The organism is Yeguia hominis, assembly GCF_014384705.1.
Taxonomy (GTDB): Bacteria; Bacillota; Clostridia; order Oscillospirales; family Acutalibacteraceae; genus Yeguia; species Yeguia hominis.
The window spans coordinates 115,343-300,397 of the sequence record NZ_JACRSN010000001.1; the positions used below are offsets into that span (position 1 = coordinate 115,343).

General features: G+C 51.5%; 170 protein-coding genes, 3 pseudogenes and 1 other annotated feature (1 of these 174 running past the window's edge). Of the genes and pseudogenes, 52 read left to right on the top strand and 121 right to left on the bottom strand.

Going from position 1 to position 185,055, the window contains the following annotated elements; genetic code table 11:
- Together IAG03_RS00525 and IAG03_RS00530 are read left to right on the top strand one after the other, a co-directional pair.
- Window positions 1-535 carry the 3' end of a fibronectin type III domain-containing protein gene (locus IAG03_RS00525; RefSeq protein ID WP_249317707.1) on the top strand. Its footprint begins 1,085 nt before the window's first position, so only the last 535 of its 1,620 coding nucleotides appear in the window; its start codon lies off the left edge, out of view; its stop codon occupies window positions 533-535.
- A 199-nt stretch (window positions 536-734) separates the two neighbouring features.
- On the top strand, window positions 735-1,211 hold the full coding sequence (locus tag IAG03_RS00530; protein ID WP_249317708.1) for a hypothetical protein: 477 nt from the start codon (window positions 735-737) through the stop codon (window positions 1,209-1,211).
- Between the two features lie 375 nt (window positions 1,212-1,586).
- Here IAG03_RS00530 and IAG03_RS00535 read toward each other — a convergent pair whose 3' ends face one another.
- On the bottom strand, window positions 1,587-1,859 hold the full coding sequence (locus IAG03_RS00535) for a hypothetical protein (protein ID WP_249317710.1): 273 nt from the start codon (window positions 1,857-1,859) through the stop codon (window positions 1,587-1,589).
- A gap of 611 nt (window positions 1,860-2,470) precedes the next feature.
- Here IAG03_RS00535 and IAG03_RS00540 point away from each other — a divergent pair.
- The 5 genes from IAG03_RS00540 to IAG03_RS00560 all read left to right on the top strand — a co-directional run bounded on the left by IAG03_RS00540 (window position 2,471) and on the right by IAG03_RS00560 (window position 9,377).
- Window positions 2,471-3,175: a TetR/AcrR family transcriptional regulator gene (locus tag IAG03_RS00540; protein ID WP_249317711.1), complete on the top strand. Its 705-nt coding sequence runs from the start codon at window positions 2,471-2,473 to the stop codon at window positions 3,173-3,175.
- Window positions 3,172-5,274 (top strand): InlB B-repeat-containing protein, encoded by a 2,103-nt coding sequence (locus IAG03_RS00545; protein WP_249317712.1) that lies wholly within the window; start codon window positions 3,172-3,174, stop codon window positions 5,272-5,274. Before IAG03_RS00540 ends, IAG03_RS00545 begins: the two co-directional genes overlap by 4 nt.
- A gap of 376 nt (window positions 5,275-5,650) precedes the next feature.
- A complete protein-coding gene (locus IAG03_RS00550) occupies window positions 5,651-7,057 on the top strand; it encodes an NAD(P)/FAD-dependent oxidoreductase (RefSeq protein WP_249317713.1) in 1,407 nt (468 codons plus the stop codon).
- 212 nt (window positions 7,058-7,269) lie between these two features.
- The gene (locus tag IAG03_RS00555) at window positions 7,270-8,313 is read left to right on the top strand and encodes an NAD(P)-dependent alcohol dehydrogenase (RefSeq protein WP_249317714.1); all 1,044 of its coding nucleotides are present in this window, start codon (window positions 7,270-7,272) and stop codon (window positions 8,311-8,313) included.
- A 644-nt stretch (window positions 8,314-8,957) separates the two neighbouring features.
- The gene (locus IAG03_RS00560) at window positions 8,958-9,377 is read left to right on the top strand and encodes an Hsp20/alpha crystallin family protein (protein ID WP_249317715.1); all 420 of its coding nucleotides are present in this window, start codon (window positions 8,958-8,960) and stop codon (window positions 9,375-9,377) included.
- A 108-nt stretch (window positions 9,378-9,485) separates the two neighbouring features.
- Here the strand turns inward: IAG03_RS00560 and IAG03_RS00565 are convergent, their stop codons facing one another.
- The 25 genes from IAG03_RS00565 to IAG03_RS00685 form a co-directional block, all read right to left on the bottom strand.
- Window positions 9,486-10,784 (bottom strand): glycoside hydrolase family 10-like protein, encoded by a 1,299-nt coding sequence (locus IAG03_RS00565; protein ID WP_249317716.1) that lies wholly within the window; start codon window positions 10,782-10,784, stop codon window positions 9,486-9,488.
- A 538-nt stretch (window positions 10,785-11,322) separates the two neighbouring features.
- A complete protein-coding gene (locus tag IAG03_RS00570) occupies window positions 11,323-11,916 on the bottom strand; it encodes a helix-turn-helix domain-containing protein (protein WP_249317717.1) in 594 nt (197 codons plus the stop codon).
- 40 nt (window positions 11,917-11,956) lie between these two features.
- Window positions 11,957-14,365 (bottom strand): leucine--tRNA ligase, encoded by a 2,409-nt coding sequence (gene leuS, locus IAG03_RS00575; RefSeq protein ID WP_249317718.1) that lies wholly within the window; start codon window positions 14,363-14,365, stop codon window positions 11,957-11,959.
- A 42-nt stretch (window positions 14,366-14,407) separates the two neighbouring features.
- The gene (rsfS, locus tag IAG03_RS00580; protein ID WP_249317719.1) at window positions 14,408-14,761 is read right to left on the bottom strand and encodes a ribosome silencing factor; all 354 of its coding nucleotides are present in this window, start codon (window positions 14,759-14,761) and stop codon (window positions 14,408-14,410) included.
- A 24-nt stretch (window positions 14,762-14,785) separates the two neighbouring features.
- Entirely contained in the window at window positions 14,786-15,385 is a 600-nt protein-coding gene (gene yqeK / locus IAG03_RS00585) for a bis(5'-nucleosyl)-tetraphosphatase (symmetrical) YqeK (RefSeq protein ID WP_249317720.1), read from the bottom strand.
- A 2-nt stretch (window positions 15,386-15,387) separates the two neighbouring features.
- On the bottom strand, window positions 15,388-15,999 hold the full coding sequence (gene nadD / locus IAG03_RS00590; RefSeq protein WP_249317721.1) for a nicotinate (nicotinamide) nucleotide adenylyltransferase: 612 nt from the start codon (window positions 15,997-15,999) through the stop codon (window positions 15,388-15,390).
- Window positions 16,000-16,005: 6 nt separating this feature from the next.
- On the bottom strand, window positions 16,006-16,317 hold the full coding sequence (locus IAG03_RS00595; protein ID WP_249317722.1) for a YhbY family RNA-binding protein: 312 nt from the start codon (window positions 16,315-16,317) through the stop codon (window positions 16,006-16,008).
- 15 nt (window positions 16,318-16,332) lie between these two features.
- Window positions 16,333-16,929, bottom strand: coding sequence for an RdgB/HAM1 family non-canonical purine NTP pyrophosphatase (rdgB, locus tag IAG03_RS00600; RefSeq protein WP_249317723.1), 597 nt, complete (start codon window positions 16,927-16,929; stop codon window positions 16,333-16,335).
- 1 nt (window position 16,930) lies between these two features.
- On the bottom strand, window positions 16,931-17,848 hold the full coding sequence (ftsY, locus tag IAG03_RS00605) for a signal recognition particle-docking protein FtsY (RefSeq protein ID WP_249317724.1): 918 nt from the start codon (window positions 17,846-17,848) through the stop codon (window positions 16,931-16,933).
- Between the two features lie 35 nt (window positions 17,849-17,883).
- A complete protein-coding gene (gene smc, locus IAG03_RS00610) occupies window positions 17,884-21,459 on the bottom strand; it encodes a chromosome segregation protein SMC (protein WP_249317725.1) in 3,576 nt (1,191 codons plus the stop codon).
- 4 nt (window positions 21,460-21,463) lie between these two features.
- Window positions 21,464-22,471: an elongator complex protein 3 gene (locus tag IAG03_RS00615; RefSeq protein WP_249317726.1), complete on the bottom strand. Its 1,008-nt coding sequence runs from the start codon at window positions 22,469-22,471 to the stop codon at window positions 21,464-21,466.
- Window positions 22,468-23,151 (bottom strand): ribonuclease III, encoded by a 684-nt coding sequence (gene rnc / locus IAG03_RS00620; RefSeq protein ID WP_249317727.1) that lies wholly within the window; start codon window positions 23,149-23,151, stop codon window positions 22,468-22,470. The genes IAG03_RS00615 and rnc overlap by 4 nt, the downstream gene beginning before the upstream one ends.
- The gene (plsX, locus tag IAG03_RS00625; protein ID WP_249317728.1) at window positions 23,148-24,185 is read right to left on the bottom strand and encodes a phosphate acyltransferase PlsX; all 1,038 of its coding nucleotides are present in this window, start codon (window positions 24,183-24,185) and stop codon (window positions 23,148-23,150) included. The genes rnc and plsX overlap by 4 nt, the downstream gene beginning before the upstream one ends.
- On the bottom strand, window positions 24,182-25,519 hold the full coding sequence (gene trmFO, locus IAG03_RS00630) for a methylenetetrahydrofolate--tRNA-(uracil(54)-C(5))-methyltransferase (FADH(2)-oxidizing) TrmFO (protein WP_249317729.1): 1,338 nt from the start codon (window positions 25,517-25,519) through the stop codon (window positions 24,182-24,184). Before trmFO ends, plsX begins: the two co-directional genes overlap by 4 nt.
- Window positions 25,516-27,600: a type I DNA topoisomerase gene (gene topA, locus IAG03_RS00635; protein WP_249317730.1), complete on the bottom strand. Its 2,085-nt coding sequence runs from the start codon at window positions 27,598-27,600 to the stop codon at window positions 25,516-25,518. Before topA ends, trmFO begins: the two co-directional genes overlap by 4 nt.
- Window positions 27,601-27,677: 77 nt before the next feature.
- A complete protein-coding gene (dprA, locus tag IAG03_RS00640) occupies window positions 27,678-28,814 on the bottom strand; it encodes a DNA-processing protein DprA (RefSeq protein ID WP_249317731.1) in 1,137 nt (378 codons plus the stop codon).
- 11 nt (window positions 28,815-28,825) lie between these two features.
- The gene (locus IAG03_RS00645) at window positions 28,826-29,617 is read right to left on the bottom strand and encodes a TrmH family RNA methyltransferase (RefSeq protein WP_249317732.1); all 792 of its coding nucleotides are present in this window, start codon (window positions 29,615-29,617) and stop codon (window positions 28,826-28,828) included.
- 90 nt (window positions 29,618-29,707) lie between these two features.
- Complete coding sequence (rplT, locus tag IAG03_RS00650) at window positions 29,708-30,061, bottom strand: 50S ribosomal protein L20 (RefSeq protein ID WP_249317733.1); 354 nt, start codon at window positions 30,059-30,061, stop codon at window positions 29,708-29,710.
- Between the two features lie 50 nt (window positions 30,062-30,111).
- On the bottom strand, window positions 30,112-30,309 hold the full coding sequence (gene rpmI / locus IAG03_RS00655) for a 50S ribosomal protein L35 (RefSeq protein WP_249317734.1): 198 nt from the start codon (window positions 30,307-30,309) through the stop codon (window positions 30,112-30,114).
- Between the two features lie 24 nt (window positions 30,310-30,333).
- Window positions 30,334-30,798 carry a translation initiation factor IF-3 gene (infC, locus tag IAG03_RS00660; protein WP_249317735.1) on the bottom strand — a complete coding sequence of 155 codons (465 nt, stop codon included), beginning with the start codon at window positions 30,796-30,798 and terminating at the stop codon, window positions 30,334-30,336.
- Between the two features lie 447 nt (window positions 30,799-31,245).
- Window positions 31,246-32,169 (bottom strand): aldo/keto reductase, encoded by a 924-nt coding sequence (locus IAG03_RS00665; protein ID WP_249317736.1) that lies wholly within the window; start codon window positions 32,167-32,169, stop codon window positions 31,246-31,248.
- Between the two features lie 24 nt (window positions 32,170-32,193).
- Window positions 32,194-33,036 carry a carbohydrate ABC transporter permease gene (locus IAG03_RS00670; RefSeq protein ID WP_249317737.1) on the bottom strand — a complete coding sequence of 281 codons (843 nt, stop codon included), beginning with the start codon at window positions 33,034-33,036 and terminating at the stop codon, window positions 32,194-32,196.
- A gap of 18 nt (window positions 33,037-33,054) precedes the next feature.
- A complete protein-coding gene (locus IAG03_RS00675; protein WP_249317738.1) occupies window positions 33,055-33,960 on the bottom strand; it encodes a carbohydrate ABC transporter permease in 906 nt (301 codons plus the stop codon).
- Between the two features lie 75 nt (window positions 33,961-34,035).
- A complete protein-coding gene (locus IAG03_RS00680) occupies window positions 34,036-35,190 on the bottom strand; it encodes an amidohydrolase family protein (protein ID WP_249317739.1) in 1,155 nt (384 codons plus the stop codon).
- Window positions 35,191-35,221: 31 nt separating this feature from the next.
- Complete coding sequence (locus tag IAG03_RS00685) at window positions 35,222-36,649, bottom strand: ABC transporter substrate-binding protein (RefSeq protein ID WP_249317740.1); 1,428 nt, start codon at window positions 36,647-36,649, stop codon at window positions 35,222-35,224.
- 378 nt (window positions 36,650-37,027) lie between these two features.
- Here IAG03_RS00685 and IAG03_RS00690 point away from each other — a divergent pair, with 378 nt between their 5' ends.
- Together IAG03_RS00690 and IAG03_RS00695 are read left to right on the top strand one after the other, a co-directional pair.
- Window positions 37,028-38,053, top strand: a complete 1,026-nt coding sequence (locus tag IAG03_RS00690; protein WP_249317741.1) for a LacI family DNA-binding transcriptional regulator — start codon at window positions 37,028-37,030, stop codon at window positions 38,051-38,053.
- 17 nt (window positions 38,054-38,070) lie between these two features.
- On the top strand, window positions 38,071-39,534 hold the full coding sequence (locus IAG03_RS00695; RefSeq protein ID WP_249317742.1) for an aspartate ammonia-lyase: 1,464 nt from the start codon (window positions 38,071-38,073) through the stop codon (window positions 39,532-39,534).
- A 186-nt stretch (window positions 39,535-39,720) separates the two neighbouring features.
- Here IAG03_RS00695 and IAG03_RS00700 read toward each other — a convergent pair whose 3' ends face one another.
- The 10 genes from IAG03_RS00700 to IAG03_RS00745 all read right to left on the bottom strand — a co-directional run bounded on the left by IAG03_RS00700 (window position 39,721) and on the right by IAG03_RS00745 (window position 53,945).
- Complete coding sequence (locus tag IAG03_RS00700) at window positions 39,721-40,713, bottom strand: DUF4349 domain-containing protein (RefSeq protein ID WP_249317743.1); 993 nt, start codon at window positions 40,711-40,713, stop codon at window positions 39,721-39,723.
- 59 nt (window positions 40,714-40,772) lie between these two features.
- Window positions 40,773-44,300 (bottom strand): helicase-exonuclease AddAB subunit AddA, encoded by a 3,528-nt coding sequence (gene addA, locus IAG03_RS00705; protein ID WP_249317744.1) that lies wholly within the window; start codon window positions 44,298-44,300, stop codon window positions 40,773-40,775.
- Complete coding sequence (locus tag IAG03_RS00710) at window positions 44,293-47,628, bottom strand: PD-(D/E)XK nuclease family protein (RefSeq protein ID WP_249317745.1); 3,336 nt, start codon at window positions 47,626-47,628, stop codon at window positions 44,293-44,295. The genes addA and IAG03_RS00710 overlap by 8 nt, the downstream gene beginning before the upstream one ends.
- 21 nt (window positions 47,629-47,649) lie before the next feature.
- On the bottom strand, window positions 47,650-48,231 hold the full coding sequence (spoIIR, locus tag IAG03_RS00715; protein ID WP_249317746.1) for a stage II sporulation protein R: 582 nt from the start codon (window positions 48,229-48,231) through the stop codon (window positions 47,650-47,652).
- A 115-nt stretch (window positions 48,232-48,346) separates the two neighbouring features.
- On the bottom strand, window positions 48,347-49,189 hold the full coding sequence (gene ispE, locus IAG03_RS00720; protein ID WP_249317747.1) for a 4-(cytidine 5'-diphospho)-2-C-methyl-D-erythritol kinase: 843 nt from the start codon (window positions 49,187-49,189) through the stop codon (window positions 48,347-48,349).
- Between the two features lie 85 nt (window positions 49,190-49,274).
- Entirely contained in the window at window positions 49,275-50,405 is a 1,131-nt protein-coding gene (locus tag IAG03_RS00725) for a DUF362 domain-containing protein (protein ID WP_249317748.1), read from the bottom strand.
- Entirely contained in the window at window positions 50,405-51,586 is a 1,182-nt protein-coding gene (locus IAG03_RS00730) for an aminotransferase class I/II-fold pyridoxal phosphate-dependent enzyme (RefSeq protein ID WP_249317749.1), read from the bottom strand. Before IAG03_RS00730 ends, IAG03_RS00725 begins: the two co-directional genes overlap by 1 nt.
- Entirely contained in the window at window positions 51,586-52,068 is a 483-nt protein-coding gene (locus tag IAG03_RS00735; RefSeq protein ID WP_249317750.1) for an Lrp/AsnC family transcriptional regulator, read from the bottom strand. The genes IAG03_RS00730 and IAG03_RS00735 overlap by 1 nt, the downstream gene beginning before the upstream one ends.
- 79 nt (window positions 52,069-52,147) lie before the next feature.
- Window positions 52,148-52,969, bottom strand: coding sequence for a histidinol-phosphatase HisJ family protein (locus IAG03_RS00740; protein WP_249317751.1), 822 nt, complete (start codon window positions 52,967-52,969; stop codon window positions 52,148-52,150).
- 769 nt (window positions 52,970-53,738) lie between these two features.
- Window positions 53,739-53,945 carry a hypothetical protein gene (locus tag IAG03_RS00745; RefSeq protein ID WP_249317752.1) on the bottom strand — a complete coding sequence of 69 codons (207 nt, stop codon included), beginning with the start codon at window positions 53,943-53,945 and terminating at the stop codon, window positions 53,739-53,741.
- A 27-nt stretch (window positions 53,946-53,972) separates the two neighbouring features.
- On the opposite strand from IAG03_RS00745, the gene IAG03_RS00750 reads away from it, so the two are divergent.
- From IAG03_RS00750 to IAG03_RS00800, 11 genes are all read left to right on the top strand, one after another.
- Entirely contained in the window at window positions 53,973-54,242 is a 270-nt protein-coding gene (locus IAG03_RS00750; RefSeq protein ID WP_249317753.1) for an ACT domain-containing protein, read from the top strand.
- Window positions 54,243-54,267: 25 nt separating this feature from the next.
- Window positions 54,268-55,626 (top strand): PFL family protein, encoded by a 1,359-nt coding sequence (locus tag IAG03_RS00755; protein ID WP_249317754.1) that lies wholly within the window; start codon window positions 54,268-54,270, stop codon window positions 55,624-55,626.
- Window positions 55,627-55,935: 309 nt separating this feature from the next.
- Window positions 55,936-56,259, top strand: coding sequence for a hypothetical protein (locus IAG03_RS00760; protein ID WP_249317755.1), 324 nt, complete (start codon window positions 55,936-55,938; stop codon window positions 56,257-56,259).
- On the top strand, window positions 56,256-57,326 hold the full coding sequence (locus tag IAG03_RS00765) for a V0D/AC39 family V-type ATPase subunit (protein ID WP_249317756.1): 1,071 nt from the start codon (window positions 56,256-56,258) through the stop codon (window positions 57,324-57,326). Before IAG03_RS00760 ends, IAG03_RS00765 begins: the two co-directional genes overlap by 4 nt.
- 3 nt (window positions 57,327-57,329) lie before the next feature.
- Window positions 57,330-59,282, top strand: coding sequence for a V-type ATPase 116kDa subunit family protein (locus IAG03_RS00770; RefSeq protein ID WP_249317757.1), 1,953 nt, complete (start codon window positions 57,330-57,332; stop codon window positions 59,280-59,282).
- 33 nt (window positions 59,283-59,315) lie between these two features.
- A complete protein-coding gene (locus IAG03_RS00775; protein ID WP_249317758.1) occupies window positions 59,316-59,765 on the top strand; it encodes an ATP synthase subunit C in 450 nt (149 codons plus the stop codon).
- Between the two features lie 36 nt (window positions 59,766-59,801).
- Window positions 59,802-60,110: a V-type ATP synthase subunit F gene (locus IAG03_RS00780; protein WP_249317759.1), complete on the top strand. Its 309-nt coding sequence runs from the start codon at window positions 59,802-59,804 to the stop codon at window positions 60,108-60,110.
- Window positions 60,111-60,122: 12 nt separating this feature from the next.
- Complete coding sequence (locus IAG03_RS00785) at window positions 60,123-60,719, top strand: V-type ATP synthase subunit E (protein ID WP_249317760.1); 597 nt, start codon at window positions 60,123-60,125, stop codon at window positions 60,717-60,719.
- Between the two features lie 35 nt (window positions 60,720-60,754).
- Window positions 60,755-62,509 carry a V-type ATP synthase subunit A gene (locus tag IAG03_RS00790; RefSeq protein ID WP_249317761.1) on the top strand — a complete coding sequence of 585 codons (1,755 nt, stop codon included), beginning with the start codon at window positions 60,755-60,757 and terminating at the stop codon, window positions 62,507-62,509.
- 48 nt (window positions 62,510-62,557) lie between these two features.
- Window positions 62,558-63,991, top strand: a complete 1,434-nt coding sequence (locus IAG03_RS00795; protein WP_249317762.1) for a V-type ATP synthase subunit B — start codon at window positions 62,558-62,560, stop codon at window positions 63,989-63,991.
- Window positions 63,992-64,034: 43 nt separating this feature from the next.
- Window positions 64,035-64,661 (top strand): V-type ATP synthase subunit D, encoded by a 627-nt coding sequence (locus tag IAG03_RS00800; protein ID WP_249317763.1) that lies wholly within the window; start codon window positions 64,035-64,037, stop codon window positions 64,659-64,661.
- A gap of 38 nt (window positions 64,662-64,699) precedes the next feature.
- On the opposite strand, the gene IAG03_RS00805 is transcribed toward IAG03_RS00800, so the two are convergent.
- Window positions 64,700-67,054, bottom strand: coding sequence for an ATP-dependent DNA helicase (locus IAG03_RS00805; RefSeq protein ID WP_249317764.1), 2,355 nt, complete (start codon window positions 67,052-67,054; stop codon window positions 64,700-64,702).
- Between the two features lie 1,115 nt (window positions 67,055-68,169).
- Between IAG03_RS00805 and IAG03_RS00810 the strand changes: the two genes are divergently transcribed.
- The 8 genes from IAG03_RS00810 (at window position 68,170) to purD (ending at window position 75,232) form a co-directional block, all read left to right on the top strand.
- Complete coding sequence (locus IAG03_RS00810) at window positions 68,170-68,601, top strand: NfeD family protein (protein ID WP_249317765.1); 432 nt, start codon at window positions 68,170-68,172, stop codon at window positions 68,599-68,601.
- Between the two features lie 42 nt (window positions 68,602-68,643).
- The gene (locus IAG03_RS00815; RefSeq protein ID WP_249317766.1) at window positions 68,644-69,546 is read left to right on the top strand and encodes an SPFH domain-containing protein; all 903 of its coding nucleotides are present in this window, start codon (window positions 68,644-68,646) and stop codon (window positions 69,544-69,546) included.
- A gap of 278 nt (window positions 69,547-69,824) precedes the next feature.
- A complete protein-coding gene (gene purE / locus IAG03_RS00820) occupies window positions 69,825-70,325 on the top strand; it encodes a 5-(carboxyamino)imidazole ribonucleotide mutase (RefSeq protein ID WP_249317767.1) in 501 nt (166 codons plus the stop codon).
- Between the two features lie 44 nt (window positions 70,326-70,369).
- On the top strand, window positions 70,370-71,404 hold the full coding sequence (gene purM, locus IAG03_RS00825; protein ID WP_249317768.1) for a phosphoribosylformylglycinamidine cyclo-ligase: 1,035 nt from the start codon (window positions 70,370-70,372) through the stop codon (window positions 71,402-71,404).
- Entirely contained in the window at window positions 71,398-72,042 is a 645-nt protein-coding gene (purN, locus tag IAG03_RS00830; RefSeq protein WP_249317769.1) for a phosphoribosylglycinamide formyltransferase, read from the top strand. The genes purM and purN overlap by 7 nt, the downstream gene beginning before the upstream one ends.
- The gene (locus IAG03_RS00835) at window positions 72,039-72,743 is read left to right on the top strand and encodes an IMP cyclohydrolase (protein ID WP_249317770.1); all 705 of its coding nucleotides are present in this window, start codon (window positions 72,039-72,041) and stop codon (window positions 72,741-72,743) included. Before purN ends, IAG03_RS00835 begins: the two co-directional genes overlap by 4 nt.
- 15 nt (window positions 72,744-72,758) lie before the next feature.
- A complete protein-coding gene (locus IAG03_RS00840; protein WP_249317771.1) occupies window positions 72,759-73,937 on the top strand; it encodes a phosphoribosylaminoimidazolecarboxamide formyltransferase in 1,179 nt (392 codons plus the stop codon).
- Between the two features lie 23 nt (window positions 73,938-73,960).
- On the top strand, window positions 73,961-75,232 hold the full coding sequence (purD, locus tag IAG03_RS00845) for a phosphoribosylamine--glycine ligase (protein ID WP_249317772.1): 1,272 nt from the start codon (window positions 73,961-73,963) through the stop codon (window positions 75,230-75,232).
- Window positions 75,233-75,379: 147 nt separating this feature from the next.
- Here the strand turns inward: purD and IAG03_RS00850 are convergent, their stop codons facing one another.
- The 46 genes and pseudogenes from IAG03_RS00850 to IAG03_RS01075 form a co-directional block, all read right to left on the bottom strand.
- Window positions 75,380-75,598: an IS3 family transposase gene (locus IAG03_RS00850; RefSeq protein WP_346726086.1), complete on the bottom strand. Its 219-nt coding sequence runs from the start codon at window positions 75,596-75,598 to the stop codon at window positions 75,380-75,382.
- A gap of 341 nt (window positions 75,599-75,939) precedes the next feature.
- Window positions 75,940-77,132: pseudogene (locus IAG03_RS00855) on the bottom strand (IS256 family transposase).
- A gap of 442 nt (window positions 77,133-77,574) precedes the next feature.
- Window positions 77,575-78,573, bottom strand: coding sequence for a Gfo/Idh/MocA family protein (locus tag IAG03_RS00860; RefSeq protein ID WP_249317774.1), 999 nt, complete (start codon window positions 78,571-78,573; stop codon window positions 77,575-77,577).
- A gap of 22 nt (window positions 78,574-78,595) precedes the next feature.
- Entirely contained in the window at window positions 78,596-79,348 is a 753-nt protein-coding gene (locus IAG03_RS00865; protein WP_249317775.1) for an SDR family NAD(P)-dependent oxidoreductase, read from the bottom strand.
- Between the two features lie 15 nt (window positions 79,349-79,363).
- Window positions 79,364-80,470, bottom strand: a complete 1,107-nt coding sequence (locus IAG03_RS00870; RefSeq protein WP_249317776.1) for a glycoside hydrolase family 172 protein — start codon at window positions 80,468-80,470, stop codon at window positions 79,364-79,366.
- Window positions 80,467-82,032: a response regulator gene (locus IAG03_RS00875; RefSeq protein WP_249317777.1), complete on the bottom strand. Its 1,566-nt coding sequence runs from the start codon at window positions 82,030-82,032 to the stop codon at window positions 80,467-80,469. The genes IAG03_RS00870 and IAG03_RS00875 overlap by 4 nt, the downstream gene beginning before the upstream one ends.
- Complete coding sequence (locus IAG03_RS14325; RefSeq protein WP_249317778.1) at window positions 82,029-83,753, bottom strand: histidine kinase; 1,725 nt, start codon at window positions 83,751-83,753, stop codon at window positions 82,029-82,031. The genes IAG03_RS00875 and IAG03_RS14325 overlap by 4 nt, the downstream gene beginning before the upstream one ends.
- Before the next feature lie 58 nt (window positions 83,754-83,811).
- Complete coding sequence (locus IAG03_RS00885; protein WP_249317779.1) at window positions 83,812-84,645, bottom strand: carbohydrate ABC transporter permease; 834 nt, start codon at window positions 84,643-84,645, stop codon at window positions 83,812-83,814.
- 13 nt (window positions 84,646-84,658) lie between these two features.
- Window positions 84,659-85,543: a carbohydrate ABC transporter permease gene (locus IAG03_RS00890; protein ID WP_249317780.1), complete on the bottom strand. Its 885-nt coding sequence runs from the start codon at window positions 85,541-85,543 to the stop codon at window positions 84,659-84,661.
- Window positions 85,544-85,651: 108 nt separating this feature from the next.
- Window positions 85,652-87,085, bottom strand: coding sequence for an ABC transporter substrate-binding protein (locus tag IAG03_RS00895; protein ID WP_249317781.1), 1,434 nt, complete (start codon window positions 87,083-87,085; stop codon window positions 85,652-85,654).
- 275 nt (window positions 87,086-87,360) lie between these two features.
- Window positions 87,361-87,552, bottom strand: a complete 192-nt coding sequence (locus IAG03_RS00900; RefSeq protein ID WP_249317782.1) for an IS3 family transposase — start codon at window positions 87,550-87,552, stop codon at window positions 87,361-87,363.
- A 26-nt stretch (window positions 87,553-87,578) separates the two neighbouring features.
- Window positions 87,579-87,767, bottom strand: a complete 189-nt coding sequence (locus IAG03_RS00905; protein WP_249317783.1) for a DDE-type integrase/transposase/recombinase — start codon at window positions 87,765-87,767, stop codon at window positions 87,579-87,581.
- A complete protein-coding gene (locus tag IAG03_RS00910; RefSeq protein ID WP_249317784.1) occupies window positions 87,767-88,198 on the bottom strand; it encodes an IS3 family transposase in 432 nt (143 codons plus the stop codon). Before IAG03_RS00910 ends, IAG03_RS00905 begins: the two co-directional genes overlap by 1 nt.
- Window positions 88,195-88,497 carry a hypothetical protein gene (locus tag IAG03_RS00915; RefSeq protein ID WP_249317785.1) on the bottom strand — a complete coding sequence of 101 codons (303 nt, stop codon included), beginning with the start codon at window positions 88,495-88,497 and terminating at the stop codon, window positions 88,195-88,197. Before IAG03_RS00915 ends, IAG03_RS00910 begins: the two co-directional genes overlap by 4 nt.
- 80 nt (window positions 88,498-88,577) lie before the next feature.
- Window positions 88,578-88,844 (bottom strand): annotated as a pseudogene (locus tag IAG03_RS00920) (hypothetical protein); the annotation flags it as partial.
- Between the two features lie 68 nt (window positions 88,845-88,912).
- Window positions 88,913-89,314, bottom strand: a complete 402-nt coding sequence (locus IAG03_RS00925; protein WP_249317786.1) for a hypothetical protein — start codon at window positions 89,312-89,314, stop codon at window positions 88,913-88,915.
- Between the two features lie 51 nt (window positions 89,315-89,365).
- A complete protein-coding gene (locus tag IAG03_RS00930) occupies window positions 89,366-89,545 on the bottom strand; it encodes a hypothetical protein (protein WP_249317787.1) in 180 nt (59 codons plus the stop codon).
- Between the two features lie 7 nt (window positions 89,546-89,552).
- Window positions 89,553-90,278: a hypothetical protein gene (locus tag IAG03_RS00935; RefSeq protein WP_249317788.1), complete on the bottom strand. Its 726-nt coding sequence runs from the start codon at window positions 90,276-90,278 to the stop codon at window positions 89,553-89,555.
- 204 nt (window positions 90,279-90,482) lie between these two features.
- Window positions 90,483-91,322, bottom strand: coding sequence for a sugar phosphate isomerase/epimerase family protein (locus IAG03_RS00940; RefSeq protein WP_249317789.1), 840 nt, complete (start codon window positions 91,320-91,322; stop codon window positions 90,483-90,485).
- 57 nt (window positions 91,323-91,379) lie between these two features.
- Window positions 91,380-93,422 carry an ATP-dependent DNA helicase RecG gene (gene recG, locus IAG03_RS00945; RefSeq protein WP_249317791.1) on the bottom strand — a complete coding sequence of 681 codons (2,043 nt, stop codon included), beginning with the start codon at window positions 93,420-93,422 and terminating at the stop codon, window positions 91,380-91,382.
- Between the two features lie 54 nt (window positions 93,423-93,476).
- The gene (locus tag IAG03_RS00950; protein WP_249317793.1) at window positions 93,477-95,141 is read right to left on the bottom strand and encodes a DAK2 domain-containing protein; all 1,665 of its coding nucleotides are present in this window, start codon (window positions 95,139-95,141) and stop codon (window positions 93,477-93,479) included.
- Between the two features lie 127 nt (window positions 95,142-95,268).
- On the bottom strand, window positions 95,269-96,039 hold the full coding sequence (locus IAG03_RS00955; RefSeq protein WP_249317794.1) for a TIGR00282 family metallophosphoesterase: 771 nt from the start codon (window positions 96,037-96,039) through the stop codon (window positions 95,269-95,271).
- A 56-nt stretch (window positions 96,040-96,095) separates the two neighbouring features.
- Window positions 96,096-97,649: a ribonuclease Y gene (gene rny / locus IAG03_RS00960; protein ID WP_249317795.1), complete on the bottom strand. Its 1,554-nt coding sequence runs from the start codon at window positions 97,647-97,649 to the stop codon at window positions 96,096-96,098.
- A gap of 245 nt (window positions 97,650-97,894) precedes the next feature.
- A complete protein-coding gene (gene thrS, locus IAG03_RS00965; RefSeq protein WP_249317796.1) occupies window positions 97,895-99,802 on the bottom strand; it encodes a threonine--tRNA ligase in 1,908 nt (635 codons plus the stop codon).
- A 438-nt stretch (window positions 99,803-100,240) separates the two neighbouring features.
- On the bottom strand, window positions 100,241-101,878 hold the full coding sequence (gene groL, locus IAG03_RS00970) for a chaperonin GroEL (protein WP_249317797.1): 1,638 nt from the start codon (window positions 101,876-101,878) through the stop codon (window positions 100,241-100,243).
- Between the two features lie 78 nt (window positions 101,879-101,956).
- Window positions 101,957-102,241: a co-chaperone GroES gene (locus IAG03_RS00975; RefSeq protein ID WP_249317798.1), complete on the bottom strand. Its 285-nt coding sequence runs from the start codon at window positions 102,239-102,241 to the stop codon at window positions 101,957-101,959.
- A 170-nt stretch (window positions 102,242-102,411) separates the two neighbouring features.
- Entirely contained in the window at window positions 102,412-103,542 is a 1,131-nt protein-coding gene (locus IAG03_RS00980) for a THUMP domain-containing class I SAM-dependent RNA methyltransferase (protein ID WP_249317799.1), read from the bottom strand.
- Between the two features lie 203 nt (window positions 103,543-103,745).
- Complete coding sequence (gene hpf / locus IAG03_RS00985) at window positions 103,746-104,279, bottom strand: ribosome hibernation-promoting factor, HPF/YfiA family (RefSeq protein WP_249317800.1); 534 nt, start codon at window positions 104,277-104,279, stop codon at window positions 103,746-103,748.
- 371 nt (window positions 104,280-104,650) lie between these two features.
- Window positions 104,651-105,103, bottom strand: coding sequence for a S1 RNA-binding domain-containing protein (locus IAG03_RS00990; RefSeq protein ID WP_249317801.1), 453 nt, complete (start codon window positions 105,101-105,103; stop codon window positions 104,651-104,653).
- Window positions 105,104-105,140: 37 nt separating this feature from the next.
- Complete coding sequence (locus tag IAG03_RS00995) at window positions 105,141-105,434, bottom strand: FtsB family cell division protein (protein ID WP_249317802.1); 294 nt, start codon at window positions 105,432-105,434, stop codon at window positions 105,141-105,143.
- A gap of 195 nt (window positions 105,435-105,629) precedes the next feature.
- Window positions 105,630-106,085 carry a spore cortex biosynthesis protein YabQ gene (gene yabQ, locus IAG03_RS01000; protein WP_249317803.1) on the bottom strand — a complete coding sequence of 152 codons (456 nt, stop codon included), beginning with the start codon at window positions 106,083-106,085 and terminating at the stop codon, window positions 105,630-105,632.
- A gap of 12 nt (window positions 106,086-106,097) precedes the next feature.
- The gene (gene yabP / locus IAG03_RS01005; protein ID WP_249317804.1) at window positions 106,098-106,376 is read right to left on the bottom strand and encodes a sporulation protein YabP; all 279 of its coding nucleotides are present in this window, start codon (window positions 106,374-106,376) and stop codon (window positions 106,098-106,100) included.
- A 90-nt stretch (window positions 106,377-106,466) separates the two neighbouring features.
- Window positions 106,467-106,715 (bottom strand): RNA-binding S4 domain-containing protein, encoded by a 249-nt coding sequence (locus IAG03_RS01010; protein ID WP_249317805.1) that lies wholly within the window; start codon window positions 106,713-106,715, stop codon window positions 106,467-106,469.
- A gap of 248 nt (window positions 106,716-106,963) precedes the next feature.
- Entirely contained in the window at window positions 106,964-107,239 is a 276-nt protein-coding gene (locus tag IAG03_RS01015) for an HU family DNA-binding protein (RefSeq protein WP_249317807.1), read from the bottom strand.
- A 39-nt stretch (window positions 107,240-107,278) separates the two neighbouring features.
- Window positions 107,279-108,109: a nucleoside triphosphate pyrophosphohydrolase gene (gene mazG, locus IAG03_RS01020; RefSeq protein ID WP_249317808.1), complete on the bottom strand. Its 831-nt coding sequence runs from the start codon at window positions 108,107-108,109 to the stop codon at window positions 107,279-107,281.
- A gap of 37 nt (window positions 108,110-108,146) precedes the next feature.
- Entirely contained in the window at window positions 108,147-109,961 is a 1,815-nt protein-coding gene (locus IAG03_RS01025) for a putative polysaccharide biosynthesis protein (RefSeq protein ID WP_249317809.1), read from the bottom strand.
- Between the two features lie 153 nt (window positions 109,962-110,114).
- Complete coding sequence (locus IAG03_RS01030) at window positions 110,115-110,489, bottom strand: zinc ribbon domain-containing protein (protein ID WP_249317811.1); 375 nt, start codon at window positions 110,487-110,489, stop codon at window positions 110,115-110,117.
- A 312-nt stretch (window positions 110,490-110,801) separates the two neighbouring features.
- Window positions 110,802-111,755 (bottom strand): uridine kinase family protein, encoded by a 954-nt coding sequence (locus tag IAG03_RS01035; protein ID WP_249317812.1) that lies wholly within the window; start codon window positions 111,753-111,755, stop codon window positions 110,802-110,804.
- The gene (gene hemZ / locus IAG03_RS01040; RefSeq protein WP_249317813.1) at window positions 111,697-113,220 is read right to left on the bottom strand and encodes a coproporphyrinogen dehydrogenase HemZ; all 1,524 of its coding nucleotides are present in this window, start codon (window positions 113,218-113,220) and stop codon (window positions 111,697-111,699) included. The genes IAG03_RS01035 and hemZ overlap by 59 nt, the downstream gene beginning before the upstream one ends.
- Entirely contained in the window at window positions 113,214-113,834 is a 621-nt protein-coding gene (locus tag IAG03_RS01045; RefSeq protein WP_249317814.1) for an MBL fold metallo-hydrolase, read from the bottom strand. Before IAG03_RS01045 ends, hemZ begins: the two co-directional genes overlap by 7 nt.
- Before the next feature lie 9 nt (window positions 113,835-113,843).
- Window positions 113,844-116,042, bottom strand: a complete 2,199-nt coding sequence (locus IAG03_RS01050) for a RelA/SpoT family protein (protein WP_249317815.1) — start codon at window positions 116,040-116,042, stop codon at window positions 113,844-113,846.
- Entirely contained in the window at window positions 116,039-118,096 is a 2,058-nt protein-coding gene (gene recJ / locus IAG03_RS01055; protein ID WP_249317816.1) for a single-stranded-DNA-specific exonuclease RecJ, read from the bottom strand. The genes IAG03_RS01050 and recJ overlap by 4 nt, the downstream gene beginning before the upstream one ends.
- Window positions 118,097-118,521: 425 nt before the next feature.
- The gene (locus IAG03_RS01060; RefSeq protein WP_249317817.1) at window positions 118,522-119,799 is read right to left on the bottom strand and encodes a CdaR family protein; all 1,278 of its coding nucleotides are present in this window, start codon (window positions 119,797-119,799) and stop codon (window positions 118,522-118,524) included.
- Window positions 119,796-120,722 carry a diadenylate cyclase CdaA gene (gene cdaA, locus IAG03_RS01065; protein ID WP_249317818.1) on the bottom strand — a complete coding sequence of 309 codons (927 nt, stop codon included), beginning with the start codon at window positions 120,720-120,722 and terminating at the stop codon, window positions 119,796-119,798. The genes IAG03_RS01060 and cdaA overlap by 4 nt, the downstream gene beginning before the upstream one ends.
- Before the next feature lie 92 nt (window positions 120,723-120,814).
- On the bottom strand, window positions 120,815-121,960 hold the full coding sequence (locus IAG03_RS01070; protein ID WP_249317819.1) for an aminotransferase class V-fold PLP-dependent enzyme: 1,146 nt from the start codon (window positions 121,958-121,960) through the stop codon (window positions 120,815-120,817).
- A complete protein-coding gene (locus IAG03_RS01075; protein WP_249317820.1) occupies window positions 121,957-122,184 on the bottom strand; it encodes a putative Se/S carrier-like protein in 228 nt (75 codons plus the stop codon). The genes IAG03_RS01070 and IAG03_RS01075 overlap by 4 nt, the downstream gene beginning before the upstream one ends.
- A 335-nt stretch (window positions 122,185-122,519) precedes the next feature.
- On the opposite strand from IAG03_RS01075, the gene IAG03_RS01080 reads away from it, so the two are divergent.
- Window positions 122,520-123,008, top strand: coding sequence for a prolyl-tRNA synthetase associated domain-containing protein (locus IAG03_RS01080; protein ID WP_249317822.1), 489 nt, complete (start codon window positions 122,520-122,522; stop codon window positions 123,006-123,008).
- A 239-nt stretch (window positions 123,009-123,247) separates the two neighbouring features.
- Here the strand turns inward: IAG03_RS01080 and ispF are convergent, their stop codons facing one another.
- From ispF to IAG03_RS01125, 9 genes are all read right to left on the bottom strand, one after another.
- A complete protein-coding gene (gene ispF / locus IAG03_RS01085) occupies window positions 123,248-123,715 on the bottom strand; it encodes a 2-C-methyl-D-erythritol 2,4-cyclodiphosphate synthase (RefSeq protein ID WP_249317823.1) in 468 nt (155 codons plus the stop codon).
- The gene (gene ispD / locus IAG03_RS01090; RefSeq protein WP_249317824.1) at window positions 123,693-124,430 is read right to left on the bottom strand and encodes a 2-C-methyl-D-erythritol 4-phosphate cytidylyltransferase; all 738 of its coding nucleotides are present in this window, start codon (window positions 124,428-124,430) and stop codon (window positions 123,693-123,695) included. Before ispD ends, ispF begins: the two co-directional genes overlap by 23 nt.
- An 8-nt stretch (window positions 124,431-124,438) precedes the next feature.
- Window positions 124,439-124,972 carry a 2-oxoacid:ferredoxin oxidoreductase subunit gamma family protein gene (locus IAG03_RS01095; RefSeq protein WP_249317825.1) on the bottom strand — a complete coding sequence of 178 codons (534 nt, stop codon included), beginning with the start codon at window positions 124,970-124,972 and terminating at the stop codon, window positions 124,439-124,441.
- Window positions 124,969-125,724, bottom strand: a complete 756-nt coding sequence (locus IAG03_RS01100; protein ID WP_249317826.1) for a thiamine pyrophosphate-dependent enzyme — start codon at window positions 125,722-125,724, stop codon at window positions 124,969-124,971. Before IAG03_RS01100 ends, IAG03_RS01095 begins: the two co-directional genes overlap by 4 nt.
- Window positions 125,724-126,785: a 3-methyl-2-oxobutanoate dehydrogenase subunit VorB gene (locus tag IAG03_RS01105; RefSeq protein ID WP_249317828.1), complete on the bottom strand. Its 1,062-nt coding sequence runs from the start codon at window positions 126,783-126,785 to the stop codon at window positions 125,724-125,726. The genes IAG03_RS01100 and IAG03_RS01105 overlap by 1 nt, the downstream gene beginning before the upstream one ends.
- A gap of 10 nt (window positions 126,786-126,795) precedes the next feature.
- On the bottom strand, window positions 126,796-127,002 hold the full coding sequence (locus IAG03_RS01110; protein WP_249317830.1) for a 4Fe-4S dicluster domain-containing protein: 207 nt from the start codon (window positions 127,000-127,002) through the stop codon (window positions 126,796-126,798).
- A 149-nt stretch (window positions 127,003-127,151) separates the two neighbouring features.
- Window positions 127,152-127,631: a flavodoxin gene (locus tag IAG03_RS01115; RefSeq protein WP_249317831.1), complete on the bottom strand. Its 480-nt coding sequence runs from the start codon at window positions 127,629-127,631 to the stop codon at window positions 127,152-127,154.
- A gap of 176 nt (window positions 127,632-127,807) precedes the next feature.
- Window positions 127,808-128,446 (bottom strand): nucleotide-binding protein, encoded by a 639-nt coding sequence (locus IAG03_RS01120; RefSeq protein WP_249317832.1) that lies wholly within the window; start codon window positions 128,444-128,446, stop codon window positions 127,808-127,810.
- 208 nt (window positions 128,447-128,654) lie between these two features.
- Entirely contained in the window at window positions 128,655-129,560 is a 906-nt protein-coding gene (locus tag IAG03_RS01125; protein ID WP_249317833.1) for a YihY/virulence factor BrkB family protein, read from the bottom strand.
- A gap of 168 nt (window positions 129,561-129,728) precedes the next feature.
- Between IAG03_RS01125 and metA the strand changes: the two genes are divergently transcribed.
- Window positions 129,729-130,652: a homoserine O-acetyltransferase MetA gene (metA, locus tag IAG03_RS01130; protein WP_249317834.1), complete on the top strand. Its 924-nt coding sequence runs from the start codon at window positions 129,729-129,731 to the stop codon at window positions 130,650-130,652.
- 440 nt (window positions 130,653-131,092) lie between these two features.
- Here metA and IAG03_RS01135 read toward each other — a convergent pair whose 3' ends face one another.
- The 4 genes from IAG03_RS01135 to IAG03_RS01150 form a co-directional block, all read right to left on the bottom strand.
- Entirely contained in the window at window positions 131,093-131,749 is a 657-nt protein-coding gene (locus IAG03_RS01135; protein WP_249317835.1) for a sigma-70 family RNA polymerase sigma factor, read from the bottom strand.
- Window positions 131,742-132,191, bottom strand: a complete 450-nt coding sequence (spoIIAB, locus tag IAG03_RS01140) for an anti-sigma F factor (RefSeq protein ID WP_346726084.1) — start codon at window positions 132,189-132,191, stop codon at window positions 131,742-131,744. The genes IAG03_RS01135 and spoIIAB overlap by 8 nt, the downstream gene beginning before the upstream one ends.
- Window positions 132,175-132,507 (bottom strand): anti-sigma factor antagonist, encoded by a 333-nt coding sequence (locus tag IAG03_RS01145; protein ID WP_249317836.1) that lies wholly within the window; start codon window positions 132,505-132,507, stop codon window positions 132,175-132,177. Before IAG03_RS01145 ends, spoIIAB begins: the two co-directional genes overlap by 17 nt.
- 201 nt (window positions 132,508-132,708) lie before the next feature.
- Window positions 132,709-135,330: a valine--tRNA ligase gene (locus IAG03_RS01150; RefSeq protein WP_249317837.1), complete on the bottom strand. Its 2,622-nt coding sequence runs from the start codon at window positions 135,328-135,330 to the stop codon at window positions 132,709-132,711.
- A gap of 40 nt (window positions 135,331-135,370) precedes the next feature.
- Window positions 135,371-135,613, bottom strand: a binding site (T-box leader).
- Window positions 135,614-135,852: 239 nt separating this feature from the next.
- On the opposite strand from IAG03_RS01150, the gene IAG03_RS01155 reads away from it, so the two are divergent.
- Window positions 135,853-136,743, top strand: coding sequence for a Tim44 domain-containing protein (locus IAG03_RS01155; RefSeq protein WP_249317838.1), 891 nt, complete (start codon window positions 135,853-135,855; stop codon window positions 136,741-136,743).
- Window positions 136,744-136,790: 47 nt separating this feature from the next.
- Window positions 136,791-138,371 (top strand): sodium/proline symporter PutP, encoded by a 1,581-nt coding sequence (gene putP, locus IAG03_RS01160; protein ID WP_249317840.1) that lies wholly within the window; start codon window positions 136,791-136,793, stop codon window positions 138,369-138,371.
- A gap of 108 nt (window positions 138,372-138,479) precedes the next feature.
- Here the strand turns inward: putP and IAG03_RS01165 are convergent, their stop codons facing one another.
- The 17 genes from IAG03_RS01165 to IAG03_RS01245 form a co-directional block, all read right to left on the bottom strand.
- Window positions 138,480-139,169, bottom strand: a complete 690-nt coding sequence (locus tag IAG03_RS01165; RefSeq protein ID WP_283242921.1) for an IS3 family transposase — start codon at window positions 139,167-139,169, stop codon at window positions 138,480-138,482.
- A gap of 1 nt (window position 139,170) precedes the next feature.
- Window positions 139,171-139,317 (bottom strand): hypothetical protein, encoded by a 147-nt coding sequence (locus IAG03_RS01170; RefSeq protein WP_249317842.1) that lies wholly within the window; start codon window positions 139,315-139,317, stop codon window positions 139,171-139,173.
- Window positions 139,314-139,616: a hypothetical protein gene (locus IAG03_RS01175; protein WP_249317843.1), complete on the bottom strand. Its 303-nt coding sequence runs from the start codon at window positions 139,614-139,616 to the stop codon at window positions 139,314-139,316. The genes IAG03_RS01170 and IAG03_RS01175 overlap by 4 nt, the downstream gene beginning before the upstream one ends.
- Before the next feature lie 187 nt (window positions 139,617-139,803).
- A complete protein-coding gene (locus IAG03_RS01180) occupies window positions 139,804-141,996 on the bottom strand; it encodes a polyribonucleotide nucleotidyltransferase (RefSeq protein ID WP_249317845.1) in 2,193 nt (730 codons plus the stop codon).
- Window positions 141,997-142,294: 298 nt separating this feature from the next.
- Entirely contained in the window at window positions 142,295-142,558 is a 264-nt protein-coding gene (gene rpsO / locus IAG03_RS01185) for a 30S ribosomal protein S15 (RefSeq protein ID WP_283242905.1), read from the bottom strand.
- 151 nt (window positions 142,559-142,709) lie between these two features.
- On the bottom strand, window positions 142,710-143,621 hold the full coding sequence (gene ribF, locus IAG03_RS01190; RefSeq protein WP_249317847.1) for a riboflavin biosynthesis protein RibF: 912 nt from the start codon (window positions 143,619-143,621) through the stop codon (window positions 142,710-142,712).
- Between the two features lie 15 nt (window positions 143,622-143,636).
- Window positions 143,637-144,542, bottom strand: a complete 906-nt coding sequence (gene truB, locus IAG03_RS01195; protein WP_249317848.1) for a tRNA pseudouridine(55) synthase TruB — start codon at window positions 144,540-144,542, stop codon at window positions 143,637-143,639.
- Window positions 144,521-145,513 (bottom strand): DHH family phosphoesterase, encoded by a 993-nt coding sequence (locus tag IAG03_RS01200; protein ID WP_249317849.1) that lies wholly within the window; start codon window positions 145,511-145,513, stop codon window positions 144,521-144,523. Before IAG03_RS01200 ends, truB begins: the two co-directional genes overlap by 22 nt.
- A 6-nt stretch (window positions 145,514-145,519) precedes the next feature.
- Window positions 145,520-145,864: a 30S ribosome-binding factor RbfA gene (gene rbfA, locus IAG03_RS01205; protein ID WP_249317850.1), complete on the bottom strand. Its 345-nt coding sequence runs from the start codon at window positions 145,862-145,864 to the stop codon at window positions 145,520-145,522.
- Between the two features lie 87 nt (window positions 145,865-145,951).
- Window positions 145,952-148,375 (bottom strand): translation initiation factor IF-2, encoded by a 2,424-nt coding sequence (gene infB / locus IAG03_RS01210; protein ID WP_249317851.1) that lies wholly within the window; start codon window positions 148,373-148,375, stop codon window positions 145,952-145,954.
- A complete protein-coding gene (locus IAG03_RS01215) occupies window positions 148,372-148,746 on the bottom strand; it encodes a L7Ae/L30e/S12e/Gadd45 family ribosomal protein (protein WP_249317852.1) in 375 nt (124 codons plus the stop codon). Before IAG03_RS01215 ends, infB begins: the two co-directional genes overlap by 4 nt.
- Complete coding sequence (gene rnpM, locus IAG03_RS01220) at window positions 148,736-149,041, bottom strand: RNase P modulator RnpM (RefSeq protein WP_249317853.1); 306 nt, start codon at window positions 149,039-149,041, stop codon at window positions 148,736-148,738. Before rnpM ends, IAG03_RS01215 begins: the two co-directional genes overlap by 11 nt.
- Before the next feature lie 30 nt (window positions 149,042-149,071).
- Window positions 149,072-150,121, bottom strand: a complete 1,050-nt coding sequence (gene nusA / locus IAG03_RS01225; protein WP_249317854.1) for a transcription termination factor NusA — start codon at window positions 150,119-150,121, stop codon at window positions 149,072-149,074.
- Window positions 150,118-150,618 (bottom strand): ribosome maturation factor RimP, encoded by a 501-nt coding sequence (locus tag IAG03_RS01230; protein WP_249317855.1) that lies wholly within the window; start codon window positions 150,616-150,618, stop codon window positions 150,118-150,120. The genes nusA and IAG03_RS01230 overlap by 4 nt, the downstream gene beginning before the upstream one ends.
- A 158-nt stretch (window positions 150,619-150,776) precedes the next feature.
- On the bottom strand, window positions 150,777-151,319 hold the full coding sequence (locus IAG03_RS01235; RefSeq protein WP_249317856.1) for a stage V sporulation T C-terminal domain-containing protein: 543 nt from the start codon (window positions 151,317-151,319) through the stop codon (window positions 150,777-150,779).
- Between the two features lie 144 nt (window positions 151,320-151,463).
- Window positions 151,464-153,353 carry a glycoside hydrolase family 13 protein gene (locus tag IAG03_RS01240; protein ID WP_249317857.1) on the bottom strand — a complete coding sequence of 630 codons (1,890 nt, stop codon included), beginning with the start codon at window positions 153,351-153,353 and terminating at the stop codon, window positions 151,464-151,466.
- A 148-nt stretch (window positions 153,354-153,501) separates the two neighbouring features.
- Window positions 153,502-155,919 (bottom strand): glycogen/starch/alpha-glucan phosphorylase, encoded by a 2,418-nt coding sequence (locus IAG03_RS01245; protein ID WP_249317858.1) that lies wholly within the window; start codon window positions 155,917-155,919, stop codon window positions 153,502-153,504.
- 310 nt (window positions 155,920-156,229) lie between these two features.
- Between IAG03_RS01245 and IAG03_RS01250 the strand changes: the two genes are divergently transcribed.
- The 10 genes from IAG03_RS01250 to aspS all read left to right on the top strand — a co-directional run bounded on the left by IAG03_RS01250 (window position 156,230) and on the right by aspS (window position 167,264).
- Window positions 156,230-156,736: a cell division protein ZapA gene (locus IAG03_RS01250; protein ID WP_249317859.1), complete on the top strand. Its 507-nt coding sequence runs from the start codon at window positions 156,230-156,232 to the stop codon at window positions 156,734-156,736.
- 358 nt (window positions 156,737-157,094) lie between these two features.
- On the top strand, window positions 157,095-157,361 hold the full coding sequence (locus tag IAG03_RS01255; RefSeq protein ID WP_249317860.1) for a DUF4321 domain-containing protein: 267 nt from the start codon (window positions 157,095-157,097) through the stop codon (window positions 157,359-157,361).
- A 312-nt stretch (window positions 157,362-157,673) separates the two neighbouring features.
- Window positions 157,674-158,699: a rod shape-determining protein gene (locus IAG03_RS01260; protein WP_249317861.1), complete on the top strand. Its 1,026-nt coding sequence runs from the start codon at window positions 157,674-157,676 to the stop codon at window positions 158,697-158,699.
- Between the two features lie 167 nt (window positions 158,700-158,866).
- Window positions 158,867-159,838 carry a rod shape-determining protein MreC gene (gene mreC, locus IAG03_RS01265; RefSeq protein WP_249317862.1) on the top strand — a complete coding sequence of 324 codons (972 nt, stop codon included), beginning with the start codon at window positions 158,867-158,869 and terminating at the stop codon, window positions 159,836-159,838.
- A complete protein-coding gene (gene mreD, locus IAG03_RS01270; protein ID WP_249317863.1) occupies window positions 159,839-160,357 on the top strand; it encodes a rod shape-determining protein MreD in 519 nt (172 codons plus the stop codon).
- A 30-nt stretch (window positions 160,358-160,387) separates the two neighbouring features.
- Entirely contained in the window at window positions 160,388-162,535 is a 2,148-nt protein-coding gene (locus tag IAG03_RS01275; protein ID WP_249317864.1) for a penicillin-binding transpeptidase domain-containing protein, read from the top strand.
- Window positions 162,536-162,687: 152 nt separating this feature from the next.
- Window positions 162,688-163,422, top strand: a complete 735-nt coding sequence (locus tag IAG03_RS01280; protein WP_249317865.1) for a nucleotide-binding protein — start codon at window positions 162,688-162,690, stop codon at window positions 163,420-163,422.
- Window positions 163,423-163,487: 65 nt separating this feature from the next.
- Window positions 163,488-163,892 (top strand): methylglyoxal synthase, encoded by a 405-nt coding sequence (locus IAG03_RS01285; protein WP_249317866.1) that lies wholly within the window; start codon window positions 163,488-163,490, stop codon window positions 163,890-163,892.
- 233 nt (window positions 163,893-164,125) lie between these two features.
- Window positions 164,126-165,418 carry a histidine--tRNA ligase gene (gene hisS, locus IAG03_RS01290; RefSeq protein WP_249317867.1) on the top strand — a complete coding sequence of 431 codons (1,293 nt, stop codon included), beginning with the start codon at window positions 164,126-164,128 and terminating at the stop codon, window positions 165,416-165,418.
- Between the two features lie 55 nt (window positions 165,419-165,473).
- Window positions 165,474-167,264, top strand: a complete 1,791-nt coding sequence (aspS, locus tag IAG03_RS01295; protein WP_249317868.1) for an aspartate--tRNA ligase — start codon at window positions 165,474-165,476, stop codon at window positions 167,262-167,264.
- Between the two features lie 168 nt (window positions 167,265-167,432).
- On the opposite strand, the gene IAG03_RS01300 is transcribed toward aspS, so the two are convergent.
- Window positions 167,433-167,930, bottom strand: coding sequence for a CBS domain-containing protein (locus tag IAG03_RS01300; RefSeq protein ID WP_249317869.1), 498 nt, complete (start codon window positions 167,928-167,930; stop codon window positions 167,433-167,435).
- Between the two features lie 245 nt (window positions 167,931-168,175).
- Here IAG03_RS01300 and IAG03_RS01305 point away from each other — a divergent pair, with 245 nt between their 5' ends.
- The 3 genes from IAG03_RS01305 to IAG03_RS14470 all read left to right on the top strand — a co-directional run bounded on the left by IAG03_RS01305 (window position 168,176) and on the right by IAG03_RS14470 (window position 171,827).
- Window positions 168,176-170,506, top strand: a complete 2,331-nt coding sequence (locus tag IAG03_RS01305; protein ID WP_249317870.1) for an anaerobic ribonucleoside triphosphate reductase — start codon at window positions 168,176-168,178, stop codon at window positions 170,504-170,506.
- Between the two features lie 73 nt (window positions 170,507-170,579).
- A complete protein-coding gene (gene nrdG / locus IAG03_RS01310) occupies window positions 170,580-171,086 on the top strand; it encodes an anaerobic ribonucleoside-triphosphate reductase activating protein (RefSeq protein WP_249317871.1) in 507 nt (168 codons plus the stop codon).
- A 402-nt stretch (window positions 171,087-171,488) separates the two neighbouring features.
- A complete protein-coding gene (locus tag IAG03_RS14470; protein ID WP_430472421.1) occupies window positions 171,489-171,827 on the top strand; it encodes a hypothetical protein in 339 nt (112 codons plus the stop codon).
- Here IAG03_RS14470 and IAG03_RS14190 read toward each other — a convergent pair.
- The 3 genes from IAG03_RS14190 to IAG03_RS01325 form a co-directional block, all read right to left on the bottom strand.
- Window positions 171,824-172,000: a YjdF family protein gene (locus IAG03_RS14190; RefSeq protein WP_283242909.1), complete on the bottom strand. Its 177-nt coding sequence runs from the start codon at window positions 171,998-172,000 to the stop codon at window positions 171,824-171,826. The two genes, IAG03_RS14470 and IAG03_RS14190, sit on opposite strands and share 4 nt — an antisense overlap.
- A gap of 111 nt (window positions 172,001-172,111) precedes the next feature.
- Entirely contained in the window at window positions 172,112-172,861 is a 750-nt protein-coding gene (locus tag IAG03_RS01320) for a CDP-alcohol phosphatidyltransferase family protein (RefSeq protein ID WP_346726085.1), read from the bottom strand.
- A complete protein-coding gene (locus IAG03_RS01325) occupies window positions 172,752-173,417 on the bottom strand; it encodes a phosphatase PAP2 family protein (RefSeq protein ID WP_249317873.1) in 666 nt (221 codons plus the stop codon). Before IAG03_RS01325 ends, IAG03_RS01320 begins: the two co-directional genes overlap by 110 nt.
- 212 nt (window positions 173,418-173,629) lie before the next feature.
- Here IAG03_RS01325 and IAG03_RS01330 point away from each other — a divergent pair, with 212 nt between their 5' ends.
- Window positions 173,630-173,983: a metal-dependent transcriptional regulator gene (locus IAG03_RS01330; protein WP_249317874.1), complete on the top strand. Its 354-nt coding sequence runs from the start codon at window positions 173,630-173,632 to the stop codon at window positions 173,981-173,983.
- Here IAG03_RS01330 and prmA read toward each other — a convergent pair.
- Window positions 173,980-174,912 carry a 50S ribosomal protein L11 methyltransferase gene (prmA, locus tag IAG03_RS01335; protein ID WP_249317875.1) on the bottom strand — a complete coding sequence of 311 codons (933 nt, stop codon included), beginning with the start codon at window positions 174,910-174,912 and terminating at the stop codon, window positions 173,980-173,982. The genes IAG03_RS01330 and prmA overlap by 4 nt on opposite strands.
- Window positions 174,913-175,005: 93 nt before the next feature.
- Here prmA and IAG03_RS01340 point away from each other — a divergent pair, with 93 nt between their 5' ends.
- The 4 genes and pseudogenes from IAG03_RS01340 to IAG03_RS01355 form a co-directional block, all read left to right on the top strand.
- Window positions 175,006-176,523: an MATE family efflux transporter gene (locus tag IAG03_RS01340; protein ID WP_249317876.1), complete on the top strand. Its 1,518-nt coding sequence runs from the start codon at window positions 175,006-175,008 to the stop codon at window positions 176,521-176,523.
- Between the two features lie 63 nt (window positions 176,524-176,586).
- Window positions 176,587-176,832, top strand: coding sequence for an IreB family regulatory phosphoprotein (locus tag IAG03_RS01345; protein ID WP_249317877.1), 246 nt, complete (start codon window positions 176,587-176,589; stop codon window positions 176,830-176,832).
- A 128-nt stretch (window positions 176,833-176,960) separates the two neighbouring features.
- A complete protein-coding gene (locus tag IAG03_RS01350; protein WP_249317878.1) occupies window positions 176,961-177,251 on the top strand; it encodes a hypothetical protein in 291 nt (96 codons plus the stop codon).
- Window positions 177,252-177,417: 166 nt separating this feature from the next.
- A pseudogene (locus IAG03_RS01355) lies at window positions 177,418-177,810 on the top strand (transposase); the annotation flags it as partial.
- A 322-nt stretch (window positions 177,811-178,132) separates the two neighbouring features.
- Here the strand turns inward: IAG03_RS01355 and IAG03_RS01360 are convergent.
- Window positions 178,133-178,882, bottom strand: coding sequence for a helix-turn-helix transcriptional regulator (locus IAG03_RS01360; protein ID WP_249317879.1), 750 nt, complete (start codon window positions 178,880-178,882; stop codon window positions 178,133-178,135).
- Window positions 178,883-179,086: 204 nt separating this feature from the next.
- Between IAG03_RS01360 and IAG03_RS01365 the strand changes: the two genes are divergently transcribed.
- Window positions 179,087-179,950, top strand: a complete 864-nt coding sequence (locus IAG03_RS01365; RefSeq protein ID WP_249317880.1) for a hypothetical protein — start codon at window positions 179,087-179,089, stop codon at window positions 179,948-179,950.
- A 434-nt stretch (window positions 179,951-180,384) separates the two neighbouring features.
- On the opposite strand, the gene IAG03_RS01370 is transcribed toward IAG03_RS01365, so the two are convergent.
- Window positions 180,385-181,251, bottom strand: a complete 867-nt coding sequence (locus IAG03_RS01370; protein ID WP_249317881.1) for a hypothetical protein — start codon at window positions 181,249-181,251, stop codon at window positions 180,385-180,387.
- A 592-nt stretch (window positions 181,252-181,843) separates the two neighbouring features.
- Window positions 181,844-182,548, bottom strand: a complete 705-nt coding sequence (locus tag IAG03_RS01375; RefSeq protein ID WP_430472422.1) for a TetR/AcrR family transcriptional regulator — start codon at window positions 182,546-182,548, stop codon at window positions 181,844-181,846.
- A gap of 247 nt (window positions 182,549-182,795) precedes the next feature.
- Between IAG03_RS01375 and IAG03_RS01380 the strand changes: the two genes are divergently transcribed.
- Complete coding sequence (locus IAG03_RS01380; RefSeq protein WP_249317882.1) at window positions 182,796-184,568, top strand: Na/Pi cotransporter family protein; 1,773 nt, start codon at window positions 182,796-182,798, stop codon at window positions 184,566-184,568.
- Window positions 184,569-185,055 lie beyond the last annotated feature (487 nt).

Here is a 185,055-nt window from a genome sequence, read left to right on the forward strand (position 1 = left end):
CCGTTCTTCCGAATCAAATGGAAAATGGCAGAAAATCGGCGTTGTCCGCGGCGTCAACAACTGTGTCTACAATGATTTCGATCTCACAGAAAATATCACTTATGAGTATACGGTGCGCGCTTACCGCAAAGTTGACGGCAAATATATCACGAGCGCACACAACTCTGCAACCGTTACCTGCCGTCGCCCGTACGTGCCGCAAGGCAGCCACTATCTGTCTTCGGATACAGTATCCCGCGCAACAAAAGTTTCGGTAGGCTTTAAAAATTCCTCCAAACGCACGATGCGGGTTTATTCCAAAGGCGCAGCTTTGTATGATTCTGAAACAGACGAATTCGATCGTTCTCTCAAGCTCTCCGCCGGTAAATCCTATGTGGACATCAAGCCGGGCCAAACCGTAACGCTTACCTTTGACATCGTAGGAGGCGCCACATGGTATGATGCTTACACCATCCTTGGCTTCTATTTCCGCGTGGACGGTGTCAAATATCTGATGCTGATGGACTCCTCCGAGTACGTTTATGTTTCTGTCTAATCTTTCTCACAAAATCACTCCATAACCGAAACATTCTCTCAAAAGCAGCCGGATGCAATCGTGTCCGGCTGCTTTTTGCCTTTTTTCGCGGTGTTTTTCGCGGACATTCCGTTATACTGAAAACGGCATCCGATCGAACGGCATTCGCACCCGGTATCGGACGTGCCGCTGATTCGGCTTTGAAAGGAGAAGTTTTAAAATGGAATGGCTTTCTGCGCTGCACCGCACACAATGCGGAGAAACCGCCTGTTTCGAGGCGCTTTACGCCGCGAAGGCGCCGTATGTTTATCTGCGTGCGCTGGATCAAACCGGCAGCCGTACGCTTGCAGCCGACGTAACAAAAGACGTCTTTCGTCAGCTCAAAAGCTTGCTCCCCAGACTGCATAACCGCTTGCTTCCCGAAGAACGATTTCACGGTCTTCTGCGGGATCTGACGGACTTTTCCTGCGCGACCCGCCTCGATCTCAAACAAGTGGCCGCTGCGCTGAAAACTGCCGAAGCGGTTGCGCCCGTCTCCATTCCGGCAATTGAGACCGAACTGCAAAAAAAGGCCGTTTTTCCTGCGCCGCCTAAGGCAAGATGTGTTCACCCGGACGTGCCGGCACGATCGCGCAAATTTTGGATTCGGCTCGCCGCCGGTATTCTGCCGGAATTGCTTTTGCTTTTGATTCTTTAACAAAAAGGACCGCCATTTTCATGACAAGCCGCATTGGGGCATCCATTTTTGTGGGCGGGTACATCGAACGGCAATCTGTGTCCTGGCGCCCTGCCCGGTTTTTCCTCTGCCCCACTTTATCTTTTGGTTCTCAGTTTTTAAGGAACGCACGACTCCGCAGGCACGACGTTTTTGAATTGTGCATCCAAAAGTCTTTTCCGTACCTTGCGATTGGCAACACAAAAACGCCATACAGAACATGAAATCCGTCAAAAAAGAACCGCTGCCAAATTCATGCAGCGGTTCTTTTTCTTCCGAAACAAAAGGATCTGCAAGAATACCTCTCACAGGTCCTTCAGTTCAGGTTGGATCTTACATTTTGTTTCATTTCAGCTCTTATTTGTTCTCGTCGACCGAACCATACAGGTTGAAGCGGAACAACAGGCTTGCATCTTCCGGATTTTCGCACTCAAGCTTGCCGCCAGAGAACTTTCCGCCTGCGATGATGTGATGAATTCCGATCATTCTGCACAGCTGCGATTTCATGTTGATGCGGTCGCCCTCATCCGTTACGAGAAAAACTTGTCCTTTGCAGTTATCAAGCGCTTTGATAAACTCGCCCAACTCGGCCTCACTCATGGTAACATTTACATTCGAACCCATTGCCATACCGTACCCCTCCATTTTCAATTTCTATATTTCCAACCTCTGGCATTATTATACGCAACATTTCCGTATTTGTCAAACAAAAACTCTGTATAAGAACTGTGCATATTGTTCTCCGGAATGGTGTATTTTATGAATTACATTTTCAAGAGTCCGAAAGAACTGTGCAGGTTTTTCCTTTTTTCGCCGCCTGTAATGGGGAATCCGCAAATGACGCACCTTGTTTTTTGTGAATATTGCAAGAAATTCACGGTTTTTATTTATGCAAACTCCATGGTTTTCAAATATCATTTTTCAAAATAAAACTGCGATCGTATGGTTTCTTTTTGGTCAAATTTTGTGTGGAAACGCTGTTTTCCCCCCATGGGAGCGTATCGCTCCTATCGTTTTCTTCATCTACCGCCAGAACCAGATCAAAATCATTGTACAGCATTCTTATTCGGTGAAGATTTCCTGTGCGTTAAACAAAAGAGATCAGGCTGATCTATCATTGCCTTATGGAGCGGCAAACTAAAAAATTCAGGCGGTGACAATTCTCCCCAAATCGTTTAACGCTTTGTACGAATTCATTTATAATTGGTATGCGTATTAGTTAGTAAAAGGATCCATAGTTTATGAGAAAAGACGGCATCGAAACCAAACGAAAAATTCTTACCGTTTGCGTTCGTCTGTTCCTGGAGCAGGGATATAAAGACACCACCATTACGCAAATCACAGAGGAAGCAGGGGTTACAAGAGGCAGCTTTCAAAACTTGTTCCCCACAAAAGACGCGGTTTTAATGGAACTTGTCGAAACCATGTTCGGCAGTCAGTTTGACGCGGCAAGAGCCATCGCAGATAACCGTCTCTCGCCGGTTTATGCCTATGCAGTGGAAACGGCGATCCAGCTGACGCTCACGGAGCTGAACGAAAAGCTGCGGGAAATCTATATTGAAGCCTATACCCTGCCGGATACGGCAGAATATATCTATCTGCACACGACAGCGGAATTAAAGCAAATCTTCAGTCCTAACTTTCCTGAATATTCAGAGAGTGATTTTTACGAAATGGAGGTCGGCTCGGCAGGACTGATGCGCAGCTATATGGCGAGAAAATGCGATATTCATTTCCCGCTTGACCACAAACTCAGCCGTTTTCTGACGGCAGCCATGCGGATATATAAAGTACCGGAAGAAGAACAAGAAAAGGTGCTCTGCTTTGTTGCAGCACTGGATATAAAAAGCATCGCCACTGCGGTTATGCAAAAACTTTTCGCAATGTTGGAAATGAAATTCGATTTCAAGCTGTCGAAGGACGGCGAAACGGAGGCAACAAGATGAAAAAGCGATTTTTAAGCATCCTGCTCACCCTGTGTCTGGTACTCTGCCTTGCACCGATCACGGTCTTTGCTGAAGGCGAAACGGAAGCAGCGCCCGGATGCAGTTGTGAAACGGCATGCACTGCAGAGGCTAGAAACACAGACTGCCCCGTCTGCGGCGCAGATGGCGCTTTGGCGGAAAACTGCGGAAAATACACCGAACCGGAAACAGAGGGCGAATCGCCCAAGCCGGAAGAAGCGAACCCCCAGGAGAAGCCGGAGGGAGGTATGCCGGAAGCACACTCCAAGGCAGTCCCGGTACTGATGAGCGGCGAAACAGAAATCAGAAGTGAGTCGGAACTGGAGTCAGCACTCGATGATGAAACCCGAGCAGAAATCAAACTGGGCGGAAATATTGAGATTAGCGGCGGTTTTATCATCTCACGCGCCGTAACCCTGGATCTGAATGGGTATACTCTGACAAGCAGTGGAACGGAGTTTGACATATTCAGCGTGCATGATAACGGAAATCTGACGATAAAGGACAGCGGAACCGGCGGTAAAATCGACGGCCAGAATAAAAACTGCGGCTTCAGTATCTACGGCGGTGTCCTGACCTTAGAAAGCGGCACCATCATAAACTGCACAGATGCTGACGGTGACGGCGGTGCGGTGGATATCGCATCCGGGAGTTCCGAGGGAGTCAAAACGTACGGCAAATTTGTGATGAACGGCGGTGCTATCAAAAATTGCACAGCCGGTGATGACGGCGGTGCGGTGGATATCGGAAAGGGCTGCACCTTTATGATGAATGGCGGCACCATCAGCGGCTGCAGAGCCGATGATGACGCTGGTGCAGTATTTATAAAACAAAAGGCGTCCTTTGTGATGAACGGTGGAACGATCGAGAATTGTTCCGCCTTCTGCGGCGGTGCGGTAAACATATACAGAGACGGCAGTTTCGCCATGACCGGCGGCACCATTAAGGACTGCACTGTAGATGCGGGCGGATTTGGCAATGCAGTATACGGTAAACATGACGAGGCAATCGTTGTCATTTCCGGCGGTGCAATCGAAAACTGCGGTGTATCTCCATTGTCTTTTGACGCATTCACCGTATCTTTCGATTCCGACGGCGGAACCCCTGTTGCGGATCAGCAGGTACTGAATGCACCTGCTGTCAGGCCGGATGACCCCGCAAAGCCCGGCTACCTCTTTGAGGACTGGTATATTGGTGAAACACCATTTGATTTTTCCGTATCTGTCAATAAAAATACGATGGTGATGGCTAAGTGGTCGGCGTGCGACCATGCCGGCAGCACCGCGCAGCCCACTTGCACGGATTCGGCGCTCTGCACGATATGCAACGGAACAATCCCCGCAAAGGGCCACGCGCTTACTTGGCAGAGCAAAAATGGAGCGTGCTGGCAGACATGCAGCAATTGCGACTTTGAAACAGCCAAAAAAGCCATTCCCGAAATCACAATCCTTGGTTCTGACAAGGTCTGCCGCACACAGGATTACGAATTCACCTTCACGCTGCCGGAGGGCTGCAAAAATCCGACCTACGGTTACGAGTTTTTACATCTCGGTGACAGCGGGATTTCCCCCACTTTCACAAACGGTGTGTACAGCGGCACGGTTACAACAGCCTCCTACTATGACGCAACGGACTTCAAGGTAACCGTCTATGCGGAAACAGCGGACGGTTTTCCGATCCGTGCAGAAAAGGCCGTGGCCATTTTAAACGAACACACCGGCGGCACAGCGACCTGTAAGAAGAAACCCAAATGTGCGGTTTGCGGTGCGGAATACGGCGAATTAAACCCTGACCATCACACCGGCCTGAAGCATTTCCCGGCAAAAGCCGCGACCAAAAATGCCGAGGGCAATATCGAATATTGGTACTGTGCCGACTGCAACACGTATTACAGCGATGCTGCAGCAAGGGATGAAATTTCCAAAGCAGACACCATAATAAAAAAACTGGCGGATGACAGGAAAACGCCGCAGACCGGTGACAGCAACAACCTTATGCTATGGTTTGCGCTGCTCGTTGTCAGCGGCGGCGCTGTGATCGGCGCAACCGTAACGCGCAGAAAGAAAACGTACAACCGATAAATAAAATCTTCCGGCAGTGCACTGTGCCGGAGCAGCGCACTGCCTGTGGAGTAAAAAAGCACATTCTGAAACCGTTCTGAATGCCAGAGCCGGTACACGCCTACATCAAATTGATTGCGAAGGAAACTTTCCGCTGATTGGATGTATCGTGTACCGGCTCGTTTGCCCTTCTGCCGCTTCGTTCACAGGACACTTTCCGATGGATCCCCGTAGACAAAACAAGGCAGTTTTGCAATCCGCCTTGTTTTTCCAGGCGCATATGCTTGACTTTTTTCGCAAAGTGTGGCATGATGGTTAGCCGGAAATCCACTTGTTCCCAAGCAACTGTCAAACGGTACACACAAAACGCATTTATGTCTCGGAAAGGAGAACTCGCATGCATACAGATTTGATTATTGTCGGAGCCGGCCCGGCCGGAATTTTCACCGCCCTGGAACTCATTCGAAACGGCAGCAAAAAAAAGATTGTCCTGATCGAAAAAGGCGAGCCGATCGAAAAACGGCACTGCCCCAAGGTCACCACCAAGCACTGTGTCAATTGTAAGCCGAATTGCCACATCACAACCGGTTTTTCCGGTGCAGGCGCGTTTTCTGACGGAAAACTTTCCCTGAGCTACGAGGTCGGCGGCGATCTTCCCTCTCTGATCGGCGAACTGCGCGCACAGGAACTGATCGAATATACGGATCGGATCTATCTCGAATTCGGCGCGGACGAGCATATTGAGGGAATCGGGAATACAGAAAAGGTGAAAGATATTCGGAAACGTGCAATCCAGGCCGGACTCAAACTTGTCGATTGCCCGATCCGGCATCTCGGCACCGAAAAAGCACAGGAGATTTATCTGCGCATTGAGCAGTATCTCCGTGATCACGGCGTCGAGATGTACTTTGGCTATCACTGCACCTCGCTCATCATTGAGGACGGCGTCTGTAAGGGCGTCTGCGCAGAGCCTTCCAACCCTGCCAAAACTGCGCTGGAAGTGTTTGCCGACCATGTCGTCGTGGCAACAGGGCGGCGCGGCGCAGACTGGCTGGAAAAGCTGTGCGAGGAACACGACATCGCACATAAACCCGGCACGGTTGATATCGGTGTCCGCATTGAAGTGCGCAACGAGGTCATGGAAGACGTCAACAACGTCCTCTATGAATCCAAGCTGATCGGATATCCGAAACCGTTTAAAAATAAGGTGCGCACATTTTGTCAAAACCCGGGCGGTTTTGTCAGCCAGGAAAACTACGACAACAATCTGGCGGTTGTCAACGGCCACTCCTACAAGGAGCTTAAATCCAACAACACCAACCTGGCCATTCTCTGTTCCCATAACTTTAATGAGCCGTTCAATCAGCCGATTGCCTACGCGCAGAAAATCGGAGAGCTGACCAATATGCTCGGCGCAGGGCATATTCTCGTGCAGCGCTACGGCGACATTTTGGATGGAAAGCGCACCTGGGCCAAAGAGCTCTCCATGTCCAACGTGAAGCCGTCCTTGCCGGATGCAGTTGCAGGCGACATCACGGCGGCGATGCCGTATCGCGCGATGATGAACATCATCAATTTCATTCAAGCCGTGGATCATGTGGTTCCGGGATTTGCCAGCACAGAGACGCTGCTCTATTCTCCGGAACTAAAATTCTACAGCAATAAGGTCAAAATGGATGCCGATCTTTCGACGAGCATTCGCGGCCTGCATTGCCTCGGCGATTCAAGCGGCTGGACGCGCGGACTGATGATGGCTTCCGTGATGGGCGTTCTGATGGGACAAAAGCTTTCTGAGGAAGTATAACGGGCCACGCGCTCTGCTTCCGGCACAACTCCGCATTCGGAGCCGTGCCGGAAGCTTTTTCTTTTGAAAAGGCACATAGATTTCATTTAAGTAAATTTTAATCAAAAATTTTATATGCAGATAGATTGAAATATTGCTGAAAATCCAGTAAAATGTAGATATTCTTTGCAATCTGTACAAAACCCGGAACGATAGAAAAAGGAGCATCTGCAATGAAAGGAACCATGAAAGTCTGTGTCTTAACCGGAAAACAAACGCTCGAATGGGTTGAACGCGAAATTCCGCAGCCGGCAAAAGGCGAACTGCAAATCAAGCTGGAATATGTCGGGGTCTGCGGCTCTGATCTGCACTTTTATCAGGAAGGCCGCCTGGCAAACTGGACGCTCGACGGGCCGCTCGCATTGGGACATGAACCCGGCGGTGTCGTCAGCGCCATCGGGGAAGGCGTTGAAGGGTTTGCAATCGGCGATAAGGTCTCCATTGAACCTGCTGTGCCGTGCGGCCAATGTGAAAACTGCCGCAGCGGACACTACAACCTCTGTCCCGATATTAAAATGCTGGCGATTCCGCACGAACGGGATGGCGTCAACGCCGAATACTGCGTGCACGATGCCTCCATGTGTTATAAACTCCCCGAAAATATGACGACGCTGGAAGGCGCCATGATCGAACCGCTGACAGTCGGGTTTCACGGCACGGAACTTTCCGACGCCAAGCTGGGAGAATCTGCGGTCATTCTGGGCGCAGGCTGCATTGGGCTGTGCACGCTTCTGTGCCTTAAAGCGCGCGGTGTGTCGGAGATCTATGTTGCTGATGTCATGGACAAGCGTCTCGAAAAAGCCAAAGCGCTCGGTGCAGCCAGAGTCTTTAACAGCCATCGGGAGGACATCGAGGCGTTTGTCAAAACGCTTCCGGGCAGCGGAGTCGACCAGGTTTATGAATGTGCCGGCAATCGCGCGACAACGCTTCAAACCGCTAGACTGATCAAGCGCGCAGGAAAAATCACCTTGACCGGCGTTTCTCCGGAGCCGGTTCTGGAGTTAGATTTGGCTGCTCTGAATGCAATGGAGGGCACGATCTATTCGGTGTACCGGTATCGGAATTTGTGGCCAAAGGCCATTGCAGCCGTTTCCTCGGGGATTCTGCCCTTAAAAGAAATCGTGTCCCATGTCTTCCCGTTTTCAGACTGCATTCGCGCAATTGAATACAGCCTTCATCACAAAGATGAAGTCATCAAGGCGGTCATAAAAATGTAAATACCGTGGAGCGCAGGTGCTTTGCACGCTGCCCGGTTTTTTGTTTTCGAAATCGGACCGTTGCCCTGCTTTTTTAATTCTTCTAATTTTATCTGTTTCCATTTTGCTTCTCCTTTTTGCGCCCGGAAATCCGGTCTCGCAGAAGGGAGAAGCTTTTTAGTTGGAGGCTCTTTTATTCAGATTCGTGCAAAACATGCATTCCGGTTTACAAAATAAATTCCGTGTGATTCTGTGATATCGTTTGTATGCGAAGAAAATCGCCGCTTGCGGCAGCTAGCATCTCCTTTTGCGCCGGTAATTTCGCTCTTGGTGAATTTTATTACAGCCGGTTGTCCGGTAGATTGGAACGCTGGGCCGCATGCACATCTTTGGCGGGTGCGGACGGTTCTTTGCGATATCGCTGTTGGCTATGGCTGCTTTTGAATTAGCACTCTATATATAAGAGTGCTAACAATTTACAATTTGGTCATATTTTATATGAGATTTTGTTACAAATGCAGCATAGAATAAAGGCATAGAAAAAAGAAAAGGAGGCGATCCCCAATGGGTAGGAACACAGAGCCGTCCAGCGGGGCTGCCAATCATTCCAAAGAATAAAACGAAATCTTAAAAGCAAAGAACCGGATTCACAAGGAGGTATCTTTATGTTTGAACTTACACCATTTGGACGCAGAAATCATGATTTGTTCCGCGATTTTGAAAATAACTTTTTTGGTGACCACTTTATGAGCGCCAATTCCTTCTGTACCGATATTAAAGACAAAGGCGACAAATATGTTTTGGAAGCCGATTTGCCGGGGTTCGATAAAGAAGATATCAAGGTAGATATCCACGATCACTACCTGACCATTTCGGCAGAACACAACGAGTGCACCGACGAAAAAGACAAAGACGGCAACTACATCCGCCGCGAACGGTCTTACGGATCCTTCAGCAGAAGCTTCCAGATTACGGACGTCAAGACTGATGCGATTGAGGCTTCTTACAAACATGGCGTTTTGAAACTGGTGATGCCGAAAAAAGACGCGGTTGCACCGACTTCGAGACGTCTTGAAATCCAGTAATCCATTCGATCTGCACGCTATGTGCAGATCCGTTCCAAAAACAGCCCGGCAGAAACTTCCGCCGGGCTGTTTTTCTGCAATTTTTCCTGCAAAAGGCGTTTTCTGCCGCTATTGCAAGACCTTCATGACATTGGCGACCTCCTGCTCGGTTTGTTCTTTTTCTAAATATTCCCAGGAATAAAACAGAAAGCCGTCGCATTCCGCTTTTCTTCCCAAGAGGACCTGCTGGCTCAAAATATCATCGGACTCTTGCCAGCTGCCGTCATCTGCATCCGATCCCGCTTTATAAACCGCAAGTCCGACGTAAAGCTTTGTGTTCGTATTTTTTACAAGCGCCCGCCAAGCATCCAAGGTATCGGCGTACGGCAGCGCCTGATTCTGCAGGCTGACATACATCTGCGGACAAAGATAGTCGACATATCCGGAAATCGCGCCCCAGGTAGAAACATCTGCCGCCATTCCCAAATCATTCTGCAGGTTTCCTTGCGGAGAAATTCCGAATACGACATCCGGATTTGCGTTTTTAATCGCCGCATAAACTGATGCGACCAGAGAATTGATGTTGGAGATCCGCCATTCCGAGAGAGAAAGCGATTCTCCGCTGCTTTTTGCAGCCGTCACATAGGCTGCATAGGCGGTCTCATCAAAAGAAGCATCCTGCGTCGGATAGAAATAATCATCAAACTGAATCCCATCCACCGCATAATTGGCAGCGATTTCCGCTGCGCCGTCCGCAATATACTGCCGCACTTCCGCATAAGCAGGGTTCATGTAGAGGCCGGTGTCCGTCTCCACGGTCCAATCCGCCTGATCCGGGCTCTGTTTCCATAGGCTGGCCGGATTGTTCTCTGCAAGCGCTGCCGGCGTCGCACTCGTCCGAACCCGAAGCGGATTTATCCAGGCATGCAGCTGCATCCCGGCCGTGTGGCTCAGTTCCACCATAATGGCCAGCGGATCATATCCCGGATCTTTCCCCTGCGTTCCCGTCAGGATATGCGACCAGGGATACCGCTCGGAAGGATACAGTGCGTCCGAAAACGGGCGCACCTGTACAATCAGCGCGTTCATCCCCTTTTCTTTTGCCACCGCAACAATATTGGTAAACTTTTCGCGGAATGCCGACTCACTCTGGTCCTCCCCCATCGTCAAACTCATAAACGGCACCCAGACGCCGCGCAATTCTTCCCCATTCTGTTCCGGCTCAGGAGACCGCGATGGAGGTGCGGTTTTCGGCGTGGGTTCTGCTGCAGAAGACTCTGTGCTCTGCGGCGGCGCTTCCTGTTCCGCCTTGTGCACAGCCATGGTGATCCCGATTGCCGCAACCAACAAAACAATGGCCAAAACCCGGTACTGATGCAGCAACCGCCGCAGATGTTTTCCCGCGAGATAGGACTTTTTTTCATCCAAAATTCCCCGCTCCTTTCCTTCCCGTCTTTCTGAGGTTTGTCCTGCTTCATGTATATGCAGGAGCCTAAAAAAGATACCGGCCGGAGAAGCGTGTTTTGAACCGTTCGCAATCTGGGAACTGCCTATGCCGAACTGCAACGGATTTTCCGAATTGACTCAAACGGATTTCAAAAAAATAAAAACAACCGCAACATACATAGATTTCAGCCTGGAATTTGGAATACGAATTTTTAAAAAATGCCCGGCTATAAACGGCAATCCGCACGTCTCAGCCGAGCAAAACTGCGCCCATTCTGCGCTAACCCCTTTGCCGACAGCAATCTTGCCATTTCTCTCAAAACGGCTTGCAACTGTCCGAGATGGATGTCCGTGTGATTTGCGGGCTTTGAAACGCAGCCGGACTGGTTTCTGCCAAGACCAAACGAGCCAAACACGCCGGAAAGGCACGGTCAGGCACACCCGCCCCTGCAAACCCGCAGGCATTCAAAACACCCATCACAAAAAGCACGCCGCAGAAGATTTCTGCGGCGCGCTGGTCTTATGAATGATATTCTGCTTTCTCGCCCGGTTCCTTTAAAACGACTGCAATAAAGACGCACTCTTCGCCGTCCGTTGCAATCATGCCGTGCTTTCTGCCGGAATCGTAATAGATGGAATCGCCTTCGTGGAGGACCTCAAGGTGCCCATCCAATTCGACCATCAAGCTGCCCTTTAGGATATAGTCAAATTCCTGGCCTTTATGCGTCGAGAGATGAATCGGCTGATTCTGTTCCGCTTCGAGATACGGCGCCGTCACGACAAACGGCTCCGCGAGCTTGTTTTTGAAGCGATACCCAAGGTGCTCATACAGGAATCCAGCACGGCGGCTGATATCCAGCCCCTCTCCTTTTCGGACGACCGAGTAAAACGAGAGGTGCGGATTTTCACCTGTGAGCAGCTCGGTAATGTCCACACCGAAAAGATCTGCGCATTTGTACAAAAACGTAAAATTAAAATCCGTTTTTGCATTTTCGCAGTTGAGATACTCTTCCTCCGATACGCCGACCGCTGTTGCGACCTCCGCCGGCGTCATATCCATCATTTCGCGCAACCCGCGAATCCGCTCCGCAATTTCTGCCACACGTGTTTCCATGCTATAAGACCTGCCTTTCAAATGTAAATTGGCCGCACGTTTATTTTACGACCAGATTAACCAGTTTTCCGGGAACATAGATTTCCTTGACCGTCTGTTTCCCTTCGATCGCTGCTGCGATCTTTCCGTCTGCTTTTGCCGCTGCAATCGCATCCGCTGCCTGAATATCTGCTGCGAGATTCAGCCGCGCACGCAGTTTTCCGTTGACCTGAACCGCAATTTCGACCGTATCTTCCCGACAGAGCGCCTCTTCATACTGCGGCCAGGGCTGCAGAGAAGCAAATCCGGTTCCCAGCGCATTCGCCTCCCAGACCTCTTCCGCCACATGCGGCGCAAACGGGCAAAGAAGCAACGTGAAAATTCGAAGTTCTTCCCGCGTGATCGCCCCGGTATTTGAAACCGTATTGATTAAAGACATCAGCGCCGCGATGGCGGTGTTGTATTTAAGCGTTTCAATGTCTTCCGTAACTTTTTTGATGGCTTTATGGAACGCGCCTTCGACTTCCTTTCGGACAGTTTCCTGCGGAACCAGAATGTTCTGTAAATTCCAGTAGCGCTCGATAAACCGGCGGCAGCCCTTGATTCCGGCGCTGCTCCACGGTGCAGCCTTTTCAAAGTCGCCGATAAACATCTCGTAAAGACGCATGGTATCTGCGCCGTATTCCGAAACAATCGCATCCGGATTGACCACGTTTCCGCGCGATTTGCTCATTTTCTCCCCGTTTTCGCCCAAAATCATGCCGTGGCTTGTGCGCTTGGCATACGGTTCCGGCGTCGGCACCACACCGATATCATAGAGGAACTTGTGCCAGAAACGGCTATACAGCAAGTGGAGCGTGGTGTGTTCCATACCGCCGTTGTACCAATCGACCGGCGTCCAGTAATCCAGCGCTTCTTTGCCGGCAAGCGCCTCGCTGTTGTGCGGATCCATATAGCGCAGGAAATACCAGGAAGAGCCTGCCCACTGCGGCATTGTATCGGTCTCACGCATTGCCGGTTTTCCGCAAACCGGGCAGGTTGTCTGAACCCAATCGGTCATCTTCGCAAGCGGAGACTCCCCGGTATCCGTCGGCTCATAGCTTTCCACATCCGGCAGAACAAGCGGAAGTTCGCTTTCCGGAAGCGGCACATATCCGCAGGTTTCGCACTTTACAATCGGGATTGGTTCTCCCCAATAGCGCTGGCGGGAAAAGACCCAGTCGCGCAGTTTAAAGTTCACCTTTGCGCGGCCAATGCCCTTTTCGGTGAGGTAGGACGTAATTTTCTCTTTGGCTTCCTCGACGCACAGACCGTTTAAGATGCCGGAGTTGACCAGAATTCCGGTTCCGCAATCGGTAAACGGCGCCTCTTCCACATTGCCGCCCTGCACGACCTCGATAATCGGCAGAGAGAATTTCTTGGCAAATTCCCAGTCGCGCGTATCGTGTGCCGGAACTGCCATAATCGCACCGGTTCCGTAGGAAACCAGAACATAATCGGAAATAAAAATCGGGACCTCTTTACCCGTAAGCGGGTGCAGAACCGAAACGCCCTCAATTCGGATGCCGGTCTTATCGTGCGCGACTTCAGTCCGTTCAAAATCTGATTTTTTGGAAGCTTCCGTCTGATAGGCGCGAATCTCATCCAGATTGGAAATCCGGTCTGCCCATTTTTCGATAAACGGATGCTCCGGCGACATGACCATATACGTGACGCCATAGAGCGTATCCGGGCGCGTTGTGTAGACGGTCAGCAGGTCTCCTGCCGTTGTCGGGAAGTCAACCTCCGCGCCAGTGGACCGGCCGATCCAGTTGCGCTGCTGGGTTTTGACCCGATCCGGATAATCGACCAGATCAAGGTCATCGAGCAGCCGCTGGGCATATTCTGTGATTTTCAGCATCCACTGGGATTTTACCCGGCGCACCACTTCGCTGCCGCAGCGCTCACATACGCCGCCGACAACCTCTTCATTTGCAAGGACGCATTTGCAGGAGGTACACCAGTTGACTGCCATTTCCTTTTTGTAGGCCAGATGATGTTTAAACAGCTGGATAAAAATCCACTGCGTCCATTTATAGTAAGACGGGTCGGTCGTATTGATCTCGCGCGACCAGTCAAACGAAAGGCCGAGAGACTGCAGCTGCTGCTTAAAGCGGGCAATGTTTTTCTCCGTCACGCTTGCCGGATGCACATGGTTTTTGATCGCATAATTTTCCGTCGGAAGTCCGAACGCATCCCAGCCCATCGGGAACAGGACGTTATATCCCTGCATTCTGCGTTTCCGGCTGACAATATCAAGCGCCGTATAAGAACGCGGATGTCCGACATGCAGTCCTTGTCCGGAAGGATAGGGAAACTCCACCAGCGTATAATACTTCGGTTTTGACGAGGTGTTGGAAGCATGGAACGCACCCTGCGCTTCCCATTTTTCCTGCCACTTTTTTTCGATCTTCTGATGTTCGTACTTCACGGGAATTCCTCCTCAATATGATCGCAGAAAGCCGCCTGCGCTTTAAGATTCTGTGTTTTCCACCGGGATCGGCTCTCCGTTTTGCCAGAGACGATCCAAATCATAAAATTCACGCGACTGCCGCGTGAACACATGCACGACGACCTCGCCGTAATCCAGTAAAATCCAGGAGTTGGAGCGATAGCCTTCTACATGATGCGGCCGAACGCCCGCTTCTCCGAGCCGAAACTCCACTTCATCGGCAAGCGCCTTGACGTGCGTACCGCTTGTTCCGGTCGCAATCACGAAGTAATCTCCCAGCACGGAGACGTCCCGAATTCCAAGAATTCGAACCTGTTCGCCTTTTTTTGTATCTAAAACCTGCGCCGCCAGCTGCGCAGTCTCAAAAGCTGTCATATATTTTGGCCGCCTTTCTTAAAGTTAAATCCCAACGGGTCCGTTTGCTTCTCTGCCGTTTGCCTCCAGAAGCAGGCTGTTGAACGCATCCACCGTATCCGGATGGATCACCTGCCGCTTTTTCGCAAGTTCCTGCATCGTAAATGCAATGCCCTCCAGCATCGCTTCCCGAAGGCTCTTCTCAGCAAGCTGCCGCATTGTATCGACGCCGGGATAGGTCCGATCCGCGGAAATGAAATCCGCTGTAAAAACCACTCGTTCCAGAAGGCTCATGCCCGCCCGGCCTGTCGTATGATAGCGGACCGCCAGAAAAATATCCGGATCCGCAATCTGCAGTTCCTGCCGGAGATATTCCGCTCCGGCCATTGCGTGCCACAATTTCGGAGAAGCACGTTCCACGGACGTTAACATTATAGCAAACCGATCCATAAATTTCAACTGCTGATCCTGCGGCGTGTCTTTGAGAATATCGTGCAGAATTCCGGCGAGCTCCGCCTTTTTGGGATCTGCGCCGTATTGTATCGCCAGCGTCTTGGCCGATTCCGCCACGCAGAGAGAATGGGTGTATCGGTAATCCCCCAAATGGGTCCGAATGATGGCTTTATAGGTTTCGATGGATTCCATTTTCAGGCCTCCTGTGCACGGTAAAGCCCGTGTGTCTCAATATACGCTGCAACGGCTTCCGGCACAAGCGCCCGGATAGATTTTCGGGCGCGAACTGCTTCCCGCACCATGGTCGACGATACCGGAAGATATGCAATCTCCTTTAAAAAGCACTGGGCGCCCAAAGCGGCAAGCGTCTTTTCATAAGCCGCCAAATTTGCAAGGCCCTCCCGGCTCCGCGGAGCTGCACAAATCTTCGCATACCGAAAAATCCGCTGCGGATCATACCACTTTGCCAGCGACAAAAACATATCTTCCCCCATCAGGAGAAACAGCTCGTCCTGCGGATTTTCCCGGTGCAGCGCTTCCAGTGTATCCGCCGTATAGCTGGCGCCTCCGCGCCGGATTTCCATCTCGGAAACCTCAACGGGAAACGCCTCATTTGCCACTGCAAGACGACACATCGCAAGCCGGTCCTCTGGAGACGCCAGCGCCTTCCCGCTTTTGTGCGGCGGCGTATGGGACGGCATCAAAATGATCCGGTCAAACTGCATGGCTTCTGCAAAACTGCGCATCAAGTGCAGGTGCGCGTTGTGAATCGGGTTAAACGTCCCGCCATAAACCGCAATGCGCATTGCGCCTCAGCTCCTTGTTTTCCGGACTTTGGGCAGTGTAATTTTCGGTTCCTTCTCGTTTCTCCGGTAAAGGACAAATTTGCTTCCGATCACCTGTACGACCTCCGAACTGGTCAGGCCGGCAATTTCTTCCGCCGCTTCCCGCGCCGAAAGCGGAGAGGTTTCCAGCACTTTTCCTTTGATGATCTCACGTGCCGTCAGGGCGTCGTCCGCCTGTTTGACAATATCTTCGCTCATACCGGACTTCCCCACCATCAGGATGGTGTCAATCGGATTTGCGAGTGCGCGCAAATATGCGCGTTGTTTACTGGTCAGCATAGGGGCTTCCTCCATTTATTGTTTGTTGTTTTCCTGAGCCGATTTCCAGGCTCTGAGCGCCACCGAAAACCGGCGCAGCGCCTTACCGCGGTGGCTGACGGCATCCTTTTCGGCGTCCGTCATTTCCGCATACGTTTTTTCTCCGCAAAGGAACACCGGATCATATCCAAATCCGCCGTCCCCTGCCGGTGCAAATGCAATTTTTCCCGGGCATTCGCCTTCCGCCGTAATGGTTGTGCCATCCGGAAACACACAGCAAATCGAACTGACAAATTTTGCCCCTCTTGCGTGTTCCGGGACATCCTGCATCTGAGAAAGCAGTTTTTGAATCCGATCGGCATCCGTCGCGTTTTCTCCGGCGTAGCGTGCAGAATATACGCCCGGCGCACCATTTAGCGCATCGACCATCAGGCCGGAATCGTCCGCAACCGCCGGCATTCCGGTTTCCCGGCACGCAGACTGTGCTTTTAAAAATGCATTTTCAGCAAAGGTCGTCCCGGTTTCTTCAGCCTCTGTCAATTCGGCCGTTACGGCGTCAATTCCCAAAGGACGCAGAATCCGCTGCAGTTCTGCAAGCTTGTGCGCATTGTGCGTGGCAATCACAAAGGTCATCTCAAAGCCCCTCCCGGTCAAACAGTGCGCGGACAAATTCTTCTGCATGGAACGGCTGCAAATCGTCCACCTGTTCCCCCACACCGATAAATTTCACCGGAATTTGCAGATCTTCCCGGATTGCGATCACCACACCGCCTTTGGCGGTCCCGTCGAGTTTGGTCAGCACAATTCCGGTTATGCCCGCCGCATTCCGGAATTCCCGCGCCTGATGCACGGCGTTCTGTCCGGTCGTCGCGTCGAGAACAAGCAGAATTTCCTTATCGCTGCCCGGCAATTCCCGGTCGATAATTCTGCCGATTTTGGATAATTCATCCATCAGGTTTTTCTTGTTGTGCAGCCGGCCCGCGGTGTCGCAGATCACAAGATCCGCTCCGCGCGCTTTTGCCGCCGCAATTGCATCAAAGACAACCGCCGCCGGATCGCTGCCCTCTGCATGTTTGACAATTTCCGCGCCGGACCGTTCCGCCCAGACTTCCAGCTGCTCAATTGCCGCCGCACGGAAGGTGTCCGCAGCGCCCAAAATCACTTTCTTGCCCTGCCGCCGGTACATGGCGGCCAGCTTTCCGATTGTCGTTGTCTTGCCGACGCCGTTGACGCCGATCACAAGAATCACAGAGGGTTTGGTCGAGAGGTGCATCTCCTCTCCGCCCGAAAGCATTCCGGCAACAATTTCTTCCATCATTCCTGTGATGACCTGCGGATCCTTAACGCCCTCCGCCTTCACACGCTGACGGAGCGCATCGCAGATTCTCCCTGCCGTATTGACGCCGACGTCTCCCAGCACCAAAAGCTCCTCAAGTTCCTCGAACAGGTCCTCATCGATCGTCTGAAACGAGCTGAGCATACTGGAAATCTGTCCGCTGATGCTGTCTCTTGTTTTTTTCAGTCCGTTTTTGATTTTTTCAAAAAAGCCCATCTTTTTTCTCCTTCCTTCGCCGTATGGTTGGATGTTCAGGTTTCTTTGATTCCCAAAGCCGATTCGACCTCATATGGATGGAGTTCGAGGAGCTTTGACATGCCTTCATTCTGCATCGTGACACCGTAAAGCACATCCGCTTCCTCCATGGTTCCGCGCCGGTGTGTAATAGCGATGCACTGGGTATTCTGATTCATTCTGCGCAGATAATTGGCAAAACGCGTAACATTGACTTCGTCGAGCGCCGCCTCGATTTCATCCAGCAAACAGAACGGCGGCGGATTGACCTTCATAATCGCGAAATAAATGGAAATGGCAACGAGTGCTTTTTCTCCGCCGGAAAGCAGTTCCAGATTCGTGACAATCTTTCCGGGCGGCTGCACGGCAATATTGATGCCGGAATTGAGGACATCCTCCGGGTCGCTCAGGGAAAGCGAGGCTGTCCCGCCGCCAAACAGTTCTTTGAAAATTTCTGTAAAGTTCCCATTGATTTTCTCGAACCGCTCCAGAAAAATATCCCGCATTTTTCCCATCAGGGAATGGATCAGCCGACGCAGTTCATCGCGGGATTTTTCCACATCCGAAATCTGATCGGTCATAAAGGCGTACCGTTCGGAAACCTCCTTGTATTCTTCGACCGCCGCAAGATTCACGGAGCCCAAGCCTTTGATTTTTGACTTCAGTTCTGCAAGCCGCTTTTTGGCTGCCGAAACCTGCTCAACCGGTTTTGCGACCGCTTCCGCTTCCCGGCGCGTCAGTTCATATTCTTCCCAAAGCTTTGTAATAATAGAATCGTATTCATTCTGCAGGTTGACCCGACGTTCTTCCAGCCGGGCAAGTTCGTGTCCGACCGTTTCGCGCTGATTGGTCTTTTCCCGCTCTTCCGCGCGCATGTTCGACGCCGCAGTTTCCAAAACCACACGTTCCTGGCCTGCCGTCTCGGATTCAGCCCGCAGCGACTGTGCCGATTCCCGCAGTGACTGCGCCGATTCCCGCAGCGACTGCGCCTGCATTCGCAGTTGTTCCGACCGCGCCTCCAACTCGGCAATCTGCGCTTCCTGTGCGCGGCGGCGGCCTTCGCTGTCGGCTTTTCTGCGGCGAAGTTCTTCTGCTGCAGCCTGAAAGGATGCTGCGTCTTTTTCCGCCTCCAAAGCCGCCATGCGGATTTCCTGTAAATGCTCTGAAAGCTCCGTGCATCTGCGGGCAAGGTCCTCTCTTCCGACATTCATCGCGTCCACTTCCGCCTGCGCGGAGGCAAGTTCCTCCTGCAATGCAGAAATCGTGGTTTCGGCTTCCGTCTTCCCGCGCAAAAGCGCCTGTGTCCGTACGTCGGCCGCTTCGCTTTCTGTTTGCAGGGATTTTAAACTTTCTTCCGCCGAAACACGCTCTGCTTCCACCCGTTTTCGCTCGGTTTCCAGCTTGAATTTTTCGTCCTGCGCCGCATAAAATGTTCCTTTCGCGGCAGAGAGCGCCGCTTCCTCCGAGGCAACCTCCTGCCCTGCGGCATGCAGATCATCGAGTGCCTGTTTCGCCTGTTCCCGCAGCATGGCCGCTTTTTCTTTGATCCGTTCAATTTCCGCCGTGCGGCTTAAAAGGCCGGCATTTTTCTGCATGGAACCGCCCGTCATGGAGCCGCCCGCATTGACAACCTGCCCGTCAAGCGTGACGATCCGGAACCGGTAGCGGAACCGGCGCGCAATGGCAACCGCACTGTCAAGATCTTCCGCAACCGCGATCCGGCCAAGCAGAGAATCGCGGACCTCGCGGTATCGTTCCTCACAGCTGCACAGCGCATTGGCCATTCCGACAAAACCCGGGCAATCCGCAAGCCCGTTTTCCTCAAGTGTTTTTCCACGGATTACGGAAAGCGGCAGAAACGTGGCACGGCCGGCATTTCGGCCCTTGAGCAGTGCAATGGCACGTTTGGCGTCCTCTTCTGTATGGACGACAATGTTCTGCATTGCCGCGCCGAGCGCCGTTTCAATGGCCGCCGCATATTCGGACGGAACGGTGAGAATTCTGGAAACCGGCCCGCAAATTCCGCGCAGTGCACCGTGTGAAGCCTCTCGCATCACCGTTTTGACGCTCTGCTGAAATCCCTCCATATTTTTTTCCAGATCTTCCAGCAGTTTGGCGCGCCGCTCCTGTTCCCGCGCATCCAATTCCGCGCGGTCGCTGCGCTTTTTGGCTTCCTCCGCACGCGTTTTCCGGGACTGCAAACGCATCTCGTGTCCCTTGATCGCGTTGGAAGCCGCTGCAATCTGTGTTTGTGCCGTTTCAATTTGCGCCTGATAATAGTCGAGCGCTTTTTCTGCATCCTCGCGGCGTTCGTTCCAAGTCCGTTTTGCCGCGTCGATATCCGAAAGCCGGCGTCTGATTTCCTCGAGCGACGACTCCGCTGACCCGACTGCAATCCGGGCTTCGGAAAGCGATGCAGTGATGGACGCAATCCGCAGTGCTACTGCGTCGGCCTTTCCGGAGGACTCATCCATTCCGCGCCGGAGGGTTTCCAGCTTTTCCGTATAGGCTACGTACTCTTTATTTTTTTGCGCCGCAAGCGCCCGTTTCTCCTGTTCCGCGGTTTCTTTTTGCGCAAGCTCTGCGTCCATATCCGTCTCGGAAGCATACGACTGCGCCAGTTCTCCTTTGATGCGCTCCACGCTTTCCGCATTGTGATGAAGATCGTTCTCCACGACAGAGGCCTCGCCGTCCCGCTGGGCTGCAAGCGCTTCCTGCTTTGCCGCCTCAGCATGCAGTTCGTCAATTCGCGACGAGCAGGCGTTCATTTTCTGGTAGCAGGCCTCCATTTCTTCTTCGAAAGCCGCAAGGACTTCTCCGATTTCATCGTACTGCCCCTGGGCAACACTGATTTTATCCGCCTGTTCCCGAAGCACCGTTCCGGATCGGTTCAGTGTTTCCAGCCACAGTCCGATCTCCAACGTCCGTTTTTCTTCGGAATATTCCAAAAACTGCTGCGCCTTTTCGGACTGAATCCGCAACGGCTCAATCCGGCCCTCCAATTCCGAAACAATATCGCGCAGACGCAGAAGGTTTTCTTCCGCTTTTTCCAGCCGCCGTTCGGATTCCTCCTTGCGGTAGCGATATCGGGAAATTCCAGCCGCTTCGTCAAAAATTTCTCTGCGTTCCTCCGAACGCGCCGCGACGATGCTGTCAATTTTTCCCTGTCCGACCATAGAATATCCATCGCGCCCGAGACCGGTATCCATGAACAGTTCATGGATATCCCGCAGACGGACCGATGCCTTGTTAATCAGATACTCGCTCTCCCCGGAGCGATAATACCGCCGGGAAACCGCAACGGTATCTGCATCAAACGGCAGCTCCCGTCCGGTATTGTCGATGGTCAGCGTGACTTCCGCATAGCCGAGCGGCTTCCGCGCCGGAGAACCGCCAAAAATGACATCCTCCATTTTAGAACACCGCAGTGTGCGGGCAGACTGTTCGCCGAGCACCCAGCGGATCGCATCACTGATATTGCTTTTTCCACTTCCGTTCGGCCCGACAACCGCCGTAATCCCGCGCTCAAAATGCAGAACGGTTTTATCGGGAAACGTCTTAAACCCCTGCATCACAAGGGATTTCAGCAGCATAGCTTCACCGTCTTTCCTGTTGATGGATTGCGCACTCGCCCATGCGCAAGGTATCGTTCTGTAGGAACTGAACGGAATACCCCATTGTCTGAAAATATGCGCGGTTTTCTCCGCGCTGTCCAATCGCTTTCGAGAGATCCCGGGGGTGGACTTCCATCGTCACCGCGCCGGGCGCGATTTCCCGCAAAAGCGTCTCCATTCGATTTCGAAAAATCCGGCTCTCGCAAAGTTCCCGGAAAGCCGGATGGTACGGGCCCGCCACACGGTTTTTAAGCAGTTCCGGCGTGCTGTGCAGCCCAACCCGAATTACGGAAATTCCCGCCTGTGTAAAACATTCGAGCAGCCCGGCGCAAAGCGCAACCGCTTCCGGCAGCGTCTGCGGCCGGTAACAGTCCGCTTTATACCACTGCGCCAGCAGCGTTCCGCGCATGACAATCGCAGGATAAATCCGCACGGTATCCGGACGCAGGGCGATCAGCGCCCGTGCCGTCGCATATGCGCCCTCCGGCGTATCCCCATAAAGCCCGGTCATCATCTGCAGGCCGAGAGAAATTCCCGCTTCACGGATTTTTTTCGCCGCATCGCGGACATCCTGTGCCGTATGGCCGCGCCCGTTCCGGCGCAGCACCTCGTCCGACATACTCTGTGCGCCGAGTTCTATGGCCGTAACGCCGTATTGCCTGCAAAGCGCAAGCCGGTCTTCTGAAACCGCATCCGGACGGGTCGAAACCCGAATTCCCGTAAACGTTCCGTTTTTCACAAAGGGCGCCGCACTTTGCAGCAGTTCTTCCATGTAATCACGTGCAATTGCGGTAAAACTGCCGCCAAAAAAAGCCAATTCTGCAACACGCCCGCTTTTTCGGAGTTCTTCCGACGCCGCCTGCGCAATACGCCGGACATCTTCTCCGGTCGGCTGCAAAGTCTCTCCCGTAATCGCCCGCTGGTCGCAGAAGCTGCACTGGTGCGGGCAGCCGTTATGCGGTACAAAAACCGCTACATTTGCGTGTTTCAATATCCCATCAGCTCAAGTGCTTCCCGGGCGGCCTGCTGCTCTGCTTCCTTTTTGCTGTGGCCGCCGCCTTTCCCGATCACATTGTGGTTGAGGTGAACTTCCATCACGAAATGCTTGTTGTGATCCGGACCGCTTTCGCCCACCAGAACATACTCAATGTGCTCCTCCGGATTCTGCTGGACAATTTCCTGCAAAACTGTCTTGTAATCGCGGAATGCCTTCGGCCGCGGCGCGTTCATGAGCGGAACCGTAAACCGCAAAATAAACTTCCGGGCTTCTTCCATTCCGCCGTCCAGATAAATCGCCGCGATGATGGCTTCAAATGCATCCGCCAAAATGCTGGAACGTGTCCGGCCGCCGGAGTTCTGCTCTCCGCGCGACAAGCGCAGATAATCGCCAACCCCCAGCTCCCTCGAAAAACCGCACAGCGCCTTTTCACAAACAAGCGAGGCTTTGAGTTTGGTCAGCTCTCCTTCCGGCATAGACGTGCAGTTCCGAAAAATATAATCTGCAACCACGGCGCCGAGGATTGAGTCTCCCAAAAATTCCAGCCGCTCGTTGCTCTTTTCCCCGCCACGCACCTCGTTGGCATAAGAAGAGTGCGTCAGTGCGGTTTGGATATACTGGGGATGCTGAAACGTATACCCCAGTTTTTCTTCTAATTCACGCAACCGTTTCATGATTCTGATTCCGCCTTTTCCAGTTCTTGCGCGGAGCTCCCGGATTTTGCAGCCGCGACCGTCTCCGCAATTGCGGAAACGACGTCCGATTCCACATAGGCCTTTGTCAGGCGCAGCGCGCTTGTAAAGGTTCTAGCCTTTGCGCTTCCATGCGCTTTAAACACCGGTTTCTTTGCGCCCATAATCGGTGCACCGCCATATTCGTTATAATCCATCTGCCGTTTAAACGTTTTGACATCCTTCATGACAACCGCAGCAGCAATTTTATTTTTCAGACTCTTCTGGAAAATTTCCTTGATTTTTCCTAGAAGTGTCAGGGCAACGCCCTCATACATTTTCAGGATAATGTTTCCCGTAAAGCCATCCGCAACCACAACATCGGCTGCATCGGCAGGAATTTCCCGCGCTTCAATATTTCCGACAAAATTCAGCCCGGAATCTTGCAGAAGCGGAAATGTCTCCCGCATCAAGGCATTTCCCTTGCCAGACTCTGTCCCGACATTCACAAGACCGACCCGCGGATTTGGAATCTGCATCACCCGTTCCATATAGGCGCTGCCCATCACGCCGAACTGCCGCAGCATTTCGGGCTGGCAGTCGCTGTTTGCGCCGCTGTCAATCAGCAAAAAACAGCCCTTACCCTTCGGAAGCACCGGCGCAAACGCCACCCGGCGAATTCCCTTGATCCGCTTGACGATCATCGTGGCGCCGGTTACAAGGGCGCCGCTGTTTCCCGCAGAAACAAAGGCATCCCCTTCCCCCGCAGCAAGACGGCGCAGGCCTTCTGCCATCGAAGAATTTTTCTTTGCTTTCATGATATCCGTCGCATGGTCTTCCATCGTAATGACATCCGGCGCATCGGCAATTTCCATTCCTTCAAGAGAAATTGCGTGCTCTTTTGCCACCCGGCGGATTTCTGACGCACGGCCGGTCAAAAGGATCGAAATATCCAGCTCCTTTACCGCATCCGCGCAGCCCTTCAAAATTTCAAGCGGAGCGTGATCTCCGCCAAATGCATCGACAATAATTTTCAAGCCTGTTCCTCACTTTCCATCTTTTCCGCCTGCATTGCGTCCGAAAGGCACTGCAGTGCGCGGTCCGCCAAAGCAGCGTAGCGTTCCTGTTTGTTCCGGATGGTCACAGAAAGCGGCGGTAAAATTCCGAAATTTGCTCCCATCGGCTGAAATGACTTCGCCGCGCTCGAAGAAACATATCGGGAAAGTGCACCCATCATCGTCTCCGGCGGCAGTGAAATCGGCTTTCTGTGATGATATTTTGCCGCAGCCGCCCGTCCGGCGAGCAGCCCGGAGGCCGCCGACTCCATATAGCCCTCCACGCCGGTCATCTGCCCGGCAAAAAACAGACCCGGACGTTCCCGCAGGCTGAAATCTGCATGCAGCAGCCGGGGGGAATCTAGGAACGTGTTGCGGTGCATCACGCCGTAACGCATGTACTCCGCCTGCTCCAATCCGGGAATCATCCCAAATACCCGTTTCTGTTCTGCGAATTTGAGGTTGGTCTGAAATCCGACCAAATTGTAGAGCGTCCCCTCCGCGTTCTCCATCCGCAGCTGCAGCACCGCCCACGGACGATGTCCGGTTTTGGGATCGCGCAAACCGACCGGCTTCATGGGTCCGTAACGCAGTGCGTCTGTCCCGCGGGAAGCCAGGATCTCCACGGGCATACAGCCCTCGTACACCGGTCTTTCTTCCGTCTCAAACGCATGCAGCGGGGCGCGTTCCGCCGAAAGCAGCGCAGAGAGAAACTGTTCATACTCCGCTTTGTTCATCGGGCAGTTGAGGTAAGCGGCATCGTCTCCCCGATCATACCGTGACGCCGCAAAAATTCGATCGCGATTGAGGCTTTCCGCCGTGACGACCGGCGCTGCTGCATCAAAAAAGTGAAGGCTTCCGCCGCACATCTCCGATATCTTCTCCGCCAACACATCGGACGTGAGCGGCCCGGTCGCCAAAATCACCAGATCGTTTTGAGGAATTTCCGTCAATTCACAGGTTTCCACATGGATCAGCGGTTCTTTTCGGATTGCCTCTGTCACCATCGCGGAGAATTGATCCCGGTCAACAGCGAGCGCACCGCCCGCCGGAACTCTGCACTGAAGCGCGCAGGGGACCAAAAGGGATCCCATTCTGCGCATTTCCTCTTTTAAAAGTCCCGCAGCGCTTGCAAGCCGCTCCGCTTTGAGCGAATTGGAGCACACCAGTTCTGCAAATCCCGGATGATGGTGCGCCGGAGAATACCGCAGCGGTTTCATCTCATAAAGCACCGTTTCAATCCCCGACCGCGCGAGCTGCCAGGCCGCCTCGCAGCCTGCCAGCCCGGCGCCGACGACAATGACCGGGGCCTTCATTCCTTTTCTGCTGCGCGCTCGTATCCGCAGCCCTCCGCAGCACAATACAGTTTTCCGTTTTTTCCTTTTTTGCGGAACAGTGTCTTGCCGCATTTAGGGCACAGGTCGTCTGTCGGAAGATCCCAGGTGACAAAGTCACAATCCGGATATCCCTCGCAGCCGTAAAACGCGCGTCCCTTTTTGCTCTTTCTGGCAACCACTTTCTTGCCGCATTTGGGGCAAAAGCCCGGTGTGGGTTGGACAAATTTTTTGATATTCTGGCACTCCGGATAACCGGGGCAGGCAATAAATTTCCCATACCGGCCAAATTTGACGACCATCTGCCGGCCGCATTTTTCGCAGATAATATCGGTTTGGTCCTCTTTTAACTGGATTTTGACATCCTTCATCTCTTCTTTTGCTTTGAGAAGGGTTTTCTCAAAATCCGTATAGAACCCGCGCAGCATCTCCACCCAATCCTGTTCGCCGGTGCGGACCTTATCCAGATCGGTTTCGACCTGGGCAGTAAACTTGACGTTGACGATTTTCGGGAAGCGCTCTTTCATCAGCTGCGTGGCAACCTCGCCGAGTTCGGTCGGCTTCAAAGTTTTTCCCTCGCGAACAACATATTCTCTGCCGGTAATGGTGGAAATGACCGCCGCATAGGTGGACGGACGTCCGATTCCGTATTCCTCCAGCGTTTTAATCAGGCTGGCTTCTGTATAGCGGGGTGGCGGCTGCGTAAAGTGCTGATTCCCGCCGAGCTCTTTGAGTTTGAGCGGCATGCCCTCCTCCAAAGGCGGCAGCGCCCGGCTCTTCTCGGTTCCCTCCTCACTTTCCACCTCATAAAGCGTTGTATAACCGTCAAATGCAACCGTATACCCGGAGGCTTTGAACAGATATCCGTTTCCTTCCAGATCTGCCTGCACCGTGTTGCGCACGCTATTTGCCATCTGGCACGCAATAAAACGTTCCCAAATCAACTTGTACAGTTTGTACTGATCCGGCGTCAGGCTCTGCCGGATGCTGTCCGGCGTCAGGCTGATGGTGGAAGGCCGAATCGCCTCGTGGCCATCCTGTGCGGATGCCCGAGATTTAAAATGACGCGGGGATGCAGGCAGATACTTTTTGCCCCAGCGGCCCTCGATATACTCCGCAGCAGCCTGAATGGCTTCTTCCGAAATGCGCAGAGAGTCCGTTCTCATATAGGTAATCAAACCGACCGCACCGATTCCCTGCACATCCACGCCCTCATAGAGTTCCTGCGCGACTTTCATCGTCCGCGCAGAGCGGAATCCGAGCTTTTTTGCAGCTTCCTGCTGCAGCGTCGATGTGATAAACGGCGGAGACGGAGACTTGCGCTGCGTTCCCTTTTTGATGTGCGTAACCGTATATTCTGCACCTTCCAGCGCGGCAAGAATCCGATCGGTTTCTTCCTGGCTGCTCAGCTTCATTTTTTCGTCCGGCGTCCCATAAAAAGAGGCCTCAAATGCTTTTTTGGAGCCTTTCGGCAAAAATTTCGCATCGATGCTCCAGTATTCTTCCGGTTTAAATGCACGGATTTCTTCTTCGCGATCCACAACAATCCGCACAGCGACAGATTGTACGCGCCCGGCGGAAAGTCCGCGCCGAATCTTCTGGGAAAGGAACGGACTGAGCTTATATCCCACCAGGCGGTCCAGGATCCGGCGCGCCTGCTGCGCGTTTACCATGTCCAGATCAATTGGCCGCTGGTGCTGCATGCCAGCCTCGATCCCGCTCTTTGTAATTTCATTGAAGGTCACGCGGATATTCTGCGTTTCATCCAGACCGAGCAGATAGGCAAGATGCCAGGAGATGGCCTCTCCTTCGCGGTCCGGGTCGGTTGCAAGCAGCACAAAATCGCTCTTCTCCGCTGCTTTTTTCAAATCCTCAACCAGTTTTTCTTTATCCTTGATGACCTCGTAGCGCGGCTGAAAGTCTTTTTTCACATCCACGCTCAGACGTTTTGCAGGCAAATCCCGTACATGTCCCTTCGAAGAGACAACCTTGTACCCATCGCCAAGATATTTTTTAATGCTCTTCTCTTTGTTTGGAGACTCTACAATCACCAGTGTAGACACAAATTCATCCCCCTGTTTTTCCAATTCCGATCACGCTTTTAAAAGGTGCGTGCGCCCTGATGGTATTCTGTTTCATCCTATGCAGTTTCTATCCGAACATACCGCCGACCGGCTAAGGACTGAATTTTTTGTTCGATTTCCAGCTCTGTCAGCGCAACAAACAGGCGCTGTGCGGAAAGTCCGGTTGCTGCTGCCACTTCCCCGATAGTCAGCGGTGTTTTGCCGAGGACCCGATAGACGGTTTCTGCATCCGCAGAAAATTCCTTTGAAAAAAGCGCCTTCGCGTCCTGTGCCGCCGGTCTTGCCATCTGCGCCGGCGCCTCCTGCGGAAGCACCCGCTCATAATCGCGCCCGGCATATTCATCTAAAACATCCTCCGCAGCAAGTACTGCCTTTGCGCCGGAACGAAGCAATCCGTTAGAACCTTCCGATTCCGGCCCGACATTTGCCGGGATGACAAACACATCGCGGTTTTGCTCCAATGCATAGCGGGCCGTAATCATCGTCCCGCTCCTTTTGGCAGCCTCCGCAATCAAAACGCCGGAACTCAGGCCGGACAGCAGCCGGTTTCGAGTCCGGAAATTCCATTTCTGCACACCGGTCCCCGGCGGATATTCCGAAACCAGGGCGCCGCTTGCCGCAATCATTTCACGAAGTTCCGCATATTCCGGCAAATACGGATAATCGATTCCGCACGGCAAAACGGAAACGGTCACACCGCCAGCCGAAAGCGCCGCCTCGTGCACCGCATGATCCACACCGTGCGCGCCGCCGCTGACCACCACAACACCGTTCCGCGCAAGTGCGCCGGAAATCTCACCGGCCGTATGCAGCGCAGCATGGGAAGCAGTCCGGGAACCGACGATCGCAATCGACAAGCAGCGATCCATATCCGGCAGCTTTCCCTGCACATACAGGACGCACGGCGGATGATAAATCGCGCGCAGGCGCTCCGGATAGCCCGGCGTTTCCGGCGTCAACACGGTTTGTCCCAGCGCCGCACAGCGGTTCAGCAGCAAACCGGCTTCCTGCAGAGACCCCGTATGCAGCAGTTCCTTTTCCCGCTGCGTCAATATGCCAAGCCCCTCCCAGGCGGAAGCGCCGGCCTCATAAAATGCTTTTGCAGTCTGAAACGCGCGCAGCACCGCGGGGATCCGTGTCCCGCCAACGCCCAGCGCACGCTGCAGCCAAATCCAATAAACCCTCTCGTCCAAATGACGTCCCCCTATCGGCGCATCATTTCCCACATCAAGATCATTGCAGCAGCTGCCGCATTCAGAGATTCTGCACGGCCTCGCATCGGAATCGTAATCGGATGACAAGCGGCAATTGCCTCCGCCGAAAGGCCGTTTCCTTCATTTCCGACCGCTAAAACGGCTCCCTGTGAAAAATCAGCCTCCAGGACGCTTTGCGCTGCAGGATCCACAACCGCCGCATAGGTTGCAAATCCGCGCTCCCGAAGAGATTGTAATGTTTCCGGAAACGCCGCCGTCTCATAGACCGGTAGCCGAAAAGCCGCTCCCATCGAAGCCCGGAGCGCTTTGGGCGCATACGGGTCACAGCAATCCGAAGAAATCAGCAGACCGTCGATCCCCAGCGCCTCTGCGGAACGCATAATTGCGCCGAGATTGGAGGGGTCCTGCAGATGTTCCGCCGCAAGATAGCGGCTTCCCGGTTTCATGCGGGAAACCGGTTCCGTTTTGCGGGCCTCGCAAAGGCAAAAAATGCCCTGCGGACTTTTGACATCGCGCATTTTCTCTGCAACCGGTTCTGCAATTTCATAACACAGCTGGGCCTTTTGGAGCAGTGTTTCCAGATAAGACGGGTACTTTTCCTGCGCACGAAGGGTAAAAAACACGCTTTTCAGCGCCATTCCGCTTTTGGCTGCATCTGCGCACAGCCGGGCGCCTTCTACCGCAAATTGACCAGTCTGCCGGCGGCTTTCCGGGTTTCGCGCAACAGCGCAAAACTGTTTGACCGCCTCGTTCTGACGACTGGTAATTTTCAGGATCTCCATGCTTTTCTTTCTCTCCTCCGGCGGTACAATCTGTTTTTCACAAATACAAAAGTTGCGTCCGGGACACTCCCGGACGCAATTCCAGCTTTTTTATCGTGCAGCTTTTGCCTGTTCTACAAGCGCTTTGAATGCCTGCTCGTCGGCAATCGCGATCTCAGAGAGCATCTTGCGGTTGAGCGTAATGTTCGCCTTTTTCAGTCCGTTCATAAATGTGGAATAGTTGATTCCGTTCATGCGGCATGCCGCAGAAATACGGGTAATCCACAGGCGGCGGAAGTCTCTCTTTCTCTGCTTCCGGCCGATGTATGCATAGTTTCCGGACTTCATAACAGCCTGTTTAGCCATTTTAAAATGCTTGCTCTTTGCACCCCAGTAGCCTTTTGCAAGCTTTAATACTTTCTTTCTTCTTTTGCGCGTCATCATTGCGCCTTTGATTCGTGCCATTTATCCTTACCTCCAACTCAATCGTCTTGTTTTAAACCGTCTGTTGCTCCTTATTTGTACGGGAGCATCTTTTTGACCTTCATCACATTGGTCACATCTGCAACCGCTGTCTGACGCAGGCCTCTCTTGCGCTTTGTGGTCTTTTTGTTAAGGATATGGGATTTGTTTGCATGGGCACGGATTACTTTTCCGGTCGCGGACATCTTGAAGCGCTTCTTCGCGCCGCTGTGCGTTTTCAGTTTGGGCATGACTGCTCCTCCTAACAATTCATTTTACTTCGCGGGTTTGGGCGCAAGGAACATAAACATATTGCGTCCCTCGAGTTTTGCCGCGCGTTCCACATTGGCATCCTCTGCACACGCTTCCGCAAATTTTTGCATAATCACGGTGCCATGTTCCGGATGTCCCATCTCACGTCCGCGGAACCGGATGGAAACTTTGACTTTATTTCCCTCCGATAAAAACCGCTTGGCATGGCCGAGCTTCGTGTTGAAATCGTGGGTGTCGATATTCAAAGAAAGGCGAATTTCCTTGATTTCGACGATATGCTGATTTTTCTTTGCTTCCTTCTCCCGTTTTGCCTGTTCGAAACGGTATTTGCCGTAATCGATAATCTTGCACACGGGCGGAGTTGCCTTCGGCGCGATCTTCACGAGATCCAGGTCCCGGGCATACGCCCGCTCCAGCGCTTCGCTCGCCGGCATCACGCCAAGCTGCGAGCCATCAGAGTCAATCACACGAACCTCTTTATCACGGATTTGCTCGTTGATCTGCAGTTCCTTGCTGCTAATAGGTAAGCACCCCCAAAACACGTTATTTTACTGTTTCAAACCCGTCCGGCGGCAACCTCCGCATTTTCGGGCCGAAAACCGCAAATAAAAAGCGCGGGCAGAAGATCCTGTCCGCGCGTCAATACCACATCAGCCGCTTAAAACCGCTGGCATCTGTTTCTATTGACCCGTGACGGACAACACCCCACAGGTGAGAACAGATTTCTGTTCTACTTTCATTTGCATTCTTATCTTACACGCTGAGCGGCGGTTTGTCAAGATTTATTTTCTCGAAAACGCTTTTCCAAAAACACTTTTCTGGATATTTTCCATCCACGCCGATACTTTAAAAAACAAACCGGCTTCCGCGTCGTCTGCAGAGGCCAGACGTGCTGAAACCGGCAACATTTTCATTTACGGAATGGTATTCCCCGCAGCACGGTAAATCGCATACCAGTCCTCACGCGAAAGCGTCAAGTCTGTTGCGCCGCAGATTTCCTGTAACCGGGAGAGCTTCGTGGTTCCCGCAATCAGCTGCATCTTTGCCGGATGGCGCAAAACCCAGGCAGCTGCAATCGTCGTTTCCGAGACCGCATATTTCTGTGCAAGTTCTGAAAGCGTTTTGTTCAGTTCCGGAAATTTGGGGTTCTGAAGAAACGTGCCTTCGAACATTCCATACTGGAACGGCGACCAGGCCTGAATGGTGATCTCATGCAGCCGGCAGTAATCCAGCACGCCGTCGTCTCTGCATACCGCGGCATCGTCAAGCATATTGACGTGAATCCCGCTTGAAATCATGGTGCTGTTCGTAATACTGAGCTGAAGCTGATCGATCAGCAGCTTCTGCGGGAGATATTTCTGCAAAAGGCGTATTTGTCCGGGGTTTTGATTTGACACGCCAAAATAGCGGACCTTGCCGGTACTGTGCAGCCGGTCAAAGGCTTCCGCAACCTCTTCGGGTTCCATCAGCGCATCCGGTCTGTGCAGCAGAAGAATATCCAGATAATCCGTCTGCAGGCGCGAGAGGATTCCGTCCGCCGCCGAAAGGAGATAGGCTTTTGAACAATCATACATCTGCTGTTCCGGCCGGATATCACATTTGGACTGGAGAATCATTTTCTCACGTTTTGCAGCGTTCATCCCAATTGCCTTGGCAAACAGGCTTTCACATTCTCCGCGGCCGTAAATATCGGCGTGATCAAAAAAATTGGCGCCGCACTCCAATGCGCCCGCAACCAGCGTTTCGATTTGCGCCGGCCGCAATTCGTTAAGCCGCATACAACCTACAACAATCCGCGGAACGGAAAGTGAAGTTCCGCCCAGATTTATCCTCTTCATGCGTATGTTCCCTTCTATTCAAAATCAGCCCTTCACGGCGCCGGCCGTGACATTGGCAATCTGAAGTTTCTGTACAATAAAATAGGCAATGACAACCGGTACAACGGCCAGTGTCGTGCCGGACATCACGATCGGCCACGGTGTAGACAGGCCGTCGCTGGTCGGCAGCAATGCAATTGCCACCATCAGCGTGTATTTCTTGGCATTGCGCAGCAGAACGAGCGGCCAGAAGAAGTCGTTCCAGCGGGTGATCATCGTCAGCGTCGCCCAGCTTGCAAGTCCGGACTTGACAATCGGACAAACAATCTGCCAGTAGATCCGGAAATCTGTACAGCCGTCAATCCGGGCGGCTTCCAAAACTTCTGTCGGTACATCCCGCATGTACTGCGTCATATAGAAAATTCCGACAGCGGTTGCAATTCGCGGAATAATCAGTCCCCACAGGCTGTTGATCAGGTGGAGATTCCGATAAATGAGAAAAACCGGAATGATCCCAATTTCCTGCGGCACCATCATCGTGGCCAGCACAAACAGGAATAGTGCCTGCTTGCCGGGAAACCGATACTTTGCAAAAGCAAAACCTGCCAGGGAACAAAAGAACAGCGTCGTTACGGTTCCCATTATGGAAACAAAGACGTTATTTAGAAAGTTCCACGGCAAATTCGGCATAATTTCCACAACACGAATATAGTTCGCAACCGTTGGGTCGGAAGGAAGAATCGAAGCAAAACCCGTCATGGATTCATGAACGGATTTAAAGGAAATCAGTGTCATCCAGATCACCGGAAACACACAAATCAGACAGACCACAATCAGTGCCACGTGCACTAGCAGGGCAGAAAATTTTCGTTTTTTATTGTATCCCACTGTTGTGTCCCTCCTTCCTTATAAGAGCTGTTCCTGTGTGCGCCGCACATAAAACTGAATGATCGAAACCAAAATGGTAATGACCGCCAGCACATAACCGATTGCGGAAGCATAGCCGAGCCGGAAGGTGGTGAAGGCATGCTCATACATCAGCTGGAACAGCGTCGCATTGGAATAGGCAGGTCCCTTGAGCACATAAGATTCATTAAACATTTTCCAGGTATCACAGGTCACTGTGATAAAACAGAAAAAGAGAATATTTCCCAGAAGCGGCAGGGTAATCCGGAAAAACTGCTGGACAAAATTTGCACCGTCCACAATAGCCGCTTCATAATAATCGCCCGGAATACTCAAAAGTCCGGACAGAACAATTACCGAAAACCACGGAATACTGCGCCAGCAAAACAGAATGATTACCGGAACGCGCGACCACCGGGAACTGGTCAGCCAATCTACCGGCTGTGCGCCGAGAAGCTGCAAAAACTCATTGACAAGCCCGGAGTTGGTGTCAAACAGCATTTTAAATACCAGTGCAACCGCAACCGAAGCACATACATACGGCAAAAACGTCAGCGTCTTAAACGCGCCGGTCCCGCGCAAATGTTTATAATTCAGCAGCATCGCCATCAAAACGGATAATACAATGACCAAAACGCTGCAGACAACCCAATAAATTGCTGTATTTTTGAGAGAATCCCAGAAGGCATAGTTGTCCGCATGAAATAGGTCTCGATAATTCTTCAACCCGACATATTGCGCAGCGGACAGGCCGTCATATTCCTGAAAGCTGTAAATCAGAGACTGAATCATCGGATATAATTGAAACACGAAGAAAATCAGAAAAAATGGTAAAATGAAAAGATAGGGCGTCTTATATCGGTGCAGGAACTGCGCCGTCCGTCCTCTTTTTGCACGATGCTGCATCATTACCCCTCCTTATAGAATTCCAGGGCAGAGCACCGGCAATTGCCGGTGCTCCTTTGCCCGAACCGGATATTTTTACTGCAGACGGGAGTAAACCCGCAAAGCGTTGTCGTGGCAAATATTCTTTGCAATTTGCATTGCACGTTCGTAGCCGATGACATCCTCGGCGATGTAATACTCCAGTGCTTTTGCAAGCTGATCTTTAAAATGCAGCGCTGCGTGCCACAAGGATTCCGGTTCTCCGCCTGCATCAGAGGCATACATAATTTTGTTGGTCGGCGCAGCCTCCAACATTGCAAGAATCGAACGGTATCCGGCTGTTCCGGCCGAATAAATCATCGAGGAAAAATCGCTGTACACATGGGAGAAATTGTTGACCAACAGCCCGGTCTCTTCTACCCACGGATATCCTGCATGTAAAAGGACAATTTTGACTTTCCCTTTAAAGCGGTCGTCATTGATGATGCGCCGCAGACTTGCCGGACGCATTTTCCGCAGATCGCACATCGGCGCAGAGCCAATACCGGTATGGAACTGCATGGGAATATCAAACTCCTTGCAGATTTCCAGAGACAGCGGAATCATATAGTCGCGAATTGCCTTTTCCGCTGCTTCGCCGCCTTCTCCTGCCAAATAGGCTTCATAGCCTTTTTGTGCCGTGGCAGCATCCACCAGTTCTACATCAAGTCCCGTATGATACCCTATGACTGATTTTAACGCAATGGCATGATGTTTTTCAATATCAGACCGGACGCGTTTGTCAAATTCCGTCAGGAATTCCGAAAAAGAGAGCTTCTGGGCAAACAGTTCGCGCATGACCGGCTCAATTCGAGTGATCACTTTCACACTTTCCGGCTCCGCCACACGGTCGAACCATGCATCTTGCTCGGGGGTATTCATATCACCGCTGACCGGGGATCCGATATCGTAGCAGTGATACTGCACCCCGCTTGCTTTCCGCAGCGCTGCCGCATAACCGGCAGGATCCGCGTCGTAGCGGCGGTTGCGCTCTGCAATCACTTCGTCGTCCGGCGTCCCTACAGGCAGCTGATAAAGCCGGCGCATCCGCTGGATCAGAAGATCATACACCAGCATACTCTGATCATCTTCGATCGGATGCGGATCCGAAGACAGCGATACTACCCTTGCAAATTCCGCCGGCTCTCTCTCTCTTACGAATTTGTGGCAGTGCGTATCGATCAGTGGGACCGTACTTAAATTGATTCTCATGCAAAATTCCTCTCCTTGACTGGTTTCATCCTTAAAATTCCGCTTTTCCGATTTGCTGCTTGAGCTGTGCGTCAATGTTGGCGATCGTATCATCCATATTCTGTTCGCCCGCCATAAACTTCTCGATTTCAGGAGAAATAATCGCATCTGCGTCTGTATCCGCTGTTGTCGTCACCAGCGGTGCAGCAGCATCCTTCAGGCCCTCGGATTCCGCCTGCATAAAGGACTGGCCGCCGTAGAAATCCGATTTCTGCTGCCAGAAGGGATCCTCCAGCGCTTCCTTTACAAGGGTATTGGAGAACGGACCGGATTCTTCGATCATGGTCTCGACATACGCATTGCGCGCTTCATAGTTAAAGTTGTAGTCGGTCCAGATATCCTGGAACAGCTGCGCGTACTTGGCATCCGGTTTGTTGACAATCGCTGCGCCGCCGGAGACAGGCGCGCCTCTCGTGCCGACATCTTCAAACTTCGGCGCCGGACGCACATTCCAAACGCCTTCCTGATCCGGCAGGTTGCTGCGCAGATGCTCGTCATAAAATGCGCCGATGTAGAACGTTGCGATCTGATTGGCACGGGCAGCGTCAAAACAGGCGGCATCAAACCACGCAGCAGAGAGCAGCAGATCGTTTTCTTTCAGCGTCGCCAAAGTGTTCATGGCCTTTTTGGTATTTTCGTCCGAACCGAACACGATGTTTCCGTCATCGTCCCAGATGCGTCCGCCGGCCTGCGGCATAAATCCGCGGCGGCCGTAATAGCGCCACGTGTTCTTTCCGGGATCATAGTTGGAGAGATACACCGTGCCGCCGGATTTTTCTTTGAGTTCTTTTCCGACTTCGATCCAGCCTTCAATGGTGTCGCAGCGCTCGATGTCAATATCGTACTGTTCAAAAATCTTCGTATTGTAGAACAGAAGCTGCGGACGAACCTCATCCGGATAGGCATATATTTTATCCTTATAGCTGACGCCTGCCAATGCACCGTCAACCAGCTTATCCTCGACGGATTTCACATAATCGGTAACTTCCACAAGCATATTTCCCTTTTGGAAGGATGCAATCTCATCCGGTCCGATATAAATGACATCGGGAAGATCGTCATATGCAGCAGAAGTAAATCCCAAAATCATTTTCTGTTTGAGCGTTGCAGCATCCGCTGTTTCGTATTCGACCGTAACCCCTGCACCGCGCTCTCCCTGACGGGAAAGATAGTCGTCAAAGAACACTTTTTTGTACTGGGGCAACCCGGCAGACATATACCGGAACGTCCCTTCCGGATAAGGATCCTGGCCTGCAACCGACGCGTCCGAAGAAGCATCCGAAGCATCTGCACCGCTCTCCGCGGCGCTGCTTTCTGTCTGAGAAGAAGCGGTGCTCTGCGCCGAACCCGTCGAGCATCCGGCTAAAATGCTCAGCACGAGTACAAGAACTACACCAAGGGTTAAAACTCTTTTTTTCATAATGAATCGCTCCTTTGCTTTATATTTTTTGAAATAAAATTACGCGCTTTATTTAAAATCAAGGAAACCTCCTTTCTCCACGCGTTTATGTTAGCGTTATCCTAGACAACACTTTATCACCGTATGCTTGTATTTGTCAATGGATAAATCACATTTTTTGCAATTTTGTAATTTCGTAAAATCATTGCTCTGATTTTTAATGAATTTGTCACAAATTTCAAAAAGCAAGCCCTTATACATTCTTTCGGCTTTTAAACTTTAGGCTTTCAAAAATTTCTTTTTTCTTGATTTATAACCCTTGCATTTTTCGCAAACCCCCGGTATAATAGACTTCAGACTGTGTTAGCGTTAATCTTATCGTGAAAATGAGGAGCACCAATGGTAACATTAAAAGATATCGCAAAAGAAGCCGGCGTCAGCGTTATGACGGTATCCCGCGTCATCAACGGAAAGACCGATAAGGTTTCGACGGAAACCGCAGAACGAATTGACCGAATCCGGAAAGAAATGGGATATGTTCCCAATCTCTCCGCCAGGAACCTGGCGGCCAAAACCTCCAATATTATTTCCATTATCATTACTATGAAGAGTTTTGACCGACTTCCGGTTTCGCCGCATAACGCTACCATGATCAGCGTGATTGCAAAACGCGTCCAGAAAGAGGGATATTCTCTCATGGTAAATTTTCTGGACGATTATTCCAAAATCAATGAAACCCTGCGTTCATGGAACGTCGGCGGCGCCATTCTGTTACGTGTTGAGGACAGCGATGTCTGGAAAATTTGTCAAAACAATCAGATTCCACTGGTTTTTACCGATTGTTACAGCACCTACCGGCAAGCCGTCAACGTTGGATGCGACGACTTCAAAGGCGGTGTTCTTGCAGCGGAGTATTTCATTAAAATGGGACACCGAAACCTGATCTTCGTTTCACCGGAGCTCAGGCCGGACTCCCCCAATCATCAGCGATATCTTGGATTTTGCCACGGACTGAAAGAACATGGCGTCACACTGCCTTCTGACAATCTGCTGGTTGAAAGCGATGCCGCCCTTTTAGCGGAACGGCTGAAAATGCTTTGCAAACACGGTGTCACCGGCGTCTTTTTACCGGCAGACAATCTTGCAGTCGAAGTCATTGAGCAATGCAAAAACAAAGGAATTTCCGTTCCGGACGATCTTTCTTTTATCGGATTTGACAACCAAACTGTCAGCTTCTATAATTACCCCAAACTTACCACCATCGGCCAGGATGTCACTTTAAAAGCCAAACAGGCGATTGAACTGCTTTTTGAACAAATGGAGGGAAAAAATGCGGTTGCGCAAAGTCGCGTATTGGATGTAACTCTGATCGAACGCGATTCTGTAAAACAGCTGACATCGGATTGCCTATCGGGAGGTTCCTGAAAATAGGAGGAAAAAAATTGGAACGAGCACAGCTTCAGGAAAATTCTCCGTTTCGCTCTGAAAGCGATTCCATCGGGGAAAAAGAAATACCGGAAAATGTTTATTACGGCGTGCAGTCTCTGCGCGGCGCAGAAAACTTTCATATTACGGGACTTGCCATGCATCCGGAAATCATCAAAAGTATGGCTTACATCAAAAAAGCCGCAGCCATCACCAATTGTGAGGCGGGGCTGCTGCCCAAAAACATTGCTGACGCAATTGTAAAGGCCTGCGACGAAGTCATCCGCGGCCTGCACCACGAAGATTTCATTGTCGATCCGATTCAGGGCGGCGCAGGCACCAGCATGAACATGAACGCCAATGAGGTTATCGCTAACCGCGCAATCGAAATTTTGGGCGGCAAAAAAGGCGATTATCATCTTGTTAATCCAAATGACCATGTCAATTGTGGTCAATCCACGAACGACGTCTTTCCTTCTGCAGGACGCATGACAACACTCCGCCTGTTAAGCAAAGCACAAACCCAGTTAAAACACCTGCAGTCCAGTTTGGAGAAAAAAGCAGCGGAATTTGACGATGTCATCAAAATGGGCCGGACGCAACTGCAAGATGCGGTTCCGATTCGTTTAGGGCAGGAATTTCAAGCTTACAGCGAAGCGATTCGGCGCGACATTGCACGTTTTGAAGCCGCAAAAGATGAAATGCGCTGTCTGAATTTAGGCGGAACCGCAATTGGAACCGGGCTCAATGCCGATGTGAAATACTTAAACCGCATTGTCCCCACACTGGCGCGTATCACCGAATTGGATCTTGTGCAGGCATACAATTTGATCGATGCCACACAAAATCTCGACGCCTTTGTCGCGGTTTCCGGCGCGGTAAAAACCTGTGCGGTCAACCTCTCCAAAATTTCCAACGACCTGCGTCTGATGTCCTCCGGTCCGCGGACCGGTCTCCATGAGATCAATCTTCCGGCACGTCAAAACGGTTCCAGCATTATGCCCGGAAAAATCAATCCCGTCATTCCCGAAGTGGTCAACCAGGTCGCCTTTAATATTATCGGAAATGACATGACCATCAACATGGCGGTGGAAGCCGGGCAACTGGAGCTTAACGCCTTTGAACCCATCATCTTCTACAATCTCTTCCAATCTATTGAGACGCTTGCTTATGCAACCAAAACGTTTGTCGACAATTGTATTTCCGGGATCACCGCAAACCGGGAACGCTGCCGGCAATTGGTGGAAAACAGTGTCGGTGTCGTGACCGCGTTGTGTCCGTATATCGGCTATGAACAGGCTGCAAAGCTTGCCAAAAAGGCAATTGCCGAAGATGTCCCCATCCGCACGCTGCTGACAGAGAATCATGTGATGAAACCAGAAGAACTGGAATTGGTGCTTTCTCCTCTGACCATGACGGAACCGGGAATCATTTCGGTTGCAGATTCTGTTTCAGAAAAGCCCGCAAAACGCTCTTCCTGATTTCCTTTCCAATATACATAAGAAAAACCGCCATTCTACCGGCGGTTTTTCTTATGCGCTTTTCTCCGTTGATTTTCCAATCACATAAGTGCAAAAATTCCCATGCAATAAATAAAAAAGCAGAACACTGTCCTGTTTTTAGAACAGCATTCTGCTTTTTATGGTGCATTTATTCGTTAGATGCATTTATTTTTGTTTTTCTGATTTTACAGATTCCGGCGCTGTCGGGATTTGCGGCTGATAAGTCGAAACCGGATATGGATTTTTCTTTTGCTTTTTGCTCCGCCGGCGCAAAGCAAGGCGCACGATCAACACAATCGCCAATGCGAGGACAGCCAGCAAAATCAGAACCGGAGAGGCCGCCACAAAAAGGATCAGCAGATTTTCAAAAAACACGGACATTCCGCCCAGTGTGTGTACAAACCCTTCCTGCATCCGGCTGCCAATGCTCTCTTCTCCGGAAGCAGCCGTTGCCGCCGGAATTTCGGTAAGCGAGATTGTCACCGTGGAAAAATCAATCAGATCATCCCACTTCTTAAGTTGTGTCGTCAGCGACTCGATCTCGTAGGTCAGACGGGAAAGTTCCGTCTCAAGCGCAATGATGTCCTCCATTTTGTCAGCCTTTTCAAGCAGCGCAAGCGTCCGGTCGCGCTGGGTCTGGTAAATTTCCAGGCGTGACTGGGTATCAAAATAGGAATCCGTCACATCATCGCTGCCCGTGCTCCGATAAGTTACCGTCGCAACACCGCTTGCAGACTCCAAAAACGCATCAAACTGTTCCTTCGGAATTCGAAACGTCAGGCTCGCATTTCGGCCGCTGTCTCCATAGCTTTCCGGCTTTTTTCCGCTGATATCGGAATTCGCCACATATCCGCCGAGTGTCTCCGCCTTCTGTTTGAGCACGGCAAGATCCTCATCAAAGGCGCGTGTCTCCAGCCCCAGAGAAGCCGTCATGATCACTTTATGCCCGCCATAGTTGCGCGAAGATGTGTCGCTTGTCGCTTCTGAACTTTCTTCTTCCCCGTACCAGCCTTCCGAATCCGCCGGATACTCAATTGCTGCAGAATCTTCCTGCGCAGCAGATTTATCAGCTGTATAAACTGCACTGTTCCCCGATGCACATCCTGATAACAGAACGAGAACCAGAATGAGCCCCAAAAAGGCAATTCGTTTGTGCATGCGCGTACCTCCTTTTGTTCTGTTTTATATAAAAATAGTATCATAAATTATAAATACTGTCAAATTTGAATTTCTTTTCCCAACCAAAACGAATAGAGCACGCATGCATACACCGGCAGCCCGAATGTCTGCTCCGCCGCTTCCCGGTAAAGAGAAAGCTGCGGGTGATATCGCTCTGCAAGCAATTCCGGAGAGGCAATCCGGTCGGTCTTGTAATCGACAATGATGAGTCCGCCGTCCTCTTCAAATGCGCAGTCAAAGACGCCCTGCAGCACCAGCTTTTCCTGTCCGGTCGCCTCCGGCAGCGACGGGTCAATCCGGCCGGCCTCAATTTCGACGGTAAACCGGTTCTCGCGCAGCAGGCGTTTTGAGCGCATCATGCGCGCGGCCAGATCGCTTTGCAGAAACTTCCGGATTCGCTCAAGTTCCACCACATCCGCCTGCTCCGGCGTCAAATATCCTGCTTCCCGCAGACGCACCCGCTCTGCCTCAAGGTTTTCCGACGCCGCCCGATAATCACAAAACTGCATAAAGGCGTGCAGCGCAGTTCCGCGTTCTGCCGGCGTCATCCCGCGGCTCGAAACAAATGCCGGCCGGGAGAGCGTATGGATCCCGGCAGCTTCCTCCGAGACCCCGGAAGCCGACACCTTCGCCGGAATTTCGCTGACTGCCGCATACGGATACCGGTATGCAACCCGCTCCGCAAGCGTCCCGAGAAATGCAGGATCCGGCTTGGAAACCGTCTGCGCGGACTGCTGCGTTTCACACGGCGCGCCTTCCGGTTTGGACACGCGAATCTCCCAGGCAAGCGTCTCCGGATCTTTCGGCAAAACCAGGGTTTCCTCTGCGCCGGCCATTTCCCGCAGCAGCTTTCCGTCCGGATGGCGAAGCGCGCAGGACAGCAGCCAATCCGAAATACTTCCCGCGCGTCTAACCGCATAGGAAGGAAGTACCGGCTCCGGCGAAATTCCCGCCGCCAGCGAAGAAAACGTCCGATCCGGGCGGCTGAGCGTTGTCAGCAAAATCAGCTTTTCCCGCGCGCGCGTCATCGCGACATACAGGACACGCAGTTCCTCGGACACCGATTCCGACAGCAAACCGGACAAAATGGCTTCCCGCGGCGCAGTGGTGTACCGGCTCACGCCGTCTTTTCCCGGCAGTTTTGCGCCAAATCCGAGTTCTGCATGCAGCACCGTATCGGACGATTCCCGGTTAAACCGGCGCGCACAGCCCGCCACAATACAGTACGGAAACTCCAGGCCCTTTGATTTGTGAATACTCATTACCCGCACAACGTTTGCACCTTCCTGCGAGACAGATGCCGCCGCAAGATCGCCTCCCTGTTCGGCAAGCCGGTCGACAAAACGCAAAAAGCCGTGCAGGCCGTTATACCCGAACTGCTCGTAGTTTTTTGCATATTGGTGTAATAGCTGCAAGTTTTTCCCGCGCAGTTCCCCGCCGGGCATTGCCCCTACCAACTCCGGATATCCGGTCTTCCGGTAAAGTGTATTAATTAGCGTATCCGCCGGCATGGTTGCCGCCAGCATCCGGAATTCTTCGAGTTCTGCAAGAAACGCCTGGATCCGCAGGTTTCCATTCTGCGCGCAACGCAAAAGAGCCGGATAGAGTGGAGGCCCGCCCGCCTCCATCCGCACCTGCGCCATTTCATCGGCAGAAAAGCCGTAAATCGGGCTCATCATCACCGCAAGAAGCGGAATGTCCTGCATCGGATTATCGATCACGCGCAAAAGCGAAAGCATCAGCGCCGTTTCTGCATAAGAGAAAAAGCCCGCCGGAGATTCCGCCCAGGACATCACACCGCACTTTTCAAGCTCTCGGACGTACACCGGCGCGTGTTCTTTCGCGCTGCGCAGCAAAACGCAGAAGTCCCGCGGCTCCACAGGCCGCGGCTTTCCGTTTTCCAGAACCTGCGCGCCGCTTTCGCGAAATTCCCGAATCATCGCCGCAATACGCCGCGCTTCCAGAACATCCATGGACTCTTCCGTCTCGGAGGCATCGATCACTTCGAGCCTAGTCCGAAAATCGCCGTTTGCAGGATATTCCGCACCCGCAACAAGCTGCTCGCCCGCCCGGTAATCGACGTCTCCGGCCCGCCGGCTCATCAGCTGGTTAAGCACAAAATTGACCGCCGATGTCACTTCCCGGCGCGAACGGAAATTGCGGTCAAGCAAAATATACGCAGGAAACTGCGGCGCTTCCCGCCGGTACGGCGAGAACGTGTTTTTTCGATCAAGAAACAAGCGCGGCATCGCCTGGCGGAAGCCGTAGATGCTCTGTTTTACGTCCCCGACCATAAAGAGATTTTGCTCTTCTCGCGACACTGCGCGGAATAAAAGATCCTGCGTCTCGTTGGTGTCTTGGTATTCATCCACCATAATCTCATCGAACCGTTCCGAAACCGCCTCGGCTTCCGCTGTCCGCTCATAGCCTGCGTCTGTTTCCCGCACCAGCAGCCGAAGCGACAGGTGCTCAAGATCTCCAAAATCGACCGCGCGCTTTTCCTGTTTCTTGGTTTCCAATTGATCCGAAATCGCACGCACCACAGAAAACAGCGTTTCTGCCAGCGGCGCCATCCGCTGCAGGTCCTCTCCGCATTCCGCCTGCGAAGCACAAAACCGCTTCTGAAGCTTGTCCACAACCTCGCGCGTCTCTTTACGCATGCTTTTCAGCTGTCCCTTTACCGCTTCGCCCGCAGTTCCGCGCAGCGGTTTGAGCTTTTGGTAATTTCGCTCGGCAAAAAGCGCGCGCAGGCCGTCCCAGTCCCGGTTCTGCGCCGCCGCATCCATTGCCGCAACATCCTGCAAATCGGAAGAAAACGCCGGCCCGTAAGCAGCTTCTACCGCCGGATCCGACGCGCAAAGGTGCAGACAGGCGGTCAGCGTCATTTTGCAGTAGGAGAGCGTTTCCTGTGCAGTGTGAAAAAGTTCTTCTCCCCATGCGCTCTGCGCAATCGAAGTCTGCGCACGGTACATCTCCGCCTTTTCCCGGAGCCACCGGTCCGGAAACGGATGGGAACGAATAAAGTCGTAAAGCTGAAGCGTAGTTTCTCCCAGCTTTCGATCATCCTTTTCCGAGCCGAATGCATCCACCAGGGCGGCAAACGCTTCTCCGCCTGTCGCATAAAAGGCCTCGAGCGTTTCCGACACCGCCTCCTCGCGCAACAGACGCATCTCGCCGTCATCCAGGATCCGGAAGTCCGGAGAAATTCCAAGCCGGTAGAAATTTTCCTGAATTAAATCCTTGCAAAAGCTGTGCACCGTACTGATGCTTGCCCTGCTAAGCAAAAGCTGCTGCCGCCGAAACAGCGGGTTCTGCGGATCGCTGTCCTGCATCTGGGAAAGGCGCGCCGCAATGCGGTCTTTCATTTCTGCTGCCGCCGCTCGGGTAAAGGTCACAACCAGCATTCGGTCTGCATCGACCGGAGAAACCGGGTCTGTCAGCCGGGAAATCACCCGTTCGACAAGCACAGCGGTTTTTCCGGAACCGGCCGCAGCGGAAACCAGCACCGTGCCGCCGCGTGCAGAAATGGCGTCCTGCTGTGCGCCGGTCCATTTCCGATCACCCATCCTGCTGCGCCTCCTCCCGTAATTTTTCGAGGACTTCCGTCCGCTTCCATTTCTCTTTTAAGACATCTTCCGAACTGTACTCCCGGCCGCAAACCGCAAAATACGGACAGTAATCGCATCCGCGGTGATCCTGCATCAGCGGCTCCGGGCTGATTTCTCCGTCTAAAAGCGTCTGCGCCATGCCGGCGATTTTCTCCCGGATCGCGCCGATCACACAATCAAATTCCTCCCGGGAAAGCATCGATTCCGCGCCGGAAAGCTTGCCGTTTTTGACGCTGACCGGGATGTATTTTCCGGCAGCATCCTGCTCCATTCCCCGGATGACCGCCTCTTCTCCCAACACGACGCCGTTCATCCGCAGTTCCTTATCGACAGCCTGCGCCACTGCATCCGGCGGCGTTTCCCGATCCGCAGAAACTCTGGGCCGGATGGACGGCATATAAAGCACACCGGCCGGCTGCACGCCGCCCGACTCCACCAGAGCCGCAAGATAAATGAGCATCTGCAAATTCAGCCCGTACAATACGTCGGAGAGGCGAAACTCTTTTTTCCCGGTTTTGTAGTCCACCACGCGCACATACCGATCGCCGTCCCGTTCCATAACGTCGACGCGGTCAATTTTCCCAATTACGGTAACCGCAGTCCCATCCGGCAGCGGAATTCGAAACGGCGCGGCATCCTTTCCGATTTCCAGTTCAAACCGTTCCGGCACAAATGCGCTCTGAGAAAGCTCCTGCGCCACATGGCGAAGCAGGACGCAGGCGGAATCTGCCAGACGCCGCAGCTGAGAAAGAAACCGCGGCGTTTTGTCCGCATCGCCGCCGAAATTCTGCCGCGTATATTCGCGGATCAATTCCGTCACAGTCTCTAAAAGGACGGCATCCGTCATGGAAAGAATCGCCTGGCTGCCATACTCTGCAAACAGCCGTTCCAGTAAAAAATGCATCAAACTGCCGTACTCCAGCGCGCCGATCTGCGCCGGGCGCCGCTCTTTAATACCCATTCCAAACCGGCAGAAATAGCGGAACCGGCACAAATGATAGGTCTCAATCTGCGTCGCAGAAATCCCGTGTCCGCCGCCGAACAGCGAAAGCGCGTTTTCCCGGTCGGAGATCCGCACTGCTCCTCGCGACACTGCACGGGAAAGCGCAGCAATTTTCCCTTCATATCCGGGCCGATCCGCAAAAAATGCACGCAAAGAAGCCCCTTCCGGCGAAGGATCCTCCCAAAGCTGCGCCGCAAGCGCAAACGCCGGTTCCTCCGCATTTGCAAAAAATGCTTTCGGCAGCTGGCGGCGATCCCATTCCGGAACCGCCAAAAACACGGATTTCACCCCGGTAATCAATTCCGAAGGATAACAGGCGCCTTCTCCGCTGAGCGCCCAGGTGAGATACAGCCGCTGTGACGCACAGCATGCTGCGCCATAGGCCGCGAACCGCTCTTCGACGACCGCTTCTTCCAAGGTGCGCCCCAATGGCAAACCGAGGGCAATGAGTTCCCGCCGTTCGCTGTCGCTGAACACACCGGATGATGCCGGTGCAAGCGGAAATTCCCCGCGCACTGCGCCGAGCAGAAAGACAACCTTCGGCTCCGCCGGACACATCCGGTCCGCCGCGCCGACCGTCACTTCGTCGAGCACCTGCGGAATATCGGATACATCTTCCGCTTCGATCACCAGACGTAAAAGCTCGGCATACCGTGCTGCACCGAGTTTTTTCTCCTTTAGAACCAGCGCGGTCTGATCGAGGATTCCCATCAGCAGATCCCACAGCCGATACTGATCTTTCGCCTGCTCTCCTCTTCCGGCCGCTTCCAACCGGGCGCAGAGTTTTGGCAGCGCCTGGTCCGCGCCCGCATGCAAGAGCAGATCATACACCGCGTGGGCGGTCTGCTCGCCGTCTGCGTCCTGCAGATCTTTTTCAAAACGCAGCAAAGGCGCCATCACTTTTTCGCGCAGCGCATTCAGCGTTTGCAGCTGCGCTTCCCCGTGCGCTGTCATCGCGCCGCCAAAACCGTCGGGGTTCGCCGTCCACGGTGTGCGCCACCGTTTCCCGCTGAGGCTCCAAATATATGTATAATTTTCCAGAATGGATATTTCATAGGAACTCAGTCCCGCAAGGCCGGTTTTTAAGTAGGAAAACACCGCGTCGGAAGAAAACCCGCCGGTCACACACTGAAATGCTGCAAGTACAAAATGCATCAGCGGTTCTGCATCCACCGATTTGGGCTGATCCATAAAATAGGGAATCTGCCGCTTTTCCAGCGCAACATCCAGACATCCCCGATAGGTCTCCGGCGACCGGGCAATCACCGCAATTTCCCGGTAGCGGTACCCGTTTTCCATCACCAGTCTCCGGATTTCCGCAGCAGCGTATTCCGCTTCGTCATAAACGCTCCCGCCGCGGTAGATCATGACATCCGCCGCCTTTCGTTCCGGATCCGGCGCCTCCCCGCGAAAAAGCGTCTCCTCCACCAGAGCAAGATCCGGTGAAATGAACCGTTTTCCCGGAGAGAGTATCACCGGCTTTGCAACCGGAACACCGGCCTCCCGCGCCAGATGCAACAGTTTCGACGCCGTTTTTCGGACTGCCGAAAACAGGCCCATCCCATTCTCCGGATCATCGAGCCGATCGGTGCAAAGCGTCACATAGACGTCTTTTGCCTGTTTGAGTATTTCCGAGAGCACGCTGCATTCCTGCACGGTAAATCCGGTGAAGGAATCGAGAATCACCGTACAACCTTCAAAGAAGCCATGCGCCTGCAGATGCTGCTGCATCCGGGTCAGATCGTCCTGCGGGTCCAGATAACTCTGCTGCACCATCGCCTCATACGCTGAAAAGATCAGCGACAGGTCTTTCGCCTTTTGCCGGAGCACTTCGTTCTGCGACTGCAGTCCGGCCTCTTCGAGCGTCTCCGGAGAGACGGCGCACATCTTCATTTCCGCTTCTGCAGAAACCAGCAGCCGGATCATTTCCCCTGTTCGGGCATTTTTTCCGTACAGCCGGAGAAAATCCTCTGCGCCGTCGATTGCAAGGCGCATTAAAATCATCCGGCCGCCGTCCGTCAGGCGACGCCCCGCAATTCCGCCGTAGGTGCGAAACACCAGCTCTGCAAGCCGGGTAAAGCTGGTAACCAGCACGTTCTGTGCGCTGCGCGGTCCCATTCCGTGCAGAATTGCCCGTTCGCTTTCAAACGAATACTGCTCCGGCACAATCAGAATGCTCTGCGGGTGGCCCTCCGTTGTTTCTGTTCCGGCCGACTGCGCAAGCCTTTCCCGCGCCCATACGGTTTTCCCGCTTCCCGCACGGCCCAGCACCAAATGCAGCATCTTCTTCGCTTCCTTCCCGATTTATTTCGATCCCCGGAGCCACTTCCGAAGTTTTTCCAAGACTTCTACCGTTTTAAACGCGACGGCATATTCGTCCGCATCTTCCACCATTTCCAATTCTTCCGCCGACAAAACCGATTCCAGCTCCCGGTTTTCCTGTGCAGCCGGAAGACACATCGCCGGAAAAATCACACACCACCAGTTGTGTCCCCCGGCCTCGCCGATTTCAATCCGCAGCGCATCGTACCGCCCTGCCGGCAGCGTTACCGTTTCATATTTCCGCGTGGGAAAATAGCAGTTTTCCAGCTCTGCCCGAACCGGATAGGAATATCCCTGCCGCCGGACTTCTGCTTCCGCAGCAGCCTGCATCCGGGGCAGCTGCTGCCGGATCACCTGTTCCGCCTGCACTTTATCGCCTGCCTGTGCGAGCAGTTCCGCACTCTCTGCAAGCACACGGTCGCGCACCTGGCGTTTGAGCGTCTGATCTTCTACAGAATCTGAATTGGCCAGCACGTGCATCCGCAGGACGCTCTCCTCGATATGACTGCACCTCGCCGAAAAGCTGGTGAATTGCAGTAAAATGCAAAAAAGAAATGCAGCCACGGCGGCTTTTTCCCACCGGCAGAAGCCGTTTTTCCTCGTTCTCTTCGTATTTTTCTCCATGGAACCCATCCCTTTCCCGATTTTCTATCAGGAGTCTGGGCTCTTTTTCGGAGCGTTATTCACCTACCGGATGACACAAAAATGCTGTGCCGTACTGAGCCTGCAAGGCTTTTCGGCACTGCTCTGCATGCAGATCGTCCGGCGCAAAAATGCCATACACTGCGGAACCGCTGCCGGACATACACGCACCGAAGGCACCGAAGGCTTTCATGACCGCCTTAATTGCAGGCAGAGACGCTGCATTCGAAACGTAATCGAACGCGTTAAACAGCGCGTTTCCAATTTTCGGAACGACGCCTTCCCGAAGCGCACACAGCATCTGATCCGTCGTTTCCGGAATATTCTGTCCCAGACGGTCAATCAGGGCATACGCGGCCGCCGTACACACGCCTTCCTGCGGACGCACAATCACCAGATTGCAGGCCGGCATCGGTTTTAACGGGGTCAGTTTTTCTCCGATTCCCTCTGCAAGCGCCGCTCCGCCGCGCACGCAAAACGGTACATCCGCCCCAACCGCTTCTCCCATTCGGCAAAGCGCTTCCGTGGAAAGCTTCGTCTCATAGAGCGCATCCAGCAGCCGCAGTACCGCTGCAGCATCGGCGCTTCCGCCGCCGAGCCCTGCCTGCATGGGGATCTTTTTTTCGATTTTCAGCTGGACACCGCCGGAAATTCCGGTTTCGGAAAAGAACACCCTGGCGGCGCGAACCGCCGTATTTTTCTCGTCGAGCGGGACGCCTTCTGCGGTACAGGAAAGAGAAATCCCAGCGTCTTTTTCCGCCCAAACCGTATCATAAAGCGAGACGGACTGCATGACCGTCCGCAAAAGATGGTAGCCGTCCGCCCGTTTTCCAACAATATCCAGAGAAAGATTAATCTTTGCAAATGCCTTTGCTTTCACGGCCCAGCCGTCCTCCTTTTTATCTGCCGCTGAACGTCTCTATGCAGCAGCAGGGTTCAGCCTAAAACCTGAAAATATACTTAAGTTATAAATCAAACAGAGATAATCTCTGAATTGCAATTACATGCTTCGGACACATTTCCTGACAGCAGTAACAGCGGATGCAGCTGCGATAGTCAATCACCGCCTTATGATCGACCATCCGAATCGTATGCTGCGGACAGCTCTCTGCACATTTTCCGCATCCAACGCATGCCCGCTTCCGAATTTTTGGAACCGGTGTAAGCAGCTTTTCCGCTGCCGGGCGAAACGCCTTCGGCAAATAGGACACAAAATTTGATGGCTTTGATTCCGGCATCCGAAAACTTTTCTGATCGAGCGCGCTGCGCGGTTCTCCCAAAATTTCAATCTGCTCCACGTCCTGCGGACAAACGCCGCGCGCCATTCCGGCCCGCAGCATGGGGATGTCCTTCGCATGCATGCCGATCAGTTCCGCGCAGACCACATCGAGCGCAAACGGATTTTCCGCCGCTGCAAGAATCTGCATCGGACGCGGCGTTCCGCCGCTCGGGCCGTTGCCCTCCATTCCGACAATGCCATCCATCACGCAAATGCGCGGTTTCAGCGCCGTGCAGAGATCCACCAGCATTTCGGCAAACTCCTGCTTATCCGGAAATCGGCAGTGAAATTCCGGCTTTAAAAGCCCCGGCACCGCACCAAACATGTTTTTGACTGCACCGCTGAACATGGTCATGCAGTGGGACTTCAGCTTTGCGATATCGACGATGAGGTCCGCCTCCAAAAGTGGTGTAATTACAGGAAAAGACGTGCATTTTTTCCCATCGGGACTCGGCAGAACGCCCTGGGAAAAATCCTCATTGAGTGAAAACCCATAGAGATTTGCCGCTTCCCGGTAGCCGCACCCGGCATAGATCGCATGCATCAGCGCCGGCGTATACATACCGCCCGCACTCTCCGCTACGAAAACCTTTGCCCCTCTGCCGGAAAGCCACCGGCACACCGCCGCAGTCACAACCGGATGCGTCGTAACCGCTGCATCCGGAGACGCGCGCATCACGAGATTCGGTTTTACCGCGACCCGCATCCCGGGCTTTACAAGACGTTCCAATTCGAGCGCCGCAAACATGGTTTCAATCTGTCCGGACACCGTCTCCCAATCATACGAGGGACAGCGCGAAAGAAAGACCCGTTCCACTATACGGTTTCTCCGGACAGTTCATCGAGGAATCGCCGAATCCGGCGCAAAGCCTCTGTAATATGCTTAATCGAATAGGAGTAAGAGATCCGCACAAAGCCCTCTCCGCTCTCCCCAAACGCATTTCCGGGAACAACTGCCACGTGCTCTGCATAGAGCAGCTTTTCACAAAACTGTTCCGAGGTCAGACCGGTGCTGCGAATACAGGGGAACACATAAAATGCGCCCTCCGGCTCAAAGCACGGCAGTCCCATCTTATTCAGACCGTCCGTAATCAATCGGCGCCGCATATCGTATTCGTTGCGCATGGTTTCGATATCCTCATCCCCGTTGCGTAGCGCTTCTATTGCGGCATACTGCGCCGTTGTCGGCGCGCACATCACCGCGTATTGGTGCAGCTTGGTCATCGGGCCGATAATTTCCTCCGGTCCGACCGCATATCCAAGCCGCCAGCCCGTCATGGCAAAGGTCTTGGAAAATCCGTTTACTATCACGGTTCGTTCCTGCATGCCTTCAATGGCTGCAAAAGAGACGTGCCGCTCTTTTCCATAGGTCAGTTCACTGTAAATTTCGTCGGAAAGTACCAGAAGATTCTGCTCCCGCACCACTTCGGCCACTGCCTCAAGGTGTTCCCGCCGCATGACAGCGCCGGTCGGGTTATTGGGGAAAGGCAAAATCAGCAGTTTTGTCCGTGGGGTAATCTTTGCTCGGATTTCTTCCGCTGTGACGCGGAACTGATTTTCCGCTTTGGTCGGAATCGACACCGGCACGCCGCCGGCCATCTGCGTCAGCGGCATATAGCAAACAAAACTCGGCTCCGGAATCAGGACCTCATCTCCCGGACGGAGCACACTGCGCAGACACAGGTCAATGGCTTCCGACCCGCCGACCGTCACCAGCACATTCTTTTTCGGCGCATAGGAAACCCCGTATTTGCGCGCAAGCCATTTGGAAATTTCTTCCCGAAGCTCCATAAATCCGCGGTTCGGCGAATACCAGGTTTTTCCTTTTTGCAGCGTATCGATTCCTTTTTCGCGAACATGCCACGGGGTTGAGAAATCCGGTTCCCCAATGCTCAGGGAAATCACATTTTCCATCTCGTTTGCAATATCAAAGAACCGGCGAATTCCCGACGGTTTGATTGCAACCACATTTTCATTCAGCAGAGACTGATAATTCATCACCAAAGGTTGCTCCTTCTCTCGTCATTTTTCTCTCCGTCGTCAAAAATTACGCCGCCGTCCTTATAGCGCGTCAGAACAAAATGCGTCGCGGTCGAGAGCACGCCGTCGAGCGGAGAAAGTCTGCGCACGACAAACATGGCGATATCCTGCATACTTTTCGCGTTGACCGTAACGGCAAGATCATAACCGCCGGACATCAGATAGACGCTTTCCACTTCCTCAAATTCCATAATCCGGTGGGCAATTTCATCAAATCCGGTTTCTTTTTTCGGAGAAACCTTCAATTCAATCAGCGCGGTGGCGCGGTTGCAATCCGCTTTCTCCCAGTTAATCAGGGCATTGTACCCCTTGATCACGCCTGCTTTTTCATATTCCGCAATCTCCCGTGCAACTTCTTCCGGAGAAACCGCCAGCATGGCCGCCAATTCATCCGTTGTCAAACGATCGTTTTCGCTCAATAATTTTAATAACCGGTACATCCTTCGCACTCCTTTTCTTTCACATATCAACCGCAGAACCTGTCGAAACCATGTCCTGCGTTTTTTCTAAACTTAAAATTTATTCGATCGGCAGCAGTTCCGGCTTCCGGTTTCGGTAAACCGCAATCTGAGAAAAACCCGCGGCTGCTGCAATCAATACGCCTTCCGCAATGCCTGCGCCGACATCCTCTGCCGTATGCGCGTCGGAACCCAGCGTAATCAGTTCCCCGCCAAGTTCCCGGAAACGCCTGACCGTATCCGCGTCCGGCAGCGTCACACCAATTCTCTGACGCAGGCCGGAGGTGTTGATTTCCAGTGCCTTTCCCGCTTTTGCAAGCGCACGCAGGACGGAATCCTGTCCGCTCTTAAAATATGCGGCAGCCTGAGAAAATCCATCCGGCAGATACCGCAGCGGATAACTCAGATGTGCCAGGGAATCAAAATTTCCCCAAGCAATCATATCCAGCATCTCCGAAAAATACCGGTCAAAAAGCGGCTCCAGCGGCTGTGCTGTATAATCGAGATCATAAAAGTCCGAAAAATTCTCCAGATTATGCAGAGACCCCAGAACGAAATCACAGGGTTCTGCCGCAAGAAGCCGTTCTGCCCATGCAAGCGCCTGCAAAGGCTGGCCGAGTTCCATGCCGGAAAGCACCGTCACCGTTTCCGGCGCGCCTTGGGCACAGGCCGAAATTTCCGCAAAAGAGGCTTTTTGTGTCTTACCTAAATTTTCCGCTGGAAGCTCGTTGCAGTCATAGTGATCGGTAACGGTCAAATAGCGGATCCCCCGGCGCCGCGCGCCCTCGTAAAGCGCACGGACCGATGCGCTCCCGTCAAAAGAATTGCGGGAATGTGTATGGCTGTCTGCCAGAATCTGTTTTTTTGTAGATGGACACATCATGAGAAAAACCCCTTTGATTTGAACAAACAACGGTCTCATAAAAAACGCGCATTCACGCATTTATTTTAAGATCTAAAATTGCTGCACCGAATTTGGGACTGCATTGTGCGTCAGCACAGCGTCGATTAGGTTTTTATCGCGCAAGCGAAAATGTTCTAAATGGCAAAGTGCTGCTTTGCGCGGGGATATGGAGCAGCCCCGCAGCGGTGCGTCAGCACAGCATCATTTAGGTTTTTATCGCGCAAGCGAAAATGTTCTAAATGGCAAAGCGCTGCTTTGCGCGGGGATGTGGAGCAGCCCCGCAGCGGTGCGCCAGCACAGCATCATTTAGGTTTTTATCGCGCAAGCGAAAATGTTCTAAATGGCAAAGCGCTGCTTTGCGCGGGGATGTGGAGCAGCCCCGCAGCGGTACGCCAGCACAACATCATTTAGGTTATTATCGCGCAAGCGAAAATGTTCTAACTAAATGGCAAAGCGCTGCTTTGCGCGGGGATATGGAGCAGCCCCGCAGCGGTGCGCCAGCACAGCATCATTTAGGTTTTTATCGCGCAAGCGAAAATGTTCTAAATGGCAAAGCGCTGCTTTGCGCGGGGATGTGGAGCAGCCCCGCAGCGGTACGCCAGCACAACATCATTTAGGTTATTATCGCGCAAGCGAAAATGTTCTAACTAAATGGCAAAGCGCTGCTTTGCGCGGGGATATGGAGCAGCCCCGCAGCGGTGCGCCAGCACAGCATCATTTAGGTTTTTATCGCGCAAGCGAAAATGTTCTAAATGGCAAAGCGCTGCTTTGCGCGGGGATGTGGAGCAGCCCCGCAGCGGTGCGTCAGCACAGCATCATTTAGGTTATTATAACACATCCACTTTTCAGAAAAAAGTCTTTCTTCTCCGAATTCTTTTTTACCGCCGGAAAATCTCTGCGCACCGTTGAAATTCTCATCAAAACGTTCTATAATAAGGTATTCTTTTCTTGTCAAAAACCCTCTTGGAAGGAGTCACTGCTCATGCGCGCTGTTATTACCGTAATCGGCAAAGACACGGTTGGAATTCTTGCGAAGGTTGCCGCTGTCTGTGCCGAACATTCTGTCAACATTTTGGAAGTCACCCAATCCGTCTTACAGGAGTTATTTACCATGATTATGCTGGTGGATATTTCCAAATCCACCATTCCATTCAGCGAATTAAAAGATCAGTTCATGAATGCAGGCGAAAATATGGGCCTGCGGATTCTCGTCATGCACGAGGACATCTTTAATTCCATGCACAAAATCTAACTTTAAGGACGGAGAACACTGGGCTATGATTGACACACATGATATTCTCGAAACCATACGTATGATCGAGAACGAACACCTCGATATCCGGACCGTGACGATGGGCATTTCTCTTTTGGACTGCATTTCGGCTGATCCCGATCAGGCTTGTGACCGCGTTTATGATAAAATTTGCCGGTACGCGCAAAATCTTGTCTCCGTCTGCGAAGACATCAGCAAAGAATACGGCATCCCGATTATCAACAAACGGATTTCTGTCACACCCATTTCCATGATTGCCGCTGCCTGCCCCGCAAAAAACCCGGTTCGGTTTGCGCAGACGCTCAACCGGGCGGCAAAAGCTGTCGGTGTCAACTTTATCGGCGGATACTCGGCGCTGGTACACAAAGGCTTTGGTCCCGGAGATTATGCGCTGCTGGAAAGCATTCCGGAAGCGCTGAGCACGACGGAATATGTCTGCTCTTCTGTCAATATCGGCACGACCCGCGCGGGAATCAATATGGATGCCGTCGCGAAAATGGGACACATTGTCCGCAGCACGGCGGAAATGACCGCCGACCGGGACTGCATCGGTGCAGCCAAACTGGTCATTTTCTGCAATGCACCGGAGGATAACCCCTTTATGGCTGGCGCCTTTCACGGTCCCGGAGAGCCGGACGGCGTCATCAATGTCGGTGTTTCCGGACCGGGCGTGGTTCGCGCTGCACTGCAAAAGGCAGGTGACTGCGATTTGACCGGCGTTGCAGATATCATCAAACGAACCGCCTTTAAAATTACCCGGATGGGACAGCTTGTCGCGAAAGAAGCCTCCCGCCGGCTGTGTCTGCCATTTGGAATTGTCGATCTCTCGCTTGCGCCGACACCCGCTGTCGGTGACAGTGTTGCACATATTTTGGAGGAAATGGGTCTGGAATGCTGCGGCGCGCACGGAACGACCGCTGCTCTTGCGCTGCTGAATGATGCTGTCAAAAAAGGCGGCGTGATGGCTTCCTCCCACGTCGGGGGACTTTCCGGCGCGTTCATTCCGGTCACGGAGGACGCCGGTATGATCGATGCCGCACGCTGCGGCGCCCTGACGCTCAATAAGCTCGAGGCGATGACCGCCGTCTGTTCGGTCGGCCTTGACATGATCGCCATTCCGGGCGACACGCCTGCTGAAGTGATTTCCGCCATCATTGCAGATGAAGCGGCAATCGGAATGGTCAACAGCAAAACAACGGCTGTCCGCCTGATTCCCGCAATCGGCAAACAGGTTGGTGAGGAGCTGAATTTCGGCGGACTGCTCGGTGGCGGACCAGTTATGGATTTAAACCGTTACTCCCCCCTGCGCCTGATTCAGCGCGGCGGACGGATCCCGGCGCCTATGCAAAGTCTGAAAAACTGACCGCTGCATTTCCTTGTTTCTTTGCAAATTCCGGGCAAACTACTACCAGATTTATGATTCCAGGCAGATGTCCTCGTTTGGGCGGCTGCGGATTTTCCGGACAACGGGCAGCATTTCGTCCGCTTTGCCGGAACACCGGCAGAAGAATCCTACAGGAATCACCTGCCGTACTTTAAATTTAAATTCAGAGCATAAGTTAAGCACAATGGGTCTGTCAATCTCGTTTCTTCTTGAAAATGAATGGCAGACCTTTTTCCACAAATAGACGGCCGACCAGGGCGGCCGATTTTGAGAGAAGGTGGTTTGCAGATGAAAGATACCATAAAGCAAATCGTTGAAATGGATCGTCACGCCAGAGAAATCACCGAAACAGCGCAAAAAGAACGCGTCCATTCTGAACAGGAAATTGCCAAACGCTGTGAGGAGCTCCGGCACAGCTATCTGGAACGGGCAAAGCACCGCATTGCGGTCAACGAACCCAAAGAGCGCGCTGCAGCAGAAGCCGACTGGAAAGAAAAGCAGGCGCATCTATCCGCGCTTGCACAAAAAATGGAGGAACAGTACGCTGCCAATGCGGAAAGCTGGGCAGATGCGCTTGTGCAGCGCGTACTGGGCAGGCAGCCGCAGCCATGAGTATTTCCGATTTCTCCTCAAACGCCGTACTTGCAAAAGCGCGCGCAATGTATGGCCGCCATCTCACGCCGGACGACTACAAAAACCTTCTTGCCTGCAAGACGGTCAGCGAAGTTGCCTATTATCTCAAAAACAATACCGACTATGCGGCGACGCTCTCCGACATAGGCGAGTCGGAAGTTCACCGCGGACGGCTCGAACAGTTTTTACGCCGCAGAGCGTTTGCAGACGCTGCCAGGCTCTCTGTTTATGACTTGGCCGGCGGCGCGCAGTTTTCCGATTATCTGGTCCGATACGCCGAGGTCGAGCAGATCATGCACGCGGTTACCTATTTGGCCTCCGGCTCTACGGAATCTTATCTTTTCAGTGTTCCCCTTCATTTTTCGCATCTTGTCCGCTTTGACCTGACCCGGCTTGCGCAGATCACTTCGTTTGCGGATCTTTTAGAGGTTTTGAAACCCACGCCTTACCGCGCGCTGCTCCTGCCGTTTCGTCCGCTGACCGGCGGATCGATCGATTACACGGCAATCGAAACTGCACTGTTTACAAACCTTTATTCAGTTGCCTACGAAATCATCCGGAAAACCCGGAGCAAGCAGGCAGCAGCTGAACTGAAACGGCTTTTTGATTCTTATATTGATATTCAGAATTATCTGCGGATCCGCCGTTTGAAACTACTTTACGGCGCTAGCCCTGATGACATCCGCAGCCGTCTCTTGCCCTATGGCTCTGTGCAGAAAGAGCGGCTGCGCGAGGCTCTGTATGCGGAAAATGATAAAGAACTTATCAAAAATTTTCCTATCCTCTCCCATATGGATTCTGAAGAATTATCCGGGCTTCTTGCACGCGGAACCATGCAAATGCATTTCCTGTACGGACTGTGTCTGCATCATCTGCGGTTTTCCGTGTATCCGTCCGTCACGCTGATTTCCTACTTTTTTCTGTCAGAAATTGAAATTCAGGATATCATTCACATCATTGAGGGCATTCGCTATGGATTGCCGCAAAATGAAATCCGCAAGCTCCTGACCATCCTGAACTATCAAAAAAAGAGCGGAGGTGATTAATCGGTGGCTGTTTCAAAAATGGATATCGTCAATGTTATCGGCGGGCTTTCTGCGCTCAATGCGGCGTCAGAAGTCTGCGGCAAAAGCGGCGTGTTTCATCCGGATAACCCCATTCTGTTCTATGCGAAGAATCAGATTCTTGCACCGCTGCATGAGGAAAACCCGTATCAGGAACCGCTGCAAAAACTCCATACCGCCCTGAAGCTGCTGGGAAAAGAGCTCCCGGAGGAGATACAGAACAGCGACTCCTCTCTGGAAAAATCCGAGGCTTGTTCCTATGCGGAATCCTTCATTGCAAAACTCGATACGCTCACGGAACAGTGCGACCGGTCTTCCAAAAAGGTGGCCGAACTTGAGCTTTCCATCAAGCAGATCCAGCATTTTGTTGGTCTGAATCTGGATCTCGATGAAATTCGGAAGTGTGCTTTTATCAAGGTGCGATTTGGCAGTATTCCCAAGGAAAGCATGGAGAAAATCAACGCATACGACAGTAACCCCTATATTATCTTTTTTCCTTGTTCCTTTGACAAGTCGCGATATTGGGGCGTATATTTCACCCCCATCGAGGCTGCCGGAGAGGTCGACCGGATTTTCGCCAGCCTTTATTTTGAGCGGACCATTCTGGCGCAGCTGCACCGTACGCCGGAAGAAATGGTCGAAGACCTCAAACGGCAGTGCGAAGCAGAAAAAGCGGTCCTCTTACAGTGCCAGAAAGATGTAGAGACGTTCTGGACTGCAGAGGAGGCTGCCTTCCGGAACGTTTATGCCTGGCTGCGCGAACACCATTCGTATTTTACTATCCGGAAATCCGCCTGCAAATACAACGACACGTTCATTCTGACCGGGTGGGTTCCCGCTGAAAATACCCCGGCGCTGTTTCAGGCGCTCAATGCCATTGACACGGTGGAATGCACCTATGCGGATGCCAAGACAGAGCTCCCGCATTCTCCGCCTGTCAAGCTGAAAAACCGCGGACCCGCTAAATTTTTTGAATTTTTCGTCGATCTCTATGGACTGCCCTGTTACGATGAGGTCGACCCGACCGCCTTTGTCGCCATCACCTATGTTCTACTATTCGGCATTATGTTCGGCGATCTCGGTCAGGGAATCTGTCTCGCGATTGTCGGCGCGCTGATGTGGAAATTGAAAAAAATGCCGCTCGGAAAAATTCTCGTTCCCTGCGGGATTTCCTCCGCCGTCTTTGGTACCGTATTCGGTTCCTGCTTTGGGTACGAACACTGGCTGGATCCGTTTTACAAGCACATTTTCGGTCTCTCGGAAAAGCCGGTGGAGGTCATGCAGCCGCAGACCACCAACTATATCATTTTTTCTGCGGTCGGCATCGGAATCTCGTTAATTCTGATCGCTATGCTCATCAATATTGTCTCTTCTTTGCGAAGGAAACACTATGAGGATGCCCTCTTCGGGCCCAACGGCGTCGCCGGACTGATCTTTTATGCCTCGCTGATTTGTGGATTCGGTCTGCAAATCATCACCGGAAAAAAGATTGTCACGCTGCCCTATACGCTTTGCCTGATTGTCCTGCCGCTGCTTGTCATCTTTTTCCGGGAGGTTCTCGGCGGGCTTGTCGAGCACCGTCCGGATGCCATTCCGAAAAAATGGGGCGAATTTATCGTCCAAAATTTCTTTGAGCTGTTTGAGCTGATGCTCAGCTATGCAGGAAACACCATCTCGTTTTTGCGGGTCGGCGCGTTTGTCCTCGTGCATGCCGGCATGATGCTCGTAGTATTCACTTTGGCGGATATGAGTTCCGGAATCGGTTATATCCTAATCGTGATTCTCGGCAACATCTTTGTCCTCGCGCTGGAAGGATTGCTCGTCGGCATCCAGGTCCTGCGCCTGGAATTCTACGAAATGTTCAGCCGGTTCTTTGACGGAAGCGGCAGACCGTATCGTCCGGTCCGCATCCAGGATCCCGTAAACGCTGCCCGGTAAATTGAAAATTTTGTGATATTGGAGGTCGTTTTCATGAATCTCTTTTCTGTGCTGCTCATCACGCTGCCCACCGCTTTTCTGATTGCATCCGTATTTCTTTCCGTTCGCTCTGTCAGACGCGGAACCAAAACGAAGGCCGCTTTTCTGCGCCAGCTTGCTTCCTTCGTTGTAGTCTGTCTCGTCGTTCTCGCGGTTCCTTTTGTTGCACAGGCCGCGGACACCGCAGATACCGCTGCGGCTGCAGAGACCGCTGCCACGGCTTCTGATATGACGGCCGGACTCGGCATGCTTGCTGCAGCACTTGCTGTCGGCATCGCCGGAATCGGCGGCGGCATCGCCGTTGCCGGCGCAGCGCCTGCTGCAATCGGTGCAACCTCGGAAGATCCAAAGGCCTTTGGTAAAGCGATCATCTTCGTAGCACTGGGCGAAGGAATTGCGCTTTACGGGCTGCTGATCGCCATTCTGATTCTGCAAAAATTCTGAGTCTGCATACGCAAAAACAGGAAGGACGAACCATCTATGCGCTTTTTTCTGATCAGCGATAATGTCGACACCCTGGTCGGCATGCGCCTTGCCGGAATCGAAGGCATCGTTGTGCATGAGGCGCCGGAAGTACGGGCTGCGCTCCAAAAAGCCTATCACGACGAAACGATCGCCGTGGTTCTCATCACAGAACGGCTTCTGACGCTGTGCTCCGAATATGCCTATGACCTTAAACTTAACCACGCCCGTCCGCTGATTGTGGAAATTCCGGACCGGCACGGAAATGGACGCACCAAAGACGCCATCACGCGATATGTTCGGGAATCCATCGGCGTCAAAATTTAGGAGGTGGCCGATTTGATTGCGGAGACGCAAAAGCTTGAAAAATTCCATTCCGCGATTGAAGACTATGCGCAAAAACAGCGAAAAACCATGGAAGAAGAAGTTGCGCGTTTGAAAAGGGAACGGCTCGCCGAAGCGGAATCGCAGGTACTTTCGGAGTCCTTTCAGATGATCCAAAAGGAAATGCATGAGATGCGGCACCGGATCGCCCGTGAAATGGCCCTGCGGGAAGTCAACGCCCGACGGGAACTGCTTGTGAAACGCGGGGAACTGACAAAAAAAGTTTTTGCCCGTGCCGCTGAAAAACTTCTCGCCTTCACTAAAACAGAGGAGTACCCGCGCTTTCTGGAAGCGCAGGCGAAAAAGCTCACGCCGCTCTTTCCTGCACCGGGCACGGTGATCCACCTGCGGCAGGAGGATCAGGCATATTTCCCCCTTTTAGAAGCCGCTTTGGGGACAGCGTGCAGCTGCGCCGCAGACGCTTCCATCCAGACAGGTGGATTTTATGCAGAAAATCAGGCGCTCGGAATCTTTGTGGACGTTTCCTTTGACTCGCTCTTACAGGAACAAATCCCATGGTTTGAAGAAAATTCCGGAATTGCCGTCATCTGACCGGCACAGGTTCCGATCGATCGGAGATGTTTGACTTGGAAAATGTAATATACGGCATTAACGGACCGGTTGTAACGGTAAAACATGCAAAATCGTTCTCCATGCTCGAAATGGTCTATGTCGGGAAAGAGCGCCTGGCGGGCGAAGTGATCGGCATTACCGACGAGCTTACAACCATCCAGGTCTATGAAGAAACAACGGGTTTGCGTCCCGGAGAACCGGTTGAAGGAACCGGAAGCCCGATGAACATTCTGCTCGGACCCGGCCTGCTGAACAATATTTTTGATGGAATTGGGCGCCCTTTAAAAGAAATTGAGCAGCAAAGCGGCGCGTTTATCCCGCGCGGTGTCCGCATCTCACAGCTTGACCCCCAGCAGCTTTGGGAAACCACCATTCTCGTTGCGCCCGGCGACACGCTTTCCGGCGGCGACATCTATGCGGAATGTCCGGAAACGGCAAGCATTACCCACAAATGTATGGTTCCAAACGGAATTTCCGGCGTTGTCAGTCAGGTTTATGCGGGCAGCCGTTTTCGGGTTTTTGACCCGGTGATCGATCTGACCGATTCGTCAGGCACGGTCCATACCTTAAATTTGTGTCAGCGCTGGCCTATTCGCACACCGCGGCCAGTCGCGCGGCGCCTTCCCCCGACACTCCCGCTCATTACCGGACAACGCGTGATCGATACGCTCTTTCCGGTCTCCAAAGGCGGAGCGGCGGCCATTCCGGGCGGATTCGGAACCGGAAAAACCATGACCCAGCACCAGATTGCCAAATGGTGCGACGCAGACCTCATCGTTTATGTCGGCTGCGGAGAACGCGGAAACGAAATGACCGATGTCCTGCACGAATTTGCCGAACTGATCGATCCGAAAAACGGCCGTCCCATGATGGAACGCACCATTTTGATTGCCAACACCTCCAACATGCCGGTGGCAGCGCGCGAGGCTTCGATTTACACCGGCATTACCCTTGCAGAGTATTACCGGGATATGGGATATCACGTCGCCGTTATGGCGGACTCTACCTCCCGTTGGGCGGAAGCACTGCGGGAAATTTCCGGTCGCCTGGAAGAAATTCCGGCAGAAGAAGGATTTCCGGCTTACCTGCCGTCCCGTATCTCGGAATTTTACGAGCGCGCAGGCTTTACCATCAACCGGAACAAAACCGAAGGTTCCGTCACGATTATCGGTGCGGTTTCCCCACAGGGCTCTGATTTTTCGGAACCGGTAACCCAGAACACCCGGCGTTTTACCCGCTGTTTTTGGGCGCTGGACAAGGCGCTTGCCTATCAGCGGCACTATCCGGCCATCAACTGGATGGACAGTTACACCGAATATTTCAGTGACCTTGATCCGTGGTACCAACAGCACGCAGGAGGCGATTTTCCAAAATTGCGGCAGGAAATCGGACGCCTTCTGCAGGAAGAAAATAAGTTGATGGAAATTGTCAAGTTGATCGGCTCCGATGTGCTTCCGGACGATCAAAAACTGATCATTGAAATTGCGCGCGTGATTCGCGTTGGATTTTTGCAGCAGAACGCCTTCCACGCGGAGGACACCTACGTTCCGCTGGAAAAGCAGAAATTAATGATGGAAACGATCCTCTATTTATATCATCAGGCACAAAAGCTGGTTGCCGCCGCAATTCCGATTTCCGGTATTCTCCGGTCCGGAATCTTCGACAAACTGACGAAAATGAAATATGAAATTCCCAACAACCAGCCGGAACGCTTCCGCGCTTACAGGGAAGAAATTGATAAAACCATGGCGGAAATTGCCTCCGCTTAACCGGCAGGGCAGAATTCATAGTTTTACAAAGGAAAGGCAGGACGCTTCATGATTCTAGGCTATCTCGGACTTAAAGAAATCAACGGCTCTCTCGTTGTCCTGGACGGTGTCCGGGACGCCTCCAACGAGGAGGTTGTGGACCTCCGTCTGGAAAACGGTGAAGTCCGGCGCGGAAGAATTGTCCAGATTGCGGGCGAACGTGTTGTGGTACAAATTTTCTCCGGAACCAACGGCATTTCACTTCAAAACACGCGTACCCGGCTTTTGGGAAAACCGATGGAGCTTGCGCTTTCTCCCGAAATTCTCGGCCGCGTATTTGACGGCGCCGGAAACCCCATCGACGGTCTCGGGGACGTTTTCCCGGAAAAGCGGAAAAGCATCAACGGATCCCCGATCAACCCGGTCTCGCGGGAATATCCTCGAAATTTCATTCAAACCGGTATTTCCTCCATCGACGTTCTCATGACCTTGATCCGCGGGCAAAAGCTTCCTATTTTCTCCGGTTCCGGCATGAACCACAATGAGCTTGCCGTCCAGATCGCCCGTCAGGCCAAAATTTCGGGCGACGAAAACAGCAAGTTTGCGGTCGTTTTTGCTGCAATGGGCGTAAAAAATGATGTGGCGGAATATTTCCGCCGCTCCTTTGACGAATCCGGCTCTCTGCAGCGGGTTGTGATGTTCCTCAACCTTTCAAACGACCCGATTATCGAGCGAATCCTCACACCGCGCTGCGCATTGACCGCGGCGGAATATCTCGCCTATGAATGCGGAATGCATGTCCTCGTCATCCTGACAGACATGACCTCTTACGCAGAAGCCCTGCGGGAATTCAGTTCCTCGAAAGGTGAAATTCCCGGACGAAAAGGATATCCCGGCTATCTGTATTCCGATCTCGCCTCTCTCTACGAGCGCGCCGGTATGATTGCGGGAAAATCGGGATCTGTAACACAGCTTCCGATTCTCTCCATGCCAAACGACGATATTACGCATCCGGTTCCGGATCTGACCGGATATATTACGGAAGGGCAGATTGTTCTCGATCGTTCTCTCAGCGCGTCCGGCGTCTATCCGCCGGTGTCGATCCTGCCCTCCCTCTCCCGCCTGATGAAAGACGGCATCGGCGAAGGATATACCCGTGAGGATCACGCCGCGCTCGCCGATCAGCTGTTTGCCGCTTATGCGCGCGTAACGGACGTGCGTGCGCTGTCCTCGGTCATCGGAGAGGAAGAGCTCTCGCCAACCGACAAGACCTACCTGGCGTTCGGCCGTCGCTTTGAGCAGGAATTTCTCACACAGGGATATCACGAAAACCGTTCCATTGTGCAGAGCCTTTATCTTGGATGGGAACTGCTATCCATGCTGCCGCGCAATGAACTCGATCGCGTAAACGATAAACTTCTCGAAAAATATTACGAATCTGCAAGAACCGCTGCACAGAAGAACACCCGCGAGGCTGTCGAGAATGCACTCGAAAATTCCTGACGGTTTTTCTGGCGGTTCCGTATAGAAAAGAGGTGACCGCGCATTGAGCAACGAACTCGCACCGACCAAGGGAAATCTTCTTGCTGTCAAGAAATCCCTCGCCCTGGCCAAAACCGGCTTTGAGCTGCTTGACCGAAAACGAAATATCCTGATCCGGGAAATGATGTCGCTGATCGACCGTTCCAACACGATTCAAAGCCAAATCGACCAGACCTATGCGGCGGCGTATCTGGCGCTGCAAAAGGCCAATATCACGCTGGGTATTTGCAATGCGCTTTCCGGAACGGTTCCGGTCGAGGAAAGCCTGTCGCTTTCTTACCGAAGCGTGATGGGAGTCGAAATCCCGAAGGTCACCATAGATCCCACGCTGGAGCCTGCTCCGTTCGGCCTTTACACTTCCAATACGCTTCTCGATGACGCCTATCTGAAATTTAATCAGGTAAAACTTCTCACAGTCGAGCTTGCCGAAGTGGAAAACAGCGTATACCGTCTGGCCGCAGCCATTAAAAAGACGCAAAAGCGCGCAAATGCGCTGAAAAACATTGTCATTCCGCGCTATACCGCGCTTGTCAAATCCATTTCAGAATCCCTTGAGGAAAAAGATATCGAGGAGTTCTCCCGCATGAAAACTATCAAAAACTATAAACTGAAAAAGAGCGGTCGTGCATAACGCCGCTCTTTTTGGCGTTCAAAACGCTTTCTTCTATTTTATTTGTTTGCATCTTTTTGCGGCGTCTCCCAAAACGAACGAAGCGCCTCCTCGATTTCCTCCGGCCTCCGCAAAAAGCGCAGATGGCTCCAATGCGGCGGAAAAAGCCGCCGGTAAGCCGCCTGCGAAAAACGGCTGTCAATCAGGAGCACTGCGCCGCGATCTGTCTGCGACCGAATGACGCGTCCGGCTGCCTGCAGGACCTTGTTCATTCCGGGGAAGCGATATGCAAAGTCAAATCCCGCACCGTTTACCCCATCGTAATACGCCCGCAGAAGTTCCTGCTCCCGTTCGACCTTCGGCAAACCGGTTCCGATGATCGCAGTTCCAATCAGCGCCTCTCCCGGCAGGTCAATTCCCTCCGCAAAAACGCCGCCAAGCACACAGAAACCTGTCACCGCCTGTTCCTGGTTGCGGAACTGTCGGAGAAACGCCTCGCGGTCGGCTTCCTCCATCCCACCGCTCTGTAGAATCAGGCGATGCTCCGGATACCGCTGGCAAAATACCGCATGGACCGCATTCATATATTGATAGGAAGGAAAATAGACCAGATAGTTTCCCTGTTTCCCGGAAAGGAAGGCATGCAGCAGGTCACAAACCGGTTCAATATTGCGCTCCCGATCTGCATATCGAAGACTGATTCCATCTGCACAGAGCAGCAGCAGATTTTCCTGCGGAAACGGAGACGGCAGCGCATACGACTTCGCGGTCTCCCCGCCGCCCAACACCGACCGGTAATACCCGGGCGGTGCAAGTGTTGCGGAAAATAAAACGGCCGCCCTTCCACGCGCCAGCGCCTGATCATTCAGCGCAGACGGGTCGAGGCATAACAGCGAAACCTGCATGTCTTTGGGTTGCGGAACAACCGTCATGACAAACCGCGCATCGAACAAATCCGAAATTTTGAGAAAAAACCGAACCGCAAAGAACACCGGCAGCACCTCTGCCCGAAGCACATGTTCCCGATTCTTCTCCAGCCATGCACTGCAAGCTGCTGCCAGTTTTTCCAGCGGCTGCAGCAGCGTTTCCGGAATCTCCTCATATTCTGCATATGGCTGTTCTCCGCACGCTTTTTTCAGCGCCAGAAACGCCGTATTGACTTTTCCAAGCGCGCGGAATAACTCTCCTTTGGGAAATTGCTTGCGCAATGCCAAAAACATACTTTTTTGCAAACGTGCGGTATACATTTCCCGCGATCGCGCCACCAGGTTGTGCGCCTCGTCCACCAAAAAGGTATAGGCGCCGGAGCGCTCTGAAAAAAAGCGGCGCAAGTACACAACTGGGTCAAAAAGATAATTATAGTCGCAGACGATGACATCGCACCACAGGGATAAATCGAGAGAGAGTTCAAACGGGCAGACCATCGCTTCTTTTGCCGCGTGTTCCAATTCCTCCCGCGTAAAGGAATCCTCTTTTTGCAAAAGGGAATAGAGCACCGAATTGATGCGGTCATAGTATCCGTTTGCGTAAGGACATTCCTCCGGCGTACAGATGCAGTCTTCCTGAAAACAGATTTTTTCCTTTGCTGTAAGCGTCACACTTTTCAGGTGCATTCCGCCCTCACGCATTTTGGAAAGTGCTTCTGCGGCGCTTTGCCTGGAAATGGTTTTGGCCGTTAAATAAAAAATCCGCTCGGTCTTTCCCTCACCCATTGCTTTCAGCGCAGGAAACAACGTCGAAATGGTCTTGCCCGTCCCTGTCGGGGCCTGACAGAACAACCGCGTTCCTTCACAAACCGCCCGATAGACGACACCTGCAAATGCTCTTTGGCCTGCACGATACGCTGAAAACGGAAACGCAAGCGCACGCAAAGAACGGTCGCGCTGCATACTCCAGTCCCGCAGAAACATTGCCCAGCGTTCATATTGGCGCAGCAAATCCAGATAAAAAAATTCCAATTCCGCCAGCGTATATTCGCGCAGGAATCGTTTGATTTCATGCGTATCCGCTTGATAATATGTTAGCTGCACCTGCATCTCCGAAAGATCCTGTTGCAGTCCATAAAAATAGGCATAGCACATCGCCTGCGCCCAATGCACCGGACAAAAGTCCTCTGTAACCCGATCAAACGGCTGAACCGTTGTCTTGATTTCATCAAGCACAATCATTCCGTCTCTTTCCAGAATACCATCTGCACGTCCCTCAACCGTATAGACAAAATCGCCTAATTCGGTTGTCAGAGAAAGGAAGACTTCTGTTTTTGCATTTTCGCCGTATGCTTTCTGCAGACGCCGATGAATGCGTGCGCCTTCCAACGCACGGTCTGCCCCGCCGCCTTCTCCCGGCGTAATGCTGCCGCTTTGTAAAAGAAATTCTACCAGTTCTCGTACAGACAATTTTACCGAAAACGCCATCTTTCTTCCTCCTTTCCCCATTGTGTGATTCTATGGAGAACGTAATGAAAACGCTCCGTTATGAAGCGGGAAATGTTCAACGCCTACATAGAAAAACAATGCGTCAGCACCACGGCGTTTGGGTTATTTTAGCGCAGCTTCAATGTTCCAATCGCCAAAGCGCAGCTTTGCTGGGGCCAGAATATCTGGCTCTGCGCGATGCGCCAGCACCACGGCGTTTGGGTTATTTTAGCGCAGCTTCAATGTTCCAATCGCCAAAGCGCAGCTTTGCTGGGGCCAGAATATCTGGCCCTGCGCGATGCGTCAGCACCACTGCGTTTGGGTTATTTTAGCGCGGCTTCAATGTTCCAAACGCCAAAGCGCAGCTTTGCTGGGACCAGAATATCTGGCCCTGCGCGATGCGTCAGCACCACGGCGTTTGAGTTATTTTAGCGCAGCTTCAATGTTCCAATCGCCAAAGCGCAGCTTTGCTGGGGCCAGAATATCTGGCCCTGCGCGATGCGTCAGCATTGCGGCGTTTGGGTTATTTTAGCGTAGCTTCAATGTTCCAAACGCCAAAGCGCAGCTTTGCCGGGGCCAGAATATCTGGCCCTGCGCGATGCGTCAGCACCACGGCGTTTGGGTTATTTTAGCGTAGCTTCAATGTTCCAAACGCCAAAGCGCAGCTTTGCCGGGGCCAGAATATCTGGCCCTGCGCGATGCGTCAGCATTGCGGCGTTTGGGTTATTATAACACATCCCCCCTGCTTCCGTACAGAACACCCGCAAAATATCTCCGGATGAAAACGCCAATTATTCTAAATCGGAATATTTTCTCTCAACACACTATGTTATAATACATTTATTCTACTGCAGATCATCTTTTTTTGTATGGAATCAAACTTTTTTCTTCTTTCTGTAGGAATTCCTGCATTGCAGGCCTTGCCCTGACAAAAGGCGGAAGGGAATTGGCCTTTGCTTTTTCGAAAAATTTCGCAAAAAACCACGTTTTTTCTGCATTTTCCTGCAAAAAATGCATTTTCTTTTTTGCGAATCTCGTAAAGCAAATTCACTTTCCTGAAAGCTTTTTGCCTTGTCAGATGATTTTGATTGGAGGTGTCCGATTTGGAGTCCGTTATGCCCTATATTTGGCTCGTCGTCATCGTTCTTTCCATTGTAATTGAAGCCGCTACCGCACAACTCGTCTCCATCTGGTTTGTCGCCGGCGGCCTTGCCGCACTGATCGCCGGAATGTGCGATGCTGCAATCTGGCTGCAAATTCTTCTATTTCTTCTGGTTACCGGAATTGCACTTCTCGCAACCCGGCCGCTGGTCAAACGGATGATGCACTTTAAACGAACGGAAACCAACGCGGATCGATATATCGGAAAAGAAGGCGTTGTAACCGTGTCGATTGATAATATCCAGGGAACCGGCCAGGTTATGGTTCTCGGATCCCACTGGACTGCCCGCTCCGTCGACGGAACGCCGATTCCGGCTGGCGCCGACGTCATTGTAAACCGGATCGAGGGCGTCAAAGTTTTGGTCTCTTTAAAACAGCCCTCTTAAAACGGGGCTGTTGATAAAAATAATATGCAGGAGGAGTTTTTCATGGAGCTGATCATCATCGCCGCTCTGCTGATCCTAGTCATTCTCATCGCAATCGCCAACATTAAAGTTGTCCCACAGGCAAATGCTTATGTACTCGAACGCCTGGGCGCATACCGCTGTACATGGGGTACCGGCTTGCACATTAAAATTCCTTTCATCGACAAAATCTCCCGTCAGGTTTCCCTGAAAGAACAGGTCATCGACTTCCCGCCGCAGCCGGTTATTACGAAAGATAACGTCACCATGCAGATTGATACGGTCGTCTATTTTCAGATTACGGACCCCAAGCTGTATACCTACGGCGTCGAACGTCCGATTGCAGCCATTGAAAACCTCTCTGCGACAACGCTGCGCAACATCATCGGCGAAATGGAGCTGGACAGCACCCTGACCTCTCGTGACGTCATCAACGCCAAGATTCGCGGTATTTTGGACGAGGCGACCGATGCCTGGGGAATTAAAGTCAATCGTGTGGAGCTGAAAAACATCCTGCCGCCGGCGGCCATTCAGGACGCTATGGAAAAACAGATGAAGGCCGAACGGGAACGCCGCGCAAAGATTTTGGACGCGGAAGGTGAAAAACGCAGCGCTATTTTGATCGCAGAAGGCCACAAAGAATCTGCGATTCTCCGCGCGGATGCAATGAAAGAAACGAAAATTCGTGAAGCGGAAGGCGAGGCGGAAGCGATTCTCTCCGTCCAGCGCGCGCTGGCGGACAGCCTGAAGCTGCTCAACGAAGCCAGCCCGAACGAGCAGGTTATCGCTCTGAAGAGTCTGGAAGCGTTCTCAAAAGCGGCTGACGGAAAAGCGACCAAAATTATCATTCCTTCCAACATTCAGTCTCTGGCCGGTCTGGCGACCTCTCTACGGGAACTGGTCACAGATGCGCCGAAAGCGGAATAAGTCAGGTTCACCAAAAACCGGATTTGTTTTGTGTGTGCTTTGACGCGCCACGCTGAATTTTCAAAAGAACCGAAAGAAGCGGTTGAATTTCTTCCGCGAATCCGATACAATGAAAGTATCATCAGGAGTGGGAGGCGTGTTTCATGAATTTTTTGAGAGAAAACGGACACGACGGCCTCCCCATCTCATTATAATCTTTTTGCGGGCTGTTTGCGCAGCCCGCTTTTTGATTTTCAGAGAGACTTCAAACTTCTGGACAAAAAAGGAGCGAAACTGCAATGAACAAAAAGGTTGCCGTTATTATGGGAAGCGACAGCGATTTTCCTGTCGTCAGCGCAGGAATCAAGCGTCTGAAAGCACTTGACATCCCGTTTGAAGTTCACGTGATGTCTGCACATCGCACGCCCGACCGCGCAGCGTCCTTTGCTGTATCGGCCGCAAAAGAGGGCTTTGGCGTTATCATCGCAGCAGCGGGGAAAGCGGCGCATTTGGCCGGTGTTCTTGCTGCCTATACGACCCTTCCTGTCATTGGAATTCCGATGAAAACTTCCGATATGGGCGGTTTGGATTCTCTGCTCTCCACCGTTCAGATGCCTTCCGGCATTCCGGTCGCCGCAGTTGCCATCAACGGGGCGGACAACGCCGCCATTTTGGCTGCCGAAATTCTTGCTGTCACAGACGCTTCGCTTTCTGAAAAGCTTCAGGACATGAAGCGGCAAATGGCAGAATCTGTTGCAAAAAAAGACGCTGCGCTTGAAAAAGAAATTGCAGCGCTTTAAAAGCTCTTAAAAAGCTCTTACGTATTTTAGAGGAGGAACTACGGATGAACAGCTATAGTGCCAGCTACAAGGCTGCCGGTGTCGACGTCACAGCAGGATACCAGGCAGTCGAACTGATGAAACAGCACGTCGCGCGCACCGTAACCCCCGGTGTTCTCAATGGACTCGGTGGATTCGGCGGCGCATTCAAACCGGATTTTGCAGGCATGGAGGAACCTGTTCTCGTTTCCGGCACAGACGGCGTCGGAACCAAACTGCGGATTGCGTTCCTGCTGGACAAGCATGACACCGTCGGAATTGACTGCGTCGCCATGTGCGTCAACGACGTCGTGTGCAGCGGTGCTTCGCCGCTCTTTTTCCTGGACTATATCGCGGTCGGAAAAAACTACCCGGAAAAGGTTGCGCAGATCGTCTCCGGCGTTGCAGAAGGCTGTGTGCAGTCCGGATGCGCGCTTGTCGGCGGCGAAACCGCTGAGATGCCGGGATTTTATCCGGTAGACGAATACGACCTCGCCGGCTTCTGCGTGGGAATGGCCGACCGCAAAAACATGATCGACGGCTCTTCGGTGCAGGCCGGTGACGTTCTAATCGGGCTGCCCTCCTCCGGTGTGCACTCCAATGGTTTTTCTCTTGTGCGCAAGCTCTTCAATATCAGTGAGCGCAACATCAACATGTACATGGCGGATCTCGGCATGACGCTGGGGGAATGTCTTTTGACACCGACAAAAATTTATGTAAAGCCGTTGCTTGCAGCGATGCAGAAGGTCTCCATCAATGCGGTCTCTCACATTACCGGCGGCGGATTCTATGAAAACATTCCGCGGATGCTGCCGAAGGGGCTTTCCGCCAAAATCGAGAAACAATCGATTCCGGTGCTGCCGATCTTCACTTTGATGCAGGCGCAGGGCCGGATTGTAGAGCGCGATATGTACAACACCTTTAATATGGGGGTCGGCATGTGTGTTGCCGTCGCAAAAGAAGAGGCCGACGCTGCGCTCTGCGCATTCCGTACAGCCGGCGAATCGGCCTTTATCATGGGGCATGTCGTCAAGGGGGACGACGGGGTGGAATTATGCTGAAAATTGCCGTCCTCGTTTCCGGCGGCGGAACCAATCTGCAGGCACTCCTTGACGCACAAGCGCGCGGGGAAATTCAAAACGGGCAAATTGCCTGCGTCATCTCCTCCAACCCGGACGCCTACGCGCTGACACGCGCCAAAAACGCCGGAATTCCGGGAGAAACACTTTCCCGAAAGGATTTTCCCTCTGCGGAAGCTTACGATCACGCGCTGCTCGATCTCCTTGACCGGTATCAGACGGATCTCATTGTCCTGGCAGGATTCATGACCATTATTCGGGAACCGATTGTCAATCGGTACAGCGGCAGGATTATCAATATTCATCCGGCGCTGATTCCGGCTTTCTGCGGCAAGGGATACTATGGGCTGCACGTCCATGAGGCTGCACTGGAGCGCGGCGTAAAACTCACCGGAGCAACAGTCCATTTTGTCAATGAGGTCTGCGACGGCGGTCCGATTATCCTGCAAAAAGCGGTTGCGGTCCTGCCGGACGACACACCGGAACGCTTGCAGCGGCGGGTTATGGAGGAGGCGGAATGGAAGCTTCTTCCCCTAGCCGTTTCCCTGTTTTGTGAAGGACGGCTTTCCGTCCAAGGCAACACCGTACAGATACTTGAGCGAAAGGAAGGCACTGCATGAACCAAATTCACGATCTTCTGACCCAAAATACTTATCCGGGCCGCGGCATTCTTCTTGGAAAGAGCGCGGACGGAAACCACGCGGTTATCGCCTATTTTATTATGGGCCGCAGCGAAAACAGCCGGAACCGGATTTTTGTCCCGTTTGAGGCAGGCATCAAAACCGAAGCGTTCGATCCGGCGAAACTCCAGGATCCTTCGCTCATTATCTATGCGCCGGTTCGGGTTTCCGGAAGCGACACCATCGTGACCAACGGTGATCAAACCGACACGATCTATGACTTTCTGGAGGCAGGCGCAAGCTTTGAGGACGCACTGCGCACCCGCACTTTTGAGCCGGATGCGCCGAATTACACCCCGCGAATTTCCGGTCTTGTCAGTCTGCGCAACGGATTTTCCTATAAGCTCTCGATTTTAAAGAGTGCAGACGGAAACCCCGATGCAGTCCGCCGATATTTCTTTGACTATACCCCTGCTGTCTCCGGCGAGGGTCATTTCCTGCACACTTATCGCTGTGACGGCAACCCGATTCCGTCTTTTACCGGAGAACCGGTGCCGGTCGCAATTTCCGGCGATCTCGATTCCTTCACCTCCCAGCTTTGGGAGAGCCTCAACGAAGACAATAAGGTTTCCCTCTTTACCCGCTATATTGACCTTGCAACCGGAGAAACCGAAACCCGGATTCTCAATAAAAATCAATAAGGAGGCGTTACGGCCATGGCGAACGAACTTATGCTCAAATACGGATGCAACCCGAATCAGAAGCCGTCCCGCATTTTCATGAAGGAGGGCGGAGAACTTCCGATTGAAGTTCTGAACGGCAAACCCGGATACATCAATTTTCTGGACGCCTTTAACAGCTGGCAGCTGGTCAAAGAGTTAAAAGCTGCTTTAGGACTTCCTGCTGCGGCATCCTTCAAACACGTCAGTCCTGCCGGAGCCGGCGTCGGCCTTCCGCTTTCTGACACGCTGAAAAAAATCTATTTTGTCGATGATCTCCCGCTCTCTCCGCTTGCCTGTGCCTACGCCCGGGCGCGCGGCGCAGACCGGATGTCCTCCTACGGCGATTTTATCGCGCTTTCGGATCCCTGCGATGCCGAAACCGCCAATCTCATCAAGCGCGAAGTCTCCGACGGTGTGATTGCGCCCGGATACACGCCGGAAGCGCTCGCGATTTTGAAGTCCAAACGCAAGGGCACTTACAATATCATTCAAATTGACGAAACCTATGTCCCGGCTCCGATTGAGCACAAAGATGTTTTCGGCGTCACCTTTGAACAGGGACGCAATGAACTGAAGATCGACGCCTCTCTCCTATCGGAGCTGCCGACCGCCAACAAAACGCTTCCGGAAGAAGCGAAACGAGACCTCGTGATTGCCCTCATCGCCCTGAAATATACACAGTCCAACTCCGTCTGCTATGCAAAGGACGGACAGGTTATCGGTGTCGGTGCCGGACAGCAGTCCCGCGTGCACTGCACAAGACTTGCCGGAAACAAAGCGGATAACTGGTATCTGCGTCAGCATCCGAAGGTGCTTGCCCTACCGTTTAAAGCGGACATCCGCCGTCCGGACCGGGACAACACCATTGATGTCTACATCGGAGAAGAATATGAGGACGTTCTCCGCGACGGTGCCTGGGAGCTTTTCTTTACGGAAAAGCCGGAACCGCTTTCCCGTGAGGAGAAACGCGCATGGCTGCAAACACTTTCCGGTGTCTCGCTGGGCTCCGACGCCTTCTTCCCATTCGGCGATAACATCGAGCGCGCGCACAAGAGCGGCGTCGCCTACATCGCACAGCCCGGCGGATCCATCCGGGACGACAATGTCATTGAAACCTGTGACAAATACGGAATCGCAATGGCATTCACCGGAATTCGTCTGTTCCACCACTGAGTTTTGCAGAGGAGAAAAGCACCATGAAATTACTGGTTATCGGAAGTGGCGGCCGGGAACATGCGATCATTCGCAAGCTTCTCGAAAGCCCCAAGGTTCAAAAAATTTACTGCGCGCCCGGAAATGGCGGGATTGCCTGTGACGCAGAATGTGTTCCGATTTCCCCAATGGATCTGGACGGCGTAGTCCGGTTTGCAAAAGAACAGGAAATCGATCTTGTGTTCGTTGCGCCGGACGACCCTCTCGCTGCGGGAATGGTCGACGCGCTGGAAGCCGCTGGAATCGCTGCTTTCGGGCCGTGTGCAGCGGCTGCTGAAATTGAAAGCAGCAAAGTTTTCTCCAAAAATCTGATGAAACAATACGGCATCCCCACTGCGGATTATGCGGTATTTTCTGATCCGGCTGACGCGCTGCGGTATATCCGCGAGCAGGGCCGCTATCCGACTGTAATCAAAGCAGATGGGCTGGCGCTTGGAAAAGGCGTTCTGATCTGTACTGACGAAAAACAGGCCACAGCCGCGCTGCATTCTATCATGGAAGACAAAGTCTTTGGAAATGCCGGAAGCCGTGTGGTTGTGGAAGAATTTCTGACCGGGCCGGAGGTTTCTGTCCTTGCGTTTACCGATGGAATTGTGATGAAACCGATGGTCGCCTCCAAAGACCACAAGCGCGCGCTGGATCACGACGAGGGGCTCAACACCGGCGGAATGGGAACCATCAGTCCGAACCCCTACTATACGGACGCGATCGCAAAGGAATGCATGGAAACGATCTTCCTGCCCACCATGCACGCCATGAACGCAGAGGGTCGCACCTTCCGCGGCTGTCTCTATTTTGGTTTAATGCTCACGCCGGACGGCCCGAAGGTGATCGAATACAACGCGCGTTTCGGCGATCCGGAAACGCAGGTCGTCCTGCCGCGTCTGAAAACAGATCTCGTCGAGATTTTGCTTGCAATTATCGAAAACCGACTCTCTGACCTGGAAATTGAATGGAAAGACGGCGCTGCCGCCTGTGTCGTCATGGCGTCCGGCGGATATCCCGGCTCATATCGGAAAGGAATTCCGATCACCGGCCTTTCTGCAGACGGTCAGCTTTCTGACAGCGACGCCGTGGTTTACCACGCTGGGACAGCGCAAAAAGACGGCGCTTTCCAGACTGCCGGCGGTCGGGTGCTTGGCGTCACGGCATGCGGTGCAACACTCGACGAGGCGCTGCAAAAGGCGTATGACGGGGTCTCCAAAATTCATTTTGACGGCGCGCACTATCGTCACGACATTGGGAAAACCACCTGATTGCAGCCTGTATCCTTTCTGATTCCACTGCACCGCACAGCCGCGGTGTCCATCATCATTAAAAAAGCCCCTTTTCGCATGGCTAAGTGTACCGATCCCCGTTTAACAGACAAAGAAAAAAGCGTCCAGTCGCAGAATAGCGGCGAATTACACGGCCTTGCTCCGGATTTCAAACGGAGTGAGGCCGTTTTTCAGGCTGATCCGCTCATAGTTGTAGAATCGCACATACTCCGCCACCGCCTGTTCGATTTCGGCCCGGCACAAAAATTTTCTCCGATACAGGCACTCTGTTTTCAGCGTCCCGAAAAAATTTTCCATTGCCGCATTGTCATAAGGGCATCCGGGGCTGGATATTGACGGCTGAATGTGGTATTCTTGGCTTAGGTCAAAGTATGCTTGGTCTGTATATTGAAATCTTGGTCGCTGTGGAGGATTCGTCCATCAGCGACCTTCTCTTTTTTACAGGCATCCCGATGCTATTATAAAAGTGGACACGGAAGGGTAGAAAAAAGCCTAACCGTGGAGTAATATAAAGGCGAGTATTCTACCGGAAAGGAGCTCATCTTTATGTCTAAACACTTAAATCCGTTAGAAAAAGAATTTCTGATTCGCCAGCACCATTTTTCCGCACAGATCCAGTACGGCACACAGATAGGTACTGTCAAGATTTATGCGCAAATTTATTTGCAGACTCCGGCTGAATGAAGTCAGCCGGCAATAGGGACGTCGTTCAAAGCCGCCTCCAGATGCTTCATGTTCATGTACTTCTTGTTGCCCCACTGCGTTCCCGCCACATGACGCAGCCTTGCACAGACCAGCATCAGCGCAGAGTTCCCATCGGGGAACGTTCCCACCACACGCGTCCTGCGGCGGATCTCACGGTTCAGCCGCTCGATCGCATTGTTGGTGCGGATACGCGTCCAGTGCTCGCTGGGAAAATCACAGCAGGTCAGCGTTTCCTCGATGCCGTCCTCGACCTTCTTGGCAGCCTCCTTCAGCTTCATCGCTCTCAGTTCGGCAACGACAGCTCTTGCCTTCTTGCGGGAGGCTTTCTTGCTCTCCTGCGCGCGGATCGCCTTGAGCATTTTCGCTACCATCTTAACCTTGGATCTGGGCACAACGGAGAAAACATTGCGGTAGAAATGCACGATGCAGCGCTGGTATTTGGCATCTGGGAATACTTCGCCCACGGCCTCCAGCATCCCCATGCACTTGTCGCCGACGATGAGCTTTACGCCGTCTAGACCCCGCCCGCGCAGCCGCTGGAAGAAGCTGACCCAGCTGACCTTGTCCTCTTTCATCCCCTCGGCAGCGCCCAGAACCTCACGAAACCCGTCCTCATTCACGGCGATTGCCACCAGAATGGCGACATTTTCGTATTCTCCGCCCCAGTTGCGGCGCAGGCAGATGCCGTCCACATAGACACATACGGATACCGTCCGCCCTGTAGTGGCCGGTTCCGCCAGTCCTCAATGTGGACGCAGGCTTTCTTGTTCAGTTCGCTGACGGCAGTGGGCGAGACCTTGCTGTCCCACAGGACTTCGGTGATGTCTTCCACACGGCGCACGGAAACGCCTGCCAGATACATTTCAATGAGGGCCTCCTCCACGCTGCTCTCCCGGCGGCGATACCGCTCGATGATGACCGTCTCGAAGGACACACCCTTGCGCCGCGGCATATGGAGCGTGACATCGCCGGAGGTCGTGGTGAGGCAGCGGTCATAGCGGCCGCTGCGATAGCCTTGACGGGCCTCGCTGCGCCCGCAGCGGGCCGCCTGCGTCAGGGACTCCGCCTCCTTTTCCAGCAGCTCGTTCAGGGTTTCTTCCACGCTGCTTCGGACCAATTCCTTGATCTGCCCCTTGACTAGTTCCTCATTTAGCTGTACAATTTTCTCGGACATCGTTTGCTGTCTCCTTTCGAATGTTTGTGTTGTGACTTCATTCTACCAGAGCCTGCAAGCTATGTCTTCTTTTATCCTCTTTTCAATTTGCGCAGCTTATCTTACCTTATCCGAAAAAACAGACCATCCTTATTCATTGGAACTTCATTGGAGCAGTCGAACTGCCCCAAGAACAGAAAAAATCGGCATAGCCGGAGCACTCCGAACTATGCCGATTTTTTTCAAGGTATATAATCCCTTAGTGAGACACGCTTTCGCTGTGCTTTTTTCGACAAGCTGTCATGGATATAAAAAAACACCTATGCTTTTTTGTAGTTTCACTTCTTAGGAGAAATAACTATATTCCTCGGCAGACAAACTGCATATTAAGAAAAGTTTTTCTTGTTTTCTTAATGCCCATTTAACTAAAAAACGTTGTATATAGGTTTTATGAAACAAAGTTCTATAGAAAAATCTCCTGATGTTGAAGTAGCGATTTTTGAATTGCATCGCACATTTCTATACTCCAGACGCCTTCCTCAATAGAATAGACCGGTGTTTTTTCTGTCTGAATACAATCGGAAAAATGCTTCCACATTGTAAGATGGCTTTCTTCTGGATCACATGTCAAATCATATGCATTTCCTTCATAAGGAAACACTTCGATTTTGTTGGAATTAACAGAAAGATAGCCTTTTGTGCCCCAAACGGAAATTTGTTCTGCATTTCCATCAAGAATTCCAGAATGACTATAACTAACCTTTAGTGGTGCATTAAAACCACAAATAGTTAAAATATGGTCGTAAGCGCCATAAGTAGGACGCAGATTGCTTCCGGTTGCATAGATCCATTCAGGTTTTCCAAAAAGCTGTGTTAAAATTGCGAGATAATGGATTCCGCCGTCCATAATTGCACCTAGTGGATAATCAGCCTCAATACGCCATTTAGTCAGTGCATATCCATCCATTGCTGATCGTATGCCGTCTATAATATAATGGAAATGCATGTCACAGTAAACTGGTTCTCCTATGGTACCATCGCGCAGAAGGCCTTTCGCTTTCTGTATAGAATCGGCATAAACGAAATTTTCTAGGACATAAACATATTTTCCGCTTATTCTCGACGCTTCCAATATCTGCTTTGCTTCTGGACCATTTACTGCCATTGGCTTTTCTAAAAACACATGTTTCCCCGCCTGCAGTGCGCGAAGTGCCATTTTTCCATTATTTGCAATTGGAAGTGCGACAAATACTGCATCTAAATCTTTTCTTGCTAGAAGCTCATTAACATCCAAATAGCAATCCGCATCTGGATATTCTTTCTTTGCTTTATCTAGTGTTTGTTGTGTTCTAGCACAAAACGCCCGCACCTCGAAAGTTTGGTCCAATTTTTTTATAATTGCTGTATGGATATTCTGCCAAATCAACCCTGGACCGATAATTCCTAAATTCCATTTTACCATTGAATATTCCCCTTTATTTATATTAATAATAAAAAGCTTCCCCTGTATTGTGCCAAAAAAACGGCGCTTCTAAATCATCCTTATGCTTTTCAATCACCATACGAATTCGCTGTGCAGATAACGCCGGCGGCTGTACCTGCCCCATTCCTTTCGGTGGCTGTGGACAGCCATCCTGCATCCTTGTCTGTACACCACCCGGGCAAATACATAAAACTTTGATTTTATAACCTGCATTAATAAAATATCGCTGCATCAGGCAAGCTCCCATATTGAGCGCTGTTTTAGACATATTATAGGCATAAGGGTATTCATCGGCGCGAAAAGTTGCTGTTCGCGTTTCCATAAAGCTGGCAGCACCGGAAGAAATATTGACATATGCTTTTTCATCTCCCTTGCGAAGCAGGGGGATTAATTCTTTTGCAATTCTCAGACTCCCAAGTGCATTGATATTGATCGTATCAAGGAAGCCGTCAACATCAATTTCTTCAAGCGGAAGCTTATAATCTGCGGGCCATACACCTGCATTGTTGATAATCAGCTCGAGTGCATTGCTCTTTTTTTTAATTTCGGCGCACCCTTTTTTAACAGATTCTGTGCAGCCAATATCCATTTGTACAAGCTGCAATTGATCTCCATAGCATTTTTTCAGCGCCTCCAACTCGGGCGTAATAGCACTGCGAATTGCGCCGAACACACGATATCCTGCTTCTAAATATTGTTCTGCTAGCGCAAGACCTAATCCGCGTGCGCAACCTGTTACCAATATATCTTTCATTTATATAACCTCCTTTTAGCGCGGCCACCGCTTAATCGCTTCCGGCAATATCGGAAATTTCCCGTGTGGCTCACTCTGATACCAATATGCAACTGTTGCAAGATCATCCTGTCGTTCAAAGTATCCGTTAATTCCCCAACCGATCTGCTGAACCGTTACCTTAAGATCGTTAGAGAATCGAATCGGATCCAGAATATGCCAACGATACATTCCGCGCATCGGCGGGACATCGCGGACATACTGTTCATATCGGAAATGCATTTTATTTGAATAATATGGATATCCCATAAATGGCGTATTGAAAGTTTCTTCAACTGGCTCTCCGTTCACTTCACCCGGAAATCCCCACGCACCGCCAAAATAGTCCTCCACACCGGTTCCTGCGATAGATGGATAAGGATCGTCTCCGTCAATATAAAATTTCACTTCACCTTCACCCCACCAGTAACGTTCTAAAGACTGCAGCGCCATGTAGGTCCCGATATAGTGTCCGCTACCTTTCACCCCGTCCAAAATTACATAATCTTTTTGTAAGGTTGTAAGTGGATCTCGTCTCCACTGCGCATGAAAATATCCAATATTTTCTGGAAGTTCTTCATATTGACAAAAATCGATTTCCCAGAAAAAATTTGGTATATCAACCGGATGCTGATTTTCAATAGTAATTTTTGCGGATTTGTGGAACGGCATCTGGAAATAGCAGTTCAAACCGCGCGTTGGATTGCACACAATCGGCATGGAATTGACATTGCAGGTCGCGCCAAATCCATTACAGAAAAAATCACCAAGGGGAGATTCTACGGAAGGCGTTTCTTCGCCGTCCCAATACATCCGAAGCACCAGATCACGCAGCACATAATAATTTTTTTCCGTCCGGTCTGTTACTGTAATAAAAATGTGTTCTATTACACCGGGACCATCCAACGCGAGAATAGTAGCCGTTTCCCCTTGCTTCAAATTGGCAATACAGGGACATCCTTTTCTTGTCGGGCCCAAATGACTCCCCGTCATTGCAGCTCTCCCTTTTTCGCCTGTTGGATTTTCTGCACTAACCATGCCAGATCGACCTTTCACGAGAATCGGTAGGTTTCCTAGTCCACTTCCAATCCATTGTGTTTTCATTTTTTATTCTCCCTTTCTTTTTTTGATAGCCGGAACTGTTCCGGCGTACATCCATAATAAGATTTAAATTTGTTGCAAAAATACTGGTCGTTCAAATAACCGACCTGCGCTGACACCTCTTTAACTTTCATTGAAGTCTCACATAATAACGTTTTGGCTTGATTCATCCGCACCTCGTTCAGATATTTTACATAGGTTTTTCCAAACTGTTCTTTAAAAACAACGCTGAAATACGTTGGATACATATGAGACATCTCAGAAAGCATACCCAATGTAATTGGTTCCTGATAATGAAGATCAATATATTCTTTGGCTCGATAAACCGTTTTCCGACTTTGTCTTGCTTTTTTCTGCTCCATCCAATCGAGCATTTGTGCAAATACATCTTCTACCCATAAAGCTATTTCCGTAAGCGTCATACAACGTTGGATTTCTATGTGTGGGAGAAATACACTTTTTTGTTCAATAAGGAAATCTTCGCCAGTTTCCCTGCAAACCGTCAATCCCAGATAAACCATTTGCAAACATTCGTGGCAAAACAACTCCGGAGAAAGATTGTTTTTTAAAAAAACTGCTGTTATATCCCGAACCTGGTGCAAAACTTCTTTGCGATCTCCCATTCGCATATAGAACGCAATATCCGCTTCATACCCCAACAATTCCGTCGGCAAAAACGTCTGATATTCGATTTCTCGCGCAATGGCCAAAGGCTCGTCAAAAAACTTTGCATATTCCAACGCGCGCCTTGCTTCCTTGACAGATTGTAAAAATCCCAAAAATCCATGATACGCATTTCCTATCCCCACAGAAATCATGCACTCTGTAACTTCGGTATACGACCCAAAAGTGGATTTCATCAAATTCTCCAGCGTACTTCTAGCTGGTTTTTGCAAAACAACTAATAGATATTTATTCTTTCCATCCGGAAATACAAATGGCATCAAACCAGCATGCGATAGCTGCATACACCATTTTTCAAGACACGTTTCCAATTCTGTACTGAGATCTGAAAACTCTATTGCACTGGTCAAAAAAAATTCATCACCAGCCAAATAATTGTTATTTTGCTCCTCAACTAACAAAACATCCTGTTCAGAGACTGACTTCCGCATAATCAATTGTTCCATGATTTGTTTGATTTTCGTTTTCCATTTTGAAATTCCAAACTTCTGCTGACACACATCCCGCTCTGCTAAAGCAGTTGAAATATGTCGCATAACCTCGTCAATCTTTTCAACACTGGCAGGTTTATCAACATAATCGGTAACGCCAAATCGCAATGCCTTCCGGATATATTCGAAATCGTTATATCCACTAATAATGATAAAAATTGTATCTGGAAATTCTTTTTTCGCTTGCTGTATCAGCTCCAAGCCATTCATTCCCGGCATTCGAATATCAGTAAAAACAATATCCGGATGAAACATTTTAATCTTTTGCAAAGCTGTTGTCCCATCAAATGCCACCGCACAGACCTCAGCATCATAAGATTTCCAGTTTACGAGAAGTCGCAAACCTTCGACAGTCAGCCTTTCATCATCAACAATCAAAACTTGTTTCATGCATTTCCCTCCGGCAATGGCAACCGTACTGTTACCGTTGTTCCCACTCCCAGTACACTTTCAAATGTGCAACCGTATGGCGTTCCATACTTCAATCGTATTCGCTCAGAAACATTTTTAATTCCATATCCATGTGCAAGTACATCCTCTATACACATTCCAATTCCATTGTCTTGTATAACAAAAACAAGTTCATCGTTTTCTTGTTTTCCGCTAACTACTAGATTCCAATCTCCGTCTTTCGGTTCCAGTCCATGATAAATTGCATTTTCCACCAATGGCTGCAAAAGCAATTTTAAAATCGGAATTTCGAGAATATTTTCATCAATTTTCCAATCTACACAAATTCGATTCTCGTATCGGAGATTTTGAATGTCAATATATTTTTTGATATTCTCCATTTCCAAGCGAACTGGAACCATCTGGCCGCCTTTATTCAATGCAAATTTAAAAATCCCTGAAAGAGAAAGTGCCATCTGAGCAGCTTCTTCAGAACGCTTAAATTTAGAAAGCCAATAAATTGAAGACAAGGTGTTATAAAGAAAGTGCGGATTAATTTGTGACTGTAGATTATTCAGTTCTGCTTCCTTTTCCATAACCGACAGTCTCACCAAATTGTTTTTCAGTAGTTCGTTCTGATCAGCCATTTTTTTTAACTGTCGACCAATCTTCCCAACCTCGTCATTTCCAAAACCTGCCTCTGTAACAGTTTTACCTTCTGTAAAATTTTCAATTTCCTGACTTAGTCGAGCAAGCGGACGCGTAATTGTGCGGGAGGAAATCACAGATATAATAGCCGAAAGGATAATCAATCCGCACATACAAACAACTGTAAAAACAGGGATTACATAATTATCAGCCAACAAATCACTCTTTTTAACTGCGCATAAAAGTGTCCATCCAGTTCGATAATTCTGAAAAGTTGTAACAAGAGCGGAATCGTCTTCATGAAGAAGCGCAAGGACCCCATCTTCTGTAAATCTGAGGGAGTCTTTATTTTTAGATAGCTGCAAAAACTTCAAATCAGAATCGTGGAATTGTACTAAAAAATAATTTGTATTTTTTTGCAAAATTTCCGAAGGAAAAATCTTACCATAAAAGCTCTCTCCAAAATTCATTACTACAACTCCGTAAACTTCTCCAGTCTCCAAATCCCGCAAAAGTTTTGTCACAGAAATACTCGGTGTTGACGCAACCAAATTTTCCTGAATAACATTGTAAAGGAAATAGCACTCTTTTCCTGCGGCAGTTTCCGTTGTATGGTACCAATCTGAATTCTGAAAAGATTGGTAATTTATCGACAATTTTGAAAGATCTTCATTTCCACGATAGCAGTATCGAAATTCTTTGCAGTTAAAAAGATACGCTGTCACAATTCCGTTTGCATTCGAGCAAATCGTCCGAAATTCCCTGTCCAATGTTTGCCTGGTTACAACATCTGTATCTCCAGTCTGCTCCTTAAGAATTTGTGTAATCACTTTATTATCCAGCACCCGGCGCATTAGGGTTTCCACTGTCTTTGACTGGATATCTAACATGCTATTAGACATCTGCAGATTTCCATTAAGCATTACGGTCGTTTTTTTCAGCATACTGTTTACAGAGACTATATAAGAAATTATTCCCAATAGCAGTAATGGAATTATGCCAACCGAAAGAGAAATAAATAAAAATTTATTTCTAATTTTCCCGCAGCCAAATATTTTCTTAATTTTATGCACTGAAATCGCCTCCTGCATACCAGTATACAGAAAAAACGAACCCGAATCTAGGATGAATTTATCCTTTTACCGCACCAGCTGCCAAGCCATCAATAATCTTGTTATTCAGCAACAAATATAACGCAACTGTTGGAAAAATTGAAATGCAGATAACTGCAAATGTAGATCCCCAATCTCGACCTCCCCACGCATCTAAAAACATAACCAAGCCAGCTTGTAACATTCGTTTAGAATTACTCGAAACAAACGTCTGTGAAATGAGAAGATCGTTCCAGATGCCAGTAAAAATCAGCATAATTACTGTAATATACCCATTAAGCGACATCGGCATTACAATTTTAAAAAACATCTTATAGATGTTACATCCATCAATTACAGAAGCCTCCATAATTTCTGCCGGAACATACCGATAAAAGCCAGACAATAGGTATACCGGCATAGAGATCCCGCTTCCAAATACAATAACCAAACCAAAAAGTGTATTCAAAACGCCTAAAGATTGCAATGTTAAGAAAAGTGGAAGCAATAACACAAACGGTGGAATGAACATACCGATCTGCACATACAAAAGAACCGCTTTTGAAAATCTCCACTTCATCCTAGTGACACCAAATGCAAGTGTCACGCTCAGTATCCATGCTGCTAGAATTGAAACAAATGTTACAATTACTGTATTTTTAAACATTAGTCCAACGTTTGACACTTTGATTGCATTGACATAGTTTTGAAAATAGAGCCCTTCCGGAAGCATATACATTGGTCTCGCATATTCATAATCCTTTTTTAACGAAGAAAGAAAAAGCCATAGGAATGGATATAGATTGAGGATAAAGATTGCTGCGATAAACAATTTCATAAAACTTTGTCCTATTATTTTTCTACATTTCCCCATCTTGCTTCCTCCTCTAATCCGTCTCGCGATCTAATCTTGATACTACCTGCGTAAAAACGAGTGTCAATATCAGAATTACCACCGCAAGCGTACTTCCGTATCCATATTCCCAACTGCGGAAAGCTGTTCGATACATATAAAGCGAAAGGACCTCTGTAGCGTGACCCGGTCCACCGTTTTTCGTTAAAACCCGCGGCATATCATAAACCTTTAATGCGTTATTTAATGTTAGCACAGCGCACATGATAGTCACCGGCTTCAACATCGGCAATACAATTTTTCGAATTGTCTGAAACATATTTGCACCGTCAATTCGTGCCGCCTCGTCTAATTCATTCGGAATATTGATTAATCCAGCAAAAAAAATAATTGTATAATACCCAATCCCACGCCACATATCCGCTGCAATCACCGTACCTAATGCAGTTGCGGACGAACCTGTCCATGCTTTCACCATAGACTCTAGGCCGACCGCACTTAATAGGCTGTTTATCAATCCATAATTTGGCTGCACTTCCAGCATTTTCGAAAAAAGTGCTGCAACTCCAACACCAGGAATAATACATGGCAAATAAATTACGGTTCTAGTCGTATTAACAAACCGTTTCAATCCATATTTTAAAATTAACGAAGCAATTAAAGGCAAAACTACACAACCGCCCGCAACCCAAACCAAATATATTAAAGTGATTTTTAAACTGTCAAAAAAAGTTTTGTCTGTAAACAACCGCGCATAGTTATCCAGTCCAACAAAGTTCATATCAATATTGGGCGTTCCCTCAAAAAAAGTAAAATACACTGACCTCAACATAGGTACAAACACAAAGAATGTATATACAAATAAACCTGGAAGCACAAAAACCGCGATTGCTTTTCTATCACGCAGAATCCTTTCCATACCGTCCTTCCACTTCCCTTCCTAATTTAAGCGGAGGGTGATTGAGAAACACCCTCCGCACAAAAACATCGAGCGATTTTAGCGATCGTTCCTATTAAATCTTGAGAATCATTCGTTTATCGGATGTTCTCTATCTGTAATTTCTGCCAATTCCTCTGCATAATCTTGTGCTGTCATTGTTCCCTCATAAACAAGCTGAATGTTTGTCTGAGATGCCAATGTACCGTCTGCACTCATCTTTCCTTCAAACCACAGCGTCGGCGTTTTTACCGTTTCCAGCTTTTCTATAACCAATTGCTGTGTAGGAGATAGGGAATCTTTGTCAATTTCAACTGTCGAAACATATGGCGTACTGTATTTACGATTGGAAATCATGCGGTCTCCCCAGCTTGTCAACAAATAGTGGAAGAACTCATTATTCGTACCTTCTGCCCATTGACTTTTTCCAATACACATTGCAACACCGCAAGCAAGTTCGTCCGTTGCAATAGCTTCATCATATGTAACCGGTCGACCTTCAATATTTCCCCAATGAATTAACCCAATATTTTCTTCTCCAATTTCACACTGATCCGGATCGGAAAGATATGCTACTGAATCCGCAGAAGCAAGCATCATTGCAGCTTGTCCTGTTAAGAAAATCTGATACATATTTGCAAGATCGACAGAAAGGAAACCTTCTCCGGCATAGCCCTTTTGGAAAAAGTCCTGACAATGCTGTACCGCTTCAACAAATTCCGGATCACGGAACGTTGCACCATTTTCGTTTACTGCCGCATCCAAATGAAACTGCGGAGAAATAAATCTAGCTGTGTAGTTATTCAGAAACCATCCGCAAAGCCATCCCTCTGCACCTGCAAATGCCATTGGCTGAATGCCTTTGTTCTGTAGAGTGTCGCAAATAGCCTCATAGTCATCCCAGGTTTTAGGAATTTCAATACCATTGTCTGCGAAAATCTTCTTATTGTAAAAAAGCATATTTAGACTAAAACTTGTCGGTAGCGAGTAGATGGTATCATACGAACTGGTCAACCGCTTGGACTGAATTGCACTCGGAAGCATAAAATCTTCGATTGTCAGGCCGATCTTTTTAATATCCTCTTCCAGATTGATGATTGCATCAAGCTTGATAATATCATCAAGCATTTTTCCATCTTCATAAACGAAGAAATCCGGAACATCATTGGAAGAAATCAGAATTGAAATTTTGGAAGCAACTTCCAGTTTTGGAATTGTTTCAAATTCATAATTCCAATTTGGACGATAACTGGAAATATATTCGTCCAAAGCCTGCTTTACTTCATAACCTTCACTCTGCACACTATCTTCTGCCTGCTGAACAATGACACGAAATGTATAGGACTCGTCTCCCGAGGTATATTCTCCCAACTCCGCTGTATTTTCCGAATCTGCCGTACTGTCTGCGCTCGCCACACTACTGGTTCCATTACTGGATACCGGCTTTTCAGCACATGCACCCAAGGAGCCAATCAACATCAGGCAAGCAAGGAACATTGCAATAAAAGATATTGTTTTTTTCAAAGTTTTTCCTCCTGTCTGTTTTTGATAATAAAGCTAGCTTTTATGATGAATATATTATGAAACCAAACCATCTTTTTGTAAAGCTGTATCTTTTTCTGAATATATTATATTTTTTTCTGATAAAAACTTTTTTGCTTTTTATGCATCCTACAGTATATCTTTGTAGACTTCTCTCCTGACAAATAGACAAATAAAAAACGCCCTGTTGCAGACTTTGGACTGTTTCCCAGCGAACAGACAAAGAAAAAAGCGCCCAGTCGCAGAATAGCGGCGAATTACACGGCCTTGCTCCGGATTTCAAACGGAGTGAGGCCGTTCTTCAGGCTGATCCGCTCATAGTTGCAGAATCGCACATACTCCACCACCTGTTCGATTTCGGCCCGGCACGAAAATTTTCTCCGATACAGGCACTCTGTTTTCAGCGTCCCGAAAGCAGCATTGTCATAAAGGCATCCGGGGCTGAACATCGACGGCTGAATGTGGGATTCTTGGCTTAGGTCAAAGTATGCTTGGTCTGTATATTGAAATCTTGGTCGCTGTGGAGGATTCGTCCATCAGCGGCCTTCTCTTTTTTACAGGCATCCCGAATGGTATCCGTCACCAGCGAAGCGGTCATATCGCCGCCGATCCGGTACGCCAGCACCATTTTTCCGCACAGATCCAGTACGGCACACAGATACACTATTCCCTTAGCTGTAGGAATATGGGTGATATCGGTTGCCCAAAAACGATTGGGGAATGGTTGGGAAAATGCACGCTGCAGCAGATTCGGATATTTGTGAACGGCCTGCTGATAGTTCTGATACGGTTTGCGGCGGCGTGCGCCTGTGAGAGCAGATCGAGCTTGCGCATTATGCGCAAAATGGCTTTGATGCTGACTTTTCTGCCATGCTGTCGTTCCAGGCAGCGGCGAACACGGCGGCAGCCGCAGGTCTGTTTGCTGCGCTGTTGGCAGTCGATGATCAGATCGACAAGCCACTGATCTTTTTCGGGCTTACCTTGCCGTTTTCGCCAGGCATAGCAGCCGCTGCGGGAGACTTCAAACAGGCGGTACATGGAGCCGAACGGATATTTCCCGCAAAAGCGCTCGATCACACGGTATTTCAGCTTCACCTCCTCCCAGCTTCAGACAGAAAATTTCGCAGCAGCTCCACCTGCATCCGCAGCTCAATCAGTTCGCTATTTCGCTTTTGTTCTTCGCTGATCGAACCTTTGCGCGGCCGCCCCTTCGGCTGCGGAACATAGCCGTTGGCAATCAGTCGCTGTTTGCGGTTTTGGCGATTGACAAGTCCTTTGACTTGTGCCTTGCGCAGTCCGAAATGGGCACCGATCTCTCGGTTCGTTTCTCCTGCGGCCTTTCGACGGAACACTTTTTCACTGAGCGCCTCTACTTTCGTATATCCTCTCGACATGACAGCACCTCCTGTTGTAGTTTCTATTCTACAACAGGAGGTGCTTTTTTTCACTGTCCGTTTTCTTGGGTACAGTCCACCATCCGCATGATGTCATTTATTTTCCGATAATTGCGTTCAATGGCGGTCGGATGATACAGAGATTACGAATGATACGGGCATTTTTATCCTGTTCAAGCCGGTTGTATCTCTCTATCTTCGGCGGCTCGTGTTCATTTTGAAAAAATACAGAGCGGGACGCCGATCAAATATGCTACCTTTGACACAAGCTCATAGGTGCTGTCTTTGTAGGCAATCTGCTCTCCGGCATATTCGACGCCATTCAGCTTAGAAGAGGGGTTATCCATGTTTGCCTCCTGTCATGTTCAAAAGAAGAATGGTGCGTTCGTTTCTCGACCTGTGCTTCATGAGAAAATTACAATCCACCTCCACCTTTGTTTCCGCCAAACTCGCAACCGTGCGTGTGGTCATGACCATAATACCATCTTCCATAGCGGTACCCGTAATGCGGAGGGCAATTTGCGCAGTCACCAGTACAGCGTCCGTGGTGAGACTGGCTTTTCTTGTCCAAAAGACTTCCAACCGCAAGTGCCAAGCCAAGTTTTGAAAAGAACCCAAGCTTTGGCTCTTTCTGCTCCGGCTCGTCGAAATCGGTTTCATTTACTGTGGAAGTCTCTTCAATTGCGTCATCTGCAAACACAGTCACATGGTTTCGCCTTGCTACAAGCTCAAGAACTTCATCGTCTGCGGCACCCCAAAGGTCTTCCAACTGTTCCCGTGTAAAGGTGCATTTTGCAGATTTCAGTAGGTCATTCATGGCTGATATATCGCAGCAGCCGGAAAGGTCATAGATTTCATCTGGCGAGAACTAGACACCATAGGCAACCGCTTTTTTTATAAGTCGTGACGCTGCCTTTTCGTCCATATACTCCTGCGCAACCTCAGCGACTTCGGCAGATGCACCAAACGAGGTCAATGAGGACATCCTTTTAATCTGCGTGCTGGTTGCCCAGTCATAGAATTTCTCATAATAGGAGTCCCAATCCATTCATCAATCACGCCCTTCCAATGATTTCAGGAGTTTCCTCCACGGCCTGTGGAACTGAAAAACTCATGTGATGCTCAATAAAACATATTGTGCCTCTCAATTTGCCACCTGAGTTTCCGCCTGGAACAAAAACCGCCTCGCCTCGTTTCAAGGTATCTGTCTGATACTGCTTACAATACGACGTCATGATCTGCTTTTGCTCTTCTTCCGTATGCGGTAAAAATAACCCTGCCGCCCCCTCTTTATCATGCTTTGGCGCAAGCGCAGGATTTCTTGCTACTTGTGGTTTATATAAGGAAACGCCGCAAAAATCAGTTTCCTGATAATGCTTTTTCGCTTCTATATACGAAATATGCATTTTTTGAAGCAAACTTCGCACTGCATCCTGAACTTCTTTGCGTTCTCTCGACCTCCAACAGTCCTGTATCGTCACCTGCAGGCCTGAAGCATCCGGGTAGGGAAAATTTTTATCTGCATCAATCAGCTCCCACAAGGAATGCACCGCAACGTCCGGATGGCATTCCTCGATGATGTTGCTGCAGTTGGCACAAAGCGGCCACACTGCATCGCCTGGAGCAAATTCCGCTGTATGCGGAAGCGCTTTCCAGGAATCCCGCAGAATTCCAGCCGGCATTTTTTCTTCATAGATTTCCACTTTCCAATTCGGAACACAACACTGGATGATCTCCATGCCATAAACAGAAGAGACATAATTCCTGATTTTCAGGCTCACATCCGGAAATTGCGCAGTAAACAGGCAGCGTACAATAAAATTGTTCCTCGCATTATCCTCTCACAGGATCTGAACGGCTCCGCTTACACGCCGATAAGCCCATGCGTTCACAGGCGAAAACCGGCATCGGCATTTCAAAACGCTTTTGTCTTTCTAGCAAAACACAGATTCCATCGCTATGATGTTCTGACTGTATCTTTCGGGTTACAGCTTTGCGTAGGTGTCTTTTAAATATTGCAGGCTCTTCACGGCGCCCTCCGGCCAATACTCCTCCACGATCACGTTCACATACGGCTTATTTTCTTTTATATATCGCAGAAGCGGCAGGAAGTCCATAACGCCTTCCCCAATCGGAACACGCCGAAGCGTGCCGTTTTCCACAACAAAATCTTTCATGTGAAAAACTGCGATCCGCTCCCCAAAACTGGAAAGCGCCTCCTCGATCACTGCAGCGGCGCTTGTATAATTTTGGGCATTGAGCAAATTGACCGAGTCAAACAGGATCTGTAAATTGTCGGACGGCAGCGCATTGAGCATCTGCCGAAAGCTCTGCACATCGTGAATCACCAACCGGTCTACCCCTTCTACACAAACGGTAACCCCAAATTTCTCGGCTTCCGCAACCATCTCCCGCAGGCTTTCCAGCAGGCACTGAAACGCTTCTTCGCTATGGTTCCACGGATCGTAGGCGCCATCCGGGCAAATCGAACCGGTTTCTGTCGCGACAATTGCGCAATCAAAGTCCCGCGCAAACCGTACGAATTCTTTAAATTTCGCAATTTGAAATTGCCGCTGCTCGGGATCCGGGTGAACTGGGTTGATATAACAGCTGAAAACCGCAGTTTGTACCCGCTCCTGCCGAAACGCCTGCGCAACATGATAGGCAAGTCCGGTGTTCAGAATGCCCGGACGGTATACAAAGCCTTTTAATGCATCATCCAACGTCAGCTGAACGCTGTTAAATCCGTTTTGAGAAACACAGGCAGCCAGCTCCTCCGCCGGCAGCCTTCCCCGAAGGTCTTGTGCTCGAACGCCTACTCTCATATGATCATCCGCTCCTTTTCTATCGGAAAGCCGTGTCTTTTTCCCGGCTTTTTTTGACTAATTCAGGCCGAATTCCCCGACCTTTCCAAACAGCAGCCGTACTTCTCCGCGCAGTCCGCGGTGTTCTTCCTGACAAAGGGCAGGGTCCTGCTGTAAGAGCGCCTTTGCAACCGCCTGTGCCTGCTGCAGGACCTCCATATCCGCATGCAAATCCGCAATTTGCAGCTGCGGCAGTCCGTGCTGGCGGTTTCCGAAAAAGTCACCCGGTCCGCGCAGCCGTAAATCTTCGTCTGCAATTCGGAAGCCGTCATTCGTCTGGCACATAATGCGCAGACGGGCAAGCGCTTCCTCGTTTTGCGCGTCCGAAACCAAAATACAGGTGGATTTATGCACGCCGCGTCCGACCCGTCCGCGCAGCTGGTGCAGCTGTGAAAGGCCGTAACGCTCCGCATTTTCAATCATCATGATCACCGCATTCGGCACATCGACGCCGACCTCCACAACCGTTGTGGAAACCAGAATATCCAGTTCCCCTGCCGAAAACGCCGACATCACAGCGTCCTTTTCTTTGGGTTTCATTTTTCCGTGCAATAGCCCAATTCGGCACCCCGTAAAAATCGGCTGTTGCTTTAGCGATTCACAATACGCCTGCGCACTTGCGAGTTCTCCGTTTCCTTCTTCCACCAAAGGACAAATGATATAGCATTGCCGCCCGGTATCAATATGCTTTCGCAGATACCGAAACGCGCGCAGCCGTTTTTCGCTGGTAATCGCATACGTGTCGACTTTCTGCCGGCCTGGCGGCAACTCATCCAAAACGGAGACTGCCAAATCGCCGTAAATCATCAGCGCCAGCGTACGCGGAATCGGCGTCGCACTCATCACGAGCAGATGCGGTTCCTGACCCTTTGCGGAAAGCGCTGCACGCTGCGCTACACCAAACCGGTGCTGTTCGTCCGTAATGACAAGCGCCAACTGCCGGAATACGACCTCTTCGCCGAGCAGTGCATGGGTTCCGATCAACAGGGAAATCTCCCCGGTACGAAGCGCCTCGAAAAGTTTCGTACGTGCCTTTCCTTTTACAGAACCGGTCAGCAGCTCTACCCGGATTCCGGCTGGTTCCAAAAGAGAAGAAAGGGACCGGAAATGCTGCTGCGCTAAAATTTCGGTCGGCGCCATCAGTGCGCTCTGCATTCCGGCGCGCGCCACCGCGTAACAAAGCGCCGCTGCCACCGCAGTTTTTCCGCTTCCCACATCGCCCTGCAGCAGACGGCTCATCGGAAACGTTCCATTCATATCTGCCATCGCCTCTAAAACTGCCCGACGCTGCGCGCCGGTTGGCGCAAATGGAAGAAGCGCAAAAAACGCCTCCGCACACGGTGGAATCCGCAGCCGATTTTCTGCACGATTGCGCTCACGCAGCATCAATAGCCCCAGCTGCAGCACCAAGAGTTCTTCAAATACGAGCCTGCGTCGCGCTTCTGTAACCTCTTCCATCGTTGCAGGAAAGTGGATTTTCTGCAGGGCAAAGCGCAACTGGCACAGTGCGTACCGGATGCGGATTTCTTCCGGAATCGGATCCCGCAGCACTTCCGGCAGCAGCAAAAATGCGTTTTGTACGGCTTTCCCAATCAGACGCGAAGAAAGCCCCTCGGTTTGCGGATAGATCGGAATAATCGGCAGGCAGGCTTCCGCAGGGTCAAATTCCGGCACCGTCATTTCCCGGCGCAAAAGCGTCCCTGTGATCTTTCCATGGAACAGATAGTCGTTGCCCTCCAGAAGCAGATTTTTTACATAGGGATTGTTAAAAAAGGTAACCGTCAAATCGCGGACACCGTCCGTCACAATAGTCCGGTAAATGACCATTCCCTGTCGGATACGCGTTTCTGAAACCCGGGAAACTACCGTTCCGCGAACCGTGCAAACCTCCTGAAGCGGTGCCCGGTCAATCGGCAGCGGACAACTCCAGTCCTCATAATTTCTCGGATAAAAACGCAGCAAGGCGCCGACGGTCGGCACACCAAGCTTTTGAAACAGCTTCGCGCGCTTCTCGCCGACGCCTTTTAATTCCTGGATCTCTTTTTCAAACAGAGATGACATTTGCCTTCCGACGGATCACCGCCCGCCGGGGGCAGGATCAATACTCCTTCCGAATTATTCAACCGATACGATGAAATAGTAAACCGGCTGTCCGCCGTTAATGAGTGTCACCTCGACGTTTTCACTCACCTTGGAGCGAATCCGATCATAAGCTTCCTGCGCTTCCTGCTCGGTAACATCCTCACCGTAAATAATCGTCACAAAGGATGTATCTTTGCTGACCATTGACTTTGTCAGGCGGTACACCGTGTGGACAGGATCCTTTTCCACCATGGTCAATTTCCCGTTGCGCATGCCGAGAATGTCGTTCTGGTGGATCTTATGGCCGCCGAACTCCGAATCCCGCGCCGCAAACGTGACCTGCCCGGTTTCAACCGCGCTGGCAGCTTCCATCATATCCTCCACATTGCGCTCCACAGGCACTTCCGGGTCAAACGCCAATAGTGCAGACATGCCCTGCGCAATGGTTCTCGTCGGCACGACAACCACTTCGCGGTCAGTCACCAGCGGAACGGTTTGTTCTGCAGCCAAAATAATATTTTTATTGTTCGGGAACACATAAACCGTCTTTGCCGGTGTTGCCATCACAGCAGCCAAAATATCGTTCGTGCTGGGATTCATTGTCTGGCCGCCACTGACGACCTGCGCGCAGCCAAGATCGGTAAACAAGGTGTGCAGACCTTCGCCGGCCGCTACTGCAACGAACCCATAATCTTCCGTCGGATCCGCCGGTGCGAGGGCTTCTTCGGCAGCCTTGGCCTTTGCCTGCTCATTTGCAAGCGCTGCCTTGCGGTGCTGCTCTTTCATATTCTCAATTTTTACCGTCAAAAGCTGTCCAAATTCCAATGCCTTTTGCAGTGCGTTTCCAGGATTTTCCGTATGCACGTGAACCTTAATGATATCGTCGTCGTCTGCAACCACAACACAGTCGCCGATCGTCTCGAGATATGCGCGCAATTCCATTGAATCCTCGCATTTTTCCGGTTCACGGCCAATGATGCATTCGGTGCAGTACGTAAAATTGATTTCCTGATCAAATTCCGCCGCTGCATTGCGGAAGAAATCATCTCCGCCAGCCGGTGCAGCTTCCGCGTCCTCTTTTTCAATCATAACGCCGTCCTGCATCACGCTGCGCATGCCTTCAAAAATCAGGCACAGCCCTTTTCCGCCGGCGTCGACAACACCTGCTTTTTTCAGTACCGGCAAGAGCTTCGGCGTTTCCTCAAGTGCAGCCTCTGCGCCGCGGCAAATGGCGGCCCAAACAAACAGCGGATCCGCGTCTTCCTCCAGCGCAATCCGGCCTTTTTCACACGCAACACGCGCCACAGTCAGGATGGTTCCTTCCGTCGGCTTCATCACTGCTTTGTATGCAGCCTCTACACCGATAGCCAGCGCATCAACAAAGTCCGCCCCGGTCGCCGCAGCCTTTCCCTCCAAGCCTTTTGCAAATCCTTTAAAAAGCAGAGAAAGGATCACGCCGGAATTGCCGCGTGCCCCGCGCAGCATCGCCGATGCAGCTGTTTTCGCGACGTCCGCTGCATTGACGCTATCCAACATTCCGAGTTCCTGCGCGGCAGCGCTCATGGTCATCGACATATTGGTTCCCGTATCACCGTCCGGCACCGGGAAAATATTCAGTTCGTCAACCGCAGTCCGGTTTTTCAAAATATGATTGGCGCCCGAGATGATGGCGTTCTTTAATACAGCTCCATCGATCATGCTTAGCACTCCTTTTAAGCAGAGATTTACGGGTACGACCCTATCGGCGCACCACGCCTATTTAAAAATTATAGCATAATTATTCTTCCAATTCAACTGCTTTCTTGCGCAGGATCGGATCCAAATTTTAAAAAAGATTCAGCCGCTCCACAGAACGGGTTTTGCCGGTTTTTTCATCGATCTCAAATAAAACCGCATCCATCCGGCAATCTCCCTCCGGCACCGAAAAACGCACCGGCATATGGGAAAGGTATTTCTCGATCACCTGCTCCGGTTTTACACCGAGAACCGAAAGAATCGGGCCCGTCATTCCGACATCTGTCAGATAACCGGTTCCATTCGGCAGGATCGTCTCGTCGGCAGTCGGCACATGGGTATGGGTGCCGAAAACAGCAGATAATTTTCCATCCAGATAAAAGGCAAGCGCCCGTTTTTCGCCGGTTGCTTCTGCATGGAAATCCAAAATGACCGTTTTGGGCAGCTCCGTCTCCCGAAGAAGCTGATCCATTGTCTCAAACGGCGAGCGGAGATTCTCCATAAATGCTGTGCCCATCAGGTTGATCACACCAATTTGATATTTTCCGCGATCCAATATACAGACACCGCGTCCCGGTGCACTGGCAGGAAAATTGGCCGGCCGCAAAAGAAACGCATGTTCTTCCAACATGGAATAAATCTCTTTCCGCCGAAACACATGGTTTCCGGTTGTGATAACATCTGCCCCGCTTGCAAACAAATCCTCAGCGGAATCCGGCGTAATTCCATTTCCGTCAGCCGAATTTTCTCCATTTACAACGACCGCATCGATGGCTTTTTCTCTTTTAAGACGCGGCAAGCGTGAGCGGAGGAACCGACAGCCGATACTCCCGACGACGTCTCCGACACAAAGTATTTTCATGATGCTCCCCCATTCAGACACATATAAAATCTGCGGGTCCGCAGACCCGCAGATTCTTATTTTGCATATTCGATTGCACGGCTTTCCCGAATCATATTGACCTTAATCTGACCCGGATATTCCAGATCGCTTTCGATCTTCTTACAGATATCCCGTGCAAGCAAAACCATCTGATCATCGCTGATCACTTCCGGTTTTACCATAATCCGCACCTCGCGTCCTGCCTGGATCGCAAAGGAACGGTCAACGCCGTTGAAAGAGGAAGCAACTTCTTCCAGTTTTTCCAGACGTTTAATGTAGTTCTCAATATTTTCACGGCGTGCACCCGGACGTGCCGCAGAAATCGCATCTGCAGCCTGTACAATACAGGCAATGAACGTCTTTGGCTCTACATCGCCATGGTGAGCCTGAATGGCATGAATAATATTTTCATGTTCCTTATATTTTCTTGCCATTTCGACGCCGATATCGACATGGGAGCCTTCCATCTCGTGGTCAAGCGCTTTGCCGATATCATGAAGCAATCCCGCACGGCGGGCGCTGACCTGATCCAGTCCCAGTTCTGCCGCCATAATTCCCGAAAGATGGGCCACTTCCAAGGAATGCTTGAGTACGTTTTGTCCGTAGCTGGTACGATAGCGCAGACGGCCCAGTAGCTTGACAAGCTCTGGGTGGATGCCGTTGATGCCGGCTTCGATTACAACCCGCTCGCCTTCCTGCTTAATGGTTGCGTCTACTTCACGGCGCGCCTTTTCTACGGTCTCTTCAATCCGGGCCGGATGAATCCGCCCGTCTGTAATCAGACGCTCCAATGCGATTCTCGCGACTTCCCTGCGTACAGGCTCGAAACTTGACAGGGTAATCGCTTCCGGCGTATCGTCGATGATCAAATCCACGCCGGTAAGGGTTTCAATTGCACGGATATTCCGGCCTTCCCGGCCGATAATCCGTCCTTTCATCTCGTCATTCGGAAGCGGCACAACGGAAATCGCAGCCTCCGCCACATGATCCGCCGCACAGCGCTGGATAGCCATCGAAATGATCTCCCGCGCATTTTTCTCGGCCTCTTCATGCAAGCGCTGATCAATTTCCATGATCTTAACCGCTTTTTCATGCACCAATTCATCTTCCAGATTCTTCAAAAGATACTCTTTTGCCTGTTCAATCGTAAAGCCGGAAATTCGCTCCAACATGTCAAACTGGCTTTTTTTCACCGATTCAGCTTCTTTCAAGCGTTCATCGGCCTGGCGGTTTTTATTGGCCACAACCTGCTCTTTATTTTCCAGGCTATCCAGTTTTTTGTCGAGTGTTTCCTCTTTCTGCTGTACCCGGCGTTCTTGCCGCTGGACTTCTTTTCTGCGGTCATTGAGTTCCCGCTCCATCTCGTTGCGCATCCGATGGATTTCGTCCTTGCCCTCGAGTACCGTTTCCTTTTTCTTTGCTTCTGAGGTTTTAATCGCATCACTTACAATTCGTTTGGCTTCCTGTTCTGCGGAGCCGAGCAACGATTCCGCCTTCCGTTTCCGGTGATCTATCCCTGCCAGGAATGCAAGCCCCCCGCAAACAACCGCTGCGAGAACCGCAATTAAAATGCTTAGTCCAATGGGCACCGATTCATTTCCTCCTTGTTTTCTAAAGTTTTTTTATAAAGTTCTTTTTTAATTTGCAAACGGGTGCATCAACCCCGCGTATACAAAGTTCCTGTACATTAATAATTGTATACTTCTGCTATCGAACTGTCAAGAAAAATGGAAATAAAGTTCCAAAAACATTCCGACTTGATTTGCAACATTTTTGCAACAAAGCAGACAGGCCTCCCGTTTGCCTTTGCAAAGGGAGGCCTGAAAAATAGGTTTTAAGCGCGTTTTTCCGCGACTTCTTCTTCCAATTTTTTGAGGAAATCCGGATAGGAAACCGCACCGAGGTCTCCTTCCTTGCGGCTGCGCACAGAAATGGTTTCGCTTTCCGCTTCTTTGGCGCCGACAACTGCCATGTATGGAATTTTCTGCATCTGTGCAGAACGGATTTTGTATCCGATTTTTTCGTTATCCAGGTCAATTTCCGCACGAATTCCTGCCTCTGTCAGGCGATCGTAGACCTGTTTTGCGTACGCATGCTGTTTTTCGCTAATCGGCAGAATTTTCACCTGCACAGGCGCCAGCCAGAGCGGGAATGCCCCGGCATAGTGCTCGGTCAGGATGCCGATAAAGCGCTCGATGCTTCCGAATACAACGCGGTGAATCATCACCGGACGGTGTTTCTGTCCGTCAGCGCCGGTATAGGTCAAATCGAAGCGTTCCGGCATCTGATAGTCGAGCTGGATCGTTCCGCACTGCCAGGTTCTTCCGATCGAATCCTCCAGGTGGAAGTCAATCTTCGGGCCGTAGAACGCACCGTCGCCAGGATTGATGACAAAATCCATTCCCTGGTCGGTCAGCACTTTTTTCAAGATGTTTTCAGACATGACGCGCATTTCTTCGGAACCGATAAAATCCTCCGGACACGTGGAGAGTTCCACATGATATTTGAAGCCGAAAACTTTATAAACGCTGTCGATCAGCTTGATGACACCCGCAACTTCGCTTTCAATCTGATCTTCTGTCATAAAGATATGCGCATCATCCTGCGTAAAGCAACGAACCCGCATCAGACCATGCAGCGCACCGGAAAGTTCATGCCGGTGTACCAGACCCAGCTCTGCAACGCGCAACGGCAGATCCCGATAGGACCAAAGCTTCCGCTTATAAGCCAGCATGCCGCCCGGGCAGTTCATCGGCTTGATCGCATAATCTTCGCCGTCAATTTTCGTGAAATACATATTTTCTTTGTAGTGATCCCAGTGCCCGCTGCGGTGCCAGAGCTCCTCGTTGAGGATAATCGGCGTGCTGATCTCTTCATAGTTCCACTTGCGGTGGACGCCACGCCAGAAATCCAAAAGCTGGTTGCGCAGAATCATTCCTTTGGGGAAGAAGAACGGGAATCCCGGGCCTTCGTCCATAATTGCAAACAGGTCAAGTTCTTTTCCAAGCCGGCGGTGATCCCGCTTTTTGGCTTCTTCGAGTCGAACGAGATATTCGTCCAATTCAGATGCCTTCGGGAATGCAATTCCGTAAATACGCTGCAGCATCTTATTTTTGGCATCTGCGCGCCAATACGCTCCTGTACAGTTAGTAAGCTTTACCGCCTTTACAGATCCAGTGGACATCAGGTGCGGTCCGGCGCAAAGATCGGTGAAATCGCCCTGGCGATAGAGAGAGATCTTCTCGCCTTTGCCGGAATGTTCCTCAATCAGTTCAACTTTGTACTTCTGTCCGTCCTTCTCCATCAGAGCCTTTGCCTCTTCCGGGGAAAGCTCAAACCGCTCAAGCGGCAGATTCTGCTTGATAATTTTTTTCATTTCTGCTTCGATTTTCTCGAGATCTTCCGGTGTTATCGAACGCGGCAAGTCAAAATCGTAGAAAAATCCGTTTTCAATCGCCGGTCCGATTCCGAAAACCGTTTCCGGAAACAGATGCTTCACCGCCTGTGCCATAATGTGCGAACAGGTATGCCAGTACGCCTTTTTTCCGTCATCCGAATCAAATGTCAGGATTTCTACTTCACAGTCCTCCGTGACCGGCGTACGCAGATCTGCAAGCTCCCCATTGATTTTTCCAACACAAGCGGCTTTGTACAGGCCCGCGCCGATCGACTGCGCAATTTCTGCAATCGTCGTTCCGGCTTCGTACTCCTTGATGCTTCCTTTCAGATTGACCTTTATCATATTGTGTCTGCTCCTTTCAACTTTCTTTCAAACTCAAAAAAGCCCGCCCCTGAAAATTCCAGGGGCGGGCAATGATTCCCGCGGTTCCACCCAAGTTCAGCATACAACGTTTGTATACCCTCAACGGCCGATAACGGTGCCAATCCGCTGCACCTTTGGCCTATCCTATAAGTAAGCGTTCGGCACAGAGCTCCGGGGCGGTATCCGTGTGGATCTTCTTCTGCCGCAGACGCTTTCAGCCCAGGCGTCTGCTCTCTGCTGCAAAACAAATCCGGATTCCCCATCACAGCAAGCATTTTATCTTTGATCTTGTCCTTATCATAGCACTACCACACACTTGCTGTCAAGGGATTTCCCGCAGCCAGCAAGCCTGTTTTTCCAAAGAAAAGCGAGACCGCAGCAGCAGTCCCGCTTTCCAATGCATACAGTGGATTAAAATTAATACATGCCGCCCATGCCGCCGTCAGCAGGCATTGCCGGTGCTGCCGGAGCGGGTTCCTTCTTGTCAGCGACCAGAGATTCTGTCGTAAGAACCATCGTCGCAACGGACGCAGCATTCTGGAGTGCAGAACGCGTAACCTTTGTCGGGTCTACGATGCCCATGGAAATCATGTCGCCATAAACTTCATCCAGCGCATTGAAGCCATAGCCAACCGTTGCTTTGCTCTTGAGCGTCTCGACGATCACGGAGCCTTCCAGACCAGCGTTTGCCGCGATCTGGCGAACCGGCTCTTCCAGAACCTTCAGGACGATCTTTGCGCCGACCTTCTCGTCTTCGTTCTCAATTCCGTCCACATAAGCCTGGACAGCCGGAATTGCATCGACCAGAGCCGTACCGCCGCCTGCGACGATACCCTCTTCAACAGCAGCCTTCGTTGCCGCGAGCGCATCCTCAATGCGGAGTTTCTTTTCCTTCATTTCCACTTCGGTTGCCGCGCCGACTTTGATGACTGCAACGCCGCCGGAGAGCTTTGCAAGACGCTCCTGAAGCTTCTCACGGTCAAAGTCAGAAGTCGTTGTCTCGATCTGGCTGCGGATCTGATGGACACGCGCCTTGATCTCGTCGGACGCACCAGCGCCATCGACAATGATGGTGTTTTCCTTGTCAACTTTTACCTGACGTGCACGGCCGAGTTGAGAAATATCGGTTTCCTTCAGATCCAGGCCGAGTTCGTCGGAAATCACTTCGCCGCCGGTGAGGACCGCGATATCACGGAGCATTTCTTTTCTTCTGTCGCCGAAGCCCGGAGCCTTTACGGCAACACAGGTAAAGGTGCCGCGCAATTTGTTGAGGATCAGGGTCGTCAGCGCTTCGCCTTCTACATCTTCCGCGATGATGAGAAGCTTTTTGCCGGCCTGGACAATTTTCTCCAGCAGCGGAAGGATTTCCTGAATGTTGGAAATCTTTTTATCGGTAATCAGAATATAAGCGTCGTCAATCTCTGCGACCATCTTATCGGTATCTGTGACCATATACGGCGTGATATAGCCGCGGTCAAACATCATACCTTCCACAACTTCGGAATACGTTTCCGCGGTTTTGGACTCTTCTACAGTGATAACACCGTCAGACGTTACTTTTTCCATTGCTTCCGCAATCAGCTTGCCGATCGTGGCGTTTGAAGAAGAAACTGTCGCAACACGCGCGATATCCTCGGAACCGCTGACCTTCTTGGAATGCTCTGTAACAGCCTTCACAGCTGTATCCACAGCACCCTGAACGCCTTTCCGGAGGATCATCGGGTTTGCACCAGCGGTTACGTTCTTCATGCCTTCGCGGATCAGAGCCTGCGCAAGCAAGGTAGCTGTCGTCGTACCATCACCAGCAACGTCATTCGTCTTGATGGAAACTTCCTTAACCAGCTGTGCGCCCATGTTCTCGAACGGATCTTCGAGTTCGATTTCCTTCGCAATGGTCACACCATCGTTGAGGATCAGCGGCGCGCCGAATTTCTTATCCAGCACAACATTGCGGCCCTTCGGTCCAAGTGTAATTTTCACGGTATCAGAAAGCTGATTGATGCCGTTAAGCAATGCTTTTCTTGCATCCTCGCCATAAATAATTTGTTTTGCCATATCGATCGTTCCTCCTAATTCTATGGTTCTATCGCCGCTCCCGCTCTTTTTCGGAATACGGCCGTTTTTCGTTTAGAATTATTCTACAACTGCCAAAACATCAGACTGACGCACGATGGTGTATTCTTCGCCGTCGAGTTTGATCTCGGTGCCGGAGTATTTGCTTGTGATCACGCGATCGCCGGTTTTGATGTACATCTCAACCTCTTTGCCATCCACAACACCGCCCGGGCCAACTGCGATGACCTGTGCAATCTGGGGCTTTTCTTTTGCAGAACCAGCAAGCACAATGCCGCTCTTCGTGGTCTCTTCTGCTTCTTCCATTTTAATCAGGATTCTGTCTGCAAGTGGTTTAATGGTCATAATAAAACGTCCTCCTTAAAAAATTAATTGCACATTCAGTTTAGCACTCGTTTCTCTTGAGTGCTAAAGCTATTTTACCCTCTCATACTGGAAAAATCAAGAGGAATTTCTGAAATTTTTTGGATTTCACAATTTTTTTACATTTCCGGAAGAGAAACTGTCCGCACAGCTTACCGGAAATACATATAAAGTTGGCAGGAAAGCATGCCGTTATACAGTTTTCGGCGCCGGTCCGCAGGTCTGCCAAAACAGGACTCAAATTCATGGTCCGGACTGATCACCGTGTAGCTCCACCCACGCTTTTTGACAAACACCTTTCCCATGGTCCGGTAAATCTCCTGGGCCTGCCGAATATCTAAAAGCCGCTCTCCATAAGGCGGATTGCAGATCACGCAGCCGTATGGGCTGTCCGAGGAAAACGCGTCTATCGCGCGCTGCTCTACGGTAATTCGCGCACTGACGCCCGCCTTTTTGGCATTCTCCTGCGTCAAAGCAACCGCCTCCGGATCCAAATCGTACCCATAGGCGCGGAACGATACATCGCGGCGGATTTGATCGCAGGCACGGTCCCGCTCCTGCCGCCACACCTCCTGCGAAATGCCATTCCATTTTTCCGCCAGGAACCGGCGCCGCAGTCCCGGTGCAATATTGAGCGCATACATGGCAGCTTCGATCAGGATCGTCCCGGAACCGCAAAACGGATCAAATACCGTCCCATCTGTCCGAACACGGGCAAGATAGGCCATTCCGGCTGCAAGCGTCTCTTTGATCGGCGCCTCCGTGGCGTTTGCACGGTAGCCGCGCTTGTGCAGGCCGATTCCGGATGCATCCAGCATCAGGGTTGCCGTATCTTTCATCAGCAAGAAGTGGATCGGGTACCGCGCGCCGGTCTCCTCAAACCACGAGATCCCGTATTTTCCGCGCAGCCGATCGACAACCGCTTTTTTAATAATGGATTGGCAATCCGGAACACTCGCAAGCTTCGAGTGCAGGCTATGCCCTTTGACCGGAAACGCGTCCTGCTTTCCGATCCAGCGTTCCCACGGAAGCGCTTTGACGCCTTCAAACAGCTCATCAAATGTCCGGGCAGGGAATTGGTCCATCACGATCAGAATCCGCTCTCCAAACCGTGAGCAGAGATTGGCTCTTGCCAGCATCTCCGGCCCGCCCGTAAAGAACACACGGCCGTCCTGCGCGGAAACTTCTTCCGCCTCAAAAGATTTCAGTTCCGCAGCAACCGGGCCTTCCATTCCAAGCAGACAGGTGCTGACCATCCGGATTTTTTCACAACCATTTTCCATCGATTTTTCCTCATTTCCATGCTTATCCGCTGTCCCAGTATACCACACCGCAAGGAGAAAAGAAAGCGGCATTCAAAAAGAGCCGCCGGTCACATTGTTCCCGTGACCGGCGGCTTGCTGGATTTTTACAATTCTGCGGGACATCTATCCAATAGAGCCCGTGATTTTTGGCTTGTCAAAACATCTGACGCAGCACCTTAAGTTTAGGCTTCGTCCGGCTCTAGAAGGCCGTAGTTGCCATCTTTTCTCCGGTACACGACGTTAATTTCCTCGTTTTCTGTATTCCGGAACATAAAGAACTGGTGACCAAGCAGATTCATCTGCAGGATGGCTTCTTCAACGCTCATCGGTTTGACTGCAAAATGTTTGGTACGGACAACCTCGAACGTCTCATCCTCCTCCGGCGCAAGGGACTCCTGCGCAATATAATCATCCAATGCCGCAGAATGGATCTGTTTGTCCAGACGCGATTTGTTTTTTCGAATCTGTCTGCCCAGCGCCTGCATAACCTGGTCAAGGGCATCGTTCATTTCAAAGTCGGTCGCCTCCGCACGGTAAATCATTCCGCGCTGCTGAATGGTAACCTCAACCGTCTGACGATTTCGCTCCAGCGTAACCGTGACGGTGGCATCTGCATCTTCGTCAAAGATCCTCTCAAAACGGGAAAGTTTTTTTGAAACAAGGGTCTTAAAGTTGTCGCGAAGGGTCACTTTTCTGCCGATAATTTTCACGTTCATGCAATCATCTCCTGCTTTCAAAGTCGCACAGAAAAAGCGTTTCCGAATCCCTTCTTTTTCTGTGCTGAATCACTTTCCTTGTCTGTATTATATCACATGCATCCAAAAGATCCAATAGATTCCATGAAATTTTCTTTAACTATTCATAAACATTGGCATTGATTGCATGTGCAGAGCCCGCTTCTGCGCTGTTCACCTGCCCGTTCGACCGCGTTTTTGCGTTCGGCCGTTTTTCACTGCAAAATTGGAATGGCTTTTATTTTAGCTGAAATTGTATTCACGAGCGGGATGCCCGGCCGATAAAACAACCCATTCTGACAAAAAAACAGGAACCCTTACAGAAAGGTTCCTGCTGCACTTTTATCGATTTTTCATCCGCGTCCGGATCCGCCGTGCCGTCCGGAGCCGCCGCGCTTGGAATCCATGCACCGTTTGAGATCCGACATTTTTTCGTCGCTGGCCTGTTTAAACCGGGACATCATATCCTCAAAGCTGCCGCCTTCCACCGTGCGCTTCTGCCACTCATAATTTCCCGGACGTTCCGGGCGCGGCTGACGCGGTGCAGGACGGAACTCTCTTCTCGGCGGCGGATCCATTGCCTTCTTAATCGAAAGGCTGATTTTTCCGTCTTCGCTGATTGAAAGCACCTTGACCTTGACCATCTGGCCTTCTTTCACATGATCCCGAATTTCCTTCACGAATACCGGCGCAATTTCCGAAATATGAACCATTCCCGTTTTGTTTCCGGGCAGCTCTACAAACGCGCCAAATTTTGTAATACCAGTCACTTTTCCTTCGACGATTGCCCCAACTTCAAACTGCATAGAGTCCTGTTTTCCTCCTTAAATTCCCATTTGCGTACTATTTGCCGGAAATATTGATAAAAATCCGCTCTCCGGGCTTCGCGTAATCCAGTTTTTCCCGTGCGATCTGTTCGATATAATCGTCGTCTCCGGATTCCAAATCCGCACCGGATGTCTGATTGGTAATTTCCTTGATCATAATTTGCTGTTGCAAATTTTCCAGTTCCGTCTGTTTCTGATTGATTTGGATCTGTAGACCGATCAAGGTTGCCACCACATAAATCAAAAAGGCAATCAGTGAGATTCGCAGCAATGCACTCCGCTTCAATTTTCTTTTTTTGACTTCTTCCATCGTTCAGGAGCACCTTCCTTTCGCCAAACGATTCTTCTGCAGCAACCGCCATTCAAGCCGTCTCTTTGCAAAACAGCGTCCGAATTGCGCTTTGTGCCGCAGCCGTTTGTACCCAGAATACCACGTTCCTCCCGCTTTTTTTAAGACTTTTTGAGGTATTGACATGATGATTATACAATAACCGCTCTACACTTTTCAAGGCTTTTTTTGCGAAGAATGTGATTTTTGCGCACATTCTCTTGATTTTTGTATTTTTTGGCCGACCTGCTTAAAGATTCTTGTAAAAAACTGGCAAACGGGACTGAAAATTCGCCGTTTCCAAAAGGTATCCACCGCACGCAAAATACGCAGTAGCAGACGGGCAAGACGAATGGTAATTTCCCCCAGTGTCAAAAAGTACGCACACATGCCGAGTCCTTCGCCGGCCAGCAGATAAAACCGAAGGATTCCGCTGTTTGTTGCAAGCGAAACCAAAAAAGTCACCACTGCTGAAACCGAAAAGAATAGGAGATCCTGCAAAAACACAGATCGGCGGCGCGGGTGCAAGAGCGCCCGGGAAATCCGAAACACATCATAAAAAAGCGCAAGCAGAACTCCCGCCACACAGGCCAGCAGAAATCCCGCCGCAGGATCCGAATAAACCGTCTCCAACCGAGGATCCTCCTACCTGAAAATTCTTGAAAAGACCGAGCCCGTGGGCTGCGGTTCCGAATAGGCCATGGAGACAATCTCCCCTGCCAGGGTCAGTTCCCCGCTTTCCACGCTCAGTTTATTGATTTTCAGATCCTTTCCCCGGATTACCAGCTCGCCATAATCGGTATACGCCACAACGACCTGATCGTCAAAGCTATCCACATTGGAAACGCCTGTCGCCGTAAGCGCCTGCCGGTTCTCCAAAATCAGCGTATGCGGAACTCTTACCGCCTTTTTCTCTTCCGCCATTGTTCCTGCCTCCCAAACCTGATTCAATTGCAGCACGGAATACTTCCATACGTCTACTGCCATTGTATGCAGGTCCGGAGCGTGCATATGTTAGTTTTCGGATAAAATCCGATACATGTCTGCGGCCTCTTCTTTCCGGACATGCTCACTTAAAGAAAGAACCTCCGCTTTCAGCGTCCGGCTGCCGAACTGCAATTCGAGCACATCGCCCACTTTGACATCATAAGATGGTTTGGCCGGTTTTCCGTTTACCATCACCTTTCCGGCGCCGCACGCATCATTCGCTACCGTCCGGCGCTTAATCATCCGGGAGACCTTTAAATATTTATCCAGTCGCATTCTATTTTCCTTTCTATATGCTATTGTGTCATCGGCAAGCCGCATTTCGTCCCTACCGTGCCTTCCCGTCCGCAATCCAGTTTCTGCAATTTGAGAGATCGCATCGCCCAAACCGGAAGGAAACTTCCGCAAATATGCGTCTGCACAAGCACAAACAGAAAATAAATGCGTCAGCCGATCGTCCTGATACAAAAAAGGGGCAACGGGGAAATTACCCACCGTCGCCGCCTTTTAAAAATCTTGCCTGCTTATTTGCTTACCGCGTCTTTGAACGCCTTACCAGCCTTAAATGCCGGAGAATTCGACGCTGCAATGGTCATCGGCTCATTGGTTCTGGGATCGCGCCCCTGACGCTCGCTGCGGTGACGAACCTCGAACGTGCCAAATCCAACGATCTGAACCTTTTCATCCTTTGCCAGACTTTCCATAATAGAATCAAAAACAGCATTCACAACGCTGTCAGCTTCTTTCTTCGAAACAGCCGTTTTCTGTGCAACCATTGCAATCAATTCGGTCTTATTCATTTTGAGTTCCTCCATCTTCCTTTTTTCATTGTTTATGATTCACCGACCATTGCCGGGAACTTCCTTTTCTTTCTGCGCAGTTTCCGCTTTTGCTGCCTCCCAAAGCTTGTCCAGTTCTTCTTCGGAAAGCCCTTCCAGCTTTTTTCCGGAAAGGATCGCCTTCTGCTCTGCACGATCAAACCGATCAATAAATTTTTCGCAGGAAGCAAACAGCGCTTCTTCCGGATCCACCCGCAAATGACGGGCCACGTTGACGACCGAGAAAAGCAGATCTCCGATCTCTTCTTTGCAGCGCTCCTGGGTTTCACTTTTCGCTGCCCCGCGCACCTCCGAAAGTTCTTCCGAGACTTTTTCAAGCGCCGCTTCGACGTTTTGGAAGTCGTATCCGGATTTCGCAGCCTTTTTCTGCACCTTTTCACTGCGCATAAGTGCCGGAAGCGCAGGAGAAACGCTGTGCAGAACTTCTGTCTGCGTTTTTTGAGACTTGGACGCCTTTTTAATCGCATCCCAATTCCGGAGGACATCCTCTGTGCCCGATACTTCTACATCGCCGAACACATGCGGATGACGCAGCACCAGTTTTTTCGCCAGTCCGTCCACAACGTCTGAAAAGTCGAATACACCGGCTTCTGCTTCCATCTGTGCATGCAGAAGCACCTGTAAAAGCACATCGCCAAGTTCTTCGCAAAGCAGGGTGTTGTTTTCCGTATCGATAGCTTCCAGCGCCTCATAGGTCTCTTCAATAAAATTCGCGCGAATGCTCTTGTGCGTCTGTTCACGATCCCACGGACATCCGCCCGGCGCACGAAGGATTCGGACAATTTCCAACAGATCTTCTGTCCCGTATTTTTCTTTTCGAACAAACCCCATATCCGACATTCCTTCTCCAAAGACGTGTATAGATATATTACCCTATCCAATGGTGTTTTTCAAGTACTTTTGCAATTTTTTGTCCTTTCGGAAGCATTAAGACATCGTCTTTTGAAATCGCTTTGAACAACACCAGGGCAATCACATAAACCACGCATGCAAACAGAATTGCCGCCAGCGTCAAATATTTCTCATACCCAGGCAAAACCCGGACGCCAAGCGTATACGATCCCCACGCAGCCGCAGCACACAGCACCGCCGCGAGGAGCGGTTTTAAAAAGACAGAGACCATATTGGGAACAATATGTGTAATTTTGCACAGGCAAACAACCGCCGCCACCGCTGCAAACGCATAGCACACCAGGGTTCCGACGCCTGCACCGAGGACGTTAATTTCCGGAATTCCGGAAAGCACATATGTCACAACCATTTTCACCAGCAAACCGACACAGAGAATCTTTACCGGCAGATCGACCCGGCCAACCGCCTGCAGCATACTGTTGAGCGGTGTTCCAAGCGACGCAAAAATCGCAGCGATTCCCATGATAATCAAAATCATCGCCGTAATTTCCACTGCGCCGCGATCTCCGTAAATCAATTTAGAGATCGGAAATGCCAGCGCGCTCATTCCGAGACCCGCCGGAATGCTGAACAGTGCGGTAATCCGAATGACCGCCTCCATGCTGGACTTGATTTCCCCGGGTTCTCCCCGCGTCCAGGCTGCTGTCATGCTTGGCAGCGCGCTGATTCCAAATGCCTGCGTAATCGACGGCACCAGCATATAGAGCGTCAGTGCATTGGTATAGCATCCGTAGAGCAAATTCGGAATCGTATCCGGAACCTCCAGGTTCCGCTGCGGAATCAGGCCTTCGTACATCGCATACATGGCTCCAGGCGCAGTGTCCACAATATTTTTAATCCGCGTCTGCAGGAAGGTCGTATCAATCAGACCTGCAATATTGATGGCAATCGCGCCGATTCCGATCGGAACCGCCGTTTTGATCAGGATCCTGGCCGTTCTTCCTACCGTTTTCGGTCTGGGCGATTCTTTAATTTGCGCAAGCCTCAGGCCGTCTCCACGCACCTTGTGGTAAATAAACAGATAGAAAAAGCTTAAAAACGAGCCAAAGGTAACGCCAAAAATCGCGCCCGCAGCAGCAAACGGGAACATCAGCGCTTTGGCATCTTCTATGGTCGGCGTCCCGCCGGACGCAGCTGAAACGGCAATGCCGAACACGGTACCGGAAGCAGAAAATTCACGCTGTCCGGTTTCCAGGATCAAATACGCCGCAGTCAGACCGAGCGCAAGCTTGCCCAGCGCCTCAAACACTTCGGAGATTGCCGTCGGATACATATTTCGGAGGCCCTCATAATATCCGCGGTAAATGGAAGAGAGACAGCTGAACAGTATCGCCGGAGAAAGCGCCAACATCGCATAGAGCGAAAGCGGATTGTTGATGATATTCACATAAATCCGGGCGCCAAAGAACATCACAAGGAATCCGACGCCGCCCGTTACGAGAAAGATCGGGATCGACGCGCGGTGAATTTGCCGAATATCACGAAAATTCCCCTTCGTGTAATTTTCGGACACCATTTTGGAGATTGCAATTGGGAAGCCCGCGGTTGCCAAACTGAAAATCGGGCTGTAAAAATTATACGCTGTGCCGAAATAGCCCATGCCCTCTTCTGTAATAATCCATGTCAGCGGCACCTTAAAGAGCATACCGATCAACTTGACAATCACAATGCTCAGCGTCAGAATCAGCGCACCGTGCAGGAAGCTCTGCTTTTTCGACTGCGCTTGCCGATTTTTGCTTCCGCGAGGCGCAAAATGCTTGGCCTTAGCCATTCAAACACATCCATTCTTTTCGAAGCTCTGCAAATCGGCGCAGGCATCCGAATCTGTTACAAAGAAAAACCAAACGATTTTTGTGGATTCTAATCGAGATCTGTCTCTTTTCCTCTACAAATGAAAAGAGGGGAAGTTTCCCCCTCTTTTTGCTCATTCTTCCGGTTTTTCGTCCAGTGCCGCTCCACAAGCACTGCAGAAAGCTGCATCTTCTGAATTTTCCTTTTTGCAGTTCCCGCACACTTTTTTGTGCCGCATCAGCAAAATCTGGGCATTGACCGCATCAAGCTGTTCATAGAGCTCGTCAATCAGTGCAATGCAGCTTTTCACCGCATCTTCCTCTTGTGCGCCTTCTTTTTTGGCTTGATAGAGAATTCTGCCAAGCTCCTGATATTTCTTATTGATTTCTCCGCTGATATCTGCAGCGTTAATCCGGAGCTTGGAGAGATCCACAAGTTCTCCTGCCTTTTTTCCAACCGCAGTTGCAGCAGATTTGGCATTCACAACAACATCGTCTAAAATTCCCATATTCATTTGCTCCTTCCTAAATTCTGCATGGAAACCACACAGTCTATGTTGATTGGATTTTCAAAGAAAGTCTTTCACCGAACCCAGAAATTGGGGATATCCGCCACGCTGGGTTCCCATGAAAGACGCCTTTTTTAAAGCAAAATACCGTCCGCCGTGCGCCAGCAGGGCGTGACTTTGAGGTTATTATAGCATCAAATCCCCAAAACTTCAACACGACATTCTTCCCTTTTATGAAGGATTCTTGAATTTTTTGCAAATTCATTGCCGATCAGGCGTCCTCCTCTTCAGTTTATGTCCAACTCCCGAAAATCATGCCTCCTGTCCGATGAACTCCCGCAGCAGAGAATTTTCCGGTACCATCGAGGACGGAATCGGTTCAAAGCGCATCAGGCGCGCTTCCAGATCCCGGGCCTTCCGGAACCAACGGCTATCCGGGGAAATTGCACGCAAAATGGGAATTGCCGCCCCGCGAAGCACGCACGGCTCATACATGTGAATAGAGTTGATCGTAATATCGCTTGTGTGGCGATACGGCCGAATGTACCGATCTTCGCCGCTGACCACTGTGCTCCACATCCCGAGCGTCTGTTCGGTCGACGCATTTCGTGTCGCATAATCCCGCACAATTCTGCGAATCAGCCGAAGATCCATCGGAGAAATGACCGTCCCGTTGGCATCCTTGATGCCCTGTTTGATGCTGACATAGATTTTCATAACCTGTTTTTCCGGCAAGCAACGGGTAAAAACTGGATTTAACGAATGGATCCCCTCCACTACGGCAACGCTGTCATCGCCAAGGACAATCTCCCGGGTTTCCGGTGCAGGTTCATGTTTCATAAAGTCAAACTGTGGAATTTCACATCGTTTTTCTTCCATCAGACACCGCAGGCAATCTTCCACCCGCTCAATATCCAGCGCCTCGACCGCTTCATAATCAAAACTGCCGTCCGGCAGGACCGGCGCGAGTCCCTCTCCGCGATAAAAATCGTCGAGAGAAATCGAAACCGCATGGATGCCCATTTCTTCCAAAACACCAATCAGCCGGTGTGCCGTCGTGGTTTTTCCGCTGCTGCTCGGCCCGGAAAGCATCACGATCCGGCATTCCTTACGATTGGCCGCAATGGTATGAGCCGCCGCAGCGAGATCTTCTGCAAACGCAAATTCCAGCTCATCAATCATTTTCTGCGGAAAATGCAGCGCCGCATCATTGATCTGCTCGAGATGGCTGACGTATTTCCGGTAACTGTTGCCGAAACTGTTCATAAAGCGTTTTCACCCGATCCTTTCTGGCCATCATTTCCGCATGCCGGGAAACATATTCGTAAGAATACTTGAAATTAAAAATCCGTTCCAAACGGTCGGAATACGGATCCTTGATTTTGGACACCGCACCTGCGCCGCATGCAAGGATTGTATGACATTCCTCCATGGTATAGACATTATAATGTCCTTCAAACCCCGGCTTGGCCCATCCGGTATTTTCAAGATTGCCCGCCGTGCGGCTCTGCCGGTAAAGATAATACGGCCGGTAGCCGGCCTCCGAGAGCATCTGATCCGCACAGCGAATCATGCGTTCTGCTGCCGCACGATCCCGATGGAACGAGCGGATCTCTTCCTCCTGCATCATCTTTGCCGCATGCTTGAGCGCCAGCGCATGAACCGTAATATTTTCCGGCGCCATCGAAATCACTTCCTGCAGCGTTTTCGCAAAACTCTCCGGCGTATCGCCCGGCAATCCGGCAATCAAATCCATGTTGATGGAGAAAAATCCCACTCCACGTGCGAGACGGTAGGCATCCCTTACCGCCTGCACGGTGTGTTTCCGGCCGATATTCCGCAGCACAGTTTCATTCATCGTTTGTGGATTGATGCTGATCCGATCGGCGCCATGCTGTCGAATCGTCTGCAGTTTTTCCAGCGTAATGGTATCCGGACGTCCTGCTTCCACCGTAAATTCCCGGCATGCAGAAAGGTCAAACGCATTCCGGACAGTATCAATCAGAGAGGCAAGCGCTTCAGCGTCCAGCGTTGTCGGCGTTCCGCCTCCGATATAGACCGATTCCAGGCGCAGCGAAAGCGCATTCGCAATTTCCGCCGTATGCAGAATTTCCTGACAAAGCAGCTTTACATATTCCGGGATCAGGCGCGCCGAGCGTTCTACCGTCTGCGAAACGAAAGAGCAATAGGAACACCGGGTCGGACAAAATGGAATCGAAATGTACAGGCTGAAAGACCGTGCATCGGTCTCTTGCAGAACAGGAAGCTCCCCTTCCATTGTCCGCTGTGCAATCCGGATTTTCTCCTCTGATACCAGCAGCTTCTCCCGGAACCATTTTTGCGCCTGTGATTCTCCGCGTTCTGCGCAAAGCTGCCGGTACAGCTTCACCGGGTGGATGCCTGTCAAAATTCCCCAGGCAGGCGTCTCTCCGGTTACAGTCTGCAAAACGCGAAACAGCGCCACGCCGAGTTTTCGCTCCTGCTCTTTTTCCGTGGCAGAAAGCGTACCGAAAGTCTGCTCCTTCTGTTCTCTGCCGTCCGGCATCCGGATCCGTGCGGAAAAGCTGCGCGCCTCTCCTTGCTGGGAAATCCCGGCATATACAAAGATCCCGTCCACTTCCGTCTCCGGTAATGTTTTGACGGTTGCAATTCGTTCGTAAGGAAAGAACAACCGGCATAAATTCTCCATTTCGTAATGAAAATCGTGTCCTTCAATCCAAAGGGTCAGCATGAAACGTCCCTCAAATACAGATTATTTCTTTTCTCATAAGAAAATGCGCTTTCCTCTCCATGTCCCGGATAAACCCGGAATTCTCCGGAAAGCGCGGCCAGTTTCCGGCAGGATTCCCGCATTGCATATCGATCTCCGCCCGGAAAATCCGTTCTGCCGATGCTTCCGGAAAGCACCGTATCGCCTGTAAAAAGCGCATCATCTGTCAAAAAGCAGCTGCTGCCCGGCGTGTGCCCCGGCGTATGCAGCACAGAAAATGACAATGCACCCACACAAATCTGCTCCCCGTCCCGGAACAGAACATCTGCTGAAAATGCCGGGCAGGGCAGGGCCGGCATCAAAGAGGACAGATTCAGACGGCTTTCCTGCGGAAATGCGCCATCCGCTTCGTGCAGATAAATCTTCGCATGCGTCTGCTCCGCAATTGCCTTGACCGACGCAATATGATCGAAGTGCCCGTGCGTCAAAAGAATCGCCCGGATCTCTTCCGCGTAGGGAAGCACCTTTTCTGCCGCCTCAAATCCGGGATCGATCACCGCGGCCGCTCCGCAGAGATCCCGCACAAGATAGCAATTTTCTCCCATGAAAGGATCGCAAAACCTGGTAATTTCCATAGTTCCTCCTTATGCGCGCCGCACCGAAAGCATTCCGTCAATGGAAGAAAGCTTCTGGATAACCCCCTGCAAATGCTCCGGCCCGTTCACCGTAATCGTCGCGTGGATCACCGCCGTACCGTTTTTGGTCTCTCTGGAATTGAGCGAATGCACAAACAGCCGCAGATTAAAAATCTGCTGTGTGATATCGACAAGCAGCCCCGGACGGTCGTCCGCAACCAGTTCCAAAGTCGACTTAAAGGACGTTTCATGAACTTCTTCCGCCCAATGTGCCTTGACCCAGCGCTCCGGTTCCGCACAGGAAGCAAGATCTGCCGGAACGTTTGAACAGCTGCGCTTGTGAATGGAAACGCCGAATCCGCGGGTAATGAAGCCGATAATTTCATCCCCCGGCAGAGGATTACAGCACCGGGAGAATTTAATCAGACAATTATCCATCCCGTCAATCAGCACGCCGCCGCTTGCACTTTTTTTCGCAGTCTGCGACACGGGCTGCTGCGTTTCTGGCGAAACCGACGCCAACGGTTTCTTATGTTTGGCGTATTCATCCTTCAGGCGCGGCATCAGCTTCCAAAGCTGAATTCCGCCATAGCCGATCGCAGAGTACAGATCATCCAGCGTTGCACAGCTGTGCTTTCGGCCGATGGATTCCAGAAGCGCGGTCATTTCCTCTTCCGAGAAAGAAATCCCGTTGCGCTTGAGTTCTTTCTCCAGCGCTGCCTTGCCTTCGATAATGTTCTCTTCGCGTTTTTCTTTTTTAAACCACTGCCGGATCTTATTGCGCGCACCGCTGGTCTTGACGATATTGAGCCAGTCGCGGCTCGGTCCGTGCGCCTCTTTTGTGGTGATAATCTCGATAATTTCGCCGGTGTGCACCACATAATCGATCGGCACAATGCGTTTATCCACTTTCGCGCCAATCATCCGGTTGCCGACTGCACTGTGAATTGCATAGGCAAAATCGATCACCGTCGCACCGGTCGGAAGGCTGATGACATCCCCCTTCGGCGTAAAGACAAAGACTTCCTCCGGCACGAGATCCATCTTAATATTGCGGACAATATCCGTTGCATCTTCGCTGTCATTTTGATTATCGAGCATCTGCCGAATCCACGCCAAACGCTTCTCCATGGAATCCTCTTTGGAGAGGCCCAGCTTATACTTCCAGTGCGCTGCAATTCCGTATTCTGCCATGTAATGCATCTGCCAGGTCCGGATCTGCACCTCAAACGGGATTCCTTCTTTGCCAATCACCGTTGTGTGAAGCGACTGATACATATTCGGTTTGGGCGTGGAAATATAATCCTTAAAGCGATTGGGCAGCGGCCGGAGCATATCGTGGATGATTCCCAGTACATTGTAGCAGTCGTTTACGGTATCGACAATGACGCGCACCGCGTAAATATCGTAAATTTCCTCCATGCTTTTGCCCTGGATAAACATTTTGCGATAAATTCCGTTGATGCTTTTGACCCGGCCCTCCAGATAGACGTTCGGAACCAATTCCGACACGCGTTCCCGGATCCGATCCTGCACGTTTTGGATAAACTTCATTCCGTCGCGGCTCCGGCTTGCCAGCGCGTTTTCGATCTCCTCATAGGCGATCGGATCGAGGTACCGTAAAGAGAGATCCTCAAGTTCTTCTTTCACCGCACGAATTCCAAGCCGGTGCGCAATCGGCGCGTATACTTCCATGTTTTCTAATGCCTTATCGCGCTGTTTTTGCGGCGGCTGGAACTGGATGGTCCGCATATTATGCAAACGATCGGCCAGTTTGATAATGATCACGCGGATGTCATCCGCCATCGCGATGAGCATCTTGCGGATATTCTCCGCCTGCTGTTCCTCCCGGGAAGAATATGGGATTTTCCCCAGCTTGGTCAGACCGTCAATCAAATTGGCGATGTTGTCCCCAAAGAGCTTGCGGATCTGCTCCAGTGTCCAGGGCGTATCTTCCACAACATCATGCAGAAGTGCCGCTACGACAGATTCCGAGTCCATACCGAGTTCGACAATAATACAGGCGACATTGAGCGGATGGATGATATACGGTTCTCCCGAGAGTCGTTTTTGATCTTTATGAGCAGATTCCGCCAAACGGTACGCGCGGTCAATCAGCGGGAGATCAAACTCCCGCTCACTTTTTTTCATTACGGAAAGCAGCGTTTCATAGGTAATCGCGCTTTTTCCATCCGAACCCTCTTTCATGCATTTCCACCATCCATTGTTAGTTGCTCCAAGTTCCTCAGTACTTTAGAAGCGAATAAGTCTTTCTTTTCTGAGACCGGAAGCAAACGAATTTCAAAAACGACCGTATCGGTCGTCAGCGTAATCAACTGACGTTCTGCAAACGTGTCCAGCGCCACCAGAAATTTTGCAAAGCCCTGCACGCCGCTGCGGCGGTAGAGCAGGAACGCGTCTCCGCTCCATCCTGCTGAACTTTTGAGGAAGCGGTACAACGCTGCAAACAATTCCCGGTTTGGAAGCAATTGCTGCTTTTCCGTCTGCGAAAGCGTTTCACCGCGCCGAAACGCTTCATAGAGACGCCACTGGGAAAGGAGCTGATTCTCCTCTGTTGCGGACGGCCGGATCTCCCGCGCGACAACCGAGAGCGTTTCTTCTCCGCGAAACACCTGCGCATCGATCGTCACAGCCAAATCCACCGTATCGCCAATTGAATACGGAAACGCTTCCGGCGTTACGCCAAAGCGCATACAGGTAACCCGTTTGCCGTTTTTACGCAGAGAAAGCCGCAGGTGTTTTCCGCCGCCAACCGGCGTAATCTCCTCGAGCCGCATTCCATACAGCCCAAAAAGCGGAGAAGGGTTCCCCATTCCGAACGGCTCCAGATACTGCAGCATTTTGGGAAGCTCCACAGAGAGCGCTTCCGGACGCAATTTACAGTCAATCAGCAGCGTCTGCGCCGGCATGTCCATTTTGGCTGCATACGCGTTGACTCGTTCCCGAAACGCAGGAATGTTCTCCGGAAGCATACTGACACCGGCCGCCATCGGATGACCGCCGAATTTTAAAAACAGATCCGAGCAGCTTGAAATCGCATCAAAAAGAGAAAAGCCCTCGATGCTTCTGCCGGAACCCTTGGCAAGCGTTTCCCCGCGGGAAAGAACAACACACGGTTTTCCGAACCGGTCTACAACGCGGGACGCCACAATTCCGATCACGCCCGGATGCCAATCCGCTCCGTCAAGCACCAGCACCCGGTCAAAGAAGCGCTCCGGCGTTTCCTGCAGCTGTACAAGCGCCGCCTTGTAGATCTCGCTTTCGATATCGCGGCGGCTCTGGTTGTCTTCACAAACTTCCTGTGCAAGGTCGTCCGCCTCTTCGGGATCTTCGCACAGCAAGAGACGGACCGCCTTTTCCGGCGCATGCAGCCTTCCTACTGCGTTGATCCGCGGCACCAGTGTAAATGCCACCATTCCTGCGGTTGCGGGCTTTCCCTTTACTGCGGCATGCTCCATCAGCGCATCCAGACCCGGCTTGTCTGTTTGCGCCAAGGCCCGCAGTCCATATTTTACGAGCGTCCGGTTTTCCCCGGTCAGCGGAACGACATCCCCGATGGTCCCAATTGTAGCAATATCCGCATAGTTTTCGAGCAGAAGCGGCAACCCGTCTTCTCCTTCTAGCGCCATCATCAGTTTAAAGGCAACACCCGCGCCTGAAAACTCACGATACGGAGAAGTGCAATCTTCCCGGTGCGGATCGACAACCGCGACTGCCTCTGGAAGCACGCTTTGCGGGCGGTGATGGTCGGTAATCACGACATCCATTCCTAACGAATTCGCTAGTGCCGTCTCTTCTACAGAAGAAATCCCGTTATCCACCGTGATAATCAATCGGACGCCCTGCTCCCGCAAGGCGCGGACGGCGGACAGATTCATTCCGTAGCCTTCCCCTTCCCGATCCGGAATATAAAACAAGACGTCTGCACCGCAAGTCTGCAAATACGAATACAGCATTGCCGTTGCGGTAACGCCGTCTGCATCATAGTCTCCGTAAACCACGATTTTTTCAAAATCGGCAATCGCGCGCTGAATCCGGCTGGCGGCTTTCTCCATATCAGTCATTAAAAACGGATCTGAAAGAGAGCCCTCCTCCATCAGAAGCGCCTGGATGGCATCGTGGCTTTCAAAGCCGCGGATGGAAAGCATCATACTTAGAAAAAACGGAAGGCCTTCCGCTTCCGCCAGCTGCGCTGCCCGTTCCTTATGAAGGGGACGGACGGTCCATTTTTTAATATTCAAACTGCACCAGCCTTTTTGCGCTTAAATTTTCTAAACGGGCATCTGCGCGCTTTCTGCCCCGAAATATGGATCTTGCACCGATCCAAACGAATATTTTTGATTTTAAATTTATAGTCCTGCGATTCCGATGATAGAGCACTTTTCGTTTGGATTGTATCGCGCTCTGCAAGCTGCAACACAGTACAAAACCTGTGCCCCGTCCTTCGGCGTTTTAAAAGGATGTACGTTCTCTAAAAAGAGAATATTCTCAAGCCGCGAAGCGGGACGCTTCGCCCGGGTGGCACAGCCACCCGCCATGCGATAGCATGGGTTTGAGGTTATTATAACATTTTCCTGTCAATTGTTCAATCGCGAACCCAAAAAGGTTCGAGCCGCACGGTTTCATGCAACCCGAACCCTTTCCTATTTTTTTAGGCTGTCGATTTTTAAGAATCCGTCTTCTCGCTGAGCGTAACCGGAACGACATAGCTGCCGGATACCCAACAGGCGGTATTTCCCTGAATTCCCACCGTAACCGGGAGCTCTGCTGTGCCGAGTTCTTTCCGGCTGGACAGATTCACCTGTGCATAAACATTCTGGTCCGTAATTTTTGCGACGTCGCTTGTCGGTCCGACGACCAAAACCTCAAGACTCTGGTTTAACACAGTCGCTTCCATCTGATCGCTGCTCAGATTCACCGGGACAATCGTATTGATGGACACCCACTTTTCCGAGTAACCGTCCAAATCAACCAAAATGGTTGCCGATTGATAGTTGCTGATATTCAAAAAGCCCTCCGGCGTCACAATGTCGACGGTAAACGTCTTTGTCGTCAGATCGATATTGGAAAAATCGATCGGCGTCAATGCAATATCCTGGAAAGAAGAGAAGCTGTCTTCCGGTCCGGCAAATGAAACCGTCTGCGGCTCAATGGTAATTAGCCGGTCCGGGAAAGAAGCCGGCTTGCCGGTAAAGCTTGCGACCAGCGGAATTTTTTCCTGCCACAGCACCACCAAACGGACCTCGACCGTGTCTGTCGAGAGCGTCAAATAGTCGCTTTCCAGCTTTTCTCCGTTCTCATCATAAAGGACCAGATCCGCGACAAAATCTTTGGATTCATTCAGCGCTTCTGGGAAGGTGTATTCTGCAACCACCTTGTCAATCCGGGCCACGACGCTCTCCGGACCGCTTACTGTAACCGTCTCCGCGGAAAGCTGTGGTTGTTTGACGAAATATCCGTTTTCCGCGTTTGCAACAATTCCGTTCTCAATCGGGAACGCGGCCTCTTTGGCGACATCGATTTCGGCCGTAACGGTTCCGGGATCGATACTGGTCACGGAAAAATCCGTCAAAAGTTCCCCCTTCTTCCGTGCAGAAAGCGTCAGGGTGTTGTTTTTCCGATCCTTCATATTCTCCGTTACCGTTGCGACAACTTCAAGATTTTCCGCCTTTACCTGCCGGATCGCAAGGCTGTTTCCGGAAATGGAAACAGACACGGAATTTTTGCTCAGGTTGTATACCTTCAAGCCTTCCTCCACCGCACCGGTCGAATACTCGACGGTAACCGGAATATTATCAATTTTCCAGGTCTGGTTTTCATCGGTATTGTTATACATCATGATGATCCAGATGCAAAATGCGGCCAGAAATGAAACCAAAAACATCAGCCTGTTGTTATACACCAGAGACGACCACACAAATTTTTTTCTCTGTTTTGTTTTCATTTCTCCTTCCCCCTTTTTTTGGAGGGATGCGCTTTCTTTTCTTCTGCGCCCGGCTGTGCATCCAAAAGCAGCCGCTCCAATTCTCCGCTCAGCGTCTCCCGTGTATAGTCCCGCTTTAAAGCACCGTTTACTGCCACGGAAATCTGGCCGGTCTCTTCCGAAACCACAACAATCACCGCATCCGACTGTTCGCTCATGCCCAGCGCCGCTCTGTGGCGTGTGCCAAGCTCTGCACGCACCTGATCGTTATGCGTCAGCGGCAAAATACATCCCGCCGCATAGACCATTCCGCCGCGCAGAATCATCGCGCCGTCGTGCAACGGCGCCTTATTAAAAAAGATATTCCCGATCAGCTGTACGGACGGTTCCGCATTTAAAACGGTTCCGGTCTGCACAATTTCTCCCAATTTGGTATCCCGTTCAAACACCATCAGTGCGCCGGTCTTTTTTTGCTGAAATTCTGCGGCAGAAGCCACGACAACATTGATGCATTTCCGTTGCTGCTGCTGAAGGCGATCCCGCTCTGTCGAAGCGCTGAAACTGTTCAGACTAAACTTTTTTCCCACCTTGCTGCGGCCCATTTTCTCAAGCGCGCTGCGAATTTCCGGCTGAAAAATAATGATAAGGACAATCCACGTAAACTGCAGGAAATAATCCAGCAGATTGGTTACCATGAAAAGATCCAAATATGAGGAAATCACAAACGCAAACGCAATGATCACAATTCCCTTGATCAGCTGCGCCGCACGGGTTTCCCGAATCAGCTTGATCAGCGCATAAATAATGCAGGCAACAATCAGGATATCGATGGCATCCTTATACGTGAACTGCCGCATCACACCTCCAAAGGAGGTTAGCGCATTTGAGATTGCCTGTACGAGTGCATTCCATGCATTGACAATAAACTCCATCTGTCTGTCCATTCCCCCCAACGGGTGCAAGTATTCTCTTTAATTTTATCATATTGCAACAAATATTCAATGGGTTTTTCCGAATTCGTTTCAGAAAATGCATTTCACCGATTTCGAGCGATCCGGGAAAGGACGCCCGCCGTCATCTCGATTTCCCGTTCCGTCGTCACTGCCGATGGGCAAACCCGAACCGTTCCGGTCTCCAGCGTCCCCATGCAGGAATGCGCGGCCGGCGCGCAGTGCAGTCCGGCCCGAACCGCAATTCCCCGCTCTGAAAGGAGTCTCCCCACTTCTTCACTTTCCATTCCGCGCACGTTGAAAGAAAGCACCGGCGCAAAAAATCTCTCATCCGGACGCTCCGTATACAAAAGGATCTGCGGCATTGTCTGCATGCGGTCATACAGGCGCTGCATCAGCCGAATCTCATGGTGCAGCACCCGATCCGTCCCCATCCTTTTCACATAACGGATTCCCGCATACAGCCCCATGATTCCCGGTACGTTTACCGTTCCGCTTTCAAAGCGTTCCGGCAGTTCTTCCGGCTGATCGTAAGACACAGAATTGGTTCCCGTTCCGCCTTCAATCAGCGTCGAAAGCGTTTCCCCGTGTCTTGCAATCAGGATTCCGGTTCCCATCGGGCCGTAAAGCCCTTTGTGGCCCGGCATGCAAAGAAAGTCGATCCCGCTGTCCGCCATATCCATCGGCAGAACGCCTGCGCTCTGTGCGCAATCCACTGCAACCGGAATTTCATATTGATGTGCCAGCGCGGCAATCCGTTCTACCGGCAGCCGAATTCCAAAGACATTGGAGGCGTGCGTACAGACAATGAGTTTTGTGTTCGGACGAATCGCCTTGCGGAAAGCGTCCACCGTCGCATCATTGTCTCCCGGAACCACCTGCGCCGCCGTCCAGGACACACCGGACTTTTCAAGCGCGTGCAGCGGCCGCATGACCGCATTGTGCTCCAGGCAGGAAGTCACCGCGTGATCTCCGCTGTGCAGCATCCCTTTGATCACAAAATTCAGCGCACTGGTACAATTGAGCGTAAAAACCACACATTCCGGTCCCGGTGCATGGAAAAAGTCCGCCGTTTCCTCCCTGCAGCGATAAACCGCCTCCGCTGTTGCAGCAGACATCGCATGCCCGCTTCTCCCAGGATTTGCTCCGAATTGCATCATTGCGCCACGGACCGCATTTTGAACCGTCACAGGTTTCGGATACGTTGTCGCGGCATTATCCAGATAAATCAAGGCAAATTCCCCCGTTCTTCCCGGCGCAACACACGAATTCCGGCTTCCTGTAAAAGCGTTTCCGCTTCCGAAGCGCCTTCTGAAACATTTATTCCATATCCGCAACCGGCACCGCCGCCGATATGCGGGATTCGTTCTACAGATGCTCGAAATCCGTTTTTGACCAAGAGGTTTTTTCCTTTCATCGCATACGTGACCGACCCGACGATTAATAAGATTTTCAAAGCTATCACCTCTCTGCCGTACCTGCTGTGCCGCATCCAGGCCGCACAGCGGTACTGTTCCAGAATATGTTGTCATACACCCGCCTGTTCTTTTTGCAAAACCATCGGAATGTACCGGGCATTTTAGCCGGTTGTAAAAAACATTTGGAAAACGCCGCATTTCTGTGTAGAAACCATCGTTTCGAAAACTTCCTGTTTCTGCGCGCGTAAGGATCGTTCCGACGGCTTTGCTCTCGGATTTTCCAAAACTGGCCTGCGCTCCAAACCAGTAGCCAAAAGTGCAAAACTGTGCTATGATAAAAAATTCAATCCGCAGTTTATCAGGAGGAGTTCCCATGAACAAACAGGAGATTTACAACTACTTAAACGAGAACCATATCTGGCACGAAATCACGGAACACAAGGCCGTTTACAACATGGCGGAACTTTCCGCTGTCACGCTGCCCTATCCGGAAGCAGACGCTAAAAATCTTTTTGTCCGGGATGATAAGAAACGAACCTACTATCTGATCACCGTAAAAGGCGACCGGCGTGTCGATCTGAAAGAATTCCGGAAAACCCACCATACACGCCCGCTGTCTTTTGCCTCCGAAAACGATTTAATGGAGCTTCTCCATCTGGTTCCGGGTTCGGTAACGCCCCTCGGCCTTTTGAATGACGCCGCGTGCCGCGTTCAGTTTTTTCTGGACGAAGCCTTTCTGGAGACTCCGGGGCTGATCGGCGTCCACCCGAACGAAAACACGGCCACCGTATGGCTGCACACGGAAGCACTTTTGTCCATACTCCGGGATCACGGAACTTCCGTCCACGTGGTGCAGTTCTGAGCGAAACGCTGCGGCCGCCATTTTTTGCGGTGCCGTTCCACATAATTGTCAAACCATCCTGCTAAAACTGCAAAAGCCGGGCAGTACGGAGGGCTTTCGTGCTGTCCGGCTTTTCATACTGCGTTCGCAGGGCATTTTTACAAGAAGGCCGCGTACAGCTTTTTCGGCTGTGCGCGGCTTTTGTCAGAAAATTATATTTTTTAGGCGCAAAACGGGCATGCAGTTCTTCTGAACCAAGTTTAGACCAGAAGGCAAACTGCATGGGCTGCAATCCCCTCGCCGGTACCGGTAAAGCCCAGTTTTTCTTCGGTTGTCGCCTTCACGCTGACGGCATCTTCCGAAACCGCACAGGCCTGTGCGAGTTTTTGCCGCATCGCGTCAATGTACGGTGCGAGTTTTGGACGCTGCGTAAGAATTGTCGCGTCGATATTCCCGATTTGATACCCGTGTTCCCGCAATCGCGCCGTGACCGACCGCAACAGCATGAGGCTATCCGCGCCGGCATAAGCAGGATCCGTATCCGGGAACCATTTCCCGATATCACCGAGCGCAGCGGCACCCAACAGCGCATCCATCACCGCATGCGTCAGCACATCAGCGTCAGAGTGTCCCAGAAGTCCTTTTCCCCATGGGATTTCCACCCCACCGAGAATCAGCTTACGTCCGCCCACAAGGCGATGCACATCATATCCATGTCCGATCCGCATATTCTTCCCCCCATGCGCGAAGGATCGCTTCCGCCAGCACCAGATCTTCCGGCGTCGTAATTTTCAGGTTCGTCGCGTCGCCGTCGCACAAATGCACCGAGATGCCGGCCCGCTCCGCAAGCTGGCAATCGTCTGTATATTCCCCGCCGTTTTCGCGCGCATACTTGGCCGCCTGCAGATATAAATCGCGCCGAAACACCTGCGGTGTCTGTACGGCACGTAAGGTACTGCGTTCCGGCGTCTGCAGCACCATACCGTCCGCGCCGCTGACCTTAATTGTATCTTTCACCGATGTTGCAAGCACAGAGACGCCATAGCGGCACGCATCCGCGACCACACGGTTGACCGCAGCCGGACGAATCAGCGGTCTTGCTCCGTCCTGAATGGCCAGATACTGCGCCTTTCCGGAAACTGCTGCAACGCCGTTCCATACGGATTCCTGTCGTGTCTTTCCGCCGGAAACAATCGCAGAGATTTTGGAAATCTCTCTGGAAAACGGCTCAATTTCCGGCAAATCCGCCTGTCTGCAAACAACCACAATTTCCCCAATGCTGTCCGAAAGCTGGAGCGCACGCAAGGTTCGCAAAAGGACCGGCACACCTAAAAGGCTGAGCAGCTGTTTGGAGCCGCCGAGTCCCATACGGGATGAATCTCCGGCGGCAACCACCACTGCGGAGCAAACGGGAAACCGGAACGTTTCTTTTTTCTCTTCCATGCGGCCAATTACTGCGCTGCGCCGATCTGAATCGCCTTGCGGTTAAGATCGAGCATTGCAGCCTTTTTCGGCGGAATACATTTTTGCAGCGCGTGGTCAAGCGTTTCGTCCGAGCAGAAAGAAAGCTCCTTGTGCAGTTTCCCGAGCAAAATGATGTTTGCAAGGCCGCTCAGGCCGTTCTGGTCCGCAAGCTTTGTTGCCGGGACATAGAAAACCTGTACATCTGTACGCTCCACCTTTTTCTCGATCAGAGAGCTATCCACCAGGACGGTGCCGCCCGGCTCCACCGCATCAATAAATTTATCGAGGGAAGGCAGGTTCATCGCTACGAGCACATTGGGATTGACAACCAGCGGCGAGCCGATCGGTTTGTCAGAAATACAGACGCTGCAGTTTGCCGTACCGCCGCGCATTTCCGGCCCGTAAGAAGGCAGCCAGGAAATCTCTTTTTCATCGAGCAGTCCGGAATAGGCGAGTACCTTTCCGGCAAACAAAATGCCCTGTCCGCCGAATCCGGCAAGGATGATATCCAGATTTTTCATTTCGCGTCACCTCCGGCTGTCACGTCTTTATATACGCCGAGCGGATAGTAGGGAATCATATTTTCCCGCAGCCACGTAAGCGCTTCAATCGGATCCAGGCCCCAGTTTGTCGGGCAGGTGGAAAGCACCTCGACAATCGAGTATCCGCGTCCCTCAATCTGATTCTGGAATGCCTTTTTAATGGCCTTCTTGGCAATGTTGACATTCTTTACGCAGTCGACGGTCACGCGCTGTGCCAATGCAACGCCGTCTAAAGTGGAAAGCATCTCGCAGACCCGCACCGGATAGCCGGCGGTTTTGATATCGCGTCCGTAAGGGGTCGTCTGCGTTACCTGCTCCGGCAGAGACGTCGGCGCCATCTGGCCGCCTGTCATACCGTAGATTGCATTGTTGATAAAGATCACCGTGATGTTTTCTCCACGCGTTGCGGCATGGACGGTTTCCGCCGTACCGATTGCGGCGAGATCGCCGTCGCCCTGATACGTAAAGATCACATTTTCCGGATGCGCACGTTTGAGTCCGGTTGCAACTGCCGGTGCACGCCCGTGCGGCGCCTGTACCATATCGCAGGTAAAGAAGTCATAGTTCATAACCGAGCATCCGACCGGTGCGACACCGACTGTGTGTCCTTCAATTCCCAGTTCATCGATCGTCTGCGCCACCAAACGGTGGACAATCCCGTGCGTACAGCCCGGGCAGAAATTCATTGTAACATTTGCAAGCGATTTCGGTCTTGAAAATACCACTGCCATTATTTTGCACCTCCTGTGATCGTTTCAATCTCGTGGAGGATCTCGCCCGGCGTCGGAATGACACCGCCGGTGCGTCCGAAGAAGGACACCGAACATTTTCCGTTTACTGCTAGACGGACATCGTCCACCATCTGTCCTTTGGACATCTCCACCGAGAGGAACGCTTTAACATGCTCTGCTGCATGGGCAATCGCGTCATTCGGGAACGGCCAAAGTGTAATCGGCCGAATCATCCCGACACGGATTCCGTTTTCTCTGGCCTTATTTACTGCGCTGCGTGCAACACGAGAGGACGCACCATAAGCAACCACAACAAGCTCTGCGTCATCCACAAGGTATTCCTCTGCGCGCTGTTCCGTCTTTTCAATGACTGCATATCGCTTAAAGCGCTCGTTGACTGTATCCTCCAGCTTTTGCGGCGTGAGGTACAAGGAGTTAATCACATTGTGCGGACGTTTATTGTGATGGCCGCAGGTCGCCCAGGGCCGTTCCGGAATTTTTTCAATGCGCGGCGGAAGTTCCACCGGTTCCATCATCTGGCCGAGCATGCCGTCTGCGAGGATCATGGTCGGCATCCGGTATTTGTCTCCGAGATCAAAGGCGTCCGAAACGAGGTCCACCATTTCCTGCACAGTAGAAGGCGCAAGCACCAGCACGTGGAAATCACCGTGGCCGGCAGATTTTGTCGCGAGCCAGTAATCCGACTGGGACGGCTGGATTCCGCCGAGGCCGGGACCGCCGCGCTGGACGTTGATAATCAGCGCCGGAAGATCAGAACCGGCAATATAGGACATGCCCTCCATTTTCAGGCTAATTCCAGGAGAGGAAGAAGAAGTCATTGCACGTACGCCGGCGGCAGAGGCGCCCAACACCATGTTGATTGCCGCAATTTCGGATTCTGCCTGCAGATAGGTGCCGCCCTCTTTGGGCATCCGTTTTGCCATGTAAGCAGCCAGCTCCGTCTGCGGTGTAATCGGGTACCCGAAGAAATGGCGGCAGCCCGCACGGATTGCAGCTTCTGCAAGGGCCTCGTTGCCCTTCATCAAAACTTTTTCAGCCATTTATGTAACACTACCTTTCTACTGTAATTGCCGTATCCGGACACATGATTGCACAGCTGCAGCAGCCGGTGCATTTTTCTGCTTCCAGCATTTCCGCCGGATGGTGTCCTTTTGCGTTGATTCGATCCTTTGCAAGCGCAATCAGCTTTTTGGGACATGCATATACGCACATTCCGCAGCCCTTGCAGATGGATTCGTCCACGATGATTTTTGCCATCACGAATACCTCCTGTTTTCAAAAATCAATCGGAATTTTGAGCCGGCAGTTCACAGGCTCATTCCATTTTTGCTGAAACTTTCTGCGTTTTCTTTACAAAACGCCCAAACAGCATGTTCGCTCCGCTTTGGGGAACATCCTGCTTTTTCTCATTTGAGGACCGTTTCGGCCCAGCTTTTCAGTTCCGCCTCACCGGCGCCCGCCGGGAACCGTTTGCCCTCTTTCAGAACCGCGCCTCTGCAGGAGGCCGCCAGTTCTTTGCAGGTATCTCCCATTCCGCTGCCGCCGGAAGTTGCCAGCGGAACAATCGTCTTTCCGGTCAGGTCATACTGCTCCAGGAAGCTGTTGATGATCGTCGGCGCAACATACCACCAAATCGGGAACGCCACGAACACCGTATCATACTGATCCATATGCTCCACAGCATTGGCAATCGGCGGACGGAAAGACTTATTCTGCATTTCCACACTGCTGCGGCTATTTTTGTTTGTCCAGTCCAGGTCAGCCTGCGTATAGGGCTGCTCCGGCCGGATTTCATGCAGATCCGCATGGATCGCAGTAGCCAGTTTTTTGGCCAGCTTTGCAGTTACACCGCTGGCGCTGAAATAAGCAACCAAACTCTTTGACATGACACGATTCTCCTTTTCAAATTTTTTGCAAGAGCGTTTTCCAGACAGTTCGACCGTTTTTACAGTTTGCAAAAGGCTGTCCTGCAGCTCTTCTCACAGGAACACACCGTGCGGCTGCAAACAGCCGGCCGTCAGCCCTGGAATCCGACAAAATTCGCCAAAAACATGCAAAGCACTCATTCCCACGGGGAACGAACATAAATCGTAACGGGATAAAGATTCGGGATATCCGCAAGTTCTGCGGCGCAGGCACGCGGCGCCGTTGTAAAACGCAGCGGCAAAGCGAGGCGTTTTTCTGTCTGTGCAGCATACGAAAGAGAATCCCGGATCGTCTGCGCTGTGGTTTCGCCTTTCAGGTGTGAATTGTTGACAATTCCGGTGGCCTTCAGACGGCTGGATGTTTCAATTTCCCGCAAAAGCGATTCCGCTTCCGCCGGTTCGGTTGAAAGCACCCGGTAGCGGTTAATCACGTAGAGCATCTCATAATCAACCGCGTGCAGCTTTTTGGAAAAGCTGCCGAGCACTGCCGCGCCGGCGTCGTCTCCGCCGACATCGAAGATTACCGTATTGCCGCTCTCGAATACTGAGGCGATCCGCGGGGAAATGACCGGCAGGTCGAGGTTGGTGTTGGCATAAAGCGGTGCAATCAGCTCTACACCATGCTGTGCAAGCAGCTCTCCGTACTCAGAAGACCGAAAATACGGATTAATCAGATCCAAATCGACCAGCGTCACTTTTTTTCCGGATTTGGCGGCATCCAATGCAAGATTCAGGGCAAGATTGGTCTTCCCGCAGCCGTAATGACCGCAGATCACTAGAAAATCCTTTGAAATGCCGATACCGCATTCCCCCTTTTTCAGAGAATTCCAGCGGATTCTTTTCTGTATAAATATCCGCAATACGATTATACCACGCTTATCTCTGCAATTCAAATATTCCGTCCTACAGCAATCAAAATCGCGCAGAACTGAAATTTGTCTATTTTCATGGAAGCATTCCTGTGCACCGGTCAAAGCGCTGCTGCTACCGGACGTCCTTTTTCCGCAGCCGACGCCTGATTTTTCTGCGGGACGGCTCCTTTTCCGCACGAATGACATGCTCGTCGACAAACTCGTTGACCTCTGCGCCGATCAAAATCAGAATCAGACAGAAATACATCCAAAGCATCAACAGTACAATTGCCGCGAGGCTTCCGTAAATATACGAATAGTTGGAATAATTTTCAATATAAATTCCGTAAAAATAGGAAAACAGCGTCCACCCGATCGCCGCAACCATCGCTCCGGGAATTTGTCCGCGGAACGTGACCTTATGGGCCGGCAGGAAAGTATAAAGCGAGGTAAAAAACAGAGAAAGCAACACAATGGAAATGAGCGATTTTACCTGTAAAAATCCGCCCACAATCCGTCCCACTGCCGGAAATTTTCCCGAAATCACAGAGAGGATGCTGTTTCCAAAAACCAAAATGGCCAGGCAGAAAATAATCAGCACCACAAAAATCAGCGTATAAACCAGAGACATTCCGCGGCTTTTGACATAATTGCGGCTGCCCTCTACATGATAGACCCGGTTCAGTCCGCAGCGCACGGCAGCAATTCCGCGCGAGGCAGACCAAAGTGCCGTTACCGCGGCAACGGAGATGATCGACGCGGGAGACTTGATATACAGTTCTCCGATCACCTGCGTGATGAAAGATTCGAAACTGTCCGGAAAAAAGGCGACTGCCGCCGCTGTCAAATCCGCGCGGGTAATGGGAATAAAAAAGCGCACCAGGGTCGTCAAAAGCATCAAAAACGGAATGGAAGCAATTATAATATAAAACGTCGCCTGCGCTGCATACACCGGAACGCTGTCTTCATAAATCCGATCCGCCCATTTTTGAATAATAAATCGGTTTTTCCGGTAAAAAGACCGAACTTTTCGATACAACAGCACCTGCCCCCTTTCGTCCTGTAAACAGATTCCCATTTGTTTTCTCTATTATCCTCCAATTGGCGCTGCTTGTCAAAAAAAGATTGGATTCCCGGAAACAAAATGCTATAATAAATGCAGTGTCTGCAACGCCGGCACAGAACATGTAGCCAAGGAGGGCTTTTTATGCCAATTACGATACAGGACGCACTGCCTGCAGCGAAAATTCTGGAATCGGAAAATATTTTCGTCATGACGCAGGCACGTGCAATTCAGCAGGACATCCGCCCGCTGAAAATTGTGATTCTGAATCTGATGCCCACAAAAATCGAGACGGAAACCCAGCTTCTCCGTCTGCTGAGCTATTCGCCCCTGCAGCTGGACATCGAATTCATGACCATGGAGACCCACACGTCGAAAAACACGTCCGCCTCTCATATCAACACCTTCTACAAAACCTTTTCGGAGCTGCGGGAGGAAAAATTTGACGGAATGATTATTACCGGCGCGCCGGTGGAGCTTCTGGACTTTTCTGAAGTGGACTATTGGGAGGAACTCTGCGAAGTGATGGAATGGAGCCGCCACAACGTCTATTCCGTGCTGCATATTTGCTGGGGCGCGCAGGCTGCGCTCTACTATCACTTTGGCGTTCCCAAATATACGCTTCCCAAAAAAGTTTCCGGTATTTATGATCATATTGTCTTTGCGCCGCATCACCCGCTTATGCGCGGATTCGATGAAACCTACCGCGCGCCGCACTCGCGTCACACCGGCGTTTTGCAGGAGGATATCAACAAAGTTCCCGAACTCATGATTCTTTCCGTCTCGCGCCTTGCCGGCGTGCATATTATTGCCAATAAAAACGGACGGCAGTTTTTCCTGACCGGTCACTCAGAATACGACCGCGATACACTGGCTAAGGAGTACATTCGGGACGTCAAGAAAGGCCTAGACCCGGAAATTCCCTATCATTATTTTCCGAACGACGACCCCATGGCGACGCCGCCCTTTGTCTGGCGCAGCGGCGCGAGCCTGCTCTTCTCGAACTGGCTCAACTACTATGTCTATCAGCAGACGCCGTACGATCTGAAAGATCTCGATTTCATCTAAATCTTTGCTGTTTGGTTTCGGTTTTTCCAGCCGTCCGGTTTGATAGATCTCGCCTAAAAACAGATTCGGCCTCCTGTTTTCCTGCACAGGAGGCCATTTTTTCATCTTGTCGGATAAAAAGCCATTGCTCTTCGGTTCTTTATCCTGCTGCCGGTTACAGACTCTGCTGCGTTCCTACCAAAACAACCCGAACTCCCTGCCGAAATCCTTACCGTGAAAGCAAATATTTTTTGTCCCACTGCATATGACGTGCATCCAGATCCGGAAAAAATCGTTCTCCAATGCTTTTTCGTGGTTGCGGTTTTGCATGGCGCGGTGTCCGTTTGATCCTTTTTAGTTCTGCACGTACCAGTAATTCTGCCAACATCGTATTTTCCTCCTTTTTCCGTCCGCTGCCCGTTTTTTTCCGGGCGGCATTTTTTTATTCCAGCTGATTCTGTCTACTTCAGCGCTTCGCGCATCTGGGCAAGTATTTTTTTCTCCCGGCGGCTGACCTGCACCTGTGTCATCCCAAACTGGCGGGCCGTTTCCGTCTGAGTCCGGTGCTTAAAATACCGGGCAATAATCAAATTTCGGTCATGCGGCTCAAGCGTCGAGAGCACTTGCTGCAGCGCAAGCCGTTCGGAAATTTTTTCTTCCGGCGCGTCCACGGGAATATCAGCCTGTCCGCCTTCTTCCTCCTCTCTGGTAAGCGAAAGCGGAACTTGTCCGGCACTTATCGCCTGCGCCGCCTCCGAAACTTCGATGCCAAGCAGCGCAGCAAGTTCCCCGATAGCCGGCGTTCTTCCCTCGCGCTCCAAGAAGCGCTCTGTTTCCCGAGCCGCGCGCAGCGAAAGTTCTTTCAGCGCCCGTCCGACCTTGACGGTTCCGCCTTCGCGAAAAAGCCGCCGCATTTCCCCGAGGATGACCGGCACCGCATAGGTCGAAAACTGATATCCGCGTTCCGGCTCAAAATGATCCGCCGCCTTGACTAGCCCCATACAGCCGGCCTGAAACAGGTCATCGTATTCCATTCCCCGGGACCGGAAGCGTTTGGCGCATGCATGCACCAGGCCGAGATTCTCTTCAATAAAGCGTTCCCGCTCCGCTTTATCCATGTTTTCCTCCAGGCAGCCGCCTGCTGACCCGTTTTTGCAGCGTCACCGTTGTCCCCTTGCCGGGCGTCGACGACACACTGACACGATTGCAGAAGCTTTGCATGACCGCAAAGCCCAGCCCGGCGCGTTCTGCACCTCCGGTCGTAAACAGCGGTTCCATCGCTTTTTGCACATCTTCCATTCCGCAGCCGCGATCCCGAATCCGCACGGTAACATTCCCGCTTTCAAAAATCCGCACCGTTATGTAAATCGTCCCGATCGTGTCCCGGTAAGCATGGATGATACAGTTGGTCACCGCTTCCGATACCGCCGTCTTGATGTCCGTCAATTCATCCACTGTCGGGTCAAGCTGCGCGACAAATGCAGCAACCGCTGTCCGGGCAAATGCCTCGTTCGCCGAACGGCTTGGAAACGAGAGTTTCATTTCATTCAACGCCTTCACATTCTTCCCTCCTCTCAAGCACGGCCAGCTTGTCCGCACCGGAAAGCCTGACCATCATTTCTACCCGCGGCAACAAATTGGCGAGAATCAGTTTCCCGTTCCAAAGGCACAGAAGTTTATAGCGTCCGATAATCAGGCCGATTCCTGAACTGTCCATAAACGGCACCTCCGCAAAATCCAGCCGCAGCCGCACAGGCCGCACTTTTTCCGCCGTCGCGTCAATCTCCTCCCGAAGCGTCTTGGCAACATGGTCGTCAATTTCCCCGCTGAGAAACGCCGTCAGCGTTCCCTCGCGATATTTAAGACGGACTCCCACCCTGCATCCTTCCTTTCTTAGGAAAAACCCGATACGGGTTCTCCTGCTAGTTTGTCCGTAAACAGGAACTTTATTCCTGATTTTCCAAAATTCAGGAAATAAAAAAACCTCTTATCGCAATGATAAGAGGTTTTCTCTGCAAGATTACGCGAATTTTGCTGACGAACGCTGTTTTTCGCACGTCAAAATTCGCTTCTTTTTTCAGCTGAGCGCTTCGAGGCCGGACTGAATCAGCCGGATTCGCTCTGTCAGCTTCTCTCCGTTCGCCCGAACGCCTTCTACAACATTCGCCGGCGCTTTCGCCATAAAGGTCTCGTTGGAAAGCTTCGCCTGCACAGCTGCCAGCTGTTTTTCCGCAGAGGCAAGTTCCTTTTTCAGACGAGCAGTCTCCGCCGCTTTGTCTACCAGTTCTTCCATCGGCAGGTAGACCTTCGCATCGTTGGTCACGACCGTCACCGCGCCGGCAATCTCAAAGGCATCTCCCACTTCCATCTCCGAAGCATACGCCAGCTTCATGATAATGGCACGGGCGTCCTCATACACCGCCTGATACGGCGACGCAATATAGAGTTTCGCCTTGCGGGAAGGCGGCACGTTCATCTCCGAACGGCGCGTCCGAACAGACCGGATGACATCCATCACGCGCTGCATCTTCGCTTCCGCCTCCGGGAAGTTGTAGGCCGGATCATATTCCGGCCACGGCGAAATCATAATCGACTCGCCTTCATGCGGCAGCGATTGCCAGATTTCTTCCGTAATATACGGCATGAACGGGTGCAACAGTTGCATGGTGCCGGAAAGCACCCAAACGAGAACCTGTCTCGCACTCTGTGCGCTCTCCTCGTCTCCCTGCTGCATCCGGATTTTCGCAATTTCGATATACCAGTCGCAGAAGCTGTCCCAAAGGAAATCGTACACTTTCTGCACGGCAATTCCCAGCTCAAATTTTTCCAGATTTTCCGTCATCTCACGGGCCACTGCATAAAACGAGCTGACAATCCACTGATCCTCTGTCCGTAGCGTCTTCGGCAGCGCATTTTCCACATCGTGCCCTTCCAGATTCATCCGGATAAACCGGGCCGCATTCCAGATCTTATTGGCAAAGTTCCGGCTGGCAGCAACTTTTTCGTCGGAGAAACGGATGTCGTTTCCGGGGCTGTTTCCGGTTACGACGGTAAAGCGCAGCGCATCCGCACCGTACTGATCGATGATTTCCAGCGGATCAATTCCGTTTCCAAGCGATTTGGACATTTTTCTGCCCTGTGCGTCGCGAACCAGTCCATGGAAGAACACCGTATTAAACGGAACCTCTCCCATCTGCTCAAGACCGGAGAAGATCATGCGCGCGACCCAGAAGAAGATGATGTCATAACCGGTAACCAGCGTATTGGTCGGATAGAAATAGCGCAGGTCTTCGGTATCCTCCGGCCAGCCGAGTGTCGAGAACGGCCACAGCGCAGAAGAGAACCAGGTGTCGAGCGTATCCTCGTCCTGACGCAGCGCCGCGCCGCATTTCGGACACTTGTCCGGCGCTTCGCGCGCAACGACCATTTCGCCGCAGGTATCGCAGTACCAGGCCGGGATCCGATGTCCCCACCAGAGCTGGCGGGAAATACACCAGTCTTTGATGTTTTCCATCCAGTTGTAATAGATTTTTTCCATACGCTCCGGAATGAAGCGAATTCGTTCATCCCGAACACAGTCAATTGCCGGCTTTGCAAGCGGTTCCATCTTCACGAACCACTGTTTGGACACGCGCGGCTCCACAGCGGTTCCGCAGCGATAGCAGGTTCCGACATTGTGCTTGATCGGTTCCACTTTAACGAGATATCCGCCGGCATCCAAATCTGCAACAATCTGCTTCCGCGCTTCCAATGCGGGCATTCCCGCATACTTTCCGCCGTTTTCGTTGATGACTGCGCACTCGTCCATCACATTGATGACCGGGAGATTGTGGCGCAAGCCGACCTCAAAGTCGTTCGGATCGTGCGCCGGTGTGATTTTCACCACGCCGGTTCCGAAATCACGCTCCACATATTCGTCTGCAATGATCGGGATCTCTTTGCCGACCAGCGGTAAGATGACGTTCTTGCCAACCAGATCGCGATAGCGCTCATCCTCCGGATGCACCGCAACCGCCGTATCGCCGAGCAGCGTTTCCGGACGCGTCGTCGCCAGACGAATTTCTCCGCTTCCGTCTGCAAGCGGGTAGCGCAGATGCCAGAAAGAACCGTCTTTCTCTTCAAATTCCACCTCTGCATCCGAAATCGAGGTACGGCAATGCGGACACCAGTTAATAATCCGCTCGCCGCGGTAAATCAGGCCCTTTTCATACAAGCGCACAAACACCTCGCGCACCGCACGCGAACAGCCTTCGTCAAGCGTAAAGCGTTCCCGTTCCCAATCGCAGGAGCAGCCGAGTTTCTTCAGCTGTTCCACAATTCTGCCGCCGTATTGCGCTTTCCATTTCCAGGCGCGCTCCAGGAAGCCCTCTCGTCCGAGGTCTTCTTTTGTAATGCCTTCTTTGCGCATGCTCTCCACGATTTTGGCTTCTGTCGCAATGGAAGCATGATCCGTTCCCGGAACCCAAAGCGCAGCGTAGCCCTGCATCCGGCGCCAACGGATCAGGATGTCCTGCAGCGTTTCGTCCATGGCGTGCCCCATGTGCAGCTGTCCTGTAATATTGGGCGGCGGAATTACAATGGTGTATGGTTTTTTCTGCGGATCGCGTTTTGCGTGAAAATATCCGCCGGAGAGCCAGAATGCATAGATTCGGTCCTCCACCTCGCGCGGCTCATACGCTTTTGCCAGTTCATGGTTCATATTGTTTCCTCCATAACAAAACCCCGGATGCACAGTATGCATCCGGGGCGAATCTCAAAATATCCGCGGTACCACCCGTTTTTTCTGCGTTTTACAGCAGAACACTTCCCTGCCGCTTTCTGCAGGTTCGGCCGATAACGAGGCCAACCGTACTGCCCTACTTCTCTGTTCAGGCCGTCAGCTCCAGGGCGACTGATTCGCTGGCATTCGTCCCGACAGCTTCCACCAACCGCTGCCTCTCTTTGCGTCCGTTTGCCGCCTTTTTCCCTTTCATCGCTGTTTCTGATATTTATACTGTATTATAGGCCGCTTTCCCGAAAAATGTCAAGCACTTTCCGAAAAGATCCCGCGAAAGCCGCATTTTTACAAAATTCGGCTTTTCTTCGGATTTTTCTGAAATTCGTATTGTACCCCATGCGCGTTCTGTGTTAGAATATTATAGAATGGCAAGTATGCAGTTTTGTCAGATCTGTCTTTTGAAAATGGAATGCAGCCTTTGCTGCATGATGAGGAGGATCTTTTATGAAAAAGCGGCCTTTGCGAATTTTCGTCTCCTTATTCCTTCTGCTTGCTCTCGTCTTTGCAATGTCCACGGTTGCATTCGCTGATGTCGGCGGATTTGCCGGTGACAACGATTTTGGCGGCGGAGATTGGGATTTCGGCGGAAATGATTATGATTACAGCGACGGTGGCGGCGGCGACCTCGGTCCGATCGGCACCTTAATCGTTGCAGCTGTGGTTGTGCTGCTTATCATTGTGGGCTTTCGGAAAGGCGGGAAATCCTCGTCCACTTCCCGTGCGCCCGGCGCTACTCCAACACCCGTTTCCAGCCTGCGCCCGATTTCTGAACTAAAGGGAAAAGACCCGAATTTTTCCGATGCGGCAATCGTGGAGAAGATCTCCAATCTCTATGTGCAAATGCAGAACGCCTGGCAGGCAAAGCAGTTTGATCCCATGCGCGCACATATGACAGACGCGCTTTACAATCAGTTTGCCCGCCAGCTCGATGCCGGATTCATTCAAAAACATTTGACAAACTGTGTTGACCGCATTGCAGTACTGGGCGTCGATCTCGTTGGCTGGACCAGCGATGACACCAACGATTCGCTTATCGCAAGAGTTCGAACCCGAATTGTCGATTATGTCATAGAAGATCAGACCGGCAAAATTGTCCGCGGCAGCAATACCCGGGAACTCTTCATGGAATATGAATGGACGCTGATCCGTCGGAAAGGCGTTCTGACGCCCGACGTGGCAAAGGGACCGACAACCATCAATTGTGCAAACTGCGGCGCACCGATGGATATCAACCAATCCGCAAAATGCGAATATTGTGGATCCGTTATGACGACTTCCGACTATGACTGGGTGATCTCCTCGATCAAGGGACTTTCTCAGCGTAGCGGCTCGTAAAGAAACAATCACGTTTCTTTATTCATACAAATCAAGGAGGGATACACATGCAGGGGGATACCTTACAGGTTCTGATTGCCATGGGCTGTTATATGCTGATTGTCATCGGAATCGGAATTTTCTTTGCAAAACGTGCACAAAAAAGCACAGACGAATATTTTCTAGGCGGTCGGAGTCTCGGCCCATGGGTTGCGGCCATGAGCGCAGAGGCTTCCGATATGAGCGGCTGGCTCCTGATGGGACTGCCGGGCGTCGCCTACTGGTGCGGACTGGCAGACGCCGCCTGGACGGCCATCGGGCTTGCGCTTGGAACATATATTAACTGGCTGATCGTTGCCAAACGGCTCCGGAAGTACTCTCTGATTTCCGGAAACGCAATTACGGTGCCGGAATTTTTCAGCAACCGGTTTCACGAGAACAAAAAGATTTTGCTCTCCATTTCGGCGCTTTTCATCCTGGTTTTCTTTACTGTTTATGCGGCAAGCTGCTTTGTGACCTGCGGAAAGCTGTTCTCGACCCTGTTTGGCTTCTCCTATCATTCTATGATGATTGTCGGCGCACTTTTTGTAATCATTTATACATTCATCGGCGGATTCCTTGCAGAAAGTGCTTCTGACTTTATGCAGGCCGTTGTGATGATTATTGCGCTGCTGACGGTTCTCATCACCGGAACCAGCAAGGCAGGCGGTCTCTCCGTCGTACTCGAAAACGCCAAAGCGATTCCGGGCTATTTTTCTCTAACCTCTCTGGCAACGCCGACTGTCGACGCTGCCGGCGTACAGCAAATTGCAAACGGCGCTCCGCTCTTCGGAGATCCCGGCGCCTATGGCTTCCTGACCATTATTTCCACCGTTTCCTGGGGACTCGGATACTTCGGCATGCCGCAGGTATTGCTGCGCTTCATGGCAATCCGCCGTGCCAAAGAACTCACCAAATCGCGCCGGATTGCAGCAGTCTGGTGTGTCATCTCGCTCATTGCCGCTGTCTTTATCGGCGTTTTGGGCCGTGCATTACTGTCCACCGACAGCGTTCTGCTGACTGCAAGCGGCGCCGAAAATGTTTTTGTTGAACTTTCCGGACTGCTTCTTCCCGCACTGCTTGCCGGTCTTGTCATGGCAGGAATTCTCGCGGCGACGATCAGCTCTTCTGATTCTTATCTGCTCATCGCTGCTTCCGCATTTGCCAAAAACATTTACGGCGACGTATTAAAGCGGAAAGCGAACGATAAAGAAATCATGTGGGTTTCGCGGATCATTCTGCTGGTCATCTCTCTCATCGGAATCGTCATCGCCTGGGACGAAAACAGCGTCATCTTCACCATCGTCTCGTTTGCATGGGCCGGATTCGGCGCAACTTTCGGGCCGGTCATGCTGTTCTCGCTCTTCTGGCGCAGAATGAACCGTGCCGGTGCAATCGCGGGCATGGTCACCGGCGGCGGTATGGTCTTCATTTGGAAGCTCCTGCTGAAGCCGCTCGGCGGTTTGTTCGGCATCTATGAGCTCTTCCCCGCCTTTGTGCTCTCCAGCCTTGCCATCACTTTGGTGTCGCTTCTCACCGCTCCACCGGCTTCTGAAATCACCGACGAGTTTGATAAAGTCGCATCACTTCGCGATGAAGATGTGGCATAAGAAAATAAGCCCTGCAATCTATTAAAGTCTTGGCTGTGCAAACCATGTGGACTGTTTCCCAGCGAACAGACAAAGAAAAAAAGCGCCCAGTCGCAGAATAGCGGCGAATTACACGGCCTTGCTCCGGATTTCAAACGGAGTGAGGCCGTTTTTCAGATTGATCCGCTCATAGTTGCAGAATCGCACATACTCCGTCGCCTGTTCGACTTCGGCCCGGCACGAGAATTTTCTCCGATACAGGCACTCTGTTTTCAGTGTCCCGAAAGCAGCATTGTCATAAGGGCATCCGGGACTGGACATCGACGGCTGAATGTGGGATTCTTGGCTTAGGTCAAAGTATGCTTGGGATGTGTATTGTGACCCTTGGCCGCTGTGGAGGATTCGTCCATCAGCGACCTTCTCTTTTTTACAGGCATCCCGAACGGTATCCGTCACCAGCGGAGCGGTCATATCACCGCCGATTCGGTAAGCCAGCAGCATTTTTCCGCACAGATCCAGTACGGCACACAGATACGCCATTCCCTTAGCTGCGGGAATATAGGTGATATCGGTTGCCCAAAAACGATTGGGGAATGGTTGGGCAAACGCACGCTGCAGCAGATTTGGATATTTGTGAACGGCCTGCTGGTAATGCCGATACGCTTTGCGGCGACGTGCCTGTGAGAGCAGATCGAGCTTGCGCATTATGCGCAAAATGGCTTTGATGCTGACTTTTCTGCCATGCTGTCGTTCCAGCCAGCGGCGAACGCGGCGGCAGCCGCAGGTCTGTTTGCTGCGCTGTTGGCAGTCGATGATCAGATCAACGAGCTACTGATCCTTTTTCGGGCTTGCCTTGCCGTTTTCGCCAGGCATAGCAGCCGCTGCGGGAGACTTCAAACATACGGCACATGGAGCCGATCGGATATTTCCCGCAAAAGCGCTCGATCACCCGGTATTTCAGCTTCATCTCCTCCCAGCTTCGGAGAGAAAATTTCGCAGCAGCTCCACCTGCATCCGCAGCTCGATCAGTTCGTTATTTCGCTTTTGTTCTTCGCTGATCGAACCTTTGCGCGGCCGGCCTTTCGGCTGCGGAACATAGCCGTTGGCAATCAGTCGCTGTTTGCGGTTTTGGCGATTGACAAGTCCTTTGACTTGTGCCTTGCGCAGTCCGAAATGGGCACCGATCTCTCGGTTCGTTTCTCCTGTGGCCTTTCGCCGGAACACTTCTTCACTGAGCGCCTCTCCTTTCGTATATCCTCTCGACATGACTGCACCTCCTGTTGTAGTTTCTATTCTACAACAGGAGGTGCTTTTTTTCACTGTCCGTTTTCTTGGGTACAGTCTAGTTTGTTCCAGAATCAGGGGAATCGTTTTGAAATTCTGCCGATTACCGGGAACAGCTGATGCTCTGTGACCGGTAATGCGTACACTTTTCGGAACCTGTGTACTCGGCTTATCTGCGGTTTCTGCGGTCGTCGTTCCGACGCGGCGGACGTCCGCCATCCTCACGGCGGCGCGGAGCATCCGAAATGGTGTTCTCCGGCACCATACCGTCGAGCTCGATCAGGGCATCCCGACGGGAAAGGTTCAGGCGGCCTTTATCGTCAATTTCCAATACCTTGACCTTCACGATGTCGCCGACGCTGACGACGTCTTCCACTTTCTCCGTACGTTTTACATCGAGACGGGAAATGTGGACAAGACCTTCTTTGCCCGGTGCAATCTCCACAAAAGCACCGAAATCCATCAGGCGGGTGACACGGCCGGTGTAATAGGAACCCGGCTCCGGATCGTTGACAATCGTATCAACGATGGTCATTGCGCGGCGGCAATTGTCCATATTGATACCGGAAATATACACATGGCCGTCTTCTTCAATGTCCATCTTGATATCACATTCCGCGCAGATCTTCTGGATGACCTTACCGCCGGTTCCGATCACTTCGCGGATCTTATCCACCGGAATCTGGGTAGAAAGCATCTTCGGCGCATATTTGGAAAGCTCCTCGCGCGGCGCCGGAATTGCTTTGAGCATGACTTCGTCAAGGATATAATCACGCGCTTTGTGCGTTTTCGCAAGTGCTTCTTTAATCATCTCCGGCGTCAGACCATCAATCTTCAGATCCATCTGAATTGCCGTGATGCCTGCATGGGTACCGGCAACCTTAAAGTCCATATCGCCAAAGAAGTCCTCAAGGCCCTGAATATCCACCATCGTCATCCAGCGCTCGCCTTCGGTAATCAAGCCGCAGGAAATTCCGGCAACCGGCGCCTTGATCGGCACACCGGCATCCATCAGCGCAAGCGTGCTGCCGCAAATGGAACCCTGAGAAGTCGAACCGTTCGAGGAAAGCACCTCGGAAACCAGGCGAAGCGTATAGGGGAATTCCTCCACCGGCGGAATCACCGGAACCAGCGCGCGCTCTGCAAGCGCACCGTGGCCGATTTCACGGCGTCCCGGGCCGCGGGACGGACGGGTTTCACCGACCGAGTAGGACGGGAAGTTATAGTGGTGCATATAGCGTTTGGTCTCTTCGTCGTCAATTCCGTCAAGAAGCTGGTTGTCGCTGGCAGCGCCAAGGGTTACTACCGTCAGCACCTGCGTCTGTCCGCGTGTAAACATTCCGGAACCGTGTGTCCGCGGCAAAAGGCCGACTTCCGCGGCCAGCGGACGAATTTCGTTCATGCCACGGCCATCCACACGCTTCTGCTCGTCGAGAAGCCAACGCCGGACGACATACTTCTGTGTCTTATAAAGGCACTCGTCAATTTGGGCCTCCTGCTCCGGATATTCGGCATCAAACTGCTCGTGCACTTTTTCGTAAATGGGTTTTAGACGCGCATCGCGAACCGTTTTGTCGTCTGTATCCAGCGCAACACGGATCTCGTCAATTGCAAACGCCTTGATCTTTTCGATCATCTCTTCATCCGGCTCATTGCTCGGATAGGAGAACTTCTCCTTGCCGATTTCCTTCTGCATGCCCTTGATAAATTCGATGATTTTCTGGTTCGCTGCATGACCGGCCATGATGCCTTCATACATCTCATCGTCCGTCACTTCATTCGCACCGGCTTCAATCATAGCAATCCGGGAGTCGGTGGAGGCAACTGTTACCGCCATACGGGACTGCTTTTTCTGTTCTGCAGTCGGGTTGATAATATATTCGCCGTCGATCAGGCCGACACTGACGCCGGAGATCGGGCCTTTCCAAGGAATATCGGAAATGGAAAGCGCTGCAGAAGTACCGACCATGGCCGCAATTTCCGGCGAGCAATCGGGATCCACAGACATGACCGTGCAGACCACGGAAACGTCATTGCGCATGTCCTTCGGGAACAAAGGCCGGATCGGACGGTCGATCACACGGCTGGTCAGAATCGCCTTTTCAGAAGGACGGCCTTCCCGACGCTGGAAAGATCCGGGGATCTTGCCGACCGCATAGAGCTTTTCTTCAAAATCCACGGAAAGCGGGAAGAAGTCGATGCCGTCACGGGGTTTTGCAGATGCAGTAACTGCAACGCTGACGACCGTCTCTCCATAGCGGACAAAGCAGGAACCGTTTGCGAGCTGTGCCATTTTTCCGGTTTCAATTTTCAGCGGACGTCCGGCAAAGTCAGTTTCAAATACTCTGTAATTTTCGAACATTCTTTTTCCTCCATTTTTTATATTTTACAGGAGGAAAACGGATTTAGCAATAAAACCAGCATCCGCCGCAGCGGAGGTTCGTTTCACTGCTAAAATCTGCCTTACTCCTATAATCGGTTCGTTCAGGTTTTGCAAGATGGGGCGGGTATTTTGACACCCGCCCCCATTCTCTCACATTCATTGTCTTCGGCAATCCTAAAAAGTTCCGGATCACGCAAAGACGCGCTAAAATCCGCTTTTAAGCCGCCCATAAAAAGGACACAGCCCGTTTGCGGAAACCGCACTGGTCAGAAAACGCTTACTTACGCAGACCCAGTCTCGCGATGATGGAACGATACCGCTCGATATCCGTTTTCATCAGGTAGTTGAGCAGGTTGCGGCGCTGACCAACCATCTTCAGAAGGCCACGGCGAGAGTGGTGGTCTTTCTTGTGCGTACGGAGGTGATCTGTCAAATCGTTGATCCGCTTTGTAAGAACCGCGATCTGTACTTCCGGAGAACCGGTATCGCCTTCGTGTGTCGCATATTCTGCGATAATTGCTGTCTTTTCTTCTTTCAACATAAAAATCACGCTTTCTTCCGGCTTTGCCGGATTTTTATTTACCAAATTCGCAGAAACAGGTTCGTGATTTTCCCCGTCGGGGCATACGCCTGCATCCGCGGATAAGGCATCATCTGTGTTATTATAGCATACCCAGATGCGTTTGTAAATCCTAATACCCCTTGTTTCTGGCAACTTTTTCAGCCTGCACCCGGTTTTTTTGAATTTCCGCACGCAGCGCTTGCAGATTTTCAAATTTCCGCTCCGGACGCAGAAACGCCAGCAGCATAACCGGAATATGCTTCCCGTACAAATCGCCGGAATATTCCGGAATCCAGGTTTCCGACAAAGCTTCCGCAGAGCCGACTGTCGGTTTAACGCCAATGTTGGTCACGCCGTAATAGAACTTGCCGCCGACCTCACACAGCGATGCATAGACGCCGAATTTAGGCTGAATAAACCCTTCCGGAAACCGCTGATTGATCGTCGGAGTACCCAGCTCTGTGCCGAGATGCCGTCCGTGAACCACTTCAAAACGATATCCAAACGGCCGGCCCAACATCGCAGCAGCTGCTTCCGCCTCTCCTGCCAGCAATGCCGCCCGGATCCTGGAAGAACTGATTGGCCCGGATGCATCTGATACCGGCGGTACAATTTCTACAGAAACACCCCGTGCCGCGCAGAGCTTCCGCAAAAGCACCTCATCGCCGCGTCCACCGCGCCCGAACCGAAAATTATATCCGCAGCAAATTTTTTGTGCCCGGCACTGTGAAAACAAAATCCGCTCCACAAAGGCTTCCGGTTCCGTCTCCATGATCGAGGAAAACGGAATCCGATATAGCCGCGCAACTCCCATTTTTTTCAAGAATTCCGCTTTGCCTTCATTGGTCATCAGCATCGGCGGCGGTGTTTCGCCAAGTGCGCGCAGCGGATTTTCATCAAACGTAAATACGGCAGACGTCAAACCCGCCGCATGAAGCGCGCCGGAAATTACCTTCTGATGTCCGAGGTGGAGCCCGTCGAAACATCCGAGTGCAATTGCAGACGGCGACTGCGCCGGACGCAGTGTTTCGATTACTTCCATCTCCTCACCCCATTTTCAAAAAAGCTTTAACACACGCAGCTGCGGCGGTTCTGCGCCGCATTCTCCCAGTCCGAGAAATTCCCCGTCCGGTGCGTATACCCGAATCCGTTCTCCCGGCACCCATCGCGTACGAAGCGCGGGAATCCTTTGCAGATCCAACGCACCGCCATTGCGAAACCGGGTTGCCTGTGCCGCAGAAACCGACACATCCCGGTTCATCGAGAACAAAGACGCGGTCGGAAGAATTCGCTCCGCAAGGCAGCCGCTCTCCGACAACGCGCGCGCATCGTCAAGCGTCAGTGCACTGGAGAGCGAAAACCCGCAGGCTTCTACCCGGCGAAGCGCCGTCATCATTCCGTAAGTACCGAGCGCCTCCCCAATGTCTGCGCAGAGCGTACGGATATACGTCCCTTTTGAGCAGGAAACGCGCAAAATACCCTCCCGCTTCTCCGGATCATACGTACAAACCTCCAGCCGATCAATCGTCACCGGACGTTTTTCCCGCGCTACCGTGACACCCTGGCGCGCAAGCGTATAAAGCCGCTGTCCGTTAACCGATACCGCAGAATACATTGGCGGCATCTGCCAAATTTCTCCCCGGAACTTCGGCAGAACCGCTTCCAGCGCTTCGCGGGAAACCGCATTATCGTCGGTGCGGAGCACGGCGCCTGTGCTGTCCTGTGTGTCGGTTTCTGCGCCGAACCGAAACCCAGCCTCATAAGTTTTCCCGGTATTTTCCAAAAAAGAGGCTGCCTTGGTAGCCCGTCCGACCAAAATCACCAGTACGCCGGTTGCCATGGGATCCAACGTCCCGGTATGGCCGATTTTCCGCTCATTTAAAAGCCGGCGCATGACCGCAACGGCATCAAAAGAGGTAAAGCCCTGCGGCTTATCCAAAATCAGTGCGCCGCTGTGCTGCATGATAACTTCTCCATATACTGCTCGACCACTTTGCGCACCGTACGGCAGGCCGAGGCAAACGGGCCTTCCACCGTACATCCGGCAGCGCCCGGGTGTCCGCCGCCGCCAAGCACCGCACAAATCTCGCACGCGCTGACCGGCGGATTGGAACGTACGGAAACCTTGAAATTGCCGTCTTCCTTTTCCCGCATTGTAATGCCGGCCAAAACACCTTCTACCCGGCGCGGAATCGCAGAAATGCCGTCGAGGTCCTCATCTTTTGCACCGGTCTTTGCAATCATCTCCTGCGTGACCGCCATCATGACCGCTTTCCCGCCGCAGAAAAATTCCGCGCTATCCAAAACCAATCGCTCCATCTCCAGACGCGCACGTGTTTTGGTCTCAAACATCCGGAAATTAATTTCGGCCGCATCAATCCCGTATTCCATCATTTCTGCCGCAATTCGAAGGGAATCCGCCGTTGTATTGCGGTAGCGGAAGCATCCGGTATCGGTGGTAATGCCGGTATAAATACAAGCCGCCATTTTGCGGTCAAACGCCACTCCGAGGAGCGGGATCAAACGGAACAGGATCTCCACACAGGCCGCCGCGTGGGCATCCACACAGGTCCATTTTGCAAAAGCACGGTGTGAACCGTGGTGGTCAATACTCAAATCGACCTTTCCTTCATATTCTTCCCGCAATGCGCCGAGCAGCTCCACGTCTGCGACATCGACACTCACAATCAAATCCGGCGTAAAGCCTTCTGGAAGCGGATAGAACACGTCTTCGAGTCCATCAAACAAAAAGGTAAATTTCCCCGGAATCGTATCGCTGCACCGAAAAGAAACGGTTTTTCCCAATTTCCGCAGCGCACGGCACAGTGCAGAAGCGGAACCGAGCGTATCGCCGTCTGGAAAATGGTGGCTGAGGATCAGAATCCGGTCAGCCGCGTTCAGCCGTTCTGCCGCACCGGCAAGCGTTAGTTCCATGCTCTCTCACTCCTTCAGGTCACTCAGCTTTTTGGAGATTGCTGCGCCGTATTCAATAGAATCCGTCGCTTTAAAAATGAGTTCCGGAACATGGCGCAGCTTCAGCGCATGTCCAATCTCTCTCCGAATAAAACCGGAAGCAGACTTCAGCCCCTGCACTGCCGTCTTTGCACGTTCCAGGCCTTCCATTGCGCTGATATAAACCGTGCAAAACGACAGGTCATTTGTCACCTCGACCCGGACAACGCTGATGAGACTGTTCTGTACGCGCGGATCCTTCAGCTCCCGGATCACTGCCATCAATTCCCGCCGGATATCCTCTGTTACGCGACCCATTCGATGTCCTGCCATTGCTGCATCTCCTTTTTTACAAACGCCAGCGGCGGAAACCATCTCTGTTTCCGCCGCGCCTGATTCGGGCGCTAAGTTGATTTTAACTTAGCCTTCCCGATATTCTTCCATCATAAACGCTTCGAGCACATCGCCCTCTTTGATATCGTTAAAGCGTTCCAGACAAATTCCGCAGTCGTATCCGTCTGCAACTTCTTTGACATCGTCCTTGAACCGGCGCAGAGACGCAACTTTGTCATCGGCAATGACAATGCCGTCCCGCACGACCCGCACCTGTGCGCTGCGGGTAATCTTTCCGCTGGTTACGTGCGCGCCGATGACGATGCCCACGTTCGAAATCTTGTATACCTCGCGGCATTCTGCGCGTCCAAGCAGGACTTCGCGGAATTTCGGCGCCAGCATACCTTTCATTGCAGACTCAATCTCCTCGATGCACTCATAAATGACGCGGTACAGACGCATATCCACACCGTCGCGCTTTGCGTTTTCTTCTGCAACCGGATCCGGACGCACATTAAATCCGACAATAATTGCGTTTGACGCGCCTGCAAGCATCACGTCGCTCTCGTTGACTGCGCCAACGCCGCCATGGATGACATGCACGCGAACCTCGTCATTCGAAAGCTTTTCGAGAGACTGCCGAACCGCTTCCACAGAACCCTGCACGTCGGCCTTGACGATGATTTTCAGTTCCTTCATATCCCCTTGCTGCATCCGGTCAAACAGATTTTCAAGGGTTACGCGCGTCTGCGCGTTGAACATTTCTTCCTTCTGCTCATTGATGCGCTGTTCCACAAGTTCACGAGCCAGACGTTCATCGGAAACCGCGTTGAAAATATCACCGCCGGTCGGCACATCATTGAGTCCCGTAATTTCAACCGGAACAGAAGGGCCGGCTTCTTTTACACGCTCACCGCGGTCATTCATCATGGCACGCACACGGCCAACCGTCGTTCCGGCGACAACGATATCGCCGGCGTGGAGGGTACCGTTCTGCACGAGAACCGTTGCGATCGGGCCGCGGCCCTTATCGAGGCGCGCTTCGATCACCGTACCCTTTGCAGCGCGGTCCGGATTTGCCTTGAGTTCCTTCATATCCGCGACAAGCAGAATCATCTCGAGCAGGTCGTCGATGCCTTCTTTTTTCACTGCCGACACCGGAATGCACGGCGTATCGCCGCCCCACTCCTCCGGAACCAATTCATATTCGGTCAGCTGCTGCTTGACATGATCCGGATTTGCGCCGACCTTATCCATTTTATTGATGGCAACAATAATCGAAACACCTGCCGCCTTTGCATGGTTAATCGCCTCAACTGTCTGCGGCATAATGCCGTCATCCGCCGCAACAACCAGGACGGCAATATCGGTAACCTGCGCGCCGCGGGCACGCATCGTGGTAAACGCAGCGTGACCCGGCGTATCGAGGAAGGTGATTTCTCTGCCGTCAATGGGCACACGGTACGCGCCGATATGCTGCGTAATGCCGCCCGCTTCGCTTGCCGTTACATTTGCGTGGCGGATCGCATCCAGCAGAGACGTTTTGCCGTGATCGACGTGTCCCATAACGACGACGACCGGCGCGCGCGGGACGAGGTTGCTGTCATCGTCCTCACTGTCATCAATAATCTGCTCCTCGATGGTCACAACCACTTCTTTTTCCACTTTAGCGTGAAACTCCATCGCCACAAGAGACGCCGTATCAAAATCAATCACGTCATTGACTGTTGCAAAGACGCCCATCATCATCAGCTTTTTGACGACTTCCGCCGCCGTCGCCTTGAGACGCAGCGCCAGCTCGTTGACCACAATTTCATCCGGAATCAGGACGGTGATCGGCTTTGCTTTGCGCTCCATCGCAATCCGGCGCAGACGCTCTGCTTCCGTCTCCTTGCGGGACTGCGGTTTCCCTCTGCGGTGACTGCGCTGGGTCAGCTTCTGTTTTTGCACCGTATTCTCCGCCGCGCCTTTTTCCGAGGCAAGACGGTCGTATTTCTCGTTATACCGCTCAATATCCACATGGGAAGAACGCGTATCCACCAGCCGTCCGGTCGAACGTTTTACCGCGCTGGTATCCACAGCCGGCTGTTCTGCCGGTTTTTGCTGTACCGGCGCCGGTTGGCTCTTCTGCGGCTGCGGCCGCTGCTCCGGACGTTTCTGGTTCTGCGGCTTCGGCGGCTGCTGCTTCTTCTGCGCGTCTCCGTTTGCCGGCTTTTTTGCAGCGGGCTGCTGCGGTGCAGGCTCTGCTTTGGGCGCGGGCTGCTGCACCGGCGCCGCCTTTTCTACAGGCGCCGCTTCCGGTTCCGCTTCGCGATCCGCAAAATAAGCGTCGAGGTTTTCCATCGCATGTTTCTGCGTAAAGCTCTCAAAGACCACATCGAGTTCATCCTCATTGAGCGCGGTCATGTGTTTTTTCTGTCCCTCAAAATTTGCATTCAAGAGATCAATGACATCTTTATTGGGCACATTGAGATCTTTGGCAACCTCGTGAACTCTGTATTTAATCATCATATGGCATGTTCCTCCCCTTGTTTCCGTGTCGATATTTCCTCTTCAGAAGTTTCATCCTGAAAAATGCCGCTTTCCCGGGCAAGCTCCAAAATCCGTTTTGCAAATCCGGCATCCGTCACCGCAAGAATTCCGGCTCGTTTTCCGAGCATCCGTTCCAGCTGATCCATTCCGGCCGGAATTTGCAGAATCGGAATTGCAAATTCCTCTGCAACCCGTCGGATCTTCGCCCCGGACTTTCCGGAAATATCGTTTGAAAGGACCAGCAACGCTGCATTGCCGCTTCGGATCGACTCCACCGCGACATCCTGGCCCAAACACAGTTTTCCGGCTTTGCGCGCAATTCCGAGAAAGGAAAGCAGTTTACGTTCCATTCTGCACAATTTCCTCCTCCATTGCGTCGTATACTGTGTCGGGGATCCGGCAGGAAAACGCGCGCTCAAAGCGTCTCGCTTTCCGTGCAGCCCGCAGACAGTCTGCGCTCCGGCAAATATATGCGCCTCTTCCCGGCTTTCTGCCGGTCAGATCAAGGGAAACCGCGCCGGGCTCGACGATTTCGCCCGCCTCATTTTTCAGATCGGGCGCTTTTACGACCCGAACCAATTCCTTTTTCGGCTTCATTTCCCCGCATCCGGTGCACATTCGCATCGGGATCCGCTTTTGCCGCATACCATCACCTCGTTGCTGTTTTCTGAACCGTTATTCCGTCTCGCCGTAAAATCCGCTTTCCGGTTTGATATCGATTTTCCACCCGGTCAGCTTCGCTGCCAGACGGGCATTTTGCCCCTTGTTTCCAATTGCAAGCGAAAGCTGATTATCCGGCACCGTCACACGGCAGGAACGGGAACCATCCTCTGCCGGCTCAACCGAAAGGACATCGGCCGGGGACAACGCAGAAGCAATAAATTTCGCAATATCGTCGCTGTACTCTACGATATCAATCTTTTCTCCGCCGAGTTCGCTGACAATATTGGAAACCCGCGCGCCACGCGCGCCAATGCAGGCGCCGACCGCGTCTACATCCGGGTTGTGGCTCAACACCGCAAGTTTTGTGCGGGAACCGGCTTCCCGGGAAACTGCTTTAATTTCCACAACGCCGTCATAAATCTCCGGAACTTCGTTTTCAAACAGGCGCTTGACCAGATCCGGATGCGTTCTGGAAATCATCGCGCGCGGACCCTTTTCCGTTTCCCGTACATCGACGACATAGACCTTTACATAGTCGCCCTCTTTGAGCTGCTCGCCGCCGACCTGCTCACTCTTCGGAAGCATCGCTTCCGCCTTTCCGATCATCAGGGTCGCCGCGCCGGTACGCGGATCAATCCGCTCCACCAGAGCGCTCACCAGTTCCTGATGCTTGCTCTGGAATTCCTGCATCATCTGTCCGCGCTCGCCGTCCCGAATTCCCTGACGGATAATATTCCGCGCCGTTTGCGCCGCAATCCGGCCGAACTGCTTGGTATCCAGGCGAATTCCAACGACGTCGCCCGCTACCGCATCCTTCGCAATTTCTCTGGCTTTTTCTACCGAGATTTCCTTACCGGGATCTTCGACATCCTCTGCAACCGTCTTGCGGAGAAACACCTCAAACTCATCTTTCTCCGGGTCGATATTGATAACCGCATCGTCATTTCCGTAGCTGTTTTTACAGGCCGTCAAAATTGCTTTCCGGATCTTTTCCAGCATAAAGTCGACCGGAATTCCCCGCTCCTTTTCTAATAAATGCAGGGCTTCAAAGATCTCGCTCATGACTCGTCTACCTCCACAAAATCATCTTCTATCAGGCGCACCGACGAAACGTCTTTCTTGTCGATCGTCAGGTCTGTTTCTTCCGTTTCCAGTTTTACCGCATCTCCGGTGTATGCTGCAAGGATCCCGCAGACGTCACGTTCTCCGTTCTCATCCGGGCGAAACCGCCGGACCAGCACCGGCGATCCTAAAAACGCCGCAAAATGTTCCGGCCTCGTCAATTCCCGATTGATGCCGGGCGAACAAACTTCCAGGCAATAGGACTGCTCAATCGGATCCGCCTCATCCAGCGGGCCGTTGATGGCACGACTCATCGCCTCGCAGTCTTCAATCCCAATGCCTTCCGGCTTATCAATAAACACACGCAGATACCAAAGTCCACCCTCTTTTAGAAAACGGACATCCCAAACCGAAAGCCCCAGATCCTTTGCAATCGGCTCTGCTAGTGCCCGGACAACGGCAACCGTATTTCCACCGGATTTCTTTTTTGCGGCCATTTTCTACCCCCCACAACACAAAAGAGCGGGTCACCCCACTCTTTCACAACAAACTCTCAGCTTTCACTTTTAATTAGTTTATCACAACGCATCTGCAATTGCAAGCATTTTCCGTAAAAACATGCGTACTTTCTAAAAAACACAGCGTTTTTGCCGGATCAGTCTTCCATCTGCTTTCCTAGAAAAGCTGCAGCCGCTTGCGCCAGCTTGATTTCCGCTTCGCCCGGTACGCCCGGCATCTCCTCCGGCGCAAGCATCACGACTGCCCCGGTCACATCGCTGGATGCCAGAATCGGGCAAATGACGCTTGCCGCGCGGTTCAGACCTTCAACCGGGCGCAGTGCAGACGCGCCTTTCTCTTCGATAAACGGACGCCTGGATTTCATACAGGCTTCCAGTTCTGAGGAAACCCTGCGTTCCAAATATTCCTTTCTTGACACCCCGGACGCTGCAACAACATGATCGCAGTCACAGACCAGCGTGGGCGTATTCGCCGTTTTATTCAGTACATCCGCATACTGCGCGGCAAACGTGGAGAGCTCCCCTACCGGGGAATACTTGCGAAAAATCACCCCGCCCTGCGAATCGGTATAAATCTCCAACGGGTCGCCCTCGCGGATACGAAGGGTGCGGCGGATTTCTTTGGGGATGACAACTCTTCCGAGATCATCTATTCTTCGGACAATTCCTGTGGCTTTCATATGCAGGCTCCTATCTTCTTTTTCTGCGTTTCGTTTGCCGTTTTTATTGTTTACAGGAGTTTCCGATTTATGCGATTTCTGGAAGCGTTTTTTCCAGGTCATCCGAACAGCGATCCGCAAATTCGGCAAAAAGCGAGCCCAAAATTATTCCGCCCGCCGTTCCAGCCAGGCATAGCCTTGCGGCGGCAAGGAAAGCATTCCATTTTCCGGAAGGCTTCCGAGCTTTACCTGAGACGTTTCCCAGCAAGCCGGCACCGGAATCTTCGCTTCGCAGTCCGCTGCATGAAGTGCAATCAGCACTTCATGCACACCGTCTGTCCGGCAATATGCCATCGTATTTCCCGCCGCAAAAACAGGCTGAAAACTGCCTTCCCGGAAGACCGGATTTTCTCGCCGTAAAGCGCCAAGGGTGCGGTACCAGTCCAAAAGCGGCTGCTCTTCCTGCCCCCATGGATAGGTTCCTCGATTAAACGGGTCGCGGTAGCCTTCCATTCCGGCTTCATCTCCGTAATAGATACAGGGCACGCCCGGCAGGGTATACTGCATGAGCGAAGCCAGACGCATTTTGCGCAGGCCGGCTTTTCTCGTCTCATCAGACAGCTTTTGCGCACTTTGCCACGCTCTCCCCCGATTCCCCGCCGGTTCTCCGGCAAGCACCGTGAGTGCGCGTTCCGTATCGTGAGTTCCGATATGGTTCATTAAAACCCGAACCACCTGCGGCGGATAATGCTCCAAAATCCGCATGATTGTTTCCAACATCTGCGCCGCGTCCCGGCCGGAGACAAAGCCCAGCACCGCATCCCGAAACGGATAGTTCATCACGCTGTCCAGCTGATCGCCCAACAGATACCGCCGGCGTTTTCCATACGCGCATTTATTGGACGCGTCCTCCCATACTTCGCCAAGCACAAGCGCATCCGATGCTTCTGCCTTTGCCGCAGTGCGAAGCGCCTGCAAGAAGGGATCCGGCAATTCATCCGCAACATCCAGCCGCCAGCCGGATGCACCCGCTGCAAGCCATTTCCGGACAATGCCCGATTCTCCGTTGATATAATTGCAGAATCCCGGATCCGTCTTCTGCGTATTGGGCAGCGTCAAAAAGCCCCACCAACAATCGTACCGATCCGGCCAGTGTGAAAACGAATACCAACTCCGGTACGGAGAATCCGCCTGACGGTAAGCGCCGCCGTCTCCATACCGCCCATTCCGGTTAAAATAGATGCTGTCACTGCCCGTATGACTGAACACCCCGTCGAGCAGAATCCGGATTTCCTTCTGCTTTGCTGCGGCGCAGAGCGCCCGAAAATCTGCTTCTGTTCCAAGCATCGGATCAATCTTCGAATAGTCGGCCGTGTTGTACCGATGGTTGGAATGCGCCTCAAAGATCGGGTTGAGATAAATACTGGTCACGCCAAGCGATTGCAAATAGGGCAGTTTTTCTTCAATCCCCTTTAAATCGCCGCCAAAATAGTCCTGATTGGTAATTTCCCCATCGGCATCCGGCTGCCACTGCGGCTGTTCTTCCCAGGATGCATGCAGCCGCCGATCCTGCGGCACATGGCGCTTCGGTGTTCCGGAGCAAAAAAACCGATCGGGAAAAATCTGATATAAAATACCGCCTGCCAGCCAATCCGGCGTCTCAAAAGCCTTGCTGTATACGGTGATCTGCCAGTCCTCTGTGCTGCCAAACGCTGCTTCTCCGCCGTTTGACCGGCCGAGCGGAATTCTCCCGTCAGCTGTATCCATCTCAAAATGATAAAACCACAAGCCCGGCTGACTCGGCACGAAATCGCACTCCCACCACTCTCGGTCGTATCCGTTCATCCCGCACCAAAACAGTCCCAAAACCAAACATGTTCCGGCGCCCTGGCTGAGCACCAGCCGTACCGCAGAGCAATGTTTTTCGCGTTCAACGGTTATTTTAAAATGCACTTTCGTGCCCGGCACAACGGCGCCTACCGGATTGCGGTACACCGGATCGCGTGAACAAAACACCGAATTCTCTTTTGCTTTACAAATAAAAATCGGCTGCACAGCACGCTCGCCTGCCTCTCTGCTAAATTTTTAAACTTCCGTTTGCTGTTCTTCGAATTTCACAAAAGAGCGGAGTGCCTCCTATTGCCCATGCATAGGAAAGCGCACCCCGCTCCTTTCAGTTCCGGCATTTTCCGGCATTTTGTTTTTACGAATTCTGCTCCGGAACCGGCGAAGCACCCCAAATATTTTCGGCATACTCCCGGATTGCGCGGTCTGCCGCAAACCGGCCAGCCATTGCCGTATTGATAAGACCCATCTTCATCCAGTGCAAGCGGTCATTATAGAGCGCTACCGCTTTCTTCTGTGCCTGCGCATATGCGTCAAAATCGGCCAGAACCATATACGGGTCCACATTGGTCAGAGAATCCACCAAGTCGCGGAAATCGATTCCGGCAAAGCCGCTGCGGATTTCCTCAACTGCCGCACGGGCAACCGGGTTGTTCTGCAAAATGACATTCGGATGATATCCGGTCGTCTTGAGCTCTGCCACCTGCGGGGTTGTCATGCCGAACAAAATCATATTCTCGTCGCCGACCGCTTCGTGGATCTCCACATTTGCGCCATCCAGCGTGCCGAGCGTCACTGCAGAATTGATCATAAATTTCATGTTGCCGGTGCCGGAAGCCTCTGTGCCTGCAAGAGAAATCTGTTCGCTGATTTCTGCCGCCGGCATGATGTGTTCAGCCATGGTAACACTGTAATTTTCAAGGAACAGCACCTTGAGCTTCTGGTTCACGCGCGGATCATTGTTGATGGTTTTTGCAAGCGCCGCGATAAACCGGATCATCTGCTTTGCAAAATAATACCCCGGCGCCGCTTTGGCACAGAAAAAGTACGTATGCGGCGTAAAGTCCATATTCGGATTTTCCCGGAGCTGCTGATATAGCGAAAGAATGTGCAGCGCGTTGAGGTGCTGCCGCTTATACTCATGCATGCGCTTTGCCTGGACGTCAAAGATCGAATCCGGATCTACAGACACGCCGGTGGTGCGCTTGACCCAGTTGGAAAAATCGACCTTGTTTTCATGTTTAATTTCCAGCATCTGCTTGAGCACGTCGGTATCATCCTGATAGGCCAGCAGTTTTTCCAGCTGCCGGGCGTCGGTTGCATAGCCGTTTCCAATCAGGGAATCCAGCAAATCCGAGAGCGCCGGGTTTGCCTGGCAGAGCCAGCGCCGGTGCGCAATTCCGTTCGTGACGTTCTGGAATTTTTCAGGCATTTCCGTATAGAAATCGTGGAACAGCGAATCCTTTAGAATTTCGCTGTGCAGACGGGAAACGCCGTTGACCGAATGGCTGCTGACGATTGCGAGGTTTGCCATTTTTACATATCCATCGTTGAGCGGCGCCATTCTTCCGACCTTATAGCCGTCCACCCCGCGGGCATGCATCTCCGCGCAAAAACGGCGGTTGATTTCTTCTACAATCTGATAAATCCGCGGCAACCGCAGCTTAAAGAGATCTTCGCTCCAGCACTCCAGCGCTTCCGCCATGATCGTATGGTTTGTATAGGCAAAAACACGCGTCACAATATCCCAGGCAGCCTCCCAGGTATACCCGCATTCATCCAGCATAATCCGCATCATTTCCGGCACTGCCAGAACCGGATGCGTTTCGTTCAGATGAATTGCCGCACAGGCGGGCAGATCGTCCAGTGTAGAGTGCGAATAAAGATGGCGCCGGATGATGTCCTGAATCGTCGCAGACACCAGAAAGTACTGCTGCGTCAGACGCAGGCTCTTGCCTTCCAGGTGATTATCTTCCGGATACAGCACCTTTGTGATAATATCGGCCATTGCCCCCTGTTCCACAGCGCGCATGTAATTTCCGCCGTTAAACTGTTTCATATCAAATTCCGAGGACTGCGCCTTCCAGACGCGCAGCACGCTGACACCGCGCCCATCCTTGCCGGAAACAAACATGTCATACGGGACCGCCGTCACGCTGGTGTAATCCTTGTGTACGACCGTATGGTACTGCTGATCCCAATGCTCTTCAACGTGTCCGTCAAAATGCACTTCCACAGAGGATTCCGGAATCTCCTGCATCCAGATCCGGCCGCTGGGCAGCCAGAAATCCGGCAATTCCGTCTGCCAGCCGTCAACCAGCTTCTGACGGAAAATTCCGTATTCATACCGCAGCGAATATCCCATTGCCGGATAACCCATCGATGCAAGGCTATCGAGGAAACAGGATGCAAGACGGCCCAGTCCGCCGTTTCCAAGTCCCGCATCTACTTCCTGCTCATAGAGCGACTCAAGGTTTACCCCGAGCGCGGAGAGCGCTTCCCGGAACGGCGTCTCCAGTCCGAGATTATAAAGGCTGTTCCGCAGGGAACGACCCGGCAAAAACTCCATGCAGAGATAGTAGACCATCTTAGTTCCCGTGCGCCCTGCACGTTCAAAAAATTCGTTGCGCTCTCGGACGAGAAGATCCCGCACCATTCCGGCAGTCGCCTTATAAAATTGCTCATCCGTCGCAGCTTCCGGTCCGATTCCGAAGTGATGCGACAGATTTTCCTTGATCTGATCTTGAATTTGAGCAGCTGTCAGCTTATAATTCATAAAAAGGCCTCCTTACTATCCGCGTCTTTAAAGAAGCACACTGCGAATATTGGTACTCGTCTTTTTGCGGATAATACCATATTATATAACAAAGTTCTGCGGTTTACAAGAAAACGGCCCAGGTTCTGTGTTTCCGACAAGAATCGAAAAAGACTTGCAAAATTCCGTATAAAATGCAAAAAGTTCTTTCCTATTTTCTCGGAATCGCGTATACTATTCTTAGACTTTCTTTCCGGTTCCATACGGCCGGTTTATAAAAAAACAACGTACGCACATTGGCGTGCAAACACAGAAACAAGGAGTGTTAAAAATGGGAAAACAAAAAGTAAAACTGAATATATGCGGACTCGATTGCGTCGTCGCCACAGATGAACGGGAAGAAGATGTCCGCGAAGCCGCGAAAGTTGTGGAGCAAGCGATCAACGGAATCATTGAACAGAACAGCCGCGCTTCTATCACGCTGGCTGCTATTGTAACCGCTTTAAGCTATTATGACGACATGCGCCGCGCGGTACAGTCGGCGGATAATCTGCGCTCTCAGATTAAGAATTATCTGGAAGATGCCTCCCGCGCCCGTCTGGAAGCAGATGAAGCGCGCCGGGAAATTGAACGCATGAAAAAGGAAATCAAGGTTCTGCGTTCCCGTCTTTCCGGCGGTGCGGTTCCCAATGCCGAAAACGGAGACGACGCCCCATCTGCTCCGGAAGCCGCTGCGCCTGCACCCATGCCTTCCGGAAATTATGTCAAGCCGTCCCTGGTCGATGTTTTGCCGGAACAGGAAAGCTTCGTCAGCTTTTTTGAAAAGAAAGACGAGTAACCATCCTTCTGTTGAAAAGCTTGTGGAATCTTTCCGCTGCTTATCAAATGGATTTCAGGCGTCAAACCGCTAACGCGCTGTGTTTCCAGCACAAAACGGATAAAAAACCGCTTTGTTGAAAACCGGCGCATTTTTGTTGAAAACAGTTTAAAAACTTTTATTTCCCTATTTTTCGGCTGAAATCACGCATAAATGGCACAAAATGACACAATTTAACATAATTTATCCACACTTTTTCGCCAAAATGCCCATACAAGCCGGTGGGCATCGCTTGAAAAAAGCTTGCTGGCATGCGAAAAAATAAAGTTTTCAACAATCCTTTCCACTTGCATAGATTGAAAAAAAGAGGTCAATATTCATGAAGAGAAAACTCATTAAAACGTTGCTGCTCATTATTCTGCTCCTGCTTGCAGTCGTCCTTGGGATGATCATCGGCAATGTCTGCGCAACTATCAGCGGGCTGTCCTGGCTAGCTCTCTCGGCTACTTTCGGCCTACAGCCGGCTACCGTGGATCTGGCTGTCATGCAGCTGACGTTCGGATTAACCGTCAACATCAATGTTGCGCAGGCCATTTTGCTGCTCGTTGCCATTTTGGTCTACTGCTGCATTCGGATTCGGGACTGATCGCCCGATTGTCGCTTTTACTAAAATCCCTGTTCCGGCACAGGAGCTCTCTCCTATAATTTGTAAAAAAATTATGTCACCGGGAAAAGGCTATTGAGAAAATGCTGGTTCCGCAGTATAATGAGGTGTACAGGCCTTGCGGGTTAATTTTCAAAAATTGCCCCGTGAAAAAGTGCAGCAGCAGATGATGGCGCACTGTGCCCGCCTGTGTATAAAGCGATCTCAGTCCGCAGATGACCAGACGCCTCTGTGGATTTCTGATAGCCGCATAAAACGTTGTTTCGATGCGTCATTTTGGAAGGAGAAAAGTCCATGTTGTTTTCGTTTGCAAAAGATATCGGAATTGATCTTGGAACCGCCAACACCCTGGTATTTATGAAAGGCAAAGGCATTGTCATGCGTGAGCCTTCTGTTGTTGCTGTAGACGTCCGGACGGACACCGTTCTGGCCGTCGGCACCAAAGCAAAGGAAATGATCGGCCGTACACCCGGCTCCATCGTCGCGGTCCGGCCTTTGAAAGACGGCGTGATTGCGGACTTTGACATCACCGCAACCATGCTCAAACACTTTATCCGGAAAGCAACCAAATCCGGAAACGGTTTTGGCCGTCCGCGGATTGTTGTCTGCATTCCGTCCGGCGTTACGGAAGTCGAGCGCCGCGCGGTTGAGGATGCTGCGCGTCAGGCCGGCTCCTCAAATGTTGAACTGATTGAAGAACCGATGGCTGCTGCAATCGGCGCAGGATTGCCTGTCGCGGAACCGACCGGCAGCATGGTTGTCGATATCGGCGGCGGCACCTCAGAAGTTGCCGTCATCTCGCTCGGCGACATTGTGACCTCCTGTTCCGTACGGGTGGCCGGCGATAAATTTGACGAGGCGATTGTCTCCTACATCCGCAAAAAATACAATCTCCTGATCGGAGAGCGCACGGCTGAGGATATCAAAATCCGGATTGGATCGGCGTATCCGGTCGACGGACTCGAAAATGCGATGATCGAAGTAAAGGGACGCAACCTGCTTGACGGCCTGCCGAAGAATGTTACACTCTCGACACCGGAAATCCGGGAGGCGCTTGCCGATCCGCTGATGACGATCATTGACGCGGTTAAAAACACCCTTGAAAAGACCCCGCCGGAGTTGGCGGCAGATATTATCGACCATGGAATCATGCTGACCGGCGGCGGCGCGCTGCTCAGCGGGCTGGACATGCTGATGGCACAGGAGACCGGGATGCCGGTGCATGTTGCGGAAAACCCTCTCGACTGCGTGGTCGACGGTACCGGAAAGCGGCTTGAAATCTCTATGCCGTCCGAATATTACAAAGGACGCCGGAAATAAAAGGTCGACCGCAATGCGCGGAGGGCTGCGGCTCTCCGCACATTTCATTTCCATCACAACTTTTATGGGAAGCGCATACACAGCGGCAATCTGTGCGGCAACGCACGATCCGGCTGCTTTTGCGCACAAATACAACGGAAACTCGCGTACTTTCAAGGAGGTGTGGTATGAAAAATTTTTTCCGGTCCACCGGATTTAAAATTTTACTGGGCGCGGTTGTCATTTTGCTGGGCGTCCTGATCTATACCCAAAGCGTGGGGAACTCCTTAATTGCCAATCTGATCAATTTTGTCTCTTCCCCGATGCAGTCTGTCAGCACCTCCGCAAAGGAGAACGCCGCCAGCGCGCTGGAACCGCTGACCGACGACCCGGAAGCGCTCAAAGAAAAAATTGCCGCATTGGAAGAGGAAAACCAGGAATACCGGAAACAGCTTGTCGATTATTATGATTGCCAGCGAAAAGTCGCGCAATACGAATCGATTCTCGGAATCAAAGAAAAAAATGCAGACTTCCAGCTGGTGTCTGCCTCTGTAATCGGACGCGACCCAAACGATGTTTTTTACAGCTTCTCGATCGACATCGGCTATCTGGACGGTGTCTCCCAAAATGATCCCGTAATTACCGGCGACGGTCTTGTCGGCTGGGTATCACAGGCTTATGCGACAACCAGTAAGGTGACGACCATTCTCTCTGAAAACACCCAGATTGGCGCCGCCGCCAAACAGCGCCGGGAAAGCGGCGTCATCAGCTGCGAACTTCGTCTCGCCGATGAAGGCCTGGTAAAGCTCGGCTTTTTGGATGCCAACACCAAAATCGAACCCGGCGATATTATCACCACCACCGGTCTTTCCGGCCTTTTCCCGAAAGATCTCTTGATCGGCAGCGTGACCGAACTGGGGCACGAGGAGTACGATGTCTCCAAATATGCGCTGGTGCAGCCGTATGTGGACGTGAAAAATGTGATGGACGTTTTTGTCGTCACCGATTTCTACGGCAAGGGTGAAATCTCCGTCACCACCGACTCCGCCTCATCCGAAGGCGCCGATTCCGCTAAAAAAACGAAAACCGGAGACAGCACCTCTTCTCAGCCGGACGCTTCGGATCCGGACGGTTCTTCTCAGGATCCGGAGGGCGAATAAATGAGAGGTCTTCGTTATCAGGTAGTCCGCTATCTCGCTTATGTGCTGGAACTGCTGGTTCTTTCCATGCTTCAGCAAACGCCCGGCCTTTTTCCGGAAATTTTCGGCGCACGCCCGGTCATTGTCATTCCGGCGGTCCTCGCCATCTCCATGTATGAGCCGCCGGTTTCCTCCATGGCCTTCGGGATTTTCGGCGGACTGCTCATCGACTTTGCAGCAGGCGGTGCGCTCGGGTTTCACGCGCTTTTCCTGGCCATCATCTGTTATGTTCTTGCCGCGATGTGCCGGGAACTCATTCAGGCGAATCTTCTGACCATGCTGCTCGCAGGGCTCATCTGTGTGGGTCTGATGATTGTTCTGCAGTGGGCATTTTTCTATTTGTCCGCCGGCTTTTCTGCGCCGGGCTACGCCTTCCTGCATCATTATCTGCCCCGCTTCGTTTATACCTATCTGTTTGTTCCGATTCTCTATCTTCTCAACCGCCTGTTTGCCCGCTCGATTCGGGCTCCGGGCAAATAAGTTCCGTTTTTCCGAGGAGGTGCCTCACGATTGAAAAAAGAACATCCTGCCGTCAGCCGTCAGCTTCTCTGCGGCCTTTTTCTGGTTCTGATTTTCGGTGTTTTTGCATTTCGGCTTGCACAGTGGCAATTGATTGAAGGGGCTGACTTCCTCAAAGAGTCCGAAGAAACCTCGTCTTCTTTTGTGGTAAAAACCGCTGCGCGCGGAGAAATTCTCGACAAAGACGGCAACCCGCTCGCAACCAACCGTACTACCTACAATCTGCTTTTCAACTCGCTCGAATTCAAACGCGCCACCATGAACGAAACCATTCATGCGCTGATTGCGCTGACGGAAGCCTGCAACGCGAAATGGGTTGATCGCTTGCCCATCCAGATCGACGCTTCCGGAAACTATCAGTTCAAGGAAGACAGCGAGACAGAAATCGACTACATGAAAAGCGCTTCCATGCTGCGCATGAATGAATATGCCACCGCGGAAGACTGCGTAAACGCGATGTGCAGCGGGGATTTTTACAATATCACCGGATACTCCGATGAGGACGCACTCAAAATCGCCTCTGTGCGCTACAATATGCAGCGTTCTCAGTTCAGCGCCAGTTATCCCTATACCTTTGCTGAAGATCTCCCGATCGATGCGGTGACGGTCATCAGCGAGTATATCAGCGGCATTTCCGGCGTTTCCATTGAAGTTTCCACCACGCGCGAATACAGTGTCGGCACCTTGGCGCCGCACTTGGTGGGGATGACCGGACTGCTCTCCGCAGAGGAATATGACACCCTGAAGGAAGAAGGCAAAACGTATTCTTCCGAAAACATTGCGGGCTACGCCTACAACGACAAAATCGGAAAATCCGGCATTGAAGCCGCGCTCGAAGAGGAGCTTCGCGGTACAAACGGAAAGATCGTACTGGAAACGGACGCCGAAGGCAATCTGCTTGACAGCTCTGAGAAATCCATCGCGCCGAATGCAGGAAACACTGTGTATTTGACGCTGGATTCCAATTTGCAGGCTGTTGCAAACGCCTCCCTCGCCAAAAATGTCAAGGCCGCGCAAAGCGCAGGAAAAGAAGCGCAGGAAGCCGCCATTGCCGCCGGTTCGGATGAGACGGTCGGGTTCGGAGAGGACTGTACTTCCGGCGCCGCTGTCGTGCTGCGTGTCAAGGATTTCGCTGTGCTGGCTTCCTCCACCTATCCGACCTATGATCTCGACAAGAGCCTCAGCGATGCGGCGTACTATGAAAAAGTGCTGAACGATAAGCGCAACCCGCTCTTCAACCGCGCCATGATGGGAACCTATACGCCCGGTTCTATTTTCAAACCCGCCGTTGCGCTGGCTGCGCTGCAGGAAAGCGCCATTACGTCCGGAACGGAAATTTATTGCAGCGGGCGGTACAATAATGAAGACTTTGCAGATTACCATCCGGGCTGTCTCGGCGTTCACGGAGACACGACCGTATTTACCGCGATTGAAAAATCCTGCAATATTTTCTTCTACGAAACCGGATACCGGCTCGGAATCCGCAGTCTGACGCCTTACTGCAGCCTGCTCGGACTCGGAGAGAAAACCGGAATTGAACTGCCGGAAAGCACCGGCATTCTTGCAAACCCCGACGAATACAAAGAGGTGCACAACGCAGACTGGACCGACGGTATCACCGTCCAGGCCGCCATCGGGCAGTCCGATAACTCCTTTACACCGTTGCAGCTTGCAACTTACGCTGCAACGATTGCCAACAACGGCGTGCGCCTGCGAACGCACCTAGTCGATAAAGTGACCGACTACACGCGGGAAACCGTCCTCTCCCAAACCGAACCGGAAGTGATGGCCGAACTCGGTGTGGATCAGGCTTATCTCGACGATGTCAAATATGCGATGTCTCTCGTCACGACGGACGGCGGCACCGGTGCTCGGTTTTCCGATTATGGCGTCAAAATTGCTGCCAAAACCGGTACGGCAACCACTGTCGAAGGCGTACATTCGGATAACGTCACCTTTATCGCCTTTGCGCCTTATGAGGATCCCGAAATTGCCGTTGCCGTCGTGCTGGAATACGGCGCAAGAGGTACTTACAGCATGAACATTGCCGAGGATATCTTTGACGCCTATTTTTACGGAAAGACCGTTGATCAAAACGGCGATCTCGTCATGCCGGATTCGAAGCCGAACGAGGACTAAATCCGGAAAATCTTTCCCTGCGATTCTATATTTGTTAAATAAGAGAATGCAATTTGTATAATTTTATCGAATCTTTTTGTACGTAAAACTATCAGAAAACACTTTGACGCCCCCATATTTTTGTGTTATTATTTTTAAGAGGTGGAGATTGGATGGGTGCAGTAACGGTGATAACATCCGGAAAAGGCGGCGTTGGGAAGTCTACCGTCACAGCAGGACTCGGCGGCGCATTGGCCAGACGCGGAAAACGCGTTCTGCTGATGGATATGGAAACCGGCCTGCGCGGTCTGGAACGCATGATGGGCGCAGATGAACTTTTAGTGTTCGATTCTGCCGACATTGTGTTCGGAAACTGCGAACCGCTGCGTGCGGTTTATCCGTGCCCCCCATTTCCCGGCTTGTTTCTTCTGCCGGCCGCTTCCACAACAGAGGACGCGCTTTCGGAAACAACCATGCGCCGGTTAATTTCTACCATTGCCCCTTATTTCGATCACATTTTAATCGATTCCCCGGCAGGTGTCGGCACCGATTTTCGTGTAGCAGCCTGTGCGGCGGATGCTGCGATGGTGGTTGTCAATCCGGATCCGGTCGGTCTGCGCTGCGGCAGCACGGTAAACCGGCTACTTGGGGAACTCGGCGTTGAAAACCGACGGCTTGTCATCAATCGGTTTTCCCCGGATGCCTTTTTGAAGGCCGGATATTACCGGGACCTTGATGATGTGATCGATGCAACCGGAATCCGTTTGATTGCGGTCATTCCGGAGGACGTGAATCTGTCGCGCGCGGCGGCGGACGGCCGTCCCTGCTTGCCCGGACTTCCCGGAACCATGGCGTTTGACCGAATGGCTGCGCGGATGGACGGCGAGACAATTCCGGTGATGATTTAATTTTTAATTTTAGAGAACAGCGAAACCGCATGTTTCGTTTGAATGTTGATAAGGAGGAGTACAGAATGAATATTGCCTTAATTGCCCATGATGCAAAAAAAGAATTGATGGTTCAGTTCTGCATCGCATATTGTGGGGTGCTGAGCCGGCATGTCCTCTGCGGTACCGGTACGACCGGAAAAATGGTTTCTGAAGCAACTGGGCTGAAAATACAGCGCTTTTTAAGCGGTTCGCAGGGCGGCGATCAGCAAATTGCCGCGCGCATTGCCTGCAACGAGGTGGATCTCCTGCTCTTTTTCCGGGATCCGCTCAATCCGAAACCGCATGAGCCCAATGATATGAATTTGCTGCGCCTGTGTGATATGCACAACATTCCGGTTGCAACCAACATTGCGACGGCTGAAGTGCTGATTCACGGTCTGGAGCGCGGCGACCTTGACTGGAGAAACATTCTCAACCCGAAATATTAACCCCCCGGCTGCCTGGCATTCTGCCACCGGCCGGCCATGGGCTTTGCCTGCATGCTTGCATGATCCAAAAACAGAGCTCTGTCCTCTGTCGCTTCTGAGTCTGCCTGTGTTTCAGGCGCTCAGGGGTCAGGGAACGGGTTCTTTTTTGCTGTATGAAATTGATTTGTAAGGAACGGATCTGCAGCGAATCAATACGATTTCACAGAGACGCACGAAAGGCAGGAGATCACAGTATGGCATTACTGACACGCGGGCCGAAAGGCACACAGGATATTCTTCCCGGCCAAAGCGGCCGCTGGCAGGCGATTGAACACGCATTGCGCAGCGAGGCTTCTGTGCGCGGATTTCAAGAAATCCGTACGCCGGTATTTGAACACACCGAGCTGTTTCAGCGCAGCGTCGGAGATACAACAGATATTGTTCAGAAGGAAATGTACACCTTCACAGACAAAGGCGGCCGTTCGGTCACGCTGCGTCCGGAAGGAACCGCCGGCGCTGTTCGCGCCATGCTGGAGCATGCGCTCTATAACGACGGTCTTCCCGTTAAGCTGTATTACATTACCTCCTGCTACCGCTACGAAAAGCCGCAGGCCGGACGTCTGCGGGAATTCCACCAATTCGGCGTGGAAATGTTCGGCTCTTCTGAGCCGGTCTCCGATGCAGAAGTTATTTGCACCGCCAAATCGGTCTTTGACCGCCTAGGCATCCAAAACCTCTCGCTGGAGATCAATTCGGTCGGCTGCCCCGCCTGCCGGGCCGTCTACCACGATGCGCTCAAAACTTATTTTAGCGGACAGAAAGAAAACCTGTGTGAAACCTGTCTTGGGCGCCTAGAGCGCAATCCGATGCGGATTCTGGACTGCAAAAGTCCGGTTTGCTCGGAAATTGCAAAGCATGCGCCAAAAATGACCGATTATTTATGCGGCGACTGCCGCGCCCACTTCGACGGCGTACAGCGGTATCTCCGCGCTGCCGGCGTGGACTTCTCCGTCAATCCTTCGATTGTGCGCGGACTGGATTACTACACCAACACCGTATTCGAGTTTGTCTCCTGCGATCTCGGTGCACAAAGCACTGTCTGCGGCGGCGGTCGGTACAATGGCCTAGTAGAAGAAATGGGCGGAAAGCCTTTGCCCGCACTGGGATTTGCCATCGGGCTGGAACGCCTTTTGCTCATCATGGAGGCACAGGGCATTGAAGTTCCGGTTTCTCCGCGCTGTGAAGTGTATCTCGCCTCTATTGGAGAGGCAGCTGCGCAAGAAGCGTTTCGTCTGAAAAATTGTTTGCAGGAATGCGGTGTGCCGGCAGAATGCGACCTGTGTGCACGCAGCCTTAAAGCACAGATGAAGTATGCCGATAAAATCGGCGCAAAGTTCACGCTCGTCCTCGGCGATGACGAAATTGCCGCCGGACGCGGAACGCTGAAGAACATGCAAACCGGAGAAAAGACGGAACTCTCTCTGCGGGACAGCTTTACCGCTGAATTTGCGGCAGTTTCCGCCAAAGACGGTTTCCTCATCAAATGAAATCAACAACAGAAAAGGGGGATGGGTACGGGCAGCACCGCCTGTACCGAGGAACATGGCTGAACGGATGACTGGACTAAAACGGACCCATTATTGCGGAATGCTCCGACCGGCACAAATCGGTGAAACCGTTACCGTCTGCGGCTGGGTACAGCGGCAGCGCGATCTTGGACAACTTATTTTTGTGGACCTTCGGGATCGGACCGGAATTGTACAGCTTGCTTTTGATGACAGCACCGACCGCGCTGTTTTTGACAAGGCCTTTTCTGTCCGCGGAGAATTTGTCCTTGCGGCACGCGGTGTCGTGCGGGAGCGTTCTTCGAAAAACCTGGACATTCCGACCGGAGAAATTGAAATTGCCGTCGATGAGCTCCGAATTCTCGCAAAAAGCGAAACCCCGCCGTTTGAGATTCTGGAAAATTCGCGGGTAAAAGAAGATTTGCGTCTGAAATACCGCTATCTCGATTTGCGGCGTCCCGATATGCAGGAGGCAATCATCGGACGTCACCAGATCGTCAAAGCAGTGCGGGACTATCTGGACGAAAACGGATTTATCGACATCGAAACACCGACGCTGATTAAATCCACACCGGAAGGCGCACGCGACTATCTGGTTCCTTCCCGGGTGTTCCCCGGAAGTTTCTTTGCGTTGCCGCAGTCTCCGCAGCTCTATAAACAGCTTCTCATGCTTTCCGGATTTGATCGTTATATGCAGATTGCACGGTGCTATCGCGACGAGGACCTTCGCGCAGACCGGCAGCCTGAATTTACACAGATCGATCTGGAGATGTCCTTTGCGAATGAAGAGGATATCATGGGAATTGCCGAGGGTCTGGTTCGGTATGTTTACAAAAAAGTTTTTGGCCTTGAAATTGAGCCTAAAATCCGCCGTCTGACCTGGCAGGAAGCCATGGAACGGTTTGGTTCGGACAAGCCGGATCTCCGTTTCGGCATGGAATTGCAAAATCTGAGCGACACGCTCTCCGGCTGCCAATTCCGTGTCTTCCAGGGTGCCCTTGCCGGCGGCGGTGCAGTTCGCGGAATCAACGCAAAAGGACTTGCCGACAAACTGACCCGAAAGGAAATTGACAAGCTGACGGAATGGATTCACGCCTACGGCGCTAAGGGCATCGCTTGGACGCGTCTTGCCGCGCAAGGAGAAAGTTCTTCCTTTGAAAAGTTCCTCTCCGAAGAGGAAGTCGCCGCTGTTCGCACGGCAATGGGCGCAGAACCGGGAGACGTTTTGCTGTTGGTTGCGGATGCAAAGCCGACGGTGGTCTTTGACGCACTCGGCGCACTGCGCTGTGAAATTGCTGCGCGGTATGATCTCATTGACCGGAGCCGCCCCTGCCTGCTGTGGGTAACCGATTTCCCGATGTTCGAATACAGTGAAGAAGAAAACCGCTACGTTGCAAAGCATCATCCGTTCACCATGCCCAATCCGGATGATCTTGATAAACTGGAAAGCGATCCGGGTGCAGTGCGTTCTGTCGCCTATGATATCGTTTTGAACGGCTGTGAGGCTGGCGGCGGCTCTGTTCGTATCAACGATCCGGAGCTGCAAAAGCGGATGTTCCGCGCACTCGGATTCTCCGACGAAGAGGCGCAGCGCCGGTTTGGCTTCCTGATCGATGCTTTCCGGTACGGCGCACCGCCGCACTGCGGTCTGGCGTTTGGTCTCGATCGTCTGGTCATGCTGATGTTGGATCGCCCGAGTATCCGCGATGTCATTGCCTTCCCGAAGGTTGCAAGTTCCTGCGATTTGATGTCGGAAGCCCCTGCACCGGTCGACGCTGTTCAGCTGCGTGATCTGCATATTGCCTGTGATCTGCCTTCTGAAGAATAACAAAAGCAGAACCGGAGTCTCCGCTCGTTAAAAAAGAGAACCCGTTTGACTTAAAAAATGCCTGCATCTTGTTTGTCCGCCTCCTCTGGGGTTTAAGCAAGATGCAGGTTTTCTTTTTTCGTTTTGATTTCAAAATGCAATTCGTATGGTTCCCTGGGTTTGGGGAATTTATGACTTTCGCGCTTCGCGCTCCCGTTTCTCACGGAGCTTCTGATCTCCATAGACCTGCCAGCGCGGTGTCTCGCTGATTTCTTCCACCGTTTTAGCCATTGCGTCTTCTCCCCCGTTTTCCGCACAATATCGCGCAATATCCGACATACTGATCAGACCTTGCAGAATTCCGTCCTCGACTACCGGAACCCGGTGTACCTGTTCCGCGGCCATGAGATGCAGAACATCCTGCACGGAATGTTCCGGCGAAAGATAGGCAATGTTTGTGGTCATCACATCCTGTGCTTTCGTGCTTCTGGGGTCTTCTCCACCCGCAATGCAGCGAAGAATCATATCGCGGTCTGTAACCATTCCCTTGAGAACCCCGGCTGAAACGACCGGCAAAACACCCACATTGCTTTTGCGCATCAGCTCTGCAGCTTCGCTGACTGTGCTGCCCGGCAAAATTGAAACCAGATCTTTGCTCATGAGATCCGATGCTTTTACTTTCTTCATGTTGTCCCCTCCATGCAGCTGAATTTTCTTCTAGTATGTTCTGAAAGCCTATCGCTTATTCTCCATTTGACCGATTTCTAAAAGAAACGCTTTGCAGTAACACGTACAATATCTGGTAGATTCTTTGATGCACACCTACAAATTGCGTATAGATTTATTGACACCCATTCATAGATTGCGTATAATAGAAAAGTATATCTCCCTTCCTTTACGGGAAATCGAAGGGTACGGAAAGGATGCTTCAAATGGTAACCGAAATTATCAAACGCAACGGCGTATTTGTTCCCTTCGATGCCAAAAAAATTCGAAATGCAATTTTCAAGGCAAATATTCGAATCGCAGATGAACGCATGCGCGACGCCGATCTGGACAGACTCACCGAACAGGTTGTCACGGCCATTTCGCAAAACACAAAGGCGCCTACAGTGGAGCAGGTGCAGGATCTTGTGGAAGAAGCGCTGATTGCCGCGGATTACGCCAAAACAGCAAAGGCGTATATCCTTTACCGCGCAGAGCATCAGAAGCTCCGCGAGATGGATGAAAACCTCATGCACGTTTACGAGGATCTCACCTTTAAGGCCTCAGAAGATGCCGATATGAAGCGCGAAAACGCCAATATCGATGCGGATACCGCCATGGGAACCATGCTGAAATATGGTTCTGAAGGCGCCAAATGTTTCTATGATGCCTACCTGATTCCCTCAGAAATCGTGGAAGCACACCGCCGCGGGGACATCCATATTCACGATAAAGATTTCTACGCCCTGACAGAAACTTGCTGTCAGATTGATCTTTTAAAACTTTTCAAAGGCGGCTTTTCCACCGGACACGGATACCTCCGTGAGCCGAATGATATCCGCAGTTATGCGGCGCTGGCCTGTATTGCGATTCAGGCGAACCAAAATGAAATGCACGGCGGACAGTCCGTGCCGAATTTCGATTACGCAATGGCGGACGGCGTCGCCAAAAGCTTTCGGAAATTCTATTTGCAGAGTATTGCGCAGTATCTCACCATCAAATATGAACTTCCGCTTGCGCAAACCGAACGTATGATGGAACAGGCCAAAGCAGAGCTTGGCGCCGCGTTTGACCTTGATACCGTTCACTCATACAGCCAGACGCTGACCGCCTGGCTTGCAGGCCAGTTGGCGATTTCCCAGGAGGAGTTCTCTGCTGCTGCCCGGTATGCAGAAGAAAACGCGCTCAACGCTGTCGACCGCGCTACCTATCAGGCGATGGAAGCCCTCATTCATAACCTCAATACCATGAATTCCCGTGCCGGCGCACAGGTTCCCTTCAGTTCGCTGAATTACGGCACCTGCACCTCAAAAGAAGCACGCATGGTCATCCGAAACCTCCTGTTGGTTACCGAAGCCGGCCTTGGAGACGGCGAAACCCCGATTTTCCCCGTGCAAATTTTCAAGGTCAAAGAAGGCGTCAACTATAACGAGAGCGATCCGAACTATGACCTCTTTCAGCTTGCCATCCGGGTTTCCGCCAAGCGGCTGTTCCCGAATTTCAGCTTTCTGGACGCACCGTTCAATCTGCCTTACTATCGCGAAGGCGATTATAACAGCGAAGTTGCCTATATGGGCTGCCGTACCCGTGTCATGGGCAATGTATATGATCCGGAACGCGAGATCACCTGCGGCCGCGGAAATTTAAGCTTTACCTCCATCAATCTGCCGCGAATCGCACTGGAATCGCGCGGAGATCTTGAAACATTCTATCGGATTCTCGACAGCCGGATCGACCTCGTGATGGAACAGCTGCTGCATCGGTTTAAAACTCAGTGCGGAAAAAAGGTGTATAACTATCCGTTTTTGATGGGGCAGGGTGTCTGGATCGATTCGGAAACGCTTGGAAAATCCGATTGCGTCGCTGAAGTGCTGCGCCATGGAACGCTTAGCATCGGCTTTATCGGTCTTGCAGAGACACTGAAATTTTTGACTGGCAAACATCACGGAGAAAGCCCGGAAAGCCAAGCACTCGGCCTTGCCATTATCGGACATATGCGTGCTCGCACCGACCAGAAAAGCGCGGAAACCAAGCTCAACTGGACGCTGCTGGCAACGCCTGCAGAAGGATTGAGCGGCCGGTTTGTCCAGCTTGACGCCGAACGATATGGAAAAATTCCGGGCGTGACAGATCGCGAGTACTACACGAACTCGTTCCATATTCCGGTCTACTATCCGATCAGCGCTTTTCGGAAAATCCAGCTGGAAGCCCCCTACCACGCGCTGACCAACGCCGGCCACATCAGCTATGTCGAGATGGACGGCGATGCCAGCAAAAACCTCGAAGCATTTGAGAGCATCATCCGCTGCATGAAAGAATCCGGAATTGGATATGGCTCGGTCAACCATCCGGTTGATCGCGACAGCGTCTGTGGGTACAACGGAATCATCGACAATGTCTGCCCGCGCTGCGGCCGAACAGAAGAGGAAGGCCCCAAATTCGAACGGATTCGCAGAATTACCGGATATCTTGTCGGAACCATCGACCGCTGGAACAATGCAAAACGCGCCGAAGAACACGACCGCGTAAAACATGGATTCCGGCCGAATACCCTTTAAAAGAACCAGCCGATCCGGCTTTCTTTTGCGCACGGATTGGCTGGTTTTTTACCCGAGAAAGGAGTCGCCCGATATGGAAGCCGATTTTCTCCGGCTTGCCGGAATTGTCGAAGAATCGATCGTTGACGGACACGGATTTCGGTATACCGTCTTTGTGCAGGGCTGCCCGCACCATTGCCCCGGCTGTCACAATCCGCAAACACATGCGTTTTCCGGCGGCACCATGCGCTCTGTCGACGATATTTTTTCCGATTTTTGTAAAAATCCGCTTTTAAAAGGAATCACTTTCAGTGGCGGGGAACCATTTTGCCAGCCGGAAGCACTCGCACACCTGGCTTCCCTGGTCCATACCACCGGCAAGGACGTCACGGTCTACACCGGATACACTTGGGAAGAACTTTTGGCCATGCAGCAGCCCGAGGTCGACCGTCTCCTTGCACAGACCGACATTTTAATCGACGGCCCGTTTCGGGCAGAGGAAAAGGATCTGACGCTTCGGTTTCGCGGAAGTCGAAATCAACGCGTTATCGATTTGAACCGTACCCGTCTGGCCGGCACCATCGTTTTAGATTGCGAATAAGGACGCAAGCGGCATCACGCAGTCCGCGTTCAAGCATATCGTTAGCGGACGCAATCTCGGCACGACTATCTCGACCATTCAAAAACTCTGCGACGGATTGGACATCATGATTGCGGAATTTTTTGCTTCCGACCTGTTCCTGCATTTGGAGCAGAAACTGCAATCAGAATTCCTGTCGTCTCTGATCCCGCGGTTTTTCGATTTATTGTTTCTGCGCTGCGTTTTTATATGCCCGTTCGCATTTAGATTTTTCTGCGCACAGTCATTGGAAAAACACCGACTCCCGACTGAAAGCAGCCATGCTTGTAAAAAGCGTTTCAGCCGTGCGAAAAGCTCGGCGAACTCTGGTCTCTCGCCACCCCACGGCCGCTGCAACCGAAAAAAGCACCGGCCAAAGAGCCCATGCCATATTTTCAAAAACCGATCGGATCAAATAGGCCGCCGGGCGATTTTCATCGTCTGGCGGCTCTTTGCATGCCTTTTGGGAATTTTTCAGTGTCCTCTGTGTTTCTCTTTGCGCCTTTCCTGCCGGAGCGCAAACTGGCGATCCCGCTCTGTTTCCCGCTCCGTTTTTGTCCTGCGGCGACGGCGTTCTTTTCCCGCTTCGTGTTGGAGCTTCAACGCCTGTTGTGCTTTGGTCCCAACCTGCGTCGAATGAAGCTGATATTGAATCTGCTGCTGCATTCATTTCGGGGAAAGGCGTTTCTGCACCTCCTGCACACCCAAAAACCGGCGGACTAAAACTGCAGACGGCTAAAATTGTGCATCAAAAACGCATAGACCGCATAGTTCTTGGGTTCTGCACAAAAGGTAATCTTGCAGACGGTATAGCGATCCCCCTCCTGCCGTTCATACAAGCCGATCCAAAGGGGATCCTCAAACAGTATGGTGATCTTCGCACTGCTGCTTTCCATAAAAAAGTCCTCCTTTTTCGGTACATGCAAGCAACCAAAGGAGGCAGGTTCCTGACAGCTTTCATGCTGCTCCCGGGCTACCAACCGGGACTTGTTTTTCACCTTGCAGATTCAGTTTTTGCTGCCGCAGCATTCTGCACGGCAGTGTGTTTGTACGTGGTTCTTTTCCGTAAAAGGAACCACGCCATTTTTTCGGGTCCTGACTGCCAAAAGAAACCCGCAATCTCGGTCAAGCGTTTTTGCTACGCACAGAATCCCGACTTCCTCAAGCGCAGCCAAAGACGCGGCAAAACAGACGCCCACCGCGGGGACAGAAAATCCAAAAAGGCCATACAAAACTGGAAATAAAAACAAGAGCAATCCGGTGATTTTATTGAGCACCGTGTGTAAAAACGGGACAATGTGAAACCGGCACACACTTAAAAGCAGCGCAAAAACTCGAATGAAAAGGATGGCAAGCACCCAATACTGCGTCCAGCTCTGCCATTGTGAGAAAAAGCAAATCAAAATTGCCAAAAAGAATCCCACATCTTCCACGCTGTCTAGCAGCTGGCCGGTATGGGTGACGGCATCCCATCTGCGCGCAAGCCATCCGTCCAAAACATCGCTGACACCGCAAATCCCAGAACCAGATTGACAACGGCGCCGTCCAGAACAGCCCGACGGAAAGCAAGATCCGAAGCAGAGAAAGCGCATTGGGAAGCATCTGCCGAATCGGTATTTTTTCTCTTGCGCCCTTTTGGAGCCTGTTTCATGCAGCAGGCGCATCTTTCTTCTGACGCCGACCTGAAAAAAGGCCGCCATGCCAGTGGTAAATCCACACGTCCAGCGGAACAAACAACACGATAGCTGCAAGACCATCCAAAACAGAATGCTGCTTGACAAACACCGTGGAGATACAGATCAGGACACATAAAATCAACGAAGCAAGCCGAACCCCGCGTTTGCACAAAATCGGCGTCTGGCTGCGGTGAACCGCAGTGTGAATGGCCAACGATCCCAACACATGCATACTGGGAAGGACATTGGTATTGGTATCCGCTGCATAGATGCCCTGTATTAGCGATGTAAGCAGATTCTCGCGCGGGAACACTTTCGGACGAAGATTTTGGCCATTCGGAAAGACCGTACAAATCAGCAGGCACAGGCTCAGTCCGCCAAAAACGAACACACAGCAGCGAAGAAATTCGCCGCGATCCTGTGTCATCAGATACATACCGACCACAAACATATAGCCGTACCAGCAAACGTACGGAAGAATAAACCACTCGCAAAACGGAATCCAGTCATCCAGCGGTGTATAAACCACATAATATTCCGGCATCGGCCGCTTTTCAACCCAGATGTACCAAAGCAAATACACCGGAAGATATAGCAAGGCAAGGACATATTTGTGTGTTCGAATATATGCTTTCAAATCTCATCCGCTCCCAAAGCCGACAGCCGTTTCCCGAAAAACGGCGCACATATTGTTTTGAAAATCCGCATATGGATGAAAAGGAATCTTTCATCTGCATCATTTGCGGATGTATGTATCGTATAAGAAGGTGATGCTTTCTGGAAGACAACCGTCAGTTCCACACACCAAAAGGATATCAGATTCTAAGCGGCAGAGCACTGACGGAATCCATGGAGGATTATCTTGAAATGATTTGCCGCCTTTCCCGAGAAACCGGATTTGTCCGGCTCAACACCCTTGCCGACGCACTCAATGTCCGGCCGTCCTCCGCATCTAAAATGGCCGCACACCTCAAAGACTGCGGCTATCTCTCGTTTGAAAAGTACGGAGAAATTTATCCGAATGAAAAAGGCCTTGCCTACGGCGCATACCTGCTCCGCCGGCACAACGTCCTGCACCAGTTTTTTTGCCTGCTAAACCAATCGGAAGAAGAGCTTGAGCAGACGGAACAGGTCGAACATTTTATCAATCCGGATACACTCGACCACCTGGAGATACTTTTGCAGCACTGGCCCGTGCTTTAGCGGTTCCGTCTTGCAGCAATGGCAACCCAGCCGTTTTCTTCCCGGTATTCGAGAATCTCAAATTTTTTCTTAACCGCAGCGAGAACCTCCTCTGCGCGCGTATCGATAATTCCGCTCATCAGATAGACCGCCTCCGGCTCCATAAAGGCCTCTACATCGGCAGTCAGCGCCAAAATAACATCGGCGACAATGTTGGCTGCAATTATCCGGTATGTTCCGGTGACCTGCTCTGTCAGGCTTCCGCAAAGCGCGGTAAACCGATCCTGCACCCCGTTGCGTTCCGCATTTTCGACTGCTGTTTTCACCGCCAACGGATCGATATCGACCCCAACCGCCGAAGCCGCACCCAAAAGCAGTGCGGAAACTGCCAGGATCCCGCTGCCGCATCCGATATCGAGCATACGATCTCCCGGACGCAGATACCGCTCAATCAGCTCCAGGCACAGTCTCGTGGTCTCATGTGTCCCGGTACCGAAAGCCAGACCAGGTTCCAGATTCAAAACCGTCCGCCCGTCTGACTCGAACTCATCCTCCCAAATCGGGCGGATGAGCAGGTTTTCTCCAACCGGAATCGGTTTAAAATACTTCTTCCAGTTGTTGATCCAGTCCTCCATCGCGCAATCCGCGCTGGATATCGTATAGGGAACGCCTTCCGCATGCAGGCGTTCTTCCAGAAATGCAGAGACCTCTGTCGGATTATCCGCAGGAGAAAGGTAGAGATGAATCCGGACATGTTCCCGATCCTTTTGCAGCAGCGCGCTGTCAAAAAGGTCAATATGCGCAATCGCGCCTGCTTCCTCCTCCAAGTTAGAATAGTCTTCGATATAAATGCCATATGGCGTGGCCATTTGCGCAATATTTTCAGCCTTTTCCGCGTCGTCGGTCTGAACCGAAACGCAGAGTTCTGTCCAATCGTTTCCAAAATTCATTTCCAGCTTCATCCTTTCGCGCTGTTATCGTTTAATTATACATGATTTCTCTGAAAAAGAAAACCCTGTAGATGGAACACCAGGAGTGATGCCATGCAAAAAAGACGCTTTTTCCTCAATGCCATTATTCTGATGGGTTCTTCGTTTCTGCTGCGGGTTCTGCACATCGGATTCCGGGTCTTTCTGGCAGGCCGGATCGGCGCTGCCGGCATGGGGCTGTACCAGCTGATCTTCTCCGTTTTTATGACTGCCATCGCAGTTTGCACTTCCGGCGTCAGCCTCACGGTTACACGGATTACAACCGAAGCGATCGGGAAACAACAGCCCGGTACGATTCCCTCCGCGATCCGGAAATGCGTCCTGTTTGGACTGTGTGTCGGGCTTGCAGCAGCAACCAGCCTTTTTGTCCTCGCCAAGCCGCTTGCTGTGCATCTCTTAGGAGACCTGCGCGCGGCCTCCGCGCTGCGTATTCTGGCGCCGGGACTTCCGTTTATGGCCATGTGCGCCTGCTTTAAGGGGTATTTTCTTGCGGTTCGCAAAGCGATGCATGCCGCAATGGGAGAAGTTCTGGAACAGCTTGTCACGATCGGCGTTCCGGTTTTTCTGTTTCTTTACGCCGCACCAGACGGTCTGGAAAATGCCGCAAAAGCGGTCATGCTCGGTTCAACACTGGGAGAAGCCGCCTCTTTTCTCTATACCGCCTTTTGCTATCGAATCGAACTGTTCCGGCAGCAGGCGCCGCCTCAAAAAAGCCGCGGTGTGTTTCGCGCAATCGCACACATTGCACTCCCCAGCGCCATGGCGTCTACGGTCCGCACCATGCTGGGCACCGCAGAAAATCTGTTGATCCCATTTGGGCTGCGCCGCAGCGGTATGAATGCCGAACGCTCCATGGAGCACTATGGCATCCTGCAGGGCATGAGCTTTCCGGTTCTATTGTTTCCTTCTTCCTTCCTTTTGCCGTTTTCCCTTCTCTTAGTGCCGGAAATTTCAGAAGCCCGTGCGCGCGGCGCGCAAAATGCGGTCGCCCATACCATTGAGCGGGCGCTTCAGATAGCCCTTCTGTTTTCAATCCTGATTGCGGGAATCTTTTTTGGATTTGCACCGGATTTGGGGCGCCTTTTTTATCAGAGCACAGAGGCCGGCGGGTATCTCAGAATTCTCTCCCCGCTGGTTCCGCTGCTCTACCTCGACACGGTTGTCGACGGCATTTTGAAAGGGCTGGATGAACAACTGCGCTCCATGCGGTATAATCTCCTCGACGCCGTACTTCGGGTTGGGCTTATTGTCGTTTTGCTGCCGCAATTCGGGATTAAGGGCTATCTATGCATTCTGTTTTTCAGTACCATTTTTAATGCGTCGCTCAGCCTCGCACGTCTTTTGAAGGTTTCTTGCATTACATATTCTCTGAAAAACTGGGTTGTCAAACCGCTTTTTTGCGTTGCCATCGCGGTTTTGTTCGCCAAAATCACCGGTCTGCCCTGTTTCTGCTCCATTGCGCTTTGTGTCCTGCTGTATTTTCTGTTCCTAAGCGGAACGCACTGCTTTTCCAGAGAAGAACGCATCTGGTTCCGGGGCGTTCTGCAGGCATTTCAAAACCGTCAGGAATAATTCATAATTTTCGCTTGCATTCCGATACTATCTGTTGTATCATGATTGTGTGGAGGTGGTTCCATGTACGATAAGACTATGACATTCTCCCTGGAGCGCGACCGTGAACCCGATATTAAAAAGGTTCTCACGATGGTGTATGACGCCTTGAAAGAAAAAGGATACAATCCCATCAATCAACTTGTTGGATATATTCTTTCTGAGGATCCCACCTACATCACCACGCATAACAATGCTCGCAGCTTGATTCGCCGGATTGACCGCGACGAGTTGCTTCAGGTGTTACTGAAATCATATTTGGGAGAGTAAGTCGCCAAAAACAGAATCGAGATGAACATTCCACTGCTTTCGGGTGGTGGAATTTGTTTCTCTCTGAGACAGCCTCAAATTTGATTCGGCGGTTTGGGGTACGCTGATAACAGGAAAGGAAGATGGAGATGGAAGAAAAAAAGGTCGGCTTTCCGACTTATAAAGGCCGTCCGCTGGTACGCTGCGGCGACGTCCTTTACTATGGAAGTATGAAGGATAAGTATGTCATTAAAATGGAGATTAAATCCAAAAAGAAGGTCGGCACACTGGATGTTGCCGATAAAGTTTCCATTCAGCTCATGTATACCGATCCGACCATTCGGTCCCGCAAACAGATCGTCAAATCCAGCGAAAAAAACGGACTGTATCTTGCAATTGACATCGCGGACGCCTGGCTTGGCCGCGCGCTTGCAGAATAAAGCGGAAAATATTTGGTACTCTTCGCCGTCCGGCAGTTGTCGGACGGCTTTTTGCTGCCATTTTTGAATCCTTTTTTGCACGTTCTCTGAAAGGCAACCGCCAGAGGAGGCTCACTGCAGACTTTTGCGGAATCGGGTACACACGTTTCGAACTTTCTGATAAGGTAAGATGGTAGCGAAAATGCTCAAGGCGATCCGCGCCCAGGAGAGCAAGAAAGCCTCCCGCGAGAAGGCAAGAGCTGTCGTTGCCGAGTTAAAAACAATGAAGCTGAAGGAAGCCGCCAAGAAGGTTGAGGACGGCATCGAGGAGACGCTGACCTCCTGTGATTTTCCCAGCGAGCACTGGACGCGTATCCGCACCAACAATGTGATCGAGCGGCTGAACCGTGAGATCCGCCGCAGGACGCGTGCGGCGGGAACGTTCCCCGATGGGAACTCTGCGCTGATGCTGGTCTGTGCAAGGCTGCGTCATGTGGCGGGAACGCAGCGGGGCAACAAGAAGTACATGAATATGAAGCATCTGGAGGCGGCTTTGAACGACGTCCCTATTGCCGGCTGACTTCATTCAGCCGGAGTCTGCAAACCTTTTTGCGCATAAATCTTGACAGTACCAATTGGCAGCGTTAACGGTTTGTGACGGGTGTTTCAGTCCAGACACCAAACACGCAAAAGGGCCTTAACGGTTGACCTTCACAGAACGCCCCGGAACGTTTGAATGGTTCCGGGGCGTTCTTGTTGTTTGCGGAATCCACGGTATAACCGATGGCTTCCTGCAAAATAGTTTTTGATTTTAAGTGAAGGGGCGATTGTGAAGAAATCTTGTAAGGGTCAACAACACAGATACAGATCATGAATGAAGCATAGAGATCCCCAAGTGTAGTTTATTCGGAACGCGAAGCCAGATGCGAATATTCGCTGGGCGTATAACCGGTCTTTTTCTTAAAAAACCGCGCGAAATAGTAAGGATCCGAAAAACCGGAAGCATGCGCGACGCCGGAGATTTTCATATGAGACGGATATTCATGCTGCAGAAGCTGCTTTGCATAGTTGATTCGCAGATCGGAAAGATATTCCGCCGGGGTCACACCGGCATAGCGTTTAAACAGCCGCCGGAAATGGTCCTCGCAGTAAGCCGTTTGCGCAATAGCTTCAGAAAGAGAAAATGTCGGATCGGAAAGATGTTTGAGCAGCAAAAACTGAAAGGTTTCAATTTCCGGAGGCAAGACATGCTTTCCGCTTTTTTCAATTAAAATCTGCCGGACCGCTTCTCCAAGCGCGTGAAGAACGGCGGCACGGTTCGTGGAACTGCCATGGAACTCTACGAACAGGTACCATAAAAGCGTTTCCAGCCGATGCTCATCGTCCAGAAAGAGACTGGGTCTGTCTGTCACCGGCCAGGAAAAATCTCGGATATGGACAAACCGGTCTGAAAAAACATTTTCTCCGACAGAGCGGTGCAGAAAGGCGGGCGGAATCAGAAAAACGCTGCCGGGCGAGAACGGATAAGCCGTTCCTTCGATAAAGGTTTCTCCAACGCCGTCGCGATAAAGAACCAGTTCCCAGTCGCTGTGGCGGTGATCGTCACAGTCATGAATGGGTTCCTGATGATCTCCAACAAATACAATTTCCATAAAAACGCCTCCGCATGGAATTTCCTGGTTCTCATTATACGCATTTGGATGTTTCCTGTCTCAATTATATCTGAAAAAGTCGGTTTTGTCTATTTCTTCGTCGCTATAGAGCATTTTTTTTGTAACAAAATTTGTGTTATGATAAACTTGTCATAGCAAGACTGATTTCTTCAATATTATAAAGATCAAATGGAGGTATTACGTATGAATAATCCTTTCCCGAGAACAGAAGTTGCAGGCGTTTCCCTGTCCCGTATGATTATCGGAACAAACTGGATGGTCGGTTATAGCCACACCGGCCCGGCGGCAGATGAAATGATTCAGAACCGTCATTCGACTCCGGAAACACTGGTTCCGATGTTTAAGGCATATTTGGATAATGGCGTCGATACGATCATGGGCCTGTTTGGAATCGAAGGCACCGCGCAGGTGTATAAAGCCATCCAGGAAGCACAGCAGAAATACGGCAAGGAAATCAAGATCATCGATACGCCGATCATCAATGTAGATGATAATCCGCAGGCACGCCGGGAAGCAGAAGCCGTGATTAAGCGCTGCAAAGAAATGGGCGCAACATTCTGCCTGATTCATCACTCCAGCGTGGAACAGCTCGTGGATAAAAATCAGAAGAAAATCCACCGTCTCGACGATTACACCAAGATGATCCGTGACGCCGGAATGATCCCCGGACTTTCCGCACATATGCCGGAAATCATCGTATACAGCGACCTCAATGAATACGATGTCCAGACCTACATTCAGATCTACAACTGCATGGGCTTCTTGATGCAGGTGGAAATCGAAACCGTTTCCCGGATTATTTGGGAAGCGAAAAAGCCGGTCATGACCATTAAGCCGATGGCGGCAGGCCGCTGCACGCCGTATGTCGGTTTGAACTTCTCCTGGTCCACCCTGCGCGACTGCGACATGGTAACCGTGGGCTGCTTCGGCGAGAACGAAGTTTATGAAGACATCGAAATTTCCCGTGCTGCTCTGGAGCATCGTTATCCGATCATCCAGGCGCGCAAGAGCCCGAACCAGAACCAGGCTGCATTCGGAAAGAAATAAATGGTATCGTTCATCAAAAGCTGCATGGCCGATTTCGGTCATGCAGCTTTTTGCTTTGGTACAACCAGTCAAAACCGCCGGCTTAGCCGGCGGTTTTGACTTCTTATAAATCGTTTTTGAACCGGCTTGCAAAGATCGGATTTTTACAGGGAGTTTGGTTTTGGCCTCTGTGTTCTTTCCCGCTTAGATGCGACCTTTTTGTAGGGTTGGCAAAAAGAAAACTTGCAGGGGAAAATGAAGGAAACAGCCGCATGAGGAGGCGGATGGAGCGATAGCTGCGGACAGCAAGCGGATTCGCGAAGCCGGAAAGAGAATGGAAACGATGAGATTTTTGGAATCTTTCTTTGAAAAGGGAGGAAAACGAAAAGCTTTACATACAAAAACCAATGGCGGCTACCGTTTCCGATAGCCGCCGTGTGGGTAAAACTGATCTGTTATCTATGATACTTTTTCTTTCTGCTGACAACCGTTGTGCCAACGTCTGCACCGCCGCTGACGAACAACAGCGCAATCCACAAAGCAAGGTTGCTTGTGTCGCCGCTCTGCGGAGACTTTGTGCTGCTGGCGGGCTTATCCGTTGTGGCGGTTGTTTCCGCCTCCTTTTTACTTACGGTGAATTTCGCTGTTGCCGTTCCGCTTTGCGATACGATACCAAGTGTATGCGCACCTGCGGAGAGTTTGACAACATAATCTGCGTTCAGCGTAACGATTGTACTGCCATCTTTTACAGTGTAGTTCTTTTCGTTAAGTGTCTTGCCGTCAAGCTCTACACGGATAAAGTCTGCAAATGCAGCATCGGAGGTAAAGGACAAAGCCTTATGTTCTCCCTGCATAACCGTCGCACCGTCTCCGGCGATGATGCTCGGATCCAGCTTTGCTACTACAGTGTCGGCTTCCTTGATTTCCTTTGTGTCTGCCGCATCGCTGAAATACTTGCCGCAATTGTCACAGTACCAATATTCGATATTACCAGCCTCAGCAGCGGTGGATGCCTTCGCCTCGTGATGGACAAGGGCGTGACCCAGCGCAGGGAGTTCCACCTTGGTGGAATCATGGCAGCCCTCGCGCGTGCAGGCTTCGTATGCCTCCCAGCCGGCCTCGGTGCAGGTGGGCGCCTTGGCCGGGTACTGCGCGATGGCGTGGTTGTTCGGGTCAATTCCGTTATACGGGTCGAGGAAAGTATCCGTTGACGTGTATCGGCAGAAAGGGCAGGACTTGCAGTACACAGCCCGAGAGACGCAGGTGGCCTCGGATTTGAGAAACTCCGGCATGGGGTTTTCCACGATCATATGGCCGGCCACGCTTGTTCTCTCTTCATTGCAGTGGATGCAGAACTTCCAGTGTCCATTGGCGTCATACGCCCAGGAACTGCTGAAGCTGTGATCGCCGTAGTACTGCCCGCCGCAAGCGGTGCATGTACCCAGCGTGACGCAGGTCGCGTGCTGTCGCCGGAGCAGTCCGCCGTATCAACCGCGCCGCAGCCCGCGCGCTGGCAGATGCGGGTATGCGTCTTGTTGTCGCCGCTGGACTGTCACTCCTCGCCCCAGTCGTGGACGAGCTTTCCATATTCAGCGCCGCATTTCTCGCAGGTTCTGCCCGTGGTGCAGGTCGGCGTTTCGGTGCCGCCGGTGTGCTGGGTGTATTTGGGATTACCGTCAGCCCAAATACACCTTTCCGCAATTCAGACATTTTCCCTCGATCCAATGGAGTTTGTCGCGCTCGTTTTTGTTCGAGCTCGGAAAATACCGTAAAATTTCAAAGTTGGTGGCTTGGCGGCAGTAAAAGCAAGTCCTGTAGACTATTTCCGTTTGTGCGTCCTCGCCCTCGGCGAAAGCTGCCGTCGGCAACATCAGCGCCATGACGAATATAAGCAGGATGCTCAAAAATCTTTTTTCATCTCGTTCCCTCCGTTTCGCCGTCCTTCGACAGCTTAAAATCGTATTTCATTTCCAGCATTGCAAACAGCTTATACATAACCTCTGTGGCAATTGCCTTGATATCCAGTGATTGAATAAAGGCAAGCACCTTTTCCTGCTCTGCCTCCGGTACCCGATACACCCGCATCGCCGCCGTCAGAAAACGGCTGAGCTTGCGTTCCAACGGAAAATGGATATCGCATTTTCTCGCCATATAGCTGCGCATCATCCCCGCTGTGCCGATATCTATCTCGTAAAAGTCGCTCTCGGTATCATCGGGAAAAATTGCGCCGAAAATCTGCTTCAATTCCGCCGTGGTATGCAGGTAAATATATTCCGATGTTTCCGGCAAAGAGTAGGCTTCGATATAGATTTCCCGCAGGTTTTCGTTCAGTTCGGTCAGGGTCAGCTGAATCGCCGTTTCCACCGCATAGGCGTAAACCGGCGGCAGCGTATTGTCCGTGATGCCCCTTGCAACGCCGAACTGCCCGCTGAACATCGTTTCCACCAATTCCAGTAAAATTTTGTCCTTGGTCGGAAACAGATTTAAATAGCTTCCTCTTGCAACGCCCGCTTCGCCAACAATCTGACTGACAGAGGTATTCTTATACCCCTGTTCCAAAAAAAGACGGACGCATACGGTCAGTATTTTCTTCTTTGTCTCACTGCTGTCTCTTCGCAAATATACCATCCTTTCTTCAAACATTTTAGTACGCATACTAATCATATCATATAGGACGCAAAAGGCAAGCGGTTGCACGAATTTTTTCAGCTGTAAATTGTAGTCCCGCATTCTTTTCCCCTGGATGCGACCTTTATCGTTGCACCGCGCCAAATTCTATGGTACAATAAAACAGTCTAAATGATGAAATGGGTGCGACAGAAGCCGGACGGTGTGCCGGCGGGACTCTGGAAAGGATCAGGATCATATGGATATTATCTCATGTGTACATTTGATCGGAGGACTGGCGTTTTTCCTCTTTGGAATGTCGCTGATGGGAGATTACCTGAAAAAGCTTGCCGGAGGAAAGCTTGAAGTCTTTCTCGGAAAATTAACCTCTACGCCAATTAAGGGAATTTTACTGGGAACCTTTGTGACGGCAGTCATTCAGAGTTCCTCCGCGACGACCGTGATGGTTGTCGGATTTGTCAATTCCGGGATGATGCAGCTTTCACAGGCTATTGGAATTATTATGGGCGCCAATATCGGCACAACGGCGACCGGCTGGATTTTGAGCCTTTCCGGAATTCAGGGGACCAGCATGCTCGCCCGTCTGCTTTCGCCGACGACCTTTATTCCCATTATTGCACTGATCGGCGTAATCCTTTATATGTTCAGCAAAAAACAGGTGCAAAAAAATGCCGGCATGATTATGCTCGGCTTCTCTGTTTTGATGTTCGGTATGCAGACTATGAGCGAAGCGGTGGAACCGCTCAAGGAAAACGAAGAGTTCACCAATATGCTGGTGATGTTTTCCAATCCGCTGATCGGAATTTTGGTCGGAACGCTGTTTACTGCGGTGATCCAAAGTTCGTCCGCGTCGGTCGGAATTTTGCAGGCATTGTCCATGACTTGCGGAATCACCTATTCTACGGCAATTCCGCTGATTCTCGGTATGAACATCGGCGCCTGTGTTCCGGTGCTGCTTTCCAGCATCGGCGCCAATAAGGACGGAAAGCGTACGGCGTGGGTGTATCTGTATTATAATGTCTTGGGAACGGTTCTGTTCTTGGCCGTCTACTATTTGGCAGATTACTTTATCGGATTTTCCTTTACCTCGCATTTTTCCAATACGGTTGGAATTGCGGTTGCCAATACGATTTTCAAAGTGTTCTCTACAGTGGCGCTGCTGCCGTTTATCAAGGTTTTGGAGAAGCTTGTCTATCTGACGATTCGGGACAATCCTTCCGAAAAAACGACGAAGCGTTCGGAAAATCTCTTGGACGAACGGTTCATCGAATATCCGCCGCTTGCCATTGAACAGAGCCGGAAAACGTTGAGCAATATGGCGGAACTTGCAAAAGATAATATTTTTGCGGCAATTGGACTCATTGAAGATTTTGATCCCAAGATTGCGGAAGAAATCCGAAAAAATGAGAATACGATCGATCATTACGAAGATAGTCTGGGGACTTATCTGGTGCAGCTGAGCGCCAAAGAGCTGTCGCCGGCAGAGACAAACGAGGTTTCGAAGCTTTTGCACAGCATCAGTGATTTCGAGCGAATCGGCGATCATGCGCTCAACATCTGCAAACTTGCTGAGGAAATTCAGGAGAAGTCCCTGGTGTTTTCCACGAAAGCACAGAAGGAGCTTCGGGTCATTTCCAATGCGGTGCGGGAGGTGCTCTCACTTGCGGTGGAGGCTTTTGAGAAAGATGACGTGACGATTGCCGCGCATGTGGAGCCGCTGGAGCAGGTAGTGGATCTTTTGAAGGATGAGCTGCGGATGCGGCACATCAACCGGCTGCAGAATGGGCGCTGTACGTTGGAACTCGGCTTTGTGTTTAACGATTTGGTTGCGAATTTTGAGCGAATCGCGGATCACTGTTCGAACGTCGGAATCTGTGTCATTCAGCTAAGCAATGCGTCGTTTGAAACACACGATTATCTGCGTACGCTGAAAGAGACCAAAGAAGCGCATTATGTGGACGAGTATCATGCCTATAAAAAGAAGTATTACGCGCCTTTGTTGGAAATGTAAAACGTTGTGAAAAACAGGCCCATCCGCTGTGGTTACGGCAGGTGGGCCTGTCTGTTTCGGTGCGTTTCAAAGCGCACGGTGTGCAGAGCCAGCGGGGACTCCGATCCTGAGAATATCAAAGGACGTACAATATCGATATTGCAGGCGATGAAGTAAAAATACGGCGCCGCACGCGTGTAAACGGCTGCCTGCGAGCCGGGACGCTCCAATGTGCGGAATTGGGATTTCCAAGAGCGTATTCGGGTGCAATGCCAGAAAGTGCCCCATTCACACAAAAAATCATACAATCTTTCAAAAAATTGCCTTAAAATAACAAATTCATATGCTGTAATATCGTAAAGCGAAGAATCAGAGAGACCGTCCCATACTTTGTGTAAACCTCCACTGTGGTGTATAATAGAAGCACCACAGTGGAGGTTTTACAATGGCAAGAAAGAAACGCACCCCGGAAGAAAATGCCCGCAGGGAAAAGAGCAGAGAGCTGCTG

What these genes read in the sequence shown, in the direction of transcription:
- IAG03_RS00530 (WP_249317708.1), top strand. Translation starts at nt 735, where the DNA reads ATGGAATGGCTTTCTGCGCTGCACCGCACACAATGCGGAGAAACCGCC.
- IAG03_RS00535 (WP_249317710.1), bottom strand. Translation starts at nt 1,859, where the DNA reads ATGGCAATGGGTTCGAATGTAAATGTTACCATGAGTGAGGCCGAGTTG.
- IAG03_RS00540 (WP_249317711.1), top strand. Translation starts at nt 2,471, where the DNA reads ATGAGAAAAGACGGCATCGAAACCAAACGAAAAATTCTTACCGTTTGC.
- IAG03_RS00545 (WP_249317712.1), top strand. Translation starts at nt 3,172, where the DNA reads ATGAAAAAGCGATTTTTAAGCATCCTGCTCACCCTGTGTCTGGTACTC.
- IAG03_RS00550 (WP_249317713.1), top strand. Translation starts at nt 5,651, where the DNA reads ATGCATACAGATTTGATTATTGTCGGAGCCGGCCCGGCCGGAATTTTC.
- IAG03_RS00555 (WP_249317714.1), top strand. Translation starts at nt 7,270, where the DNA reads ATGAAAGGAACCATGAAAGTCTGTGTCTTAACCGGAAAACAAACGCTC.
- IAG03_RS00560 (WP_249317715.1), top strand. Translation starts at nt 8,958, where the DNA reads ATGTTTGAACTTACACCATTTGGACGCAGAAATCATGATTTGTTCCGC.
- IAG03_RS00570 (WP_249317717.1), bottom strand. Translation starts at nt 11,916, where the DNA reads ATGGAAACACGTGTGGCAGAAATTGCGGAGCGGATTCGCGGGTTGCGC.
- rsfS (WP_249317719.1), bottom strand. Translation starts at nt 14,761, where the DNA reads ATGACAGCTTTTGAGACTGCGCAGCTGGCGGCGCAGGTTTTAGATACA.
- yqeK (WP_249317720.1), bottom strand. Translation starts at nt 15,385, where the DNA reads ATGGAATCCATCGAAACCTATAAAGCCATCATTCGGACCCATTTGGGG.
- nadD (WP_249317721.1), bottom strand. Translation starts at nt 15,999, where the DNA reads ATGCGCATTGCGGTTTATGGCGGGACGTTTAACCCGATTCACAACGCG.
- IAG03_RS00595 (WP_249317722.1), bottom strand. Translation starts at nt 16,317, where the DNA reads ATGCTGACCAGTAAACAACGCGCATATTTGCGCGCACTCGCAAATCCG.
- rdgB (WP_249317723.1), bottom strand. Translation starts at nt 16,929, where the DNA reads ATGACCTTTGTGATTGCCACGCACAATGCGCACAAGCTTGCAGAACTG.
- ftsY (WP_249317724.1), bottom strand. Translation starts at nt 17,848, where the DNA reads ATGGGCTTTTTTGAAAAAATCAAAAACGGACTGAAAAAAACAAGAGAC.
- smc (WP_249317725.1), bottom strand. Translation starts at nt 21,459, where the DNA reads ATGCTGCTGAAATCCCTTGTGATGCAGGGGTTTAAGACGTTTCCCGAT.
- rnc (WP_249317727.1), bottom strand. Translation starts at nt 23,151, where the DNA reads ATGAAACGGTTGCGTGAATTAGAAGAAAAACTGGGGTATACGTTTCAG.
- trmFO (WP_249317729.1), bottom strand. Translation starts at nt 25,519, where the DNA reads ATGAAGGCCCCGGTCATTGTCGTCGGCGCCGGGCTGGCAGGCTGCGAG.
- IAG03_RS00645 (WP_249317732.1), bottom strand. Translation starts at nt 29,617, where the DNA reads ATGGAGATCCTGAAAATTACCAGTCGTCAGAACGAGGCGGTCAAACAG.
- rplT (WP_249317733.1), bottom strand. Translation starts at nt 30,061, where the DNA reads ATGGCACGAATCAAAGGCGCAATGATGACGCGCAAAAGAAGAAAGAAA.
- rpmI (WP_249317734.1), bottom strand. Translation starts at nt 30,309, where the DNA reads ATGCCCAAACTGAAAACGCACAGCGGCGCGAAGAAGCGCTTCAAGATG.
- IAG03_RS00665 (WP_249317736.1), bottom strand. Translation starts at nt 32,169, where the DNA reads ATGAAGAGGATAAATCTGGGCGGAACTTCACTTTCCGTTCCGCGGATT.
- IAG03_RS00675 (WP_249317738.1), bottom strand. Translation starts at nt 33,960, where the DNA reads ATGCAGCATCGTGCAAAAAGAGGACGGACGGCGCAGTTCCTGCACCGA.
- IAG03_RS00680 (WP_249317739.1), bottom strand. Translation starts at nt 35,190, where the DNA reads ATGAGAATCAATTTAAGTACGGTCCCACTGATCGATACGCACTGCCAC.
- IAG03_RS00685 (WP_249317740.1), bottom strand. Translation starts at nt 36,649, where the DNA reads ATGAAAAAAAGAGTTTTAACCCTTGGTGTAGTTCTTGTACTCGTGCTG.
- IAG03_RS00690 (WP_249317741.1), top strand. Translation starts at nt 37,028, where the DNA reads ATGGTAACATTAAAAGATATCGCAAAAGAAGCCGGCGTCAGCGTTATG.
- IAG03_RS00700 (WP_249317743.1), bottom strand. Translation starts at nt 40,713, where the DNA reads ATGCACAAACGAATTGCCTTTTTGGGGCTCATTCTGGTTCTCGTTCTG.
- addA (WP_249317744.1), bottom strand. Translation starts at nt 44,300, where the DNA reads ATGGGTGATCGGAAATGGACCGGCGCACAGCAGGACGCCATTTCTGCA.
- IAG03_RS00710 (WP_249317745.1), bottom strand. Translation starts at nt 47,628, where the DNA reads ATGCTGCATTTGGTGCTGGGCCGTGCGGGAAGCGGGAAAACCGTATGG.
- IAG03_RS00730 (WP_249317749.1), bottom strand. Translation starts at nt 51,586, where the DNA reads ATGAATTATCAGTCTCTGCTGAATGAAAATGTGGTTGCAATCAAACCG.
- IAG03_RS00735 (WP_249317750.1), bottom strand. Translation starts at nt 52,068, where the DNA reads ATGTACCGGTTATTAAAATTATTGAGCGAAAACGATCGTTTGACAACG.
- IAG03_RS00740 (WP_249317751.1), bottom strand. Translation starts at nt 52,969, where the DNA reads ATGATGTGTCCATCTACAAAAAAACAGATTCTGGCAGACAGCCATACA.
- IAG03_RS00750 (WP_249317753.1), top strand. Translation starts at nt 53,973, where the DNA reads ATGCGCGCTGTTATTACCGTAATCGGCAAAGACACGGTTGGAATTCTT.
- IAG03_RS00755 (WP_249317754.1), top strand. Translation starts at nt 54,268, where the DNA reads ATGATTGACACACATGATATTCTCGAAACCATACGTATGATCGAGAAC.
- IAG03_RS00760 (WP_249317755.1), top strand. Translation starts at nt 55,936, where the DNA reads ATGAAAGATACCATAAAGCAAATCGTTGAAATGGATCGTCACGCCAGA.
- IAG03_RS00765 (WP_249317756.1), top strand. Translation starts at nt 56,256, where the DNA reads ATGAGTATTTCCGATTTCTCCTCAAACGCCGTACTTGCAAAAGCGCGC.
- IAG03_RS00775 (WP_249317758.1), top strand. Translation starts at nt 59,316, where the DNA reads ATGAATCTCTTTTCTGTGCTGCTCATCACGCTGCCCACCGCTTTTCTG.
- IAG03_RS00780 (WP_249317759.1), top strand. Translation starts at nt 59,802, where the DNA reads ATGCGCTTTTTTCTGATCAGCGATAATGTCGACACCCTGGTCGGCATG.
- IAG03_RS00795 (WP_249317762.1), top strand. Translation starts at nt 62,558, where the DNA reads ATGATTCTAGGCTATCTCGGACTTAAAGAAATCAACGGCTCTCTCGTT.
- IAG03_RS00805 (WP_249317764.1), bottom strand. Translation starts at nt 67,054, where the DNA reads ATGGCGTTTTCGGTAAAATTGTCTGTACGAGAACTGGTAGAATTTCTT.
- IAG03_RS00810 (WP_249317765.1), top strand. Translation starts at nt 68,170, where the DNA reads ATGCCCTATATTTGGCTCGTCGTCATCGTTCTTTCCATTGTAATTGAA.
- IAG03_RS00815 (WP_249317766.1), top strand. Translation starts at nt 68,644, where the DNA reads ATGGAGCTGATCATCATCGCCGCTCTGCTGATCCTAGTCATTCTCATC.
- purE (WP_249317767.1), top strand. Translation starts at nt 69,825, where the DNA reads ATGAACAAAAAGGTTGCCGTTATTATGGGAAGCGACAGCGATTTTCCT.
- purM (WP_249317768.1), top strand. Translation starts at nt 70,370, where the DNA reads ATGAACAGCTATAGTGCCAGCTACAAGGCTGCCGGTGTCGACGTCACA.
- purN (WP_249317769.1), top strand. Translation starts at nt 71,398, where the DNA reads ATGCTGAAAATTGCCGTCCTCGTTTCCGGCGGCGGAACCAATCTGCAG.
- IAG03_RS00835 (WP_249317770.1), top strand. Translation starts at nt 72,039, where the DNA reads ATGAACCAAATTCACGATCTTCTGACCCAAAATACTTATCCGGGCCGC.
- IAG03_RS00840 (WP_249317771.1), top strand. Translation starts at nt 72,759, where the DNA reads ATGGCGAACGAACTTATGCTCAAATACGGATGCAACCCGAATCAGAAG.
- purD (WP_249317772.1), top strand. Translation starts at nt 73,961, where the DNA reads ATGAAATTACTGGTTATCGGAAGTGGCGGCCGGGAACATGCGATCATT.
- IAG03_RS00860 (WP_249317774.1), bottom strand. Translation starts at nt 78,573, where the DNA reads ATGGTAAAATGGAATTTAGGAATTATCGGTCCAGGGTTGATTTGGCAG.
- IAG03_RS00865 (WP_249317775.1), bottom strand. Translation starts at nt 79,348, where the DNA reads ATGAAAGATATATTGGTAACAGGTTGCGCACGCGGATTAGGTCTTGCG.
- IAG03_RS00870 (WP_249317776.1), bottom strand. Translation starts at nt 80,470, where the DNA reads ATGAAAACACAATGGATTGGAAGTGGACTAGGAAACCTACCGATTCTC.
- IAG03_RS00875 (WP_249317777.1), bottom strand. Translation starts at nt 82,032, where the DNA reads ATGAAACAAGTTTTGATTGTTGATGATGAAAGGCTGACTGTCGAAGGT.
- IAG03_RS00885 (WP_249317779.1), bottom strand. Translation starts at nt 84,645, where the DNA reads ATGGGGAAATGTAGAAAAATAATAGGACAAAGTTTTATGAAATTGTTT.
- IAG03_RS00890 (WP_249317780.1), bottom strand. Translation starts at nt 85,543, where the DNA reads ATGGAAAGGATTCTGCGTGATAGAAAAGCAATCGCGGTTTTTGTGCTT.
- IAG03_RS00900 (WP_249317782.1), bottom strand. Translation starts at nt 87,552, where the DNA reads ATGTTCAGCCCCGGATGCCTTTATGACAATGCTGCTTTCGGGACGCTG.
- IAG03_RS00915 (WP_249317785.1), bottom strand. Translation starts at nt 88,497, where the DNA reads ATGTCGAGAGGATATACGAAAGTAGAGGCGCTCAGTGAAAAAGTGTTC.
- IAG03_RS00925 (WP_249317786.1), bottom strand. Translation starts at nt 89,314, where the DNA reads ATGAATGACCTACTGAAATCTGCAAAATGCACCTTTACACGGGAACAG.
- IAG03_RS00930 (WP_249317787.1), bottom strand. Translation starts at nt 89,545, where the DNA reads ATGGATTGGGACTCCTATTATGAGAAATTCTATGACTGGGCAACCAGC.
- IAG03_RS00940 (WP_249317789.1), bottom strand. Translation starts at nt 91,322, where the DNA reads ATGAGAGTAGGCGTTCGAGCACAAGACCTTCGGGGAAGGCTGCCGGCG.
- recG (WP_249317791.1), bottom strand. Translation starts at nt 93,422, where the DNA reads ATGTCATCTCTGTTTGAAAAAGAGATCCAGGAATTAAAAGGCGTCGGC.
- IAG03_RS00950 (WP_249317793.1), bottom strand. Translation starts at nt 95,141, where the DNA reads ATGATCGATGGAGCTGTATTAAAGAACGCCATCATCTCGGGCGCCAAT.
- IAG03_RS00955 (WP_249317794.1), bottom strand. Translation starts at nt 96,039, where the DNA reads ATGAAAATACTTTGTGTCGGAGACGTCGTCGGGAGTATCGGCTGTCGG.
- thrS (WP_249317796.1), bottom strand. Translation starts at nt 99,802, where the DNA reads ATGATAAAGGTCAATCTGAAAGGAAGCATCAAGGAGTACGAAGCCGGA.
- groL (WP_249317797.1), bottom strand. Translation starts at nt 101,878, where the DNA reads ATGGCAAAACAAATTATTTATGGCGAGGATGCAAGAAAAGCATTGCTT.
- IAG03_RS00975 (WP_249317798.1), bottom strand. Translation starts at nt 102,241, where the DNA reads ATGACCATTAAACCACTTGCAGACAGAATCCTGATTAAAATGGAAGAA.
- IAG03_RS00980 (WP_249317799.1), bottom strand. Translation starts at nt 103,542, where the DNA reads ATGGAAAATGGTTGTGAAAAAATCCGGATGGTCAGCACCTGTCTGCTT.
- hpf (WP_249317800.1), bottom strand. Translation starts at nt 104,279, where the DNA reads ATGAACGTGAAAATTATCGGCAGAAAAGTGACCCTTCGCGACAACTTT.
- IAG03_RS00990 (WP_249317801.1), bottom strand. Translation starts at nt 105,103, where the DNA reads ATGCAGTTTGAAGTTGGGGCAATCGTCGAAGGAAAAGTGACTGGTATT.
- IAG03_RS00995 (WP_249317802.1), bottom strand. Translation starts at nt 105,434, where the DNA reads ATGGAAGAAGTCAAAAAAAGAAAATTGAAGCGGAGTGCATTGCTGCGA.
- yabP (WP_249317804.1), bottom strand. Translation starts at nt 106,376, where the DNA reads ATGGCGGAAGAGAAAAAGGCGGTAAGAGTTCCGCATACGCTGATTTTG.
- IAG03_RS01010 (WP_249317805.1), bottom strand. Translation starts at nt 106,715, where the DNA reads ATGCGACTGGATAAATATTTAAAGGTCTCCCGGATGATTAAGCGCCGG.
- IAG03_RS01015 (WP_249317807.1), bottom strand. Translation starts at nt 107,239, where the DNA reads ATGAATAAGACCGAATTGATTGCAATGGTTGCACAGAAAACGGCTGTT.
- mazG (WP_249317808.1), bottom strand. Translation starts at nt 108,109, where the DNA reads ATGGGGTTTGTTCGAAAAGAAAAATACGGGACAGAAGATCTGTTGGAA.
- IAG03_RS01025 (WP_249317809.1), bottom strand. Translation starts at nt 109,961, where the DNA reads ATGGCTAAGGCCAAGCATTTTGCGCCTCGCGGAAGCAAAAATCGGCAA.
- IAG03_RS01030 (WP_249317811.1), bottom strand. Translation starts at nt 110,489, where the DNA reads ATGGGAATTTTAGACGATGTTGTTGTGAATGCCAAATCTGCTGCAACT.
- IAG03_RS01035 (WP_249317812.1), bottom strand. Translation starts at nt 111,755, where the DNA reads ATGAACAGTTTCGGCAACAGTTACCGGAAATACGTCAGCCATCTCGAG.
- hemZ (WP_249317813.1), bottom strand. Translation starts at nt 113,220, where the DNA reads ATGCTGACCCTTTGGATTGAAGGACACGATTTTCATTACGAAATGGAG.
- IAG03_RS01045 (WP_249317814.1), bottom strand. Translation starts at nt 113,834, where the DNA reads ATGGAAATTACCAGGTTTTGCGATCCTTTCATGGGAGAAAATTGCTAT.
- IAG03_RS01050 (WP_249317815.1), bottom strand. Translation starts at nt 116,042, where the DNA reads ATGAAAGAGGGTTCGGATGGAAAAAGCGCGATTACCTATGAAACGCTG.
- IAG03_RS01060 (WP_249317817.1), bottom strand. Translation starts at nt 119,799, where the DNA reads ATGAAAACAAAACAGAGAAAAAAATTTGTGTGGTCGTCTCTGGTGTAT.
- cdaA (WP_249317818.1), bottom strand. Translation starts at nt 120,722, where the DNA reads ATGGACAGACAGATGGAGTTTATTGTCAATGCATGGAATGCACTCGTA.
- IAG03_RS01080 (WP_249317822.1), top strand. Translation starts at nt 122,520, where the DNA reads ATGAACAAACAGGAGATTTACAACTACTTAAACGAGAACCATATCTGG.
- ispF (WP_249317823.1), bottom strand. Translation starts at nt 123,715, where the DNA reads ATGCGGATCGGACATGGATATGATGTGCATCGCCTTGTGGGCGGACGT.
- ispD (WP_249317824.1), bottom strand. Translation starts at nt 124,430, where the DNA reads ATGGAAGAGAAAAAAGAAACGTTCCGGTTTCCCGTTTGCTCCGCAGTG.
- IAG03_RS01095 (WP_249317825.1), bottom strand. Translation starts at nt 124,972, where the DNA reads ATGAAAAATCTGGATATCATCCTTGCCGGATTCGGCGGACAGGGCATT.
- IAG03_RS01100 (WP_249317826.1), bottom strand. Translation starts at nt 125,724, where the DNA reads ATGGCAGTGGTATTTTCAAGACCGAAATCGCTTGCAAATGTTACAATG.
- IAG03_RS01105 (WP_249317828.1), bottom strand. Translation starts at nt 126,785, where the DNA reads ATGGCTGAAAAAGTTTTGATGAAGGGCAACGAGGCCCTTGCAGAAGCT.
- IAG03_RS01110 (WP_249317830.1), bottom strand. Translation starts at nt 127,002, where the DNA reads ATGGCAAAAATCATCGTGGACGAATCCATCTGCAAGGGCTGCGGAATG.
- IAG03_RS01115 (WP_249317831.1), bottom strand. Translation starts at nt 127,631, where the DNA reads ATGTCAAAGAGTTTGGTTGCTTATTTCAGCGCCAGCGGTGTAACTGCA.
- metA (WP_249317834.1), top strand. Translation starts at nt 129,729, where the DNA reads ATGCCAATTACGATACAGGACGCACTGCCTGCAGCGAAAATTCTGGAA.
- IAG03_RS01135 (WP_249317835.1), bottom strand. Translation starts at nt 131,749, where the DNA reads ATGGATAAAGCGGAGCGGGAACGCTTTATTGAAGAGAATCTCGGCCTG.
- IAG03_RS01150 (WP_249317837.1), bottom strand. Translation starts at nt 135,330, where the DNA reads ATGAACCATGAACTGGCAAAAGCGTATGAGCCGCGCGAGGTGGAGGAC.
- IAG03_RS01155 (WP_249317838.1), top strand. Translation starts at nt 135,853, where the DNA reads ATGAAAAAGCGGCCTTTGCGAATTTTCGTCTCCTTATTCCTTCTGCTT.
- putP (WP_249317840.1), top strand. Translation starts at nt 136,791, where the DNA reads ATGCAGGGGGATACCTTACAGGTTCTGATTGCCATGGGCTGTTATATG.
- IAG03_RS01170 (WP_249317842.1), bottom strand. Translation starts at nt 139,317, where the DNA reads ATGAAGCTGAAATACCGGGTGATCGAGCGCTTTTGCGGGAAATATCCG.
- IAG03_RS01175 (WP_249317843.1), bottom strand. Translation starts at nt 139,616, where the DNA reads ATGTCGAGAGGATATACGAAAGGAGAGGCGCTCAGTGAAGAAGTGTTC.
- IAG03_RS01180 (WP_249317845.1), bottom strand. Translation starts at nt 141,996, where the DNA reads ATGTTCGAAAATTACAGAGTATTTGAAACTGACTTTGCCGGACGTCCG.
- rpsO (WP_283242905.1), bottom strand. Translation starts at nt 142,558, where the DNA reads ATGTTGAAAGAAGAAAAGACAGCAATTATCGCAGAATATGCGACACAC.
- ribF (WP_249317847.1), bottom strand. Translation starts at nt 143,621, where the DNA reads ATGGAAGTAATCGAAACACTGCGTCCGGCGCAGTCGCCGTCTGCAATT.
- truB (WP_249317848.1), bottom strand. Translation starts at nt 144,542, where the DNA reads ATGCAGCACAGCGGCGCACTGATTTTGGATAAGCCGCAGGGCTTTACC.
- IAG03_RS01200 (WP_249317849.1), bottom strand. Translation starts at nt 145,513, where the DNA reads ATGGAACTAACGCTTGCCGGTGCGGCAGAACGGCTGAACGCGGCTGAC.
- rbfA (WP_249317850.1), bottom strand. Translation starts at nt 145,864, where the DNA reads ATGGCAGGACATCGAATGGGTCGCGTAACAGAGGATATCCGGCGGGAA.
- infB (WP_249317851.1), bottom strand. Translation starts at nt 148,375, where the DNA reads ATGATGATTAAATACAGAGTTCACGAGGTTGCCAAAGATCTCAATGTG.
- IAG03_RS01215 (WP_249317852.1), bottom strand. Translation starts at nt 148,746, where the DNA reads ATGGAACGTAAACTGCTTTCCTTTCTCGGAATTGCGCGCAAAGCCGGA.
- rnpM (WP_249317853.1), bottom strand. Translation starts at nt 149,041, where the DNA reads ATGCGGCAAAAGCGGATCCCGATGCGAATGTGCACCGGATGCGGGGAA.
- nusA (WP_249317854.1), bottom strand. Translation starts at nt 150,121, where the DNA reads ATGAGCGAGATCTTTGAAGCCCTGCATTTATTAGAAAAGGAGCGGGGA.
- IAG03_RS01230 (WP_249317855.1), bottom strand. Translation starts at nt 150,618, where the DNA reads ATGGCCGCAAAAAAGAAATCCGGTGGAAATACGGTTGCCGTTGTCCGG.
- IAG03_RS01235 (WP_249317856.1), bottom strand. Translation starts at nt 151,319, where the DNA reads ATGAAAGCCACAGGAATTGTCCGAAGAATAGATGATCTCGGAAGAGTT.
- IAG03_RS01245 (WP_249317858.1), bottom strand. Translation starts at nt 155,919, where the DNA reads ATGAATTATAAGCTGACAGCTGCTCAAATTCAAGATCAGATCAAGGAA.
- IAG03_RS01250 (WP_249317859.1), top strand. Translation starts at nt 156,230, where the DNA reads ATGGGAAAACAAAAAGTAAAACTGAATATATGCGGACTCGATTGCGTC.
- IAG03_RS01255 (WP_249317860.1), top strand. Translation starts at nt 157,095, where the DNA reads ATGAAGAGAAAACTCATTAAAACGTTGCTGCTCATTATTCTGCTCCTG.
- IAG03_RS01260 (WP_249317861.1), top strand. Translation starts at nt 157,674, where the DNA reads ATGTTGTTTTCGTTTGCAAAAGATATCGGAATTGATCTTGGAACCGCC.
- mreC (WP_249317862.1), top strand. Translation starts at nt 158,867, where the DNA reads ATGAAAAATTTTTTCCGGTCCACCGGATTTAAAATTTTACTGGGCGCG.
- mreD (WP_249317863.1), top strand. Translation starts at nt 159,839, where the DNA reads ATGAGAGGTCTTCGTTATCAGGTAGTCCGCTATCTCGCTTATGTGCTG.
- IAG03_RS01280 (WP_249317865.1), top strand. Translation starts at nt 162,688, where the DNA reads ATGGGTGCAGTAACGGTGATAACATCCGGAAAAGGCGGCGTTGGGAAG.
- IAG03_RS01285 (WP_249317866.1), top strand. Translation starts at nt 163,488, where the DNA reads ATGAATATTGCCTTAATTGCCCATGATGCAAAAAAAGAATTGATGGTT.
- hisS (WP_249317867.1), top strand. Translation starts at nt 164,126, where the DNA reads ATGGCATTACTGACACGCGGGCCGAAAGGCACACAGGATATTCTTCCC.
- aspS (WP_249317868.1), top strand. Translation starts at nt 165,474, where the DNA reads ATGGCTGAACGGATGACTGGACTAAAACGGACCCATTATTGCGGAATG.
- IAG03_RS01300 (WP_249317869.1), bottom strand. Translation starts at nt 167,930, where the DNA reads ATGAAGAAAGTAAAAGCATCGGATCTCATGAGCAAAGATCTGGTTTCA.
- IAG03_RS01305 (WP_249317870.1), top strand. Translation starts at nt 168,176, where the DNA reads ATGGTAACCGAAATTATCAAACGCAACGGCGTATTTGTTCCCTTCGAT.
- nrdG (WP_249317871.1), top strand. Translation starts at nt 170,580, where the DNA reads ATGGAAGCCGATTTTCTCCGGCTTGCCGGAATTGTCGAAGAATCGATC.
- IAG03_RS14470 (WP_430472421.1), top strand. Translation starts at nt 171,489, where the DNA reads ATGCCATATTTTCAAAAACCGATCGGATCAAATAGGCCGCCGGGCGAT.
- IAG03_RS14190 (WP_283242909.1), bottom strand. Translation starts at nt 172,000, where the DNA reads ATGGAAAGCAGCAGTGCGAAGATCACCATACTGTTTGAGGATCCCCTT.
- IAG03_RS01320 (WP_346726085.1), bottom strand. Translation starts at nt 172,861, where the DNA reads ATGGTCTTGCAGCTATCGTGTTGTTTGTTCCGCTGGACGTGTGGATTT.
- IAG03_RS01330 (WP_249317874.1), top strand. Translation starts at nt 173,630, where the DNA reads ATGGAGGATTATCTTGAAATGATTTGCCGCCTTTCCCGAGAAACCGGA.
- prmA (WP_249317875.1), bottom strand. Translation starts at nt 174,912, where the DNA reads ATGAATTTTGGAAACGATTGGACAGAACTCTGCGTTTCGGTTCAGACC.
- IAG03_RS01340 (WP_249317876.1), top strand. Translation starts at nt 175,006, where the DNA reads ATGCAAAAAAGACGCTTTTTCCTCAATGCCATTATTCTGATGGGTTCT.
- IAG03_RS01345 (WP_249317877.1), top strand. Translation starts at nt 176,587, where the DNA reads ATGTACGATAAGACTATGACATTCTCCCTGGAGCGCGACCGTGAACCC.
- IAG03_RS01350 (WP_249317878.1), top strand. Translation starts at nt 176,961, where the DNA reads ATGGAAGAAAAAAAGGTCGGCTTTCCGACTTATAAAGGCCGTCCGCTG.
- IAG03_RS01360 (WP_249317879.1), bottom strand. Translation starts at nt 178,882, where the DNA reads ATGGAAATTGTATTTGTTGGAGATCATCAGGAACCCATTCATGACTGT.
- IAG03_RS01365 (WP_249317880.1), top strand. Translation starts at nt 179,087, where the DNA reads ATGAATAATCCTTTCCCGAGAACAGAAGTTGCAGGCGTTTCCCTGTCC.
- IAG03_RS01380 (WP_249317882.1), top strand. Translation starts at nt 182,796, where the DNA reads ATGGATATTATCTCATGTGTACATTTGATCGGAGGACTGGCGTTTTTC.